Source organism: Pseudomonas xanthosomatis (assembly GCF_019139835.1).
GTDB lineage: Bacteria > Pseudomonadota > Gammaproteobacteria > Pseudomonadales > Pseudomonadaceae > Aquipseudomonas > Aquipseudomonas fakonensis.
On sequence record NZ_CP077075.1, the window covers coordinates 2,107,501 to 2,337,419 of the forward strand.

The following is a 229,919-nucleotide window of genomic DNA, read 5'->3' on the forward strand; positions in this document are numbered from 1 at the left end:
ATAGCTCAGCTGGGAGAGCGCCTGCCTTGCACGCAGGAGGTCAGCGGTTCGATCCCGCTTGGCTCCACCACTCTTTCAGGTTTCGCAGCACTGTTCAGAACTTAGAAATGAACATTCCGGTGTGAATGTTGATTTCTGACTTTTGTCAGATCGTTCTTTAAAAATTCGGATATGTGATAGAAATAGACTGAATGCCAGTTTCACTGCTGGTTATTCAGGCTAAGGTAAAATTTGTGAGTTCTGCTCGAAAGAGCGACGTACGAATTTTCGGCGAATGTCGTCTTCACAGTATAACCAGATTGCTTGGGGTTATATGGTCAAGTGAAGAAGCGCATACGGTGGATGCCTTGGCAGTCAGAGGCGATGAAAGACGTGGTAGCCTGCGATAAGCTTTGGGGAGTCGGCAAACAGACTGTGATCCAGAGATCTCTGAATGGGGGAACCCACTCAGCACAAGCTGAGTATCTTGTACTGAATACATAGGTGCAAGAGGCGAACCAGGGGAACTGAAACATCTAAGTACCCTGAGGAAAAGAAATCAACCGAGATTCCCTTAGTAGTGGCGAGCGAACGGGGACCAGCCCTTAAGCTGGTTTGAGATTAGTGGAACGCTCTGGAAAGTGCGGCCATAGTGGGTGATAGCCCCGTACACGAAAATCTCTTGCCAGTGAAATCGAGTAGGACGGAGCACGAGAAACTTTGTCTGAACATGGGGGGACCATCCTCCAAGGCTAAATACTACTGACTGACCGATAGTGAACCAGTACCGTGAGGGAAAGGCGAAAAGAACCCCGGAGAGGGGAGTGAAATAGAACCTGAAACCGTATGCGTACAAGCAGTGGGAGCCTACTTTGTTAGGTGACTGCGTACCTTTTGTATAATGGGTCAGCGACTTATATTCAGTGGCGAGCTTAACCGAATAGGGGAGGCGTAGCGAAAGCGAGTCTTAATAGGGCGCTTTAGTCGCTGGGTATAGACCCGAAACCGGGCGATCTATCCATGGGCAGGTTGAAGGTTAGGTAACACTGACTGGAGGACCGAACCGACTACCGTTGAAAAGTTAGCGGATGACCTGTGGATCGGAGTGAAAGGCTAATCAAGCTCGGAGATAGCTGGTTCTCCTCGAAAGCTATTTAGGTAGCGCCTCATGTATCACTGTAGGGGGTAGAGCACTGTTTCGGCTAGGGGGTCATCCCGACTTACCAAACCGATGCAAACTCCGAATACCTACAAGTGCCGAGCATGGGAGACACACGGCGGGTGCTAACGTCCGTCGTGAAAAGGGAAACAACCCAGACCGTCAGCTAAGGTCCCAAAGTCATGGTTAAGTGGGAAACGATGTGGGAAGGCTTAGACAGCTAGGAGGTTGGCTTAGAAGCAGCCACCCTTTAAAGAAAGCGTAATAGCTCACTAGTCGAGTCGGCCTGCGCGGAAGATGTAACGGGGCTCAAACCATGCACCGAAGCTACGGGTATCACCTTTGGTGATGCGGTAGAGGAGCGTTCTGTAAGCCTGTGAAGGTGAGTTGAGAAGCTTGCTGGAGGTATCAGAAGTGCGAATGCTGACATGAGTAACGACAATGCGAGTGAAAAACTCGCACGCCGAAAGACCAAGGTTTCCTGCGCAACGTTAATCGACGCAGGGTTAGTCGGTCCCTAAGGCGAGGCTGAAAAGCGTAGTCGATGGAAAACAGGTTAATATTCCTGTACTTCTAGTTATTGCGATGGAGGGACGGAGAAGGCTAGGCCAGCTTGGCGTTGGTTGTCCAAGTTTAAGGTGGTAGGCTGAAATCTTAGGCAAATCCGGGATTTCAAGGCCGAGAGCTGATGACGAGTGCTCATTAGAGCGCGAAGTGGTTGATGCCATGCTTCCAAGAAAAGCTCCTAAGCTTCAGATAACTAGGAACCGTACCCCAAACCGACACAGGTGGTTAGGTAGAGAATACCAAGGCGCTTGAGAGAACTCGGGTGAAGGAACTAGGCAAAATGGCACCGTAACTTCGGGAGAAGGTGCGCCGGCGAGGGTTAAGGACTTGCTCCGTAAGCCCATGCCGGTCGAAGATACCAGGCCGCTGCGACTGTTTATTAAAAACACAGCACTCTGCAAACACGAAAGTGGACGTATAGGGTGTGACGCCTGCCCGGTGCCGGAAGGTTAATTGATGGGGTTAGCGCAAGCGAAGCTCTTGATCGAAGCCCCGGTAAACGGCGGCCGTAACTATAACGGTCCTAAGGTAGCGAAATTCCTTGTCGGGTAAGTTCCGACCTGCACGAATGGCGTAACGATGGCGGCGCTGTCTCCACCCGAGACTCAGTGAAATTGAAATCGCTGTGAAGATGCAGTGTATCCGCGGCTAGACGGAAAGACCCCGTGAACCTTTACTATAGCTTTGCACTGGACTTTGAGCTTGCTTGTGTAGGATAGGTGGGAGGCTTTGAAGTGGGGACGCCAGTTCTCATGGAGCCATCCTTGAAATACCACCCTGGCAACCTTGAGGTTCTAACTCAGGTCCGTTATCCGGATCGAGGACAGTGTATGGTGGGTAGTTTGACTGGGGCGGTCTCCTCCCAAAGAGTAACGGAGGAGTACGAAGGTGCGCTCAGACCGGTCGGAAATCGGTCGTAGAGTATAAAGGCAAAAGCGCGCTTGACTGCGAGACACACACGTCGAGCAGGTACGAAAGTAGGTCTTAGTGATCCGGTGGTTCTGTATGGAAGGGCCATCGCTCAACGGATAAAAGGTACTCCGGGGATAACAGGCTGATACCGCCCAAGAGTTCATATCGACGGCGGTGTTTGGCACCTCGATGTCGGCTCATCACATCCTGGGGCTGAAGCCGGTCCCAAGGGTATGGCTGTTCGCCATTTAAAGTGGTACGCGAGCTGGGTTTAGAACGTCGTGAGACAGTTCGGTCCCTATCTGCCGTGGACGTTTGAGATTTGAGAGGGGCTGCTCCTAGTACGAGAGGACCGGAGTGGACGAACCTCTGGTGTTCCGGTTGTCACGCCAGTGGCATTGCCGGGTAGCTATGTTCGGAAGAGATAACCGCTGAAAGCATCTAAGCGGGAAACTTGCCTCAAGATGAGATCTCACTGGGATCTTGAATCCCCTGAAGGGCCGTCGAAGACTACGACGTTGATAGGTTGGGTGTGTAAGCGCTGTGAGGCGTTGAGCTAACCAATACTAATTGCCCGTGAGGCTTGACCATATAACACCCAAGCAATTTGCGCGTAAGCCGAATTGTGGTGGTGAAGACGAAAGAACCGAAAGTTCACAACGTCAGCAAGAACCACAAATATCGCATATCCGAATTCGCTGGGCTGTTCATCTGAACGGACTGGCTACCGAATTTCTTGACGACCATAGAGCATTGGAACCACCTGATCCCATCCCGAACTCAGCAGTGAAACGATGCATCGCCGATGGTAGTGTGGGGTTTCCCCATGTGAGAGTAGGTCATCGTCAAGATTCATTTCGCAAAACCCCTATCTGCGCATGCAGGTAGGGGTTTTGTCTTTGTGCGGCGGAAAACCAGAGCCCTGCGTGGGAGCGGGCTTGCCCCGCGATGCGGCTCGCCCAGGCAATACACAGCCCAACCGGAGCTCCGTCGCCGGCAAGCCGGCTCCTACAGGTACACCACCTGTCTCGATACCCCACCCCAGGCAAATATCTTTTGCCCCAGCCCTACCTCTCGTCTCTCACCCAAGGGTGCGACAAATTATTACCGTTGGTTAACGTGACTTACCCGCACCTACCCTGCGTCAAGACTTAGGTTCGGGGCATCCTCGCGCCCGGACATAGCGATGCCAGCGTACCGTGCTGCGCATTTATGGACCTCCACCGTCCTATACAACTGAGGTAGATAGCAAGATGGCCAAGGCCGCCGATGTCGTTGTGCAATGCCTGGAAAACGAAGGTGTCGAGTATGTGTTCGGCATTCCTGGTGAGGAAAACCTCGACCTGCTCGAGTCCCTGCGCAAGTCGAAGATCAAGCTGGTACTGACCCGCCACGAGCAATCCGCAGGCTTCATGGCCGCGACCTACGGCCGCCTGACCGGCAAAACCGGTGTCAGCCTGTCGACCCTCGGCCCTGGTGCCACCAACCTGGTTACCGCCAGCGCCTACGCCTACCTCGGCGGCATGCCGATGATGATGATCACCGGCCAGAAGCCGATCAAGAAGTCCAAACAGGGCCGCTTCCAGATCATCGATGTGTGCGGCATGATGGACCCCATCACCAAGTACACCCACCAATTCGCTTCGGCCGACAACATCCCGGCCCGCATGCGTGAAGCCTTCCGCCTGGCCGAAGAAGAAAAGCCTGGTGCCGTGCACCTGGAGCTGCCAGAAGACATCGCCGCCGAGCAGACCGACGCCCTGCCGATCCCGCGTAGCCTGCACCGTCGCCCGCTGGCCGAGCACGTGGCCATCGAAGCTGCTGTCGAGAAGCTGAAGAACGCTCGCAACCCGATCCTGGTAATCGGTGCCGGCGCCAACCGCAAGATGACCGCCAAGGTCCTCAAGCAACTGATCGACAAGACCGGCATCCCGTTCATCACCACCCAGATGGGTAAAGGTGTAGTGGACGAGCGCCACCCACGCTTCCTGGGTAACGCCGCGCTGTCGTCCGGTGACTTCGTGCACCGCGCGGTAGAGGCCGCCGACCTGATCGTCAACATCGGCCACGACGTGATCGAGAAGCCGCCGTTCTTCATGGTCCGTGGCGGCACCGAAGTGATCCACGTGAGCTTCCGTTCGGCCGAAGTCGACGCTGTGTACTTCCCGCAGGTAGAAGTGATCGGTGACATCGCCAACGCCGTCTGGCAGATCAGCGAAGCCCTGACCGACACCAGTCACTGGGACTTCACCCGCCTGATGGCCATCCGCGAAGCCAACGAAGCACAAATCGTCGAAGGTGCTGACGACAACCGCTTCCCGGTCTACCCGCAGCGCATGGTTGCCGACATCCGTCGCGCCCTGCCGTCCGAAGGCATCGTTGCCCTGGACAACGGTATCTACAAGATCTGGTTCGCCCGTAACTACAAGGCCCACAAGCCCAACACCGTGCTGCTGGACAACGCCCTGGCGACCATGGGTGCCGGCCTGCCATCGGCCATGGCCTCGCACCTGGTGTACCCGGACCGCCCGGTGATCTCGGTCTGCGGCGACGGCGGCTTCATGATGAACAGCCAGGAACTGGAAACCGCAGTACGCCTTGGCATGCACATCACCGTGGTGATCCTGCGTGACGACGGCTACGGCATGATCCGCTGGAAGCAGGCCAACATGGGCTTCACCGATTTCGGCCTGGACTACGGCAACCCGGACTTCGTCAAGTACGCCGAAGCCTACGGTGCCAACGGCCACCGCGTCGAAAGCGCCGAAGCCTTCCTGCCGCTGCTCGAGCACTGCATCAAGACCCCGGGCGTTCACGTGATCGACTGCCCGGTCGACTACAGCGAGAACGACCGCATCCTCAACAGCGAGTTGCGTGAGCGCGCGCTGGCGGTGTAAACCGTAGGTGCTGCACATCGCGCGGCAAGCCCGCTCCCAAGGCAGATCAAAGCATCTGTGGGGGCGGGCTTGCCCCGCGATGCTTATGTTATGGCTAACAACTAAGTACCACTTCCCAGCTATTTCGCTTTGTCATTTTCAGGCCTCTCTTGTTCATTGAATGAAGCGCCTGAATCATGACAATCGGATCGTCACACAACCATCCCGCCGATTTGGCTATTGAGCCGATCTCTACCCTCAAGCCTTGGGCTGCACGTTTTCCCAATCCTCCGGATCTTTGCTTTGATTATCGACGCTTGGTCGAGCAACCAGGCGGCATTGCCCGAGCAACAAAACCGGAGCATCGGATTTGCATCGTCGGTGCTGGTGTCACCGGCCTCACCGCTGCGCGTGAGTTGCTGCGTTGTGGCTTCACTCACATCACGCTGATCGAGCAATCGCAGCGTGTTGGCGGGCGGCACCTCACGGTTGTAAACAACCCAGCGAACCATGCCCAGCCCTCGACGCCATTCGAGATGGGGGCAATGCGCATGCCGTTCTTCAATCGCACTGGTGAGCCACCCAAAACAGGCAGATCGCTCATGGCGCATTACGCCGAGCTGTTCGACCTGCACATTTCCGACTTCCCCAATCCAGGCACACCTTGGGTCAACGCCACTGGCATATACCTGCGTGAAGGCCTGCTGGACGGGAAGGGTGAGCCCCAGTTGCTCATCTGGAAGAACACGAAAGGTGTCACACCTCCACCGTCAGAAATATTGCAGTCGATTCAGGGAAAATGGCTGCGCTTTGCTGAGCGCTTCGCTGAGCAGGTTGCCCTGGTCTACGGCACAGGTGAGTGGGAGGGCATGTGGTCAGCCATTGTAGAGCGCTACCATCGAATGTCCTTCCGTGAGTTGGTGCACTTGCCGATGCTCGAGACATGGAGTAAGTCCAGCCCTGGTGATTTCGGCGGGCTGGGGATGAACAGCGATGAGTCCTCGATCTTTTACGCCATTGGGATAGGCGACGGCAGTTGGGGCGCGTTCTACGACGTCTGCTGCCTTTATCCACTGCGCACGGCGATCTTCGGGTTCAGTAGCCATCTGCAGTTGGTCCACGGCCGGGTGGACTCGCAAGGTGTGCCACTTGCAGCCCCCTATCTGGAAAGCACCAGTGTGCTTGATAGCAAGGGGTTGAAGTTTCAGGCCCCCGCATATCTTGGGCTGGCTGCAATGGACGAATGCCTGCTGTTCATGCCGATGGACGAGGCGGGTAACTCACTCTATAAGCACTGTATCGCCCGTGAAGATGGGCTACTCACCGACAGTTCAGTATGCGCGTTGCACAAGCTGGCTGACGGAAGCATTCAAGTTGATTACCGCTGGCAGCACAGCATTGCGCAGCGGGAGCAATTGCGCAGTGAGGTTTTCGACAGCGTGATTCTGACTACGCCGTCGTGGTTGATCGAAACCAACATGCGTCTTGAAGGCTTCAGCAAAGAGATGCTCCCCCAACCCATCATTGACGCCTGGAAGCACGCGCACTGGGAGACCAGTTGCAAGGTGTACGCTCCGCTGAAGAAGCGATTTCTCGACAGCAGCCCGAAGTTGCCTCAGATTCTGGTCACTGACAGCTTCGTTCATGACGTCTATGCCTATCGCTACAACGATCGCTATGCCTATGACTGCATCTTGCTGAGTTACACCTGGGAGGACGATGCGACCAAGCTCGCGGCATTTTCAGACAGCGAGCTCGTAGACAAATGTGTGACTGAGCTAGATCGCATTCTGATGCGATGCAGCAATATCGGTGTTCCAATCTCCCCCTACATCGATAAGCGAAACATCCGTATACAACGCTGGATGACAGACCGGAATTCGTTAGGCTGTGCGAAATTGTACCGAGCCGGCACCTACTATCAGGCCATCAGCCTGATGAAATACAACCGAGATCTGGCGAGCGCTTCAGGGCTGTACCTGGCCGGTGAGTCCTTCTCTGTCGATGCCGGCTGGACCGAGCCGTGCTTGCGCACAGCCATCGATGCAGTGATCAACCTCTGTGCTGTTACGGGCGCTCAGTTCAACGGTGATTTCTCCCTTGAACACTATCCGCATTATCAGGTGGTCTAGGCCCATTTCAGAAACATTTGTGTGGGAGGATTCTTTCGAGAGCTAGAGAACTCTCGTACAGCTTCACAGGAACCTCCTGACTGTTCCATTTAACGCATCAACCGTTCTACTGGCGGCCTTCCACAACAACCACAAAGGAAGCCGCCATGCAGCACCCCTCTGCCACCACCCCCGTGCGCATCGCTGTCATCCAGTACGACCCGCAGGTCGGCCTCGAACACTGCGATGGCAACCTCTGCAAAAGCCTGGCCCTGGTCCGCCAAGCCGCCCGTGAAGGCGCCAACCTGATCGTACTGCCGGAGCTGGCGAACACCGGCTACACCTTCAACTCCCGCGCCGAAGCCTACGCCCATGCCGAGGTTCTGCATCAAGGCCCAAGCCTGCAAGCCTGGGCCGAGCTCGCCCGCGAGCTGCAGATATACCTGGTCGCAGGCTTCGCCGAGCGCGAGGGCCTCAAGCTCTACGACAGCGCCGTACTTTTCGGCCCCGACGGCCTGCTTGGCCACTACCGCAAGGCACACCTGTGGAACCAGGAAAAGCTCTGGTTCACCCCCGGCAACCTCGGATTCCCGGTATTCGAAACCCCCATCGGCCGCATCGGCCTGCTGATCTGCTGGGACATCTGGTTCCCCGAGGCGCCACGCCTGATGGCCGCGCAGGGCGCCGACATCATCTGCAGCCTGAACAACTGGGTATGGACGCCACCGCCGCTGTTCGACGAAGCGGGACGCTGCATGGCGTCGTACCTCACCATGACCGCTGCTCACGTCAACAACCTCTACATCGCCGCCGCCAACCGCATCGGCCACGAGCGCGGCGGGCGTTTCCTGGGCTGCTCGCTGATCGCCGGCACTAATGGCTGGCCCATCGGCGAAGTGGCCAGCGCCGAGCAGGAGTGCATCCTCTACGCCGACGTCGACCTTAGCGCCGCGCGCTCTGCGCCCATCTGGAACAGCCTCAACGACCTGCCCCGCGACCGGCGCACCGACCTCTACGACGCCACCCTCGGCTATCGGCTGCATGCGCCGATGCCGCGCTGAGGAGGCCCCATGCAACAGGTCCTCACCTCCCGGCGGCAATCCACGTCCCTGCTCATCATTACCGGCATCGCGGCCATGCTGCTTGTCTTCATGGCGGTGGGATCATGGCCAGCCTACGCCCACCTTGCCGCAACCCTGGACCAGCCTCTGAGCCGGTTGCGCTGGTTCGTCGGCGATATCAGCGAAGTCGCCTTCTACAAGCACGAGCTGCCTGCATTGGGCTTGCTGCTGGGTGCCAGCCTGGCTCACTGGGCCCAGGTAAAGGGCTACCGCTGGCAAGGTTTTGCCATCAGCTACGGCACAGGCCTTTGGCCTTGGCTGTTCACCAGCTCGCTGCTGGGCCTGCTGCTCAGCCACGCATTGTGGGGCTGGACCCTCGCCAGTGGCACCTGGCAACCGACCTTCGTCGCCTTCGTATCGTTGCCGGCGGCCATGGTGCTGTTGTTCGGTGGTGGTTGGCGGGTGACGATCAACGGCGCGCTGCTAGGCGCCGTATTGGTGACGCCCGCGTGCCTGCTGATGGTCAACTACCTGTGCTACCCGCTGGGCTTGCCGGTGGTCGTAGGCAACGTCAGTGGCATGGCATTGGGTAGCGCAATAGCCTTCCTGCTGTGCAGGCGCTACCCGGCGTTGGTGCGCGACGGCCTGCGGCCAGCCACGCCAGCAACTGCCAGCAAGCCGCACTATGGCATGGCCTGGACCCTGCGCCGGGTACTGGCAGACTTCAGCGAAGCGCCGTTCTTCGGCAACGAGCTGGCCAGCCTCGGGCTGCTGCTGGGCGTGCTGCTGGCTTATGTGTTGGCTCCAGGCGCCCCAGCCTACGGCTCGCAACTGGTGCTGCATCTGGTGGCGGGGCAGGCGCTGGCGTCGTTGATCGGTGTACTGCTGTGGCGCCGCCAATGGATGGCCCGGGGTTGGTACCCCACCTATATTCCCATCGTCTCGATCGTGCCGGCCGCGGTGCTCACATTGGGCGGCAGCTGGCAGGTGATAGTTGCCAGCGCCGTGCTCGGTGCAGTGGTTGCACCACCCTTGGCCGTGGCTATCAGCCAGCGCCTGCCGGGCCATATGCACCCCTACATCGGCAATGTCCTGGCCATGGCCATAGGCACCCTGGTGATCGTGCCCGTGGTCGGGCTACTTCCGGGAGCCGCAGCATGAGCCTGCAAACCACGCCGCCGCGCATCGCCATCGCCAGCCTGGGCGGCACCGTCAGCATGCAGGCCGGCGGGCCAGGGCAGGGCGTCACCCCGAAGCTTGGCAGCGACGCCCTGCTGGCCACATTGCCGCAGCTTGCAGCGCAGGCACAGGTCGACACCACCACCCTGTGCCTGCTGCCAAGCCCCTCGCTCGGCTTTCAGGCACTACTGGACGCACTGGCCTGGGCCACCCGGCAAGTGCAGCAGGGCGCACAGGGCGTGGTGCTGACCCAGGGCACCGACACCCTCGAGGAGGCCGCGTACTTTCTCGACCTGCTCTGGCCCCACGACGCACCGCTGGTACTCACCGGCGCAATGCGCGCAGCCAGCCACCCGGGTGCCGATGGCCCGGCCAACCTGCTGGCTGCGGTGCAGGTCGCGCTGGCAGGCAGCAGCCGTGGGCGTGGCGTGCTGGTGGTGATCAACGACCAGGTCCATCACGCCAGGCAGGTGCGCAAAACCGCAAGCCTGGCCATGGGCGCGTTCGAGTCCCCCGGCAGCGGCCCGGCAGCTGAGGTAGTGGAAGGCCAGGCACGCTATCACCATGCCCCTGCACCTCGCCGGGTACTGCCAGTGCCGCAGCACAGGGCCCAGCACGTCGCGCTGCTTGAAGCATGCCTCGATGCCGACACGGCGCTACTGCAGGCACTGCCCGGGCTAGGCTACAGCGCCTTGGTGGTCGCGGGGTTCGGCGCTGGCCATGTATCAGCCGCCTGGGCCGAGGCGATGGCAGCGGTTGCCGAACACATGCCGGTCATCGTGGCCTCGCGCACCGGCAGCGGCGCCACGGCCCGCGCCACCTATGGCTTTGCAGGTGGCGAAATCGACCTGCAAACCAAGGGCATGCACATGGCCGGGCCGCTGTGCCCGCGCAAGTGCCGCATCCTGCTGTGGCTGCTGCTGGGCAACGCAGCCCTGCCTCAGCTGGACGACTGGCTGAACCACTAAGCCCCCGTGCCCGTATCTGCGGGCACGTTTTACATGCGCCTGTGCTAGGGTGCACCCATATTCCACCAGGACACCCCGCCCATGCTCCCCGCGCTCAGCGAAAAAGAACTCGACCGCCTCGAAGACCTGTTGATCACCTACGGCAACGACTACTCGGTGCTCAACCTGGCCGAGCTCGATGGTTTCTTCACCGCCCTGGCCAGCTCGCCCAACACCGTCACCCCGGAGCAGTGGCTGCCCACCGTGGCCGGCGGCAAGGTGCCGAAGTTCAAGAAGCCCGCCCACGAAGAAGCCTACGTTGCATTGATGCTGCGCTATGCCAACCAGGTCGCCGAAAGCCTTGGCGAGGACCTTGAGCACTTCGAGCCTCTGTTCGAAGAAAGCGAAGGGGAAAATGGCCCGGTGATCGTTCTTGAGGAGTGGTGCTTCGGCTACATGCGCGGCACTCAGGTCGCCGAGTGGGACGAGCTGCCGCCTGAACAGGACCGTCTGCTCAAGGCCATCTCTCTGCACGGCCTGGAAGACAACTTCGAACTGCTCGACAGCATGAGCCTCGAAGAGCACCAGGCCTGCGTGCCGTTGGTGGTGGAGGCTGCCCGTGGCCTGTTCCGCTACCAGAACCAGCTACCCCACTGACCGTCAGAACCCCGCGCTGATGGTGGCCACCAGCGACGCCGGCTCCCCGGCATAGTTGCCGGCACTGGCGATGGTTTCGATGTAGTCCTTGTCCAGCACGTTGCGGGCGTTCAGCGACACCCGCACGTGCTCGTCGATGTCGTAGAACACACTCATGTCCAGCCGCCCGTAGCCCGGGGTGCTGTAGCTGTTGGCCAGGTCGCCGTAGCGCTTGCCGGCAAAGAACACCCCGGCACCAAAGCCCAGGCCCTGCAACGCACCGTCCTGCAACTGGTAGGTCGACCACAGCGAGCCACTGACCACCGGCACGCCCTCCAGCCGGTTGCCTTCCTCCAGGCGCGTATCCTTCACCAACTTGGCGTCCAGCACGGCGATGTTGCCGATTAGGTTCCAGCCGTCCTGGATCTCGCCGCTCACATCCAGCTCCACGCCGCGCACCCGCTGTTCGCCAGTCTGGATCGAGTAGCTGCTGTCCAGCGGGTCGGTAGCGGCCAGGTTTTCACGGCGAATCTCGAAGGCCGACAAGGTCGCGCTCAAGCGTTCGGGAATGATGTCGTACTTGGCGCCCACCTCGTACTGCGTGCCGGTCTCCGGGTCGAGCACGCTGCCATCGCGGGTCAGCTTGTTTTGCGGCGCGAACGAGGTGCTGTAGCTTGCATACAGCGCCAGTCGCTCGGTGGGCTGGTAAACCAGGCCGGCGCGGGGCGAGGTATCGGACGGGTTGATGTCGATATCGGTGGGCACGCCATTGCGATCGTAGCTGCGGTTGCGCTGCGAGACCTGGTCCCAACGCACACCCATCAGCAGTTTCCATTGCTCGTTCAGGTCGATCTGGTCTTGCAGGTACAGGCCGTAGCTTTCCTGGTCGAACCGCGAATCCTCGCCAAAGCCGAATGGCCCGGGCTGGGCGCCATGCACCGGGTTCCAGATGTTCAGTGGCGCCAGATTGGCCCGCAGCATGGTCACGCTGCGCTTGCCCTTGACCGTTTCCACCCCGGCCAGCAACTGATGGTTCAAGCCACCGGTGGCAAAGCGCGCGATGGCCTCGAACTGGGCGCTGAGCGAGCGTTGCTCCTCGTCGAAGTCGGTAGCCCGACGTATCAGGGTGCGGCCATCGGCCTGCAAGGTGCGCTGGCTGACATTCAGCATGCTCTTGGTGGAGTGGTCCCAGCGCGTCACCTGGCGCAGGGTCAGCCAGTCGTTGAGGTCGTGCTCCAGCTTGAACCAGGCCGCGGTCTTGTCGCTGCTGCTGTGGGACCAGGGCTCTTCCAGAAACACCTTGTGCCGTGAGTCCACACGGTCGCCGATCACCTGCAGCCCGCGGTCGTACTGGGCGTCGGTCTCGGTGTATTCGAGGCCCATGTCCAGGCGCGTGCTGTCGTTGGGCAGCCACGACAGCGACGGGGCGAAGTGGCGGCGGTGGCTGTCGCGATACAGGTCGCGGTAGCTGCCCTCGGTCTGGTAAGCCATGGCCAGGCTGCCGGCCAACCCGTGCTCGGCCGACAACGGCCCGCCAACCCAGGCCTGGCCGCGTTGCATGTCGAACGAGCCGCCCTGCAGCTTCACCTGCGCCTCCGGCACCAGGGGCGGCCGGCGGGTGACCACGTTGATCAGACCGCCCGGGTTGCCGCGCCCGTACAGCACCGAGGCCGGCCCCTTGAGCACCTCGATGCGTTCGACGCCGGCAAGGTCGGTGAGGATTTCCGGGCGCACCGTCAGCGAGTTGGTCAGCACCCCGTCGATGGCGTAGGTGGTGCCCTGGAAACCCCGCACGATAAAGCTCTCGACACTGCCGCCATGGGTGTTGCCGCGCTGGATGCTGCTGACGTTGCTCAGGGCGTCGGCCATGCTGGTGGCCTGCTGGTCCTCCAGCACCTGGCGCGGCACCACCTGGATCGACTGCGGGATATCGCGCAGCGGCGCATCGGTCTTGGTGCCGACGCTGCTGCGGGAGGCCTTGTAGCCGTACAACGGGCCGATGGCCGACTGGCGTACGTCGTGCAGGCCATTGATGTTGGTCGAATCCAGGTGCAGGGCAGGGGAGCTGGGTTTCGGCCGCAAGGTGTAGGTGTTGCCGGCTTGCGGCACGGCCTCCAGGGTGGTGCCGCGCAGCAGCAGTTCAAAGCCCTGGGCCGTGCCCACATCGCCTTGCATACCCGGGCTGTGCAGGCCGCCGACCATACCCGGGTCCAGCGGCAGGGTGACCCCGGCCTGGGCGGCGAACTCGGCCAGCGCCTGGCTCAACGGGCCGGCCGGGATGCTGTAGTGCCGGTCGTCCTCGGCCCAGGCCAGGGGCGCGGTGATGAAGCTGGCGAGCAGGGCGAGGCGGAACGGGGCGGGTTTGCGCATGGGGGCTTCCTGACAGCGGTTACAGGTGGGTTCAGGAAGAGGACACGCGAGGTACGCAAAACACGACATCAGGTTTTTCATGGGTTCAGGCCGATGGTCACGAGACCCATCTCAAGCCGCCACCACCGTCACCCAATACCGCGTCACAGACTGCACCCGCACCGGGAACGCCATTGCCAACGCCGCCAGCGCCGCCTCGGTATCGTTCAACTGGAACGTCCCCGACACCAGTACCCCCGCAACCTCCGGCGCACAGCGCGTCCAGCCCGGTCGATAGCGCCCCAGCTCGGCGACGAACTCCCCCAACGGCATGCGCTCAACCCGCAGCACGCCATCAATCCAGCCCGCGCTGCCAGCCACCGCGCCCAATCGATGCACCCCGTCGGCGCCAATCAACGCCTGCCCACCCGCCTCGATGCGCACAGCCTCACCCTGCAAAGGCGTTGCCGCCACTGCCCCCTCGAACACCTGCAAGCGGTCATGCTCATCGAACTGGCGCACGGCAAAGCGCGTCCCCAACGGCTGGAACGCGCCCCACGCCGATTGCACCCGCAACGGCCGCGGGTCTGCCCCCGTGCGCAGGTACAGCTCGCCCGTGCGCAGCACCAGCAGGCGCTCGCTGGCGCTGTAGCGAATATCCACGGCGCTGTCGGTGTTCAGGTGCAGCTCGCTGCCATCGTCCAGGGTCAACCGGCGGCGCTCGCCCACGCCGGTGCTGACATCGGCCATCAGCCCGTCCAGGCTGCCTGTACGTTGCAAGCCCACCCCCAGCGAACCCAGTACCACCAGCGAAGTGAGCGCCTTGAGCGTTGCCCGCCGGCTCAACGCCGCCGGGCGCTGCAACGCCGTGTGTGCAAGTTGCGGCGGTATCGCCTGCACCTGGGCGCTGAAGCGCGCCGCCAGTTGCCAGGCGCGTTCGTGGTCGGCGTGGGCGGCGCGCCAATCGGCGCAGCCCTGCAAGGCTTGCGGCGAGCTGTCCTGCTGCAGATGCAACAGCCAACGGGCCGCCTGCTGGGCGACCGGGCGCGAGATCGGTTGCGCGCTCACAGCCAGCCCTCCGCACCCAGCACGATGCACTCCTCATAGGCCTTCACCAGCCAGCGCTGCACCGTGCGCACGGTCACGCCCATCTCCACCGCAATCTGCTCCTGCCCCCAGCCCTCCAGCTGCGACAGCAGGAACGCCCGCCGCGCCTTGCCCGGCAGGCGCGCCAACACCCGGTCCACCGCCGTCAGTGCCTCCAGCAAGGCCGCCTGGTGTTCGGCGCTGGGCGCTTCATCCTCGGGCAGGGTGGCCAGGGCCTCCAGGTAAGCACGTTCCAGCGACCGGCGCCGGTACAGGTTCAGCAGCAACCGGCGGGCGATGGTGGCCAGGTACGCACGCGGTTCGTGCAGTTCGGCGGGCGGGGAGTGGGTGAGCAGGCGCACGAAGGTGTCCTGGCTCAGGTCGGCGGCATCGCAGCGGTCGTTCACGCGCCGGTACAGCCACCCCTGCAGCCAGGTGTGATGGCTGCGGTAGAGCTGTTGGACAGGGGCACGATCCGCAGGTGGGGGCATGGGGGCGATGACAGCTATTGAGAATGGGTTGCATTCTAGATGGCCAGGCAGGTTTCGGGCAATTGCTCTTCTGGCGCGGTCTCTGTAGGAGCGGGCTTGCCCGCGATCACCGGCGCCAGCCGGTGCCAGGTGTGCCAAGTGCACTGCCTGCTCGGGCCCTCTCGCCGGCAAGCCGGCTCCTACAGGCGGCGCGTCTCCAAACCTGCCAATTATTCCACCTGGCGAAATTATGGATTGCTCCGCGCCCTGATTCTGTTGTCCGGCGAATCAGCGCAGCATACCTCTCACACAACCAACCCCCGGAGCCACCGCCATGACCACCCCGATCAAGCTCTACAACTTCCCCAAATCCGGCCACGCCCACCGCATCGAACTGATGCTCTCGCTGCTGAACCTGCCCACCGAACTGGTCTTCGTCGACCTGGCAAAGGGCGAGCACAAGCAACCCGCCTTCCTCGCCCTCAACCCCTTCGGCCAGGTACCGGTAATCGACGACAACGGCACCGTCCTCGCCGACTCCAACGCCATCCTGGTCTACCTGGCCAAGGCCTACGGCGCTGAGCAGTGGCTGCCCCAGGACCCGCTCGGCGCCGCTCGCGTGCAGCGCTGGCTGTCGGTGGCCGCCGGCCCCCTGGCCTTCGGCCCTGCCGCCGCGCGTCTGGTGACCGTATTCGGCGCCTCGTTCAACACCGACGAAGTGATCGGCCGCGCCCACACCCTGCTCAAGGTAATCGATGCCGAGCTTGCCCAGCGCCCGTTCCTGGTGGGCGAGCAGGCCACCATCGCCGATGTCGCCAACTACTCGTACATCGCCCACGCCCCAGAAGGCAACGTGTCGCTGCAGCCATACCCCAACGTGCGCGCCTGGTTGGCCCGCATCGAAGCGCTGCCGGGCTTCGTACCGATGCCGCGCACCGTGGTCGGCCTGCAAACCACCCTGTAACGCCATAACCCACACGAGGAATGCCGCCATGCGTTCTCCCTGGCACGAAGGTGAAAAGCGTCTGCAAGCCCAAGCCGGTGTAGCCGAGCGCATGCAGGTGCACGGGCAAAAGGTCATCCGCGACTACATGCCCGACCAGCACCGCAGCTTCTTCCAGCAGCTGCCGTTCATGGTGGCAGGCGCGGTGGACGCCGAAGGCAAACCCTGGGCGACCCTGCTCGAAGGCCCGCAAGGCTTCGTCAGCTCGCCCGACCCCAAACAATTGCTGATAGGCGCCACACTGCCCGCCACCGACCCGGCCAGTGCCGGCCTGGTGGCGGGTGGCGCCATCGGCCTGCTCGGCATCGAGCTGCACACCCGTCGGCGCAACCGCCTCAACGGCCATATCCGTGCGGCCAGCGCCGGCCAGTTGCAGGTAGAGGTGGAGCACTCGTTCGGCAACTGCCCGCAGTACATCCAGCTGCGCGAATACACCCGGGTCGACGAGCCGGCCGGTGAGCGTATCGACGCCAGCGAGCTGAGCGCTGCCGCCATCGCCATGATCGAAAACGCCGACACCTTCTTCGTCGCCAGCTACGTGGCGCAAGAGGATGGCCAGCATTCGGTGGACGTCTCCCACCGCGGCGGGCGCCCAGGTTTCGTCAAGGTCGAGGGCAACCGCCTGACCATCCCCGACTACGCCGGCAACCTGCATTTCAATACCCTCGGCAACCTGCTGGTTAACCCCCAGGCCGGCCTGCTGTTCGTCGACTTCACCAGCGGCACCGTGCTGCAACTGAGCGGCCACGCCCAGGTGTTGGTCGACAGCCCGCTGATCCAGGATTTCGAAGGCGCCGAGCGCCTGTGGACGCTGCAGGTCGAGCACGTGGTGCTGCGCCCGGCGGCGGTATCGCTGCGCTGGGCATTTCGTGAATACGCCCCCACCAGCCTGAGCACCGGCACCTGGGCCGAAGCCGAACAACGCACCCAGCAGCGCGAACGCCAGCGGCAATGGCAAAGCTGGCGCGTACTGCGCATCGAGCAGGAGAGCCTGGATATCCGCTCGTTCTACCTGCAACCTGAAGACGGCCAGCCGGTGTCTTTTGCCCCCGGCCAGCACCTCCCGGTGCGCCTGCAACTGCCGGGGGACAAACCGCTGATCCGCACCTACAGCCTGTCCAGCGCCCCCTCTGACGGCCACCTGCGCATCAGCGTCAAGGCCCAGGGCCCGGCGTCGCACTACCTGCATGCGCAACTGCACCCCGGCGACCTTTTGCAGGTGCGCCCACCCATGGGCAGTTTCACCCTGGCGCCAGGCAGCCAGCGGCCCATCGTGCTGATCGGCGCCGGCGTCGGCATCACCCCGCTGATCGCCATGCTGCGCGAGCACCTGAGCCTGAACCAGGGCCGCCCCATCCACCTGTTCCACGGCGGCCGCTCGCTCGCCGAACTGCCGTTCCGCCAGGAGCTGGATGCGCTGCAACAGCAGGCCGGCGGCCTGTTGCACATCCACCGCGCCCTGAGCCAGCCCGAAGCCGACGCCGTACAAGGCCGCGACTACCAGTTCGCCAGCCGCCTGGGCATCGCGCAGGTAAAGGCCACGCTGGCGCTGGACGACTACGACTTCTACCTGTGCGGCCCGGCCAGCTTCACCCAGGACCTTTACGAAGGCCTGCGCGGTATCAACGTGCCCGACGCACGCATCCACGCCGAAGCCTTCGGCCCCTCGACCCTGCGCCGCCACGGCGACAGCAGCCAGCCCGTGGTACAGCAGCCCCCGGCCGCCACCGAGCCAGTACCGGTGTACTTCGCCAGCTCCGCCAAGGAAGCCCGCTGGGCGCCTGGCAGCGGCACGCTGCTGGAGCTGGCCGAAAGCCGCGGCCTGACGCCGGAGTTCAGTTGCCGCGGCGGCTCGTGCGGCACCTGCAAGACCAAGCTGGTCAGCGGCCAGGTGCATTACCCCAACCCGCCCGCCGAAATGCCCGAGCAAGGCACGGTGCTGATCTGCTGCGCCGTGCCGGCGGATGGTGGGCCCTTGGTACTGGAGGCATGAGGCATATGGTCCTATCGCCGGCAAGCCGGCTCTCATAGAACTGCACATAACTCATTGATTTAGCAGGGACCTGTGGGAGCGGGCTTGTCGGGGTGCCGAACCACCGCGAAGCAGGCGACGCAGTGTCTGGCACCGGCTTCGCCGGTGTTCGCGGGCAAGCCCGCTCCCACAGGGGCCGCGGCGGGTTCGTGCCCAGCTCTCTGCGCGACAGCGCAGCCCGCAGGGCTGGGTAATCTCCTACAGGCGATGCGTCAAATCCTGTAGGAGCCGGCTTGCCGGCGATTGGCCCTTCAACCCAGCACAAAAAAACCAGATAGCCGATAATCCCAGCACTCACCCAACCCCAGGCCCCCCCATGGACCAGATCCACCTGATGAAGGTGTTCGTCGCCGTCGGCGAACTGGAAAGCTTCGCCGCCGCCGCCCGCCGCCTGGCCATTTCGCCTGCCGCCGTCACCCGCGCCATCACCGCCCTGGAAGAACAGCTCGGGGTCAAGCTGCTGCAGCGCACCACCCGCAGCGTACGCCTGACCGAAGCCGGCAGCCGCTACCTCGAAGACACCCGGCACATCCTCGCCAGTATCCTTGAGGCCAACGAAGCCGCCGCCGGCATCAACGCCGCGCCCAAGGGCGACCTGGCCGTGACCGCGCCGATCCTGTTCGGCAAGAAGTTCGTCATGCCGTGCATCGTGCGCTACCTGCAGCAGTACCCCGAAGTGGACATTTCGGCGTTCTTCCTCGACCGCGTGGTCAACCTGGTGGAGGAGGGCATGGACGTTGCCGTGCGCATCGGCCAGCTCCCCGACTCGGGCCTCAAGGCGCTGCGCGTCGGCAAGATGCGCCGGCTGCTGTGCGCCGCCCCCGACTACCTGGCGCGCCACGGCACCCCGCGCCACCCAAGCGAGCTGCAGGGCCATACCGTGATCGCCGCCGGCACGCTATCGCCGCGCACCGACTGGCGCTTCGGCGCCATCGACGACCCCACCCTGATCCGCATGAAGCCGCGCCTCACCGTCACCAGCAACGACGCCGCCATCGCCGCCGCCTGCGCCGGGCTGGGCGTTGCCCGCCTGCTGTCCTACCAGGTGGCCGACGAACTCGCCGCCGGCAGCCTGCAGGTGATCCTCGCCGAATACGAAGAAGCCCCCTGGCCGATCCATATCCTGCACCGCGAGAGCAAATACGGCTCGACCAAGGTGCGCACCTTCATCGACATGCTCGCCGAGCATCTGCGCAGCCACGAGCACCTGCGCTGAGACTTGCCGCCGCAATCGCATTGCGACGCCATGCATTGCAACGTGGGAGCGGGCTTGCCCCGCGATGAGGCCCGCCCGGCAGAAAACGCATTCACCACTTAGCCAACAAGTTTTTCCTTTCTTCCGCTATACTCGCCAACGGTCTCGCCCCTGACCACCTTCAGCAGGATCTTCCTGCTTCGGCACTCGATGCCTTTGTCGGCAGGGGCGAGCCCATCTCTTCTTCCCAGCTATTTTCGTGTCTGGGCGCAAGCATGCCTTGTGCTGGCATCTGCCGTGCCCGGCAACCTGTGGGATCAACTGTCTTGTGTGGCCTGAACCGGCCTCATCGCCGGCAAGCCGGCTCCTACAGGTACGGCACAGGCCTGAAGCAAACGCCGTAGTTGTGGGAGCAACTGTCTTGCCGATTTTTTAAAAGTTGCCGCCATTCCTGTGGGAGCGGGCTTGCCCGCGAAACCGGCAACGCCGGTGCCATTTCTCACATCACTGGCTTTCCAGCACATCCGCGAAAGCGGGCTTGCCCTGCGATAGCGCCATTGCAGGCAGGCACATTTCGAAACCTGCCTCAGTGCCCGTTCAAAGCCCCTCGCCCAGGTACAGGCGATGCACGCCCCCAATCCGATCACTCGCACCAGCCGGCACCCCGGCCATCGCGGCAAACCGCGGCCACTGCGCAACCGCTGCGCACACCTCCCTGATGATCCGCCGTGTATCCATCCCCCACACCTGCCTGGCAACGCTCAACAAATCCTCGAGGGTGGAGTCATCGCGCTTGGCGTTCACGGTCATCTGATGGCTGTCGCCCCAAAAGCTGCCAGGCAAATAGGAGTAGGAAACGTCATAGGCCGGCGTGAGGTACCAACTGCCGTCGGTATCCATCATGAAGGCGGTGTTCTTGGTGTGCTGGTCCTGAAAAAACGCCAGTAGTTCAAGGCCCATTTTTCTGGGCGTTATCAGCATTAATTGCTACTCAAGCCTAGAAACATAGGCGTTGTGGGTACGCGCCGTCATTGACGCAGGCCGGGCAAGCCCGTATTTTGCAGCCTCCCTCCATCCCGGCCACCCCTGCCGTGCACCGCCCAGGCGTTAACTCGCGAAGCGGTCATACAGGCGCCGACACTTAAATGGCCGCTGTCCTGCAGCGCGCCGCTATTTCGTTATCAAGTGTAAAAGGATGACTGCATGATCATTCGTCAGGCCATTGCGGCCGACCATCCCCTGCTGCTCGACATCTGGCAACGCTCCGTGCGCGCCACCCACCACTTTCTGCAAGCGTCCGATATCGACGCACTGCTGCCACAACTGCGCGACGTCTACCTGCCGGCGGTCGAGCTGTGGGTAGCGGTAGACGCCGAAGACACCCCGCTGGGCTTCATCGGCCTCAACGAACACCATGTGGAGATGCTCTTCATCGACCCCGACCTGCGCGGCCAGGGCATTGGCCGAGCCCTGCTCGACCACGCGCGCAGTTCGCGCGATACGCTGAGCGTCGACGTCAACGAGCAGAACCCCGAGGCAGTGGGCTTCTATCTGCATTACGGCTTCGTCCAGACCGGCCGCTCGCCGTTGGATGGTGAGGGCAGGCCGTTCCCCTTGCTGCATATGAGCTTGCCTGGCTAGAAAGGCACCCGCATACCCTGTGGGAGCGGGCTTGCCCGCGAAGCCGGCTGCGCCGGTGTTCGCGATGGTCCGGCACTCCGGTGAACCCGCTCCTACAGGGCTCGAAAACACTTGAGCACTGTAGGAGCGGGCTTGCCCCGCGATGGGCCGCAAAGCGGCCCCAGCCCAGGCGCAAACTCAATCCCCAACCCCATGTAACCGCAGCGCCCGCTGTGCACATTCCTTCCAGCTCAACCTGCGCCGCCCAGGCAGCACCGCCGGCACCTCAGCTGCCATCACCACCGGCATATCCCGCATCCGTACCCAAGCCTCGCTCTGCCAATACAGCAAGCTCGCCGTATGCCCACCCGGCCAGCACATCCTGCCCAACCGTGGCAGGTCATCCGCCACCGAGCCTTGCCCATCCCGCAGCACCGCCACCACCTCATGGGTCAGCCAGTGCCGCAGGTGGCGGTTCTCCGGAATGTGGTGATGAGCCAGCAGGGTATAGGCCCCGGACTCGCTGAGCATGGTGGTGTCCTGGTACTGGCCGTAGCGCAGCAGCCGTAGATTGCGGTGCTGGTCCGGGTCGAGCTTGCGGATGCAGTGTTCGTCGAAGAAGCGCCCGGTCATCCGGCCGAGTTCGAGGGCGCAGAACCAGGCTTGGGATTCAAGCCAGAGGGTGTGGAGGTGGCGGTTGTGGCGGGTGAAGAGGGTAGGGTCGTGAAGGTCAGTCATGGCTGGCCTCCTTGCTCCTGAGGGAGTGGGACAGGCAGGACGCATGTGCGAAAGGCCAGTGAACTCTAGTCTCGATAGGCATTTCCTTTACCTCTGTTTGTGAACAGCTTTCTTAGGGCTGGGTGTCGGGAGCTAAGAAACCTTACACAGAAGGCCGGACGTATTCCCCTCGCGGGTCTTGTATTAGCCCACTCCCGACATAACAGAGTGTTTCATGCGCGCAGTAGTAAACCACAGGCTTAAAAATGCCGCATCTGTCGGGAGCGGGTGGACCGCTGTGTAAAGCGTTTCTTAGGCGCCCTCGAGAAGCTAGGCTTGATGAGAACTACAGTCAATGCAAATTTTGTGGGAAAATTCTGAATTCTGGTGTGGGCTTGTTGTGAGGCTGATTTGAAAGCGGAGTACTTGAGGTTTTTTTCTGATAGGGCTGACCTATTAGATGTTAAGGGCGCGATCGCTATCGCTAAGTTAGCGATTGGTTTTATGAGTCTTGGGATGGCGCACTATATGGGATTTCTTTGGAGTGTGCCTTTTGAAGTTACATCTTTGGTGTCATCAAGGTATGTGGTTTCTTTTGTTGGTGTATTCACATTTTATGTTGCCTCTTGCTACTACTTGACTCGGGCTATTACATTTTCGATATCTCAGTTTTACTATTGTTTTATTGCGCCTCTTGTGGTCGGGGTTTTTGGTGCCAATCGATTGGCAAGAGGTAAGCTGAGGCGTTCTGCTCGAAGGATGTATCGAGAAACCACTATGGCTGAAAGGATTATTTATTGGGTGTTCTTTTTACCGATGTTTCCGTTTTTCTTGAATTTTGCCTATCTTAAATTTAATTACGAAATGATGGGCGCGGAAACCAAGCTTTTGGGAGGGTTCTTGTTGTTGGCCGCGGTTTTGAGGTCAGGTGTGTTGAATAGACCTAGTCAGATTTTTCGAATTTTTGATAAAAAAAGGGTTGCGCTCAGAAGGAGGCTTCTAAAGGATTATGCAGTTTTTTTTGCTGGGGTTACAGTCGTCATTTCATTTTATGCAGGAGTGCTTCGGTATGAAAAGATCCTGCATGAGGAACCGGTATGGTTGAAGTCAGAAATGTATCAAGGTGATGTGCGAATGTTGCTAAATGCAGGTGGGGACTTTCTTGTAGTAGAAGACGAGTTTTTTGTTTCTGGAATAGATGGGGTTTTGGTAAAGCTCAAACGGAAATAGTGTGTCCGCTTAAGATAAATATCCTTATAGATGTGAGAAAAGCTATCAAATGCCTAGAGAGAGCCCCTTTATAGACATTAGTCCGGAGGCATTAAAAGTTTAAGTAAGAAACGATAGCCTTTACAGGTGGTTATCTTGAAAACTCCTCGAGTTTTCGCTCTGATCAAGGCTGTTATCCGTCTTGAACGATGAGTTCCAGTTGTTACTGGGCGGCAGGCCTGGGGCGTTAGCAGTGAGCCCTGGATGAGATTTTCCGTAAATCCTCCGAGTGATTCTAATTCGGTGAGTGCATTGTTATGCTCGTCGTAGTATGCTTGTCTCGAAAGAGACTCTCCTCAGCAATGGTCTATTGAATAAATGCAAGATTCTAACTCCCCACATCCCAGTGTCCCACATCCTAACGGCACCTTTGATAAGCTTAAGTCTGCGGGTTTGTCAATGCTGCTTTTAATTGGGGCAGGGTTCACCTTTCTGCAGATTCATGATTCCGGCTACAATAAAGGGAAAAGCGAAACTCAAACACTCGTAGATACATACAAGTTGCGGCAGGAAGATGCGGAGACGGCGACGAAGGTTGCGCAGCAAGAAATAACTTCATTGAAGCTGGAGCTTCAGCGTGCTGTAGAAAAAAACACCCCAAGGGAAAAAACAGTTCCAAATATAGCGTTCATTGAAAAGACGTTGGTCGAAAAGTCCACGAGAGGGATCAGCCTTTCTCTTAGCGCAGGTAAAACTGCTTCGCCCTTTGATGATGGACTCTATATTTCACTTGAGAGAATTGATTATCTCCCTCCGATTCATGTCGCAACTTTAACGCTTGGATATCCCGGGAAAAATAATCTTCGTGTGGAGGATTTAGCGGTGGGCTCAATTACTAAATATGAAGGTTATGAAATTCGAGTCATGGCGACTAGCACTTTCTCTATCGGGTTGAAAGTTGAAAAAAGTAAAGCGTAGCCGATTTTCAATCCTCATAATCACAGTGTCGAGTGCGGAGGGTAGTATGGCTGAGAGGGCGGTGATAGGGCCTACCCTTACGAGCGGTATATGATTATGTGAGGTGTGTATCCAAAGTTTGATGTTTGATTTTAAAATTGAGGGTGATCTAGCTGCTAAATAAAATTAGCAGCTTGGATAGTTGGGTTTGCCCTATTTTTTCAGTGTTTGCTGACTTCGTTGCTTGGCCATTTGCGTTCTGCAATCTCAAAACAGTTAATGCCTTCAGGGTCTCTAGATATCAAAGTAAGTTCGAGGTCTCCGTGCGTTGGAGTGTTGGTCCAATAGTGTCCTCTCAAACGAGTTGAGTCATCGATTAGCCTGAGTTCTCCCGAGCCAGTGGTTAGTTTGTTCTCGCCTTGGTATTGTCTGCGTAATTCAAAGACATAACATAGGCGGCACGATTCTGTTCTGCTGTTTTGTATAAGGGCTTCAAGTTTGGATTCGCCCTCTTGGGAACGAGTGAATGATTCAATTGAAATCGTAAGATACGTTTGGCGAATCACAAATATTATAGGTATTTCTAGCGGTGATTTGTCCGGGGTTTTGAAATCCGATCGTAGTGTTCCTCTCCATACTCCATGAACGATAGGTCGGCGCATCAATTTTGATATGCGCGGAGAGTGCCAGGCAAGTTTAAAAAAAGCGCCGAAAACAATGGTAGTAGCAGTCAGTGCATATGTTACAGACCTCCAGCCGACTGCAAGATGATCCGAGTTAAAGGGTGCCTGGGCTAGATAGCATAGTGCCGCAAGGGAAACTGCTATCCAAAAATACATCTTTAAGAGGCGCTGAAGCTCTGTTTGGGTTAGACTCAGATTATTCATGGGGTGAGGCTACCTTTATCGATACTCTTCCATTCTGATAGATAGTAATTTCTCCTGACGTATTTAGTACGCCTATACAGTCGATTCCGGTCACCATTGATGACAACATTGCGGTCATTAGTCTGGCACCAGATGGGCGAGAATATTTATTATCAGGGAGATGATCAAGCGGAGGGGCTAGGAATTGAGAAATATGAGTTAGGGCCTGTGAATCACTGTTGATCAAGTGAAAGCCATCGTGCCATGGCGATTGTAAGTCGGAAAGAATAGTTAATGTGCGAGCTATCGTGTCAATTTGTGAGATAGGCAGGTGAGGCTTAGGTGTGGCAGTGCTGCCGAGTGCAGTCATTGGCAAAAGTTGTAGGTCATTATAAAAAACAATACCTACGCCGGAAAACTGTTTTTTCTTGGTCGCACTTATTAACTTTAGTAGGGTGAGCGGAAATTCTGATGTTTTGCAAGTCATTTGCCGATCCAGTGCGTCCGGGTTAGTAGTTTTTATTGGGAGAAGTTAAGTCCTAAAGGCTGGTAAGATTTTGCTGTTGAGTTCAGAGCTTAGCCAGACACGCACTTCACGGGTGCCTACGATGACAAGTAAGTGAGGTGCCTGCATTGAAGCTGTCAGCTTTTTCCATTCTAAGTAATCTTTAGATGAAGGTGTTGGAACACTCTGTGGATGCGTGTGCCAGTCTCCGATATAGTCAATTCTTCCACCACTCGTGGCCCATGCTTCGCTTGCAGTTACCTGATGCCCGGGGTCCAAGCGATCAAAGCTTACTCTGGATCTCCTATCTCTTGGAAGTGGACCAGTTGCTGATATGATATGAATATTTGTACCGGCTCGATATCCTAGCAAAATTCCACCCGCTTCATTGCTATTGGATCGAAATTGGGCGTTTGATTTTATAAAATCCCACGGTGCTTGATCGATTAAGGCGTAACGGGTTTGTCCATCGAACCATGAAAATACTATTTCTTGGCACATGCTGGACAGCCGTTCACTGGAGAGATATTTTGATTTTTGACTTTGAATACATCGGCAGTCTCGACTGATCTAGTTCGGAATCTTGGGCTGGGATCATTGGTTTTCAACCAATCATTTATGATATCAACTGCTAAAGCAGTTGCAGATACTGCTGCCGATACTGCATATGGGGTGTAATGCTGGCATGCTCTATACGATCTTTCGACCTCTCCTTTAAGTACCGGGAAACGCTCTTGCATTTGGTTGTCTTTTGCTGCTGATCTTAGACATCTAAAGCATCCAAACTCTCTGTCAGTCCATAATGCTTGAACTGTTTCACCATTACCCTTGATCCAGATGTGGATTAATGGTGGGTAGTCTTCATCATTGATTTGGTATTCGTTTAGCATTTCAGAAATTGCTTCTTCACCCGTTGCGTTTATTATTAGGTCAAATCCTTTTCCCAGACCGGGCGAGCGCATTTCAATACTGTGTGCTTCGACGATAATTCCAGGTAATTGCTGTGTGAGATCTTCCTGTAGGCTGAGCGCCTTGCTTCTGAAAAGATGTTTGAACCCCAGTACATGCCTGCCCAAATTTTCAGGCATCAGATTTTGAGGGTCATATAGTTCAAGCTTTCCTTCGGAATATCCAGCGCCTAATCGGACGAGGGCTTGGGCTAAGTATCCTCCAATGGCGCCGCAGCCTATTAGCAGTACCTTACGTCCAGCTAAAGCGAGGCCCAAAGATGATGTAAGATTTCTAGAGTTTATGAAGTTATGGCTTAGTTCGACTATATGTAGTCTATATATTTTTTCCTGCCCCCCCAAACCGTGAAGAAATTGGAAGAGCGCCTTTCCGCGATATTTTCCTCCTTTTGATAGGGCTAGTTTCTGTTTGATTTTTGAACTTACAGTGAACCCGAAGCCTACCAGGCCAGCGGGACAGTTTATGAGGATGTATATTTGGCTGGAATCTAGAAATTTCGAATCTGTTTCGACGGAGAATTGAATTTTCTTGTAGAGTAAAATGTCCCAAGTTTTCAGCCAGGATAATGTGTCTTTTGTTTTCCATGGGAGCGATATGTGGAAGGGCGGTTGGATGGTGCTGGAGTAGATCCAACAGTTTGCATTGTCATCTTCATTTGCTGACTCTTCCCAGGTTTTAGCCATTTTGGTCGTTGTAACATGATCGGTGGAGATGATTTTTTTGATTCTTTCCCCGGGGGAGATGGTAAATATTTTCGCTGTTTTCGAACCTGCTGAAATATTTCCGACACCAATACGAAAAACTTTTCCTTGGCTAGGGTTTGTCCAATAGGCTAAGAACTCAGATTCAAAGTCCTCTTGGTTTCTTTTGGGATTTGCGATCAGCTTATCTAATAATCCTGTGGCTTGATTGAGGCAAAATAAAATAGATCCTGCTGGGTCGTAGCGATCTAAAACTACTTCCCCATTGCTGAGGTAGCAGAATGACCCGTCAGTTACTTGGTGAGCCATCGTTTTTGGAAAGAAACTTGGCTTCTCTAAGATTTTAATGGTTGGATAATTTAAAAAGTCCCAGTCAGAGATGCTCAGTTCTACTTCTACTTCCCCGGCTTTGCAAGAGAGGCGTCCCCTAAAATTCCTTGTTGTGCCCTTGGATGGAAGTGCACTGAAGTTTAGGGAGTGCATTAGTCGAAGTACGCCTCCGAGTCGAAGGGTATCCATATCAGCCTGCGGATGTGTTGGGGACGTAAGGAGCGGCTACTATCGCAGGCGCCGTGTTACGCACAATGCTTGCTGGTGTTTCCTCTTTTATTAAATTTGTATCTAAAGGAATACGACTTCCTAAAACTCCGCGGAGCGAATAGGGGATCTCAATACATTTATCTATAGTACAGCCTCTTGCGCTACGCAGTGTGTTGAACAAGCGGTCTGCAATGAGGCCGGCTTCAAACCTCTTTTCAGGCGAAAGCCGATTGAAGTCCTCATCCTCATTATCAATGCCAGGCTCATAAATCCCCTTACGGATTGCCTGGGATACAATGTTCGCGGCTTCTTCGAGAGCAATGTCATCGCGTCCCTTCTTGCCTTGAAACTTCTGTGCTATGGCTATCATCAGGGATACGGATGTAGGCCCACCATCTTTCCAGTTGTAGTCCCGCCAAGCTTTGATGTATCGGCAGGTTCTCAGAAACTGATCTCCTAACTCGCCAAAACGTATGATCTGATCGCGGAACCACTTCGCTACCGTTTCAGGGTCAGACGCTTTCCACTCACCTTTCCTTGTTGCCATCATGACCTGATCGAGATCGTCCCAGGTTTGACCTTGGTATAAAAGCTGCTCCATAGAGTCCATCGCCATGCTGCCATTTATAGAGTTCAATGCTCTAGCATTGGCTTTCAGCAAAACGGTCTCTACCACCTCTGCAAAATCGTCGGCCGGTGCTGCGTATAGAGGGATATCAATATGTGCCCAGGTAGACACTTTTATGCGAATGCAAGTGTTCTTAGCATCGTCGCCCGTTACGAGCTCCCATTGTTCTAGCGCGCAGAGTATCTGCAGTTGGGTTTCGACCAAATCAAAGTAAACCTTCGCCATCTCTTCCGGAGGCCCGTTTTCCCGCCATACGTCAACAGGTAAGTACACGCCATAATCAAGGTCCATTTCTTGTATGGAAGGATGGGCGGGTTGGATGCAGGTTTCGTATGCCCATGATCCCTGAGTTCGGAATCGTGGCTCAACGCGTTTCTGCATTCCTAGCACCCTAACCGTGGCTTCAGCGATCGTGCTCTTAAGATGGTTTTTTATCTTTGTTCTGCAAGAGCGAAGAAACGCTCTTTGCTCATTTTCAGGGATAAGCTCGTCATGCAGCGCTTCGGTATTTTCAATTGAAGAGTAGAAAATCCTGGTAAGGTTAAGCATGGCGCGGCTCCTTAGATTCAGCATGACTGCCGTGATAGAACACTGGTTTAGCTGCAATGTGGGAAAAGAGACTCATGAATTTCGGATCACCAAGACAGCTCTTAGCTTTTTCCAAGCCGGCGCCCCTCAGCACTTCTTGAGCATTCTTATCGGCCTTGTCTAGTGATACGGCCTTGGAGCGCTCATCTGTCAAATCTTCATCAACATGAATGTAGCGATCTCCCAATCGATGCTTAAGCATGAAATCGCATAAGGACTCCTGGACTGAAATTGATAGTCCAAAGAGTCGCTGAGCTGCCTTTGCGGGATTGCCTCCGCCCCAGTCAAAAGCGCCGCCATCCCGGTTGTTATTAGGGTTGACTGTGAACTTTGACGACATAGTGCCAATCGAAAGTAGCTTCAATTCTGTTACGTTGGCACCCAAAAACATTTCTGCCTCATGCACGGCTAGCAAGCCTGGGGCGTTTGCGAAAAGCCCACCATCAACATACTGGTTATGCTGGAAGAAATGCCTTGGAAAGTAAGTGGGTGCGGCGCTGGTAGCAAGCGCAATATCGACCATTTTATTGGTGTGGTCGAATCTGAAGTTTCGATTGTGTGCGGTCTTGAAAAGTACAGGCTTTCCAGTGGAGTAGTTGATCGCCGGAACTATGATTGGGTGCAGGCTTTCACCTAAAACGCGATCCCCCAGTAATGCGGCCTCTGAAATTACTGCTTTAAGAGCGTCACTGCTGAATGAGGACTTAAAGATTGGGAAGCGAGTGCGAGGTTTGAATATTTCTGTGCCCTTGCTTACGAACATTTCTACCAGTTTCTGGGCGGGAATTTCATTTGCTATTGCAAGTGCTAATATTCCCCCGATGGAGGTGCCAGAAATTAGGTCGAAGTGACGTGCTATTGGGCCGCCTAACTCTCGCTCTAGTTCAGCTAAAATGGTCGCTGTATAAAGACCTCGGTAGCCTCCACCGGAAAGTGCGAGAATTTGAAAGCTTTTTTCGGCCATTTCCAACTCCTTCTGAAAATTATGAATCGAAAGCGGCTATCCCGCTTTGAGCGAGCTTCTGTTAAACAATACACAGAAGGAGCGTCCAGTTTTGACGCGCCTTAGCTACAAGCTTTCTCTCATAACCAGTTAAGGGTATGGAGTTCAAACAGCCCTCGATTAGGGCATCGCATCAGATAATAACTCGGCTTCGGGAGGGGCTGGTGCGTCACTTCAAATGACTCCGTTGCGTACAAAGTAGTAGGAAATTTGCTCTACTGTGCTACAGCAAGGGGTGTGGATCGTTGTCTTGACTGGAACAACGACCCACGAGGGCTATGGCGTACTTGACTCGAGTTTAAAGTGAAAAAAGTTCAGGTGATGGTGAAAGCTTACGATGGGGCAAATTAGTCCCAGCTCAAAGCCCCACCAGTCTGATACTCAATCACCCGCGTCTCAAAGAAGTTCTTCTCTTTCTTCAAGTCCATGATCTCGCTCATCCATGGGAACGGGTTGGTAGTCCCCGGATACTCTTCCTTCAACCCGATCTGGGTCAAACGACGGTTGGCAATGAACTTGAGGTAGTCCTCCATCATCGCCGCGTTCATGCCCAGCACGCCGCGTGGCATGGTGTCGCGAGCGTATTCGATCTCAAGCTGGGTACCCTGCAGAATCATCTGGGTAGCCTCTTCCTTCATCGCGGCATCCCACAGGTGCGGGTTCTCGATCTTGATCTGGTTGATCACGTCGATGCCGAAGTTCAGGTGCATGGACTCGTCACGCAGGATGTACTGGAACTGCTCGGCAACGCCGGTCATCTTGTTGCGCCGGCCCATGGACAGGATCTGGGTGAAGCCGCAGTAGAAGAAGATGCCTTCCAGTACGCAGTAGTAGGCGATCAGGTTGCGCAGCAGCTCTTTGTCGGTCTCGACGGTGCCGGTGTTGAATTCCGGGTCCGAGATGGCGCGGGTGTACTTCAGGCCCCAGGCGGCTTTTTTCGCAACCGACGGGATCTCGTGGTACATGTTGAAGATCTCGCCTTCATCCATGCCCAGCGACTCGATGCAGTACTGGTAGGCGTGGGTGTGGATCGCCTCTTCGAAGGCTTGGCGCAGGATGTACTGGCGGCACTCCGGGTTGGTGATCAGGCGGTACACGGCCAGGGCCAGGTTGTTGGCAACCAGCGAGTCGGCGGTGGAGAAGAAGCCGAGGTTGCGCATCACGATGCGGCGCTCGTCTTCGGTCAGGCCGTCCATGCTCTTCCACAGGGCGATGTCGGCGGTCATGTTGACCTCTTGCGGCATCCAGTGGTTGGCGCAGCCGTCCAGGTACTTCTGCCAGGCCCAGTCGTACTTGAACGGTACCAGCTGGTTCAGGTCGGCGCGGCAGTTGATCATGCGCTTTTCATCGACCGCAACGCGGGCCGAGGAGCCTTCCAGCTCCGCCAGGCCTTCGGCGATGTCCAGGGCGTCCAGGGCAGCCTTGGCGCGCTTCACTGCGTCGGAGTCGGCAGCGGTGGCGGCGCGGGCTTCCAGGGCGGCGGCACCGCCGGCGCTGTCGAGCTTGTCCAGGGTGGCGGCTGCGGCCTGCGCGGGGGTATTGCCCTTGGCGGCTACTTCGCCGTCTTCTTTATCGAATTCGTCCCAGCTCAGCATGGTGAGTTCTCCTGCTTGAGGGCCATCTTGAGTATGGCCGGTGGATCTTGGTTGCGGTGCTTGGGCCCCTTGGGAAAGGGGGACTGCTGTGCACGCAAATCTGAAATGCCCTTTGCAAGGCTGGCCGGGGCAGCGGGCCCCGGCTTTTTTATGTCTGGCTGCAGGGAGGCGATGGCAGGGCCGGCCTAATCGCGGGCAAGCCCGCTCCTGCAGGGTCTGTGCCTGGGCACAGAAAAGAGGCTTCCCGGAGGAAGCCTCAGCCAAGCCTTACTGGCAGGCTTCGCAATCCGGCTCGTCGATGGCGCAAGCCTTCGGTACCGGAGCAGGGCCTGCGGCCTGAACCGGGGCACTGTCGCCGCCGCTCGACACGGCGTTGAGCTTGCCGGTGTTGATGGTCGACTTCTCGGTGCTGGTGGCAGCCAGGGCACGGAGGTAGTAGGTGGTTTTCAGACCACGGTACCAGGCCATGCGGTAGGTGACGTCCAGCTTCTTGCCCGAAGCGCCGGCGATGTACAGGTTCAGCGACTGGGCCTGGTCGATCCACTTCTGGCGACGCGAGGCTGCATCGACGATCCACTTGGTCTCGACTTCGAACGCGGTGGCGTACAGGTCTTTGAGCTCTTGCGGAATACGCTCGATCTGCTGCACGGAGCCATCGTAGTACTTCAGGTCGTTGATCATCACCGAGTCCCACAGGCCGCGGGCTTTCAGGTCGCGCACCAGGTACGGGTTGATCACGGTGAACTCGCCCGACAGGTTCGATTTCACGTACAGGTTCTGGTAGGTCGGCTCGATGGACTGCGATACGCCGGTGATGTTGGCGATGGTCGCGGTCGGCGCGATGGCCATGATGTTCGAGTTACGAATACCTTTTTGTACACGCTCGCGCACCGGGGCCCAGTCCAGGCTCTCGGTCAGGTCGACGTCGATGTACTTCTGGCCACGGGCCTCGATCAGGATCTGTTGCGAATCCAGCGGCAGGATGCCCTTGGACCACAGCGAGCCCTGGAAGCTCTCGTAGGCGCCGCGCTCGTCGGCCAGGTCGCACGAAGCCTGGATGGCGTAGTAGCTGACTGCTTCCATCGACTTGTCGGCGAACTCCACCGCAGCGTCGGAGCCGTACGGGATGTGTTGCAGGTACAGCGCGTCCTGGAAGCCCATGATGCCAAGGCCTACCGGGCGGTGCTTGAAGTTCGAGTTACGCGCTTGCGGCACCGAGTAGTAGTTGATGTCGATCACGTTGTCGAGCATGCGCACGGCGGTGTTCACGGTGCGTTGCAGCTTGGCGGTGTCCAGCTTGCCGTCGACAATGTGGTTCGGCAGGTTGATCGAGCCCAGGTTGCAGACCGCGATCTCGTCCTTGTTGGTGTTCAGGGTGATCTCGGTGCACAGGTTCGAGCTGTGGACCACGCCCACGTGCTGCTGCGGGCTGCGCAGGTTGCACGGGTCCTTGAAGGTCAGCCACGGGTGGCCGGTCTCGAACAGCATCGACAGCATCTTGCGCCACAGGTCTTTGGCCTGGATGGTCTTGAACACCTTGATCTTGTTGTACTCGGTCAGGGCTTCGTAGTACTCGTAGCGCTCTTCGAAGGCCTTGCCGGTCAGGTCGTGCAGGTCTGGTACTTCGCTTGGCGAGAACAGGGTCCACTTGCCGTCATCGAAGACGCGCTTCATGAACAGGTCAGGGATCCAGTTGGCGGTGTTCATGTCGTGGGTACGACGACGGTCATCACCGGTGTTCTTGCGCAGCTCGATGAACTCTTCGATGTCCAGGTGCCAGGTTTCCAGGTAGGCACATACAGCGCCCTTGCGCTTGCCACCCTGGTTGACGGCAACGGCCGTGTCGTTGACGACTTTCAGGAACGGCACGACGCCTTGCGACTTGCCGTTGGTGCCCTTGATGTACGAGCCCAGGGCGCGTACCGGGGTCCAGTCGTTGCCCAGGCCACCGGCGAATTTCGACAGCATGGCGTTGTCGTGGATCGCGTGGTAGATGCCCGACAGGTCGTCCGGCACGGTGGTCAGGTAGCAGCTCGACAGCTGCGGGCGCAGGGTGCCGGCGTTGAACAGGGTCGGGGTCGAGGCCATGTAGTCGAAGGACGACAACAGGTTGTAGAACTCGATCGCACGGGCTTCCTTGTCTTTTTCTTCCAGCGCCAGGCCCATGGCCACACGCATGAAGAACACCTGCGGCAGCTCGAAGCGCACGCCATCCTTGTGGATGAAGTAGCGGTCGTACAGGGTCTGCAGGCCCAGGTAGGTGAACTGCTGGTCACGCTCGTGGTTGATCGCCTTGCCCATGCGCTCCAGGTCGTAGCCTTTCAGCGCCGGGTCCAGCAGCTCGTACTCCACGCCTTTCTCGACGTAGGCCGGCAGGGCCTTGGCGTACAGGTCGGCCATTTCGTGGTGGGTGGCGCTGTCGGCCACGCCCAGGAAGCCCAGGCCTTCGGCACGCAGGGTGTCCATCAGCAGGCGGGCGGTGACGAACGAGTAGTTCGGCTCGCGCTCTACCAGGGTACGGGCGGTCATCACCAGGGCGGTGTTGACGTCTTTCAGGGCAACGCCGTCGTACAGGTTCTTCAGGGTTTCGCGCTGGATCAGGTCGCCATCGACTTCGGCCAGGCCTTCGCAGGCTTCGCTGATGATGGTGTTCAGGCGCGCCATGTCCAGCGGCGCCAGGCTACCGTCAGCCAGGGTGATGCGGATGCTTGGGTGCGGCTCGACCACCGAGTCGGCGTTGCTGCGGGTAGCACGCTCTTTGGCGCGCTGGTCGCGGTAGATCACGTAGTCGCGGGCGACTTTCTGCTCGCCGGCGCGCATCAGGGCCAGTTCGACCTGGTCCTGGATTTCTTCGATGTGGATGGTGCCACCCGATGGCATGCGACGCTTGAACGTGGCGGTGACCTGCTCGGTCAGGCGCGCGACGGTGTCGTGAATGCGCGACGAGGCAGCGGCGGTGCCGCCTTCAACTGCGAGGAACGCCTTGGTGATGGCCACGGTGATCTTGTCGTCGGTGTAGGGGACGACAGTACCGTTACGCTTGATCACGCGCAGTTGGCCCGGAGCGGTAGCAGCCAGGTCCTGGTTGGACTCGGCCTGCGGCGCCAAAGCCTGCGGGTTCTCGCGAGTTGTGTCGGTTTGCATGGGTGGGTGTCTCCACAGTTTCTATAGTGTTCAGGCGCCTTTTGGGCGCCCACCGTTCCATCCGTCAGACTGCCGGCCCGGGGGGGATGCACATGGCAGTGCAGCCGCCGCGCGGGCTTGCCGACTTCGGGACAGACTCAGGAATTAAGGGCAGTGATCTGCCGCTCCCTGGCCGAAGTCAAAGGTTCTGGGCCGGGCCCAAAAACTGTTGCTGTCGAGTGTCAGGCCTTGCCTGCAACACTCATACCCGAACAAGGCCAGAAGTGGCTTGCCTCGGTCGCCTCCGCAGGAGCGGTTTGGCTGGTGAAATCACGTTAAGTTCAGTGGGTAAATTCGCTTGAATTTGCCTGTCGACTTGTGTTTGTGATTTTGCTCGAACCCCAACATCTAGTGGTTCGCCGCGATGGGGATACAAGATAATGCGGTATCGGGGGCTTTGCAAGGTGAGCGGCCTGTGGATAACTTGTGGGTACTTTGTGAGTCATCCGTGGGTATTCGCTGTAGGCCTTGTGCTGACTGGTTTGCGCGAAATTTCGCAGTATTACCGCCCCGTGGCAGATTTTCGCGGGGGCGAACCCTATCACAAAAAACGCTTCACTCAAGGCCCGGCCTGCAAGGTTGGCAGGGGTGGGGGCGGCACGTAGTATCCGTGGCTGATGTTGCTCTTTGGTGAAAGGTATTTATCGAAGGATCAGGCAGTTACGCAGCTTTTGCGGCCTCATCGCCGGCAACAGTGCAGCGCTGTCGCGCAGAGAACTGGTCTCGCAGATGCGCCACGGTCCCTGTGGGAAGCGGCCTTGCCGGGGCGCCGTCCGGTCGAGATGGGGCGCGAAGCGGCCCCAAAGTCTCGGCCTCATGCAAAATTGCCGGGGCTGCTGCGCAGCCCATCTCGACCGGACGGCGCCCCGGCAAGGCCGCTTCCCACTGGGACCGTGTTAAATCAATGAGTTGCAGTTTGTTATATGAGAGCCGGCTTGCCGGCGACAGGGCCCCCACAGGCCACCCAATAACAACAAAGGGGCCCAGCCCATGGACCAGCACCCGCCAGACAACCGCATCCTTATCGTCGAGGACGACCAGCGCCTCGCCGAGCTCACCGCCGAGTACCTGCAGGCCAACGGTTACGAGGTCAGCGTCGAGGGCGACGGCGCCCGTGCCGTGCGGCGCATCATCGACAGCCAGCCAGACCTGGTGGTCCTCGACCTGATGCTGCCCGGCGAAGACGGCCTGAGCATCTGCCGTCGGGTGCGCGGCCAGTACCCCGGCCCCATCCTGATGCTCACCGCCCGCAGCGACGAGCTCGACCAGGTGCAGGGCCTCGACCAGGGCGCCGACGACTACGTGTGCAAGCCGGTGCGCCCGCGCCTGCTGCTGGCGCGCATCCAGGCCCTGCTGCGGCGCAGCGAGCCGGCCGAACGCCGCCAGGCCCTTGAGTTCGGCCCGCTGAACATCGACAACCGCCTGCGCGAGGCACGCCTGGGCGGCCAGTTGATCGAGCTGACCGGCGCCGAATTCGACCTGCTCTGGCTGCTGGCCAGCAACGCCGGGCGGGTGCTGTCCCGCGAGCAGATCTTCACCGCGCTGCGCGGCGTCGGCTACGACGGCCAGGACCGCTCCATCGATGTGCGCATTTCCAAGATCCGCCCCAAAATCGGTGACGACCCGGTCAACCCGCGGCTGATCAAGACCCTGCGCAGCAAGGGCTACCTGTTCGTCGGCGAGGCGGCCCAGGCGCTGGCGCCATGAAGTCGATCTTCATACGCATCTATGGCGGCATGCTCGGCGTGCTGGTGCTGGTGGCCGTGCTTGGCGTGCTCAGCCTGCACCTGGTCAACGAGGTGCGCGCCGGCCAGCACCGCGAGCGCCTGGCCCAGGGCACCTTCAGCCTGATGGCCGACAACCTGGCGCAGCAGAACGAAGTGGAGCGCAAGCGCTCGCTGCTGATATGGGAGCGCCTGCTCGGCGTGCCGCTGGACGTGCAGCCGCTGTCGGCGTTCAGCCTGGACGGCGGCCAGCGCGCGCGGCTGTACCGCGACCTGGTGGTGGTGGAAAAAACCGGCCCCCACGCCGCCAGGGTGCTGCGCCGCATCGGCCGCGAGGATGCGTTGCTGGTGGCCGAGGTCAAGCAGATCAGCGAGCAGTTGGCCCGCGCCACCCTTTACCTGCTGGCCGACGAGCTGGTGCGCTACCCGGTGACCGAGCAGCAGGCGCGCCTGGCACAATTGAAGCAGAGCAAGGGCTTTGGTTTCGACATCGCCCTGCAGCGCATCGAGCGCGCGGCCCTGGACGACGACCAGCGGCGCCGGGTGGAGGAGGGCGATACGGTGATGGCGCTGGGCAAGGACGGCGACTCCATCCGTGTATTCGCAGGCCTGGCCGGCTCGCCCTGGGTGCTGGAGATCGGCCCGCTGTACCAGCTCAACCCGTACCCGCCGCAGTTGCTCATTCTTATTGCCTTTCTCGGCCTGTGCCTGATCGGCCTGGTGGTGTACCTGCTGGTGCGCCAGCTGGAGCGCCGCGTGTCGGGGCTGGAGGTGGCCGCCACGCGCATCGCCCAAGGCAGCCTCGACACCCGCGTGCCGGCAGGTAGCGCCGACTCGGTGGGGCGCCTGGCCGAAGCCTTCAACGGCATGGCCGAGCACCTGCAACGCTCGCTGACCATGCAGCGCGAACTGGTGCGCGCGGTGTCCCACGAGCTGCGCACGCCGGTGGCGCGGTTGCGCTTCGGTCTGGAGATGATCGAAAGCGCCAGCACCGAGCAGGCCCGGGCCAAGCACCTGGCCGGCATGGATGGCGATATCCAGGACCTCGACAAGCTGGTCGACGAAATGCTCACCTACGCCCGCCTGGAGCAAGGCGCCCCGGCGTTGCAGTTCCAGGCGGTGGACCTGGACGAGCTGCTGGCCCGGGTAATCACTGAGCTGGCGCCGCTACGGGCCGAAGTGAAGGTGCTGCGCGGCCAGTGCCATGGCCTGGACGGCGGCGCTGCCTGGGTCGAGGCCGAGCCGCGCTACCTGCACCGGGCGCTGCAGAACCTGGTGCGCAACGCCATGCGCCATGCCGAGTCCGAAGTGCGCCTGAGCTACCAGTTGGGCCAGCAGCGTTGCCGTATCGATGTGGAAGATGACGGGCCAGGCATTCCGGAAGGGGTGTGGGACCGCATCTTCACCCCCTTCACCCGCCTGGACGACAGCCGCACCCGCGCCTCGGGCGGGCACGGGCTGGGTTTGTCGATCGTGCGGCGGATCATCTACTGGCACGGCGGCCGCGCCCTGGTGGGGCGCAGCGAGCAGTTGGGCGGGGCCTGCTTCAGCCTGAACTGGCCGCGGGAGCAGCCGAGGGACTAAACGCTTATGAGGCTCAGCAGGTGGCCGTCCTGCACGCAGAACTGGCCATCCAGCTCCACGCCGTGGCGCCAGTCGGCGGACAGGTCGGTGAGCAGGCGCAGGCGGGCGTGGCCGTCAGTGGACCACTGCAAAACTTCTGCGTGTTCGAAATAGAAGCGCTGGCCGGTGATCGGGTACAGCGCCTTGAACAGGCTCTCCTTCAGCGAGAAGGTCAGGGTCACCGTCAAGGCCTGTTGACTACGGTCCAGCCGTTGCAGCTCGGCGGCGGTGAGGATCTCCCCGGCCAGGCGCTCGGCACGCTCGTCAGTCAATAGCGACTCCTGATCCAGCCCAAGCCCTGCCACTTGCGCGCCCACCACGGCCGCCGCCCAACCCTGGCCGTGGGTGATGGAGCCACGAATGCCGGCCGGCCACACCGGCGAGCGGTCCTCGTGGGTGGCCGGCACATAGTCACGGCCATCCAGCAGCCGCAGGGCCTCGCGGGCGCACACCCGGCCGGCCAGGTACTCGGCCTGGCGTTTGGCTACCGAGCGTTGCAGGCTGGCGGTTTGCTCGATGCCGGCGCGCTGGAAGTCGTCGGCACCAAGCCTGGCCGGGTCGAAGGCACAGCTCACCAGCACCGCACCGGGGACCGGGCGGGGCAGGGGCCAGTGGTGCTGGAGCGGGGCGCAGCAGGTGGGGAGTCTGTTCATGGCGGCTATTGTGCCAGCCGCCGGGGATGTGTTGCAGCCTGGATTTTGCAGGTTACGCGCAGCCCCTGTAGGAGATCACCGAGCCCTTTGGGTTGCGCTGTCGCACAGAGAACTGGGCAGGAGCCCACCGCGGCCCCTGTGGGAGCGGGCTTGCCCGCGAACACCGGCGAAGCCGGTGCCAGACACCGCGTCGCCTGCTTCGCGGGCAAGCCCGCTCCCACAGGTTCCTGCTAAATCAATGAGTTATGTGCAGTTCTATGAGAGCTGGCTTGCCTGCGATGGGCCGCAAAGCGGCCCCGGCAATGTTCAGTCAAACGCCTTCTTGAAAAACGCCTGCATATCCTTCCACGAGCTCTGGTCCGCCGCCTTGTCATAGCCGATATCCGGCCCGCCATGCTCGCCATGGCTCAAGCGGTCGGCATCCGGGTTGGTAAACCCATGCTTGGCCCCGGGAATACCGACGAACTGGTAATCCGCCTTGGCCGCATCCATCTCGGCCTTGAACGCCGCCACCTGCTGCGGGGTGACCATGCTGTCGGCCTCGCCATGCTCCACCAGAATCTTCGCCCGCACCGACCCTGGCGTGGCCGGGGTCTGGGTCACCAGCGCGCCATGGAAGCTCACCACGCCATCGAGTTTTTCGCCCCGGCGCGCGGCATCCAGCACCACCTTGCCGCCAAAGCAGTAACCCACCGCGCCCAACTGGTGCTTGTTGGTGTTCGGCTGCAGTTTCAACAGCTCCAGCCCCGCATCGAAGCGCCGGGCTGCTGCGGCCGGGTCTTTCATCGCAGCGGCCATGAACGCCTGGGCGTCCTGCGGGTGTTCGGTGTGCTTGCCGTCGCCATACATGTCTATGGCCAGGGCGTTGTAGCCCAGTGCGGCGAGGTCGCGGGCACGGCGCTTGGCGTAGTCGTTCAGCCCCCACCATTCATGCACCACCACGATGCCGGGGCGTTTGCCCTCGATGGCGTCGTCGTAGGCGTAATAGCCGATCAGCGCGGTGCCGTCGGCATCCTGGTAACGGATCTCGCGGGTCTGCACCGCCGCCTGGGCAAGGGCGGTACAGCACAACAGGGCCAGGGCAAGCAGGGAACGCATGGTCAAACTCCTTTTACGACGGTGGCCGCTTCGTTCAGGTGCGGTTCAGGCGGGGTTCAGCGGCGGTTCAGGGCGCCCTCCCTACTCTAGCCCGCAGACACACACAGCGCATCCCAACCGGAGTTACAACCATGAAAACATTCAACACCCTGCTTGCCGCCATGGCTGTCTGCGCCGCCGGCATCGCCACCACCGCCCAGGCCGACGACACCTTCGCCAGCCTCACCTACGGCCAGACCAGCGACAAGGTTCGCAAGTCCGGCCTCATGCAACGCAGCACCGACAACCTGAACACCGACGGCGTCATCGCCAAGGACGGTACCTGGGGCGTGCGCGTCGGCCAGATGAACGACCAGGGCCGCTACTACCTCACCTACGACAACGTCTCGGGCGATCACAGCGGCCTCAAGCTGCGCCAGGAAAACCTGCTCGGCAGCTATGACCTGTTCCTGCCGGTAGGCGACACCACCAAACTGTTCGGCGGCGCCAGCCTGGGCGTGACCAAGCTCAGCCAGGAGTCCTCCGGCTACAGCCGCGACACCGATACCGGTTACGCCTACGGCCTGCAGGCCGGTGTGCTGCAACAACTCACCGATAACGCCTCGGTGGAGCTGGGCTACCGTTACCTGCGCAGCAACGCCAGCGTCGAACTGTCGCCACACGGCGCCAGCAAGATCGGCGCGATGCGCCTGGACAGCAGCGCCCAGACTTACCTGGCGGCCAACTACAAGTTCTGATCAGTTAAGCTGCGTTTGCCCGGATGCTATCGCGGGGCAAGCCCGCTCCCACGCAGGTTGCAGCGTGGGAGCGGGCTTGCCCCGCGATAGCATCCCCAAAGGCACCCCAATAAGGAGATCCACATGAAATTGCTGGTGGTCGAGGACGAAGCGCTGCTGCGCCATCACCTGTTCACCCGCCTGGGCGAAGCCGGGCACGTGGTGCAGGCGGTGGCCAATGGCGAAGAAGCCCTGTACCAGGCCGAGCAGTACAACCACGACCTGGCCGTGATCGACCTGGGCCTGCCGGGCATGAGCGGGCTCGACCTGATCCGCCAGTTGCGCAGCCTCGGCCAGACCTTCCCCATTCTGATCCTCACCGCCCGTGGCAACTGGCAGGACAAGGTCGAAGGCCTGGCCGCCGGCGCCGACGACTATGTGGTCAAGCCGTTCCAGTTCGAAGAGCTGGAAGCGCGCCTGAACGCGTTGCTGCGCCGCTCCAGCGGCTTCACCCAGTCGACCATCGCTGCCGGCCCCCTGGTGCTGGACCTCAACCGCAAGCAGGCCACCCTCGGCGAGCAACCGCTGGCGCTGACCGCCTACGAATACCGCATCCTCGAATACCTCATGCGCCATCACCAGCAGGTGGTGGCCAAGGACCGCCTGATGGAGCAGCTGTACCCCGACGACGACGAGCGCGACCCCAACGTCATCGAAGTGCTGGTCGGCCGCCTGCGGCGCAAGCTCGAGGGTGATACCGGCTTCAAGCCCATCGACACGGTGCGTGGCCTGGGCTACCTGTTCACCGAGCGCTGCCGGTGATCCGTTCGCTGCGTGTGCGCCTGATGCTGGCGGCGGCGCTGCTGGCGCTGCTGTTCATGCTGGCGCTGCTGCCTGCGTTGCAAAAAGCCTTCAGCCTGGCGTTGCAGGAGTCGATCGAGCAGCGCCTGGCCTCGGACGTGACCACCCTGATCTCTGCCGCGCGTATCGAGCACGGCCGCCTGCAGATGCCGGCGCTGCTGCCGGACGAGCGCTTCAACCTGCCCTACACTGGCCTGCTCGGCTACATTTTCGACCGCCAGGGCACCCTGGTGTGGCAGTCGCGCGCCACCCGCAACCGGCATATCAACTACCGCCCGCGCTACGACGGGCGCGGCAACGAATTCGCCCGCATCCAGCAGGAGGACGGCGAGGAATTCTTCGTCTACGACGTCGAGGTCAAGTTGCTCGGCGGCAAAAGCGCAGCGTTCAGCATTGTTGCCCTGCAGCCGGTGCGCGAGTACCAGCACACCCTCGATGGCCTGCGCGAAAAACTCTACTTAGGCTTTGGCGCCGCCTTGCTGGCGTTGATGGTGCTGCTGTGGGCCGGGCTGACCTGGGGCCTGCGCTCGCTGCGCCGGCTGAGTGTCGAACTGGACCAGGTAGAGGCCGGCGCCCGCGATGGGCTTAGCCGCGAACACCCGCGCGAGTTGCTGCGCCTGACCGGCTCGCTGAACCGCCTGCTGCGCAGCGAGCGCGAGCAGCGCCAGCGCTACCGCGACTCGCTGGACGATTTGGCGCACAGCCTGAAGACTCCGCTTGCAGTGTTGCAGGGGGTGGGCGAGAGCATGCAGCAGGGCCGCCAGGAGCCCGGGCAGGGGCGGGTGCTGCAAAGCCAGGTCGAGCGCATGAGCCAGCAAATCGACTACCAACTGCAACGCGCCAGCCTGCGCAAGAGCGGCCTGGTGCGCCACCAGGTGCCGCTGGCGCCGCTACTGGACAGCCTGTGCAGCACCCTGGCCAAGGTCTACCGCGACAAGCGCGTGCAGGTCAGCCTGGACATCCCGGCCCAGGCGCGGGTGCCGATGGAGCAGGGCGCCTTGCTCGAGTTGCTCGGCAACCTGCTGGAAAACGCCTACCGCCTGTGCCTGGGCCAGGTGCGGGTTACCCTTGACGAGGCGCCGGGGCAACTGGTGCTGTGTATCGAGGACGACGGCCCGGGCGTGCCGCCCGACCAGCGCGAACGCATCCTCGAACGCGGCGAGCGGCTGGACAGCCAGCACCCGGGGCAGGGTATTGGCCTGGCGGTGGTCAAGGACATCATCGACAGCTACGACGCCGAGCTGAGCCTGGGGGATTCTGACCTGGGCGGGGCGGCGTTCAGGATCATCTTCCGCCTGGAGTGACGGGGGCTGGCATCCGTGGGAGCGGGTCCGCTTCGGCTATTACCCTGGGCGGATTCCCGCCACACCCCCTGTACGAATCCCGCCACCGGGCGGAATTCCGCCAGCGCAAACCCCGCCACTCGCCCCGTCCAGGGGCAAAAACATCCCGCAAACATTGGCTCTGCACCTCGAGTGGGCATTTTGGCATCGCCCTTGCTATTCACTTGGCAGAGACCGGGCAGACGCTTGCCAGGCTGCTCGAACACAACGACAAATCCCTCCAGGTGCAGGAGGGTTCGCGATTCAGGTGCCCCGACATCCTGGGAAGGATGCGCCGGCACACTTGAGGAAACTTAGCCATGACGACTCGTCAGCCGCTGTACAAATCGCTGTATGTCCAGGTGATCGTCGCGATCACCATCGGTATCCTGCTCGGCCACTACTACCCGGAAACCGGCGTTGCCCTCAAACCGCTGGGTGACGGCTTCGTCAAACTGATCAAGATGGTCATCGCCCCGATCATCTTCTGTACCGTGGTCAGCGGCATCGCTGGCATGCAGAGCATGAAGTCGGTCGGCAAGACCGGCGGTTACGCGCTGCTGTACTTCGAGATCGTCTCCACCATCGCCCTGATCATCGGCCTGGTCGTGGTCAACGTGGTTCAGCCGGGCGCCGGCATGCACGTCGACGTCAGCACCCTGAACGCCAGCAGCGTGGCCGCCTACGCCGCCGCCGGCGCGCAGCAGACCACCGTCGGCTTCCTGCTCAACATCATCCCCAACACTGTGGTCGGTGCCTTCGCCAACGGCGACATCCTGCAAGTGCTGATGTTCTCGGTGATCTTCGGCTTCGCCCTGCACCGCCTGGGCAGCTACGGCAAGCCAGTGCTGGACCTGATCGACCGCTTCGCCCATGTCATGTTCAACATCATCAACATGATCATGAAGCTGGCCCCGGTCGGCGCCTTCGGTGCCATGGCCTTCACCATCGGCCAGTACGGCGTGGGTTCGCTGGTGCAGCTGGGCTACCTTATGGCCTGCTTCTACATCACCTGCCTGCTGTTCATCCTGATCGTGCTCGGTGGTATCTGCCGCGCCCACGGCTTCAGTGTCCTCAAGCTGATCCGCTACATCCGTGAAGAACTGCTGATCGTGCTGGGTACCTCGTCCTCCGAGTCGGCCCTGCCACGCATGCTGGCCAAGATGGAGCGCCTGGGCGCGAAGAAATCCGTGGTTGGCCTGGTGATCCCGACCGGCTACTCGTTCAACCTCGACGGCACCTCGATCTACCTGACCATGGCTGCGGTGTTCATCGCCCAGGCCACCGACACCACCATGGACATCACCCACCAGATCACCCTGCTGCTGGTGCTGCTGGTGGCCTCCAAAGGTGCTGCCGGCGTTACCGGTTCGGGCTTCATCGTGCTGGCTGCCACCCTGTCCGCCGTCGGCCACCTGCCGGTTGCCGGCCTGGCGCTGATTCTGGGTATCGACCGCTTCATGTCCGAAGCCCGCGCCCTGACCAACCTGATCGGCAACGCCGTCGCCACCGTGGTCGTGGCCAAGTGGGTCAAGGAGCTGGACACCGACACCCTGCAAGCCGAGCTGGCTTCCGGCGGTTCGCCGCTGGTCGACACCCGCCCGGCCGACGACCTGGGTGTGGCCGAAGGCCCGGCGCGCTGATAGCACCGCTGTAACGCAATAAAAAGGGGCCGCCTTGCGGCCCGTCGCCGACACGCTGGCGATGGGCTACAAGGCGGCCCTTTCGTTTGTCGGCTGTTCGCCGGGTTCATACTTTTGACGTCAATTTAGTGGTAAATTGCCACCACTAATTTACTTGCCTGGGTTTTATGGACCGGCCAGGCGTTGATTACACGGAAGTTCACGGTCTATTCAGGAATGTAGTGCAATGCCTAGCCCCACCTCTTACTCCTGGGCCCGCAGCGTTTCGCTGTCGGGAAATACCCTCATAGACAGCCTGCTGGCGGGAAGCGCCTGGGATACATCCTCGTATTTCACCGGCGGTACAACCCCCCTTACATACAGCTTCGTCTCCGACTACAAGTTGCTCACGGCCTACCGCAATTCCGGTGGTGGCGAGAACACAGCGCCCTACTGGCTGACTGCCGCGCAGAAAACCGCTGTTACCGGCGCGCTCGCGGCCTGGGCGGCGGTGGCCGACATCAAGTTCACCCTGGTGAACGAGACGAGCACCAACGTAGGCGACCTGCGCTTTGCAGGTTACCTCTACATGGACGATAACGCTGCAGCCTGGGCCTACTATCCGGCGAACAACCCCATCGCGGGTGATGTGTGGATCGGGCCGCATACCAACGAAGCCAAGCCAGTGGCCGGCTCGTACGACTACATGACCTTCATGCATGAAATAGGTCATGCCCTGGGCCTGAAGCACCCGTTCGAAGCCAGCGGCAGCAGCACCGCAGTGCTGCCGGCCGAGCTGGACGACGTGCGCTACACCCTGATGAGCTACAACAACACCTACTACAACGCCAGCCACACCGCGTACGCCGAGCCAAGCACGCCGATGCTGCTGGACATCCTGGTGATGCAGCGCCTGTACGGCGCCAACATGAAGTGGCACGCCGGCAACGACACCTACAGCTTCAAGCCCGACCAGATCGTGTTCCAGACCCTGTGGGACGCCGGCGGCATCGACACCCTCGATGCCAGCAACCAGAAGGCCGGCGTGCTGCTCAACCTCAACGAGGGCGCCTTCAGCAACATCGGGGCGTTGTTCTACGATGTGGCCCGTGACGCCTACATCAACGACGGCCTGGCCATCGCCTACGGCGCCAAAATCGAGAACGCCACCGGCTCGGCCTTCAACGACACCCTGATCGGCAACGACCTGGACAACGTGCTCGACGGCCGTGCCGGCGCCGACATCATGAAAGGTGGCCTGGGCAACGACACCTACATCGTCGACAACGCAGCCGATCAGGTAATCGAGCTGGCCAACGAGGGCACCGACACGGTGAAGGCCTCGGTCAGCTACGTGCTGGGCGACAACCTGGAAAACCTCGAGCTCACCGGCCGCGCCGCCATCAACGGCAGCGGCAACGCGCTGAGCAACCGCATCACCGGCAATGCCGGCAACAACGTGCTCGACGGCGGCGCCGGCGCCGACACCCTGATTGGCGGTGCTGGTAACGACACCTACATCGTCGACGACCTGGGCGACGTGGTCATCGAAGGTGCCAACGCCGGCATCGACACCGTGCGTGCTTCGGTCAGCTACGTGCTGGGCGCCAACCTGGAAAACCTCGAGCTCACCGGCAGCGCCAACCTGAACGGCACCGGCAACGCCCTGGCCAACGTGCTCACCGGCAACGCCGGCAACAACATTCTCGATGGCGGCCTGGGCGCCGACCGCATGCTGGGCGGGCAGGGCGACGACACCTACTACGTCGACAACATCCGCGACGTGGTGGTGGAACTGGCCGACGAAGGCCGCGATCTGGTGCGCAGCACCATCACCTACGTGCTCACCGCTAACGTCGAAGATGGCGAGCTGCTGGGCAAGGCCAACCTCAACCTCACCGGCAATGCCCTGGACAACGTGCTCACCGGCAACGACGGCAACAACATCCTCAAGGGCGAGGGCGGGGCAGACACCCTGATCGGCGGGCTGGGCAACGACACCTACTACGTCGACAGCAGCGATGACGTGATTATCGAAACCAGCACCCTGGCCAGCGAAATCGACAACGTGTTCGCCTCGGTCAGCTGGACCCTGGGCGACAACCTCGAAAACCTCACCCTGCTCGGTGCGGCCAACCTCGATGCCATCGGCAATGCGCTGAACAACCGCCTCACCGGCAACACCGGCGACAACCTGCTCGATGGTGGTGCTGGCGCCGACATCATGGCTGGCGGGCGCGGCAACGACACCTACATCGTCGACAACCTGGGCGACCAGGTGATCGAAGCCGCCAACGCCGGTATCGACACCGTGCAGGCCTCGCTGGACTGGACCCTGAGCGCCAACGTGGAAAACCTGGTGCTCACCGGTAGTGCCATCCGCGGCACCGGCAACGCCCTGGCCAACGTGCTGATCGGCAACAGCGGCGATAACCAGCTGTTCGGCGGAGCCGGCAACGACCGCCTCGAAGGTGGCGAAGGCAACGACCTGCTCGACGGCGGCGTGGGCATCGACACCATGATCGGTGGCCTGGGCGATGACATCTACTACGTCGACAACCTGCGCGACGTGGTGACCGAGCTGGCCGATGAAGGTCGCGACCTGGTGCGCGCCTCCATCAGCTATGTGCTGGCCGACAACATCGAGGACGGCGAACTGCTCGGCAAGGCTGCCCTGAACCTCACCGGCAACGCCCTTAACAACGTGCTCACCGGCAACGACGGCGCCAACGTGCTGCGCGGCGGCGGCGGGGCGGACACCCTGATCGGCGGGCTGGGCAACGACACCTACTACGTCGACAGCATCGATGACGTGATCATCGAGACCGGCACCTCGCCCAAGGAAATCGACAACGTGTTCTCCTCGGTTGACTGGACCCTGGGCGACAACCTCGAAAACCTCACCCTGACCGGCACCGACAACCTGAACGGCACCGGCAATGCGCTGAACAACCGCATCACCGGCAACGATGGCGATAACGTGCTGGACGGCGGCGAAGGCATCGACACCCTGATCGGCGGCAAGGGCAACGACACCTACGTGGTCGACAACCTGCGCGATGTGGTCATCGAAGGGGCCAACGCCGGCATCGACACCGTGCGTGCCTCGGTCAACTGGACCTTGGGTGCCAACTTCGAGAACCTGACCCTCACCGGGCTGGACAACCTCAACGGCACCGGCAACGCGCTGAACAACGTGATCATCGGCAACGCCGGCAACAACACCCTCAATGGTGGTGCCGGCAACGATGTGCTCGATGGTGGCGCCGGCGATGACGTGCTGATCGGCGGCCTGGGCACCGACACCCTGACCGGTGGGGCAGGCGCCGACCGCTTCGTGTTCAACCTGCTGAGCGAAATTGGCCTGGGCGAGAAGGGCGACGTCATCACCGACTTCAACGGCGCTGAAGGCGACCGCATCGACCTGACCAAGATCGACGCCAACGTGCTGCTCAAGGGCGTCAACGCCTTCACCTTCATCGGCTCGGGCGACTTCACCGGTGCCGGCCAGCTGCGCTTTGCCGACGAGGTCCTGTCGGGCAACATCGACAACAAGCTGGGAGCCGACGGCAAGTTCACCGCCGACTTCGAGATTCACCTGGTCGGCGTCACCAGCTTCAGCGCCGACCACCTGGTGAGCGTCGCCTGACGGGCTGGCGCGGGTGGCTCACTCCACCCGCGTCTGCCCGCTGTACACCAGCGTGGCCCGGCAGCGCCGGCACAGGTAGCGCCGCCCCTTGGCCACCAAGGTGTGGCGCTGGGCGCTGAACGGGAAGTTTTGTTCCGGGCAACGGCAGGTATAGATGTAGCGGGTAACGCTGCGCCGCTGCACTTCATAGTTATGGCAGCGGTTGGGCGGCAGCTCGTACACCCCGCGCATGATCAACTGCCACTCCTCACCATGGGCCTGGATACGGTCGCCGAACAGCTGGTGAGCCACCAGGTGCGCCACCTCGTGGGCCACGGTCTGGCGCAGGAAGTCGTCCTGGTTTTCCCGGTACAGCTGCAGGTTGAAGCGCAGTAGGTTCTCGTGCAGGTGGGCGACGCCGGCCTTTTGGCCGCGCAGCTTGAAGCTTACTTCCGGGCGCGGGAAGGGGCGTTTGAAGAAGGTTTCGGCTTGTTGGTAACAGGTTTCGACGCGTTGCTTGAGCAGCTCGGGCATGGCGGGGTGGGTCTCCTGGCCGGCCATTATGCCGCAACCTGTTCAGGCCTGCCGAGCCATCGGTCAGCGATCGGGGGCCGCGTTGCAGCCCTTCGCGTGCCTGCGTATTACCTGTAGGAGATCACCCAGCCCTTTGGGCTGCGCTGTCGCGCAGAGAACTGGGCACGACCCGCCGCGGCCCCTGTGGGAGCGGGCTTGCCCGCGAACACCGGCGAAGCCGGTGCCAGACACCGCGTCGCCTGCTTCGCGGGCAAGCCCGCTCCCACAGGTCCCCGCTAAATCAATGAGTTATGTGCAGTTCTATGAGAGCCGGCTTGCCGGCGATGAGGCCCGCACAGGGAATACAAAAGCATCGCGGGGCAAGCCTGCTCCCACGCAGGCATGGACTGCCCCCAAGAAGTTGGACAAAAAATCCAACCCTTGGGGGACCTATGAGCAAATACACAGAGCAGTTCAAGCTCACAGCCATCTCAGCGTACCTGGATGGCAATAATGGCTTCCGCAAGGTGGCCCAGCTTTTCGGTGTCGACTACAGCTTGCTACGCCGGTGGGTTTCAAGCCATCAGAGCAAGTTCAGCCTTTCTCCGCGCTCTAACGGGCAGCGCTATGACGACGACTTCAAGCGGCAGGTGCTGAGCTTTATGCACGAGCATCGTCTTTCCATGCGTCAAACCGCAGCGCATTTTGGCCTCGCCCAATCGTCGCAGATAGGCAATTGGCAGCGGCAGTACTACAGTGGTGGCCTTGTAGCTCCTGTAGACCGCCAGAAAAAGCCGATCAAAGTGCCGAAGAAGATCAAACCAGCAAAACCCACAGATACCGACGACTCGCAAAAGCCCCGAGACCAGCTGTTGGCGGAGCTCGAATACCTGCGGATGGAGAATGCTGTCTTAAAGGAGCTCAAGGCTTTGCGGGAGGAAAAGGAACGAATACCAGGCAAAAAGTCCTGATCGCTTCCAAGCTCAAGCCTAGGTTCCCTTTGCCTGATCTGCTGCGGCTGATCGGGCTGGCTCGCAGCACCTTTTACTATCAGGTGCAGAGCCAGCAGAAGCCGGACAAGCATGCCGAGCTAAAAGAGAAGATTCAGCAGGTCTATCACAAAGAGAAAGGGCGCTACGGCTATCGACGCGTTGCACTCGTGATCAGGAAAGGTGGGGTGCTGGTCAACAAGAAGGTCATCGAGAAGCTGATGGTTACCCTGGGTCTGAAATCACTGGTGCGGCCCAAAAAATATAAGTCGTACCGAGGTACTGTTGGCAAGATAGCGACGAATCTGCTGGAGCGAAATTTCGTCGCCCAGCGTCCTAACCAGAAATGGGTGAGTGACGTAACCGAGTTCAAGGTGGCTCAACAGAAGCTCTACCTTTCGCCAGTGATGGATTTGTACAACGGGGAAATCATCGCCTACGAGACGGCTACTCGCCCTCAGTACAGCCTGGTTGGAAACATGCTCGACAAGGCGCTCAAGACCTTGGGAGAGAAGCCCAGGCTAGTGCTCCACACCGACCAGGGGTGGCAGTACCAGCAGGCTCAGTATCGCCACACGCTCCGCAGTCGCGGCGTGAAACAGAGCATGTCTCGCAAAGGCAATTGCCTGGACAATGCAGCTATGGAAAGCTTCTTCGGCACGCTCAAGTCAGAGTTTTTCTACCTCAAGCGTTTCGAGAGTATTGATGAATTGAAAGCGGGCTTGGATGAGTACATTCACTACTACAACCATGACCGCATCAAGCTACGGCTTAATGGCCTGAGCCCTGTCGATTACAGGACCCAGGCGGCAGCTTAAAACTGTCCAACTTTTGGGGGGCAGTCCAGCATGTGGGAGCAACTGTCTTGTGCTGCCTGAGCCGGCCTCATCGCCGGCAAGCCGGCTCCTACAGGTACAGCGCAGGCCTGAAGCAAACGCCTTAACTGTGGGAGCGGGCTTGCCCCGCGATGTTTTCACATCAGGTCAATTGGTATAGACAGGCCCTACACCCAAGCCCCAGATGATCACCGTGGCCGCCATGATCGCCACCAGCACCACCAACCCCACCGCCAGCACCGAGCTTGAGAACAAAAAGCCCTCATCCGACGGGATGTTCATGAAGGTCGGCAGCCCCACATACAGCAGGTACACCGTGTAGCAGATCGCCGCCGTGCCCAGCAGCATGCCCAGCCACAGGTGCGGGTACAGCGCCGCCAGCCCGCCGAGGAACAGCGGCGTGGCGGTGTAGGTGGCAAAGGCGATGCACTGGGCCATGCTCGGGTTGGCATCGTAGGTGCGCGCCATCCAGTGAATGAACGCGCCCATCACCGCCACCCCGGCGAGCATCGCCAGGTAGGACATCACGCTCATCCACAGCGCGCTTTCCATGGTCAGCATCACCGCTGGCCGGTCGCCGATCACCCAGCCCACCTGGGTGGTGCCGATAAACGCCGATACGGCAGGGATCGCCGCCAGGATCAGCGTGTGCGTCAGGTACATGTGGCTGATGCTTTCCTCTTCGCCACGAATCTCCCGCCATTCCTGGTCGGGATGGGTAAACAGCCCCACAACGTGATGGATCATGCCGGTCACTCCTATCGATCGTTGTTGCCTGACACCCCCCATGCGGAGCGCCAACGGCCCGAGGCCAGGGCACCCCTGCAAACGGGAATGTGGCCTTATGACGCAGTATAGGAAGCCGTACCCGGCACAAATCGCGCTTTTTAGAGCAAATTGCGCTGTCAGGCGGCGGGTTGATTCCCACCCAGTATTTGTCGGAATGCCTACAGCGCGCCGCAGTTTGTGCGTAAAATAGCCGCCTTTTTGTCACACCTCGCGGATTCCAAGCGCTATGGGCACCCTCTCGGTCAACCAGAACAAACTGCAAAAACGCCTGCGTCGTCTCGCCGGCGAAGCCATCACCGACTACAACATGATCGAAGATGGCGACAAGGTCATGGTCTGCCTGTCCGGCGGCAAGGACAGCTACACCATGCTCGACGTTCTGTTGCACCTGCAGAAGGTGGCGCCGATCCGGTTCGAGATCGTCGCGGTGAACATGGACCAGAAGCAGCCGGGCTTCCCCGAGCACGTGCTGCCGGCCTACCTCAAGGAACTCGGCATCGAGTACCACATCGTCGAGAAAGACACCTACTCGGTGGTCAAGGAGCTGATCCCCGAGGGCAAGACCACCTGCTCGCTGTGCTCGCGCCTGCGCCGCGGCACCCTGTACACCTTCGCCGACGAAATCGGCGCGACCAAGATGGCCCTGGGGCACCACCGCGACGACATCGTCGAGACCTTCTTCCTCAACATGTTCTTCAACGGCGCGCTCAAGGGCATGCCGCCCAAGCTGCGCGCCGACGACGGCCGCAACGTGGTGATCCGCCCGCTGGCCTACTGCAGCGAAAAGGATATCCAGGCCTACTCGGACATGCGCGAGTTCCCGATCATCCCGTGCAACCTGTGCGGCTCGCAGGAGAACCTGCAGCGCCAGGTGGTCAAGGACATGCTGGTGGAGTGGGAGCGCAAGCACCCGGGCCGTACCGAGAGCATCTTCCGCGCCATGCAGAACGTCGCCCCGTCGCAACTGGCCGACCGCAACCTGTTCGACTTCACCAGCCTGAAAATCGACGAAAGTGCCACCCCGCGTTTTCTCGACGTGCTGAACATCTGACCCATGCGCGACTATCAGTGGTTGCATGAGTACTGCCTTAACCGCTTCGGCTCGGCCCAGGCGCTTGAGGCGTTCCTGCCGCAGCCGCGCACGGCTGCGCAGCTGCGCGCCATCAGCGATGACCGCTACCTGTCGACCCTGGCCCTGCGGGTGTTCCGCGCCGGGCTCAAGCACAGCCTGGTGGACGCCAAGTGGCAGGCCTTCGAGCAGGTGTTCTTCGGTTTCGACCCGGAAAAGGTGGTGCTGATGGGCGCCGAGCACCTAGAGCGCTTGATGCAGGACGAGCGCATCATCCGCCACCTGGGCAAGCTCAAGAGCGTGCCGCGCAATGCGCAGATGGTGCTGGACGTGGCGAAAGAGCAGGGCAGCTTCGGCGCGTTCATCGCCGACTGGCCCGAGACCGATATCGTCGGTTTGTGGAAGTACCTGGCCAAGCACGGCAACCAGTTGGGCGGGCTGTCGGCGCCGCGCTTCTTGCGCATGGTCGGCAAGGATACCTTCATCCCCACTGACGACATGTCCGCTGCGCTGATTGCACAGAAGATCATCGACAAGCCGCCCACCAGCCAGCGCGACCTGGCCCTGGTGCAGCAGGCGTTCAACCAGTGGCACGCCGAAAGCGGCCGGCCGCTGTGCCAGTTGTCGGTGATGCTGGCGCATACCGTCAATCACTGAGCTTGCTGCCGGCACATCCCCCTGTAGGAGCGGCCTTGTGTCGCGATGGGCTGCGCAGCAGCCCCGGCAATTTTGCATGAGTCCGAGATCTTGGGGCCGCTGCGCGCCCCATCGCGGCACAAGGCCGCTCCTACCGGGATATCACCAGCCGCTTATTCGCCGGCCAGGCGCCGCTCCAGCTGGAACTTCCAGCGCACATACAGCAAGCCGCTGACGAACAACCCCAGGCTCACCAGCACCTCCACCCAGCCAAACACCGCCCGCGCCGGGTCGAACGCGGCCAGCACGCCCTTGATGAAGTAGATGTTCACCACGAAGCAGGTCCAGGCATGCGCCCGGGCGCTGCCCAGCAGCATACCCGGCAGCAGCAACAGCAGTGGCACCAGCTCGACCGCGAGAATCACCTCGACCCGCGCCCCGTGCAGGTTGGCGAACCACAGGTTGTTGACCACCAGCAAGGCGATCAACCCGAAGAAGCAAGCCAGGCTCAGGGCGCGGGTGGTGCGTACCCGTGGCGCCAGCCAGTCGAGCGGCGGCAGTACCTTGGGCTTCTTAGCCACGCTGGCCACCCAGGGCCTTGGCGGTATTCGCCAGGCGTTGGCCAAGGGCGCGGCACAGGGTGATTTCGTGTTGGTCCAGCTCGCGCTTGCCATCGGCACCGGCGTGGTGGCTGGCGCCATACGGGGTGCCGCCGCCAGTGGTTTCGAGCAGCGCCGATTCGCTGTAGGGCAGGCCGGTGACCAGCATGCCGTGGTGCATCAGCGGCAGCAGCATCGACAGCAGGGTGGTTTCCTGGCCGCCGTGCAGGCTGGCGGTGGAGGTGAACACGGCGGCAGGCTTGCCCACCAGCTCGCCACCCAGCCACAGGCTGCTGGTACCGTCGAGGAAGTACTTCAGCGGTGCGGCCATGTTGCCGAAGCGGGTCGGGCTGCCCATGGCCAGGCCTGCGCAGTGGCGCAGGTCGTCGAGGGTGGCGTACAGCGCGCCGCTGGCCGGAATGTCCGGGGCCACCGCTTCGCACTCGGTAGAGATTGCCGGCACGGTGCGCAGGCGCGCTTCCAGCCCGGCCATTTCGATGCCGCGGGCGATGTGCCGGGCCATCTCGCTGGTGGAGCCGTGGCGGCTGTAGTACAGCACCAGGATGTAGGGCTCGCTCACGGCAGGATCTCCAGCACTTTTTCCGGTGGGCGGCCGACCACGGCCTTGTCACCGGCCACCAGAATGGGCCGTTCGATCAGTTTCGGGTGCTGCACCATCGCCTCGATCAGCTGGGCGTCGGTCAGCGCCGGGTCGGCCAGGTTCAGCGCCTTGTATTCGTCTTCGCCGCTGCGCAGCAGCTGGCGTGCGCCGATGCCCAGCTTGCCGAGCAGTTGCTCGAGCGTTGCGGCGTTCGGCGGGGTTTCCAGGTAGCGCACCACGTTGGGGGTGAGGCCACGTGCTTCGAGCAGCTCCAGGGCGCCGCGGGATTTGGAGCAGCGCGGGTTATGATACAGGGTCAGTTCGGTCATGGCGGGTCGCATCCAGCTGGGTGTGGCGGCTATTCTAACCGCAGCGACCGACTTCAATGTTTGAAAAACTTCGAGAAGGATTGACCCATGGCAAGGCGTTTGGCAGCTGCACTGGCCATCACCGCGGGGCTGCTGCTCGGCGGCTGCGGTGCGGACTACGGCGTGGACCAGCACGGCAACGCGGTTAAGGCCGAGCAGATCGACGGGCACTGGCTGGTGCTCAATTACTGGGCCGAATGGTGTGGCCCGTGCCGCACGGAAATCCCCGAGCTCAATGCGGCGGCCAAGCAGTGGCAGGCGCAAGGTATCAAGGTGGTGGGGGTGAACTACGACGGCCTGCAAGGTGCAGACTTGAAAGCTGCTGTCGACACCTTGGGCATCGATTTCACCGTACTCGCCCAGGACCCGTCCGAGCGCTACAAGCTGCCACGCAGCGAAGCGCTGCCAGTGACCTACATCATCGATGACAAGGGCAAGGTGCGTGAGCAACTGATGGGCGAGCAGACCCTTGAAGGGCTGCAGGCGAAAATCAAGGCGCTCAAGGGCGGCGCCTGATAGTAGGCCCGTTCCTGCAGGTACAGCGCAGGCCCGAAGCTTATACGATCCATGTGGGAAGCGGCCTTGTGTCGCGATGGGCTGCGTAGCAGCCCCGGCGATTTTGCATGTGGTCGAGATCTAGGGGCTGCTACGCAGCCCATCGCGACACAAGGCCGCTTCCCACAGGCACAGCGCTTGCTTCTAGATCATCAGCAAGCCAGTTGCTCCCACAGGGAATGCAACGACCTCTCGGCCTCAGCCTTCCTCAGGCCAGAAGCGCAGCGGCTTGCCTTCGGCCGGCCAGAAGCGGATTTGCTCCACTGGCGACACATCCCAGCGCTGCACGGTCTCCAGCGCCTGCAAGAAGCGTTTTTCCTGCTCCATCAGCGCTGGTGCACACAGCTTGCGGGTTTTGCCGACCTTGCCGAAGCTCAGTTGCTCACCGTCCAGCGTGTACGGGGCAAACCAGTGGTTGCAGCCGGCATTGCCGTAGGCGCGGCCGTCGTTGGCCAAGGTCAGGGTCAGGTGGCTGTAGTCGATCAGCGGGCGTTCACCGATCCACTCCAGCACATAGCTTTGCTCCTGCTGCAGCGGCGAAGGCTGCGAGGCGCAGCCGGCCAGGGTGCAGACGACCAGCGCGGCAGTCAGTTGCTGTTTCACTCAACCACGCTCCTGGCATTTCGGGCACAGGTGCGCAGCGCCCTGGCTGGCCCAACCCAGCTCGGCGATGCGCGCCGTGGCGGCCGGGGCGTGGCCCTTTTTGCCCAGCTTCGCATCGGCGGCGAACTCGAAGTTCAGCACTTCGTCACAGCCGTCGCACTTGACCTGCCACTCGAGGATTTCCAGTTCGTTGAATACCGGGCCTTGGGCCACGGCAACCCACTGGCCGCGCGGGTTGATCAGGTGGCGCACGGTGTCCACGGTCAGGCGCATCGACAGGCTCTTGCTGCCCTTGAGCGAGACCAGCAGGGCGTCGCCCTTCTGGATCGAGCCGCCATTGCCGGTCACCTGGTAACGGCCCGGCACCAGCGCGCGGCATTCGATCAGGGTGTGTTGCGGGTTGAAAAGGGTGTAGCGGAAATCGTGCTCGACCATGGGTCCTCCAGAAATGCCGCGTATCCTAGCATCAACTTGTGACCAGGTTCTGCGCATTGCCTGCCGCCCAGCGGGTGATGTTGCACAGGGTGGTGGCGGCGATCGCATCCAGCGCCTCGCGGGTGAGAAACGCCTGGTGGGCGGTGATGATCACGTTGGGGAAGGTCAACAGGCGCGCCAGCACATCGTCCTGCAACGGCTGGTCGGAGCGGTCCTCGAAGAACAGCTGGGCTTCTTCCTCGTACACATCCAGCCCCAGGTAGCCTAGCTGGCCGCTTTTCAGTGCATCGATCAGTGCCGGGGTGTCCACCAGCGCGCCGCGGCCGGTGTTGATCAGCATGGCGCCGGGCTGCAACTGGGCCAGGCTGCTGGCGTTGATCAGGTGCCGGGTGTGCTCGGTCAGCGGGCAATGCAGGCTGATGATGCGCGCCTGGCGCAGCAGTTCGGGCAGCTCCAGGTAGCGTGCGCCCAGGGCGAGCAGCTCGGGGTTGGGGTAGGGGTCGTAGGCCAGCAACTGGCAGCCGAAACCGGCCATGATGCGGGCAAACGCAGCGCCGATCTGACCGGTGCCGACCACCCCGACGGTCTTGCCGTGCAGGTCGAAGCCGGTCAGCCCGTGCAGGGTGAAATCGCCCTCGCGGGTACGGTTGTAGGCGCGGTGCAGACGCCGGTTCAGGGCCAGAATCAGCGCCACGGCATGTTCGGCGACGGCGTGGGGCGAGTAGGCCGGCACCCGCACCACGCTCAGCCCCAGGCTCTGTGCAGCGGCCAGGTCGACATGGTTGTAGCCGGCCGAGCGCAGGGCGATCAGGCGCGTGCCGCCTTCGGCCAGGCGTTGCAGCACCTGGGCGTCGAGCTCGTCGTTGATGAACGCGCAAACCACCTCAAAGCCCTGGGCCAGGGCGGCGGTGTCCTGGGTCAGGCGCGCGGGTTGGTAGTGCAGGTCGAAATCAAGGCCTGTGGCGGCGCGCTCGAAGCTTTCCTGGTCGTAGTGCTGGCTGCTGAACAAGAGTGTGCGCATGGGGGCATTCCTTGGAGAGCAAGGTTGCTCGGTATCTGAAGGCATGAGCGGTCTTTGTAGGAGCGGCCTTGCCGGGGCGCCGGACCGGTCGGAAAGGGCTGCGCAGCAGCCCCGACAATTTTGCATGATGCCTAGGTCTTGGGGCCGCTACGCGCCCCATCGCGACACAAGGCCGCTCCTACAGGTGATGTGTATGCCGCCAGCCTGCTCAAGCGCTCAAGCGCGCCTGTTCGGCCAGCCGGGTGATCGCCCGGTCCAGTTCGTCCAGCGCCTGCAGCGCCTGGGGGTTGTCCTGCTTTAGCAATGTCTCGCTGCGCTGGCAGGCGGCGCGCAGTTGCGGCACACCGCAGTAGCGCGAAGCGCCGTTGAGGCGGTGCACCCGCTCGATCATCGCCTCGCGGTCCTCGGCCTCGCGGGCCAGGCGGATCGCCTCGCGGTCGTCGTCAAGCGAGGCCAGCAGCATGGCCAGCATGTCTGCGGCCAGGTCCGGCTTGCCGGCGGCCAGGCGCAGGCCCTCTTCGGGGTCGAGCACCTTCAGCTCGCTGTCGGGTTGGCGCTCGGCGCTGCGCTCCTGCGAGGGCGCGCCCAGGCTCAGGCCGGTCCACTTCATCACCACCTGCGCCAGCTGGCGCTCGCTGATCGGCTTGGTCAGGTAGTCGTCCATGCCGCTGTGCAGCAGGGCACGTTTTTCGTTGGCCATGGCGTGGGCGGTCAGGGCCACGATCGGCAGCGCCGGGGCACTGTGGCTGTTTTCCCACTGGCGGATCTGCTCGGTGCAGGCGCGTCCGTCCATGCCGGGCATCTGCACATCCATCAGCACCAGGTCGAACGGCTCGTCCTGTACGGCCTGCACCGCTGCGTAGCCGCTGTCCACAGCCAGCACCTCGGCGCCCATGTCCTCCAGCAGCGTCTGTACCAGCAGCAGGTTGGCCGGGTTGTCGTCGACGCACAGCACCTTGGGCGCCCGCTGGCCGTTGCCGGCGCGCGGCTCGGCCAGCGGGCGGCGCGGCTGCACCAGCTCCAGCAGCAGCCGGCGCAGCTTGCGCGAGCAGGTGGGCTTGGCCAGCAACTGGCCGTGGGCATTGGGCAGGAACGGGCTGTACAGCGGCTGTTCGGTGGTGGGGCACAGCACCACGCACTGGCAGCCCAGGCGCTCCAGCTGCTGGTGGTACTGGCCCAGTTGCTCGGGCGAAAGGCTACCCAGGTGGGTGCCCAGCACGGCGAAATCGAACGGCTGCCCGGCCTGGCTGGCGGCGTTCACCGCCTGCAGCAATTGTTCGCAGGAGGAGAACAGGCTCACCGTCAGGCCGCAGTCTTCCAGCTGGTGCTCAAGCGCCTGGCGCGCCAGGTCATGGCCATCGACTATGGCTACCCGGCGGCCAAGCAGGGCTTGCAGCGGTTGCTCTTCGGCGTCGTCGTGGGCCCGCGGCAGGTTGAGGCTGATCCAGAACTGCGAACCTTCACCCGGGGTGCTGTCGACGCCGATCTCGCCGCCCATCTGCTCGATCAGGCGCTTGGAAATCACCAGCCCCAGGCCGGTACCGCCGGGCTGGCGCGACAGCGAGTTGTCAGCCTGGCTGAAGGCCTGGAACAGCGTGCGTACATCCTGCGGCGACAGGCCGATGCCGGTGTCCTGCACGCTGATGCGCAGTTGCGCGCTGTCTTCCTGCTCGTCCTCGAGCATGGCACGCACCACGATGGTGCCCTCGCGGGTGAACTTGATGGCGTTGCTCACCAGGTTGGTGAGGATCTGCTTGAGCCGCAACGGGTCGCCCACCAGCGACAGCGGGGTGTCGCGGTAGACCAGGCTGAGCAGCTCCAGCTGCTTGGCGTGTGCGGCGGGGGCGAGGATGGTCAGGGTGTCCTGGATCAGGTCGCGCAGGTTGAACGGAATGCTGTCGAGCACCAGCTTGCCGGCCTCGATCTTGGAGAAGTCGAGGATCTCGTTGATGATCCCCAGCAGGTTGTCGGCGGACTTTTCGATGGTGCCCAGGTAATCCAGCTGGCGCGGGGTCAGCTCGCTTTTTTGCAACAGGTGGGTGAAGCCGAGGATGCCGTTGAGCGGGGTGCGGATCTCGTGGCTCATGTTGGCGAGGAATTCGGACTTGATGCGGCTGGCCTCCAGGGCCTCCTTGCGCGCCATGTCCAGCTCGATGTTCTGGATCTCGATGGTTTCAAGGTTCTGGCGCACGTCCTCGGTGGCCTGATCGATGCTGTGCTGCAGCTCTTCGTGGGCGTTGTGCAGGGTTTCGGCCATACGGTTGATGCCGGCGGCCAGTTCGTCCAGTTCGTGGCTGCCCATGGCCGGCAGGCGCTCTTCGAGGTGGCCGTCCTTGAGCTGGTTGACCGCGTGCTTGATGTGGTTGATCGGGTCGTTGATGGTGCGGCTCATGCGCAGCGCCAGCAGCGCGGTGAGGGCCAGGCCGACGAAAATCAGCAGCAGGCTGGTGAACAGGTTGCGGTAACCGCGCAGCAGGGTGCCGTCGTGGGACAGCTCGATCTCCACCCAGCCCAGCAGGCGCTCGGCCTCGGCCGGCACCGCGTCGGTGGCCAGGTCGCGGTGGTGGCCGAACACCGGCATCAGGTAGCGGGTGGCGTCGTTGCCGGTGCGTTGCAGCAGTTGCGTGCCGGTGCCGCCACTGGGCGGCTGGTTGAGCATGCTGGGGCCGGCGTGGGCCAGGCGCGTGCGGTCGGCGGCAAGAAACGCCACGGCGCGTACGTCGGACTGCTCCAGCGCTTGCGCGGCGATACGCTCCAGCTGCGCCGGTGCCTGGCGCGCCATGGCCGGGGCGGCCAGCGGGGCCAGTTGCTCGGCGATCATCTTGCCGCGTTGCAACAGCTGCGTGCGCAGCTCGTTCTGTTGCAGCCAGGTGAAATAGCTGCCCAGCACCAGGGCCATCAGGCTGGCGGGCAGCAGGGCCAGCAACAGCACGCGGCTGCGAATTCCCAAACGGTCTAGCACACCTGTCTCCTGTCATGTGCTCAAGGGCGCGCGTTGCGCGTTGGCGAACGTTACTCCAATGCGGGTATTTGTGTCTGTTTTTTACCGCCAGAGATAAACCCAGTAGCAGGCGCGATTCCCGTAGGAGCGGGCTTGCCCCGCGAACACGGGCGAAGCTCGTGCCATATCACGCAGCACATGCTGTGTGTCACGCCTGTTCCCACACCAATCAATCCAACCATGGTCTGTCCTTCTATTGGTGCGCGTCGGTCGCCCCCGGTTGCCTGCAACCCCCGCTTACCCAATAATCGCGTAACTGAGAATTGATGACAGTTGCCAATGCATCCCGAAGCCATTCATACCTCCAGCATCCTCGCCATCGAAGACGACCCCGTGCTCGGTGCCTACCTGCACGACGAGCTGCAACGCGGCGGTTTCAACGTTACCTGGTGCCGTAACGGCCTTGAAGGGCTGGAGGTTGCCGGCCAGCAGGTGTTCGACCTGGTGCTGATGGACATCCTGCTGCCTGGCCTCAATGGCCTGGAAGCGCTGGCCAGCCTGCGCCGGCACAGCGCCACGCCGGTGATCCTGATGTCGGCGCTGGGCGCCGAGGCTGACCGCATCACTGGCTTTGAGCGTGGCGCCGACGACTACCTGCCCAAGCCGTTCAGCTTTGCCGAACTGCGCGTGCGCATCGAGGCGATTCTGCGCCGGGTGGCGTTCGAGCGCCGGGCCAAGGCACCCACGGAGCTGCCTGCCGGTGCACTGCGCTTTGACGAGCAACTTAGCGACGTGTGCCTGGCCGATGCCTGGGCCGGCCTGACCCCCAGCGAGTACCGCCTGCTCGACACCTTGTGCCGCAGCCAGGACGAGGTGCTGAGCAAGCCGTTCTTGTACCGCCAGGTGCTGCAACGCGCCTATTCGCGGCATGACCGCAGCCTGGACATGCACGTCAGCCAGATCCGCCGCAAGCTCAAGGCCGTCGGCTATCACGAGCGCCAGGTGCGCACCGTGTGGGGCAAGGGCTACGTGTTCAGCGCCGGCGAGGCGGACTGACAGTGCTCGATCGCCATTCGCTGTTCTGGAAGCTGGCCATCCTGCTGGTGGGGTTCTGCCTGCTGATGATCGGCCTCAGCTACACCTGGGGCCGGCACATGGAAACCCGCAGCGCGTTCCTGGACGAGCCGGCGCGCGAGGTGCTGCGTGGCTACGCGGCCGAGGCCGAGCGGGCCTGGCTTGAGGGCGGGCGCGAAGGGGTGGACCGCTGGCAGGAGCGTTTGCTCGAGCGCGAGCCGGGCTGGGCCGGGGTGCTTGACGGTGACCTGCAACCTTTGGGCAGCCTGGCCCTGAGCGGCGAGCAGATCCAGCACCTGACGCGCCTGCGCGGGGTCGACTGGCCGATGAGCCGGCGCATTGTCGGGCAGCCCTGGTTGCGCCTGCCTTTCCCCAATGTGCCCGAGCAGGGCATGTTGGTCATGGAGCTGCCCAAACGTTTCAACCCAGGCCACTATCGTCTGCTCTGGCAGGTGGTCACCAACGGCATCATCCCGGGGTTGTTCACCCTGCTGTTGTGCGTGGGCTTGTACCGCATGCTGATCGTGCCGCTGAACCAGTTGCGCGAGCAGGCCAATGCCTGGCGTGCCGACCAGCTCACGGCGCGCCTGGATGCGCGCACCACCCAGCGTCAGGATGAACTGGGCGAGCTGGCCCGGGCTTTCGACCAGATGGCCGAGCGCCTGCAGGGCACGGTGGCGTTGCAGCAGCAGCTGCTGCGCGACCTGTCCCACGAGATGCGTACCCCGCTCAGCCGTCTGCGGGTGGCCTGCGATGGCGAGACCGACCTGCAACGCCTGCGTGAGCGCCTGCACCGCGAGGTGGATGGTATGCAGCAGCTGGTCGAGAACACCCTGCAACTGGCTTGGCAGGATGCCGAGCGCGGGGCGCTCGAGCTTGAGCCGATCCAGTTGCCGGCGTTGTGGGATGTGCTCAGCGAGAACGCTTGCTACGAGAGCGGCTGGGCGCCGGAGCGTTTGCGCTGCGAGCTGCCGGCTGGCTGCTGGGTGCAGGGCAATCTCAACCACCTGGCCCAGGCTCTGGAGAACCTGCTGCGTAATGCCGTTCGCCATTCGCCGGTGGATGGTTCTGTGCGTTTGGGCGGGCGGCGCGATGGGGGGTATTGGCTGCTCGAGCTGGAGGACGAGGGCGGAGGGGTGGCCGAGGGGGAGCTTGAGCGTATTTTTGCGCCGTTTACCCGGCTTGATGGGGCGCGGCCTGGGGATGGCGGGTTTGGGTTGGGGTTGAGTATTGCCCGTAGTGCCATTGAGCGGCAGGGGGGGATGCTCTGGGCGGTCAATGGGGGGCGGGGGTTACGGTTGTGTATGCGGTTGCCGGTTGGGGTTTCGGTTGCGGTGGTTTAGTTGTCTGTGGGCGCGGGCTTGTACTGAGTTGATTGGTGTACCCCTGTAGGAGCTGGCTTGCCGGCGATGGCTTTTCTTCAGGTTTATGCTGTTGAGCTGTTGTGTTGCTTGAAGTTGTTTTAGTGGGAGTGTCAGTTTTTTTGTGTGCGGGCCGGTAGCGGCCTGCCGTCAAGCAGGCCCTGATTTTCACCAGGTTGGCCTGATGAATCGATCCCCGTACAAAATCGCGAATTGATTCATCGCACTTTTCCAATCATGCGCCGCTGAGCCCCAGTTCGCCGTGATGTTTCTCAGACCCAGCCAGATCAGCTTGGTGGCTGCTTCATCGTTCGGGAAATGACCCCGGGTCTTGATGATCTTGCGCAGCTGGGCATTGATGCTTTCGATGGCATTGGTGGTGTAAATCACTTTCCGGATGGCCGGCGGGAAGACAAAGAAGGGGATCACTCGATCCCAAGCGCGTCTCCAGGCCGCAACGACCGTTGGATATTGCTTGCCCCAAGGCCCACTTTCAAACTCATCGAGCGCCTGCTCAGCCGCTTCGGCATTGATGGCCTGGTAGATCGGCTTGAGCGCCTTGGCCAGTGCCCGCCGCTTGTCCCAGGCTGCAAAGTCCAGGCTGTTGCGGATCAGGTGGACGATGCACGTCTGTAGCGTCGTCTCTGGAAACACTGCGCTGAGGGCCTCTGGCATGCCTTTAAGACCATCGGTCACGGCAATAAGGACATCGTCGACACCTCGCGTCTTGAGGTCGTTGAACACCTTCATCCAGAACTTCGCACCCTCGGTGTTCTCAATCCAGATGCCCAAGATATCGCGCGTCCCGTCCGGCAGAACGCCCAGCGCCAGGTAAATGGCCTTGTTGCGCACCAGGCCTTCCTCACGGATCTTCACCCGCAATGCATCAAAGAAAATGACCGGGTACATAGGCTCAAGCGGCCGCTGCTGCCACGCGCCGATTTCTTCCATGACCTCGGCGGTCACAGAGCTGATGAAATCGGGTGAAACATCCGTCCCGTACTGCTCGGACAAAAAGGCGCGGATCTCTCTGACCGTCATCCCACGTGCATACATGGCGATGATCTTGTCATCGAAACCGGTGTAACGCCGCTCATGCTTGGGAATCAGAATGGGCGCAAAACTGCCGTCTCGGTCACGGGGGATATCCAGCCGCAATGGGCCGTCCCCGGTTAAAACAGTCTTGCCACTCTTGCCGTTACGTTGATTGGTTTCATCCTCTGGGCGCTGCGCGCCCGGCGGATAACCCAGGTGATGGCCCAGCTCGGCACTCAGGGCGCGTTCGATCAGGGCCTTCTTGAACGCCGCAGAGGCATCCTCGATAGCTTCGGCAGTCATCAGGCCCTCACCGAACTGCTCTAGCAGCTCTTTGGGGATTTGGGGCAGGTCACGCAGGGGTTTCTTTTTGGTTGGCATACATGCACCTCTTACTCATGTTATGCCCGAACACAAAATTTCTGACACCCTCGTTTTAGTTGGTTTTTGAAGTTGTATGCGCATTCATTATTTGTATTGACGCTTATTCACCTTTCCGCCCTTACGGCGGCTTACTTTTGTCTTGTCAAAAGTAAGCAAAACCGCTCGCTCCCATCATCCGGCCCCTGCGCTTCGCTCCGGGGTTCCCTCACTCCGGGCTTGCTCCGAGGGGACGCGCCGACGGGCCGTCCCTGGCCCGATCGGCGCTCGACCGGCATCCATGCCGGTCGCCCCCCTACGCAATCCCTGCGTTCGGCCTCCTGAAGTCGCGAAGTTAGTGGTGGCGCCTGGGCTGGCGCAGCTAACCGCTAGTTGCCACCGTGGGAACTCAGGATTGAATCGCGGGGCAAGCCCGCTCCCACGTGGTTCAGCGTGCGCAGTTCTAACGTGGGAGCGGGCTTGCCCCGCGATGGCGTCAGAACAAACAACACATCAACAACAATCAAACCAATATCCCAGCTCTTGATCTGGCTCTTGATCTGGCTCTTGATCTGGCTCTTGATCTTGCTTCTAAGCGCGCAATAGTTCAGGCAACACAAATCGCGACTTCAGGAGGCCGAGCGCAGGGATTGCGTAGGAGGGCGACCGGCATGGATGCCGGTCGAGCGCCGATCGGGCCAGGGACGGCCCGTCGGCGCGTACCTCCGGAGCAAGCCCGGAGCGAGGGAACCCCCGAAGCGCAGCGTAGGGGGCCGGATGATGGGAGCAGGGATTTTTTGGTGACTTTTTGATCCTTCAAAAAGTTACCCGCCGTAAGGGCGGAAAGGTGACGAAAAGCGCTCATCGTCAATGAATGCGCATACATCTCCCAAAGCAAGCGCTATAAGCCCCGAACCCGAACCCCCAAAAAATCCCCCAATCCCCACCCTTATACCCACCCGCTATATCAACCAACCATTGCGAGATATGGCCTGACAACGAATGCCGGTATGATAGCCCCCCCTGCCGTCCGGATTGCGAAAACGCCCATGACCCTGCAGTACCCAACCATCGCCGATTGCGTCGGCAACACGCCTCTGGTTCGCCTGCAGCGCATCGCCGGGGCAACCAGCAACACCTTGCTGCTCAAGCTCGAAGGCAACAACCCGGCCGGCTCGGTCAAGGACCGCCCGGCGCTGTCGATGATCACCCGCGCCGAACTGCGCGGCCAGATCAAGCCCGGTGACACCCTCATCGAGGCCACCTCCGGCAATACCGGCATCGCCCTGGCCATGGCTGCGGCGATCAAGGGCTACAAGATGATCCTGATCATGCCCGACAACTCCACCGCCGAACGCAAGGCCGCCATGACCGCCTACGGCGCCGAGTTGATCCTGGTGACCAAGGAAGAAGGCATGGAAGGCGCCCGCGACCTGGCTGAAAAACTCCAGGCCGAAGGCCGTGGCCTGGTGCTCGACCAGTTCGCCAACGGCGACAACCCCATCGCCCACTACAACAGCACCGGCCCGGAAATCTGGCAGCAGACCCAAGGCAGCATCACCCATTTCGTCAGCTCCATGGGCACCACCGGTACCATCATGGGCTGCTCGCAATACCTCAAAGAGCAAAACCCCGCCGTGCAGATCGTCGGCCTGCAGCCGATGGAAGGCTCGGCCATCCCCGGCATCCGCCGCTGGCCCGAGGAATACCTGCCGAAGATCTTCGACGCCACCCGCGTCGACCGCGTGCTCGACATGTCCCAGCAGGAAGCCGAAGACACCACCCGCCGCCTGGCCCGTGAAGAAGGCATCTTCTGCGGCGTGTCGTCCGGCGGTGCGGTGGCGGGCATGCTGCGCCTGTCCCGCGAAGTCGAGAACGCCGTGATGGTCGCAATCATCTGCGACCGCGGCGACCGTTACCTGTCCACCGGCCTGTTCGACCCCACCTGATGTCCAGAAAGAAAAGCAACAGCGGCCTGCGCTTTCAGCCAGCCGGCGGCAACCGTACCGCACAAGTGCCCGTGGGCAAGAAGCAACGCCTGCAGATCGAGCGCCTGAGCGGTGATGGCCGCGGCATCGCCTTCATTGAAGGCCGCACCTGGTTCGTCAGCGGCGCCCTGGGCGGTGAAGAGGTCGAGGCACGGGTGCTCGGCGCCCGCGGCAAGGTGGTCGAGGCGCGCCTGGAGCGCGTGTTCCAGGCCAGCCCCGAACGCCGCGAGGCCCCCTGCAAGCACTACGACCGCTGTGGCGGCTGCAACCTGCAGCACCTGCCCCACGAAGGCCAGCTGGCACTCAAGCAGCGCCTGCTGGCCGAGCAACTGCAACGGGTGGCCGGCCTGCAGCCGGAAGAATGGGCCGCCCCGCTGAGCGGGCCGGAGTTCGGCTACCGCCGCCGCGCGCGGGTGGCTGTGCGTTGGGATGTGAAGGCCCGCCAGCTGGAAGTCGGTTTTCGTGCCGAAGCCAGCCAGGACATCATCGCCATCGACGATTGCGCAGTGCTGGTACAACCCTTGCAGTCGATTCTGCGCCACTTGCCGACCGTGCTGCGCAGCCTGGGCAAACCCCAGGCACTGGGCCATGTAGAGCTGTTCAGTGGTACCGCCGAAGCGGTTCTGGTGCGCCATGTGGCGCCATTGCCCGAGGATGACCTGGCGCGCCTGAAGGCATTCTGCGAGCAGGCCAACGCGCAGCTGTGGCTGCAGGGCGAGGGCCAACCGGCGCCGGTGGATGCCGCCGCCAAGCTGGGCTTTGTGCTCGAGCCCTGGGGGCTGGAGCTGGCCTGGCGGCCGGGCGATTTCGTCCAGGTCAATGCCCAGGTCAACAGCCTGATGATCCAGCAGGCGTTGAGCTGGCTGGCGCCACAGGCCGATGAGCGGGTGCTGGACCTGTTCTGCGGCCTGGGCAACTTTGCCCTGCCGCTGGCCCGCCAGGCCCGCGAGGTAGTGGCGGTGGAAGGCGTGCAGGCCATGGTTGAGCGCGCAGCGGACAATGCCCGGAACAACCAAGTGCATAACGCACGGTTTTTTCAGGCCGATTTATCGCAGCCTTTGGCGGGCGCCGGATGGGCCGCCGAAGGCTTTTCTGCGGTACTCTTGGACCCACCACGCGACGGGGCCTTTGAAGTGGTGCAAGGCATCCACGGGTTCGGCGCAAAACGGCTGGTCTACGTATCGTGCAACCCGGCCACGCTGGCGCGAGACGCGCAGGTGCTGGCAGGGCAGGGGTACCGGTTAAAAAGGGCCGGGATTCTCGACATGTTTCCTCAGACGGCGCATGTCGAGGCCATGGCGTTATTCGAAGCAGGCTGACCGGGTCAGCCTTCTTGGTGCAGCCTTCAAGGACTGAGGGCCGTACAGGTGATAACCAGCGCACTCCTGTGGTGCGTTGTATGGAAAGGTAAAACAAAGATGGTACAGGTGAGAGTGCACCAGCCGGTCAACAACGACGGCAGTATCAATCTCGAAGCATGGCTCGATCATGTGGTGAGCGTCGATTCGCAGCTCGATCGCACGGCATTGAAAGATGCCTGCGAGTTCGCCCAGGAAGTCGAGAAAAAGGGTAACCCGGCCAAGCATTCATGGGCCGATGGTACTTCCAGTTTTCAGGCCGGCCTTGAAATCGCCGAGATTCTTGCCGACCTCAAGCTCGACCAGGATTCGCTGGTCGCGGCGGTCATTTACCGCTCGGTACGCGAAGGCAAGGTCACCCTTGCCGAAGTTGGCCAACGCTTCGGCCCGGTGGTCTCCAAGCTGATCGACGGTGTGCTGCGCATGGCCGCCATCAGCGCCAGCCTGAGCCCGCGCCAGTCGCTGGTGCTGGGCTCTCAGGCGCAGGTCGAGAACCTGCGCAAGATGCTGGTGGCCATGGTCGACGACGTGCGCGTGGCGCTGATCAAGCTCGCCGAGCGCACCTGCGCCATCCGCGCGGTCAAGGCCGCCGATGACGAAAAACGCCTGCGCGTGGCCCGCGAAGTGGCCGACATCTACGCGCCACTGGCCCACCGCCTCGGTATCGGCCACATCAAGTGGGAGCTCGAAGACCTCTCGTTCCGCTACCTCGAGCCCGACCAGTACAAGCAGATCGCCAAGCTGCTGCACGAGCGCCGGCTGGACCGCGAGCGCTTCATCAGCGACGTGATGAACCAGTTGCAGAACGAGCTGCTGGCCACAGGTGTGAAGGCCGATATCAGCGGCCGGGCAAAACACATCTATTCGATCTGGCGCAAGATGCAGCGCAAAGGCCTGGAATTCAGCCAGATCTACGACGTGCGCGCAGTGCGCGTGCTGGTGCCTGAGGTGCGCGACTGCTATACCGCCCTGGGTATCGTGCACACCCTGTGGCGGCACATCCCCAAAGAATTCGACGACTACATCGCCAACCCCAAGGAAAACGGCTACCGCTCGCTGCACACCGCGGTGATCGGCCCCGAGGGCAAGGTGCTGGAAGTGCAGATCCGCACCCACGCCATGCACGAGGAAGCCGAGCTTGGCGTGTGCGCGCACTGGCGCTACAAGGGCACCGACGTCAAACCCAGCTCCAACCACTACGAAGAGAAGATTTCCTGGCTGCGCCAGGTGCTCGAGTGGCATGAAGAACTGGGCGACATCGGCGGCCTGGCCGAACAGCTGCGGGTGGATATCGAGCCCGACCGGGTCTATGTGTTCACCCCCGACGGCCATGCCATCGACCTGCCCAAGGGCGCCACGCCGCTGGACTTCGCCTACCGCGTGCACACCGAGATAGGCCACAACTGCCGGGGCGCCAAGATCAACGGGCGCATCGTGCCGCTGAACTACAGCCTGCAGACCGGCGAGCAGGTGGAGATCATCACCAGCAAGCACGGCAGCCCCAGCCGCGACTGGCTGAACTCCAACCTGGGCTACGTCACCACCTCGCGGGCCCGGGCCAAGATCGTCCACTGGTTCAAGCTGCAGGCCCGCGACCAGAACGTTGCCGCCGGCAAAACCTTGATCGAACGCGAACTGAGCCGCCTGGGCCTGCCCCAGGTCGACTTCGAGCGCCTGGCCGAAAAGGCCAACGTCAAGACCGCCGAGGACATGTTCGCAGCCCTGGGCGCCGGCGACCTGCGCCTTGCGCACATGGTCAACGCCGCCCAGCAACTGCTCGAGCCCGAGCGCCTTGAGCAGGTCGAGCTGATCCCGCGTCAGGCCCGCGGCATCCGTTCGGGCAAGCGCAGCGACATCCAGATCCAGGGCGTCGGCAACCTGCTCACGCAGATGGCCGGCTGCTGCCAGCCGTTGCCGGGCGATGCGATCGTCGGCTACATCACCCAGGGCCGTGGCGTGAGCATTCACCGCCAGGACTGCGCCTCGGTGCTGCAGCTGGCCGGCAAGGAGCCGGAGCGCATCATCCAGGTCAGCTGGGGGCCGATCCCGGTGCAAACCTACCCGGTGGACATCGTCATCCGTGCCTACGACCGCCCGGGGCTGTTGCGCGACGTGTCGCAGGTGCTGCTCAACGAGAAGATCAACGTGCTGGCGGTCAACACCCGTTCGAACAAGGAAGACAATACCGCGTTGATGTCGCTGACCATCGAGATCCCCGGCCTGGATGCCCTCGGCCGCCTGCTGGGGCGCATCTCGCAGTTGCCCAACATCATCGAGACGCGGCGTAACCGCACCCCTTGAGAATCAAGTGGCTGCTTCGCGGGCAAGCCCGCTCCCACAGGTTGGTCACTGACCCTGTGGGAGCGGGTTTATCCGCGAAGCAGCCACTGGCGAAGGACCTGTGTAAATGACCTACACCCTCGACGACCTCCTGCACCTCATGGCCCGCCTGCGCGATCCGCAGCATGGCTGCCCGTGGGACTTGAAGCAGGACTACGCCAGCATCGTCCAGCACACCATCGAAGAAGCCTACGAGGTGGCCGACACCATCGAGCGCGGCGACTTCGCCCACTTGCAGGGCGAGCTGGGCGACTTGTTGTTCCAGGTGGTCTATTACAGCCAGCTGGCCCGGGAGGAGGGGCGTTTCGAGTTCGCAGGCGTGGTCGATTCGATCACCCGCAAGCTGATCCGCCGCCACCCCCATGTCTTCCCCACCGGCGAGCTGTACGCGCCGCTGGACACCCCGGCGCTGAGCGAAGCCCAGGTCAAATCCCGCTGGGAAGAGATCAAGGCCGAGGAACGCGCCGAAAACAGCGACCCAGAACAGCTGTCGCTGCTCGACGATGTACCCGCGGCATTGCCCGCGCTGTCCCGCGCTGCCAAGCTGCAAAAGCGCGCAGCCACGGTCGGTTTCGACTGGCCCGAGGCGCTGCCGGTGCTGGACAAGGTGCGTGAAGAGCTCGACGAAGTACTGCAGGCGATGGCCGACGGCGACAGCGATGCCTTGGAGGACGAACTCGGCGACCTGCTGTTTGCCACCGTCAACCTGGCCCGCCACCTCAATCACGACCCGGAAAACGCCCTGCGCCGTGCCAACCGCAAGTTCGAGCGGCGTTTCCGATTTATCGAACAGGCATTGCGCGAGCAGGGCCTGAACATCCAAGATCGTACCCTCGACGAGCTGGACGCCCTGTGGGGCGAGGCCAAGCGTCAGGAAAAGAACCTGCCCAGCTGCGGCTGAGCCGATGCATAAGTGAGTGAACACCCATGAGCCTTTCCCTTCGCGACCAACTGCTCAAAGCCGGCCTGGTCAACCAGAAACAGGTTTCCCAGACCAACAAGGCCGAGAAAAAACAAAAACGCCTGGTACACAAAGGCCAGGTGGAAGTGGACGACAGCCAGCAGCGCCTGGCCAAAGAAGCCATCGCTGAAAAAGCCAAAAAGGACCAGGAGCTGAACCGCCAGGTCCAGGAGAAGGCCGAGCAAAAGGCCCGCGCTGCGCAGATCAAGCAATTGATCGAGGCGACCCGCCTGCCCAAGCTGACCACCGAGGACTACTACAACTTCGTAGAGGACAAGAAGGTCAAGCGCATCGCCGTCAACGCCCTGATGCGCAGCAAACTGAGCAACGGCGCGCTGGCCATCGTCGCCCACGGCGGCGGTTACGAGGTGATCCCGCGCGAGGCGGCGGTGAAAATCCAGGAGCGCGACCCCAACCGCATCCTGCTGCTCAACACCCATGTCGAGCAAGCCGACGAAGCCGACGACCCGTACGCGGCCTACAAGATCCCGGATGATCTGATGTGGTAAACACGAAAAACCCCGCCTAGGCGGGGTTTTTTACAGGAAGACTGTGTCATTGCGTGCTGCGCTGGTTTTCCAGGGTTTCCAGTTCGGTACGGTACTGCTGGGCCTGCTGCTCGTCGTGGAACATGCCCACCAGTTGGCCTTGCTGATGCACGTCCCAGATCCGCACACCAGCGGCCAGGCCTTCGTGGGACATTTTCGATTCGTCGCGTTCGGTTACTTTGACAGTCATCGCTTAACTCCACTGCTAGGGTTGGCTGCGGCACTGTGTCGCAGGCCTTCTTTATAGAGTTTGTTAGCAGGCTAAGTAAATAAAACAGCGATGAAACAAGTTTCATGAAAGGTGGAGCACACGCTGTCCCTGTGGGAGCGGGTTTACCCGCGAACACCGGCGTAGCCGGTGCCATCCACCGCAGCGGCTGCTTCGCGGGTAAACCCGCTCCCACAGGCGCACGGTCAGCCTTGAGCTTCGCGCAGGCAAAAAGAAGCCCCGCACAAGGCGGGGCTTCAGGTCTTGCTGCAACGGCGAATCAGTTACCCTTCACCGCCTTGCCATCGACCGTACCGTCCTGCAGCACGATCACGTACTCCTTGCCATCGGTTTCCACCTGGCGCAGCTGCACCAGCAGGTAGTCCCAGTTCTTGGCGAACCACAGCTCGGTAATACGCTTGCTCTGGCTCGGGTCGCGCACGCGCTCGACCTTGATCGCATCGACCTGGCCGGCCTTGGTGGCAACCTTTTCAGTGCCCAGCACGCGGAAGTCGTAGGTGTCGATCTCATCACCGTCGACCACCTGGTAGGTCATGCTCTTCTTGCCGGCAGCCACATCATGCTGCAGGGCCAGCTGATACGACGACTTGTCCAGCACGCCGCGGTTCAGCGGCAGGCTGATGGCATCGCCACGGTCGCTACCGGTGACCTTCTTGCTCGACCAGTCGAAGTCCAGGTCGACCTTCTTCGCCTTGCCCAGGCCGCCGCGCTCGAAGTGGTACTTCTGCGGCAGCAGGGTGTCGTTGTCCATGCGCAGGGTGCTTTGCTCGGTCAGGCTGGCAATCATCATGGACGCCTTGAAATCAAGGTTCCAGGTACCGTTGGCATTCTTGACCAGGCTGCGCTCTGCGGTGCCGCTCATGGGCAGCTGCTTCCAGTCGGCGGTGTAACTGGCCGAGAAAGGCTTCAGGTCAGCTGCCTGGAGCGGCAGGGCAAGCACGGCGAGAGCCAAGAGCAGGGCACGACGCATAGTTTCTCCTAGGATCGAATCAAGTGGCCGCTGGCCGGCAGCGGCTGGTCATCCAGTAACGCACCCTGTTCGCCCAGGCGCAAGCGGCCTTCGGCGAACCAGCGCACGGCCAGCGGGTAGATCTGGTGTTCCTGCAGGTGCACGCGCTGGGCGAGCGTCTGCGCGGTGTCGTCGCTTGCGACCGGCACCACAGCCTGTACGACCAAAGGCCCGCCATCGAGTTCCTCGGTGACGAAGTGCACGCTGCAGCCATGCTCGCTGTCACCGGCCTCCAGCGCACGCTGGTGGGTGTGCAGGCCTTTGTACAACGGCAACAGTGACGGATGTATGTTCAGCAGGCGGCCTTGATAGTGGCGCACGAAGCCACCGCTCAGGATGCGCATGAAACCGGCCAGCACGACCAGGTCGGGCTCGAAACCGTCGATCAGCGCCATCAGCGCTGCGTCGAAGGCTTCGCGCCCGTCGAAGCCACCGTGCGCGAGCACGGCGGTATCGATGCCGGCAGCGCGGGCGCGCTCCAGGCCGTAGGCATCGGCGCGGTTCGAGATCACCGCGCGGATGCGCGCCGGGCTGTCGCTGGCGCTGTCGATCAGCGCCTGCAGGTTGCTGCCGGAGCCCGACAGCAGTACCACGACGTTACAGGTCTTGCCCGGCATCAGTGTGCCTTGAGGTTCTGCAGCTCGACCTGGGCGGCGCCTTCGGCGGCCTCGGCGATGCGGCCGATCACCCATGGCTGCTCACCCGCTTTGCGCAGTTCGTTCAGGGCAGCTTCTACCTGGTCCTGGGCCACGCAGATGACCATGCCCACGCCGCAGTTCAGTACGCGGTGCATTTCATGCTCGTCGACGTTGCCTTTTTCCTGCAGGAAGTCGAACACTGCCGGGCGCTGCCAGCTGGCCACATCGACCACGGCCTGGGCGTTTTTCGGCAGTACGCGCGGGATGTTGTCCAGCAGGCCGCCGCCGGTGATGTGGGCCATGGCCTTCACCGCGCCAGTGTTCTTGATCAGTTGCAGCAGCGGTTTTACGTAGATGCGGGTCGGTGCCATCAGCAGGTCGGTCAGCGGCTTGCCTTCGAGTTGGGTGTTCTCGATGTCGGTGCCGGACACTTCGAGGATCTTGCGGATCAGCGAGTAGCCGTTGGAGTGCGGGCCGGAAGAGGGCAGGGCGATCAGTGCGTCACCGGTGGCAACCTTGGAGCCGTCGATGATCTCGGCCTTTTCCACCACGCCAACGCAGAAGCCTGCCAGGTCGTAGTCTTCGCCTTCGTACATGCCTGGCATTTCGGCGGTTTCACCACCGACCAGCGAGCAGCCGGCCAGTTCGCAACCGGCGCCGATGCCGGTGACCACAGTGGCGGCCACATCGACGTTGAGCTTGCCGGTGGCGTAGTAGTCGAGGAAGAACAGCGGCTCGGCGCCGCACACCACCAGGTCGTTGACGCACATGGCGACCAGGTCCTGGCCGATGCTGTCGTGCTTGTTCAGGTTCAGCGCCAGGCGCAGCTTGGTGCCGACGCCGTCGGTGCCAGAGACCAGCACCGGCTGCTTGTAGCCGGCCGGGATCTCGCAGAGGGCGCCGAAGCCGCCCAGGCCACCCATGACTTCAGGGCGTGCGGTGCGCTTGGCGACGCCCTTGATGCGTTCGACCAGTGCTTCGCCGGCGTCGATGTCTACACCGGCGTCTTTGTAGCTCAGGGAGGGTTGCTTGCTCATTGATCCAGGCCTTTAAGAGGGAGGGATTCAGGAAAACGACCGGGACGGCCAAGGCCGGCTGCGAGGCGGCGGCTGTCTGTACGTCACTGGTCTGCGAAGGCGCGCGATTTTATCAGGGTTGCCCCTCAGCGGCCATCCTCAGGCCGACGGGCAGGGTGCAAATCTGGGGAAAAAGTGCTGATTCGCGGTGAGCGACTGGTTGCCGTGCCGGTGCCTGTATAAGGTATAGGCATTGCGACGGCACAAATGCTGGCACGGGTGGAGCATTCTGCGCCGCCTTGCGGTCACAGCCCACAGTTCGGGCGCGTCGCCCCCCGGTTATCTGGACAGGAATCCCCCATGCGTCTTTTCCCTCGTTTCGCCGCCGCGTGCCTCGCGCTGGTCGGCGTGGCCGCCCAGGCTGAAACCGTCTCCGGCCTGTACCAGGTACGCGAGCCCATCGAAGGGCAGGGCAGCGAGGCTCGTGCCCAAGCCACCGGCAAGGCTTTCGACACCCTGGTGCTGCGCCTGACCGGCGATGCCAAGGCGCCACAGAGCCCGGCCCTGGCCAGCTTGCGCAAAGACCCGCAGCCCATCGTCAACCAGGTCGGTACCGAAGCCGGGCCGCCCGAGTCGGTGCTGGTGGAGTTCGACCCCGGCAGCACCGAACGAGCCCTGCGCCAGGCGGGCCTGGCCCTGTGGGGCAGCAACCGCCCGTCCATTCTTGGCTGGTGGCTGAACGACAGCGTCGAGGGCAGCAACCTGGTGGGGGACGGCCAGACCGCCGCCGAGCCGCTGCGCCGCGCCGCCCAGCACCGTGGCCTGCCGCTGCGCCTGCCGCTGGCCGACCTGCAGGAGCAACTGGTGGCCAATGCCAAGCAGGTCGAAAGCAGCGACCCTGCACCGCTGCGCGAGGCGTCCGAGCGTTATGGCGCCGATGCGCTGCTGGCCGTGCACGCCCATGAGGCCGACGGCAAATGGCAGGGCAAGTGGCAGCTGTGGCTGGGCGAACAGCGCGAGCAGGGCACGGCAGAGGGCGCCGACCAGGCGGCCCTGGCCGATGCCGTGCTGCTGGCAGTGAGCAACCGCCTGGCACCGCGCTACGTCACCCGCCCGGGTGCCAGCAGTGAGCTGCAGGTGCAGGTCGAAGGCATGAACCTGGCCCACTATGCAGAGCTGGCCCGTGTGCTCGAGCCCTACGGCGCACGGCTGCAGATGGCCGATGGCGGCACCCTGACCTACACCGTCTCCGGCAATCGCGAGCAGTTGCGTGCCCAGCTGGCACTGGCCCGACTACAGGAAGTGCCTGCCGAGCCTGCGCCTGCCGCTGGAGCCCCTGCGCCCCAGGCTGAACCTGGCGCCACACCTGCACCCGTTCCCCCCAAACCGTTCGACGGCTTGCGTTTTCGTTGGTAAGGAAGCCCTGCAATGACTGATATGCGTCGCTGGATCTGGCTGGGCGCTGCCCTGCTGATCGCGGTATTGCTGTACCTGCTGCACAACATCCTCTCGCCGTTTCTGGTGGGCATTCTGCTGGCCTACCTGGCCGACCCGCTGGTCGACCGCCTGGAGCGCTGGGGGCTGTCGCGCACCTGGGGTGTGGTGGTGGTGTTCAGCTTGTTCTCGCTGGTGTTCCTGGCGCTGCTGTTGGTGCTGATCCCGATGCTGGCCAAGCAGCTGGTGCGTTTGTACGAGTTGGCGCCGCAGATGCTCGACTGGCTGCAGCACGTGGCCTTGCCGTGGGTGCAAAGCCGCCTGGGGCTGGCCGACGGTTTCTGGAAGTTCGACAAGATCAAGGCCGCTATCGGCGAGCATGTGGGCCAGACCACCGACATCGTCGGCGTGCTGCTGTCCCAGGCTACCGCCTCGAGCCTGGCGCTGATCGGCTGGCTGGCCAACCTGGTGCTGATCCCGGTGGTGGGCTTTTACCTGCTGCGTGACTGGGACCTGATGATGGCCAAGTTGCGCAGCCTGCTGCCGCGCCAGCGCGAACCGCAGGTGGTGGCACTGGCCGGCGAGTGCCACGAGGTGCTCGGCGCCTTCGTGCGCGGGCAACTGCTGGTGATGCTGGCGCTGGGCGTCATCTATTCCACCGGGCTGATGCTGGTGGGCCTGGAGCTCGGCCTGCTGATCGGCATGCTGGCAGGGCTGGCGGCCATCGTGCCGTACATGGGGTTCATCATTGGTATCGGTGCGGCGATCGTTGCCGGGTTGTTCCAGTTCGGCGGCGAGTTGTACCCGATGCTGGGCATTCTGGCGGTGTTCATGGTCGGCCAGGCGCTGGAGGGCATGGTGCTGACGCCGCTGCTGGTGGGCGACCGCATCGGCCTGCACCCGGTGGCGGTGATCTTCGCCATTCTTGCCGGCGGTGAGCTGTTCGGCTTTACCGGCGTGCTGCTGGCACTGCCGGTGGCGGCGGTGATCATGGTGCTGCTGCGCCATGTGCATGGGCTGTACAAGGAGTCGGACATGTATGCCGGGGAGATCGACCCGGACTTATAGCCAATCGCGGGGCAAGCCCGCTCCCACGAGCTGCGTGGGAGCGGGCTTGCCCCGCGATGCCTTCATTGCAACGCAACTGCTTGATTTTACTTGCGCTATTCCCCAGCCCGATTGTGCAGCCCGCGTTGCGGGTATAGACTTTGCACACTGTTCACCAAAGGCCCCCTGTGGTCCCTGCGACCACCCGCGAGCATGAAACCGATCCAGTTGCCCCTGGGTGTGCGTCTGCGCGATGACGCCACCTTCATCAACTACTACCCGGGCGCCAATGCCGCGGCATTGGGCTACGTCGAGCGGCTGTGCGAAGCCGACGCCGGCTGGACCGAGAGCCTCATCTATTTATGGGGCAAGCAGGGCGTGGGCCGTACCCACCTGCTGCAGGCCGCCACCCACCGTTTCCAGCAACTGGGCGAGCCGGCCGTCTACCTGCCCCTGGCGCAATTGCTCGACCGCGGCGTGGAGCTGCTCGATAATCTGGAGCAGTACGAGCTGGTGTGCATCGACGACCTGCACGTGATCGCCGGCAAGGCCGACTGGGAAGAGGCCATGTTCCACCTGTTCAACCGCCTGCGCGACAGCGGCCGGCGCCTGCTGCTGGCGGCCTCCAGTTCGCCGCGCGAGCTGCCGATCAAGCTGGCCGACCTCAAGTCGCGCCTCACCCTTGCGCTGATCTTCCAGATGCGCGGCATGTCCGACGAAGACAAGCTGCGCGCCCTGCAACTGCGTGCCTCGCGCCGCGGCCTGCACCTTACCGACGAAGTCGGCCACTTCATCCTCACCCGCGGTACCCGCAGCATGAGCGCGCTGTTCGACCTGCTCGAACGCCTCGACCAAGCCTCGCTGCAAGCCCAGCGCAAGCTGACCATCCCTTTCCTGAAAGAAACTTTGGGCTGGTAAGCCCCTGAAAACACGGCGCCAGAGCCTCTAAACAGAAAAGTCACATCTTTTTCGATAAAATTTGCAAATGGCCACGATAGAAGGCATAGTTTCCCCCTTCTAAAGGACTACAGACACGGTCGTGCCCATGCTGAAGCGCTTCGCACCCCTCGTGCCACTTGCACTTGTAACGCTACTGTTCGGTTGCGCCACCCAAGGCCCGGCCACCCAACCTCAGGATCACCGCCTGGTCACCGAGCAATCGGTCAAGACCAAGGCCGCCAACTCTTCCGTATTCACCGAGGAAGAACTGGCCAGCGAAGAAGACCTCGACGCCTTCTCCAGCAACAGCAAGCCTTATCAGCTCCCGGTGCTGGCCGACAGCATCCTCGAGCGCGGCATGTCGCTGATCGGTACCCGCTATCGCTTTGGCGGCACCTCCGAGAAGTCCGGCTTCGACTGCAGCGGTTTCATCGGCTACCTGTTCCGCGAAGAGGCCGGCATGAACCTGCCGCGCTCCACCCGCGAAATGATCAACGTCGACGCTCCCAAGGTTGCGCGCAACAAGCTCAAGCCGGGCGACCTGCTGTTCTTCAGCACCAATGGCCGTGGCCGCGTGAGCCACGCCGGTATCTATCTGGGCGACAACCAGTTCATCCACTCCAGCAGCCGCCGCAGCGGTGGTGTGCGCATCGACAACCTCGGCGATCGCTACTGGAGCAAGACCTTCATCGAAGCCAAACGCGCACTGGCCATGGCCCCGAGCACCCAGCTCTCGCGCAATTGATTTGATATCAAAATGCTGTACCCTGCCACGGCGGCGTAGCTGAAAAGCTCGCCGCCGTGCGTGTTTACGGAAAACGTCTAATCTAATTTCTCAACTCTTTTCATCTTCGGCCATGGCCGAAGCTTCCCTGACAGGATGTTCCTCTCATGGCGATGTTGGCGCGTTTCGCATTGCTTGCCCTCGCGGCCCTGCTGGCAGCCTGCTCCGGCCGTGCGCCGGCCCCGGCACCGGTCTACCCCCCTGTTACTTTCAATCAGCAGCCTGCATCGCCGGTGGCCGAAGACGTATTGTTCCGCGCCATCGGCCTGGTCGGCACGCCGTACCGCTGGGGTGGCAACACGCCGGACTCAGGTTTTGATTGCAGTGGCCTGATCGGCTATGTGTACCGTGATGCAGCCGGTATCAGCCTGCCACGCACCACCCGCGACATGATCGTCATGCGTGCCCCCAACGTCGACATCAATGCCCTGCAGTCGGGTGACCTGGTGTTCTTCGCCACCAATGGCGGCGGGCAGGTCAGCCATGCGGGTATCTATGTGGGCGAAGGGCGCTTCGTGCATGCGCCGTCCACTGGCGGCACGGTGCGCCTGGACTACCTGTCCAACAGCTACTGGGCCAAAGCCTACCTGCAAGCCAAGCGGGTACTGCCGCCAGGGCATCTGGCACAAAACCCCTGAGCGGCCTTAAATAGATACCTCCAGCCCACGACGGCGTTGACAACAATGGATCCTTCATCTCGCCATGAGGGAGCTCGCCGTGAGCAAGCTGCTGCGCACCTTTCAAAAAACCTTCAATTCCCTCGAGCAGGCCCGTCCCTTTGTGCGCCTGATCGACGATTTCATTCGTGACTACCCCGACCCCTTCATGCTGGCCAGTGGGCATGCCGCCGGCATCTTGCGCAAGCATCTGGGCAAGGCGCTGGATCCTCGCTTTGTCTGGTGGCATCAGTTCCATACGGCCAGTAACAGTCCCAGTAGCTTCACAGGTTGGCAACACAATGGGCCGCCTGTGCAGTCGTTGACCTTGACGCAATTGGTGGTGCAGCGATTCGAGCTGTACTTTCAGGAGGCGGTCGACGAGTTGCAGGTGTATGGCGGGTTCTATCGGCAAGGCGCTCAGGCGGCCTCGTTCGATGAGCGCAACGAACTGCGTCTGTTGCCGCGTGATGTGCAGGACGACTTGTGGGCGCTGGATTTTGGCGCCCGCTACCGCGACGCGATCAAGGCGTTCTGGGCCGGGAGCGGGCGGCACTTCAAGGTGCTGGCCAGGCTCAACCTGCTGGGGCAGGCGACTCGCGCCGAGCGGGCAATGCGAATCAGCACCGGCGATCTAGGGCTGATCCGGCAAATGCTGGGTGTCGAGGATGGTAGTGCCCCCCTCACATTGGCCCAACTGCAACGCGATACCGACAATGGCCCACTCACCGTCAGCCGCTATGAGGTTGGCCATGGCAGCCAGCCGTGGTTTTACAGCCTGGCCGCCGCGCACGGCCGCGTGCTGATGTACCTGCCTTGGTCGGCCGAGCCGCTGCGTGGCTTCGATTCCGAACAGGATATGGCCGGTTGGCTGCGCAAGCAGTTGCAGGCCCCCAAGGAGCGGGAAGCCTTCCTTCAGGCCGCTCGGGAAAGCGGTGCCGATCCGGCCCAGGTCAGGCGTATGCGCGACATCCTGCGCAGTATCGCCGACAGCCGCAACGACGAGACGGCTGAGGTACTGCTGAGCTACATGCGCCGCCATCTTGGCGGTAATTTTTTCGTCTACCTGGCCGAGCAGGCCGAGACGCAAATGCACCGCACCGCCGCGCTGATGCTGGACAATGCTGCATTGCGCAAGGCTATGTGGAGCGGCTACCTGTCGGTGTTCCTGAGGGTGTTCGGCAGTTTCGCGCCGCTGGGGTGGCCGATGTCCCTACTGCTGCTGGGTGCCTCCGTCGCGCGGCTAGCGCTGGATGTGGATGCCGCAGCCGATGCCGGCGACCTGAGCGCCCGCCAGGACGCCCTGCGTCGGGCTATGCTCGATACCCTGGGTGCGGCCTTCAGCCTGCTGGACTTAAGTTTTGGCTCCAGCTTCGCCTCGCTGAGTTATCAGGCACCTGCCCACGAGCTGGACGCCTCGCTGCAGCTATGGGATGCGGACTCCGACCCCGACCCCGAGCCGTTGGAAGACCTGGTCAGCAACCAGCTCGATGGCGCAGAGCTGGTCGAGGACGGTATATTCAAGGGGGTCAGTATCCACCAGGATGGCAGTTGCCGGATCAGCCTGGCTGGCTTGTCCTATCGCGTACGCTATAGCAGTGACTTGGCGAGCTGGCTGATAGTGCCAGAAGACAATCCGTTCGCCTTCACGGCACTGCGCCCGGTGCGCTTGAACGCCCAAGGGGAGTGGGAGCTGTTGGCGCCACCGCGGCTGCTGGGTGGCAGTCCGCCGTCAGCAGGCGTACTGCGCAGCCTGCCTTCGCCGTTCTGGGAGCGTTACGTGCAGGTTGATAAGGTCGCCAGCGGCAAACTCTCGGCGCGTGCCCGGGTACGCCAGAAGGCGTTGCTCACAGGCTTGCCGGTGCTGGAGCGTGGGCAGTTGCCGCAGACCGACGAACACGGCGTGCTTTGCATGCTGGTCGATGGCAAACCGGTGTATTCCTACCTGCAGCGGGGGGATGGTTTTCACAACGAACTGGTCGAGTTCTTCACCGATGAGGACTCACAGATCAACAAGGTGCTGCGCTACGGCAGCTACGAACACAGTGACACCGACAGCTACATCGCCAAGCTCGCCGACGCGCTGGAGGCATTGCCCACCAGCAACCGCGCCACCTTGTACCGCGGAGGCAACGCTGCACGCGGTACAGGCGGCGCCGCCTACCGTAACGGCCAGTTGAAGGTCGGTGACCTGCTGATCAATACCGACCTCACCTCGTTTACCGAGAACCCTTTTATTGTTCCTCAGTTTGCTGCCAAGCCATCGACCAGTGCTGGCCAGCACTGGTTGTTCGACGACAGCTCGGTGGTGTTCGAACTGCCCGCCGGGGCGTATCAGGGCGGTACCCCGATCAGCGCGTTCTCTATGTACTGGGAGGAAGCCGAAACCTTGTTTCTGCCTGGGCAGTATTTTCGCATCGAGCAGATCGAGCAATACCATGGCCCTGGCTACCACTTCATCCGTGTACTGCTCAGGCAGGTCTTACGGCCGCTCAGCGGGCCGGCCTACGACCTGCGCACCGGGGCCTTGTTCGACCGCGCGGTGATGCATGAACGGATCAGAACCCCCGCCCTGGCGCAGCGCTTCTTTCCCTAGTGTCCTGTCTCGGAAATACGTTCTCTTTTGGCGAGTGGCTTGGGTGTTCGGCCAAGGCGCCGCGACGAGTCATAGCAGGGCTATGGCAAGGAGTGGCAACGCAGGCCGGGCGCCCAAGACGCTGCCAAAAGTGAACAGCTTATTTCCGAGACAGGACACTAGTGTGGCATTTCTGAAACACCACACTCGTGCCGTTACGCCTGCTTGATCAGCAGTGCCACCCCCGGGAAGTACTGCCCCAGTTCGTTGTGCAACTTGCGGTAGGCATAGGGGAAGTACCAGGCCAGCGCGCAGGCGGTGTGCTTCTGCAGGTCGTCGACCAGGTCCTGCAGTTCCTCGGGGCTGGCGTGCTGGCCGGCTTTCCATGGCGTGACGAACAGCGCGCCGGCCTTCAGCTGGCTGGGGTAGGCGATGCACTTGGCCTGCAGGGCGGTTTCCAAAAGCGCGGTGGCCATGTCCAGGCGGGCGATGCGGGGGCTACGCTGGGCGGCATGCAGGTAGATGCTCGCTTCGCTGCTGCTGATCGACAAGTGGCAGCGTGCGTCACGTTCGCCCTCGTCGCGCTGCTTCTTGCTCAGCGATTGCTCCAATGCAGCCAGCTCGCCCTGCCAGGCCGCAGCGGCCAGCAAGCCGACGTTGGCAGCGGTGCCGTGCCAGTAGGGGGCGTCGTTGTCGCCCTGGAACTGGTTGATACGGTCGATGCAATCGACCCAGCGCTCCAGCGCCGGGCGCAGGAATTCCAGTTGCGGGTTGTTGATGATGAGGCCTTGCATGCTGCGCTCCTTGTGATTGTAATCGAGGTCAGCTCAAATGCTGGCTAAGTGATATCACTGCTTGCAGTGTGGCACAAGCCGGCGGATCGGCCATTGATCCAGGCCAGTAGTGCCTTCGTTCATTGACGCTCCCGGTGCAACCCTCTAACCTTCGCGCGTGTTTCAGGTGCCCTGCGAGCCGCGGTTCGGCGGGGTGAAACTGGGAAGCCGGTGGGCGCCAGCAAGGCGCGATTCCGGCGCTGCCCCCGCAACGGTAAACGAGTCGATGCCGCGCACGGCCACTGGGGTATACCACCCGGGAAGGCGCGCAGGCAGGGCCCATGGCCCACTCGTCAGCCCGGAGACCGGCCTGCAAACTGCCAACGGCATCACGGAGGGTGATGCGCGGAGCGATGTGGCCTGTGCCACGGCCCCTGCGCGTTCTCCGTCTGCCCGCCTTTTACCTGCTGCCATGGCGCGGCAGCCTCGCGGAGACCCCTGATGAGCGAACCCACCGAACGCGACGAACGCCACCTGGCGCGCATGCAGCGCAAGAAGGCGATCATCGACGAGCGCATCGCCAATTCCCCCAACGAATGTGGCCTGCTGCTGGTACTGACCGGCAACGGCAAGGGCAAGAGCAGCTCGGCCTTCGGCATGCTCGCCCGGGCCCTGGGCCATGGCATGCAGTGCGGCGTGGTGCAGTTCATCAAGGGCCGCAACAGCACCGGCGAAGAGCTGTTCTTCCGCCGCTTCCCCGAGCAGGTGCGCTACCACGTGATGGGCGAGGGCTTCACCTGGGAAACCCAGGACCGCCAGCGCGACATCGCCGCCGCCGAAGCCGCCTGGGCGGTGTCGCGCCAGCTGCTGCAGGATGAGTCGGTGCAGTTCGTGGTGCTCGACGAGCTGAACATCGCCCTCAAGCACGGCTACCTCGACCTCGACCAGGTGTTGAGCGATATCCAGGCACGCCCGCCGATGCAGCACGTGATCGTCACCGGCCGTGCGGCCAAGCCCGAAATGATCGAGCTGGCCGACACCGTCACCGAAATGGGCATGCTCAAGCACGCCTTCCAGGCCGGTATCCGCGCGCAAAAGGGCGTGGAACTGTGAGCCAGCCCCGTCACTGCCCCGCAGTGCTGATTGCCGCCCCGGCCTCGGGCCAGGGCAAGACCACCGTCACCGCCGCCCTGGCCCGCCTGCACCGCAACCTCGGGCGCAAGGTGCGGGTGTTCAAGTGCGGCCCGGACTTTCTCGACCCGATGATTCTCGAGCGCGCCAGTGGCGCGCCGGTGTACCAGCTCGACTTGTGGATGATCGGCGCCGACGAGAGCCGCCGGCTGTTGTGGGAAGCTGCGGCGGACGCCGACCTGATCCTGATCGAGGGCGTGATGGGGCTGTTCGATGGCACCCCGTCCAGCGCCGACCTTGCCCGCCACTTCGGCGTGCCGGTGCTGGCAGTAATCGACGGCACCGCCATGGCCCAGACCTTCGGCGCCCTGGCCCTGGGCCTGGCGCATTACCAGCGCGACCTGCCGTTCGCCGGCGTGCTGGCCAACCGGGTCGGCAGCCTGCGCCACGCGCAGTTGCTCGAAGGCAGCCTGACCGAAGGGCTGCGTTGGTACGGCGGGCTGTCCCGCGAGCGCGGCATCGAACTGCCAAGCCGCCACCTGGGCCTTGTGCAGGCCAGCGAGCTGAACGACCTGGACGCACGCCTGGACGCCGCCGCCGAGGCCCTGGGGGCCAGCTGCGATGCCGCATTGCCGCCGCCGGTCAGCTTTGCTGCGCCCACACCGCAAGCGGTTGCCCAGAACCTTGCCGGGGTGCGTATCGGCGTGGCCCGCGACGAAGCGTTCGCCTTCACCTACGGCGCCAACCTGGAGCTGCTGCGCAACCTTGGCGCGCAGCTGCAATTCTTCTCGCCGCTGCACGACCACGAGCTACCAACGGTAGACAGCCTGTACCTGCCCGGCGGCTACCCCGAGCTGCATCACCATGCCCTGGCGGCCAACGCGCCGATGCTCGAAGCCATCCGCGCCCACCACCAGCAGGGCAAGCCGCTGCTGGCTGAATGCGGCGGCATGCTCTACCTGCTCGATGCGCTGACGGATGTGGCCGGCGAACGCGCCGAGCTGCTCGGTTTGCTGCCGGGCGAGGCAACCATGCAGAAGCGCCTGGCGGCTCTGGCGCTGCAGGCGGTCGAGCTGCCCGAAGGCACCCTGCGCGGGCACACCTACCACCACTCGCTGACCACCACCGCGCTGGAGCCCATCGCCCTCGGTCTGAGCCCCAACGGCGGGCGTGGCAACGAGGCGGTCTACCGCCTGGGGCGCCTGACCGCGTCCTACGTGCACTTCTACTTCCCGTCCCACCCAGAAGCGGCGGCGGCGCTGCTGCGGCCATGAGCGAACACGCCTACAGCGCCACAGAGCGCGCGGCCATCTACCGCGCCATCGGCGAGCGTCGCGACATGCGCCACTTCGCCGGCGGCGAAGTGGCCCCCGAGCTGCTCGGCCGCCTGCTGGCCGCCGCACACCAGGCCCCCAGTGTCGGCCTGATGCAGCCCTGGCGCTTCATCCGCATCAGCCAGCGCGAGCTGCGCGGGCGCATCCAGGCGCTGGTCGAGCAAGAGCGGGTGCGCACCGCCGAGGCGCTGGGCGAGCGTTCCGATGAATTCATGAAGCTCAAGGTCGAAGGCATCAACGACTGCGCCGAAGTGCTGGTGGCCGCGTTGATGGACAACCGCGAGCCGCACATCTTCGGCCGCCGCACCCTGCCCGAGATGGACCTCGCCTCGCTGGCCTGCGCCATCCAGAACCTGTGGCTGGCAGCGCGAAGCGAGGGCTTGGGTATGGGCTGGGTGTCACTGTTCGACCCGCAGGCGCTGGCTGAGCTGTTGGGCATGCCGGCCGGGGCCAAACCGGTGGCGGTGCTGTGCCTGGGGCCGGTGAGCGAGTTCTACCCGGCGCCGATGCTGGTGATGGAAAACTGGGCCGAAGAACGGCCCCTGAGCGAAATGCTGTACGAAAACCAATGGGGAGACCGGCCATGAGCGTGGCCCTGCTGACTGTCGCAGGCGTGGCCCTCGACGCCTTGCTGGGCGAGCCCCGGCGCCGCCACCCGCTGGTGGGCTTCGGCAACCTGGCGGCGAACATCGAGCGGCGCCTGAACACCGGTGGCCGCGGCTGGCGCAGCCATGGCGTCAGCGCCTGGTTCATTGCCGTGGTGCCACTGACCCTGCTGGCGCTGCTGCTGTCGTGGCTGCCGTACATCGGCTGGCTGGTGGACGCGCTGGCGCTGTATTGCGCGCTGGGGCTGCGCAGCCTGGGCGAGCATGTAATGCCGGTGGCGCAGGCCCTGCGCCAGGGTGACCTTGAACAGGCACGCAAGCGCGTGGGCTACCTGGTCAGCCGTGAAACCCGCGAACTGGACGAGCCCGCCGTGGCCCGCGCGGCCACCGAGTCGGTGCTGGAAAACGGCAGCGATGCGGTGTTTGCTGCCTTGTTCTGGTTCGTCGTGGCCGGGGCGCCGGGGGTGGTGCTGTACCGCCTGAGCAATACCCTGGATGCTATGTGGGGCTATCGTAACGAACGCTTCGAGCGCTTTGGCTGGTGCGCCGCGCGCATCGACGATGTACTCAATTACATCCCCGCGCGGCTGGTAGCGCTGACCTACGCGCTGCTGGGCAAAACTCGCTTGGCCTGGCGCTGCTGGCACCAACAGGCGCCGCTGTGGGACAGCCCCAACGCCGGCCCGGTGATGGCCGCCGGTGCTGGGGCGCTGGGGGTGGAACTGGGCGGCCCTGCGGTGTACCACGGCGAACTGCACGAGCGCCCGCGCCTGGGCGAGGGGCCAATGGCCGATGCCCAGGCCATCGAGCGCGGCTGGCAGCTGGTGCAGCGCGGCGTCTGGTTGTGGCTGCTGGTGATCTGTGTGGGGGCTTACCTGAATGCTTGAACACGGTGGCCGCCTGTTGCGGGCGGTGAAGCAGTACGGCATCGCCCGGGAAGACTGGCTCGACCTGTCCAGCGGCATTGCGCCGTGGCCGTTCCCGGTCCCGCCGATTGCGCCGGATGCCTGGGCCCGCCTGCCAGAAACCGAAGACGGCCTCGAGCAGGCGGCGCGCCAGTACTACGGCGCCCGTCACCTGCTGGCGGTGGCGGGCTCGCAGGCCGCGATCCAGGCCCTGCCGACGCTGCGCCCGGCCGGGCGGGTCGGGGTGCTCTCGCCCTGTTATGCCGAGCATCCGCAGGCCTGGCAGCGGGGCGGGCATCAGCTGGTCGAACTGGATGAAAGCCAGGTCGATGGCGAGCTTGAGCGCCTTGACGTGCTGGTGCTGGTCAACCCCAACAACCCCACCGGGCAACGGGTGTCGCGTGAGCGCCTGCTGGCCTGGCATGCGCGGTTGGCCGAGCGCGGTGGCTGGTTGCTGGTCGATGAAGCTTTCATGGACAACACCCCGGAACAAAGCGTGGTCGATTGCGCCGAACGCCCGGGGCTGATCGTGCTGCGCTCGTTCGGCAAGTTCTTCGGCCTGGCCGGTGTGCGGTTGGGTTGCGTGGTCGCGCAGCCTGCGCTGTTGCAACGCCTGGCCGATTTGCTCGGGCCCTGGACCGTCAGCGGCCCGGCCCGGGTGCTGGGGCAAAGCTGCTTTGCCGACCGGGCTGCGCACCAGGCCCAGATACAGCGTTGCGCGCAGGCCAGCCAGCGCCTGGCCGGGCTGTTAACCAGCAGCGGCCTGCCACCTGGCGGCGGCTGCGACCTGTTCCAGTACGTGCGTAGTGAAAGCGCTGCCAGGCTGCATGACTTTCTCGCCCGCCGCGGCATCCTCGTGCGCCTGTTCACTCAGCCTGCTGCCGTGCGCCTGGGCCTGCCCGCCTGTGCGGCGGACGAACAGCGCCTGGCCCTGGCCCTGGCCGATTACCAGAAGGAAACGGCATGACCACCCTCATGGTGCAAGGCACCACCTCCGACGCCGGCAAGAGCACCCTGGTGACCGCCCTGTGCCGCTGGCTGCTGCGCCAGGGCATTGCCGTGGTGCCGTTCAAGCCGCAGAACATGGCGCTGAACAGCGCGGTGACCGCCGACGGCGGCGAGATCGGCCGCGCCCAGGCGGTGCAGGCCCAGGCCTGCCGGCTGGCGCCGCACACCGACATGAACCCGGTGCTGCTCAAGCCCAACAGCGACACCGGCGCCCAGGTGATCGTGCATGGCCGTGCGTTCACCAGCATGAACGCGGTGGCTTACCACGGCTACAAAACCATCGCCATGCAGGCGGTGCTGGCTTCCCATGAGCGGTTGAACCGCAGCTATGACGTGGTCATGGTCGAAGGCGCAGGCTCGCCTGCCGAGATCAACCTGCGTGCCGGCGACATCGCCAACATGGGCTTTGCCGAGGCGGTCGACTGCCCGGTGATCCTGGTGGCCGACATCAACCGTGGCGGGGTGTTCGCCCACCTGGTCGGCACCCTCGAGCTGCTTTCGCCGAGCGAGCAGGCGCGGGTGCAGGGTTTTGTCATCAACCGCTTCCGTGGCGACATTTCCCTGCTGCAACCGGGCCTGGACTGGCTGGAGCAGCGCACCGGCAAGCCGGTGCTGGGTGTGCTGCCATTCGTTACCGACCTGCACCTTGAAGCTGAGGACGGCATCGACCGGCGCCAGGGGCAAAAGGGCGAGCGGGTGCTGAAGGTGATCGTCCCGGTGCTGCCGCGTATCAGCAACCACACCGACTTCGACCCGTTGCGCCTGCACCCGCAGGTGGACTTGCAGTTCATCGGCCCGGGCGAGCCGATCCCGCCCGCCGACCTGATCATTTTGCCCGGCTCCAAGAGCGTGCGCGGCGACCTGGCCCAACTGCGAGCCCGTGGCTGGGACACCGCCATCGTCCGGCACCTGCGTTATGGCGGCAAGCTGATCGGCATCTGCGGCGGCCTGCAGATGCTCGGCCGGCAGGTGCACGACCCGCTGGGCCTCGAAGGGCCGGCAGGCGCAAGCGATGGTTTGGGGCTGCTGGACTACGAGACTGTGCTGGAGGCAGAAAAGCAGTTGCGTAACGTTGCCGGCACCTTGGCGCTGGAGCACTCGCCGGTGGCTGGTTATGAAATCCATGCCGGTGTCACCCGAGGCCCCGCGCTCGAACAACCGGCCGTGCAGCTGGCCGATGGCCGCTGCGACGGCGCCATCAGCACCGACGGGCAAATCCTCGCCACTTACCTGCATGGCCTGTTCGAAGGCACCCAGTCGTGCGCCGCGCTGCTGCGCTGGGCGGGGTTGGAAGACGTGCAGCCCGTCGACTACGAGGCCCTGCGCGAGCGCGATATCGAGCGCCTGGCCGACCTGATCGAACAGCACCTGGACACCGAACGCCTGCGCCAGTTGTGTGGGGTCGCCCATGCGTAACCTGATTCTTGGCGGTGCCCGCTCGGGCAAGAGCCGCCTGGCCGAGCAACTGGCGGTGGCCAGTGGCCTTGCGGTCACCTACATCGCCACCAGCGAGCCGCTGGATGGCGAAATGAACGAGCGGGTGCGCCTGCACCGCGAGCGCCGCCCGGCCGACTGGGGCCTGATCGAAGAGCCCCTGGCCCTGGCCGCCGTGCTGCGCGCCGAGGCCGCCGAAGGGCGCTGCCTGCTGGTGGACTGCCTGACCCTGTGGCTGACCAACCTGCTGATGCTCGACGACCCGCAGCGCCTGGCCGCCGAGCGCGACGCGCTGCTCGACTGCCTGGAAACGCTGCCCGGCACCCTCATTCTGGTCAGCAACGAAACCGGCCTGGGCGTGGTGCCCATGGGCGAGCTGACCCGACGATATGTCGATGCCGCCGGCCTGTTGCACCAGGCCGCTGCCGAGCGCTGCCAGCGCGTGGTGCTGACCGTGGCGGGCCTGCCGCTGATGCTCAAGGGCCCTGCGCTGTGAGCAGAATGACTTGGCCACTTCCACATCTAACCGCGATACCGCCTGCCTTTTTCGCATCCCTTCAAGGACCTGCCCAATGACCCAGATGTGGTGGCGTGATGCCTGCCAACCCCTCGACACCGCCGCCATGGACCAAGCCCGCGCCCGTCAGCAACAACTGACCAAACCCGCCGGCTCCCTCGGCCAGCTCGAAGGCCTGGCGATTCGCCTGGCCGGCTTGCAGGGCCGTGAGCGCCCGGCGCTGGAACAGGTCGCCATCACCATCTTTGCCGGTGACCACGGCGTGGTGGCGGAGGGCATCTCGGCTTACCCGCAAGCGGTTACCGGGCAGATGCTGGGCAACTTCGTCAACGGTGGCGCAGCGATCAGCGTGCTGGCGCGCCAACTGGGGGCCACGCTGGAGCTGGTTGACCTCGGCACCATCGACCTGGCCTTGCAACTGCCGGGCGTGCACCACCTGCGCCTGGGCGCCGGCACCGCCAACTTCGCTCGCCAGCCGGCAATGACCGACCCGCAACTGGCCGCCGCCCTGCAGGCCGGCCGTGACAGCGGCCTGCGCGCGGCGGCACAAGGCGCGCAGCTGTTCATCGGCGGCGAGATGGGCATTGGCAACACCACTGCCGCCGCAGCCCTGGCCAGCACCTTGCTGGGTTGCCCGGCGCATGAGCTGAGTGGCCCGGGCACTGGCCTGGACAGTGCCGGTGTGCGGCACAAGGCCGAGGTGATCGAGCGCGCCCTGATACTGCATGGCCTGCGTCCCGACCAGCCGCTACAGGCCCTGGGCTGTGTTGGTGGCTTCGAGATCGCCGCGTTGGCCGGCGCCTACCTGGCCTGTGCCCAGCAGGGCGTCGCGGTGCTGGTGGACGGCTTCATCTGCAGCGTCGCCGCCCTGGTGGCGGTGCGCCTGAACCCCCAGTGCCAGCCTTGGCTACTTTTCGCCCATCAAGGTGCCGAACCTGGCCACAAGGCTTTGCTGGCGGCGCTCGAGGCCGAGCCGTTGCTGGCCCTCGGCCTGCGCCTGGGCGAAGGCAGCGGCGCCGCCCTGGCCGTACCGCTGCTGCGCCTGGCCTGTGCCCTGCACGGGCAGATGGCGACCTTCGCCGAAGCTGCAGTCGCGGACCGCCCGGCATGATCCTCGACCTGCTGCGCCATGGTGAAACCGAACTGGGCGGCGGCCTGCGCGGCAGCCTGGACGATGCCCTGACCGAGCACGGTTGGGTGCAGATGCGCCAGGCCGTTGCCACGGCTGGCCCGTGGGATGTGCTGGTGAGTTCGCCGCTGCAGCGCTGCGGGCTGTTCGCCGATGAGTTGGGCGCGCGCCTGGGTTTGCCGGTGCAGCGCGAGGCCGGGGTGCGCGAGCTGCACTTCGGTGAGTGGGAAGGGTGCAGCGCCGCGCAGATCATGCAAACCCAGCCTGATGCGTTGGGGCAGTTCTGGAATGACCCTTACGCCTTCACCCCGCCTGCCGGCGAGCCGGTGCTGGATTTTGCCGAGCGCGTCTTGGGCAGTATCGCCAGGCTGGCGGGCGAACATGCCGGCAAGCGGGTACTGCTGGTGACCCATGGCGGGGTCATGCGCTTGCTGCTGGCGCGGGCCCGTGGCTTGCCGCGTGAGCAACTGCTGCAGGTCGAGGTCGGTCATGGGGCCTTGGTGCGCTTGAGCGTGGCTGCTGATGGCCAACTGCGCGAGGGCGTTTGAGATGCTGCCGTTCTGGATCGCCTTGCAGTTTCTCAGCAGCGTGCCGGTGAGTTTGCCGGGCATGCCGGCGCCTCGGGAGATGGGGCGTTCGCTGTTGTTCTATCCGCTGGTCGGGCTGTTGTTCGGTTTGCTGCTGTGGTTGGTCAGTTGCCTGTTGCAGGGCGCGCCGGCACCTTTGCATGCGGCTTTGCTGCTGGCGCTGTGGGTGCTGCTCAGTGGCGGCTTGCACCTGGACGGCCTGGCTGACAGTGCCGATGCCTGGGTGGGCGGGTTTGGTGATCGCGAGCGGACCTTGCAGATCATGAAAGACCCGCGTAGCGGGCCGATCGCGGTTGTTACGCTGGTGCTGGTGCTGCTGCTGAAGTTCTGTGCGTTGTGGGTGCTGGTGGAGCGAGGCGCGGGTGGCTGGCTGGTGCTGGCGCCGGTGGTCGGGCGGGCGGCGATGCTTGGGTTGTTTCTTTCTACGCCTTACGTACGGGCCGGTGGCTTGGGGGCGGCGCTGGCTGAGCACTTGCCGCGTCGGGCTGCTGCCTGGGTGCTGGGTGGTTGTGCGTTGGGCTGTTTGCTGCTTGGTGGTTGGGTGGTGATGTTGCTGGTGCTGGGGGTGTTTGCCTGGCTGCGGTTTTTGATGTGCCGGCGGTTGGGGGGGGCTACTGGGGATACGGCTGGGGCGCTGCTGGAATTGTTGGAGTTGGCTGTGGTGGTTGGGCTTGCATTGGGTTGATTGGTGTTTCCCGATTTATATCTTGTGGTAGACGCTGTTGATCTCTTTTAAGTTGTATTAGTTGGTTTTTGAAGTTGTATGCGCATTCATTATTTGTATTGACGCTTATTCACCTTTCCGCCCTTACGGCGGGTTACTTTTTTTCGTGGAAAAAAGTAACCAAAAACCGTGCGCTCCATTCATCCGGCCCCTGCGCTGCGCTCCGGGGTTCCCTCACTCCGGGCTTGCTCCGGGGGTACGCGCCGACGGGCCGTCCCTGGCCCGATCGGCGCTCGACCGGCATCCATGCCGGTCGCCCCCCTACGCAATCCCTGCGTTCGGCCTCCTGAAGTCGCGAAGTTAGTGGTGGCGCCTGGGCTGGCGCAGCTAACCGCTAGTTGCCACCGTGGGAACTCAGGATTGAATCGCGGGGCAAGCCCGCTCCCACGTGGTTCAGCGTGCGCAGTTCTAACGTGGGAGCGGGCTTGCCCCGCGATGGCGTCAGAACAAACAACACATCAACAACAATTAAACCAATATCCCAGCTCTTGATCTGGCTCTTGATCTGGCTCTTGATCTGGCTCTTGATCTTGCTTCTAAGCGCGCAATAGCTCAGGCAACACAAATCGCGACTTCAGGAGGCCGAGCGTAGGGATTGCGTAGGAGGGCGACCGGCATGGATGCCGGTCGAGCGCCGATCGGGCCAGGGACGGCCCGTCGGCGCGTACCTCCGGAGCAAGCCCGGAGCGAGGGAACCCCCGAAGCGCAGCGTAGGGGGCCGGATGATGGGAGCAGGCGGTTTTGCTTACTTTTGCCAAGACAAAAGTAAGCCGCCGTAAGGGCGGAAAGGTGATTAAAAGCCGCTATCGTCAATGAATGCGCATACATCTCCGAAAGCAATCACCATAAAGCCCCGAACCCAAACCCGAATCCCAAAAATCCGAAACACCTTGCAACACCCAAAAAGCGGGTATATACACATACCCATGCTGACCAGCGAATGCATCTGCACCCACCTCCGTCGCGCCGCCCGCGGTGTAAGCCGACACTACGACGAAGCCCTAGCCGGCTTCGGCATCAACGTCGCCCAGTTTTCCCTGCTGCGCTGCGTACAACGGCTGGACAAACCCAGCATCACCACCCTGGCCGAAGCCATGGGCCTGGAACGCAGCACCCTGGGCCGCAACCTGCGGGTGCTGGAGGCCGAAGGCCTGGTACAGCTCGCGGACGGCGACGACCAACGCAACCGCCTGGTGTTGCTGAGCGAAGAGGGCAGGGCACGCCTGCAAGCCGCCCAGCCCGCCTGGGAACACGCCCAGGCACAACTGGTGACGCAACTGGGCGATGGCCAGCGCGACATGCTGGTACGCCTGCTGGAACAGCTTGCCTGAACAAAAACGACTATAAGCGGGTATATACCCGCATAAACCTTGCGATGGGCTGGAGACAACGACAATGACATCCCTGTGGCGGACCAGCGGTTGGATATTACTCGGGGCAGCGCTGATCCTGGCGCTGTCGCTGGGCGTGCGGCATGGCTTCGGCCTGTTCCTCGCGCCGATGAGCGCCGAGTTCGGCTGGGGCCGCGAAGTGTTCGCCTTCGCCATCGCCCTGCAAAACCTCATCTGGGGGCTGGCCCAGCCGTTTGCCGGCGCCCTGGCCGACCGCCTGGGAGCGGCCAAGGTGGTGATCGTCGGCGGCATCCTGTACACCGCAGGCCTGGTGCTGATGGGGATGGCCGACTCGGCCTGGTCGCTGTCGCTCAGCGCCGGGTTGCTGATCGGCATCGGCCTGTCCGGCACCTCGTTCTCGGTCATCCTCGGCGTGGTGGGCCGCGCCGTGCCGGCTGAAAAACGCAGCATGGCCATGGGCATCGCTAGCGCTGCCGGCTCCTTCGGCCAGTTCGCCATGCTGCCCGGCACCCTTGGGCTGATCCAGTGGCTGGGCTGGTCCGCCGCGCTGTTGGTGCTGGGGCTGCTGGTGGCGCTGATCGTGCCTTTTGTCGGCCTGCTGCGCGACAAGCCGCTGCCGGCCCACGGCAACGAGCAGACCCTCGGCCAGGCGCTGCGCGAAGCCTGCTCGCACTCAGGCTTCTGGCTGCTGGCGCTGGGCTTTTTCGTCTGCGGCTTTCAGGTGGTGTTCATTGGCGTGCACCTGCCGGCCTACCTGGTCGATCAGCACCTGCCGGCCACCACCGGCACCACGGTGCTGGCGCTGGTGGGCTTGTTCAACATCGTCGGTACCTACACCGCTGGTTGGCTGGGCGGGCGTATGTCCAAGCCGCGCCTGCTGACTGCGCTGTATCTGTTGCGCGCGGTGGTGATCGTGTTGTTCCTGTGGGCGCCGGTGAGCCAGTTCAGCGCCTACCTGTTCGGTGTCGCCATGGGCCTGTTGTGGCTGTCGACGGTACCTCTGACCAACGGCACCGTGGCCACGCTGTTCGGTGTGCGCAACCTGTCGATGCTCGGCGGTATCGTGTTCCTGTTCCACCAGTTGGGTGCCTTCCTGGGCGGCTGGCTGGGCGGCGTGGTGTATGACCACACCGGCAGCTACGAGCTGGTCTGGCAGATCTCGATCCTGCTCAGCCTGCTGGCCGCCGCGCTCAACTGGCCGGTGCGCGAGCGCCCGGTGGCGCGCCTGCAGGCGCAGGCGGCATGAACCGGCAACTGGCGCGCGGCCTGTTGGCCCTGGCTGCGCTGCTGGTGCTGGCCCTGGTGTGGTGGGGCTGGCACAAGGGCGGGTTGGCGCTGATGCAGTTGGGCATGAGCCTGTGTTAGGGGCTACCCTGCACCTTCATGGAACCGTTTTAGGGAGTACCCGATGAAGCGCGCGCACTGGCTGATGATTCCCCTGCTGGCCCTGGCCGCCAGCAGTTCAAGCTGGGCGGCAGGCTGCCCGGCACTGCTGCAGGGCAGCCTGCCCGAGCTGCGTGGCAAGGAGCAGATCGACCTGTGCCAGCGCTACGCCGGCAAGCCGCTGGTGGTGATCAATACCGCCAGCTATTGCGGTTTTGCCCCGCAGTTCGAGGGCCTCGAGACCACCTATAAGGCCTACCACGGGCAGGGCTTGGAAATGCTCGGGGTGCCGTCCAACGACTTCAAGCAGGAAGACGCCGACGCCGAGAAAACCGCCAAGGTCTGCTACGCCAACTACGGCGTCACCTTCACCATGAGCAAGACCCAGGCGGTGCGCGGCAAGGATGCAATCCCGCTGTTCGTCGAGCTGGCGCGCCAGAGCAGCGCGCCGAAGTGGAATTTCTACAAGTACGTGGTGGACCGCAAAGGCAAGGTGGTCGGCAGCTTCTCCAGCCTGACCAAGCCTGACGACCCGGCATTCACTGCAGCCATCGAAAAGGCCATCGCCTCGCAACCCTAGTGCGGGTGCACGGTGAGCGCTACCAACCGCAGCACCACCGGTCGCACCATCAGTACACAGACGAAGGCCACCGGCATCGCCAGCTGATAGGCGTTGAGCACGTTGTGCAGGTACTGGGCGTCGACGCCGGCATTGGCGGCGGTGATCACGAAGCACATCAGCAGCGCCATGATCGCCGACATGTAGAAGGCGAACACGTACGGCGTGGCGGCGGGGCGCAGCTTGCGCCGGCTGCGGGTGGAAGACAGTTCGGTCATGAAAACTCCCGGGCAGGTGAATGAGCCGGCAGGTTAGCAATGCGCCGGCTGCCTGCTGTAGACCTTGGATACTGAGTTCTTTATAAAGAGAAACTTACGAATCCAGGGGGCGGCATGGATCTGCTTAACGCCATTCGCAGTTTCATCAAGGTGGTCGAGGCCGGCAGCATCGCCGGCGGTGCCCGCGCATTGGGCTTGAGCCCGGCAGCGGTCAGCCAGAACCTGGCACGGCTGGAGGCACACCTGCAGGTGCGCCTGCTGTCGCGCACCACCCGCAGCATGGCCCTGACGCCGGCCGGTAGCCTGTACTACGAGCGCGTAAGCCATATCGAGCGCGACCTGGCCATGGCCGAGCAGGCGGTCACCACCCCTGACAGCGAGCCCCAGGGCCGGCTGTGCATCGCCACCACTTCAGCCTTTGGCCGGCATGTGCTGGCGCCGCTGATTCCGGCGTTCGCCGCGCGCTACCCGCTGCTTTCGATAGAGTTGGTGATGACTGACCGCAAGGTGAACCATGCCCGCGAAGACGTCGATGTCAGCCTGCGTATCACCCCGCAACTGGAAGACCACCTGCTGGCCCGGCATATCGCCCGCATTCCTTTTATCTGCTGCGCTTCGCCCGGCTACCTGGCCGCAGCAGGCAGGCCTGCCACGCCCGAGGCGTTGCGCGAGCACCGCTGCCTGGTGTTCCGCTACCCGGTGGATGGCCGCTTTCTCACCTGGGGCTTCATGCGTGACGAACTGCGTTTCGAGGCGCAGTTCGGCCCGGTACTGATCAGTGACGATGTCGACGCCCTGACCCAGATGGCGCTCAACGACGGCGGCATCACCCGCCTGGCCGAGTTCATCGTGCGCCCGCACCTGGACGCCGGCCGGCTGGTGCCGCTGTTCGAGTACAGCAGTGGTGCCGAGGCGTATGCGCGCACCGAACCGATGGACATCTACCTGTGCCTGGCCGACCGTTTCGCCATGACCGCCAAAGTGCGGGCGTTTACCGATTACCTGCAGCAGGCCCTGGGCGGGCGTTGGCCCGTGCAGGCATGAAAAAACCGCCTCGAGGGCGGTTTTTCATGCAGCGATTACACCTTAGAAGCGGTAGGTCAGCGAAGCACCAACGCCGTGGGCGCTGTTTTCGTACTTGGCCTGGTAGCTGCCTCTCAGGCCTGCTTCAGTCGGGGAGCCCGGCTGGTTGTTGACCTTGGTGTCCTCTTCCCACAGGTAGGAGTAGGCCACGTCGATGGTCAGGTCATCCGATGGGCTCCAGCCGGCACCGAGGCTGAAGATCTTGCGATCGCCGGTGGGGATGCGCGGGGAGCGGTCGTGGTTGTTGGTCGGCGACTGGTCCACCGAGAAACCGGTGCGCAGTACCCACTGCTTGTTGACCTTGTACGAAGCGCCGATGGCGTGGGCCCAGGTGTCGTGCCAGTTCTGTTCTTCGGTGATGGTCGAGAACTGCCCGGCCGCGCCGGTGATGCCTTCGTTGTTGACCGTGATGTTTTCCAGGCGGCTCCAGCGCGTCCAGGTGCTGCCGGCGTACAGGGTCCACTGGTCATCCAGCTCGTGGGTGATCGATAAGTCCACCGACTCCGGGGTCTTGATCTTCAGGGTGGCATCGTACTTGTTGCCATCCTGGCCGAGCAGCGGGTAGCTGATCTTGGTCTTGCCTTCGAGCTTGTAGTCCACCATCGAGTGGTAGGTCAGGCCCAGGCGAGTGCGATCGGTGGCTTGCACCATGATGCCGATGTTGTAGCCGACAGCAGTGTCGTCGCCCTTGATCTTCACCTCGCCATCGCCCGGTTGCAGCGGCGGCGCGAGGCTGGCCAGGTTCGAGCCCAGCTCACCTTCTATACGGTTGATGGTCGGACCGAAACCGATCGAAACCTTGTCGTTGAAGGCATAGCTTACGGTTGGCTGGAAGGTGATGACCTGAACGTGGCTTTTCTTGCCCCAGTAGCGGGCGGCATCGTCGCTGCCGTAGTCGGTCACCAGGCCAAACGGCACGTAGACGCCGAAACCGACGCTCCAGTTATCGTCCAGTGGCTTGACGTAGTAGCCCATAGGCACACCGACGAGCGGAACCATGTCACCGTCGGTTTCCCCCCCTTTGCTGCTGCCCGGGCCCGAGATATCGGACTTGGCGATCACGGCAGCGGCGCCCACGGTGATCTGCTCGCGCTTGAGGCGCGACATACCGGCAGGGTTGCCATACACGGTGCTGGCATCTTCGGCAGAAGAAGAACGACCCGCGAAACCTGTCCCCATGCCGCTGATGCTTTGTTCGTTCAGCGCGAAACCGCTGGCGAACAGTTGGCTGGAAGCGACCGCAACTGCGACGCCGAGGGAGGTCTTGAGCATTGCTTTTTTCATTATTAGAAACTCCTTGGGTTCTCCGGGGCGAAAAGCTACCAACAAATCACGCTCCACGCTATAGGCTAAAACGCAGGAGATAGAGCGGTTTTGTAGGACAATCCGACCAAAATTCCCTTTTTTCCGGTTCTAAATGTGAGTGCTTCTCAGCAGGCCTGAACGTGAGCAGGTTCGATGCAGTGTTGCCAGGCCTGGGTGAAGTCGCGCAGGCGGCCTTGCGGGTGGAAGGTCTGGCGCCAGATACGCGCAAGGCCCAGCAGGTCGTCGGCCGCAGGCAGTGGCGTGGCCTGTTCCTCGATCAGCATCCAGGCGATGGCCGTGGCGTAGCGCAGGTTGACGGTAAGTTCCAGGTGCGGGCCGCCCAAGAAGGCGTGCTGGCTGGCCAGGCCGCGGACCAGGCTGGCAAGTTCAGGGTCGCGGGCAAGGTAGTGGTCCCACAGCACGCGGTGGCGTTGCCCGGTGATGCGGTACAGGCCGTGGCCACGCCGGTCGTGCAGGGCGGAGCCCAGGGCTGACTGGCTGGCGGCAACGCCCAGTAACAATGCTTCGGCGCTTTCGCAGTGGCGGTTCAGGTAGATCAGCGTCGGCCGTATCACGTATTGGCTCAACTCGTTCGCAGCAATGCCCATGATGCCCTCATATGGAAAGGGCCGACGGGCGCTGGAGCTTGGCAGCTGGTGAGTGGTCAGGCCCGCCGGAAGCGGTCAGGGCCGCTCGAGTTGAAGTGTAGTGTGATAAGCGTGATGTAAAGGGCTGTTTTTAAATCGATTGCAGCCTGATGGTACGGGGCATATGCCCGCTGGCGATTAAGCCAAGAACCATCAGGCAGCCGGGTGGGGCATGCATTCATGGTGTGAATCTGCCGCCATTCATTCATGCAACCAATGACTGGCGAGTGCGCTCGATCACTGCCTGCAGCGGTTCAGCCCGGTTGTATTGCTCCGGGTAGAGACGCTCGGTATGGCAGGCGACGCCATGCTCGTCCACCAGGGTGAAACTGAAGCTGCCCTTGCGTGGGGCGACGATCAGGCACTTGAGTGGTGCGAAGGCCTGGGAAAGGGTGCCGAAGGCGGCTTGGATCTGTTGTTGTTTGCTCATGTTTTTGGATGTTCCTGCGTAAGACACGGGTTTCGATCCGTGCACAATAGAAACGTTCCAGTGACGTCTTTATTAAGGAGACGCAGAACCTGACTGGAACAGGGCAGCCAGAGGGGCGCAAATAAGGTGGGCGCTTGGGCTGACTGGTAGGTACGACAGAAGGCAGGCAGCACACCGGGGCCAGGGTTCGAGGCGCCGGGGAAGATCCTGATCAATCAGTGACGTGATTCGTGCTCGGGCAGGGATATGCGGAGGGAATCATCGAGCGGGCCGGTCCGGAGGGGCAGCGAGGCTGCTGAGGACTTGGTGGCCGGAATTGACTTTCAGCTGGGTACTAACGGGGCGCAACCCTACAGCAAGAAAAAGGGGTTGGCAAGGGTTTTGAGGTTTTTTTACTTGTGTTGCGGCGAGCCGGCCATTATGCCGATTTAGCCGGGGGCTGGGAAGAGGGGGAAATGCCCGGCCAGGGGTGCGAATGTGCCGTTTTCGTGCAGGGACATGCCGCGTGCCGGTGCACTTGTACACACTTGCTTCAACACTTGTAACCGTTTGGCAACAGCCTGTGGATGCTTCGCCAATGCCTTGACTGTTGGGTTAAGTCAATGAAAAAAAACACTAATTTTGACTGGTGAAAAAATCGTCAGTTTGACTGTAGGCCCCATTTCACAAGGGTTTGAGGGCTTGGTGAGGGGGTTGTCCACCGAGTTATCCACAGCTTCTGTGGATTGTCCCGAGCGCTTGCTCTAGCACGGGCGTGCCAGCTGTTTGATGAAGTGTCCGACAATCGGGGGTAGTGAGCGCAGCGCGCATTTTTGTCCGCTTAACGTCAAGAAAAAAACATCATAAAAAAATGTTCATCAGAGTGCAGTGCCCGGGCCATTGCGGCAAAAAAGGAGTAGAGTGGCGCGCCTCTCGAGTCACCAACGCTGTCGGTCATGAAGCTTCGCGGTAAACCCCTCGCCAGTTGTGCATCCTCTTCGCCGTTGCCCCCCAACAAACGCTTTTCGCTGAAAGTGGCCTTGTGGCTGCTCGACAGCCCGCGCCTGGGCGACAAGCCCAGCGTCAAGCACCTGGCCGGGCGCATGCTCAAGCAGCCGGCGCGCCAGGGTGTGGTGGTTGCGCAAAGCCGCCTGGGGCAGATGCTCTGCCGCGATTGCGGCAACGCCCGAGACCGGCGCATCGGCCACGACCTGCTGCGCCAGGCCGCCCGTGCCGGCGACCTGAGTGCGCAGCAGGAGTACGCCCGCCTGTGCCAGGCCCAAGAGGAGTAGGCCGGGCTGACGCGACCCCTGTAGCCGGCTTGCCGGCGATAGGGCCCGAACAGGCAACCCACCCGCGCGCCTGATAAGCTGCGCAACATCCGTCAAGACGCGTTCGGGGTAACCATGGTTGTGGATCTGACCAGCATCCTGCTGGGCTTGGTGGCAGGGGCTTTGCCCTGCCTTGGCTGGGTCATGCAGGTTCAGCGCCGCCAGGGAGCGCGCAATGCCGAGCAGACCCTGCTCGAAGAGCGCCTGACCAGCGCCCAGCTGGCCCAGGAGGGCCTGCAGGCGCAACTGGACGCCACCCGCGACGAGATCAGCGACCTCAGCGAAGCCAACACCCTCAAGCAGACCCAGCTGGCCGCCCAGGGCCGCGAGCTGGAGCTGTTGCAGATCGACCGTGACAACGCCCGCGACGCCGCCCACGCCTGGCACCTGGAGCGCGCCAACCGCGAAGCCGAGCTGCGCCGCCTCGAGGCCCAGGCGGCGCGCCTGGAAGCCGAACTGCGCGAGCAGCAGGACAGCCACCAGCAGCGCCTGGAAGACCTGCAAGAAGCCCGCGACACCCTGCGCGCGCAGTTCGCCGAGCTGGCCGGCAAGATCTTCGACGAACGCGAACAGCGCTTCGCCCAGACCAGCCAGCAGCACCTGGGCCAGTTGCTCGACCCGCTCAAGGAGCGCATCCAGGCCTTCGAAAAGCGTGTCGAGGAAAGCTACCAGCAAGAAGCCCGCGAGCGCTTCTCGCTGAGCAAGGAGCTCGAGCGCCTGCAGCAGCTCAACCTGCGTCTGTCCGACGAAGCCACCAACCTCACCCAGGCGCTCAAGGGCCAGAAAACCCAAGGCAACTGGGGCGAGCTGATCCTGGAGCGGGTGCTGGAGCACGCAGGCCTTGAGAAGGGCCGCGAATACCAGACCCAGGTGAGCCTGAAAAGCGCCGACGGCGAGCGCTTCCAGCCCGACGTGCTGATCATGCTGCCCGGCGACAAGCAGGTGGTGGTGGACGCCAAGGTCAGCCTTACCGCCTACCAGCAGTTTGTCGCCGGCAATGACGAAAACGCCCTGAAGCAGCACGTGCAGTCGTTGCGCAACCATGTGAAGGGCCTGTCGAGCAAGGACTACAACCGCCTCGACGGCCTGCACAGCCTGGATTTCGTGCTGTTGTTCGTGCCCATCGAGGCGGCCTTCTCGGCGGCGCTGCAGGCCGAGCCGAACCTGTTCCAGGAAGCCTTCGACCGGCAGATCGTGATTGTCAGCCCCACCACCTTGCTGGCCACCCTGCGGGTGATCGACAGCCTGTGGAAACAGGAGCGGCAAAGCCAGAACGCCCGCGAAATCGCCGAGCGTGCCGGCTGGCTGTACGACAAGTTCGTGCTGTTCATCCAGGACCTGGACGAGCTGGGCAGCCGCCTGCAACAGGTGGACAAAGCCTACGCCGCAGCGCGCAACAAGCTCTGCGAAGGGCGCGGCAACCTGGTCAGCCGCAGCGAGCAGCTGAAATTGCTCGGCGCCCGGGCCAGCAAGAGCCTGCCGGCCGAGCTGATCGAGCGTGCACTCAGCGACGAAGTGCTTACTGAACCAGGCTCAAATGCCGATTGAGCAGGGCGCGCAGGGCCGCCGGCTTGACCGGCTTGGCCAGGTAGTCCAGGCCTGCGGCGTGCACCATGGCGATGGTCTCGTTGCGCCCGTCGGCACTGATCACCACCCCCGGTACCGGCTCGCCCAGGCGCGCCCGTAGCCACCCCATCAGCCCGGTGCCGGTCTCGCCGTCGTCCAGGTGGTAGTCCACCAGCGCCAGGTGCGGGCGCAGGCCCTTGGCCAGCAGCACCTCGCACTCGGCCTGGTTGCGCGCGGTGGACACCTGGCAGCCCCAGCGGCTGAGCAGGCTGTTCATACCGATCAGGATGCTGTCTTCGTTGTCCACGCACAGCACCTGCAAGCCGGCCAGAGGATGCCCGGCCTGTTCCACCGGCGCAGGCGCCACCGGGGCGGAGCTGCGGGCGATCGGCACGCCTACGCGGAACACGCTGCCCTTGCCCGGCCACGAGCGTACCTCGAGCGGGTGACCGAGCACCCGGCACAGGCCATCGGCGATCGCCAAACCCAGGCCCAGGCCTTTTTCGGCCCGGGTCTGGTGGCTGTCCAGGCGCTTGAACTCCTGGAAGATCACCTGCAGCTTGTCGTCGGCGATGCCCGGGCCACGGTCCCACACCTCCAGCCACAGCTGCCCGCCCTGGCGCCGTGCGCCCAGCAAGATCGGGCCCTTGCCGTAGCGCAGGGCATTGGTGAGGAAGTTCTGCAGCACCCGGCGCAGCAGCTTCATGTCGCTGTCTACCCGCAGGCGGCTGCCGCGCAGGCGGAAGGCCAGGCCCTTCTCGGCGGCCAGCACCTTGAACTCGGCGCCCAGGGTGTCGAACAGGTCGTTCAGGGCGAAGGCCTTCACGTCCGGGGTGATCTTGCCGTTTTCCAGGCGCGAGATATCCAAGAGGTCGCTGATCAGCTCTTCAGCCGAGCGCAGCGAGCTGTCCATGTGCTGCACCAGCTGCTGGGCCTCGTCGTTCATGCCCTCGGCCTGCTGCGACAGCGCGGCAGAGAACAGCCGCGCGGCATTCAGCGGCTGCATCAGGTCGTGGCTGACGGCGGCCAGGAAGCGGGTCTTGGACTGGCTCACCGCCTCGGCGCGGCTCTTCGCCTCGCTGAGTGCCTGGTTGAGCTGCGACAGCTCGTGGGTACGCTCGGCCACCCGTTGCTCCAGCCCCTCGTTGGCATCGCGCAGGGCCTGTTCGGCCTCGCGGAACGGGGTGATGTCGGTGAAGCTCATGACGAAGCCGCCGCCGGGCATGGGGTTGCCGATCAGCTCGATCACCCGGCCGTTGGGGAACAAGCGCTCGGAGGAGTGTGCACGGCCCTGGCGCATCCAGTGCAGGCGCCGGGCCACGTGCACCTGGGCCTCGCCCGGGCCGCACAGGCCGCGTTCGGCGTTGTAGCGGATGATGTCGGCAATCGGCCGGCCGACGCTGATCAACCCTTCGGGGTAGTTGAACAGCTCCAGGTAGCGGCGGTTCCAGGCCACCAGGTGCAGGTTCTGGTCGACCACGCTGATGCCCTGGTTGATGTTCTCGATGGCGCCCTGCAGCAGCGCACGGTTGAACTGCAGCACCTCGCTGGCTTCGTCGGCGATGCGCACCACGTCTTCGAGCTGCATCTCGCGGCCCTCGATGGCCGCCTTGACCACCGCGCGGGTGGAGGAGGTGCCGAGCACGCCGGCCAGCAGCCGTTCGGTGTGTTCGATCCAGTCGCCGTCGGCGTTCTGGTTGGGGTTGAAGCCCTTGCCCTGGCGGTAGGCAAAGCGAATGAAGCTCTGCCGCGCGCGCTCCTCACCGACGAAACGCGCCGCCAGGTTGAGCAGGTCGTCGATCTGCACCGCCAGCAGCGGCTTGCTGCTGGGCCGGGCGCTGGTTTGCTGGCCGATGAAGGCGCCGGCCTGCCAGTGCTCCGACACCCGCGTGCGCGACAAAATCGACACCCAGGCGAACAGCGTGAAGTTGCCCGCCAGCGACAGCACCACGCCTTGGGTCAGCGGGGTGATCGGCAGCCCCAGCGGGTTGCCGTGCAGCCAGGCCAGGCCCGGGAACAGCTCCAGCGGCCAGCCGACACTGTGGGCGGCGATCGGCAGCACCAGGGTGTAGAACCACAGGAAGATGCCCGCTGCCAGGCCCGCGAACACGCCGCGGCGGTTGGCCTGCTTCCAGTACAGCGCGCCGAGCATGGCCGGGGTCAGTTGGGTCACCGCGGCAAAGGCGATCTGGCCGATGGTGGCGAGGCTTGCGGTAGAGCCCAGCAGGCGGTAGCTCACATACGCCAGCAGCAGGATGACCACGATGGTCACCCGGCGCACCGACAGCATCCAGTGGCGGAACGCCTCGAACGGCCGCTCGGCGTTGTTGCGCCGCAGCAGCCAGGGCAGCAGCATGTCGTTGGAAACCATGGTCGACAGCGCCACGGCCTCGACAATGACCATGCCGGTGGCCGCCGAGGCGCCGCCGATGAACGCCAGCAACGCCAGGCTCGGGTGCGCCTCGGCCAGCGGCAAGCTGATCACGAACGAGTCGGAAATCACCGTGCCCGGCAGCAGCATCTGCCCGGCCAAGGCAATCGGCACCACAAACAATGCAGCCAGCGCCAGGTACATCGGGAACACCCAGCGTGCCAGGCGCATGTCCTGGGGCTCGATGTTCTCCACCACGGTGACGTGGAACTGGCGCGGCAGGCAGATGATCGCCATCATCGCCACGGCGGTCTGCACCACCATCGACGGCCAGTTGATGGTCTCCTGCCAGTAGCTGTCCAGGTGCACCGACTGGCGCGCCTGGGTGAACAGGTCGTCGAAGCCGTCATACAGGTTGAACACCACGAAGGCGCCCACCGCCAGAAACGCCAGCAGCTTGACCAGCGATTCGAAGGCGATCGCCAGCACCATGCCGCGGTGGTGCTCGGTGACGTCCAGGCTGCGGGTGCCGAACACGATGGCGAACAGCGCCAGCACCAGCGATACCACCAGTGCGGTGTCCTGCACCCGGGTGCCGGTGGCATCGGCGTTGGCGCCGATCAGCAGGTTCACCCCCAGCACGATGCCCTTGAGTTGCAGGGCGATGTACGGCAGCACGCCCACCAGGCAGATCAGCGCCACCACCACGGCGAGGGTTTGCGACTTGCCGTAGCGGGCGGCGATGAAGTCGGCGATGGAGGTGATGTTCTGCTGCTTGCTGATCAGCACCATCTTTTGCAGCACCCAGGGCGCGAAGATCAGCAGCAGGATCGGCCCCAGGTAAATCGGTAAAAACGCCCACAGTTGCTCGGCGGCCTGGCCGACCGCGCCGAAGAAGGTCCAGCTGGTGCAGTACACCGCCAGCGACAGGCTGTACACCCAGGCACGCAGGCGCGGAGGCAGCGGCGTGCTACGGCGGTCGCCGTAGAAGGCGATGGCGAACATGATGGCCATATAGGCCAGGGCGACCACGGCGATCAGCCCGCTGGACAACGACATGCAAACTCCGCAGCAATGAATGGAACGCGGTCCCGATCAATCAGTCTGGCACGCCCCGCAAGGTTCGTCAGCGCCGACGTTGGTCGCAGTGGCAGGACGTCGCAGGGATCGCATCAGCTTCGGCCCTGCGCTGTCGCGCAGGGAACTGGTTTCGCAGATGCGTCACGGCCTCTGTGGGAAGCGGCCTTGTGTCGCGATGGGCTGCGAAGCGGCCCCAAGATCTCGGCTTCATGCAAAGTTGTCGGGGCTGCTGCGCACCCCATCGCGACCGGACGGCGCCCCGGCAAGGCCGCTTCCCACAGAGTCCGTGTTAAATCGATGAGTTGTAGTTTGTTCTATGCGAGCCGGCTTGCCGGTGATGAGGCCGGTACAGGCGGTACAAGCAAAGGCAGGCCAATCGCCTACTGGCCCCTTCGCGTCCCCAGCCAATAGAACACCGCCGCCATCACCACCGACCCGATCAACAGGTAGAACACCCCCTGCGGCACCATCCACCCCAATGCTGCGCCCATCAGCATCGGCCCCAGCCCCGCACCCAGGTTGGAGAGGTTCTGCGCGCCATAGTAAACGCCGCGCAGCGGCTCCGGCGCGATCAGGTCGATGAACATGAACTCCGCCGGGATGACGATGATCTCGCCCAAGGTGAACACCAGCATGGCCAGGCACCAGGCCGGCACCGTATCGGCCACGGAAAACCCCAGCAGCCCCGCGATGAACAGCGCCATCCCGGCCATCAGCCAGGGCATCAGGTGCTGGCGGGCAATGCGCCGGCCGATCACGTACTGCAGGGCAATTACCGTGACTGCGTTGGTGGTCACCAGGTAGCCGGCCAGGCGCGCCACCTGCACCGGGTCCTGGGTGGTCACCACCAGGTACTGCGACAGGTAGGCAGTGAACTGGCCGAACACCACCGCGCTGAGCACCCCGCCCAAGGTGAAGCACACCAGCCGCCGGTCACGCAGCAGGCCAACGGCCACCTGGGCGAAGCCCGCCGCCGGCTCGTCGGCGGCAGGGGCCGACAGGCCGCGCTGGCCAAGCCGCTGGTAGGCCAGGCCCAGGGCCAGGCCGATCAGCGCCGACACTATGAAAGGCAGGTGGTCGTTCAGTTCGATCAGCAGCACCCCGAGCATCGGCCCGGTGGCCCAGGCAATGTTGTTGAAGGTGTACTTGATGGCGAACACCTCGCCGCGCTGCGCCTCTGGCAGCAGGGCGCAGAAGCCGGCCTTGGCGGCGATGTCCACCACCGTTTGCGCAAGGTAGGCCAGCACCAGGCAGGCAAAGAACGGCAGCGCCGAGGGGCTGGCCAGAATGCCGACGAACGCCAGGGCGAACAGCAGCGTGCAGCTGACGATCAGGGTGTGGTTGCGCAGGGTGTCGACCAGGTGCCCGCCGTACAGCGACAACGCCGAGGCCAGAAACATGGCGCCACCCACCAGCAGGCCGACCTCGGCGATTGCCAGGCCCATGTGCGCCGACAGGTAGACCACCAGGTAGGGCAGGGTGATCGCCCGGGCCATGGTCAGGGTGAAGGTGGTGAGCAACAGCAGGCGTACCGGGTTGGGGTAGCCCTTGAGTGCGGCAAGCATTGCGCGTCCTTGTGTGCAGAAAGCCGGCTCAAGCATATGCCAGCGCTTATGTGTCGCGCTATATATGTAAAACCGATAACAGTTAGAGAAAATACCCGTTATATGGATATTCTTTCCAGGCATAAGATGAATCCACCTTACACAAGGCCCGGAGACACAGCATGCCCTGCACCCAGCCCAACGCCGCCACCTGGCGCCCGTTCAGCCAACTGGCCCACCCCCGCGAAGTGATTCGCCAGTTCACCCCCAACTGGTTCGCCGCGACCATGGGCACCGGCGTACTGGCGCTGGCCTTCCACCAATTGAACATCCCGCTGCTGGACAGCCTGGCCGAAGGCCTGTGGTGGCTGACCATCGGCCTGTTCAGCCTGTTCTGCGTGCTGTACGGCGCGCGCTGGGTGCTGTTTTTCGACGAGGCGCGGCGCATTTTCGCCCACTCCACCGTGTCGATGTTCTTCGGCACCATCCCCATGGGCCTGGCCACCATTCTCAACGGCGCGCTGGTGTTCGGCCTGGGGCGCTGGGGCGAGGCCGTGGTGCCCTGGGTGCACGCCCTGTGGTGGCTGGACGTGGGCCTGGCGCTGCTGTGCGGCGTGGCCATCCCGTACCTGATGTTCACCCGCCAGGAGCACAGCATCGACCAGATGACCGCCGTATGGCTGCTGCCGGTGGTGGCGGCGGAAGTGGCTGCCGCCAGCGGCGGCCTGCTGGCGCCGCACCTTGCCGATGCGCACCAGCAGTTTCAGGTGGTCATCACCAGCTACGTGATGTGGGCCGTCTCGCTGCCGGTGGCGTTCAGCATCCTGACCATCCTCATGCTGCGCATGGCCCTGCACAAACTGCCGCCGGCCAACATGGCCGCCTCCAGCTGGCTGGCCCTGGGGCCGATCGGCACTGGCGCGCTGGGCATGCTGGTACTCGGCGCCGATGCGCCGGCGGTGTTCGCCGCCAATGGCCTGGGCGGCCTCGGCGAGGTGGCCCGCGGCCTGGGCCTGGTGGCCGGTATCGTGCTGTGGGGTGCCGGGCTTTGGTGGTTGCTCACTGCCGTGCTGATCACCCTGCGCTACATGCGCCAGGGCATGCCGTTCAACCTCGGCTGGTGGGGCTTTACCTTCCCGCTCGGGGTGTACTGCCTGGCTACCCTGAAGTTGGCTGCCTGGCTGGGCCTGGGCTTTTTCACCGTGTTCGGCCAGGTGCTGGTGGTGGCGTTGGCCATGCTCTGGGTGGTGGTGGCCAGCCGTACCCTGCGCGGGGCGTGGCGTGGGGAGTTGTTTGTGTCGCCGTGTATTGCACAGCGTTGAGGCGGTACTGGGAGGTTGAGCCTGCAAGCGGAGGTGGCGTTAATCGTCCGTAGTCAAAAACGGGCCTATCGAGCCAAACGGATAGCTGCTCATGCCGATGCGCAAAGGCACGATCGGAGCGATAGGGGCGCCTACCACCATGACGCTACTCATGATCACGTTTTCTCCGGGCGAGCGATTGTCCGCTGCGACGATCAGGTAATAGGTACCGGTGTCTTTTACCGTGCCGGTCAAAGCCTGGTTGATGACTCCGACCGTTCCGGTGGCCTTGCCAAAGCCTTCAGCCAGGACGCTGCCCTGGTCGTCCATCAAGATCAAATAAGGGTTAAGTACGTATTTGCTGAGCCCCAGGCACGCGTTGACGCACCAGGAATTCACGTTGATGTGAAAAGCTTTGTCTTTGACCAGGGTGGTGCTGAATACCCGATAATTCGACGGTTTGCCGTTGATCAGCAGGCGGGGGTCGGCGGCTGTGATGGCCCATTGGGGTGGCCGCCAACCCGGGTCGACAGGCATTGGAACGGGCTTTGAACCGCGCAAGGCCTCGAGTGGTGTCTGCGCAAGCGGCGTCTTGCCGTTTTTGACTTGCTCTTCATACAGCGTTGCCGGGTTTGTTGCACACGCGGTGAGCAACAGACTGCACAGAGCTAAATACACAGCCCGCATGATGACTTCCTTGTTGGCGCTTTTTCGATGATGCCGCCGCGACGTGCAAGGGAGGCATGCTGCATTTTGCGCTGAGGGTGATGGCTAAATAGTGGCCCGCATCTTAGCGAGGTCACTCCCATGGCGTCAAAAAACATTTGATAACGAGCGTTGGTCAATGCGGGTCGCCCTGCATTGCCTGCCGACATCAGCTGATCAACGGAGGATTGACACTGCTTCTGCCAGCGGGAATACTCCTCAAAAAAATTCATATATATGTCTACATGACACCTCACGAGAGCCGCCCATGAACGCCCTGTCAGCCGATGCGCGCCTGCCCCGTTACCAACAGCTGCGCGACCACCTGGTCGAGCAGATCGCCAACAACCGCTGGCGCCCGGGTGAGGCGATCCCCACCGAGGCGGCGCTGGCCACCGAGTTCGATCTGTCTGTAGGTACCGTGCGCAAGGCGGTCGACGCGCTGGTGGCCGAGGGCGTGCTGGAGCGTCAGCAGGGGCGCGGCACCTTCATTCGCCGCCCGCAGTTCCAGTCTTCGCTGTTCCGCTTCTTCCGCTTCGAGGCCGCCAATGGCGAGCGTGCGGTGCCGGAAAGCCGGATTCTTTCCATCGAGCCGCAACTGGCGCCGTCGGCGGTGGCCGAGGCCCTGGGCCTGGCCATGGATGCCGAGGTGATCCACATCGTGCGGGTGCGTCTGCTCGGTGCCCAGCCGGTGCTGGCCGAAGACATCTGGCTGCCGCGCCAGACCTTCCAGCCGCTGCTGGAGGTGGCGCTGGACAGCAAGGGCCCGCTGCTTTACCCGATCTACGAAGAACTGTGCGGCCAGGTGGTGGCCAGTGCCGAAGAAACCCTCACCGCCGAGGCGGTTGACGAGGTGCACGGGCGCCTGTTGCAACTGCCGCCGGCAAGCCCTGTGGTGGTGATCGAGCGCCTGGCCCGTGACTACGCCGGCAAGCCGCTGGAATGGCGGCGCTCGCGCGGCCATGCGCAGCACTTCCGCTACCGCATCGACATTCGCTGAAAAAAACGCTGCACCCCTTTGATGTTCGGCGCCGTGCCTGCACGGCGCCGTGGTTCTGCCTGCCCGGCCGACGCGCGCCATGAGCTTCGGCGCGCCCGGCCGCTACACAACACGACTAAAAGGATAACAACCATGTTCAGCTGGTATCGCCAAATCACCTCACGGGAACGCAAGACGTTCTGGGCCTGTTTCGGCGGCTGGTCGCTGGATGCACTGGAAGTGCAGATGTTCGGCCTGGCCATCCCGGCGCTGATTGCCGCCTTCTCCCTCAGCAAGGGCGATGCCGGCCTGATCAGCGGCGTGACGCTGGTAACCTCGGCCATCGGCGGCTGGCTCGGCGGCACCCTGTCCGACCGTTACGGGCGGGTGCGCACCCTGCAGTGGATGATCCTGTGGTTCTCCACCTTCACCTTCCTGTCGGCCTTCGTCACCGGCTTCTACCCGCTGCTGTTCGTCAAGGCCATGCAGGGCTTCGGCATCGGCGGCGAGTGGGCGGCCGGTGCGGTGCTGATGGCCGAGACCATCAACCCGAAATACCGCGGCAAGGTGATGGGCACGGTGCAGAGCGCCTGGGCCGTGGGCTGGGGCCTGGCGGTGGCGCTGTTCACCCTGATCTACTCGCTGGTGCCGCAGGAATTCGCCTGGCGGGTGATGTTCTTCGTCGGCCTGCTGCCATCGCTGCTGATCATCTGGGTACGGCGTAACGTGCCGGAGCCGGACAGCTTCCAGCGCCTGCAAAAAGAACAGGCCATCCCCACCAGCTTCGCCAAGTCCATGGCCGGCATCTTCCGCCCCGAACTGCTGCGCGTGACCCTGCTGGGTGGCTTGCTGGGCCTGGGTGCCCACGGTGGTTACCACGCAGTGATGACCTGGCTGCCGACCTTCCTCAAGACCGAGCGCAACCTGTCGGTGCTCAACTCCGGCGGTTACCTTGCGGTGATCATCTTCGCCTTCTGGTGCGGCTGCGTGGCCAGCGGCCTGCTGATCGACCGCATCGGCCGGCGCAAGAACATCCTGCTGTTCGCCCTGTGTTGCGTACTGACCGTGCAGGCTTATGTGTTCTTCCCGCTGAGCAACACCCAGATGCTGTTCCTTGGCTTCCCGCTGGGCTTCTTCGCTGCGGGTATTCCGGCCAGCCTCGGGGCGTTTTTCAACGAACTGTACCCGGCCGATGTGCGCGGCGCCGGGGTGGGCTTCTGCTACAACTTCGGCCGCGTGCTGTCGGCGGTGTTCCCGTTCCTGGTGGGCCATATGAGCGAGTCCATGTCGCTGGGTGCGGCCATCGGCATCGATGCCGGCATCGCCTACGGCGTGGCGGTGATCGCCGCGCTGTGCCTGCCGGAAACCCGTGGCCGCAGCCTTGAAGCCACGCCAGCGCCGGAAGTGGCGGGCGCGGTGGCCAAGTAGCCTGAGTGGGGACCGCTTTGCGGTCCTTCGCGGCACAAGGCCGTTCCTACAGGCCTGCGCGGTCTGTGTAGGAGCGGCCTTGCGCCGCGATGGGGCGCGCAGCGGCCCCTTGTGTTTACCCTGAACCCAGTTTTTCGAAGAGCCCCATGCCTGACGTCCCGGTTTCACCCTTCACCGCCATCGACAGCCACGCCCACGTGTTCAGCCGCGGGCTCAGCCTTGCGGCCGAGCGCCGCTATGCACCGGCCTACGATGCCCCGCTGGGCGACTACCTCGCCCAGTTGCACGGCCATGGCTTCAGCCATGGCGTGCTGGTTCAGCCCAGCTTTTTGGGTACTGACAACCGCTACCTGCTCAGTGCCTTGCGCACCGCCCCCGAGCAACTGCGTGGCGTGGTGATGCTCGACCGGGACGTCGAGCGCGAAACCCTCATCGAAATGACCCGCCTGGGTGTGCGCGGCGTGCGCCTGAACCTGATGGGCCAGGCGCTGCCCGACCTCGCCGGCGCCGAGTGGCGCCCGCTGCTGGAGCGTATCGGCGAGCAGGGCTGGCACCTGGAGCTGCACCGCCAGGTGGCCGACCTGCCGGCGCTGGTGCGGGCGTTGCGCCCGTACGGGCTGGATATCGTCATCGACCACTTCGGCCGCCCGGACGCCCGCCGCGGCCTGGGCCAGCCGGGCTTTGCCGAGCTGCTGACCCTGGGCGGGGAGGGGAGGGTGTGGGTGAAGGTGTCCGGTATCTACCGCCTCGAAGGCACCCCGGACGAGAACCTGCGCTTCGCCCAGCAGGCGCTGGGGGCGCTGGAGGCCCACTATGGCGCCGAGCGGCTGATGTGGGGCAGTGACTGGCCGCACACCCAGCACGAGGCGGCGGTGAGCTTCAGCAAGGTGGTGGAGCAGTTCGAGGCGCTTGGCTGTTCGGCCGAGTTGCGCCAGGCGTTGCTGGTGGATACGGCGCGGCAGTTGTTCGGGTTCGAATAAGGCAAAAACATCGCGGGGCAATTCCGCTCCCACGTGATCCGCGTGGGAGCGGGATTGCCCCGCGATGGTGTCTGCTGATCAGAAGCGGAAGCGGCTGATCATCTCCTGCAACTGCCCGCCCAAGCGTGCCAGCTCGACGCTGGACACCGAGGTCTGCTGGCTGGCCTCGGCGGTTTGCTCGGAAATATCCCTCACCGTCACCACGCTACGGCTGATCTGCTCGGCCACCGCGCTCTGCTGCTCGGAGGCGGCGGCAATCTGCTGGTTCATCAGCTCGATGGCCGACACCCGGCGGGTGATGCCTTCCAGCGCCAGGCCCGCTTCACGCACCAGCGCCACGCTGCTGCTGGTCAGGCTCTGGCTCTCTTCCATCAGGTCGCTGACCGAACGGGTGCCTTGCTCCAGGCTGCTGATGGCTGACTCGATTTCTGCGGTGGAGGCTTGCGTGCGCTGGGCCAGCCCGCGCACCTCGTCAGCGACCACGGCAAAACCACGCCCGGCCTCACCGGCACGGGCCGCCTCGATGGCGGCGTTGAGCGCCAGCAGGTTGGTCTGCTCGGCCACCGCCTTGATCACATCCATCACCTTGCCGATGCGCTGGCTCTCGCTGCGCAGGGCGTCCATGGCCGAGTTGGTCGAGTCCACCTGGCTGGCCAGACGGTCGATCTGCGCCACGGCGCGGGTCACCACGCTGTCACCTTCACGGGCCTCCTGGTCGGTGGCGCTGGCGGCTACCGAAGCCTCGCCGGCATTGCGCGCAACCTCGTGCACGGTGGCGGCCATTTCCTGCATGGCAGTGGCCACCTGGTCGGTCTCGACCTTTTGGTTGTTGGCCCCGGCGCTGGTCTGGGTGGTGATCGCCGACAGCTCTTCGGTGGCGCTGGCAATCTGGCTGATGCCATCGCGCACGCCGCTGATCAACTGGCGCAGGTTGCCGGTCATGGCCCGCAGGCTGTTCTGCAACAGCCCCAGCTCGTCGCGGCGCTGGCTGGCCGGCTGCTCGCCAAGGTTGCCGGCGGCCACTTGCTCCATGGCCTGCAGCACGCGCTGCAGCGGCTGGCTGATCTGCCGGGCGATGAGGATTGCGGCGACGATGCCCAGCAGCAAGGCGAGGGCGGTGGTGATGATCTGCAGGGTCTTGGCGAAGTGGCTGTCGTTGGCCACGGCCACCGCCTGGCTGTCGAGCAACTGGCCGATCAGGGTATTCAGGCTCTCGACCTCGGTGCCCATGGCGGCGCGGTAGCCCACCAGTTTGCTGACCTCGCCACGGAACGCCTCGACCGCACCGGCGTAGGCGCGAACCTGGGCTTGCAGCTGGGTGAACTGCTCGGCGTAGCTGCCGTCGAAGCGCGCCACCAGCTGCGGCAGGTCGTTCACCGTGGTGGCGATCTGCGTGTTCATCAGTTTTTCGGTGTCGGCGTTGGTGTTACCGGTGTAGCCGCGCACGTGGTAGCGCAGCAGGATCAGGTTCTCGCGCACCTGGTTGATCGCCTCGCCGCGCACGTAGCGCTGTTCGGCGTCGGGCAGGGCGCGTACCTGCTTGCGGATCTGCTCGATGCTGGCAAAGGAGCTGGTGGCCAGGGTGCCCATGTCCTTCTGTGCAGCGCGCATCTTCTGGTAGGCCTCAAGGCTCAGCGCCTGGTTGCCGGCATACGCCTGCAGGTGCTGCTCGGCCTTGGCCAGGATCGTCTGGTTGGACGGCGTGCGGATCACCGCGCGCAGTTTCGCCAGCGGCGCCTTGAACGCGTCCATGGCCGACTGCAGGGCCTTGCCTTCGTCTTCGCCGCCGTTGCTCATGGCGTGGCGCAGGCGCGCCTCGCGCAAGTCACCCAGGGCATTGTTGAGCCCGGATACCGCGCTGACCACCTCGCTGCGCCGTACCAGGCTGGACAAGCCCTCCCAGCTGACCAGCGACTGCGCCAGGGTGAGGGTGAGGACCAGGCCGAAGCCAAGGGCGAGTTTGTGCGCGATCTTCAGATCGCCGAACCACCTGAACATGTGCTGCTGAGCTCCTTTTCTTATGCGTTTGGGGAGACCGGAGGTCTGTTCCTTATGCTAGATACAGTCATCTATATGAATTGTCGGCAGGATACGCCAAATCTGAACGGAAGATTATGAAAAGGTGATGTCATTGTGATATCGCGTAGTGTCGGACCGTTCCGAGATCGCGCCTGCGGCTTGCCTGCGGTGGCCGAAAGCGTGCAGATTTGTGGCTTCCCGCGCTGTGCGTGCCTCCAATGACAAAGCCCAACCAGGTACACGGACGATGAGTCACCCCTCGCAATTCACCCTGCTCGGCAAGCGGCGCTTCCTGCCGTTCTTCATCACCCAGTCGCTGGGTGCCTTCAACGACAACCTGTTCAAGCAGTCGCTGATCCTGGCGATCCTCTACAAGCTCAGCCTCGAGGGCGACCGCTCGATCTGGGTCAACCTGTGCGCGCTGCTGTTCATCCTGCCGTTCTTCCTGTTCTCGGCGCTGGCCGGGCAGTTTGGCGAAAAGTTCGCCAAGGACCGGCTGATCCGCGCCATCAAGCTGGCCGAGATCGGCATCATGGCCATCGGCGCGGCCGGTTTCGTCACGGGCCACCTGGTGCTGATGCTGGTGGCGCTGTTCGCCATGGGCACCCACTCGGCGCTGTTCGGCCCGGTGAAGTACTCGATCCTGCCCCAGGCGTTGCGTGAAGAAGAGCTGGTGGGCGGCAACGGACTGGTGGAAATGGGCACCTTCCTGGCGATCCTTGCCGGCACCATTGGCGCCGGGGTGATGATGTCCTCCAGCAGCTACGCCACGGTGGTGGCCGGCGGAGTGGTCGGTACCGCGGTGCTCGGCTACCTGGCCAGCCGCTGGATCCCGCGCGCCGCCGCCGCTGCGCCGCAGATGAAACTGGACTGGAACATCTTCAAGCAGTCCTGGGCCACCCTGCGCCTGGGCCTTGGGCAAACCCCGGCGGTGTCGCGTTCGATCGTCGGCAACTCGTGGTTCTGGTTCGTCGGCGCCATTTACCTCACGCAGATCCCGGCCTACGCCAAGGACTGGCTGCACGGTGACGAGACCGTGGTCACCCTGGTGCTGACCTTGTTCTCGGTGGGCATCGCCGTGGGTTCGCTTTTATGCGAGCGCCTGAGCGGGCGCAAGGTGGAGATCGGCCTGGTGCCGTTCGGCTCGTTCGGCCTGACCCTGTTCGGGCTGCTGTGGTGGTGGCATTCGGGTGATGTGCCGGCCACCGAGGTGGCCCATGACTGGCTGGCCCTGCTGGGCATGCACCAGGCCTGGTGGATCATGCTGTCGATCGTCGGCTTGGGCGTGTTCGGCGGCTTCTACATCGTGCCGCTGTATGCGCTGATCCAGGCGCGCACGGCCGAGGGCGAGCGGGCCCGGGTGATTGCCGCCAACAACATCCTCAACGCGCTGTTCATGGTGGTGTCGGCGATCGTTACCATCGTGCTGCTGAGCCTGTTCAAGCTGAGTATCCCGCAGCTGTTCCTGGTGGTGTCGCTACTGAACATTGCGGTCAACGCATACATCTTCCGCATCGTGCCCGAGTTCACCATGCGCTTTCTCATCTGGCTGCTCAGCCACTCGATGTACCGGGTGCAGCACCGTGAGCTGGAGCGCATCCCGGACGAAGGCGCCGCCTTGCTGGTGTGCAACCACGTTTCGTTCGTCGACGCGCTGCTGCTGGGCGGGGCCATCCGCCGGCCGATCCGCTTCGTCATGTACTACAAGATCTACAACCTGCCGGTGCTCAACTTCGTGTTCCGCACCGCCGGGGCCATCCCCATTGCCGGGCGTGGCGAGGACGAGGCCACCTACGAGCGTGCCTTCGCCCGTATCGCCCAATACCTGGCCGAGGGCGAGCTGGTGTGCATCTTCCCCGAGGGCAAGCTGAGTGCGGATGGTGAAATCGACGTGTTCAAGGGCGGGGTCAACCGTATCCTCGAAGAAACCCCGGTGCCGGTGATTCCGTTGGCATTGCAGGGGCTGTGGGGCAGCTTCTTCAGCCGTGACCCGAACAAGGGCTTGTTCAGGCGTTTGTGGTCGCGGGTGACCATCGTTGCCGGCCCGGCCATTGCGGCCGAGGCGGCCAAGCCCGATGCGCTGCGTGAGCAAGTCAGCCTGTTGCGCGGGGATTTACGCTGATGCCTGTGTAGGAGCCGGCAAGCCGGCTCCTACACAGGGCGAGTCAGCTGGCGCTGACTTTCAGGCCGATCAGGCCGGTGACGATCAGCGCAACGCTGAGCAAGCGCACCAGTGCCATGGACTCGCCGAACAGAATGATCCCGGCGATCACCGTACCCACCGCACCCACACCGGTCCAGATGGCATAGGCGGTGCCCAGCGGCAGCTCCTTCATGGCCAGGCCCAACAGGCCCAGGCTCACGGCCATGGCGGCGACGGTCAGCACGGTGGGCAGCGGGCGGGTGAAACCGTCGGTGTATTTCAGGCCAACGGCCCAGCCAACCTCGAACAGGCCGGCGAAGAACAAAATGATCCAGGACATGGTGAGTCTCCATCGTGTTAAAGGATGGGGCCGTCCCCTTGAATGTCACGCAATGCGTCGTGAGGCCGTCCTCACCGTGGCTGCCATGGTGCCGATTTACCGGTTACCGGGCAAGCCACCGCCCACAAACCCTGTAGGAGCCGGCTTGCCGGCGATAGGGCCAGCCGGTAAAACCTCAATGCCTGGCCGGCTCCACGCCCTCAACCACATCCCCAGGCTCGCGCATCCGCCGGAACCAGGTAGAAAGCAGCGCCCCGGAAATGTTGTGCCACACGCTGAACAGCGCGCTGGGCACCGCCGCCAAGGGCGAGAAGTGCGCCGCCGCCAGCGCCGCCCCAAGCCCGGAGTTCTGCATGCCCACCTCCAGTGCCAGCGCCTTGCGCTGGGCCAGTGGCAGCTTGCAGAACTTGCCGGTCAGATACCCCAGCAGGTAGCCGAAGCTGTTGTGCAGCATCACCACCGCCATGATCAGCAGGCCGGACTCGGCGATCTTGGCCTGGCTGGCCGCCACCACCGCGCAGACGATCATCACGATGCTCACCACCGACACCAGCGGCAGCACCTGCACCGCCGCCTGCACCCGCGCGCCCAGCAGGCGCTGGGCCAGCACGCCAAGCACGATCGGCAGCATCACCAGCTGCAGGATCGACCAGAACATGTCCATGAACGAGACCGGCAGCCAGGCCGAGGCGAGGAACCAGATCAGCGCCGGGGTCAGCAGGGGCGCCAGCAGGGTGGTCACCGCCGCGATGGCCACGGCCAGTGCCAGGTCTCCGCGGGACAGCCAGACCATCACGTTGGAGGCCGTGCCGCTCGGGCAGCAGCCCACCAGGATCACCCCCACGGCGATCTCGGCCGGCAGGTGAAACAGCTGGCACAGCAGCCAGGCCATGCCCGGCATGATCACGAAATGCGCCACCACCCCCAGCGCCACCCGCCACGGCTGGCGGGCCAGGGCGGCGAAGTCGTCGAGCTTGAGGGTCAGGCCCATGCCGAACATCACCAGGCCCAGCAGCGGCACAATGGCCACCTTGAGCGCGATGAACCATTGCGGCATGAGGAAGGCCAGGACAGCGAACACCAGCACCCAGAGGGCGAAGGTGTTGCCGACGAAGCGGCTGAGGGCGGCGAGGGCGCGCATGGGGCAGATCCTTTTCTATTTATAGCTTTGAGATTTTCATAGGGCTCTTCGCGGGCAAGCCCGCTCCCACAGGTCATGTGAGCATCCTGTGGGAGCGGGCTTGCCCGCGAAGAGGCCGGTGAAGGCAACACATCAGTGTCGTGGCTTCACCGGCATTTTCAAATGGCTCAGACCCCCTGCGGGATCTCCTCGCCACCCAGCGCCTCGAACAGCGCCGGCAGGAACTCGCGGAAGGTCATCATCATCAGCTGGAAGCTGGCATCGAACTGCTGCGCGGCTTCATCGCCTGCGTCCTGCTCGGCCTGCTCCTGCAGCAGCTCCTCGAACTTCAGGCGCTTGATCACGGTCTTGTCGTCCAGCACGAACGACAGCTTGTCCTGCCAGGCCAGGGCCAGTTGGGTGACCACCTTGCCGGTGCTCAGGTGCAACTGGATCTCTTCGCCGGTCAGGTCCTGGCGCTTGCAGCGCACGATGCCGCCGTCTTCGGCGGTGTCACGCAGCTCGCACTCGTCCAGTACGAAGAAGTCCGGCGCCGGGCTTTGCGACTTGACCCAGTCGGTCATGGTCGCCACCGGGGCGATCTTCACGCTGACCGGGCGCACCGGCAGCGAGCCCATCACTTCACGCAGGGTCGACAGCAGGTCTTCGGCGCGCTTGGCGCTGGCCGAGTTGACCAGCACCAGGCCCTGGCGCGGGGCGATGGCGGCGAAGATCATCGAGCGGCGGATGAACGCGCGCGGCAGGAAGGCCTGGATGATCTCGTCCTTGATCTGGTCGCGCTCCTTTTTATAGACCTTGCGCATCTGCTCGGTCTCGATCTCCTCGACCTTCTCCTTCACCGCGTCGTTGACCACGCTGCTGGGCAGGATGCGCTCTTCTTTACGTGCAGCAATCAGCAGGAACTCGCCACTGACGTGCACCAGCGGCGCGTCTTCGCCCTTGCCGAACGGGGCGACGAAACCATAGGTGGTCAGTTCCTGGCTGGCGCAGGGGCGGGCCGGCTTGCTGGCCAGGGCGGCTTCCAGTGCTTCAGGCTCGAACGGGACATCCTGGGTCAGGCGGTAGGGCAGCAGGTTCTTGAACCACATGGGGGGGAATCTCTCCTTAATACATAAGGCGGGCATTATTCTCCGAGCGGTGCTTCCAGGCCAACCCTGTCAGAGGGCCAGCAGCGTACTAATAAGGAGGAAAACCGGGGGTGCGCTAGGTCTTTGAAAAATATTCAAAATAATTTGAAAAAAGTGCTTGCCAGGGTGGGGGCTCCTCCGTAGAATGCGCGCCACACCGAGACGAAGGGTGATTAGCTCAGCCGGGAGAGCATCTGCCTTACAAGCAGAGGGTCGGCGGTTCGATCCCGTCATCACCCACCACTCGATGTATAGCGCGGCGGTAGTTCAGTCGGTTAGAATACCGGCCTGTCACGCCGGGGGTCGCGGGTTCGAGTCCCGTCCGCCGCGCCATATTATGCTTCAAGGCCCACTGAACACCTTGAAGCAACAGAAAAAGCGACCTTAGGGTCGCTTTTTTTGTTTCCGGCATTGCGTCAGAATGCCCCTGTCCGCCGCCAAGGCCGCCAGGCCGGGCGTCGGGTCTTTCCGCAAGCAAGAGACCGACCATGCAGGATGCCAGCCTCTCTCCCCCCGCAACGCCTCCGCTCCTGGGCATCGACCTGGGCACCACCAACAGCCTGATCGCCGTGTGGCGTGACGGGCAGGCGCAACTGATCCCCAACGCATTGGGCGACGTGCTGACCCCTTCGGTGGTCAGTGTCGACGACGACGGCAGCATTCTGGTCGGCCAGGCCGCCCGGGCCCGCCTGACCACCCACCCGCAGCTTACCGCCGCCGCCTTCAAGCGTTTCATGGGCAGCGACAAGCGCTATGCCCTGGGCGAACACCGCTTCACCCCTGAAGAGCTGTCGGCCCTGGTGCTGGGCGCGCTCAAGCAGGATGCCGAGGCCTATCTCGGCTGCCCGGTGAACGAGGCGGTGATTTCGGTGCCGGCCTATTTCAGCGACGAGCAACGCAAGCGCACGGTGTTCGCCGCAGAGCTGGCCGGGCTCAAGGTGCAGCGGCTGATCAACGAACCTACCGCAGCGGCCATGGCCTACGGCCTGCACGAGCAGAAGTTCGAGCGCACCCTGGTGTTCGACCTAGGCGGCGGCACCTTCGACGTCACCGTGCTGGAATACGCCCTGCCGCTGATCGAGGTGCATGCCTCCACCGGCGACAACTATCTGGGCGGTGAAGACTTCACCGAGGCACTGCTGCAGGCCTGCCTGCGTGACTGGGGGCTCAAGGCCGAAGCGCTGGAGCCCCAGGCCCTGGCCAGCCTGTACGACGCAGTCGAGCAGCTCAAGCGCCAGTCGGGCGAGGGCACTGGCACCCTGCGCTGGAACGGCGATGGCCAGCCCCGTGAATGGCAGGTCGACGAACTCAAGCTGCAGTCCATCTGGGCGCCGCTGCTGGCGCGGGTGCGCGCGCCCATCGAACAGGCCCTGCGCGATGCGCGGCTGAGCCCCAAAGAGTTGGACAGCCTGGTACTGGTGGGCGGCGCCACGCGCATGCCGCAGGTGCAGCAACTGGTGGCCAAGCTGTTCGGCCGCCTGCCGTACCGCCACCTCGACCCAGACACCATCGTCGCCCTCGGCGCCGCCAGCCAGGCCGCCTGCAAGGCCCGCGACTCGGCCATCGACGAGCTGATCCTGACCGACGTCTGCCCCTACACCCTGGGCATCGCCTCCAGCCGCGGCGAAGAAGTCACCGGGGCGTTTTCGCCGATCATCGAGCGCAACACGGTGATCCCGACGTCGCGGGTGCAGCGCTTCTACAGCGGCCATGCCGAGCAAAAGGTGGTGCGCATCGCCGTGTACCAGGGCGAGCGGCCCTGGGTGCGCGACAACATCCTGGTGGACAGCTTCGAGATCCCGTTGCAGCCCACTGGCGAAATCCAGTCGCTGGACGTGCGCTTCAGCTACGACATCAATGGCCTGCTGGAGGTGGACGTCACCTTCATCGAGAGCGGCCAGAAGCACAGCCACAGCATCGACCGCAGCCCCACCGGGCTGGATGCCGAGGCGCGCCAGGCCAGCCAGGAGCGCCTGGCCAAGCTCAAGATCCACCCCCGCGACACGCTGCCCAACCGCACCTTGCTGGCACGCCTTGAGCGGGCCTGGATGCAGAGCCTGGGCGATGAGCGCGAGCTGATCGCCAGCTGGCTGGATGCCTTCAACCAGGTGTTGTCCGGGCAGCAGGCCGGCGAGATCAGCCGTGAGCGCCAGGCCCTGAGCCAGGCGCTCGACGAACTGCGCTACTGACCGTTGAGGCGGCGCAAGGTGGCCTGCAGGCCACCTTGCAGCGGCGTGGCTTCGCCGGGTACCGGGCCATAGCGGTTCGGCAGCTTGTTGCCGGGCACCGCCAGCAGCACCAGTGCCAGCCCCGGGAACACCCGGCTGAGCACCAGCACCCCCAGCAGTGACGGCACGCCCTGGCCGCAGTCACGCAGGCGGCGCAGGGCGCCACTGATCACCAATATCGCCGTCACCGCCATCATCGCCGGCAGCAGCTTCAGCAAAAAGCCGCTGAGGATCGCGGCCAGCAGGTGCAAGGCAAAGCCGGTGCGGTTCAGGCGGCTTTTGAGCTTCCAGAATTCCCACACCTTGGCCGGTGGCTCGGTCAGGTCATTGGCCAGCATGCGCTCGGCCCAGCCAAGCACGGCCATGATCGCGCAGCGCAGCGCCGGGTTTTCCCGTGGTTCATCCTTGACCCGCTGCAGCGCAAGCAGCGCGCGGGTCTTGGGCGGGGTGCAATGAACCAGCAGCGACTCCAGTGCTTCGAGCAAATTACGCACCAATCGCTGCTCCATGCCCAGCTCGCGCAGGGCCTGAGCCGGAGGGCGGCGGATCTTGCCTTCGAGCAGCCCTTGGCGCCAAGGCTCGAACCAGTCGCCTGGCACTGTTACCGCCATCAGGCGCTGGTGCAGCGAGGCGTGCTGGGCCTCGTCCAGCGAGCGATCGTGGTACAGCACCGCGCACAGCAGTACGTAGCTCAGGGTGTTGCGCTCGCTCAGGCTGCCGTCATCGTTGTCCAGGCAGTCGAGCAACTGCGCCGCGCTGGGCAGCCGTGCGCTTTTCAAGGCTTGTTCGAGGGTCGCCAGGCGTGCGGCGATGATCGCCTGCACCGGGTCCTGGCGCTCCAGGCTACCCAGCAGGCCGCCGCCCTGATGCTGCAGCAGGCGTGCGTGGGTGGCGGCGAACGGGTGGTCTTGCGGGTACTGCAACTGGCGGGTAACTGCCGGGTCGATCAGCGCCAGCCAGCGCGATGGCTGTTCGATCATCGCCAGCATGAACAGCTGCTGGCGGTGCCACTCCCACAGCTCCTCGCCCTTGGGCATCGTTGGCAGGATGATCCCGTCCTCGGCGATGCGGCCCTGCATCTGCATGGCAAAGGGCACGGTGAACATGCGCTGCATCTCGAAGTTGCAGTTGAGTTCGTAGATGGCTTGGGCGGTGTAGCGGCGCATGCGCCGCAGCCATTCGCGGCACAGCGGGCGGGTGGTGTCTTCGAGCAGGCCGGCGGGCAGTGGCGCCTCGGGGGTGACGCTCAGGCAGTAGTGCTGCAGCGCCTGGGCTACCGGGGAATGCTCCAGCCAGTGGATTTGCTGGGTGGCCTGGCGCTGCAGGCCTTCGACGATCAGCGCATCGAGCGGGTGCTCGCCCGGGCGGTGGGCGAGCACCCGGCGCAGCAGCCCGGTTTCACCGCGTTGCAAGGCCCAGGCATGCCAGTACAGCTGTTGCATTTCGCGGTCGTCCTGGTCCTGCAGCAGCCAGGCCAGCAGCGGCAGTTCGTCATCGCCGTCCAGGCGCCAGTCGATGAACAGGCCGGCGATGCCGTCCAGTTCCAGGCGTGCCGCCGCCGACCAGCGCATCAAGGTTTGCGGCGATTGCCCGGGGCTGCCCCAGGCCTGTGCCGGGTCGGCCAGCTCGGTTGGCCAGCTGGCCGGGGTTTGCTGGCGGTCCAGGGCCTGGATCAGCAGCGGCAGGCGCAGCGGCTGGTCGCGCGAGCAGATGTCGATCAGCCAGCGCTCGGCCTGCGGGTGCTGGTGCTCGCGGTACAGGCGCAGCCAGTAGCCCAGGGCATCCTGCTCGGCGCCCAGGGCGCTGGCCTGGCGGGCCAGCAGGTAGAGCAGGTCGGCGCTGTCTTCACCCTGGGCCTGGCGCTCCAGCAACTGCTCGTAAAAGCTCGGGCTGGCCACGCCGGCATGGCAGAACTGCTGCATCAGGCGCTGGATCAGCGCCGGGTCATCGGGCAGTGCCAGGCAGGTGTGCTCGTTGGCGAACTCTTCGTACTCGAACAGCGGCCGCTGCTGGTAGCAGAATTCGAGGCTGCGCAGGTACCACAGGGCTTCCATCTGCGCGGTGGCCGGCCAGTCGCGCATCAGTGCGGTGTCGAACGGGTCGGGCTGCTCCAGGCGGTCGAGCAGGGCTTCGGCGTGTTGCGGGTTGTCCAGGCGCAGCAGTTGGTCAGCCCAGGCCAGGCGCCGGGCCAGCAGGCCGGCGCAGTGGTGGGACAACGGCCCGCAGTCGTACAGGGTGTACAGCAACTGGCCGCTGAGCTGGTCGAGTTCATCCAGCGGCAGGTCGTCCAGCGCGGCGATGTAGCTTTGCCAGGCCTGCGGGTCGAAGCGCTGGGCCGGGTCTTCGAGCAGGTCGTAGAAGCGCTGCAGGGCAGGGTGGGTGGCTTCTGGTTGCGAAGTTGGCTGCGCTTCTTGCGCGGCTTCAGGCTCGCGGGCCAGGCGCAGGGCCTGTTCGTAGGCTTCGCGCAGGGCCTGGAAGCCTTCAGGGTCGGTCTCGGGGTGGTGCGCGGGCAGGCGGCCGCGGTAGGCCAGGCGAATGGCATCGAGGTCCTGGGTCGGTTCGATGCCCAGGCAAATCCAGCAGCTCATGACCAGCAGTCCTCTTCCAGCGTGGCGGGGCGGGGTGGTTCGGGCAGCTCCATGTCCCATGGCAGCCCGGCCAGCAGGTCTTGGGCGCCGTGGCGCAGGTTGAGCACGATGCAGCGGTTCCAGTGGTCGCTGCCCTGGCGCTCCAGGCCTGCGGCCAGTTGCTCGTCGCTGCTGTCGTTGGCGATGTTCCACAGCGCCTTGCCGAACAGGTAGCCGGCCAGGTAGCGGTCCCAGCGGTTGTAGTAGTGGCGGGCGCGCAGGGCCAGGCGGTAATGCAGGTAGAGGCTTTCGTCGAGGCTGATGTAGCCTTTTTTCAGCCCGGCGCGCAGCAGGTAGCCCATGCGCGCCAGGTCCCAGGCGCGGGTGCCGCCGGGGCCGCAGTCGGGGAAGGTGTGCGCGGCGTACTGGTGCAGGATGCGCTGGCGCGGCTCAAGGCCCTCGAGCAGGGCTTGCCACTGGCTGGGCAGGCAGCGTTGGTATTGCCAGTAGGCGCCGGCCAGCTCGGTGGCGTGGCCGGTGTCGGCCATGCCCAGCATGCCCAGCAACTGGGCGCGGTTGCTGATGCCCCACCAGCGTTCGAGGTCGGTTTGTTCGTCGTCTTCGTAGTAGTCGGGGGCGGTGTAGCTGGCGCCGTTCAGGGCGGCCATGGGGGCTGACAGGGCATGCAGCCAGTTTTGTGCGGGTTCGTCCATGATGGGGTCCTTGCTGGGGCGCTGGGGATTGTAATGCAACGGGCTGTGGCGGGGTAATCGGGGGTGGGGGTGGCAGGTGCCTGGCTAAAGTTTTGCAGCGCTTATGAGATCGAGCGCCGCCCGCGCGGCGCTTCGCGGGCAAGCCCGCTCCCACAGTTTGTTTCGGGCCAATTATTCCTGTGCAGGTACCCGCGCCTGCCCTGGTGCATGTCTTGAGTCATGTGGAGCGGCTGCGATGCCCACGCTGAAACCGCGGCGTACAAACAAGGGGGACCCGGTACCGGCACAGGAGAGACTGGCCCGAAACAAACTGTGGGAGCGGGCTTGCCCGCGAAGCGCCGCGCGGGCGGCGCTCGATCTGATAAGCGCTGCAAAGGCTGTGGCGAACACCTGTCAGCCTCTACCCCCGCTCCTCCCCCCGCAAGGTCAAAACCTCATACCCACTCTCGGTCACCGCCACCGTATGCTCCCACTGCGCCGACAAACTCCGGTCCCGGGTAATCACCGTCCAGCCATCGCGCAACCCCCGTGTCCCGCGCCCGCCCTGGTTGATCATCGGCTCGATGGTGAACACCATCCCCGGCTGCAGCTTCAGCCCCATCCCGCGCTCACCGAAGTGCAGTACCTCGGGCGCCTCGTGCATCTGCTGGCCGATGCCATGCCCGCAGTACTCGCGCACCACGCTATAGCCCGCCGCCTCGGCATGCACCTGAATGGCATGGCCGATATCCCCGAGGGTCGCCCCCGGGCGTACCTGCTCGATGCCTTTCCACAGCGCCTGGTAGGTGGTGTCCACCAGGCGCCGCGCGTCGGCGCTGATCTGCCCGATACAGTACATCTTCGACGAGTCGGCAATGTAGCCACCCTGTTCCAGGGTGATATCCACATTGACGATCGAACCCACGGCCAGCACCTCGTCAGCCCTGGGCATGCCGTGGCACACCACATGGTCCACCGAGGTGTTCAGGGCGTAGGGGAAACCATACTGCCCCTTGCTCGCCGGCCGTGCCTTGAGCTGCTCGACAATGAACGCCTCGGCGCAGTCGTTGATCTGCAGGGTGCTCACCCCGGGGCGGATGAAACCGTCCAGGTGGGCGAACACCTGGGCCAGCAGGCCGCCGGCGCGGCGCATCAGGGCCAACTCGGCGGGGCCCTTGAGAATCACCTTGCTCATTGCAGCAGCTCCTTGAGCTTGGCCTGCTCCTGGCGCAGCAGCTGGCGCAGCAGTTCCTGGTAAGTGGCCTGGGGGTGCAGCTCGGCCAGCATGCCGATGCGGATCCAGTGTTCGGCCTGGGCGTTGATCGAGCGCGACAGGGCGGCGCTGGCGATGCGCAGGTCTTCGTGGAGGTCGTCGCAGATCTTGACGATGCCCATGGGGGGTACCTTTGTATATGAAACGTATATGAATCATATCGTCTTGGGGTGAGCAAGTGCCACCTGTTGGTGCGTGATTCACCATTGAGGTGCATGAGGGCAGCCGGCCTCATCGCCGGCAAGCCGGCTCCTACAGGCGGATGGGGTTGGCCCGGGATTTGCTCTCGCTCAAGTATCCAGGCCATCAACGACGATGGCCGCTATTCATCACGACGAAGGCGCCGTGTTGCCCCGCTTGCCAACAGCAGGCGGGGCAGCCGGCGCCTTTGCCGTTTCTGCAGCAGGAGATCGCCGATGAGCAGCAGCGAGGTACGCAGCGTTTGCCCGTATTGCGGGGTAGGGTGCGGCATCGTCATGAGCGTGCGCGACGGCAAGGTGGTCAAGGTCAGCGGCGACAAGCAGCACCCCAGCAACTTCGGCCGCCTGTGCACCAAGGGGCTGACCGCCCACGTGCCGCTGGACGCCGGGCGCATGGCCCAGGCCTTCGTGCGCCGCCAGCGCCAGCAGCAGCCGGTGCGCAACGCCATGCCGGCGGCCATCGACGAGGCGGCCACGCGCCTGCGCGCGATCATCGACCAGCACGGCCCCGACGCCGTGGCGCTGTACGTGTCCGGGCAAATGTCGCTGGAGGCCCAGTACCTGGCCAACAAGCTGGCCAAGGGTTTTATCCGTACCCGCCATATCGAGTCCAACTCGCGGCTGTGCATGGCCAGTGCCGGCAGCGGCTACAAGCAGTCGCTGGGTGCCGACGGCCCGCCCGGCAGCTACCAGGATTTCGAGCGCGCCGAGGTGTTTCTGGTGATCGGCGCGAACATGGCCGACTGTCACCCCATCCTCTTTCTGCGCCTGCTCGACCGCCTCAAGGCCGGCGCCAGGTTGATCGTCGTCGACCCCAGGCGCAGCGCCACCGCCGACAAGGCGCACCTGTTCCTGCAACTGCGCCCGGGCACCGACATGGCGCTGCTCAACGGCCTGCTGCACCTGCTGCACCTGAACGGCCATACCGACACCGACTTCATCGCCCGGTATACCGAAGGCTGGGGTGACATGCCGGCGTTTCTCGCCGACTACACCCCCGAGCGCGTCGCGGCCATCACCGGCCTTGCGCCCGAAGCCATCGAAGAGGCTGCCCGGCTGATCGGCGAGGCCGGTGAGTGGATGAGCTGCTGGACCATGGGCCTGAACCAGAGCATCCACGGCACCTGGCACAGCAACGCACTGTGCAACCTGCACCTGGCCACCGGCGCCATCTGCCGCCCTGGCAGCGGGCCGTTTTCGCTCACCGGCCAGCCCAACGCCATGGGCGGGCGCGAGATGGGCTACATGGGCCCGGGTTTGCCGGGGCAGCGCTCGGCGCAGGTCGAGGCCGACCGGGCGTTCGTCGAGCAGCAGTGGCAGTTGCCGGCCGGCAGCCTGCGCAGCGAAGGCGGCGAGGGCACCGTGGCGCTGTTCGAGCAGATGAAAGCCGGTGAGGTGAAGGCCTGCTGGATCATCTGCAGCAACCCGGTGGCCAGTGTCGCCAACCGCCAGCAGGTGATCGACGGCCTCACCCAGGCTGAGCTGGTGATCTGCCAGGACGCCTTTCTCGATAGCGAGACCAACCGCTACGCCGACATTCTGCTGCCCGCTGCACTATGGGCTGAAGGCGAGGGGGTGATGATCAACAGCGAGCGCAACCTCACCCTGATGCCACGTGCCGTCGAGCCCCCCGGCGACAGCCTGGAGGACTGGCGCATCATTGCGCGCATCGCCTGTGCCATGGGCTACGGCGAGGCCTTCGATTACCCCGACGCCGAAGCGGTGTACGACGAAATCCGCCGTTTCTGGAACCCGGCCACCGGCTACGACCTGCGCGGCATCGGCTACCCCGAGCTGCGCCAGCAACCGCGCCAATGGCCCTGCGCCCCAGGGCGCGATGACGACCGCAGCCCGCAGCGTTACCACAACGACGGTATCAGCCAGCAGTTGCTGCAGCAGGCCGATGGCACACAGCCGGCGCTGGCCTTCCCCACCGCCAGCGGCAAGGCGCGCTTCTTCGCCCGGCCCTGGCTGCCGCCGGCCGAGCTGCCGGACGAAGCCTTCCCCTTCGTGCTCAATACCGGCCGCGTGCAGCACCAGTGGCACACCCTGACCAAGACCGGCAAGGTGGCGAGCCTGAACAAGCTCGAGCCCGGCCCCTTCGTCGAGCTTCACCCCGATGATGCCCGCCGCCTGGGCGTGCGCGACAAGGACCAGGTGGCAATCCGCTCGCGCCGCGGCCAGGCCGTGCTGCCGGCCCGGCTCAGCGACCGCGTGCTGCCCGGCGGCTGCTTCGCGCCGTTTCACTGGAACGACCTGTACGGCGAGCAGTTGGCGATCAACGCCGTGACCTGCGATGCCGTCGACCCCACCTCGCTGCAGCCGGCCTTCAAGCATTGCGCCGTGGCCCTGGAGCGGGTGGCCGGCGAACGCATCGACGCCCTCGACCTGACCACCGCCACCCCTTCGGAGCCCACCAGCATGCCGAACGCCACCTTGTCCCGCCTGCTCGGCCTGGACGCCTTGCCGGCCCCGGTGCTGGCCGAGGACGAGCGCCATTACCTGCAAGGCTTTTTGCTGGGCCTGGGCCAGGCCCGCTTCGAGGGCGTGCCGAGCCTGCCGGCCAGCGCGCCACTGGCCCCCACACGGCGGCTGTTCGTCGACGGCCTGTTGGCCGGGCTGTTCGCCCAACAGGCGCCGGCTGTACAGCTGTTGCAGCAGGCGCCGCAGCACCGGGTGCTGTGGGCCTCGCAAACCGGCAATGGCGAGGCCCTGGCCGAACGCTGCGCCGAGCGTTTGCGCGGTGCCGGCCTGGCGGTCGAACTGAGCTGCATGGAGGCGGTGAGCCCGGTGCAATTGCAGGGCGCCGCCAGTGTGCTGCTGATCGCCAGCACCTTCGGCGACGGCGAGGCCCCCGACAGCGGTGCGGCGTTCTGGCAGGCATTGCAGGGCGAGGAGGGCGGGCACTGCGCCACGCTGCCTTATGCCGTACTGGCGCTGGGGGATTCGAGCTACGACCAGTTTTGCGGCTTCGGCCGCAAGCTCGACCAGCGCCTGGCCGACCTTGGCGCTAGGCGGTTGCTGGAGCGAGTAGATTGCGAGCCGGACTTCGACGACGCCTTCAATGCTTGGCTGGAGGCACTGCTCGTGCAACTGGGCAGCACCGAGCCTGCGCCTGCACAGCCTGAGCAGGCCGCCGGCTACAGCAAGCAGCAGCCCTGGCTGGCGCCGCTGCTGGAAAACCGCCTGCTCAACGGCCCAGGCTCGAGCAAGGAAACCCGGCAGATGGTGTTCGACCTGCGCGGCAGCGGGTTCACCTACCAGCCCGGTGATGCCTTGGGCGTGTGGCCGCGCAACTGCCCGGCGCTGGTGGCGGAGTTGCTTGAGCTGATGCAACTGGACGGCGAGGCCATGGTCGAGCTCAAGGGCCAGGCGCCGATGGCGCTGGCCAGCGCCCTGGAGCGCCACCTGGACATCACCCGGGTGAGCACCGCGCAGCTTGAGCTGTTCAGCCAGGGCCACGAACAGTTGCAGCGCTTGCTGCTGCCTGAGCACAAGGCCGAACTCAAGGACTGGCTGTGGGGCCGGCAACTGGCCGATGTGCTGCGCGCCTTCCCCCGGCAATTGCCGCTGGCCACCTGGCTGAGCTTGCTCAAGCCATTGCAGCCGCGCCTGTATTCCATCAGCTCAAGCCCCGTCGCCCACCCAGGCCAGGTGCACCTGACCACCTCGACCGTGCGCTACGGCCAGCGCAAGGGCGTGTGCTCGGCGTTTCTCGCCGACCGCGCCGGGGCACTGGAGGTGGCGATTTTTCCGCAGCCGTCCAAGCACTTTCACCTGCCCGAAGACGACAGCACGCCGATCATCATGATCGGCCCCGGCACTGGCATCGCGCCGTTCAAGGGCTTTTTGGAAGAACGCGAAGTGCGTGGGGCCAGCGGCGGCAACTGGCTGTTCTTCGGCGAGCAGCAGGCGGCCTGCGACTTCTACTATCGCGAGCAGTTGCAGGCCTGGGAGGCCTGCGGCCACCTGCGCCTGAGCACCGCGTTCTCCCGTGACCAGGCCGAGAAGATCTATGTGCAGCACCGCCTGCTTGAGCAAGGCGCCGAGTTGTGGAACTGGTTGCAAAAAGGCGCATACGTTTATGTGTGTGGCGATGCCCAGCGCATGGCCAAGGATGTGGATGCAGCGTTACGCCAGGTGGTGGCTGAGCACGGCGGTATGGATGCCGACGCGGCGGCGGCTTATGTCGAAGGCCTGGGGCGCGACAAGCGTTATCGGCGTGATGTGTATTGATACGTGCACCAGAGTGGGGAAGGTTGCACCGGGTTGGTTCGCCAGTGTTCATGCAGCAGCCCCTTTTGAATGAGTAGCAGGCCCCTGTGGGAGCGGGCTTGCCCGCGAACACCGGCACAGCCGGTGCCATCCACCGAGTCGCCTGCTTCGCGGGCAAGCCCGCTCCCACAGGGGTTGCGGTGAACCTGCGAGTTTCATCCATAGCCTCGTAGCTGCGACACCGGCAGCAGCGGCAAGCGTGTTGGCACACTCCCTGCTTTGCTACCTGCACAACAGCCCCACCGATCAACGGCGATCGCCCAGGGGCCTCACACTGATGAGTACAGGCAAAGGCGCCTGGAGCTTCGGCTCCAGGCGCCTTTTTGTTTTCCGTGATCGAGGATCGGCTATGAACGCAACAGCGAGCGGTGCACCCAAAGGGCGACTGGTCATCGTCGGCAACGGCATGGTCGGCCACCACTGTGTCGAACAACTGGTGGCCCGCGGCGCGCTCGAGCGCTTCGAACTGCACGTGTTCGGCGAAGAGCGCCAGCGCGCCTACGACCGCGTGCACCTGTCCGAGTACTTCACCGGCAGCTGCGCCGAAACCCTGGCCCTGTGCGACCAGGCCTTCTATCCAGATAGCGGCGTGCACCTGCACCTGGGCGAGGCGGTGCTGGAGATCGACCGCGAACGCGCCGAGGTGGTCACCGCCGAGGGCCGCTACGGCTACGACCAGCTGGTGCTGGCCACCGGCTCCTACCCGTTCGTGCCGCCGATCGAAGGTTCTGCTGGCGATGCCCGCCTGGTCTACCGCACCCTCGATGACCTTGACGCCATCCGCGCCGCCGCAGGTTCGGCCCGCCGTGGCGTGGTGGTGGGCGGTGGCCTGCTCGGGCTGGAGGCGGCCAACGCGCTCAAGTCCCTGGGCCTGGAAGCCCATGTGGTGGAGTTCGCCCCACGCTTGATGCCGGTGCAACTGGACAGCGAAGGCGGCGCCGCGCTCAAGGCGCAGATCGAAGCCCTGGGCGTGGGTGTGCACCTGTCCCGCGCCACCCAGTCGATCAGCGCAGGCGCCGACTACCGCTACCGCATGAACTTCGACGGCGGCGAACACCTGGAAACCGACCTGGTGGTGTTCTCGGCGGGCATTCGCCCGCAGGACGCCCTGGGCCGCGCCTGCGGCCTGGACATCGCCGCCCGTGGCGGGGTGGTGATCGACAACCACTGCACCACCAGCGACCCGTGCATCTTTGCCATCGGCGAGTGCGCCTCTTGGAACGGCAGTGTGTTCGGCCTGGTCGCCCCGGGCTATGCCATGGCCCGCAACCTGGCCGCCTTGCTGATGGGCGAGCAGGCCCAGGCCTTCACCGGCGCCGACATGTCGACCAAGCTCAAGCTGCTGGGTGTGGACGTGGGCTCCATCGGCGATGCCCACGGCGCCACCGCCGGCGCGCGCAGCTACCGCTTCATCGACGAAGCCAACGCCTCGTACCGCCGCCTGGTGGTGGATGCCAGCGGCAAGCACGTGCTCGGCGCGGTACTGGTGGGCGACAACAGCTACTACGACACCCTGCTGCAGTACGCCCAGAACGGCATCAAGCTGCCTGCCGACCCGGCCGCGCTGATTCTGCCGCAAGGCGGTGGTGCGCCGGCCCTGGGCGCCGATGCATTGCCCGACAGCGCGACCATCTGCTCGTGCCACAACGTCAGCAAGGGCGCGGTGTGCGCGGCCATCGACAGCGGCTGCGGCGACCTCGCTTCGGTCAAGGCCTGCACCAAGGCCGCCAGTGGCTGTGGCGGTTGCGCGGCGCTGCTCAAGCAAGTGTTCGAGCACGAGCTCACCGCCCGCGGGGTGACCGTGGACAAAAGCCTGTGCGAGCACTTCGCCTACACCCGCCAGGAGCTTTACGCCCTGGTGCGGGTAGAGGGCATCCGCACCTTCGCCGAGCTGCTCGAACGCCATGGCAAGGGGCATGTGGGTTGCGACATCTGCAAGCCGGCGGTGGGCAACATCCTCGCCTCGTGCTGGAACCAGCCGATTATGGACCCGGCGTTGGTGCCGCTGCAGGACACCAACGACACCTTCATGGCCAACATGCAGAAAAACGGCACCTACTCGGTGGTGCCGCGTATCCCCGGTGGCGAAATCACCCCGGAAAAACTCATCGTCATCGGCCAGGTGGCGAAAAAATACGACCTCTATACCAAGATCACCGGCGGCCAGCGCATCGACCTGTTCGGTGCCCAGCTGCATGAGCTGCCGCTGATCTGGGGCGAGCTGATCGAGGCCGGCTTCGAGACCGGCCACGCCTACGGCAAATCGACCCGCACGGTGAAATCCTGCGTGGGCAGCACCTGGTGCCGCTACGGTGTGCAGGACAGCGTGGCCATGGCCCTGCGCCTGGAAGACCGCTACAAGGGCCTGCGCAGCCCGCACAAGCTCAAGTTCGCGGTGTCGGGTTGCACCCGCGAGTGCGCCGAGGCGCAAAGCAAGGATATCGGCGTGATCGCCACCGACAAGGGCTGGAACCTCTACGTGTGCGGCAACGGCGGCATGCGCCCGCGCCACGCCGAGCTGTTCGCCACCGACCTTGACGACGAAACCCTGGTGCGCCTGATCGACCGCGTACTGATGTTCTACATCCGCACCGCCGACAAGCTGCAGCGCACCTCGGTGTGGCGCGAGAACCTCGAAGGCGGCCTGGACTACCTCAAGCAGGTGGTGCTGGACGACAGCCTGGGCCTGGCCGCCGAGCTTGAGGCGCAGATGCAGCACGTGGTCGAGCAGTATGAATGCGAGTGGGCCAACGCCCTGAGCGACCCGGAAAAACTCAAGCGCTTCCGTACCTTCGTCAACGACAAGCGCGCCGACCCCGATGTGCACTTTGTCCGCGAACGCGGCCAGCGCCGCCCGGCGGCGGCGCTGCACCTGATCCCCACCCATGAGGAGGCTGTGTGATGAACCTGTCCAATGCTGCTGAGAAGGTTGAGCCGAACTGGCTGCACGTGTGCGCCGCCGACGACCTGGTTGCCGACTCCGGCGTGGTGGTGTGGCACCAGGGCCAGCAGGTGGCGCTGTTCTACCTGCCGGGCCAGGGCCGCGAGCTGTACGCAGTGGGCAACCGCGACCCGCGCTCGGGCGCCAACATCATCGGCCGCGGGCTGGTGGGCAGCCTGGGCGGCGAGGTGGTGGTCGCCGCGCCGCTGTACAAGCAGCACTTCTGCCTGGCCAGCGGCCGTTGCCTGGAAGACCCGCAGCAGGCGCTGCCGGTGTGGCCGGCGCGGATCAGCGACGGGCAGGTGCAGATTGCCCGCGGGTGATTGGTAGTGTGCAAAGCCTGAACCCCGCGTCGCCTGCATCGCGGGCAAGCCCGCTCCCACAGGACCGCGCAGAGCCTGAAGCGAGCGCGGTCCCTGTAGGAGATTACCCAGCCCTGCGGGCTGCGCTGTCGCGCAGAGAACTAGTCTCGCAGATGTACTGCGGCCCCTGTGGGAAGCGGCCTTGTGTCGCGATGGGCTGCGCAGCAGCCCCGGCAATTTTGCATGAGGCTGAAGCCTTGGGGCCGCTTCGCGCCCCATCTCGACCGGACGGCGCCCCGGCAAGGCCGCTTCCCACGGGAACCGTGTTAAATCAATGAGTTGTAGTTTGTTCTATGAGAGCCGGCTTGCCGGCGATCACCGGCGCAGCCGGTGCCATCCACCGCGCCGGCTGCATCGCGGGCAGATCCCCCCTGGCGGATAGCCTGGTTTCGATCGCCTGATCGTTGATGAACAACTCGAACACGTTGCTGGGCCCGGTACCCAGGCGTTGCAGGAAAGCCAGCAGGGTCTGCGGGTCGAACAGCACGATGCCGGGGGCGTAGAGGGTGAGGTTGGCGAATGTTTTCATGGGCTGTATGGCGCTTCAGATCTGTTGCCAGAAGTCCGGGTGCCGTGATTGCACCAGGTGTTGAATAACCTTTGCATCCGCTGCCTGCAGAAACCCGCTGGCAATGCCTTGAACCAACAACTCAAAGTTGGCCGCGACCGGCAGGCCGTCTTGAGCAGTGGGTGTGTGGGTAATGGCGTAGACCTGCTCATCGTTGCAGTCGAGCACGATGGCATAAGGGTCTGAGGTGGCGACCACCAATTGCTGCGCCGGGCGTTGTGCCGTGCTCCACCAGGGGCTTTCAGCCTGCTCGTGGTTCAGCGCGATCAGGTGTTCGAGATAGTCACCGCCAATACCGAAAGTGATCGGCCCCAAGGTGAAATCGTCCAGATCGTAACGGTTCAGAAAAGTGATGAAGGCCGGCGCCAGTTGCACGTTCAACCTTCGCTCCAGCTGGGCGACCGGGCAGGGCGCGCAGCGTGGCTTGAGCCGGTAGACCTTAAGCTCAGGCATTTCCTCCAGCAATGGGGTAAAGCGTTGGTGCAGCGCCTGTTCGATTTGGCCGGTTGAAAGCAGCATGTCGTTTCCCGTTTGGTGCAGGTGAGTGTGCCAGGTTGCCTCGACCACCTAGCGCTACTGCCTAATGTGGTGCTTCAGAAATACCTCACTAGTACTCGTAGGGCAGGGCGATGGCGTTCCAGCGCGCAGTGCGCTTTTTTTCCACGAACTTGGCAAGCTTGGCCGGTGTAGCGATGCTGTCGAGCTTGGTGTCGGCCACCGGTACCAGCATCAGTAGTTTGACCGGGTCGCTGATGGCTTGACTGTCGGCGGCTCCCTGCGGGTTCCAGACGTAGTCGACCACCACCACGGCGCCGATGCCTTTGGGCCAAGCCAGGGTGCTGGCCAATTCGCTCTGCGTTGTCAGTACCAGCCCTTCTTCGATACTAGCGCCACCCACCACATGCCCGGCGAGGCTGAGCAGCAGCTTCATGGGAAACGACAGCGGCGCATCCGACAGTGCGGCGCTGGCGCTGACCGGCCAGTTGTCGGTGAGGCAGAAGAACAGCTCTGTGCGCGGTTTGAAGTCTGCCAACCCCAGGGTGAACAGCAGCTTGTAGCGCCATTTGTTTTCGACGTTGGCCAGGCGCAGTTGCACCGCGTGCCCCTGCACGTCGTGGCAGTAAGCGATGGGCAACACCGGGCCGACTGTCTGGCTGACGTAATGGCCGATGGCGCCCAGCCGCTGTGTGGACCAGTCGATGGGGGTGTCGAGCGTTGCCTGGGCGCCGCTGCGCTGAAGTAGCTGCTGCAGTTCCACATGCTTCCAGACCTTGGCCAGATCCAGCGGTGTCTGGTGCAGGTTGGCATGCAAGCGATTGATGTCCGCCCCGGCCTGCAGCAGCTGCGCGGCCACGTTCAGGTGGCCGAAACGCACCGCGTTGAGCAGCGGGTTGGCCACCGCCTCCGGCGCGCCATCGACCCGGGCGCCTTGCTGCAAAAGCCAGGTTACGCTGCCCAGCTGGCCACTGGCGGCCGCTTCGCTCAGTGGGGTGGTGCGGGCTTCCCGGCGGGCCGCCTCGTCCACTGCAACGCCCAGCTCGCGCAGGTACATGCAGGCCTCGAGGTTGCCGCTGGCGGCGGCGATGTGCATCAGGCTGCGGTAGCCGGGCTCGGTGTTGATCGACAGCGTGGCCAGTTCTGGCTGTGGTGCCAGGATCGATTGCAGTTGACCCAGGTCGTGCTGTTCGATGGCGACTCTGGCGTTCCATACCGCTGTGGCAGCGTTGCTCATGTGGGGGCGTTTCCCGCGTGGGTTGGTCAGTTGCGCCGTGCAAAGCGATGGGGTGATCAGGGCAACGGCAGGCCGAAGTATTCTGGTTGGAAGGCATGCTCGATCACGAAATCGAAAAAGCCCTGCCCGGTGTCCAGGGTTTCGCCGGTACCGGTATCGTGGAAGACCACCTGCTCGAGGCAGCGGCCATTGTCGATTGAAAAGGCATGGTAGCCGCCTGTGCCATCGTCGCTGAACGCCACGATGTCATCCGCAAGTTCAAACCCACATGGCTTTGACAGCGTTCGTCATATTCTTGTGTTCGCGGCGCAACGGTCAGGGGAACGAGGACGTCAACAATGCTTCTAGCGAAGGTGCCAGCAGTTCGACCTCTCCTTCATCGTGCAGGTACAGGTAAAGCTGCCCCTGGCTGTTCATGAGGATCGGGTTGCCGCTGCCGTCGTCTGAAATTGCCAGCGCGTCGTGCAGCTCTGGCAGGCCGCTGGTGTCGTAACGATCACGAAAGCGCTCGGTCAGCTCGGTCACGGTCGTTTTACCTAGCATGCTGCCGTTCTCGAAAGCATGGATATCCACGCCACCGAATGCGCCACCAAACAGTTTGATGAACTCCACGTAGTCAGGATGGAAGGTGATGCCCAAGGCCTGTTGTGCGGCCTCGATCTGCTCATCGGTCGCAGGCTTGCCCATGAGGTCAGGGTGGTCGTTGAACAGTTGCAGCAGCTTGCCTTTGAGTTCGTCGTTCATAGTTCACAGGCTCCGTTGGAGGCTTTGCTTTGTTTGCGGTCGAGCGCTTTTTGCGCTTGCGACACCCAGAACTCTTTCTTCCACAGGTTGAATTCCTGACGGTTGTTGATACCGGCGCCTTTTTGCTTGCCCTTGGGGTGCTGGCCGGCATTGTGCTCTTTGCTGCCGTGATGTTTCTGTGGCATGCCGGTGATCGGCCCTTCACTCTGTTGGCGATGATGGTGCAGATCGATTCTTTCGCCTTTCTGGTCCACGGGCGACTTACCGAATGGCGTCGGTGCATCAGGGCCATTCATGAAGATGGTGCTCTTGAGTTGGGATTCGGTCAGGTGATCCAGATCGATGTAGCCTCGCGCCTCGAGGGTCAGGCCGCGGCTGTCGGTGAACACGACCGAGTTGGTATGCAGCCCCAACGGGTCGATCCATATTATCGGGTTGGGTGAATAGCGATAAAGGTTCAGGCCGCCCAGCAGGCCGATCGGGTCGGCTTGCGTGAAGCGCCCGATGTCCGGGTCGTAGAAACGCAGGATGTTGTAGTGCAAGCCTGTTTCGCGGTCCAGGTACTGCCCCTGGAAACGCAGGTTCTGCTGACGGTCCGTGTGGGGGTTATGCCATTCGTCTCGGCTATTGCCCCAGACCTCGTGCTCACTGTGCCAGACGGCATTGCCCTGTTCATCGGTCACCTGCTCCGGGAGCCCGGCAAGGTTGGTATGGAAGTAGAAAAACGATTCCTTGCCCGCGCGGCCGTCGATGCGGGCCAATGGTTCATGGCTGTTCGGGTCGGTATAGACATACAGGCTCGGTTTACCATCCTGCTGCTCGTACAACAGCCGCAGGCCCTGCCAGAAGAACTCGGTCTGGCTCACTGGGGTGGGGTGGTCGTTGCGATACAGCTGTTTGCGGGTACGCCGCCCGAGCGGGTCGTAGCTGAACTCTATGCGTTCGCGAACGGCGCCTCGTTGCTGGCAGATTCGCCTCAGTCGGTGTTCGGCGTCGTACTCGAAGTGCTGCACCAGGCGGTTGGCGGTGCGTTTTTCCAGCAGCCTGCCAAAGGCATCGTAGCGATAGTGCAGCCCCTTGTAGCGGGTAACCCTGTCGTGTTGTACGTGGCCGCCCATGCTTGCCCCATCCAGCGGGTTGCCGGCCCTGTCATAGGCATATTGCTCGACCCGCTGCCCTTCAGCGCCGGGACGCTGGTGAATGGCGCCGTGCAGGCGTTCGGTAGGGCCGTAGACATAGCTGACCTGGCCCTGAAAGCTGCCTTGCCCATGGGCGGCACTGCGCATACGGCCAATGATGGCTTCACTGTCGTCGGTGGGGATGCCACCGCGCCGGTGAGTTTGGGTCAGCACCTCGCGCACTAGGTCGTCGGCGGCGTCGTAGTGGTAGTCCTTTTGCAGCAACGCGAGGGTCGCCGCGCTGGCGTCGTGGTAGCGGATCGCCTTCTGCACCAGACGTGCGCAACTGTCGTAGCTACGGCGAGTATCAAGCTTGCCCTGGCTGCGCAGCACCTCGGCATGCAGTTCGTCGCGTTCGAAATCGCAGATCACTCGGCCATCGAGGTTCATCTGGTGCAGGTGACCGCTACCGTAGTAGAGATGATTGAGGCAGCGGCCGTCTGGCAGGGTCAGGGTTTGCAGGTTGCCCTGTTCGTCGTGGCTGTAGCGCAATTGGCCAGCGTCGCTGGTTTCGCTGAGCAATTGCCCCAAGGCATCGTAACTGAAATGCAAATGCTGCTGGCTGCCCTGAACGTCGCTGCAACTGATCGACAGCAGGTTGTCGGCGGCATCGTAGCGGTAGTCAGTAGTGCCGTCCGCAGTGTGCTTGCGCAATACCCGGCCCACGGCGTCGTGCTCGAAGCGTTGGGTCTGTGGCTGTGCCTGCAGGCCGGGATGTGGCAGCAGGTCGATTTGTACGAGGTTGCCGGCAACATCGTAGTGGTAGTCGCGCCCCCCTCCGTCCAGGTTGCGCTGGCTACGCGGACGGTCGAGTTCATCCCAGGCAAGGCGGTAGTGCTCACCGTTCTCGTTCTCCAGCTGGACCAGGCGGTCGTAGCAGTCCCAGCTTGTGCGTTGGGTTAACCCCATGGCATCGGTACGTTGGATCAGGCGGCCACGGCTGTCGTAAGACCATTGGGTGACCTGCTGTGCCGGGCCTGTATGGCTGATCAGTTGACCGGCCGCGTCGAACCGGTAGTGGTCTGTCCGTCCGTCCGGGCGCAGGCTTTGCTCCAGTCGGCCGCGGGCGTCGAACTGATAACGGGTTATGGCGCCCCTGGCATCGCGGATGGCGCTCAGATAGCCGCGTGGGTCATGGCTGTAGGCCGTGCTGTGGCCCGAGCAGTCACGCATTGCGGTCAGCCGGCCTTGGGCGTTCCATTCAAAATCGCGGGTTTTACCCAGCGTATCGCGCAACTGTCTCAGGCGGCCTTGCTGGTCGTAGGCATACTGCGTGCTTCGCCCCAGGGCATCGGTTGTACGCAGCAGGTTGCCTTGGCGGTCGTAGTCAAAGCGTTGCTGTTGGCCGGCGCCAGTGGTGATCCGCATGGGCAATGCCCAGTGCTCTGTGTACTCGATGCGTTCGCTGCGGCCCAAGGGGTCCTGGATGCCGGTCAGGCGTCCCAGCGCGTCATAGCTGTAGCGCCATTGGTTCCCTTGCGGGTCAGTAGTGGCAACCAGCCGGCCTTGTTCGATGCTTTCCTGCCAGCGCTGCCCGAGAGGGTCGATATAAAGCGTGATCTCATGCATCGGCCCCCATTCGTAGTGCTCGCTACGGCCGAGGCCGTCGGTGATGTCTGTGTGGCCGCGCTGCAGGTCGTACGTGAAGCTGTATTCCTCGCCGTCCTCGCTCCAGTGCCGCACCACTCGCCACTCGTGATCAGGCTGCGGCTCCAGCAGCGCTGGCAATCCGGCAGGTTGGCGCAAACAGGCATCGAAGCGTTGCCACTGGTAGTGAAAGACTGCCCCGGTGGGCAGCATGTGGCTGGCCATCAGGCCCTGCTCGGTGTAGCAGAAGCGGCGCATTATCTGGCCGCCGGGCTCCAGTACTTCGCTCAATTGGCCGTCGGCGGTGTGGCGATAGCTCACCAGCGTTTCATGCTTTTGCACCTCGAATTGGCTGCCTGGGCGCAGATACAGGCGGCGAACCTCGCTGACCCTGCGTCGATGAGCCTCGCTGTAGCACATCTGGATCGCAGTGCTGGCGAAGGTGTCGGCGAGGTACTGTAGCCGCCCTTCGGCGTCGTAGAGCAGGTCGAGGCGATTGAGATTGCGATCGCCCAGTTGCACCAGGCGTGAGCGCCGAGGGTCGTGTGGATCGGTCTTGAACACCTGGTATTGGCCGCTGTAGATGCACTCCACCACGGTGATTCCATGGGCCTGATGGAAAAAGGCCAAACCATCCAGTGAACTGACGAAAGCGCTGCCTTCCTGAAGCTGGCCCAGTTCTATGCGCGAGCCTTCTTCGTCAACGTAGACCCACAATTCGCCACCTTGCGGGTGTGCGACGCGCTCGATACGGACTTCGTAAACCAGGCTCCAACCCCGGCCGAACATACCGTCGTCACGAGAGTCGTTGCTGTCGTAACGGCGAGCCCATTCGATGGGGAGAAGCCCCGGCAAGTTGAAATCGTGGTCTTCGATACCATCCAGAAGTTTGGCGCCGCTGGACACCATCACCGGTCTGCCCTTGCACCGGGGGATGCGTGAGCGTGGCCGTGGCGACTTGCCCGGTCGCGGCCGTGCCTTGCCCCCGCGCCGTGACAGCAGCATCCCGGCCACGATGCCGATGATCTTCGCCGCCGCACTCTTGCCATCGTGGATGTCCCGCACGGTCACCGTGCCGCCGCCGATGCGCACGTTGGGCGAGAAGGTCATGCCGATCGGCCCGTCGCAGGTGCTCTTGTCCCCCACGCGCGCGGCCGGGTGGCCGTTGATGAACACCTTGTCCGAACCCTGGGCGACAAAGTTGGGCGTCGGGTGCTTGCTGCACTTGACTGTGTCCAGCTCGGCAGGCTGGGTGCCGGGGTCTGCCGGAGTGGTCACCGGCGGGTTGAAGATGCTGTTGATCTCCTGGGCCAGGCCGATGATCGGCAGCATCATCGAGGCGCCGATCATCGCGTAGCTGCCGATGTTTTCCAGTATCGAGGGTTCTTCGGCGGGGCCTTCCGGCTCGCTGACGCCGGTGACGACACCGGCTGCGCGAGCGGCAGGGATGCCGTTGATATGGGTATTGACCGACCCCGTCTCGATAGCCCCGTAAGGCTCTGGCGGGAACATCGAATTGCCCACCCAACTGCTGAAGTCCGAGATTTGGTCGCCGATGCTCTTGTCTTCGCCACCGGGCAGCATGGCCGCAGCGCCGACCAGCGCGCCGGCGATCAGCGGGGTCAGCACCGCTGCCGCCCCGCCGGTGCCGACCACGGCCACCACGGCGCCGCCGATGGCTGCGGCCACCGCGGCGGTGGCCGCGGCATACACCACGGCCTCGGTCAGGGTGCTGACCAGCTCGGCCATCAGCGGCGGGTGCAGGATGAGGTCGCCCTGGCGGGCGGCGTGCAGGCTATCGTCCATGAGCCGGGTCGGTGTCCGTGGTCAGTTCAGTTGCAGGCCGGCCTTGATGGCCTCCCAGTGGGCGAGGTCGGCAGGCGTAAGCGGCGCCTGCTTGCTGTAGCTCACCGCCACGAAACGCGCCTGCCCGGGCGGGGTGTAGGCCAGCTGGCGCTGGTACGAGAGCACCTCGCCACGCTTGAACTGCAGGCTGACTTCCAGCCCGTGGATGTCGCGTGCGGCGCCGGCGAGGGTTGGCTGGGGTTCGCTGATGACCGCGCCCAGGCGTTCGCGCAACTGGGCCAGTTGCTGTTGGTACAGGTCTTGGAGGGTTTGCCCTGCCGGCAGCGCGCTGCGGGCGATCACCAGGCTGGTGCCGCGCTCGCGGAAGGCGAGCATGTTCATGCTGGTGTCTTCGGGCGTTTCATCGCCCAGGTCCAGGGTCAGGTCGTGGGTGAGGTAGGTGGCCATGGCGCTGCTCCTTGCGTCGAAGCGGCACACGCTAAAGCTTCGCTGCGCAGGCTGCAAGCGCCGGGCGACGCGGCGGTGACGGGGTTCACCGAATCGCCCGTGCTGGCATTTTGCCTGGGTTACAGCACCAGGCCCTGGGGTTTGCGCCCGGCGAATACGTCCACCAGGCTGGCCACCACCATTTCGCCCATGCGCGTGCGGGTTTGCACCGTGGCGCTGGCGCGGTGCGGTTGCAGCACCACGTCTTCACGCTCGAACAGCGCTTCGGGGGCGCGCGGTTCGTCGGCGAACACATCCAGCGCGGCGCCGGCGATCTCGCCGGCCTGCAAGGCGGCGAGCAGCGCCGGTTCGTCCACCAGCTTGCCGCGGGCGATGTTGATCAGGTAGCCGTCGCGGCCCAGGGCCTGGAGGATCTCGCGGGTGACCAGCGCCTCGCCCTTGTCGGCGGCGGCGGCCAGGATCAGCGCGTCGCTGTTTTTGGCCAGTTGCACAAGGTCGGCTTCAAAGTTGTAGGGCACATCCTGCGCCTGCAGGTCGGTGTAGACGATCGGGCAGCCAAAGGCGGCGGCGCGCTGGGCCACGGCGCGGCCGACCCGGCCCATGCCAACGATACCCACGCGCATGCCCGACACCTGGCGCGCCAGCGGCAAGGGCGCCAGCGGGGTAGGGCTGGTGGCCCAGTGGCCGGCGCGCACGAAACGGTCGCCCGTGCAGATGCCGCGGCATACGCCGATCAACAGGCCGATGGCAAGGTCGGCCACGTCTTCGGTGAGCGCGCCGATGGTGGCGCACACCGGGATGCCACGATCGCGCGCGTAGGCCAGGTCGATCGCGTCGGTGCCCACCCCGTTGACGGTGATGATTTCAAGGTTGGGCAGGCGCGCCATCAGCGCCTGGCTGATGCCGGTATGGCCGCCGGTGATGACGCCGCGAATGCTGGCAGCGTGGGCGTCGAGCCAGGCCTCCTTGTTGCTTTGTTCGTAGTAGCGGTGAACGGTGAACAGGGTTTCCAGGCGCTGGCGGATTTGCGGGATGAGGATCGGGCTCAGTTGCAGGACTTCGGGTTTCATGGGGCACTCCACCTGTATGGCGATGGGAAAGAGGGCGTGGGAGCGGGCTTGTCTCGCGATGGATGGCACCGGCTGCGCCGGTATCGCGGGCAAGCCCGCTCCCACAGGGTTTCATGTGTGCACGGGCGGCTCAGCCACGCCCCACAAACGGCATGTTGCTGGCCATCACGGTCATGTTCAGCACGTTCGCCTCCAGCGGCAGGGCGGCGATGTAGCGCACCGCGTCGGCCACGTGGCGCACATCCACCATCGGTTCGGGGGCGATGTCGCCGTTGGCCTGGCGTACGCCGCGGGTCATGCGTTCGGACAGCTCGGTCAGGGCGTTGCCGATGTCCACCTGGCTGCAGACGATGCTGTACGGGCGCCCGTCCAGCGCCAGGGCCTTGGTCAGGCCCAGTACCGCGTGCTTGCTGGCGGTGTAGGGGCCGGTGAACGGGCGCGGGGTGTGCGCCGAGATCGAGCCGTTGTTGATGATCCGCCCGCCCTGGGGCTGCTGGCGGCGCATCAGGCCGAAGGCGGCGCGGGCACACAGGAAGACGCCGTCGATGTTGGTGGCCACCACGTTGCGCCAGTTCTCCAGCGGCAGTTCGTCGATGGGCACCGCCGGGGCGTTGATGCCGGCGTTGTTGAAAATCAGGTCAAGGCGCCCGTGCACTTCTTCGATGGCGGCGAACAGCGCCGCGACGCTGTGCTCGTCACGCACGTCGGTGGGCACCGCCATGGCCTCGCGGCCGGCGGCGCGGGCCTGTTCGGCCAGCGCCTCGAGCGGCTCGGCGCGGCGCCCGGCGAGCACCAGGCTGAAGCCGTCCTCGAGCAGGGCCAGGGCCACGGCGCGGCCGATGCCGCTGCCGGCGCCGGTGACCAATGCAACTTTCTTGTTTTGGGTTTGCGACATGTTCGGCTCCGGGGTCAGGCAGCTTGGGAGGCGGGGCGCGGGCCCACCTGCAGGGTCAGTTCGGCGATGCCGTCGATGCCGGCGTGGATCACATCGCCGGGTTCGAGTGGCGCCACGCCGGGCGGGCTGCCGGTCATGATCAGGTCGCCCGGGCGCAGCGGCAGCAGGCGTGACAGGCGGGCGATGACCTCGTCCAGCGGCCAGGTTTGCTGCGACAGGTGGGCGCGCTGGCGCTCCTGGCCGTTGACCTTGAGCCACAGCTCGGCGTCCAGCGGCCAGCTGGCCTGAACGATGGCGGTCATCGGCGCTGCGGCCTCGAACACCTTGGCGCCCTCCCAGGGCAGGCCCTGCTGCTTGGCCTGGCGCTGGCGGTCGCGGCGGGTCAGGTCCAGGCCTGCGGCGTAGCCGTACACGTGCTCCAGGGCATTGGCCGGGGCGATGTTGGCGCCGCCCTTGCCGATGGCTACCACCAGTTCGATTTCGTGGCAGAACTCTTCGGTGGCCGGGGCGTAGGGCAGCTCGCCGCTGGCCTCGACCACGTTGCAGGCGGGCTTCATGAAGAACACCGGCTCGCTGGGGGGCGGGTCGCTGGCCTGCGGCCAGGGGTAGTTGCGGCCCAGGCAGAACACCCGGCCGACGGGGAAGCGCGCGTCGCTGCCCTGGATCGGCAGGCTGACGATGGCCGGTGGGCTGAACAGGTACGTCATGGGGTGGATCCTCTGGTTGCGAGTGGCCAGCGTAAACAGCGCTGGCCGCTGGAAGTTGGACGAAAGCGGGGTGGGCTTGGAGGAATCGGGTTTTCTGCCGATCGCAGGTCAAGCCCGCTCCCACGCGCCCCGCGATGGCGCTCAGGCCGTGGTCTTCAGCTCGATCCGGTACAGCTTGCCCAGCAGCAGCGAGTAAGAAAGCGTGCCCATCAGCGCCACGCCGCCGATGAACCAGAACGCCATGGCGAACGAGCCGCTGGCATGCACGATGGCGCCGATCACGATGGGGGTGACGATGCCGCCGATGTTGGCCGCAAGGCTGGTGATGCCGCCGGTAAGGCCGATCAGTTCCTTGGGGGCCACCTCCGACACCGCCGCCCAGGATGACGAGGCGATGCCCTGGGCGAAGAACGCCAGGGTGAGCACGGCGATGCACAGCACGTTGGAGTCGGTGAAGTTCACCAGCACGATCGACATGCCCAGCATCGAGCCCACCACCAGCGGCAGCTTGCGGGCGAACGACAGCGAGTAGCCCTTGCGGATCAGCAGGTCCGACACGATGCCCGCCAGCAGGATGCCGACGGTGGCGCCAATGAACGGCATCACGGCGAAGATGCCGACCTTGATCAGGGTGAGCTGGCGCTCCTCGATCAGGTAGGTGGGGAACCAGGTGAGGAAGAAGTACAGCGCCGAAGTGCTGGCGAACTTGCCCAGGCAAATGGCCCACACCTGGCGGTAGCGGAACAGCTCGGCCACCTGGCGCCAGTCGAAGCGGGTGCGCTGCTGGCTGCTCTTGACCAGGCCGCCGCCTTGTTCGATGTAGGCGAGTTCTTCTTTGCTGACCTTCTTGCAACTGAGCGGGTCGCGGTACAGGAACAGCCACACCACGCCGAACACAATGCCGACGATGCCGGTGCTGTAGAACACGTGGCGCCAGTCGTAGGTGGTGGCCAGCCACAGCAGGGCGCCGGTGAACAGCGCGGTGCCCAGGTACTGGCCGCACACGTAGATGCTGCTGGCCATGCCGCGTTCGCGGGCGGGGAACCACACGGTGACCGCGCGGCTGTTGGCCGGGAAGGCCGGGGCTTCCATGGCGCCGACCGCCAGGCGCAGGCCGAACAGCGAGGCAAAGCCGCTGGCCAGGCCCTGGGCCACGGTGACCGCCGACCAGCTGATCAGCGACACGCCGTAGGTCAGGCGCGAGCCGAAGCGGTCGGCGATGAATCCGGCCGGCACCAGGGCCAGGGCGTAGGTCCAGGCGAAGGCCGAGAAGATCAGGCCCATCTCGACCTTGTCCAGGCCCAGGTCTTTGGCCATGAAGGGCGCGGCGATGGAGATGTTGACCCGGTCGACGTAGTTGATGATGGTCGCCACCAACAGCAGGGCAAGCATGAACCAGCGGCGGCGGGTGGGCAGGCGCTGTGCGGGAGCGGCGTCCAGCGCGAAAGGCGCAGACGCGGTGCGGGGAGTGGGCGTGCTCGACATTGAGTCGACCTCGTTTGTTGTTTTTGGAGAGGTTGGGCTGCAGTCCTTATTCAGAGTGGTCGTACAACTGGTTTGGATCAACGGGGTTTTTAGACCGTTTTTTACAATGCAGGCGGGGGGTTGAAGGTTTGTCCAAGAAATCTGCCGGGCGGGGTTTTGCCTGAGGTTTTGGCTGAATGGCTTGAAAACAAAGGGCTGCGAAGGGGGTTGTACGAGGAGCTTTTTGAAAAGCAGGGTTTGGCTTTGAGTTTGGACGTCGTACAACTTATTGCCTTGCTTTGGATGGGTGGTCAGAATCGCGGGGCAGGCAACAAGAACAACAGGAGCCCCCACCATGCCGCCCAAGCGCCAGGTCCCCACCTATGTCATGCAGCAGCGCAGCGAGCTGATGGACTTCCATATCCGCGACGCCCGCGGCCGGCCGGCAGAAACCGCGCCGCACCGGCACGAATACTTCCAGGTGCAGATCAACCTGGGCGGCGACACGGTGCAGCACATCGGCGCCGTTCAGCGCCCGTTCACCCGCCACACCCTGGCGTTCATCCTGCCGCACCGGGTGCATGTGATTCCGCACCCGCCCGAAAGCGATTTCGTGGTGATCAACTTCTCCCAGACCTTCCTGCTGCCGCACCTTGATTGCGACCCGATGGACCTGGAAGACGTGTCGATTGCGCTGGCCCCGGAGCTGTCGCCGTTCCGGTTTCAGGAGCACCTGGACTTTCACCTCGATGAGGCGCAATTCGCCAACGTGCTGCAATTGCTGGAGCAGATGCGCGCGCTGGATGCCAACCGTGGCTTCGGCAGCCGCGAGATCCTCAAGGGCCTGTTGCTGCAACTGATCGGCACGGTGTGCAGCCTGTACGCCGAACCTCTGCGTCAGTTGGCCGAGAGCAACGCTGCCGAGCAGAGCCGGCGCGCGGCGCTTGGGCGGATGAGCGATTACCTGCGCCGGCACATCGACGACCCTGACCTGAACCTGCCCAAGGTGGCGGCGGCCACGTATCTGGCCCCCAGCTACCTGACCCACTGGCTGCGCAAGGAGGTGGGCAAGACCTTCAGCGAGCTGGTGCTGGAGCGGCGCATGCATGCGGCGCGCAACTACCTGCTCAATGGCAGCCGCCCGGTGGGGGAGGTGGCGCGGCTGTGCGGCTTTGCCGACGAGGCCTATTTCAGCCGGCGCTTCCGGCAGATTCATGGCCTGCCGCCGGGCCAGTTCCGCCGCCAGCAGCGCGACCCGGACACGCCCCAGGCAATCACCCTGGACGACGCGGCTTGCAGGGTTGGCGCGCACGGATAAACTGCCGGGCATGAACCTCGATACCCGCATCAAGTACCGCCACCTGCTGTGCTTTCTGGAGATTGCCCGGCAGGGCAGCCTGGCCAGGGCCGCCGACATGCTCGCGATCAGCCAGCCAGCCATTTCCAAGACCCTCAAGGAGCTTGAAGAGCTGCTGGAGGCGCGTTTGTTCGAACGCACCCGCCAGGGCGTGGAACTGACCCCGGCAGGCACGCGTTTCATGCGTTATGCCGGGCCCAGTGTGCAGGCCCTGCGCGATGGCGTGGGCAGCGTGCGCGGCGAGGCGCGGGCGCCGTCGCAGGTGCGCATCGGCGTGCTGTCCACGGTCGAGGGGCTGTTGATGCCTGAGGTGCTGTGCCGGCTGCACCAGCGCCATGAAGCGCTGGTGATCAGCGTGGTCACCGGGGTCAGTGCGCAGTTGCTTGGGCAGTTGCACCTGGGCGAGTTGGAACTGGTAGTCGGGCGCATGACCGACAGCCCGCAGATCCAGGGGCTGTCGTTCGAGCACCTGTACAGCGAGTCGATGGCACTGGTGGTGCGCCCGGGGCACCCGCTGCTGGCACGCCAGCCGGTGGACCGGGCGCAGGTAGGGCGCTACCCGCTGGTGCTGCCGCCGCCGGGCACGACCATCCGCCAGCATGCCGACAGCCTGTTCGTGCAGGGTGGCATGCAGATGCCGGCGCAACGGTTGGAAACACTTTCTTTGGCGTTGAGCCGGCGCTATTTGCTGGGCAGTGATGCGGTGTGGGTGGCGCCACGGGATGCGGTGCTGATCGACCTGGGGCGTGGGGAGTTGGCCGAGCTGGACCTTGGGGTGCGCGAGCCTGGGGGCTCGGTGGGGATCTGCCGCAATGCCGCCTTGGCGCAGAGCTTGCCGGCGCAGTGGGTGTGCGAGGTGTTGCGCGAGGTGGCGGAGCTTTATCGGGCAGGGAGTTATCCGTAGGGGCAGGGCAGGTGTCCGCCACAACCCTTGGCAGCCTTGATGCAAGCCTTCGCCGAACACCAGGGCGCAACCAAAGCGCCTTCCTTCTCGATCCCCCCTCCATGAACAACCTTTCACCCAGGAACTTCCCGCCGCAAACCTGCTCTCATGCCGGTAGCCATTGGTCCCGACCGCCTGCTAAGCTCGCGGCTTTACCCTGATTTGCCCTTATGGCGCATGAACAAGGAATCAGCATGAAACAACATCGTCTGGCGGCCGCGGTTGCCCTGGTAGGTCTGGTGCTGGCGGGCTGCGACGCCCAGACCAGCAGCGTCGAGCTGAAGACTCCGGCCCAGAAAGCCTCCTACGGTATCGGCCTGAACATGGGCAAGAGCCTGGCCCAGGAAGGCATGGACGACCTGGACTCCAAAGCCGTCGCCCAAGGTATCGAAGACGCCGTAGGCAAGAAAGAACAGCGCCTGAAGGATGAAGAGCTGGTAGAAGCCTTCACCGCCCTGCAAAAGCGCGCCGAAGAACGCCTGGCCAAGGCCAGCGAAGAAGCCGCTGCCGCTGGCAAGAAGTTCCTCGAGGAAAACGCCAAGAAGCCTGGCGTGGTCACCACCGCCTCGGGCCTGCAGTACGAAGTGGTCAAGAAGGCCGATGGCCCGCAGCCAAAACCGACTGACGTGGTCACCGTCCACTACGAAGGCAAGCTCACCGACGGCAAAGTGTTCGACAGCTCCGTCGAGCGCGGCAGCCCGATCGACCTGCCGGTCAGCGGCGTGATCCCGGGTTGGGTCGAAGGTCTGCAACTGATGCACGTCGGCGAAAAATACAAGCTGTACATTCCGGCAGAACTGGCCTACGGCGCCCAGAGCCCGAGCCCGCTGATCCCGGCCAACTCGGTACTGGTGTTCGATCTTGAGCTGCTGGGCATCAAGGACCCGAGCAAGCAGGACGTCGAGCCGGCCCCTGCCGAGTAAGGCAAACACCTGAAGCACAACAACGCCCCGTTTCGACGGGGCGTTGTCGTTTCAGGGGTGGCTTGACGCGAACCGTGGGCGTCATTCACTGTCGCAAGCAATGCATGCAACGCACGGCCAAGCACTTCCCTGTCGCAAAACGTTTGCGGCTCTGAAACGGTTGTGTAAAAAACGCCCGATCCGTGCCCGGCCCTTGCCCGGCGGGCGCCAAACGGCGCAAAGCCGGTCCTGTTCACAAGGTTATCCACAATAATTGTGGATAACCTGCCTGCTGCTCTGGAGGTTTCATGAGCGCTCCCTGGAATTTCACCCGCTTCTTGCCCCTGGCTGAACGCCTGTTAAGCCGCGGGCGCTTGCCGGCGTTGTTGTTCGCCGTTGCGCGCAAGGGCCCGAAACTCGGCCAGCTGCGCGAGGACGTGCGCTTGATGCAGGCGTTGTGCCTGGCGTGGTGGCGCGGCGAATACCGTGCCGTCAGCCCCAAGGCGCTGGTGACCATCGTTGCCGGGCTGTTGTATTTCGTCAGCCCCCTGGACGCCATCCCTGACTGGTTGCTGGGGGTGGGCTTTCTCGACGACATCGCCGTGCTGGGCTGGGTGATGAAGACCGTGGCCGACGAGCTGGCCCGCTTCAAGGCCTGGCGCGCCAGCCAGGCACCGGAAAAGCTGCGCGTGGTCGAGCGCCTGCCCGACACCCCCGAAGCGCTGCGCCTGGAACGCCCGGGGCAGTGATTCCCGGCGAACCCCCGAGGTTGGTAATATAATTGGCATAAGGGTTATGCCTACGGATTACATGCCGTAATCCTACGTTAAGGGGGTTGTAATGGGTATTCAGGTCATAAGCCGGGACGGTCAGCCCGAGTACGCAGTGGTTCCCTGGGAGCAATATCAGGCCTTGCTGGTTGCAGCAGGCCAGGCACCGGCCCCAGCGCCGGCCAGCGTGGCAGCCATTGAAGAAGACAGCAGCACCCGCCTGCATGCGCTGAGCGAGCTGGCGGCGCTGCGCCAGGCCAAGGGCGTGGAGCCGGCGGCGTTGGCGCGCAACGTGGGGATCAGCCCGGCGTACCTGGCGATGATCGAGTCTGGTGAGCGCCAACCGGATGCCGCGATTCGCCGCGCGTTGGCCTGGCACCTGGGTGTGGCCGGCTGGAGCGAGCCGTCATGAGCCAGGTCAGGATCAGCCGACAGCAATGGGAGAACCTGCTGACCGAGCTCGACCTGGCCCGCCGTCAACGCCACCTGCTCACCTATCGCGCTCTGCTGGAGCGCCTGCAACTGCCCAGCCCGGCCATGCAGACCCTCACCGCCGCCCTGGAGTATCTGGCGCTGCTCGACGCCCGCGCCGAGCAGCCGCTGCGCAGCTCGCTGGTGATCAGCCAGGGCGCCAGCCGCCTGCCGCGTACCGGGTTCTTCGAGTGCGTGGAGCGCTTGGGGCGGTTTTCCGGGCCGGTGGACGGCATGGAAGCGGCGTCCTGGCATGCCTCGGAAGTGGTGCGGGTGTTCGAGTACCGGTACCCGGAGCAGGCCTGACACGTTCCCTGTAGGGGATCACCCAGCTCATTGGCTGCGCTTTCGCGCAGAGAACAGGTCTCGCAGATGCGCCATGCCCCTGTGGGAAGCGGCCTCGTGTCGCGATGGGGCGCGAAGCGGCCCCGAGGGCTCGGCCTCATGCAAAATTGCCGGGGCTGCTGCGCAGCCCATCGCGACACGAGGCCGCTTCCCACAGAGACCGCATTAAATCAATGAGTTGTAGTTTGTTATATGAGAGCCCACACGCCGGCTCCTACAAGGCCGGTATGCGCGTATCGATCAGGCTCAGGCTTGAACCTTGCGTTTCCTTGGCCTGGCGCTTGGCCTGCGAGGCCAGGTCGGCAAGGCCCCCGGCATCCAGGTGTGCGGCGCTGTCCGGCTCCAGCCACACCACCCCGATCGACAGCGACAGCAGTGCGAAACTTTCGCGCAGGCCCTGGCGGTTATGGGCAATGAAGCAACCGGCCTCGATATGCTCGCTGCGGTAGAAGCGCAGGCACTCCTGGGCAAAGGCCTGCACCAGCGCCTGCAGCCGCTCGCGCCAGTCGCCCGAGCCCAGCACCAGCATGAAATCATCACCACCGATATGCCCGACGAAGTCGCGGCTCGGGTCGACGCAGTCGTTCAGGCATTGCGCCAGGCACAGCAGCACCTCATCGCCCCGGGCATAGCCGTAGATGTCGTTGAAGGGCTTGAAGCTGTCGATGTCGACGTAGCACACCGCCGCCGCGTGGCGTTGCTCCAGCAGCCGCGCCAGGCACTGCTGGATCGGCACGTTGCCGGGCAGCAAGGTAAGCGGGTTGGCATGCCGGGCCTGCTGGATCTTCTGCTCGGTGATCAGCTTGAGCACATCGATCACCCGCCCCAGCCCCAGGTAGCGGCCGCCCTGGGTAATGATGAAATCCTCCTCGATGCGCTGCCGGGCGCGGCTGGTGATCAGTCGGCTGACCTGTTGCAGCGACTGGCCGCGCTCCACGGCAAGAAAGTCCTGGCTCATCAGCCGGCTGATCGGCTTGCGCGCGAACAGGTCGGTACCGAAGGGTTGCAGCAGCGCATCGGACAACGAATGGCGGTGCACGATGCCGCACGGCCGGCCGTCTTCATCCAGCACCGCCAGCGAGTTGAGGTTGGCCTGGCGGCGGAACGCTTCGAGCACCTGCTGGGTGGCGGTGCTCAGCGGCACTGCTGGTTGCTGGATGAGCAGGGCGCTGAGGTCGCCGCCGTCCTCGACCAGGGCCACGCTGGTGCCGCTGGCCTTGGGCAGCAGGGCCAGAGCTTCACGGGGCGGGAACTCCTGGGGCCGGCCCAGAAGGTAGCCCTGTACCAGGTCGACGCCCATTTCGCTGAGCACCGTCAGCTCTTCGCTCAGCTCGATACCCTCGGCGATCACCTGGGCGCGGGAGGCGCGGGCGATCTGCAGGATCGAGCCGACGAACTCGCGCTTGAGCGGGTCCAGGTGAATGCCGTCGATGAAGTGGCGGTCGATCTTCACATAATCCGGGCGCAGCTCCGACCACAGGCGCAGGCTCGAATAACCCGCGCCCAGGTCATCCAGGGCGATGGAGAAGCCCATGTCGCGGTAATGGTGCAGGGCGTTGAACAGCAGCTGAAAGTCTTCGGTGGGGGTCTGTTCGGTCAGTTCGATCACCACCTGGCTGGGCGACAGGCCGACCTGCTCGAGCATTTTCAGGGTGCGCCCGGACGGGTGCTGCGGTTCGAGCAGCGACTCGGGTGAAACGTTCAGGAACAGCTTGCCGGCCAGCCCCTGCTCGCTGAAACGCCGGCAGGCGGTTTCCCGGCAGAGCACTTCCAGCTCGCTCAGGCGGCCGGCCTGGCGGGCGATGGCGAACAGGTTCAGGGGGGAGTGCAGCGGGCTGTTGGACGGGCCGCGGCTCAGGGCTTCATAACCGAGAATGCGCCGTTCGCGAAGGCAGACGATGGGCTGGAACAGGCTGTGGACGCTACGTTGAGCCAGAATGGCGCTCAATGCGCTGAGCTGTTCGGTGACGGTCATGGACTGCTTTCCTGAATGAAAAAAGGCCGGGCATCTGCATGCCCGGCCCTTCTATTTCACGACAGTGCGATGACTGTTTGATGACAGGTCACATTATTCTGCCATCACTCGGTCGAATTACTTCTTGGCCACCTTGGCGCTTTCGCTGAGGTAGTCGATGAGGATACGACCGGTCTCGGCAAGGTAAGCGTCGTCTTCGGGCTTGGTCTTGTCGTCTTCGTCCGGCAGGGCGTCCTCGTCGACCTTTTTCAGCTCCTTCAGCGGCTCCTCGCCCTTGGCCTTGCGACGGATGTTCTCCATGGCCAGTTGCTTGGCTTCGACGTCGTCGTGGCGGGCACGGCGTTCCTGTTCGTTGAGGCTGACGGTTTTCTCGTCCATCAGCTTCTGGGTCAGGGCCAGGCGGTCGCGGATGTAGGTGAACTCGGCATCCTTGGCGCTGCGCGCGTCATGCTTGGCCTTGAGGTCGGCGAGGAACGGTTTGAACGGGTCGGCGGCCGGCTTGACCACCGGGCGGATGGTGTCCCACGGCATGGCCTCGGGCAGGGCGCTTTCGCCGATTTCTTTGGTGTCGATGATCGACGGGTAGTCGATGTCCGGCAGTACGCCCTGGTGCTGGGTGCTCTGCCCGGATACCCGGTAGAACTTGGCCAGGGTCAGCTTCAGCTCGCCATGGTTGAGTGGCTGGATGGTCTGCACGGTGCCCTTGCCGAAGGTCTGGCCACCGATGATCAGCGCACGGTGGTAGTCCTGCATGGCGCCGGCGAAAATCTCCGAAGCCGAGGCAGACAGGCGGTTGACCAGCAGCGCCAGCGGGCCTTTGTAGAAGGCGCCGGGGTTCTCGTCCTCGAGCACGTCGACGCGGCCGTCGCTGTTGCGTACCAGCACGGTCGGGCCTTTCTCGATGAACAGGCTGGTCAGCTCGGTGGCTTCCTGCAGCGAGCCACCGCCGTTGTTGCGCAGGTCGATGACCACGCCGTCGACCTTCTCTTTTTGCAGCTCGGTCAGCAGCTTTTTAACATCGCGAGTGGTGCTCTTGTAGTCCGGGTCACCGGCGCGATAGGCCTTGAAGTCCAGGTAGAAGGCCGGGATCTCGATGATGCCGAGCTTGTAGTCGCGGCCATCCTGCTTGAGCTTGAGCACCGACTTTTTCGCCGCCTGCTCTTCGAGCTTGACCGCTTCGCGGGTGATCGAGACGATCTTGCTGGTCTGGTCGTTCGGCGCATTGCTGGCCGGCACCACCTCCAGGCGCACCACCGAGCCTTTCGGGCCGCGGATCAGCTTGACCACTTCGTCCAGGCGCCAGCCGACCACGTCGACCATTTCCTTGTTGCCCTGGGCCACGCCGATGATCTTGTCGGCCGGGGCCACTTGCTTGGTTTTGGCGGCCGGGCCGGCCGGCACCAGGCGCACGATCTTGACCTGGTCGTTGTCGCTTTGCAGCACCGCGCCGATGCCTTCGAGCGACAGGCTCATGTTGATGTCGAAGTTTTCTGCGTTGTCTGGCGACAGGTAGTTGGTGTGCGGGTCGTAGGACTGGGCGAAGGTGTTGATATAGGCCTGGAAGATGTCTTCGGCACGGGTCTGGTCCAGGCGCGCCAGCTGGTTCTTGTAGCGCTTGATCAGGGTTTCCTGGATCTGCTTGGGGTCCTTGCCGGCGATCTTCTGGCGCAGCACCTCGTCCTTGACGCGTTTGCGCCACAGTTCGTCGAGGGCGGCCTGGTCCTTCACCCACGGGGCGTCCTTGCGGTCGACCAGCAGCTCTTCCTTGACGCTGAAGTCGATCTTGTCGACGCCCTTGTTCAGCTCGGCCAGGGCGTAGTCCAGGCGCTGCTTCACACGGTCAAGGTAGCGTTTGTAGATGGTGAAGCCGGGGTCGAGGTTGCCGCTTTTGAGAAAATCGTCGAACTGGGTCTTCCACTTGTCGAACTCGGCGATGTCGGCCGCGGTGAAGTAGCTGCGCGACGGGTCGAGCAGCTTGATGTAGCTGTCGTAGATGATGATCGAACGGGCGTCGTCCAACGGCGGCTTGCTGTAGTGGTGGCGCTTGAGCAACTCGACCACGTTCAGGCTGGCGACGATCTCGTCACGGTCTGGCTGCAGGCTGTCCCATTTGTTGGCGGCGGCCGCATTGCCACCGAGCGTGAGGCTGCCGAGCCCGATGACGAGGGCGAGGGCGGTGCTGCTAGTGAAATGCTTCATGCTGATTCGACGTGGGGGCAATTGATCACGCATAGTAGGCCGTCTTTTCCGTTCGCCGGTTCCATGGAGCCGGGCAAATACTGCAAAAAGCCTGGGACATGGGATCCCAGGCTCAGTCATGTGAATCACTATGGAGGCACTGTGAAGGCATTGCAAGGCGTTGACGGACATGTGGCCTGGGTCGAAGCCGAACGCCCGGCCTGCGACGCAGGGCAGGTACGCATTCGAGTGGCCGCCGCGGGGCTGAACCGTGCGGACCTGCTGCAAATGAAGGGTTTGTACCCGCCACCGCCGGGTGCCAGCCCGTACATGGGCCTGGAGTGCGCAGGCGTGGTCGAGGAGGTGGGCGCTGGCGCCGACTGGCGCGTGGGCGACCGGGTTTGCGCGCTGCTGGCCAGCGGCGCCATGGCCGAAGAGGTGGTGGTCGATGCCCGCCATGTGCTGCCGGTGCCCGAGGGCCTGAGCCTGCACGAGGCGGCAGCGCTGCCCGAGGTGTATGCCACGGCCTGGCTGAACATCTTCCAGCTGGGTGGGGTGAAGGCCGGCGAAAAGGTGCTGGTGCATGCCGGTGCCAGCGGCGTTGGTTCGGCGGCCATCCAGCTGTGCAAGGCGTTCGGCAGCCCGGTGTGGGTCAGCGTCGGTTCGCAGGAGCGCCTGGCTTACTGTGAAGCGCTGGGCGCGGCCGGTGGTGTGGTGCGTAACGAGAACCTCGATGCGCTCAAGGCGCTGGGGCCGTTCGATGTGATCCTTGACCCGGTGGGCGCCGGCTACGGCCCGCTGAACCTCGAGCTGCTGGCCCGTGACGGGCGCTGGGTGATCATCGGCCTGATGGGCGGGCGCAAGTTCGAGCTGGACCTGGCGGTGGTTATGGGCAAGCGCCTGCAGGTCACCGGCTCCACTCTGCGCAACCGTGACGATGGCTTCAAGGCTGAGCTTTTGCGTGACCTCAAGCAGCAGGTGTGGCCGCTGTTCGCCGAAGGGCGGTTGTCGGCGCAACTGGTCGACACTTACCCCGTCGAGTTTGCCCAGGCGGCGTATGCCGAACTTGAGAGCAACCAGGTGTCGGGCAAGCTGGTGATGGTGATCGATTCGAGCCTGGCTTGAGATTGCCGGGGCCGCTTTGCGGCCCTTCGCGGCACAAGGCCGCTCAGGCTGACGCGATTCCCTGTAGGAGATCACCCAGCCCTTTCGGGCTGCGCTGTCGCGCAGATAACTGGTCTCGCAGATGCGCCACGGTCTCTGTGGGAAGCGGCCTTGTGTCGCGATGGGGCGCGAAGCGGCCCCAAGGTCTCGGCCCCATGCAAAATTGCCGGGGCTGCTGCGCAGCCCATCGCGACACAAGGCCGCTTCCCACAGAGACCGTGTTAAATCAATGAGTTGCAGTTTGTTCTATGAGAGCGGCCTTGTGCCGCGAAAGGGGCGCAAAGCGCCCCCATGGCCCTCAAACCCAGCTCAAAACCGGCCAGCCATTGGTCTGGGCATGCTCACGCAACACCGCATCCGGGTTCACCGCAAACGGGTGATCCACCTTCAGCAACAACGGCAAGTCATTGCGCGAGTCGGAATAGAAACTCGCCCCCTCCAGGTTTTCCTGCTCCTGATCCAGCCATTCCAGCAAACGGGTGATCTTGCCTTCGCGGTAGGTCAGCACGCCGTGGGTCTTGCCGGTGTACACCCCGTTCAGCGCCTCCAGTTCGATGGCCAGATACTCGTCCACCCCCAGCCGCGCCGCGATCGGCCCCACCAGGTGGGTGCCGCTGGCCGAGATGATCAGGATACGGTCGCCTTGTTTGCGGTGCTCGGCGATGCAGCGGCAGGCGTCGCCGAAGATGATCGGCTCGATCACGTCCTCAACCCAGGGCTCCACCAGGTGCTCGACCTCCTCGAGCGTGCGCCCGGCAATCGGCTCCAGGCTGAAGGCCATGTAGTCCTCCATCTGCAGGTGGCCCTTGCCGTAGGCCTCCATCAGCTCGTGGTCGCGCTTGAGGAAGCTTTTGCCATCGACCCAGCCCAGCCGGGCCATCTGCTCGCTCCACAGCGACGCGCAGTCGCCGTGGATCAGGGTTTCGTCCAGATCGAAAATTGCCAGTGCCATATGTTGATTCTCCTTAGGCCACTTCCCGTAGCGCCGTGGGGTCGATCGACAAGGATACCCGCTGGCCGTCGGCGTGCAGGTCGGCCGCCGAGCGGTTGAGCACGTCCACCACCAACTCCACGTCGCGCACCTGCACCCGGTAGCGGATCACGTTGCCGAGCAGGCTGTGGCTGCGCACCTCGGCGTCCAGTTCGCCGTTCAGCCCAAGGGTGATCGACTCCGGGCGGATCGCCAGGCGGCTGGCCACCGGGCGTTGCAACAGGCGGCTGGCGCTGTCGGCGTCGAGCAGGTTGTAGTTGCCGATAAAACCCGCGGCGAACAGGTCGACCGGCGCGGTGTAGAGGGTTTCGGCATCGCCACTTTGCACGATGCGCCCCTGGTTCATCAGGACGATGCGGTCCGACATGGTCAGCGCCTCTTCCTGGTCGTGGGTGACGAAAATGGTGGTCAGCCCCAGCTCGCGCTGGATGGCGCGGATCTGTTCGCGCAGGTGCTTGCGAATGCGTGCATCCAGCGCCGACAGCGGCTCGTCCAGCAGCAGCAGGCGAGGGCGGGTGACCAGCGAGCGGGCCAGGGCCACGCGCTGGCACTGGCCACCGGACAACTGGTGCGGGTAGCGTGCGGCGAAGCTGGCCAGCTCTACCAGCTCCAGCACTTCACGCACCCGCGCCTGGCTTTCATCGCCCTTGACCTTCTGCATGCGCAGGCCGAAGGCGACGTTCTGCTCCACGGTCATGTTGGGGAACAGCGCGTAGCTTTGGAAAACCATGCCGATGCCGCGCTTTTGCGGGCTTACCGGCACGATGTCCTGGCCATCCAGCAGGATCTGCCCGGCGTCCACCGGGGTCAGCCCGGCGATGCAGCGCAGCAGGGTGGACTTGCCGCAACCCGAAGGGCCGAGCAGGGTGACAAACTCGCCGCGTTCGATCTGGCAGTCGATGTTCTCGAACACCGGGCTGCCGGCGTAGCTTTTTTGCAGGTTCTGTACGCTGACGAAGCTCATGTCAGGTTTTGTCCTTGTTCAGGCGGTTGGCGACCCAGGTCAGTACCAGCACGAAGGCGAAGTAGGAGATCACCAGTGCGCTGTTGAAGTGGCCGCTGCTGTTGCGCATGTTGTTCAGGTACACCTGCAGGGTTTCGTAGCGGGTGCCCACCAGCAGGTTGGCAAAGACGAACTCGCCGAACAGGAACGAGAACGACAGCAGCAGCGCCACCAGCAAGCCCTTGCGCAGGTTGGGCAGCACCACCAGCAACGCCGCCTGCCAGGTGCTGGCACCGAGCAGTTGGGCGGCGTCCATCAGGTCGCGCAGGTTGATCGCCTGCAGGTTGTTGGTGATCGCCCGGTACATGAACGGCAGGGCGATGGTGAAGTAGCAACCGATGAGGATCCACGGCGTGCCGACCATGGCCATCGGCCCGCTGCCATACAGTTGCAGCAGCCCCACCGACGAGACCACCGGCGGCACTGCGAACGGCAGCAGAATCAGCACGTTCATCAGCGCGTCGAGCTTGGGGAAGTGGTAGTGCACCACGAACAACAGCGGCAGGATCAGCACTACTGAAAGCACCAGCGCGCCCACGCACACCAGCAGCGACTGGCCGAAGGCGGCCAGAAAGCGCGGCTCGCTCCACAGCGCGACATACCACTTGAAGGTCAGGCCGCTGGGCAGCAGGGTCGCCGACCAGCTGGTGGCAAACGAATAGAGCAGGGTGCCGGCCAGCGGCAACAGCAGGATGAGAAACAGCAGGTACACCACCACCCGGTGGTAGAGCCCGGCCGAGGTTTTTTCAGTGCGCATGGTAGCTCCTCTTGAGCAGCCATTGATGAACCACCGTGACCACTGTCATCAGCCCCACCAGCACCATGGCCAGGGCGCTGGCCAGGTTCGGGTCGAGGGTGATGTCGCCGGCCACCAGCGCGGCGATGCGTATCGGCAGCACGTTGAAGTTGCCGGTGGTCAGGGCGTAGACCGTGGCGTAGGCGCCCAGGGCGTTGGCCAGCAGGATGACGAAGGTGCCCAGCAAGGCGGGGGTGAGCACCGGCAGGCCGATATGGCGCCAGAATTGCCAGTGGCTGGCCCCAAGCAATGCCGCGGACTCGCGCCAGTCTTCGCGCAGGGCATCGAAGGCCGGGTACAGCAGCAGTACGCCAAGGGGGATCTGGAAGTAGGTGTACACCAGGATCAACCCGGTCTTGGAGTAGATGCTGAAATCCCCCAGCAGGCCCATTTGCTTGAGCAGCAAGGTCAGCGCGCCGTTGAAGCCCAGCAGGATGATGAAGGCGAACGCCAGGGGGACGCCTGCGAAGTTGCTGGTCATGTTGGCGAAGGCGCTGACGAAGTCGCGCAGCTTCGAGTCCACCTGGCGCAGCGAGTAGGCGCCCAGCATTGCGATGACGATGCCGAACAGGCTCGACCAGAAGCTGATCTCAAGGCTGCGTTCCAGCGCTTGCAGGTAGAACTTCGAGGCGAACACCTTGCTGAAGTTGGCCAGGCCCCAGCCGCCGTCACTTTGCAGGCTGTTGAGGGCCACCCAGGCCAGCGGGGCGATCTGGAAGATGATGAAGAACACGGCGAACGGCAGCAGGCAGAGCAGGGCCAGGTAGCGGCCACGGGGGTTCGAACTCACTTGAGCAGCTCCCGGCAAACCGCCTTGTCGTGGGCCGCGCCGAGCAGCTCGCAAATGGTGCCGCACAGTTCGGTCTGCAGCGGTTTGGCTGCCGGGTCCAGGCTGAATGCGTCGCCGAACACGAACAATGGCACCTCGCGCTCCTCGGCCAGCAGGCCGTTGTGCGAGCGGTCGTTGTTCATGCCGTGGTCGGCGGTCACCAGCACCTGGTAGCCCTCCTCGAGCCAGCGCGGCAGGTAGTCGGCCAGCAGAATGTCGGCGCTGCGCGCGGCGTTGCGGTACTGGCTGCTGTCCAGGCCGTGGCGGTGGCCGATATCGTCGATGCTCATCGGGTGCACCAACAGAAAGTTCGGCGCATGGCGGCGACGCAGGTATTCGGCGTCGGCCAGCAGGTGCGAATCGGGGTAGCGGTCGTCCCAGTAGAACAAGGCATGCTGGATCGGCAGCTTGGGGGCATGGGTGTGGCGGTCGCGCTGCGGGTCGAACGGCGAGCGGTTGTACAGCTCGCTCATCCAGTGGTACGCCGCCGCAGCAGTGCCCAGCCCGGCCTCGCGGGCATAGTGGAACACGCTGCGCTGGTTGGACAGGCGGTTGACGTTGTTGTGCACGATGCCGCTGTCGATCGGCGGTACGCCGGTGAGGATGCATTCGTACAAGGGCCGCGACAGCGAGGGCAGCTCGCATTCCATTCGGTACAGCGCAGCGCGGTCGGCCTCGACATAGGCGTGCAGATGGCCCATGGCGTGGTGCGCGACCTGGTGGTTGAGGCCGTCGAGCAGGACCAGGATGACGTTGTGTTGCATGGTGGCTCCAGTCAAAAACCGCGTTGCTTTCTTCGCGGGTAAACCCGCTCCCACAGGGGCGGTACAAGTCTCAATACCTGTGATGCACCTGTGGGAGCGGGTTTACCCGCGAAAGGGCCGGATCAGGCACTACAAAAGCCAGCCGGTTATTCCATCTCGATGATCACCTGCTCCTGCCACTTCTGCGGCAGGGCCTTGGAGGTCGCTTCCCAGGCTTCGGCGTTCTTGATCGGCTGGGCGGCCTTGTACTGCTCGTTGGGCAGCAGCTTGGCCTGCACGTCGGCCGGCAGCTTCAGGTGCTCGGCGCGGATCGGGCGGGCGTGGCCGATGGCCAGGTTGGTCTGCCCGGCGTCGCTGAAGATGTACTCACGGGCCAGCTTGGCGGCGTTCGGGTGCTTGGCGTACTTGTTGATGATGGTGGTGTAGCCCGAGGTGATCGAGCCGTCCGAGGGGATCAGCACTTCGAAGCGTTTCGGGTCGATCTGGTCGCGGTAGCTCAGGCCGTTGAAGTCCCACACCACGCCCACTTCCACCTCACCCTTCTCGAGGGTCTGGATGGTCGGGTTGGCCAGCGACAGGCGCTTTTGCTGGGCCAGCTTGGTAAACAGCTGCAGGCCCGGCTCGATGTTGCTTTCGTCGCCCTTGTAGGCAATGGCCGCGGCCAACACGCCGTTGGCGGCCTGGGCCGCAGTGCCGACGTCACCGATGGCGACCTTGTACTTGCCCTTTTCCAGGTCGTGCCAGGTTTTCGGACGCTCGCCTTCCTTGACCAGGTCCTTGTTGATGATGAAGGCGATGGTTCCGGTATAGGCCAGGGCCCAGTGGCCGTCCTGATCCTTGGCCCAGGTGGGTACCTGGTCCCAGGTGCTTGGCTTGTACGGCTGGGTGACGCCCTTGGTCACCGCGATCGGGCCGAAGGCTGCACCCACGTCGCCGATGTCGGCGCTGGCGTTGTCTTTTTCGGCATCGAACTTGGCGATTTCCTGGGCCGAGCTCATGTCGGTGTCGCTGTGCTTCAAGCCGTATTTTTTCGCAAGGTCGTCCCAGGTGCCTTTCCAGTTGGCCCAGGCATCGGGCATGCCCACGCTGTTGACGGTGCCTTCCTTGCGGGCGGCGTCTTCAAGGGCCTTGAGGGCGCTGAGGTCTTGGGCGGCCATGGCCGAGGTGCAAAAAGCGATGGCCGAACCGAGCAGTGACGCCATGAACAACTTTTTCATCCGAAGCTCCTTTGGTGGGTGCCTTGCATTCGTTGTTATGAGAGTGAGCCGTGCCTGCCTGACGTTGGTCTAGGTCAGCAAACCTTGAGCCAAGGTAGGCCGGTTGCGTGACAATTTGATGTAAGGGGCGGGCCGCTCAGGCCCTGGAGATACAGCGTAGACCACGGGCAAGGCCTTGAACTTCGGGCCTTGGCCCGGATCTGGCAGGTGCTGGCAAAGGCCTTTGTCACAGGATGTTCATCAGCCCTGCCTAGGCTTGCTCTATTCTCCACCTGCCCTGTTATGGGGCTGGACTAGTCCAGATAGGTAACCTTTGATGCAAGCGACGCCACCGCGCGCGGTAACAGCCATTTGCCAAGCCCTGCAGGAGCAGATCGAACACGGCCTGCTGGCCCCCGGCGGCAAGCTGCCGGCCGAGCGCAAGCTCAGCGAGGTGTTCGACACCACGCGCATCACCCTGCGCGAAGCGCTGGTGCAACTGGAAGCCCAAGGGCTGATCTACCGCGAGGAACGGCGTGGCTGGTTCGTTGCGCCCCAGCGCCTGACCTACGACCTGATCGAGCGTAGCCACTTCCATGCCATGGTGCGCGATCAGGGGCGGGTGCCCACTACCGAGCTGCTGTCGGCGCGCCTGCAACCGGCCCCGGCGGCCATTTGCGCACGGCTGCGCCTGCCGGCGCTGTCCAGCGTGGTGCGCATCTGCCGTTTGCGGCGCATCGACGGGCGCGCGGTGCTGTATGCCGAGCACTACCTCAACCCGAAGTACTTCCCGGGCATTCTGGAGCAGGACCTGGCCCAGTCACTGACCGAGATCTACGCCCGGGAGTACCGCATTCAATACGGGCAGGTGTGCTTCGAGATCCTGCCCACCGCCTTGCCGGCCGAGGCGGCCAGTGCGCTGAAAGTCTCGGCCGGCAGCCCGGGGCTGCATATCACCCGGGTCAACAGCGACCAGCATGGGCACTTGATCGACTGTGACCTGGAGTACTGGCGGCATGATGCGATCTGCATTCGGGCGCACGCGGGGTAGGGTTTGATCGCAGCGGGCTGCGCTGTCGCGCAGAGAACTGGTCTCGCAGATGCGCCACGGTCACTGTGGGAAGCGGCCTTGCCGGGGCGCCGTCCGGTCGAGATGGGGCGCGAAGCGGCCCCAAGGTCTCGGCCTCATGCAAAATTGCCGGGGCTGCTGCGCAGCCCATCTCGACCGGACGGCGCCCCGGCAAGGCCGCTTCCCACAGGGGCCGCGGCGGATTCGTGCCCAGTGCTCTGCGCGACAGCGCAGCCCGAAGGGCTGGGTGATCTCCTACAGGGAATCTTTTTCGGCTGTTGGAGCACCACCCGCCGTCACCACCTGCACCGACAACCTCGGCGTCGCCAGGTCCAGCCCGGCCTCGTCCAGCTGGCGTTTCAACGCAAGGTTGAACGCCCGCGATACTTCCCACTGCTTGATCGGCGCAGTCTTGAAGCGCGCGCGCAAAATCGCCGAGCCCGATTCGAAGCTCTCCACCCCCTGCAGCTCCAGCGGCGACCAGATGTTGCGGCGCATCAGCGGGTCGCTGCGCAGCTTCTGGCCCACTTCGCGGATCAGCGTGATGGCCTGGTCGATGTTCATGCTGTGGGGGATCGCCACCCGGAAGATCGCGTAGCCGAACTCGCGGGAGTAGTTCTTGATGCTCTTGATCTCGCTGAACGGGATGGTGTGCACGATGCCGTCGATGTCGCGCAGGCGCACGGTGCGGATGGTCAGGCCCTCGACTGTGCCCAGGTGGCCGCCCACATCGACATAGTCGTCGATGGCCAGGCTGTCCTCGATGATGATGAACAGCCCGGTGATCAGGTCGGCCACCAGCGATTGCGCGCCAAAGCCGATGGCCAGGCCGATCACGCCGGCACCGGCCAGCAGCGGGGTGACGTTCATGCCCATGTTGGCCAGGGCGACGATCACCGCAATGATGAAAATCACCACGAACATCACGTTGCGGATGAGCGGCATCATGGTCTGCGCCCGGGCGTTGGCCAGCCCGCGGCGCGAGTGCACCAGGGCATGGTGCACGGCGGTGTCGGCGAGGATCCACACCAGCCAGGCGACGATCAGGGTGCCGGCCAGGCCCAGCAGGCGCAGGCTGATCTCGTGGCCGTCGCCCTCGGCGAAGCTGATCATCGACTGGCCCCACACGCGCAGGCCCAGCTCGATGAACACCAGCCAGATGAACAGGTGCAGCAGCAGGTAGCCGAAGTTGCGCAAGCGCTCGGCATACACCGCCTGGCGCTTGTTGGCGCGCTTGGGGTTGGCGGCGTGGCGGCGCACCAGGCCGTTGAGCACCATGCACACCACCACCAGCACCGTGCACATCAGCGACTGGCGCAGGGCGGTGCTGGTGTCGCCGGCGGAGACGAAGGTGGCGAACAGCGAAATCGCCACCAGGATCAGCGCCGGGATGAACCAGAAGCTGCCGAGGATCTCGATGGTGTCGCTCAAGGTGCGCCGGGTCAGCCGGCGGGACAGCGGCTGGTTGCGGATGAGGTGGGCGATGGGGCGGCGAAAACGCAGGATGAACAGCCCGGTGCACAGCGCGGCGATGACGTTGGCCAGGGTGGCCAGGGCGTGGGCCAGGTGGCTGCCCAGGGCGGCGGTCAGGCGCGGGTCGCTCATCGCCTCGCCGAAGGCTGCGAAGCTGCCGATCAGCCACAGCGGGCGGAACGCTTGGTGGCGCAGTATGTGCAGGGCGCGGTGGCGGTGCGGGCCGTCCAGCAGCGAGAAGGCGATTACGCAGATGGCCGAGAACAGCGTGCCGACCACCAGCGCGTAGGCCAGCACCATGGCCATCGACTTGCCCAGCGAGGAGGGCAGGGCGAAGCTCAGGTACACGGTGAACACCAGCGCCACCAGCCAGGGCCCGAGCTTGCGCAGGGCGAAGCGCACCAGGTCCCAGGTGCGCGGGTGCTGGGGCAGCTCTTCGGTGAGGCCGAAACGCACCCGCACGCGGTGGCCGATCCAGTTGAAGGCGTAGGCCAGCAGGCTCCACACCGCAATGATTGCAGCAAAGCCGAACAGGATCGCCGGCCACTGGTGCACCGGTACCACCAGCGCGGCCAGCTCGTCGCGGGCCTGGTCGATTTCTGCGGACCAGCGGATGAACGGGCTGGCCTCGCCGCTGAACTGCTTTTCGAAATCATGCAGGGCGCCGCCGATCAGGCCGAGCACGCCCTGTTCGACGGTGGGTTGCGATTGCTTGGTGGCGTCGCGCAGTTTTTTCAGGTCGGCCAGCAGCTTGGCCCGTTGCTGGTCGTTCTCGAGGTTCTTGATCACCTCGTCCAGCGACTTGCCCAGCGGTTCGCTCGCTTCGGGCTGGGCGGGGGCGCTGCTGCCCAGCAGCCCCGGCAGGCCGGCGGCATGCAGCGGGGTGACGAACAGCAACAGCAGGAGGGACAGGCAACGCAGGAGTGCAGGCACCGGGAAATCTACCTCAGGTCAAACGATTGACCGAGTGTAGAGGTTTATGTGGGCAGTTTCTCCAGGATCTTCCAGCAGGTGAGGCCGAAGATGCCCAGGGTGCCGATCCACATCATCAGCACGCCGATGTTGCGCTCGCGCAGGCTGAAGCCGATGGTCAGCAGCATGAGGAACAGGAACACCGGGACGAACAGCGAGAGGAACGGGGACATTAGCGGCAATCCTTTTGCTTGATGGGCCATGTATCAAGCATAGCGGCTTGCCAGCGAGGCGGGTTGACCGAGGGCAGGTGCCGGGCCAATCGCGGGGCAAGCCCGCTCCTACAAGGTTCTGCGCTGGTTTCAAAACCTGCGCGGTGCATGTGGGAGCGGGCTTGCCCGCGAAGAAGGCGACGCGATCTTACGGCAACTCGCGGCTGCGGTAGAACGCCCCGAGCACCTTCACCAGGTGCGCCAGGTCATGGCTGCCGCACAGCTCGCGGATCGAATGCATGGCAAAGGTCGGCAGGCCGATGTCCACGGTGCGCACGCCCAGGTGGCTGGCGGTGATCGGGCCGATGGTCGAGCCGCAGCCCATGTCGCTGCGCACCACGAAGCTCTGCACCGGGACTTCTTCGGCCATGCACAGGTGGCGGAAGAAGCCGGCGGTCTCGCTGTTGGTGGCGTAGCGCTGGTTGTTGTTGACCTTGATCACCGGCCCTGCGTTGAGCTTGGGGCCATGGTTGCCGTCGTGCTTGTCGGCGTAGTTGGGGTGCACACCGTGGGCGTTGTCGGCCGAGACCATCAGCGAGCGCTGGATGGTACGCACGTACTCGTCGCCGTCCGGCAGCAGCCGCTGCAGGGTCTGCTCGAGCATCGGGCCGTCGGCGCCGCAGGCCGAGCAACTGCCGACCTCTTCGTGGTCGGTGCACACCAGCACGCAGGTTTCATCGCCTTCGGCGGCCAGTAGGGCCTGCAGGCCGGCGTAGCACGACAACAGGTTGTCCAGGCGGGCACCGGCGATGAAGTCGCCGTTCAGGCCGATCTGCGCGGCATCTTGCGTGTCGTAGAAGCTCAGTTCGTAGTCCAGCACCACGTCGGCGTTGAGCTCGTGCTCGCGGGCCAGTTGCTCGGTAAGCAGGGCGCGGAAGTCGATGCGCTCGTCGCCGGCCACCTGGGCAAGAATCGGCGGCAGTTCGTTCTGCGGGTTGATCTGCCAGCCTTCGTTGGCGGTGCGGTTCAGGTGAATGGCAAGGTTGGGGATGATCGCGATCGGCAGCTTGAAGTTCACCAGCTGGCTTTCAACCTTGCCGTCACGGCGGAAGGTGACACGCCCGGCCAGCGACAGGTCGCGGTCGAACCAGGGCGCCAGCAGCGCGCCGCCGTAAACCTCGACACCCAGTTGCAAAAAGCCCTGGCGCTGCAGCTCGGGCTGCGGCTTGACCCGCAGGCACGGGCTGTCGGTGTGGGCGCCGACCATGCGGATGCCGCCGATCAGCGGCGAATGCTTGCCCAGCTTGATGGCGATGATCGAGGAGTCGTTGCGGGTGACGTAGTAGCGCCCGCCGGGCACCGTGGCCCAGCTGTCGCGCTCGTCCAGGCGCTGGTAGCCGGCGGCTTCGAGGCGCTGCGCCAGGCTTGCGGTGGCATGGAAGGGCGTCGGGGAGGCCTTGAGGAATTCGATCAGGCCGGTATTCAGTGCTTCGCGCATAACTCACTCCAGACAGCAGTGGCGCGAGTTTAGCGCAGTTGGTCGGGAATTTGTGTTGGCGCTATCGCGGGGCAAGCCCGCTCCCACGCCATGACGATACCGCGTGGGAGCGGGCTTGCCCCGCGATGGCCCTTTGGCCTCAAAACGGTGCCGGGCACTCGAACTTCAACCGCTCCCCGGAAACCGGGTGGGTGAAGCTCAGCATCGAGGCATGCAGGCACAGCCGCTCATGGGCTGCCAGCGCCTCGGGGTTGGCGTACAGGCGGTCGCCCAGCAGGGGGTGGCCGATCGACAGCATGTGCACGCGCAACTGGTGCGAACGGCCGGTGATCGGCGTCAGTTCCACCCGGCAGTAATCGCCGCAGCGCTCGACGATGCGCCAGAAGGTCAGCGCGTGCTTGCCTTGTTCGTGGTCCACCACGTGGCGCGGCTTGGTGGGCGGGTCGTAGCGCAGCGGCAGGTCGATGCTGCCGCTGTCCAGGGCCGGTTGCCCCCAGCACAGCGCGGTGTAGGCTTTTTCTGTCTCGCGGTCGTGGAACTGGCGCGACAGCTCGCGGTGGCTGTCGGCGTCACGGGCCAGCAGGATGATGCCGGAGGTTTCCCAGTCCAGGCGGTGCACGATCAGCGCGTCGGGGTAGCCGTTTTCCTGCAGGCGGGTGATCAGGCAGTCCTTGTTGTCCTCGGCACGGCCCGGCACCGACAGCAGCAGGGTCGGCTTGTTGATCACCAGGATGGCGGCGTCTTCGTGAAGGATCTGGATGTTCGACAGCGGCATTTTTCAGGGTCTCGCAAAAGCACTGTGGGAGCGGGCTTGCCCCGCGATGGCCATCGAAAGCCATCGCGGGGCAAGCCCGCTCCCACGGGTGTACCTGGGAATGCTGGGTTGAATCAGCGTTCCGGCAGGGTGATGTTCAGCTCCAGGATCGAGCAGCTGCCTTGGTTTTCCAGTGCCACCTGCACATCGTCGTTGCCGATGTTGACGTACTTGCGGATCACCTCGACCAGTTCCTTCTGCAAGGCGGGCAGGTAGTCCGGGGTGCTGCGCTGGCCGCGCTCGTGCGCCACGATGATCTGTAGACGCTCTTTCGCTACCGACGCGCTGGTCTGTTTCTGCCTGCCACGAAAGAAGTCAAAAAGGTTCATGGTTTACTTGCCTCCAAACAGTCGCGCGAAGAATCCTTGCTTCGGCACTTCAATGAACCGCAGGGGCTTTTCTTTGCCCAGCAGACGGTCAACGGTATCACTGTACGCCTGGCCGGCATCGCTCTGGTCGTCAAGGATGACCGGGATGCCCTGGTTGGAGGCCTTCAGTACGGCTTGCGATTCCGGAATCACGCCCTTGAGCTTGATCGCCAGGATTTCTTCGACGTCGGCGATGCTGAGCATTTCGCCCTTTTCGACGCGCTCCGGGTGGTAACGGGTGATCAGCAGGTGTTCCTTGATCGGCTCCTCGCCGTTCTCGGAGCGGCGCGACTTGCTCGACAGGATGCCCAGCATGCGGTCCGAGTCACGTACCGACGACACTTCGGGGTTGGTCACGACGATGGCTTCGTCGGCGAAGTACATCGCCAGGTGCGCGCCCTTTTCGATACCGGCCGGGGAGTCGCAGATGACGTAGTCGAACTGTTCTTTCAGTTCCATCAGGACTTTTTCGACGCCTTCTTGGGTGAGAGCGTCCTTGTCGCGGGTTTGGCTGGCGGCCAGCACGAACAGGTTCTCGAGGCGCTTGTCCTTGATCAGGGCCTGTTGCAGGTTGGCTTCGCCGTTGACCACGTTGACGAAGTCGTACACCACGCGGCGTTCGCAGCCCATGATCAGGTCGAGGTTACGCAGGCCGACGTCGAAGTCGACGATGACAGTCTTGTGGCCGCGCAACGCGAGGCCGGTACCGATGGCGGCGCTGGTGGTGGTCTTGCCCACACCCCCCTTGCCGGAAGTAACCACGAGAATCTTGGCCAAGGTGTTTCACCCCTAAATAATCGGGACAGGCGTCCCTGCAAATACAAAAAACGGCAACGGTAATGAAAGTTGCGCTAAAAATGCCGGCAAGTATCCGTTAAAGACGGGTGATGTTCAACACATCGCCGGACAGGCTGACCTGTACCGGCGCCCCCCATAGCGGGTCGCGGCGCAGGTCTTCGCAGACCCTGTACTGGCCGGCGATGGAGACCATTTCGGCGGTCATCTGCTGGCAGAAGATCCGCGCCTTGGTGTTGCCCTTGATGCCGGCCAGGGCACGGCCGCGCATGGCGCCGTACACATGGATGTTGCCGTCGGCCAGAAGTTCCGCGCCCGGGCTCACGGAGCCGGTGACGATCAGGTCGCCGCCCTGGGCGTAGATCTGCTGGCCGCCGCGCACCGGCGAGGTGATGATGCGCGTCGGGCGCACCTCGGGTTCGGCCGGGGCAGGGGGCGGTGGCGGCGCGGGTTCTGGCTTTTTCACCTCGGGCTCGGGCTCCAGCGGGCGCTCGCGGGCGCCGGACGGCGGCAGCACCGGCAGGTCGATGGCGATTGCCGCGGCGATGTCCTCGATGCGGCTGGCACGAATCGCCAGCGTGCGCAGGCCATGGTGGCGGCAGATGCGCATCAGCCCGGGCAGGTCGATGGCGCCTTCGTCTGCAGGCAGCTTGTCCAACGCCAGCACCAGCGGCGTATTGCTGAAGAAGTTCGGCGCCTGCACGACCTTGGCCGCCAACTGGCGGTCGAGGGACTCGAGGTCGTTGCGCGCCAGTTCCAGCACGGTGATGGCAAGCATGCTGCCCTTGAGCTGGAACACGGGGGCGGTGTCGGGTGTCTGGTTGGGGCTCATGGTCTGCATAGACGGCTTGTTGCGAAAAAAGTGCCCTGACTTATAGCGATAAGACCGATTGCCCGCAACCGATGTAGAATGCCCGGCCCTTGTCTTGCCGGAAGCTTCAATGGAACGCCCGCGTTTTCGTACCCTTTACCTTCACCCGCGATTCTGGGCCCTGTGGCTCGGCCTGGGGCTGCTGTGGCTGATCGCCCAGTTGCCCTACCGCGCACTGCTGGGGCTGGGGCGCGCTCTGGGCGCGGTGATGTACCGGCTGGCCGGCGAGCGCCGGCGCATTGCCGCCCGCAACTTGGAGCTGTGCTTCCCCGAGCTTTCCAGCGACGAACGGCAGCGCCTGCTGAAAGAAAACTTCGCCTCCACCGGCATCGCCTTCTTCGAGATGGCCATGAGCTGGTGGTGGCCCAAGGCCCGCCTGGCGCGCCTGGCGCACATCGAGGGCATCGAGCACCTGCAGGCCGCCCAGCGTGACGGTGAGGGCGCGATATTGATGGCGGTGCACTTCACCACCCTGGAAATCGGCGCCGCGCTGCTGGGCCAGGCCCACACCATCGACGGCATGTACCGCGAGCATGGCAACGCCGTGTTCGACTTCATCCAGCGCCGTGGCCGTGAGCGCCATAACCCCGACTCACTGGCAGTTGAGCGTGACGATGTGCGCGGCATGCTCAAGCTGCTGCGCAAGGGCCGGGCGATCTGGTACGCACCAGACCAGGACTACGGCGCCAAGCAAAGCATCTTCGTGCCGCTGTTCGGCATCCCGGCGGCCACGGTCACCGCCACCAGCAAATTCGCCCGGCTGGGCAAGGCGCGGGTGATCCCGTTCACCCAAAAGCGCCTGGAGGACGGCAGCGGCTACCGGCTGGTGGTGCACCCGCCGCTGGAGGGTTTCCCGGGTGAAACCGAAGAAGCCGATTGCCTGCGCATCAACCAATGGGTCGAAGGCGTGCTGCGCGAATGCCCCGAGCAGTACCTGTGGGCGCACCGGCGCTTCAAGTCGCGCCCTGAAGGTGAGCCGCGGCTGTACGACAAGAAAAAACGCTGACGGTTTCTGTTGCAGGGGCGGCCTCTTCGCGGGTAAACCCGCTCCCACAGGGGGCGTGTAAACCCTGAGCCCGGCGCTGTACCTGTGGGAGCGGGTTTACCCGCGAAGAGGCCGGCCCTGTCAACCATGATCCAGGAAGGAAGCATGACCCCAACCACCGGCCTGATCCTCTCTGGTGGCGGTGCCCGCGCCGCCTACCAGGTCGGCGTGCTCGCCGGCATCGCCGACCTGCTGCCGGCCGGCGCCGCCAACCCCTTCCCGGTGATCGTCGGCACCTCTGCCGGGGCGATCAATGCGGTCAAGCTGGCCAGCGGCGCCACCCGCTTCGCCGATTCGATACACCAGCTCACGGCCTTCTGGCAGAACTTTCAGAGCCACCTGGTGCTGCGCAGCGACTGGCCGGGGGTGATTCGCCAGGCCAGCCGCTTTGTCGGCCACAGCCTGCTGGGGCTCGGCGGCCAGTTGCCGGTGGCCTTGCTCGACAGCCGACCGTTGCGCGGCCTGTTGCACGAACACCTGAACCTGGACGGCATCGCCCATTCGCTGGCGGCCAACCAGTTGCGCGCCGTGGCCGTGACGGCTTTCGGCTATGAGTCGGGGCAGGCGGTGACCTTCTACCAGGGCCAGGGCGCCATCGAGCCCTGGCTGCGCCACCGGCGTATCGGTATGCCGACGCCGCTGACGGTCGACCACTTGCTGGCCAGCTCGGCCATCCCGTTGCTGTTTGCCCCGGTACTGTTGGGCGAGGAGTATTTCGGCGATGGCGCGGTGCGCCAGTCGGCGCCGATCAGCCCGGCGTTGCACCTTGGCGCCAGCCGGGTGCTGGTGGTGGGGGTCAGTGGCAACCCGCAGCGCCCGGCGCCGCCGTTGCCGACCCAGCGGGTGTTCAGTGGCAAGCAGCCCAGCCTGGCGCAGATTGGCGGGCACATGCTCAACAGCACCTTCATCGACAGCCTCGAGGACGATATCGAGTTGCTGCAGCGGCTCAATCACCTGAGCCATCTGCTGCCGGCGCACCTGGATACGCGGCGTTTGGGGTTGGCGCCGATCGAGGTGCTGGTGGTGGCGCCCAGCCAGCCGCTGGACGAGATTGCCGCACGGCACCGGCGGGAGTTGCCGGCGGCTTTACGCATGTTTTTGCGTGGGCCGGGGGCTACCAAGACCAGCGGGGCGGGGGTGTTGAGTTATTTGCTGTTCGAGGCGGGTTATTGCAGTGAGTTGATTGAGTTGGGGCGGCGGGATGCGTTGGCCAAGAAACGGGAGTTGTGTCAGTTTCTTGGGGTTTGAGGTTTTTTTGATTGTTTGTTTGTTTTGAAAATGTATGTGCATTCATTATTTGTAGGGGAGTGTCAGTTTTTTTGTGTGCGGGCCGGTAGCGGCCTGCCGTCAAGCAGGCCCTGATTTTCACCAGGTTGGCCTGATGAATCGATCCCCGTACAAAATCGCGAATTGATTCATCGCACTTTTCCAATCATGCGCCGCTGAGCCCCAGTTCGCCGTGATGTTTCTCAGACCCAGCCAGATCAGCTTGGTGGCTGCTTCATCGTTCGGGAAATGACCCCGGGTCTTGATGATCTTGCGCAGCTGGGCATTGATGCTTTCGATGGCATTGGTGGTGTAAATCACTTTCCGGATGGCCGGCGGGAAGACAAAGAAGGGGATCACTCGATCCCAAGCGCGTCTCCAGGCCGCAACGACCGTTGGATATTGCTTGCCCCAAGGCCCACTTTCAAACTCATCGAGCGCCTGCTCAGCCGCTTCGGCATTGATGGCCTGGTAGATCGGCTTGAGCGCCTTGGCCAGTGCCCGCCGCTTGTCCCAGGCTGCAAAGTCCAGGCTGTTGCGGATCAGGTGGACGATGCACGTCTGTAGCGTCGTCTCTGGAAACACTGCGCTGAGGGCCTCTGGCATGCCTTTAAGACCATCGGTCACGGCAATAAGGACATCGTCGACACCTCGCGTCTTGAGGTCGTTGAACACCTTCATCCAGAACTTCGCACCCTCGGTGTTCTCAATCCAGATGCCCAAGATATCGCGCGTCCCGTCCGGCAGAACGCCCAGCGCCAGGTAAATGGCCTTGTTGCGCACCAGGCCTTCCTCACGGATCTTCACCCGCAATGCATCAAAGAAAATGACCGGGTACATAGGCTCAAGCGGCCGCTGCTGCCACGCGCCGATTTCTTCCATGACCTCGGCGGTCACAGAGCTGATGAAATCGGGTGAAACATCCGTCCCGTACTGCTCGGACAAAAAGGCGCGGATCTCTCTGACCGTCATCCCACGTGCATACATGGCGATGATCTTGTCATCGAAACCGGTGTAACGCCGCTCATGCTTGGGAATCAGAATGGGCGCAAAACTGCCGTCTCGGTCACGGGGGATATCCAGCCGCAATGGGCCGTCCCCGGTTAAAACAGTCTTGCCACTCTTGCCGTTACGTTGATTGGTTTCATCCTCTGGGCGCTGCGCGCCCGGCGGATAACCCAGGTGATGGCCCAGCTCGGCACTCAGGGCGCGTTCGATCAGGGCCTTCTTGAACGCCGCAGAGGCATCCTCGATAGCTTCGGCAGTCATCAGGCCCTCACCGAACTGCTCTAGCAGCTCTTTGGGGATTTGGGGCAGGTCACGCAGGGGTTTCTTTTTGGTTGGCATACATGCACCTCTTACTCATGTTATGCCCGAACACAAAATTTCTGACACCCTCTTTGTAGTGACGCTTATTCACCTTTCCGCCCTTACGGCGGGTAACTTTTTGAAGGATCAAAAAGTCACCAAAAAATCCTCGCTCCATTCATACGGCCCCTGCGCTTCGCTCCGGGGTTCCCTCACTCCGGGCTTGCTCCGGGGGTACGCGCCGACGGGCCGTCCCTGGCCCGATCGGCGCTCGACCGGCATCCATGCCGGTCGCCCCCCTACGCAATCCCTGCGTTCGGCCTCCTGAAGTCGCGAAGTTAGTGGCGGCGCCTGAGCTGGCGCAGCTAACCGCTAGTGTCCCGTCTCAGATAAAACGTTCTTTTTCATCGCGCCTGCCATCGCGTCTCGGGCACTCTGGATCTTGCGCAAGATGTCTTCACCTTTCGCGTTCCAGACGTACCGGCAGGGCTGAGCGTTGTGCAGCGCCAAGAACGCGGTGATGGAGCTAGCCAGTTCGCGTGTCGAACTAAAGCTGCCATCGCGCAGGTAGACGGTGATGTCCCGGAAAAAGCGTTCAACCATGTTCATCCAGGAGCTTGAGGTCGGGGTGAAGTGCAGATGAAATCGTGGATGGCGTTTGAGCCATTCCTTGACGACCGGATGCTTGTGCGTGGCGTAGTTATCCACGATCAAGTGCAATTGCAGGTTCTTGGGTGTTTCCCGGTTGATCTTTTTCAGGAAAGCCAGCCACTCCTGATGCCGGTGCTGTGTTTCGATGCTGCTGATCAGCCGACCCTGGAGGTAATCCATGGCCGCGAACAGCGTTAGCGTGCCGTGACGAACGTAGTCATGGGTCTGTGTGCGGATGTGGCCAATGCCCAATGGCAAGCCTGGTTGCGTGCGTTGCAAGGCTTGAACCTGGCTCTTTTCATCGCAGCAGAGCACCAGCGCTTTATCCGGTGGCGCCAGATACAGTCCAATGACGTCCCAGAATCTCTCTTCGAAATGCGGGTCATTGGACAGTTTGAAGGTGCGAGTCAGGTGCGGTTTGATGTCGTTCGCGGCCCAAATTCGTTGGACGCTGGCAGGCGAAATACCGGCGACTCGCGCCATGCTGCGGCAGCTCCAACGAGGTTGGCCAATGCGTGGTTGAGTGACCTGCTCAAGCGTTCGTTTCAAAGCTTCGGCAGGTAAGGAAGTTTTGCGTCCTCGCCCAGGCAAATCCACTAAGCCTTGTAGGCGCTGGGCTTGAAAACGCTTGCACCAGCGGGTGATCGAAACAACGGAGAGGCCGGTCAATTCAGCGATTTCGTTACGTGAATGACCTTGAGCAGCCAGCAAGATTACACGCGCTCGGCGACCGTCGCGCTGGCTGATGGTCGCCGAGCGAACCCGCCGGCTCAACTCAACCTGCTCATCGTCACTGAGCACAATGGCTTGAGAGTTCACGGCTCCACTCCTCTTTGTGGCTGACCAACGAAGCGTAGCTCAAGTGGGTTAAGTTATTTCCGAGACAGGACACTAGTTGCCACCGTGGGAACTCAGGATTGAATCGGGGCAAGCCCGCTCCCACGCTTGAGTTTGGTACGCACAACTAACGTGGGAGCGGGCTTGCCGCGCGATTGCGTCAGAGCAGACAACACATCAATAACAATTAAACCGATATCCCAGCTCTTGATCTGGCTCTTGATCTGGCTCTTGATCTGGCTCTTGATCTGGCTCTTGATCTGGCTCTTGATCTTGCTTCTAAGCGCGCAATAGTTCAGGCAACACAAATCGCGACTTCAGGAGGCCGAGCGTAGGGATTGCGTAGGAGGGCGACCGGCATGGATGCCGGTCGAGCGCCGATCGGGCCAGGGACGGCCCGTCGGCGCGTACCTTCGGAGCAAGCCCGGAGCGAGGGAACCCCCGAAGCGCAGCGTAGGGGGCCGGATGATGGGAGCAGACGGTTTTGCTTACTTTTGCCACGACAAAAGTAAGCCGCCGTAAGGGCGGAAAGGTGACGAAAAGCCGCCATCGTCAACGAATGCGCATACATCTACCAAAGCAATCACGCTAAGCCCTAAAAACCCCCAATCACTCCGCAATCTGCAACCGCCGAGCCTGCGTATACACATACCGCACCTTCTCATACTCAAACGGCGAATTGGTCTGCCCATACCGGAAGTTGGTGGTGTAGCGCTTGTCCACCGCCCGCAGCAAGGTGATCTCCGGATGATCACTGGCCGTATCCGGCACATCCAGGTAATTCACCGCCTGCTCACCCGCGTAGTCCACCACCAGCCCGGTAGTGTCCCGCAGGTTCGAAGGCCCGAAGATCGGCAGCATGATGTAAGGCCCCTCCGGCACCCCATAGAACCCCAGGGTCTGGCCAAAGTCCTCGCTCTGGCGTGGCAGCCCCATCTTGGTCGCCGGGTCCCACAGCCCGCCCACGCCAATGATGGTGTTGAACATCAGGCGCGCGGTGATCTCGGCCGAACGCTTGGCCTTGAGCTGCAACACACTGTTGAACAGGTTCGGCACATCACCCAGGTTGTTGAAGAAGTTGCTCACCCCGGTACGCACAAAGCCCGGCGTGATGTAACGGTAGCCATCGACCACCGGCAGGAACACCCACTGGTCGAAGCGGTAGTTGAAGTGGTACACGCGCCGGTTCATCGACTCCAGCGGGTCGTAGATGTTCAGCGCGCCTAGGGTGGAGCGCTCGAACTCGCGCTGGTCCAGCCCCGGGTTGAATTTCAGCTCGCGCAGCGGGTCGAGAAACCCGTCTTGTTCGGCGGAAAGGGTGCCGATGTTGTCAGCCTCGACCACGCTGGCGCGCGGCGCGACCTCTTCGGCCAGGGCGTGGCCGCTGGCGAGCAGGGCAGTGATGAGCAGCAGGCGGTTAACCACGGAAGAACTCCAGCATGGCGTCGCTGTTGACGCGGTAGTTGAGGTTGCCGCAGTGGCCACCATGGGGGTACAGGGTCAGGCGCTCGCCGAATACCCGGCGCAGGAAACCGATATCGCCAGGGCCGAGGATCACGTCATCGGCATTGTGCATCACGGCGATCTTCGGGCTGTTGTGCAGGTAGTCTTCCAATGCGTACAGGCTCACCTGGTCGACCAGTTGCAACAGGCTGTTGCCGTCGGTGCGGGCGCGCCACATCGGGATCACCTGTTCGGTCAGGTAGCAGTCGAAGTCGCATTGCAGGGCACGCTTGAAGAACGGCGTAAGGCTGCTGCCCTCGGTGATCGGGTATTTGGGCGGGATGATCAGGCCGCGGCGGTTGATCAGGTCGGAGGTAAAGGCGATGTCGGCCGCCGAGAAGCGGAACGAGGTGCCGATCAGCATGGCCATCTGTTCGTTGGACAGGTGCTGGCGGGACTTCTGGAAGTCATACAGCAGCGCCTCGTTGAGGTCGATATAGCCCTTGTCCTGGAAGTAGCGGGTGAGTTTTTCCAGCATCAGCTCATAGAAGGTGGTGCTCTTGTCGATCCCTTTCACCCGGGTTTGCACCAGCTTGTCCAGGTTGCTGATGGACGTGTACAGGTTGACCGGCGGATTGAGCAGCAGCACGCGCTTGAAGTTGAAGCTGCGCCGGGTTTCGTCCAGGTGGCTGACGAACGCCGCGTCCAGCGCACCCAGGCTGTAGCCGCTCAGGTAGAACTCGCTGATCGGCAGGCGTGGGTGCTGGGCACGCACTGCCTGCATGACCCGGTACAGGTCTTCGGCGTCCTCGCGGGACACGCCCGGGGTGGCGAAGCGCGAGGCGGCGCTCATGAAGTCGTAGCTGGTGGGGGAAGACAGCTGCACCACGTGGTAGCCGGCCTGGTAGAACAGCTTTTTCAGGTATTCGTTGATCGAGCTGGAGTAGGGCGCGCCGGTACCGGCGATCAAAAAGATCAGCGGTGCCTCGTGGTCCTGCTTGGCCAGGCGGTAGCGCAGCTTCTTCACCGCCCAGAAGTTGTCCGGCAGGGTGAATTCGCGCTCCGGGCGCAGGTTTAGGCTGTAGTCGGCCTGGTCGATCTCGTCGTCGCTGGGCAGCGTCGGGCGCTGCTCCGGCGGGGTGGTGGCGATGGTCGCCTCGAACGGGTTGGTCAACGGGTAGCCGTAGCTGGCGGCGTCGATATCCCGCGCCGAAGCGGTTGCCGCCATGAGCAGGCCACCCAGCAGGGCGACGAGGCGCAAAGGTCGAAACATTATATTCCCCCAGGAATAGGTGATGCGGTACGCAGGCTAGGACCACGGGGCGCTTGGCAAAGTTGCCGGGTGCGCGGTTGTTTGTGGCGCCAGAGGTTGCCGTGCCGGCAAGGGCGTTTTCAGCAACATAGCTGGATGGCCATGATTTTGCCTTAAGACATGCCCTAAGCGATCATGCAGCGTTTCGATGACTGCTATTGGAGAACCGGATGTCTCGTTCGCTGCAGGCTGCGGCCTTGCTGTTGTTCCTGGCCGGATGGCTGGCTGCCAGCTATGGCGTGCGCTACGGGCTGATGGAAGATGCCCGCTGGGTCGGGCTGTGCACGGTGCCGGGTGAATACTGGCAATGCCAGGTGCGTTCGCTGTTGGGGCTGGGTATTCATTTTCAGCTGATCGCCTGGGGCGCGTTGGGTCTGGCGTTGCTTGCGCAGCTGGTGGCGAAGCGGCCCGGCTGGTGGCTGGCACTGCTGGCGCTGGTGTTCGGGCTGCCGGCGCTGGTGCTGTATACCGCCAGCATTGGCGTGTTTGCGGTGGTGCTGGCGGGGTTGCGCTTGGTCAGGCAACCAAGCAATGGCTGAAAGGGGCCGCTGTGCGGCCCAATCGCGGCACAAGGCCGCTCCTGCAGAATTGGATCAAGCCTCAGGCCGAGAGGATCTCTGTGGGAAGCGGCCTTGTGTCGCGATCGAGGACGAAGCCCTCGCCTGCGGCCTCAAGCCTGGCGCAGCCGCAAACTACGCCAAAGTGCCGCCACCATCAGCATACTGACCAGCGCCCAGCCCCAGGCCTGCTGGTTCTCCAGCCCCTCGCGCCACAACTGCGGCGCCACCCCGGCGCCCACGATCAGCGCCAGCAACGCCACCTCGGCGCGCCGCGCCGGCACCGGCCGCAGCAGGTACACCACCGCCGGCAGCAGCAACGCCGCGCTTGGGAAGCTGCGATAGCGCGGGTCGAACACCATCGCCAGCATGCTCACCGCTGCAGCAAAGCCGGCCGCCAGCAGCCATTTGCCGCCATGCGCTTCAAGCCAGGCGAACAGCCGCTGGCGCCAGCCCTCGCGGCGGGCAAGGGCCAGCGCACCATGGGCCAGCACCAACAGGTTGAGCCCGGCCAGCACCACCGCCCACAACCATTCCCCGGCAAACCGCGCGTTGGTACGCATCAGCTCGCCCCACAGGCCCAGGCTGGCGGCACCCAGCGCGGCCAGCAGCGGCAGCAGCAGGGCGGCGCGGTTGTCGGCCGGGCGCCCGGCCAGCACCAGCGTGGCCAGCCACAGCAGCAGCGAAGCCAGCAACCACTGCGGCCACAGCGCAAGGTTGCTCACCGGCCCTTCGAGCACGCCCTTGTCCTGGCGGTCGGCGTCGTATAGCCCCCAGTAACCGCCCACGGCGCCTTCGCTGGCGCGCTTCCATGGCTGGTCGAAGGCCTCGATCAGGTTGTAGTGCCAGCCGTTGGCCTCGGCCAGGGTGACGAACCCGCGAATGAACAGCGCCTCGTTGACCCGGCTGGGCACGGCGGTCTCGCGTTGGCGGCCCTCGCTGGGCCAGCCGGTTTCGCCAATGAAAATGTCCTTGGGCGCAAAACGCTTGCCGAACACCTGGCGCACGTCGGCCACATGGGCCAGCGCCGCCTCGATGCCGCGCGGGTCGTCCTCCCAGTAGGGCAGCAGGTGGATGGTGAGGAAGTCCACCGCCGGTGCGATCTCTGGGTGCTGTAGCCAGAACTCCCACACGTCGGCGTAGGTCACCGGCACCTTCACCTGGCTTTTGACCCGCTGGATGAGCCCGGCCAGGCGTTCGCCGGTCACCTCCTTGCGCAGCAGCGTCTCGTTGCCGACGATCACCGCGCTGACCACGTCAGGGTTGGCGTTGGCGGCGGCGATCAGCAGGTCGACTTCCTGCTCGGTATTGACCGGGTCGGCGTTCACCCAGGCGCCGAGCATCACCTTCAGCCCGTGCTTGCGGGCCAGGGCCGGGATGGCTTCCAGGCCGGTTTGCGAGTAGGTGCGGATGCACTGGAAGCGCTCGGCCAAGAGCGCCAGGTCGGCGTCCATGCGTGCCGGGCGCAGGCGAAACGGCTGGTCGAACGGCGACTGGTCCTTGTCGAACGGGGTGTACGAGGCGCATTGCAGCTTGTGCGTGGGGCTGGCGGCGTCGGGCAGGTGCACCGGCCGGCCCAGGCCGTACCACAGGGTGGCAAGGCCGGTGAGGGCGAGCAGGCAGGCAAGCAGGTAGCTAAGGCGGGGCATCGGGCGGTCCGTCGTCTGATTCGATTGCGAGAGGCCGGTACAGGCCACCCAAAGCCTGTGATAGTAGCCCGGCGCCAAGTGTTTGGCATGCAAGGATCGCGCAGGCCGGCCCGGGGCGATGGCGCTAATGGCACAGTGCTGTCGCTGATCGTTCGGTAAGTGTCGCTGACAGATCAGGTCCGGCGGCGGGTCAGGTCGATGATGCAATCTCCAAGACCTGACGAGGGAATGCTTTGATGGCTACTTTTACAAGAATGCGCCGTTTCCTGGGTGTAGGCACTGCCGTGGTGCTGGCCATGGGCGCTGCCCAGGCCATGGCCAAGGAAGTGAGCATCGGTTACGTGGATGGCTGGTCCGACAGTGTGGCGACCACCAACGTGGCCGCCGAAGTGATCAGGCAGAAACTCGGCTACGACGTGAAGCTGCAGGCTGTGGCCACCGGCATCATGTGGCAGGGCGTCGCCACCGGCAAACTCGACGCCATGCTCTCGGCCTGGCTGCCAGTCACCCACGGTGAGTACTGGGCCAAGAACAAGGATAACGTGGTCGACTACGGCCCCAACTTCAAGGATGCCAAGATCGGCCTGATCGTCCCCGAATACGTCAAGGCCAACAGCATCGAAGACCTCAAGACCGACGCCAGCTTCAAGCAGAAGATCGTCGGTATCGATGCAGGCTCCGGTGTGATGCTCAAGACCGAGCAGGCCATCAAGGATTACGACCTCACCGGCTACAAGCTCACCGCAAGCTCCGGCGCTGCGATGACCGCAGAGCTTGGCCGTTCCTACGCCAAGCAGCAGTCCATCGCGGTGACTGGCTGGGTGCCGCACTGGATGTTCGCCAAGTGGAAGCTGAAGTTCCTCGAAGACCCCAAAGGCGTGTACGGCGCGGCTGAAACGGTCAACAGCATCGGCAGCAAGGAGTTGGCCACCAAGGCCCCGGAAGTGGCCGAGTTCCTCAAGAAGTTCAGCTGGCAGTCCAAGGACGAGATCGGCGAGGTGATGCTGGCCATCCAGGAGGGCGCCAAGCCTGAAGCGGCGGCCAAGGACTGGGTGGCCAAGCACCCGGAGCGGGTCAAGGAGTGGACCGGTAAATAACCGCTGACAGGCAGCGCCAGATCGCGGGGCAAGCCCGCTCCCACGGGTTGTCGAAGGTTCAGGTGGGAGCGGGCTTGCCCCGCGATGCGTTGGTGGTTGTTACAAAATCTGCAAAACACCGTTGCATCTAAGACTAAGGTCGTCTGGTTGGCGTTCAACGGCAGCATAAAGTGGAGTCGGGTTCTCCCTACATCTGTGCTGCTAGGACAAAAACAATGAACGACAGCATTTACCTCTCGATACAGAACAGTCCGCGCTTCAAGGAACTGGTCACCAAGCGCGAGCGCTTCGCCTGGATTCTCTCGGCGATCATGCTCGGCCTCTACTGCGCCTTCATCCTCCTCATCGCCTATGGCCCGCAGGTTCTGGGTGCCAAGCTCAGCCCCGAGTCGTCGATCACCTGGGGCATCCCGCTGGGGGTCGGCCTGATCCTCTCGGCGTTCGTGCTCACCGCCATCTACGTGCGTCGCGCCAACGGCGAGTTCGACGAGCTGAACAAGGCCATTCTCGAGGAGGCCAAGCAATGATCCGTCACGCCAAGACCCTGGCAGTACTGGCCTGCGGCGCGTTTGCACCCGCCGTGTGGGCGGCCGATGCGCTGACCGGCGAGGTGCAGAAACAACCCCTTAACGTGGCGGCTATCGCCATGTTCGTGGCCTTCGTCGCCTTCACCCTGGGGATTACCTACTGGGCCTCCAAACGCAACAAGTCGGCCGCTGACTACTACGCCGCCGGCGGCAAGATCACCGGTTTCCAGAACGGCCTGGCGATCGCTGGCGACTACATGTCGGCGGCCTCGTTCCTGGGGATTTCCGCGCTGGTGTTCACCTCGGGCTACGACGGCCTGATCTACTCCATCGGCTTTTTGGTCGGCTGGCCGATCATCCTGTTCCTGATCGCCGAGCGCCTGCGCAACCTGGGCAAGTACACCTTTGCCGACGTGGCCTCGTACCGCCTCGGGCAGAAGGAAATCCGCACCCTGTCGGCCTCCGGCTCGCTGGTGGTGGTGGCCTTCTACCTGATCGCGCAGATGGTCGGCGCCGGCAAGCTGATCGAGCTGCTGTTCGGCCTGGACTACCATGTTGCGGTCATCCTGGTGGGCATCCTGATGTGCCTGTACGTGCTCTTCGGCGGCATGCTGGCGACCACCTGGGTGCAGATCATCAAAGCCGTGCTGCTGCTGTCCGGTGCCAGCTTCATGGCGCTGATGGTGATGAAGCACGTGGGCTTTGACTTCAACACGCTGTTCTCCGAGGCGATCAAGGTGCACGCCAAGGGCGAGGCGATCATGAGCCCGGGCGGCCTGGTCAAGGACCCGATTTCGGCCTTCTCGCTGGGCCTGGCGTTGATGTTCGGTACTGCGGGTCTGCCGCACATCCTGATGCGCTTCTTCACCGTCAGTGACGCCAAGGAAGCCCGCAAGAGCGTGCTCTACGCCACCGGCTTCATCGGCTACTTCTACATCCTCACCTTCATCATCGGCTTCGGCGCGATCCTGCTGGTCAGCACCAACCCGGACTTCAAGGACGCCGCTGGCGCCCTGATCGGCGGCAACAACATGGCCGCGGTGCACCTGGCTGATGCCGTGGGTGGCAGCGTGTTCCTCGGCTTCATCTCGGCGGTGGCCTTCGCCACCATCCTCGCGGTAGTCGCCGGCCTGACCCTGGCCGGTGCCTCGGCGGTGTCCCACGACCTGTACGCCAGCGTGTGGCGCAAGGGCAAGGCCAACGACAAGGACGAGATCCGCGTGTCGAAAATCACCACCGTCGCCCTCGGCGTGCTGGCGATCGGCCTGGGCATCCTGTTCGAGAAGCAGAACATCGCCTTCATGGTCGGCCTGGCCTTCTCCATCGCCGCCAGCTGCAACTTCCCGGTACTGCTGCTCTCGATGTACTGGAAGAAGCTGACCACCCGCGGCGCCATGATCGGCGGCTGGCTGGGCCTGGTGAGTGCGGTGGGCCTGATGATCCTCGGCCCGACCATCTGGGTGCAGATCCTCGGCCACGAGAAAGCCATCTACCCGTACGAGTACCCGGCGCTGTTCTCGATGATCATCGCCTTCGCCGGTATCTGGTTCTTCTCGGTCACCGACAAGTCCAAGGCCGCCGAAAACGAGCGCGCGCTGTTCTTCCCGCAGTTCGTCCGCTCGCAGACCGGCCTGGGTGCCAGCGGTGCGGTTTCCCACTGACCCTTGCCTGAAGTAACGACAACGCCCCGCCTGCCGGGGCGTTTTCGTTTCTGCGCTTGGGAAATTTCCCGGTGCAGCTCGGAGCGCTCCTCACGACCCTGGCCGGATTTGCACGAATAATCCCTCGCTCCAGCCTGTGGGTGTTGCATCTGTCTTTAGGAAATTTCTCTTTTGAATTGGGAAGCGTCCTGCATTCAGCGGCCGTGCACCCGTGGAAAATGCTGGTTGATATCGTTTGGCCATGATCGTCATCGACGCAGGCGTGGCCAAACGAGCATCGGCAACCCATTTTCAAGGGCTGGGCCCTTGGCACCGTGAGGGACAACGACATGCACAAGGCACTGGTGGTCGACGACCATCCCTTCATCCGCTCCAGCGTCTGCCTGCAACTGCGCAACGACCGCCTGAAAGTGGTCGGCCAGGCCGACAATGGCGTCGACGCCGTACGCCTGGCCCGCGAACAGAAGCCCGACCTGGTAATCCTCGACATCACCATCCCTGGCCTTGACGGCCTGCAGGTGCTGTCACGGCTGCGGGCCATGGAACAACCCCCCAAGGTGCTGATACTCACCTCGCAACTGGCCGACTTCTTCTCCCTGCGCTGCATGAAGGCCGGGGCGGCAGGCTTTGTGTCCAAGAGCGACGACCTGCGCGAACTGAGCAAGGCGGTACTGGCCCTGCGTTCGGGCTACACCTACTTCCCCGATGTGGCCCTGAGCTCGGTGTGCCGCCAGGACATGACCACCAGCGAGGCCGAACGCCTGGCCCGCCTCAGCGACCGCGAAATGATCATCCTCCAGCACCTGGCCCGGGGCCTGAGCAACAAGACCATCGCCGAGCGCATGCTGCTGAGCAACAAGACCATCAGCACCTACAAGGCGCGCTTGCTGGACAAACTGCGGGTCGGTTCGGTGGTCGAGCTGGCCGACCTGGCCCGGCGCAATCTGCTGGTATAGGTGCGCGGTGCGACTTGCATGGCTGGTAGTGCTTGGCCAGTTGCTGTGCTACCCGGCTGTACTGGCCGCCATGCCGCAGCCGCAGCTGTATGGGCGCGCCGTGCTTGAGGGGCGCCGGCTGGAGCCGACCGAGGCACAACTGCGCTGGTTGTGGCAGCGTCGCGAACTGAAGCTTGCGGTACTGCGCGCCGACAACCCGCCCCTGGATATTCTTGGCGTGGGGCACGAGTACGAGGGCATCAGCGCCGACTACGCCGGGCTGATTGCCGAGCACCTGCAGCTCAGGGTCGAGGTGGTGCCGTTCGCCTCGCTGGATGAAGCGCTGGCCGCCGTGCGCACTGGCAAAGCCGACCTGCTGGCCAGCATCACCGCGCAGCAGGCCGCGGACGCCGGCCTGCTGCTGTCGGCCGGCTACGCCGACGATCGCCCGATACGGGTAGCCCGTGAGGATGACGAACATGGCTGTGCGTCCAGTACGCCCCTGCGCCTGGCCATGCGTGAAGGTTATCGCAGCCTGGACAGCATCCTTGCGGTGTACCCGCAGGCCCAGGTGCAGGTGTACCCCTCGGTACGCGAGGCCATGGGCGCCTTGACCTTCGGCCAGGCCGACCTGTACCTGGGTGGTGCGCTGGAGAGCCACTACCAGCTGGGCAAGGGCCTGTTGCGCAGGATCGAGGCAATCGACTGCCCGGCCTTGCCCAGCCAACCGTTGGGCTTTGCCTCGGCACCCTTCAACGAGCCGCTGCATGCTTTGGTAGAAGCGGTGCTGGCGAGTATCCCGGCCACTCAGCACCAGCGCATCCTGCAACGCTGGGCCGGGCAGGGCGTGGTGGAGCGCACCCCCTTGCAACTGAGCGAAGCCGAGCGGCGCTGGCTGCAGCGCCACCCGAAGGTTCGCGTGCTGCTCAACGAACACTACCCGCCGATCAGCTACCGCGATGGCGAGGGCAACCTGCGCGGCCTGGCAGTGGATGTGCTGCAGCGCATCGCCCGGCGCACCGGCCTGCAACTGGAACTCAGTGGCGGCGGCACCCTGGAGCGCATGCTCGAGGACGTGCGCCAAGGTAAAGTGGACCTGCTCGCCGGCATTACACCCAGTGAGCAGCGTGCCGACCACCTGGCATTCAGCCGTGCATTCGTCAGCTCGCCGCGAGTGCTGGTTACCCTCGACCGGCCAGGTGCACCCAGCAGTTTCGAGGAGCTGCAGGGATTGCGTCTGGCCATGACCCGCAGCGGTTTCCCCCATGAGTTTCTGCACCAGCATCACCAAGGTGTTCAACGGGTCGATGCCGATGGCCCGGTAGATGCGGTATGGCGGGTTGCCAGCGGCCGCGCCGATGCCGCCCTGGTACCGTTGATCGGCGCCCAGGCGCTGACCGAGCGCATGTACCCCACACGCTTGAAGGTCAGCGCCAGCCTGCCGCTGGAACCTGCCTATTTCACCTTCGCCAGCCGGCGCGGGGCGCTGGAGCTGCAGTCGATCCTGAACAAGGCCCTGCTGAGCCTCTCGCCCCAGGAACTGGACACACTGGGCAGGCGCTGGCGCAACGAGGTGATCGTCGCCGACAGCTTCTGGCAGCGTTACCGCGTGCAGGTGCTGCAGGGTTTCGCAGCTGTAGCCTTGGCGCTGCTGTTGGCCCTGGCCTGGGTGCGTTACCTGCGCCGGCTGGTGCGGGTGCGTGAGCGCGCCGAGCAGGCCCTGGCTCATCAGTTGGCGTTCATGGGGGTGATGATCGACGGCACCCCGCACCCCATTTACGTGTGTGATCGCCGCGGGCGGCTGCAGACCTGCAACAGCAGCTACCTGCAGGCGCTGGGCAAGGCCCGCGACGAGGTGCTCGGGCAGCCGATCGGCCTTGATGAGGCCTGCGCCTGGCAGCGCGGCTGGAAGCAGGTGCTGGACGACGGGCAGGCGCGGGTCGAGGATTGCCAGGTGGTACTGGCCGAGGGCCGTGAACTGACGCTGTATCACTGGATGCTGCCCTACGGCTGCAACCAGGAGGGCGGAGTCATCGCCGGTTGGGTCGACGTTACCGAACGCCAGTGCCTGCAGGCCGAATTGTTGGCGGCCAAGGTTGAGGCCGACGATGCCAACCAGGCCAAGACGCGTTTTCTGGCGACCATGAGCCACGAGATCCGCACCCCCATGAATGCCGTGCTGGGCATGCTCGAACTGGCCCTGCGCAAGGCCGAGCAAGGGGTACTCGACCGCTTGTCGATCGAGGTGGCCTCGGATGCTGCACGCAGCCTGCTGGAGCTGATCGGCGACATCCTTGACGTGACCCGCATCGAGTCCGGCCACCTGACGCTCAACCCGCAACCGCTGGCGCTACGCGAGCATGTGGCCGGGGTGGTCCAGCTGTTCGAGCAACAGGCACGGGCCAAGGGCCTGCAGCTTTCGCTGGAGCTGGAGGGACCGGTGGAGCTCGAAGTGCTGCTCGACCCGCTGCGTTTCAAGCAGGTGCTGGCCAACCTGATCAGCAATGCCATCAAGTTCACCCACAAAGGCGGGGTGCGGGTGGCTTTGCGCGCCACCTTGCAGGCCCGCCAGCTGGCGCTGCAACTGACCATCGAGGACAGCGGCATCGGCATCCCCGAAGCGGACCTCGCGCAGCTTGGCGGGCTGTTCTGGCAGGCCAGCAACAACCAGCAGTCCGGGCGGCGCGGCGCAGGCCTGGGGCTGTCCATCAGCCGTACGCTGTGCGAACTGATGGGCGGGCACATGCACCTGCGCAGCACCCAGGGGGTGGGCACGCGCATCGATATCAGCCTGGCGCTCGAGCGCGTGCTGGCCAGCGAGGCGCCGCCGGAGCCTGTGCAGGAGGCCTGTGAGCCTGACGCTACGGTGAGCCTGAGGGTACTGGTAGTGGACGACTACCCGGCCAACCGCCTGCTGCTGGCCAACCAGCTGGGCTACCTCGGCCACCGCGCCTGCGTCGCCGAACATGGCGCACAGGCCTTGCGCCTGTGGCTCGAGCAGCCGTTCGATGTGGTCATCAGCGACTGCAACATGCCGGTGCTGGATGGCTATGGGCTGGCCCGGGCCATCCGCCTGCATGAGCGTCGGGACGTACGTGCGCGCTGCCGGATACTGGGGTTGACGGCCAACGCCCTGCCCGAGGAGCACCAGCGCTGCCGCGCCAGCGGCATGGATGACTGCCTGTTCAAGCCAGTCGGCCTCAAGCGGCTGGTCCAGGCGTTGGCTCAGGGGCAGGGCAACGCTGTTCGTTGCCTTGAACTCGAGCCACCTGCGCCCGGGGCGGCACTTGACCTGAGCAGCCTGGAGCGCCTGACGGCGGGTGATGCAGAGGCGTTGGCCGCGTTGCTGGCCGACTTGCGCCAGAGCAACCAAGAGGACTTGCAGGCGTTCAACCTGCATGCCGAGCGGGGGGATGTGGACGGGCTGGCGCTGCTGGCCCATCGGGTCAAGGGTGGCGCGCGGATGGTCAGGGCGCAGGGCTTGATCGAGGCCTGCGAGCAGGTCGAACGAAGCTGCGCCCTTGGTGTGGTGCCCGTGGCGCATCTGGACGCCGTGCGCCTGGCCATGGGGGCGCTGGAAACACTGTTGGCAAGCTACTGCGCGGGCCAGGCTGCGGACGCTACTGGCCTGTGAGCCCGCGTGAGGAGAGAGGGATGGAGTCGTTCGGGTTGCGGGTGCTGGTGATCGAGGCTCACGCTTTTCATCGCGCCATCGCGGTGAAAACCTTTGGTTTTCTGGGGTGCCGGGAAGTGTTTCAGGCGCTTGATGTCGGCGAGGGGCTGGCGCGCTTGCAACTCTGCGGCCGGGTCGATCTGGTCGTCTGCCCGCTGCTGGGTGATCCCGGCGATGGTATGGATGCCCTGGAATTCCTGCACCAGGTGGGCAAGGCGCGGCTGGCAGCGGCGGTGCTGTTGACCCGCAGCCTCGGGCCGAGCATGCGCCGTGGCGTGCAGCAACTGGTCGAGCGCCTTGGCATGCGCTACATGGGCGACCTCGAGCACCCGCTGCCGGTGGAAACACTGCGCCAGTGGCTCAGCCACCCTGTGCCCGAATACCCTGCTGCGCGGCGCCCGAGCCAGGTATGGTCAGGCGAAGAGCAAGTGCGTGTCGGCCTGCGCGAGGGCCAGTTCACGGCCTTCTACCTGCCGACCTTCGACCTGCGTGACGGTCGCATCACCGGTGTGGACCTGGTGCCGCATTGGCAGCACCCACTGATGGGCGTGCTGGCCCCGGAAATATTCCTGGCTGCGGTGGAGCGTTGCGGCGCGCTGGATGAGCTGGTCCTGCACATGCTCGAACAGGGCCTGGGGCTGTATCGCGAACTGCAGGCCGAAGGGCGCCGGCTGCCGATCACCTTGCGCCTGCATGGCCCGCAACTGCTCGACCGCTCGCTGGTGCTGCGCATTCGCGCCCTGTTGCGCCGCCAGTGCTTCGACCAGCGTCAGCTGTGCTTCGAACTGACCGGGCGCAGCCTGTACCACATCACCGTACTGGAGCTGGAGAACCTGTTGCGCCTGCGTGCGCTGGGCTGCGAGTTGAGCCTGGCCGAGTTCGGCAGCGATCAGGCCGGCAGCCAATTGCTGTGCCAACTGCCGTTCACCCGCATCAAGCTGGCCGAACGTTTTATCGACGGCCTGCCCGGCGAGGCCCGTTGCCTTGCTGTGGTACAGAACTGCCTGGGCCTGGCCACAGCCCTTGAGCAGCGCCTGACCGTGGTTGGCGTGCGCAGTGCCGAGCAGCACCTGGCCTTGCTCGGCATGGGTTGCCAGAGCGCCCAGGGTGATTACCTGGCGCTGCCACTGGACCGCGACGAGCTGCTGCGCCGGGTGCGTTGCGACCAGCGCATCGGCCTGCCGCGGCCCTGAGCCTCAGGTCATATGTGCCCCAACAACACCAGCACCAGCAGGATCACCAGCACCACGCCGACGATACCGGACGGGCCATAGCCCCAGGCGCGGGAGTGAGGGAAGACCGGTAAGCCACCGATCAGCAGCAGGATGAGGATGATGATGAGGATCGTGGTCATGGTGGAATCCTTGTGTGGTTATGGGGCAAGGGCCTGGTCGAATCTGGCCGCTTACAGTTCCGACTGGTGAGCACGGGCAAAGATTCCGTTTGATGTGTGGCCGATGCCTTGCTTGCAAAGCGGGCACCCGCTGCCCAGGTGCTCCCCTGTAGGAGCCGGCTTGCCGGCGATGAGGCCGGTGCAGGCGTAACGGCACCCGCGCCCGCATAGCCCGATATTCACTCACCTGATGCCGCCCCTTTGCACCTGCGCTTCTGGCTAGACTCCAGCCTACTTCCACTGACCTGGGCTTCACACCATGCATAACCGAATGATGATCACCGGCGCCGGTTCCGGCCTTGGCCGCGAGATCGCCCTGCGCTGGGCACGCGATGGCTGGCGCCTGGCCCTGGCCGACGTCAACGAGGCCGGCCTGCGCGAAACCCTGGCGCTGGTGCGAGCGGCCGGTGGTGACGGTTTCACCCAACGCTGCGATGTGCGCGACTACAGCCAGCTGACCGCTCTGGCCCAGGCCTGTGAAGAGAAGTTCGGCGGCTGCGATGTGATCGTCAACAACGCCGGGGTGGCCTCGGGCGGGTTCTTCGCCGAGCTGTCGCTGGAAGACTGGGACTGGCAGATCGCGGTCAACCTGATGGGGGTGGTCAAGGGCTGCAAGGCCTTCCTGCCGCAGCTTGAGCGCAGCCGCGGGCGGATCATCAACATCGCCTCGATGGCCGCACTGATGCAGGGCCCCGGCATGAGCAACTACAACGTGGCCAAGGCCGGGGTGCTGGCGCTGTCGGAAAGCCTGCTGGTGGAACTGCGCCAGGTGGAGGTGGCGGTGCATGTGGTGTGCCCGTCGTTCTTCCAGACCAACCTGCTCGACTCGTTCCGTGGCCCCAACCCGGCGATGAAGGCGCAAGTGGGCAAGCTGCTCGAGGGCTCGCCGATCAGCGCCGCGGATATTGCCGAGCACATTTACGCCCAGGTGGCGGCCGGCGAGTTTCTGATCCTGCCCCATGAAGCCGGGCGCCAGGCCTGGCAGCTCAAGTGCCAGGCGCCCGAGCGGCTGTATGACGAGATGGCCGACATGGCGGTGAAGATGCGCGCCAAGGCACGCAAGACGGCGGACTGATCCAGTTTTGTAGGAATAATTACTTGCAGGTGTAGGCTGCTTCTATTTTCCGAGTGAAGCATTGAGTGGAGGAAGTGGCAGGGCGCAGGCTCCGGTTTTCCCGGTTAATGGAGGATCGGAACATGCTGGTGGTCGGACGCGAAGTGGGCGAGGTGATCGTCATCAACGATGACATTCGGGTTCAGGTGGTGGCGGTGGAGAACGGCCAGGTGCGCTTGGGGATCGACGCCCCGCGCCATGTGCCTGTGCACCGGGTCGAGGTATACAAGCGGATTCGCGAACAGGAGCGCTTGAAGGTTCAGGTTTGAGGTTGCGTGGCGGGGCCTCATCGCGGGGCAAGCCCGCTCCCACGCCCGGTCAACGTTGCCGTAACGTTACTCCAGCAACTCGCGCGGTACATCGTGGCGGGCCAGCAGCTGGCATTGCTGGCTTTCCAGGTCGAACAGAATGAACGCCTGCCCCCTGGCCAGCGCCTGGCGCACCCGCAGTACACGGGTTTCTAGAGGGGTGTCGTCGCCGTTGTCAGTGCCGTCGCGGGTGACGAAGTCCTCGATCAGGCGGGTGAGGGTTTCGGCTTCGAGTTGGTCGTGGGGGATCAGCATGGTCATGGGCCTTGATGTAAGACGGGCATGCTACGTGGCGGGCCCTATTGCGGGCAAGCGAGGTAGCAGCGTGACCCTTGTGGGATGCGGCCCGGCAAGGCCGCTTCCCACAGAGGCCGTACCCGACCTCAAAAAACAAAAACCGGCCATCAGCCCTTGTTGCCCACCAGGCTGTCCACCGCAGGCACCCGGGTGTCGCTCTCCATTTGTGCATCGTGCTCCAGCTGGTGGCTGAAGCGCTCCAGCGAGGCATTGGCCGGGTGCGAGTCGCTGGCAAATACCGGCGGGCTCAGCAGGTAGGCACTGAGCAGGCGGCTCAGCGCCGCCAGGCTGTCGATATGGGTGCGCTCGTAGCCATGGGTGGCATCGCAACCGAAGGCTACCAGCGCGGTGCGGATATCGTGCCCGGCGGTCACCGCTGAATGGGCGTCGCTGAAGTAGTAGCGGAACAGGTCGCGGCGCACCGGCAGGTCCTGGTCACCGGCCAGCTTCAGCAGGTGGCGTGACAGGTGGTAGTCGTAGGGGCCGGACGAGTCCTGCATGGCCACGCTCACCGCATGCTCGCTGGAGGCCTGGCCTGGGGCCACCGGGGCGATGTCGATGCCGACGAACTCGCTGACATCCCAGGGCAGGGCGGCCGCAGCGCCGGAGCCGGTCTCTTCGGTGATGGTGAACAGCGGGTGGCAGTCGATCAAAGGTTGCCGGCCGCTTTCCACCACCGCTTTCAAGGCTGCCAACAGGGCGGCGACGCCGGCCTTGTCGTCCAGGTGACGGGCGCTGATGTGGCCGCTTTCGGTGAACTCCGGCAGCGGGTCGAAGGCGACGAAATCACCGATGGCAATGCCCAGTGCCTCGCAGTCGGCGCGGGTGGTGCAGTAGGCGTCCAGGCGTACCTCGACGTGTTCCCAACTGATCGGCATCTGGTCGATGGCGGTGTTGAAGGCATGTCCGCTGGCCATCAGCGGCAGCACGCTGCCGCGGTACACGCCGGTGTCGGTGAACACGCTGACCCGGCTGCCTTCGGCGAAGCGGCTCGACCAGCAGCCTACTGCGGCCAGAGCCAGGCGGCCGTTGTCCTGCAACTGGCGCACGCTGGCGCCGATGGTGTCGAGGTGGGCGGACACGGCGCGGTCGGGCGAGCTCTGGCGGCCTTTGAGGGTGGCGCGAATGGTACCGCGGCGGGTCAGCTCGAAGGGGATACCGATCTCGTCCAGGCGTTCGGCGACGTAGCGTACGATGGTGTCGGTGAAGCCGGTGGGGCTGGGGATGGCGAGCATTTCCAGCAGCACGCGTTTGAGGTAGTCGAGGTCGGGTTCGGGGAGTCGTTCAGACATGGAGGTTCCTCGTTTTCTGTGCTGGCCTCTTCGCGGGTAAACCCGCTCCCACAGGTGATGTGCTGCCCTCTGGCCTGTGCAGTTCGCTGTGGGAGCGGGTTTACCCGCGAAGAGGCCGTCAGTTATGACGCCAATGCCCGGCTATGGGGAAACAGCAAATCGACAAACCGCTCTGCCGTCGGCTGCGGCTCATGGTTGGCCAGCCCCGCGCGCTCGTTGGCCTCGATGATCACGTAGTCCGGGTGCTCGGCATCGCGGACCATGAAGTCCAGCCCCACCACCGGGATTTCCAGCGCCCTTGCAGCGCGCACGGCAGCGTCGGCCAGCACCGGGTGCAGGCGCTCGGTGACGTCTTCCAGGGTGCCGCCGGTGTGCAGGTTGGCGGTACGCCGCACGGCCAGGCGCTGGCCGGCGGGCAATACATCGTCATAGCCCAGGCCCACGCCCTTGAGCGTACGTTCGGTCTCGTCATCCAGCGGTATGCGGCTTTCGCCGCCAGTGGCGGCCATGCGTCGGCGGCTCTGCGCCTCGATCAAGGCGCGGATGCTGTGCTTGCCATCGCCCACCACCTGCGCCGGGTGGCGGATGGCTGCAGCCACCACCTCGTAGCCGATCACCACCACGCGCAGATCAAAGCCTGCGTGGAAGCTTTCCAGCAGCACCCGGCTGTCGAAGCGCCGGGCCTGCTCCACCGCATGGCCGACATCGTCGATGTCGGTCAAATTCACCGCCACGCCCTGGCCCTGCTCGCCATCCACCGGCTTGACCACCACTGCACGGTGCTCGTCGAGAAACGCCAGGTTGTCGTCGGCATTGCCCGCCAACTGCTGCGCCGGCACCTGCAGCCCGGCCTGGTGCAGCACCTTGCGGGTCAGGCGTTTGTCCTGGCACAGGGTCATGGTCACCGCGCTGGTAAGGTCGCTAAGCGACTCGCGGCAGCGGATGCGCCGCCCGCCCAGGCTCAGGGTGAACAGGCCAGCGCCGGCATCGTCCACCTGTACGTCGATGCCCCGGCGCAGGGCCTCGTCGACGATGATCCGTGCGTAGGGGTTGAGCTCGGCTTCCGGGCCCGGCCCGAGGAACAGCGGCTGGTTGATGCCGTTCTTGCGCTTGACCGCGAAGGTGGGCAGGTTGCGAAAGCCGAGCTTCTTGTACAAACGCTTGGCCTGGCGGTTGTCGTGTAGCACCGACAGGTCGAGGCAGGCCAGCTCGCGGCTCATGAAGTGCTCGATCAGGTGGCGCACCAGCACCTCGCCAACGCCTGGGCGGGTGCAGTGCGGGTCCACTGCCAGGCACCACAGGCTGCAGCCGTGCTCGGGGTCGTCGAAGGCCTTGCTGTGGTTCAGGCCCATGACGCTGCCGATCACCGCATTGCTGTCTTCATCCTCGGCCAGCCAGTACACCGGGCCACCGAGGTGGCGCGGGGTCAGCAGCTCGGGGTCGATCGGCAGCATGCCGCGGGCCTGGTACAGGGTGTTGATCGCCTGCCAGTCGGCAGCGGTTTGTGCCCGGCGAATGCGAAACCCGCGGAACACCCGCTGCGCCGGGCGGTAGTCGGTGAACCACAGGCGCAGGGTGTCGGAGGGGTCGAGAAACAGCTGCTGGGGCGCATGGGCCAGCACCTGCTGCGGCGCGGCCACGTACAGGGCGATGTCACGTTCGCCGGCGCGCTCCTCCAGCAGCGCTTCGGCCAGGCTCACCGGGTCCGGGTAGGTGTGCCCGATCAGCAGCCGGCCCCAGCCGCAGTGCACCGCGCGCGGTTGGTCGTGGGGCTCGCTGCCGTCACCGGCCAGGCGCGCCTGCAGGCGCTCGTAGGACGGCGCCTGGCCGCGCAACAGGCGCTGGCCGTAGGCGATTTCGTGGGCTTTCATCGATCAGATTCCTTGTTCGCTGAGCCACAGGTTCAGGGCCGCCAGCTGCCACAGCTTGGAGCCGCGCAGCGGGGTGAGTTGGCCGTGGGGGTTGCTCAGCAGGCGGTCGAGCATCGCCGGGTTGAACAGGCCGCGGTCCTGGCTGGGGTCGGTCAGCAGGTCGCGCACCCAGCCCAGCGTGGCACCTTCCAGGTGCTTGAGCCCAGGCACCGGGAAGTAGCCCTTCTTGCGGTCGATCACCTCGTGGGGGATGACCCGGCGCGCGGCCTGCTTGAGTACCTGCTTGCCGCCGTCGGGCAGCTTGAAGCGTGCCGGAATACGCGCCGACAGCTCCACCAGGCGGTAGTCGAGGAACGGCGTGCGCGCCTCCAGGCCCCAGGCCATGGTCATGTTGTCGACCCGCTTGACCGGGTCGTCCACCAGCATCACCGTGCTGTCCAGGCGCAGGGCCTTGTCCACCGCATCCGGCGCGCCGGGGCGGGCGAAGTGTTCGCGAACGAAGTCGCCGGCGGCGTCGGTCTCCAGCAGCCATGGCGCCTGCACTGTGTCGCGGTACTCGGCGTGGCTGCGGTCGAAGAAGGCGTCACGGTAGGCGCCAAAGGCATCCTCGGCACCGTCCACCTTCGGGTACCAGTGGTAACCGGCAAACAATTCGTCGGCGCCCTGGCCGCTCTGCACGCCCTTGCAGTGCTTGGCCACCTCGCGTGACAGCAGGTAGAAGGCGATGCAGTCGTGGCTGACCATCGGCTCGCTCATGGCGCGGAACGCGGCCGGCAACTGGTCGATGATTTCGTGCTCGGCGATGCGCAACTGGTGGTGGCGGGTGCCGTAGTGCCTGGCGATCAGGTCGGAATACTGGAACTCGTCGCCGCGCTCGCCGCCGGCATCTTCGAAGCCGATGGAGAAGGTCGACAGGTCATCCACCCCCACTTCACGCAGCAGGCCCACCAGCAGGCTGGAGTCAACGCCGCCAGACAACAGCACGCCGACATCCACCGCCGCGCGCTGGCGGATCGCCACGGCGTCGCGGGTGGCGTCGAGTACGCGTGACGTCCAGCCTTCGAGGTCAAGCTCCTGCTCGTCGGCATGGGGGCCGTAGTGCAGTTGCCACCAGGTCTGGCGTTCGACTTCACCGTGGCGGTCGACGCGCATCCAGGTGCCGGGCTCGAGCTTTTGCACGTTGGCCAGCAAGGTACGCGGGGCGGGCACCACGGCGTGGAAATTGAGGTAGTGGTTGAGCGCCACCGGGTCGATCACCGGGTCAATGTCGCCGCCCTTGAGCAGCGCTGGCAGCGTCGAGGCAAAGCGCAGGCGCTCGCCGTTGCGCGACAGGTACAAAGGCTTGACGCCCAGGCGGTCGCGGGCCAGGAACAGGCGCTGGTTGTCGCGCTCCCAGATGGCCAGGGCGAACATGCCGTTGAGCTTGGGCAGCAGCGCTGCGCCCCAGGCGTGGTAGCCCTTGAGCAGCACTTCGGTGTCGCCGTCGGACCAGAAGCTGTAGCCCATGGCTTGCAGCTCTTGGCGCAGCTCCGGGAAGTTGTAGATGGCGCCGTTGAAGGCCAGCGACAGGCCCAGGTTGTTGTCGACCATGGGCTGCGCCGAGCCATCGGACAGGTCCATGATTTTCAGACGGCGGTGGCCGAGGGCGATCGGGCCCTGGCTATGGAAGCCCCAGGCATCCGGGCCGCGGGGCGCCAGATGGTGGGTGATGCGCTCCACCGCGGCGAGGTCCGCCGGGCGAGGGGCTTGGTCGATGGGGGTGAAACGTAACTCTCCTGCTAATCCGCACATAGGTCCTTACCGGTTTTTCCGTTGGGGAGGGTGCCCGCAAATGCAGGCACTTAGGAAAGGACCGGTGTGGGTTGTGAGAGTTTTAGATCATTCTGTTATATGGGGCGGGCGGTAGCCCTGTTGGAGCCGGCGCTGGAGTTGGGCTTGGCATGATCCTGTGGGAGCGGGCTTGCCCGCGATGCAGGCGACGCGGTGGATGGCACCGGCTGCGCCGGTGATCGCCGGCAAGCCGGCTCTCATAGAACAAAACACAACTCATTGATTTGGCAGGGTCCTGTGGGAGCTGGTTTACCGGGATGCCGGACCACCGCGAACACCGGCGAAGCCGGTGCCAGACACCGCGTCGCCTGCTTCGCGGGCAAGCCCGCTCACACAGGGGCCGCGGCGGGCTCGTGCCCAGTTCTCTGCGCGACAGCGCAGCCCGCAGGGCTGGGTAATCTCCTACAGGGAGTCGTCACTTGCCGCGGATCAAGCGGCGCAGGGCAAAGCGGTTGGGGTGGCAGGCCTCGGCGACTGCGCGGGGCACCGGCAACGGCTCGCCGCTGACCCAGGCTGCAATGAGCTCGCCGCATAGCGGCGCGGTGATCAGCCCGCGCGAGCCATGCCCACTGTTCACGTACAACCCTTCCAGCCACGGGCACTCCACCTGCGGCACCTGCCGTGCATCCTTGCCCAGCACCGCGTAGGCCTCGGCGAACCCTTGCGCGTCCGCCAACGGCCCGACGACGGGTAGGTAGTCCGGGCTGGTGCAACGGAACGCCGCGCGGCCTTCGAGTTGTGCCGGGTCGAGGTCGGCGGCGCCCAGGCGCGTGGCCAGATCTGGGGAGATTTCCTCCAGCAGCGCCAGGTTGCCCTGGTGCTCGGCAGCGGTGGGGGTGGTGCTCTGGCTGTGGAAGTCGAAGCTGGCGCCCAGGGTGTGCTCGTCGCCCCGGGGCGGCGCCACGTAGCCTTCGGCGCACACCACGGTGCGCAGTGCGCGGCTGGCTTCGGTGGCCGGCAGGCGGGTGATCTGCCCGCGGATGGGCTTGAGCGCAAGCTCCGCGCAGGCGGCGAAGTTGCGCACTTCGGCGGCGCCGGCCAGCACCACCAGCGGCGCGCTGGCCAGCAGCCGTTCACCGTCCCAGGCCTGCCACAGGCCATCGGCCTTGCGCAGCTCCAGCACGTTGGCGTGGCTCAGCAAGGTGATGCGTGGGTGGTTCAGTTGTGCCTGGCACAGCGCCGGCGGGTGCACCCAGCCGCCTTCGGGGTAGAACAGGCCGCCAGCGGGCAGGGCTACGCCGGCCAGTGCCTCGGCCTGCTCCTGCGCCAGCACGTGCAGCAGGCTGCTGTCGAACGCCTCGGCCAGCTTGCCCTGGCGCGCGGCTTCCTTGTCGTCGAAGGCCAGTTGCAATACGCCGCAGCCGTCCCAGTCGTGCCCGCGCTGCAGGCGCTCGAGCCAGCGGCGGGTGTAGCCGAAGCCGGCCAGGATCATCTGCGAAAGCGCAGTGCCGTGGGCCGAGAGCTTGAGGTACAGCACGCCTTGCGGGTTGCCCGAGGCTTCCCGGGCCGGGCCGTCATGGCGCTCCAGCACACTGACCTGCCAGCCGCGTGTGGCAAGGCTGGCCGCCGTGGCGCTGCCGGCCAGGCCTGCGCCGATCACCAGTGCCTGGCGCGGGCCGGGCTGGGCCGCCGGGCGGGCGTACCAGGGGGCGGGCAGGGGGGCAGGGCTGCGAGTGAACAGGCCGTGCATCACCTCCCACTTTTTGCCCAGGCCCGGCACCTTTTTCATGGTGAAGCCGGCATCGATCAGCGAGCGGCGTACCCAGCCGGTGGTGGTGAAGGTGCCCAGGGTGGTGCCGGGGTGCGACAGGCGTGCCAGCTGGGTGAACAGCTCGGGTGTCCACATGTCGGGGTTCTTGGCCGGGGCGAAACCGTCGAGAAACCAGGCGTCGATACGCGCGTCGAGTTGCGGCAATTGCTCCAGGGCGTCGCCGATCATCAGCGTCAGGGTGACCCGGCCGCCGTCCAGGCTGAACTGCTGAAAGCCCGGGTGGATGGCCACGTACTGCGCCAGCAGCGGCTGGGTGTAGGCGGCCAGGTGCGGCCACAACTGCATGGCGCGGGCGAGGTCGTCGCGGGTCAGCGGGTATTTTTCGACGCTGACGAAATGCAGGCGCGCCTCGGGGTGGGCCAGTTCGGCGAACAACTGCCAGGCGCAGAAGAAGTTCATGCCGGTGCCAAAGCCGGTTTCGCCGATCACCAGGCAGTCGTGCGCGGCCAGGGCGCTGAAGCGCTGGCGCAGCTGGTTCTGCTCGATGAACACATACAGGGTTTCGTCCAGGCCCTCTTCCTTGGCGAAGTAGACGTCGTCGTATTGGCGCGAGTGGGGGCGGCCCTGGTCGTCCCAGTCGATCTGGGCGTGTTCGTGGTGGCGGGACATGGTTGGCTCGGTTGCGGCGGATGGCGAATTTTACGGCATATGGCCCCATCGCCGGCAAGCCGGCGATGGGGCCGGTACAGACAACGCACAATCCGCTAGTCTTGCTTATCCATTGAAGGAGCCAGGCATGTTCGAATCCGCAGAAATCGGTCACAGCATCGACAAGGAAACCTACGACGCCGAGGTGCCAGCCTTGCGCGAGGCGCTGCTCGAAGCGCAATACGAGCTCAAGCAGCAGGCGCGTTTCCCGGTGATCGTGCTGATAAACGGCATCGAAGGCGCCGGCAAGGGCGAGACGGTCAAGCTGCTTAACGAATGGATGGACCCGCGCCTGATCGAGGTGCGCACCTTCGACCAGCAAACCGATGAAGAACTCGCCCGCCCGCCGGCCTGGCGCTACTGGCGCGCACTGCCGCCGAAGGGGCGCATGGGCGTGTTCTTCGGCAACTGGTACAGCCAGATGCTCGAAGGCCGGGTGCACGGCGAGTTCAAGGACGCCGTACTGGACCAGGCCATCGTCGGTGCCGAGCGCCTGGAACAGATGCTGTGCGATGAAGGCGCGCTGATCATCAAGTTCTGGTTCCATCTTTCGAAAAAGCAGATGAAAGCGCGGCTCAAGGCGCTCAAGCACGACCCGCTGCACAACTGGCGCATCAGCCCGCTGGACTGGCAGCAGTCGGAAACCTACGACCGCTTCGTGCGCTTTGGCGAACGGGTGCTGCGCCGCACCAGCCGCGACTATGCGCCTTGGCATGTGGTCGAGGGGGTTGACCCGCACTACCGCAGCCTGGCGGTGGGGCGCATCCTGCTCGAGAGCCTGCAGGCGGCGCTGGGCAACCAGCCGCGCAAGCACGAGGGCAACGTGGCGCCGCTGGGCCGCAGCATCGACGACAAGAGCTTGCTCGGCGCGCTGGACATGACCCTGCGCCTGGACAAACACGATTACGAAGAGCAGTTGGTGACCGAGCAGGCGCGCCTGGCCGGGTTGCTGCGCAACAAGCACATGGCCCGGCATGCGCTGGTGGCGGTGTTCGAGGGCAATGATGCGGCCGGCAAGGGCGGGGCGATCCGCCGGGTGGCGGCGGCGCTGGACCCGCGCCAGTACCGTATCGTGCCGATTGCTGCGCCAACTGAAGAAGAACGCGCGCAGCCATACCTGTGGCGTTTTTGGCGGCATATCCCGGCGCGCGGCAAGTTCACCATCTTCGACCGCTCCTGGTATGGCCGGGTGCTGGTGGAGCGGGTCGAGGGCTTTTGCAGCCCGGCTGACTGGATGCGTGCTTATGGCGAGATCAACGACTTCGAGGAACAGCTGCGCAATGCCGGCGTGGTGGTGGTGAAGTTCTGGCTGGCGATCGACCAGCAGACCCAGCTGGAGCGCTTCGAGGAGCGCGAGCAGATCCCGTTCAAGCGCTACAAGATCACCGAAGAGGACTGGCGCAACCGCGACAAGTGGGATGTGTACAGCGAGGCGGTGGGTGACATGGTCGACCGTACCAGCACCGAGATCGCGCCGTGGACCCTGGTGGAGGCCAACGACAAGCGCTGGGCGCGGGTGAAGGTGCTGCGCACCATCAACCAGGCGCTGGAGGCGGCGTTTGCCAAACACAAGAAGTAGCCGTATCGCAGTAGGGGCGGCCTTGTGCCGCGATGGGCTGCATAGCAGCCCCGGCAATCTTGCATGATGCTAGGATCTTGGGGCTGCTACGCAGCCCATCGCGGCACAAGGCCGCTCCTACAGGGTGCGCGTCGCTCTTGCAGGATCGCAGCCATAATGCGTGCCATGCCCTGCCGGAATGACCCGATGAATTCTTTTCCCGCAACCAATCCCCGCCACACCGCTGCAACCCCTTAGAATTCAGTTACCCCCACCCCGGGCCTGTATCGAGGACACCATGCACATCACTTCCGGCCGTTGGCTGTTCGGCCTGCTGCTCGCCCTGTTGACCGCGCTGCTGTGGGGCATCCTGCCGATCAAGCTGAAACAGGTGCTGCAGGTGATGGACCCGGTGACCGTCACCTGGTACCGCCTGAGCGTCTCCGGCAGCCTGCTGTTCGTGTGGCTGGCGGCCAACCGCCGCTTGCCGTCACCCGCGCGTCTGAGCCGCAAGGGCAAGGGCCTGGTGGCAGTGGCCATCCTCGGGCTTTTGGGTAACTACGTGCTGTACCTGGTCGGCCTCAAGCTGCTCAGCCCCGGCACTGCACAATTGGTGGTGCAACTGGGGCCGGTATTGCTGCTGGTGGCCAGTGTGTTCGTGTTCAAGGAGCGCTTCAGCCTGGGCCAGGGCGTTGGCCTGCTGGTGTTGCTGGCGGGCTTCGGGTTGTTCTTCAACCAGCGCCTGGAAGAGCTGTTGACCTCGATGGGGGTGTACACCACCGGGGTGCTGACCATCGTGCTGGCCACCAGCATCTGGGTGCTCTATGCACTGAGCCAGAAGCAGCTGCTGACGGTGTGGAATTCGCAGCAGGTGATGATGGTGATTTACCTCGGCTGCGCCTTGCTGCTGACGCCCTGGGTGCACCCGCTCGAGGCCTTGCAGTTGAGCCCGCTGCAGGGCTGGCTGCTGCTGGCCTGTTGCCTGAACACCCTGGTGGCCTATGGCGCCTTTGCAGAGGCGCTGGCGCACTGGGAGGCGTCGCGGGTCAGTGCCACCCTGGCGCTGACGCCGTTGGTGACCTTTGTTGCGGTGGCGGTTGCGGCCTGGGTGTGGCCGGACTACGTGCAGGCTGAACAGATCAATGCGCTGGGGTATGTGGGGGCGGTGACCGTGGTGTTGGGCTCGGCGTTGGTGGCGCTGGGGCCTTCGCTGGTGGCGGGGTGGCGGGCCAGGCACATGCAGCAAAGCCGAACCCTGTAGGCGCCGGCTTGCCGGCGATCACCGGCGGTGCCGGTGCCGGGCGCTGCGATGAGGTTGCCTGGGCGGGCCTCATCGCAGGCAAGCCTGCTCCTACAGGCGTGCGTAGCGTCTGTGAGTTTAGCCTTTACCCCCTGGTGCCAGCATGTTCTCGGGCCTTACCCACTGGTCGAACTGCTCGTTGGTCAAGTACTTGAGCTCCAGCGCCGCCTCGCGCAGGGTCTTGCCTTCGCTGTAGGCCTTCTTGGCGATTTCTGCGGCCTTGTCGTAACCGATGTGCGGGTTCAGCGCAGTTACCAGCATCAACCCGCGCTCCAGGTGCGCGGCCATCTGTTCGGCGTCGGGCTCGATGCCGGCCACGCAGTGCTGCTGGAAGTTGCTGCAGCCGTCAGCCAGCAGCTCGATCGACTGCAGCAGGTTGTGGATGATCACCGGCTTGAACACGTTCAGTTGCAGGTGGCCCTGGCTGGCCGCAAAACCGATGGCGGCGTCGTTGCCCAGCACCTGGCACGCCAGCATCGACAGCGCTTCGCATTGGGTGGGGTTGACCTTGCCGGGCATGATCGAGCTGCCCGGCTCGTTGGCCGGCAGGCGCACTTCGGCCAGCCCCGCGCGTGGGCCGGAGCCGAGCAGGCGCAGGTCGTTGGCGATTTTCATCAGGGCCACGGCCAGGGTTTTCAGCGCGCCGGCCAGGCTGGTCAGCGGCTCGTGGCCGGAAAGCGCGGCGAACTTGTTCGGCGCGGTAATGAAGGGCAGGCCGGACAGCGCCGCAAGCTCGGCAGCAATCGCTTCGGCGAAACCGTGCGGGGCGTTGAGCCCGGTGCCTACCGCCGTGCCGCCCTGGGCCAGCTCGCACACCGCCGGCAGGCTGGCGCGGATGGCGCGCTGGGCGTAGTCGAGCTGGGCGACGAAGGCCGAGACCTCCTGGCCGAAGGTGATCGGGGTGGCGTCCATCATGTGGGTGCGGCCGGTCTTGACCAGGTGCTGGTGGCGCGCCGACAGCTCGGCCAGCCCGGACGACAGCTCGGCGATGGCCGGCAGCAGCTTGCCGTGCACCGCCTGGGCGGCGGCGATGTGCATGGCGGTGGGGAAGCAGTCGTTGGAGCTTTGCGAACGGTTGACGTGGTCGTTGGGGTGCACCGGCACCTTGCCGCCGCGGCCCTTGCCGGCCAGCTCGTTGGCGCGCCCGGCGATCACTTCGTTGACGTTCATGTTGCTCTGGGTGCCGCTGCCGGTCTGCCACACCACCAGCGGGAACTGCTGGTCATGCTGGCCATCGAGCACTTCGTCGGCGGCCTGCTCGATCAGCCGGGCGATGTCGGCCGGCAAATCGCCGTTGCGGTCATTCACCCGCGCAGCGGCTTTCTTGATCAGCGCCAGGGCATGCAGCACCGCCAGTGGCATGCGTTCCTTGCCAATGGCGAAGTTGATCAGCGAGCGCTGGGTCTGCGCCCCCCAGTAGGCGTGCTCTGGAACTTCGACCGGGCCCAGGCTGTCTGTCTCGATACGGCTCATGCTGCGCTTTCTCCTTTTAGCAGTGCGAATTCGCAGTTTAGGCCGTGATTCGACCGAGCAGTTGCATCGCTCGTCGTGCCACTTGAGCGCATCGCCACCACGGCGCAGAATGCTCTACTCTGAGGTACCCGCCTCCCTTTCACGAAGGAAATGCAATGACCCGTCTCCGTGCCCTCTGTGCCGCCGTTGCCCTGGTTTGCGCCAGCGGCCAGGTACTCGCTGCCACCCCCAGCCACAACGCTGCTGCCGAGAAATTCCTGACCCTGGCCAATGCCGACAAACTGGGCACCCCGGTGTACATGCAGGTCCAGCAGATGTTCGCCCAGCGTTTCGAACAGACCAAGGCACCGGCTTCGAAGAAGAACGTGCTCGACAGCTACCAGGCCAAGGCCAACGCCGCCCTGGACAACGCCATCGGCTGGAAGAAACTCAAGCCGCAGATGGTCAACCTGTACACCGCCACCTTCACCGAGGCCGAGCTGAACGACCTGGTGAAGTTCTACGAGTCGCCGCTGGGCAAGAAAGTCTTGCGTGAAATGCCCAAGGTCACCCAGCAGTCGGCCCAGCTCACCCAGCAGAGCCTCGAGCCTGCGGTACCTGTGGTCAACAAGCTGCTCGACGACATGACCAAGGAACTCGACCCGAACGCCGGCAAGGCCGCCGCCCCTGCGAAGAAGTGAGCCGAGCGCGATGAGCATGCAGCAACGCATCGAGCAGCAACTGGCGCCGCTGGGCACCGCGCACCTTGAAGTGCACAACGAAAGCCACATGCACAGCCGTGGCCAGGAGACGCACTACAAGGCGGTGCTGGTCAGCGAGCAGTTCGCCGGGCTGAACAGCGTCAAGCGCCACCAGAAGGTCTACGCCACCATGGGTGAGCTGATGGGCGAGATCCACGCCCTGGCCATCCACACCTACACCCCCGAGGAGTGGGCGCAGGTGGGCGTGGCGCCGGCTTCGCCGGTGTGCGCCGGCGGCGGGCACTGAATCCTTTCCGGGGTTCTGGTAAACTGCCGCCTCCTGCAGATTTCGCACTGACGCCATCGCGGGGCAAGCCCGCTCCCACGTGGGAGCGGGCTTGCCCCGCGATGGTTTTGTGCAATCGTAAAATTGTCATTCCGGTTCGCCCCTTACGAGGGCAGCCACCTGGAGAATCAACGCAATGACCCAACCGATCGTCGTGGCGGCGCTGTACAAGTTCGTCACCCTCGAAGACTACGTCGAACTGCGCGAGCCGCTGCTCAAGGTGATGCTCGACAACGGCGTCAAAGGCACCTTGCTGCTGGCCAACGAAGGCATCAACGGCACCGTCTCGGCCACCCGCGAAGGCATCGATGGCCTGCTGGCCTGGCTGCGCAGCGACGCACGGCTGGTGGATATCGACCATAAAGAGTCGTACTGCGACGAGCAGCCGTTCTACCGCACCAAGGTCAAGCTCAAGAAAGAGATCGTCACCCTGGGTGTGCCGGGCGTCGACCCGAACAAGGCCGTTGGTACCTATGTCGAGCCCAAGGACTGGAACGCGCTGATCAGCGACCCCGAAGTGCTGCTGATCGACACGCGCAACGACTATGAAGTGGCCATCGGCACCTTCAAGGGCGCCCTCGACCCGAAGACCGAGACCTTCCGCGAGTTCCCCGAGTACATCAAGGCCAACTTCGACCCGAGCAAGCACAAGAAGGTGGCGATGTTCTGCACCGGTGGCATCCGCTGCGAAAAAGCCTCCAGCTACATGCTCGGAGAAGGCTTCGAAGAGGTCTATCATCTCAAGGGCGGCGTGCTGAAATACTTCGAGGAAGTAGCCCAGGACGAAAGCCTGTGGGAAGGCGACTGCTTCGTCTTCGACAACCGGGTCACCGTGCGCCACGACCTGAGCGAGGGCGAGTACGACCAGTGCCACGCCTGCCGCCACCCGATCGATGCGGCGGACCGCGAGTCCGAGCACTATTCGCCCGGTGTGAGCTGCCCGCATTGCTGGGATTCGCTGAGCGAGAAGACCCGGCGCAGCGCCATCGACCGGCAGAAGCAGATCGAGCTGGCCAAGGCGCGCAACCTGCCACACCCGATCGGTTTCAACTACAAAGCCGAGGCCTGATCCATGACTGCCCGCCTGATCTACGTGATGGACCCGATGTGCTCCTGGTGCTGGGGTTTCGCGCCGGTGGCCGAGGCCCTGATCGCCCAGGCCGCGGCCGCGGGCGTCAGCACCCGCCTGGTGCCCGGCGGCCTGCGCAGCGGCGGCAGTGCGCTGGACGCCTCGACCCGCAAGTACATCCTCGAGCACTGGCAGGCCGTGGCAGATGCCACTGGGCAGCCGTTTCTGTTCGACGGCGCCATGCCTGACGGTTTCGTCTACGATACCGAGCCTGCCTGCCGCGCCCTGGTGACCGCGCGCGAGCTGGACGAGGCGCGCATGTGGGGCCTGCTCAAGCTGATCCAGGCGTCGTTTTACCAGCAGGGCGTGGACGTTACCCGCGCCCCGCAGTTGGTGGAGCTGGCCGCACAGGCCGGCTTCGACCGTGAGACGTTCGCCCAACGCTTTGCCGGCCATGACGCCCGCGCCGCCACCAGCGCCGATTTTGCCTGGGTGCAGGACCTGGGCATTGCCGGCTTCCCCACGCTGCTGGCTGAGCGCAACGGCCAGCTGGCCTTGCTGACCAACGGCTACCAGCCGCTGGACAGCCTGCAACCCTTGCTCGGCCGCTGGCTGCAGCAGGCTGCCTGTGCTTGATGTGCCCGGGTCGCCCGACCCGGTGCCCGGGAAGCCCTCCGTTGTGCCCGACCGCCTGAGCTGGGCGGAAATCCGCCGCCTGGCCCTGCACCACAAGAAAGCCCTGTGGACCGCCAACCTGGTGGCCGTGCTTGCGGCCCTGTGCAGCGTGCCCATTCCGTTGCTGCTGCCGCTGCTGGTGGACGAAGTGCTGCTGGGCCGCGGCGACGCCGCGCTGAAGTGGATGAACCAGTTTTTGCCCGCCGGCTGGCAGGTGGCGGCAGGTTATATCGGCTTGATGCTTGCCTTCACCCTGAGCCTGCGCCTGGCGGCGCTGGCCTTCAACGTGGTGCAGGCCAAGCTGTTTGCCGGGTTGGCCAAGGATATCGTCTACCGTCTGCGCATCCGCCTGATCGAGCGGCTCAAGCGCATATCACTGAAAGAGTACGAAAGCCTGGGCAGCGGCACGGTGACCACGCATCTGGTCACCGACCTGGACACCCTCGACAAGTTCGTCGGCGAAACCCTCAGCCGCTTTTTGGTGGCCGTGCTCACGCTTACCGGCACTGCCGCCATATTGATGTGGATGCACTGGCAGCTGGCGCTGTTGATCCTGCTGTTCAACCCGCTGGTGATCTACTTCACCGTGCAGTTGGGCAAGCGCGTCAAGCACCTGAAAAAGCTCGAGAACGACAGCACCGCGCGTTTTACCCAAGCGCTGAGCGAAACCCTTGATGCCATTCAGGAGATCCGTGCCGGAAACCGCCAGGGTTACTTCCTCGGCCGGCTGGGCCTGCGTGCCCGCGAAGTGCGCGACTACGCCGTGGCCTCGCAATGGAAGAGCGACGCCAGCGGGCGTGCCAGCGGGCTGTTGTTCCAGTTCGGCATCGACATCTTCCGCGCCGCGGCCATGCTCACCGTGCTGTTCTCCGACCTGTCCATCGGCCAGATGCTGGCGGTGTTCAGCTACCTGTGGTTCATGATCGGCCCGGTGGAGCAGTTGCTCAACCTGCAGTACGCCTACTACGCCGCAGGCGGCGCCCTGAGTCGGCTCAACGAGCTGCTGGCGCGGGCCGACGAGCCGCAGTACCCTGCGGCCAGCGACCCCTTTGCCGGGCGCCAGACGCTGGGTATCGAGGTACGCGACCTGCGCTTCGCCTACGCCGACGAGCCGGTGCTGGACCAGCTGAACCTGGCCATTGCCCCCGGCGAGAAGGTGGCCATTGTCGGCGCCAGCGGCGGCGGCAAGAGCACCCTGGTGCAACTGCTGCTGGGGCTGTACAGCGCCCAGGCCGGCACCATTCGCTTTGGTGGCGCGAGCCTGCAGGAAATTGGCCTTGAGACCCTGCGCGAAAACGTGGCGGTGGTGCTGCAGCACCCGTCGCTGTTCAACGACAGCGTGCGCGCCAACCTGACAATGGGCTGCGACTGCACCGACGAAGCCTGCTGGCAGGCGCTGCGCATCGCCCAGCTGGATGCCACCATCGCCGCACTGCCCCAGGGCCTGGACAGCGTGGTCGGGCGTTCCGGCGTGCGTCTTTCGGGCGGGCAGCGCCAGCGCCTGGCCATTGCCCGCATGGTATTGGCCGAGCCCAAGGTGGTGATCCTGGATGAGGCCACCTCGGCGCTGGATGCTGCCACCGAGTACAACCTGCACCAGGCATTGGCGCGTTTTCTGGTCGGGCGTACCACGCTGATCATCGCCCACCGGCTGTCGGCGGTTAAACAGGCCGACCGGGTGCTGGTGTTCGATGGCGGGCATGTGGCCGAGGATGGCGACCACCAGCAGCTGATTGCCGAGGGTGGGTTGTATGCCAAGTTGTATGGGCACCTGCAGCAAACCTGAGCCTGGCCATTTGTAGGAGCGGCCTTGTGCCGCGATGGGCTGCGTAGCAGCCCCGATCCAGGCAGCCTTGATGATTGCTGGGGCTGCTTTGCAGCCCTTCGCGGCGCAAGGCCGCTCCTGCAAGGGCGTGCGCGATTTCCCTGCCTTCAAAATCCCCGTCGCACGCATGGCAAATGGCCTACGCTGAGCGTTGTCTAGGTCGATTCGTGCCTTATCTGCCGCAGTGACAGGGACTACATGAAGGGAAATCGGACTCTCGAGGCGCCAAGGCTGCTGGGTATCATCTGGCCGTTCGTCGCTGTTGTGTTGTTCCAGGTGCTGCTGGGCAGCGCCAGCCTTTATGCCTTGTCGGCGGTGCGCGCCTACGTGGCGGGCGAGAGCCTGTGGTCCAAGGCGCAGAAGGACGCCATCTACTACCTGAGCCTGTACGCCGACGACCGCCACCCGCTGACCTACCAGCGCTACCGCCAGGCCATTCTGGTGCCCCAGGGCGACCACGACCTGCGCGTGGCCCTGGACCTGCCCCGGCCCGACCTGGACGCCGCGCGCAAGGGCATCTTGCAGGGCGGCAACCACCCCGACGATGTCGCCCGGATCATCTGGTTCTACCGTAACTTCCGCCAGGTCAGCTACCTGCAGACCGCCATCGACTACTGGGATGTCGGCGACGACTACCTGCGCCAGCTCGATGTGCTGGCCGGGCAGATGCGCGAGGGCTTTGCCAGCGGCGCGGCCGATGCCCGCCAGGTAGCCGAATGGAAGGCGCGCATCGTTGCCATCAACGACGGCGTGACCCCGGCCGCCAAGGCCTTCAGTGACGCGCTGGGCGAAGGTTCACGCATGCTGCTGCGGGTGCTGATGATCACCAACCTGGTCACGGCGCTGTTCCTGATCGCCATGGCCTGGCGCCGCTCGGGCAAGCTGCTGGCCCAGCGCCAGGCCTTCGCCATGGCGTTGCAGGAAGAGAAAGAGCGGGCGCAGGTTACCCTGGAGTCGATTGGCGATGCGGTGATCACCACCGATGTCGACGGCTGCATCGCCTACATGAACCCCGCCGCCGAGCAACTGACCCACTGGCAGGCGGCCCAGGCCGAAGGCTTGCCGTTGGCAGCGCTGTTCAGCCTGCTCGACGAAAACGCCGAAAAAGACAGCCGCACCCTGGTCGAGCAGGTGCTCAGCGGCAGCCTCAAGGGCGGCGCCGAGCACGCCCGGCTGATCCAGCGCCTGGATGGCAGCACGGTGTCGGTCAACCTGGTGGGCTCGCCGATTCTTACCGACGGCCAGGTCAGCGGCATCGTCGTCGTGCTGCACGACATGACCCAGGAGCGCCAGTACATCGCCAACCTGTCGTGGCAGGCCACCCACGACGCCCTGACCGGGCTGGCCAACCGCCGCGAGTTCGAGTACCGCCTGGAGCAGGCGCTGAACGGTCTGTCGCGCCAGGCCGGCCGGCATTCGCTGATGTTCCTCGACCTGGACCAGTTCAAGCTGGTCAACGACACCTGCGGGCACGCCGCCGGCGACGAACTGCTGCGGCACATTTGCGCTGTGCTGCAATCGGGCCTGCGCGAGGTTGACACCCTGGCGCGCCTTGGCGGCGACGAATTCGGCGTGCTGCTGGAAAACTGCCCGTCAGAGCAGGCCGAACGCATCGCCGAGCAACTGCGCCAAGCCGTGCAAAGCCTGCATTTTGTGTGGAAGGGCAGACCGTTTGTCACCACCGTGAGCATTGGCCTGGTGCATATCGCCCAGGCGCCCAGCACGCTCGAGGCTTCGCTGCGCGCCGCCGACATGGCCTGCTACATGGCCAAGGAGAAGGGCCGCAACCGGGTGCAGGTGTATCACGCCGACGACAGCGAGCTGTCGATGCGTTTTGGCGAGATGGCCTGGATCCAGCGCCTGCACGTGGCCCTGGAAGAGAACCGCTTCTGCCTGTACGCCCAGGAAATCGCACCGCTGAAGGCCATGGAGGGCGCCGGCCATATCGAGATTTTGCTGCGCCTGCACGATGAAAGCGGCCGCACCATCCTGCCCGACAGTTTCATCCCCGCCGCCGAGCGTTACGGGCTGATGACCGCGCTGGACCGCTGGGTGGTGCGCAGCGTGTTCCAGGTGATTCGCCAGTGCCTGGACGAAGGCCGCGAGGGGCCGCTGGCCATGTGCGCGATCAACCTGTCGGGCACCAGCATCGGCGATGACAAGTTCCTCGAGTACCTGCAGCGGCTGTTTGGCGAGTTCGATATACCGCCGCGCTTAATCTGTTTTGAAATAACCGAGACCAGCGCTATCGCGAATTTGGGAAGCGCTATTCGCTTCATCAATGAATTGAAGGGCCTGGGTTGCAAGTTCTCCCTGGACGATTTCTGCGCCGGAATGTCGTCATTCGCGTATTTGAAGCATTTGCCAGTAGACTTCCTGAAGATCGACGGAAGTTTCGTCAAAGACATGCTCGACGACCCGATCAACCGGGCGATGGTCGAAGTGATCAATCACATCGGCCACGTCATGGGCAAGCGGACCATTGCCGAGTTCGTCGAGACACCGCTGATCGAGCAGGCCTTGCAGGAAATCGGCGTCGATTACGCCCAGGGCTACCTGATCGAACGCCCGCAGGTGTTCACCTGCGACAGCCTGCAGCGCCAACGGATTGCAGCGAGGCCCCTGTTGCACAGGGCGCCAGGGACCTTTCGCTGAGCAATGACGGTAAATCACAGGGAATCAAGGAGCTGACAGTGATTGACGCGTTCGTACGGATCGGGCCCTTGATGGACCCGGCAAGTTATCCGGATTGGGCCCAGCAACTGATCGAAGATTGCCGCCAGAGCAAGCGCCGCGTGGTGGAACATGAGTTCTACCAGCGTTTGCGCGACGGCCAGCTGCGCCCGGCGACCATCCGCCAGTACCTGATCGGCGGCTGGCCGGTGGTGGAGCAGTTCTCGCTGTACATGGCCCACAACCTGCAAAAGACCCGCTACGGCCGCCATGCCGGTGAAGACATGGCGCGGCGCTGGCTGATGCGCAACATCCGCGTCGAGCTCAACCACGCCGACTACTGGGTGCATTGGTGCCAGGCCCATGGTATCCACCTGCGCGACCTGCAGGCCCAGGAGGTGCCGCCGGAGCTCAACGGCCTCAACGACTGGTGCTGGCGGGTGTGCGCCACCGAGTCACTGGCGATTGCCATGGCGGCGACCAACTACGCCATCGAGGGTGCCACGGGCGAGTGGGCGGCGGTGGTGTGCGCCGGTGACACCTACGCCCAGGGCTTTGCCGACGAAGACCGCAAGCGGGCGATGAAGTGGCTGAAGATGCACGCGCAGTACGACGATGCACACCCCTGGGAGGCGCTGGAGATCATCTGCACCCTGGCCGGCGAAAACCCCACGCTGGGGTTGCGCACCGAACTGCGCCGGGCGATCTGCAAGAGCTACGACTGCATGTTCCTGTTCCTGGAACGTTGCATGCAACTGGAGGGGCGCCAGCAGGGGCGCCTGCGCCCGGCGCTGGCGGCGGGCTGAAGCCTGTGTTGGCTTCTTCGCGGGCAAGCCCGCTCCCACAGGGTGGCGCAATCGTTGAAGGTGGCGTTCCTGTGGGAGCGGGCTTGCCCGCGAAGAGGCCGGTTCAGGTCATCACTGCGCGTTCAGCGCTTGCCCGTTCACATCTTTGCTGTCCGGCCCCATCAGGTACAGGTACACCGGCATGATCTCTTCAGGCAGCGGGTTGTTCTGCGGGTTCTCGCTGGGGTAGGCCTGGGCGCGCATCGCGGTGCGGGTGGCACCGGGGTTGATGCTGTTGGAGCGCACCGGGGCCACGCCTTCTAGCTCGTCGGCCAGCGTCTGCATCAGGCCTTCTGTGGCGAACTTCGACACGCCATAAGCACCCCAGTAGGCGCGGCCTTTGCGCCCGACGCTGCTCGAGGTGAATACCACCGAGGCGTCCTCCGACAGCTTGAGCAGCGGCAGCAGGGTGCTGGTGAGCATGAAGGTGGCGTTGACGTTGATGTGCATCACGCGCATGAAGTTGTCGCCCGACAACTGCTCGGTGGGCGTGCGCGGGCCGATGATCGAGGCATTGTTGAGCAGCCCGTCGAGGCGGCCGAACTGGTCTTCGATCATCACCGCCAGCTCGTCGTACTGGTGGGGCAGGGCGGTTTCCAGGTTGAACGGGATCACCACCGGCTGTGGGTGGCCGGCGGCTTCGATCTGGTCGTAGACCTCGTTCAGGTTGGCCTCGGTCTTGCCCAGCAGCAGCACGGTGGCGCCCAGGGCGGCATAGGCCTTGGCGGCAGCAGCGCCGATGCCGCGGCCGGCGCCGGTGACCAGGATGATGCGGCCCTTGAGCAGGTCGGGGCGGGCGGTGTAGTCGAACATGTGATGTGTCCTTGAAATCTGTGGGCGGCACAGTCCCTGTAGGAGCGGGTGTCAGGCCTGGGAAGTCAGCAGCCGCACAGCGCGCTGTCGATCACCTTGCGCAGTTCCAGCGGGTGGTCCACCACCACGTCGGCGCCCCAGTTGTTGGGGTTGTCCTCGGGGTGAATATAGCCATAGCGCACGGCGGCGGTGCGGGTGCCGGCATCGCGGCCGGACTCGATGTCGCGCAGGTCGTCACCGACGAACAAGACGCTGGCCGGGTCCAGGTTCAGGGTCTTGCAGGCCAGGATCAGCGGCTCGGGGTCGGGTTTGCTGTTTTTCACGTGGTCGGGGCAGATCAGCAGCGCCGAACGCTCGGCCAGGCCCAGCTGCTGCATGATCGGCTCGGCGAAGCGCACCGGCTTGTTGGTGACCACGCCCCACAGCAGGTTGCCGCGCTCGATGTCGGCCAACAGCTCCGGCATGCCGTCGAACAGCTTGCTGTGCACCGCGCAGTCGCGCTGGTAGCGCTCGAGGAACTCCAGGCGCAGGGCCTCGAAGCCGTCGCTGTCGGGCTCGATGGCGAAGGTGGCGGCAACCATGGCGCGGGCGCCACCGGAGATCACCTCGCGAATGCGCGCGTCGTCGACCGCCGGCAGGCCGCGCTCGGCGAGCATCGCCTGACAGATGGCGATGAAGTCTGGCGCGGTGTCCAGCAGGGTGCCGTCCATGTCGAAGAGTACTGCTCGCAGGCGCATGCTCATTCCTCGCGCAGGGTCTGGATCATGTAGTTGACGTCGACGTCGGTGCTCAGCTTGTAGTGCTTGGTCAGCGGGTTGTAGGTCAGCCCGACGATGTCCTTCACTTCAAGGCCGGCAACGCGGCTCCAGGCGCCAAGCTCGGATGGGCGGATGAATTTCTTGAAGTCGTGGGTGCCGCGCGGCAGCATCTTGAGGATGTACTCGGCGCCGATGATCGCCAGCAGGTAAGCCTTGGGGTTGCGGTTGATGGTGGAGAAGAACACCTGCCCGCCGGGTTTGACCATGCGGTAGCAGGCGCGGATCACCGACGAGGGGTCGGGCACGTGCTCGAGCATCTCAAGGCAGGTGACCACGTCGAACTGCTCGGGCATTTCTTCGGCCAGGGCTTCGGCGGTGATCTGCCGGTACTCCACCTGCACGCCGGACTCCAGTTGGTGCAGTTGGGCCACCGCCAGTGGCGCCTCGCCCATGTCGATGCCGGTGACGGTGGCGCCGCGCTGGGCCATGGCTTCGCTGAGGATGCCGCCGCCGCAACCGACGTCCAGCACTTTTTTGCCGGCGAGGCTGACGCGCTCGTCGATCCAGTTGACCCGCAGCGGGTTGATGTCGTGCAGCGGCTTGAACTCGCTTTCGCGGTCCCACCAGCGGTGGGCCAGGGCTTCGAATTTGGCGATTTCGGCGTGGTCGACGTTGCTCATCTGAACAGTCCTCTGAAACTCATGTAAATAGTGCACAGGGCGCCAGCCTGGGCTGGCGGCCGGTCATTCCTGGCGCCCGTTGATGCGGGCGCCCCAGGCGCGGGCGGTATTGGCCAGCGCGGTTTCATCCATTTGCGTCAGGCGCCGGTCCAGCAGCAGCGGCTGGCCGGCGACCCAGACGTCTTTGACGCAGTCACGGCCGGTGGCATAGATCAGTTGCGACACCGGGCAATGCACCGGCTGCTGCAGCAGGCCGTTGAGGTCGAAGGCGACCACGTCGGCGGCCTTGCCCACTTGCAGCGAACCGGTAACGGCCGCAAGGCCCAGCGCCCGGGCGCCATTAAGGGTGGCCATGCGCAGTGCGCGGTGGGCGTCCAGCGCGGTGGCGCTGCCGGCCACGGCCTTGGCCAGCAGGGCTGCGGTGCGGGTTTCGCCGAGCAGGTCGAGGTCGTTGTTGCTGGCTGCACCATCGGTGCCCACGGCCACGTTGACCCCGGCCTGCCACAGGCGTTCGACCGGGCAGAAGCCGCTGGCCAGCTTGAGGTTGCTTTCCGGGCAGTGAACCACGCTGGTGTTGCTTTCTACCAGCAGGGCCAGATCGTCGTCGCTGACCTGGGTCATGTGCACCGCTTGCAGGTTGGGCCCCAGCAGGCCCAGGCGGGCGAGGCGCGCCAGCGGGCGTTCGCCGCTGTCAGCGACGGCCTGCTCGACTTCGCCGGCAGTTTCGTGGATGTGCATGTGCACCGGGGCATCCAGCTGGTCGGCGACCACGCGGATTTTTTCCAGGCTGGCGTCGCTCAGGGTGTAGGGCGCGTGGGGGCCGAGGGCGACGCTGATGCGCGGGTGGTGGCGCAGGTCGCCGAACAGTTCGATGGCCTGGTGCAGGGCTTCTTCCGGGGTGCGCGCGCCGGGGATGGGGAAGTCCAGCAGCGGTGCGGCGATTTGCGCGCGGATGCCGCTGCGGTGTACCCGGTCACAGGCTTCGCGGGGGAAGAAGTACATGTCGGCAAAGCAGGTGATGCCGCCCTTGAGCTGCTCGGCGATGGCAAGGTCGGTGCCGTCGCGCACGAAGGCTTCGTCGACCCAGCGCCCTTCGGCCGGCCAGATATGCTCCTTGAGCCAGGTCATCAACGGCAGGTCGTCGGCCAGGCCGCGGAACAGGGTCATGGCGGCGTGGCCGTGGGCGTTGATCAGCCCTGGGGTGAGCACGCAGCCAGGCAGCTCGCGCACTTGCAGCGCATGCGGGGCGCGTTCGCGCGGCCCGAGCCAGGCGATCAGGCCGTCGCGCATTCCCAGTGCATGGCCTTCGAGCACCACGCCGGCCGGCTCCACGGGCACCAGCCAGGCAGGTGCCAGCAGCAGGTCGAGAGGGGGAGTGGGGCTGGGCATGCGGGGCATCTACCTGGGCGCTGTCGGTTAAACGCGCAGTATACCCGAGCACCCGTTGCCGAGGGTCGCTATAATCGCCGGCTTTTCATGGCCGGGTAACGGGAAATGGCGATGCGCGAGCAACTCTTGGCAGCAGAGACGGTGACAGGCATCGCGTGGCGCGACGGCGTGCTGCATCTGCTCGACCAGCGTTTGCTGCCGCTCGAGCAGCATTGGCTGGCGTGCAGCGACGTGGCGCAGGTGGCCGAGGCAATCGGCGACATGGTGGTGCGCGGCGCCTCGGCCATCGGCATTTGCGCCGCTTATGGGCTGGTGTTGGCGCTGCGCCAGCGCCTGGCCGAGGGCGAGGGCTGGGAAGAGGCGCTGGAAGAAGACTTTCTGCTGCTGGGCGAGGCGCGCCCGACGCCGGCCAACCTGTTCTGGGCGCTCAACCGCATGCGTGAGCGCCTGCAGCGGGTGCGCCCTGATGAAGACCTGCTGGCGGTGATGGAAGCGGAGGCTGTGGCCATCCATGACAGCGACCGCGAGGCCAACCTGACCATGGCTCAGTTCGGCCTGGAGCACATGCGCAAGCACCAGGGTAGCGAGCAGGCCCTGCTCACCCATGGCAATGCCGGGGCGCTGGGCAGTGGCGGCTTTGGCACTGCGCTGGCGGTGATCCGTGCTGCGGCCATGGAGGGCATGGTCGAGCAGGTGTATGTGTGCGAGACCCGCCCCTGGCTGCAGGGTTCGCGCCTGACGGCCTGGGAGCTGGCGGTGGACGGTGTGCCGGTGGCAGTGGTCGCCGATGCTGCGGCCGGGCACCTGATGAAGACCAAGGGCATCACCTGGGTGGTGGTCGGCGCCGACTGCATCGCTGCCAATGGCGACGTGGCGGCGAAGATCGGCACTTATCAGCTGGCGGTGACTGCCATGCACCATGGCCTGCGCTTCATGGTGGTGGCGCCGAGCAGCAGCATCGACCTGAACCTGCCCACCGGTGAGGACATCACCCTGGAAGTGCGCGGCGAGGAAGAGTTGCTGGAAGTAGAGGGTATTCAGGTGACCGCGGATATCGAGGCATACAACCCGGTGGTGGATGTGACGCCGGCCGACCTGATCGATGTGATCGTCACCGAAAAAGGCGTGGTCGAGCGGCCGGATGTGGCCAAGATCGCCCAGTTGATGTGCCGCAAGCGCCTGCATTGAAGGCATGCGGTACCTGTGAGTGAGAGGCGGGGCTGCTGGGCAGCCCATTGCGGGCAAGCCTGCTCCTGCAGGTGCAGCGCCTGGCTTGCGAAGGGGTGTTTTCTCACTCATTCGGATGGGCTTTTGATCAGCTGTGCGGCCCCTTGCCATATCTCCCATGCGCCAAGGCTTTGTGGTAACATCCGGCAGTTTCCAAGGCCGCCCATGCGCGCGGCCTTCATTGCGCAGATCCATGGCACAACTCATTGATTTGTCGTATGTCGTCGCACCTACCTAACGCTGCGGCGGCGAGCTTCGTTCGTCCTTCGAGGGATCAGGCGAAGTTTCACCAGAAAAAGGAATCAGGCTTCTCATGGGCGAACTGGCCAAAGAAATCCTCCCGGTCAATATCGAAGACGAACTGAGACAGTCTTACCTCGACTACGCGATGAGCGTGATTGTCGGGCGAGCGCTGCCCGATGCACGTGACGGCTTGAAGCCCGTGCATCGCCGCGTGCTGTACGCGATGAGCGAACTGGGCAACGACTGGAACAAGCCGTACAAGAAATCCGCCCGTGTGGTCGGTGACGTGATCGGTAAGTACCACCCGCACGGCGACACCGCCGTGTACGACACCATCGTGCGTATGGCGCAGCCGTTCTCGCTGCGCTACCTGCTGGTCGATGGCCAGGGCAACTTCGGTTCGGTGGACGGCGACAACGCCGCGGCCATGCGATACACCGAAGTGCGCATGACCAAGCTGGCCCACGAGCTGCTGGCCGACCTGCACAAAGAAACTGTCGACTGGGTACCCAACTACGACGGCACCGAGCAGATCCCGGCGGTCATGCCGACCAAGATCCCCAACCTGCTGGTCAACGGTTCCAGCGGTATTGCCGTGGGCATGGCCACCAACATTCCGCCGCACAACCTGGGCGAAGTGATCGATGGTTGCCTGGCGCTGATCGACAATTCGGACATCACGGTCGATGAGCTGATGCAGTTCATCCCGGGCCCGGACTTCCCGACCGCCGGCCAGATCAACGGCCGCCAGGGCATCATCGATGCCTACCGCACCGGCCGTGGCCGCATCTACATGCGTGCCCGCTCGATCATCGAGGACATCGACAAGGTCGGTGGCCGCCAGCAGATCGTCGTCACCGAGCTGCCGTACCAGCTGAACAAGGCGCGGCTGATCGAGAAGATCGCCGAGCTGGTCAAAGAGAAGAAGATCGAAGGCATCACCGAGCTGCGCGACGAGTCCGACAAGGACGGCATGCGTATCGTCATCGAGCTGCGTCGCGGCGAGGTGCCGGAGGTGGTGCTGAACAACCTCTACCAGCAAACCCAGCTGCAGAGCGTGTTCGGCATCAACATCGTCGCCCTGATCGACGGTCGCCCGCGCCTGCTCAACCTCAAGGATTTGCTCGAAGCGTTCGTCCGTCACCGCCGTGAAGTGGTGACCCGGCGTACCGTATTCGAGCTGCGCAAGGCCCGCGAGCGTGGCCACATTCTTGAAGGCCAGGCGGTTGCGCTGTCGAACATCGACCCGGTCATCGCCATGATCAAGGCTTCGCCGACGCCGTCCGAGGCTAAGGAAGCGCTGGTCAGCACCGCCTGGGAATCCAGCGCCGTGCAGGTGATGGTCGAGCGCGCCGGTGCCGAATCGTGCCGCCCGGAAGACCTGCCCGAGCAATACGGCCTGCGTGATGGCAAGTATTACCTGTCGCCGGAACAGGCTCAGGCGATTCTTGACCTGCGCCTGCACCGCCTGACCGGCCTCGAGCACGAGAAGCTGCTGGCCGAGTACCAGGAAATCCTCGAGCAGATCGGCGAGCTGATCCGCATCCTCAGCAGCGCCACGCGCCTGATGGAAGTGATTCGCGAAGAACTCGAAGCGATCCGTGCCGAGTACGGCGATGCACGCCGCACCGAGATCCTCAACGCCAGCCACGACCTCAACTACGGCGACATGATCCCCGAAGAAGAGCGCGTGGTGACCATCTCCCACGGTGGTTACGCCAAGACCCAACCGCTGTCCGCTTACCAGGCCCAGCGCCGTGGCGGCAAGGGCAAGTCGGCCACCGGCGTCAAGGACGAGGACTACATCGAGCACCTGCTGGTTGCCAACAGCCACGCCACCCTGCTGCTGTTCTCCAGCAAGGGCAAGGTGTACTGGAAGAAGACCTACGAAATCCCCGAAGCGTCCCGCGCTGCCCGTGGCCGCCCGCTGGTGAACCTGCTGCCGCTTGAAGAGGGCGAGCGCATCACCGCGATGCTGCAGATCGACCTTGAGGCGCTGCAGCAGCACGCCGACCCTGAGGAAGAGCTGGAAGACAGCGACGAGAGCGTGCTCGAGGGCGAGCTGGTCGAAGTCGAGGAAGTCGACGAAGAAGACGGCGACACCCTTGAGTGGGCCGCCGACCCGACTGGCGCGTACATCTTCATGGCCACCGCCTCCGGTACCGTCAAGAAGACCCCGCTGGTGCAGTTCGCCCGTCCGCGCTCCAACGGTTTGATCGCGCTCAAGCTCAAGGAAGGTGACACCCTGATCGCTGCCGCCATTACTGACGGCGCCAAGGAAGTCATGATGTTCTCCGACGCGGGCAAGGTGATCCGCTTCGCCGAGAGCGTGGTGCGTGAAATGGGCCGTACTGCCCGCGGTGTGCGCGGCATGAAGCTGGGCAAGGGCCAGCAGATCATTTCGATGCTGATCCCTGAGTCTGGTGCGCAGATCCTTACCGCCTCCGAGCGAGGCTTCGGCAAGCGCACCCCGCTGTCCAAGTTCCCGCGGCGCGGGCGTGGTGGCCAGGGCGTGATCGCCATGGGCACCAAGGGGCGCAACGGTTTGCTGATCGGCGCCATCCAGGTGCAGGAAGGCGAGGAGATCATGCTGATTTCCGACCAGGGTACCTTGGTGCGCACGCGGGTCGGCGAGGTGTCCAGCCTGGGCCGTAACACCCAGGGCGTGACGCTGATCAAGCTGGCCAGCGACGAGACGCTGGTGGGCCTGGAGCGAATCCAGGAGCCGTCCGAGGATGAGCTCGACGATATCGTCGAGGGCGACGAGGCTGACACCGGCGTGCTGGATGCGGCAGGTGAGGACAGCGCCGGCGCCGAAGAGGCACCGCAGGAATAAGCAAGTGCACTACCCGAACGGGGCGACCAAGGTCGCCCCGTTTGACTGATAAGGGGTTGGACCCTATCCGCAGGCCAGGCAGATATCCTGTGGGAGCGGGTTCACCCGCGAAGAAGACACCGCGGTGTATGGCAAGGGCTTCGCCCTTGTTCGCGGGTAAACCCGCTCCTACAGGGGTTCCGGCGGCATCGAAGATTTACGATTTGTTCTATTTGGCAGAGCGAGAGTGGATGTGAGCAAACGAGCCTTTAACTTCTGCGCAGGCCCTGCCGCGCTTCCAGACGCTGTGCTGCAGCGTGCCCAGGCCGAAATGCTGGACTGGCGTGGCAAGGGCTTGTCGGTGATGGAAATGAGCCATCGCAGCGACGACTACGTGGCCATCGCCGAAAAGGCCGAGCAGGACCTGCGTGACCTGCTGTCCGTCCCCTCCAACTACAAGGTGCTGTTCCTGCAGGGTGGCGCCAGTCAGCAGTTCGCCGAGATTCCGCTGAACCTGCTGCCGGAAAACGGCACCGCCGACTATGTCGAAACCGGCATCTGGTCGAAAAAAGCCATCGAAGAGGCCCGCCGTTTCGGTAGCGTCAACGTGGCTGCCAGCGCCAAGCCCTACGACTACCTGGCTATCCCCGGCCAGAACGAGTGGAAGCTGACCAAGAACGCTGCCTACGTTCACTATGCGTCCAACGAAACCATCGGCGGCCTGCAGTTCGACTGGGTGCCGGAAACCGGTGACGTGCCGCTGGTGGTGGACATGTCTTCGGATATTCTCTCGCGCCCGATCGATGTGTCGCAGTACGGCCTGATCTACGCCGGTGCGCAAAAGAACATCGGCCCGAGCGGCCTGGTGGTGGTGATCGTGCGTGAAGACCTGCTGGGCCGCGCCCGCAGCAGCTGCCCGACCATGCTCGACTACAAGGTCTCGGCCGACAACGGCTCGATGTACAACACCCCGGCTACTTACTCCTGGTACCTCTCGGGCCTGGTATTCGAGTGGCTCAAGGAGCAGGGCGGCGTCGAGGCCATGGAGCAGCGCAACCGCGCCAAGAAAGACCGCCTGTACGGCTTCATCGACAGCAGCGACTTCTACAGCAACCCGATCAGCCACAACGCCCGTTCGTGGATGAACGTGCCGTTCCGCCTGGCTGACGAGCGCCTGGACAAGGCCTTCCTGGCCGGTGCCGACGCCCGGGGCCTGCTCAATCTCAAGGGCCACCGTTCGGTCGGTGGCATGCGCGCCTCGATCTACAACGCTCTGGGCCAGGAGTCCGTCGAGGCCCTGGTGGCCTACATGGCCGAATTCGAGAAGGAGCACGGCTGATGTCCGAACAGGAACTCAAGGCCCTGCGCGTTCGCATCGACAGCCTCGACGAGAAGATCCTCGAGCTGATCAGCGACCGTGCCCGCTGCGCCGAAGAAGTGGCGCGGGTCAAGACTGCCTCGCTGGCCGAGGGCGAAAAGCCGGTGTTCTACCGCCCCGAGCGTGAAGCCGCCGTGCTCAAGCGCGTGATGGAGCGCAACAAGGGCCCGCTGGGTAACGAAGAGATGGCGCGGTTGTTCCGCGAGATCATGTCCTCGTGCCTGGCCCTGGAAGAGCCGCTGAAAGTGGCGTACCTGGGCCCTGAGGGCACCTTCACCCAGGCTGCGGCCATGAAGCACTTCGGCCATGCCGTGGTCAGCCGCCCGATGGCGGCCATCGACGAGGTGTTCCGCGAAGTGGCGGCCGGCGCCGTCAACTTCGGCGTGGTGCCGGTGGAGAACTCCACCGAGGGTGCCGTCAGCCACACCCTGGACAGCTTCCTTGAGCATGACATGGTGATCTGCGGCGAAGTCGAGCTGCGCATTCACCACCACCTGCTGGTGGGCGAGAACACCAAGACCAACAGCATCACCCGCATCTATTCGCACGCCCAGTCGCTGGCCCAGTGCCGCAAGTGGCTGGACGCGCACTACCCGAACGTCGAGCGCATTGCTGTTTCGAGCAATGCCGAGGCGGCCAAGCGGGTCAAGGGTGAGTGGAACTCTGCGGCGATCGCCGGCGATATGGCGGCCAATCTGTATGGTTTGACCCGCCTGGCCGAGAAGATCGAAGACCGTCCGGACAACTCCACGCGTTTCTTGATGATCGGCCAGCAGGAAGTGCCGCCGACCGGCGACGACAAGACTTCGATCATTGTCTCCATGAGCAACAAGCCAGGCGCCTTGCACGAGCTGCTGGTGCCGTTCCATGAAAACGGCATCGACCTGACCCGCATCGAGACCCGTCCGTCGCGCAGTGGCAAGTGGACCTACGTGTTCTTCATCGACTTCGTCGGCCATCACCGCGACCCGCTGATCAAGGCGGTGCTGGAGCAGATCAGCCAGGAGGCTGTGGCGCTGAAGGTGCTGGGGTCGTATCCGAAAGCGGTGCTCTGAGCTGGACTGCAATCGCCGGCAAGCCGGCTCCCGCAGGATTGTGCAGGAGCCGGCTTGCCGGCGATGGGCCTTACCAAGACTTCTGAACAGGGTTCGCACTCGTGGTCAATGCTGTAACAAACAACTCCGCGCCAATCATCAACCGCCTGGTTGTGGTTGGCTTGGGCCTGATCGGTGGCTCCTTCGCCAAGGGCCTGCGTGAAAGCGGGCTGTGCCGCGAAGTGGTCGGCGTCGACCTCGATGCCGAGTCGCGCAGGCAGGCTGTGGTGCTGGGCGTGGTCGACCGCTGTGAGGCTGATCTGGCTGCGGCCTGCGTCGGGGCTGACGTGATCCAGCTGGCGGTGCCGATCCTGGCCATGGAAAAGCTGCTGGCGCGCCTGGCGCAGCTGGACCTGGGCCCGGCAGTCATCACTGATGTCGGCAGCGCCAAGGGCAATGTCGTGCGCGCTGCCCGCGAGGCTTTAGCCTCGGGGCTTTCGCGTTTCGTCCCCGGGCACCCCATCGCCGGCTCCGAGCAGAGCGGGGTGGAGGCCTCCAATGCCGCGCTGTTCCGCCGCCACAAGGTCATCCTCACGCCGCTGGCAGAAACCGACCCGGCCGCCCTGGCCCTGGTCGACCGCCTGTGGCGCGCGCTGGATGCCGACGTCGAGCACATGCCAGTGGAGCGCCATGACGAAGTGCTGGCCGCCACCAGTCACCTGCCGCACCTGCTGGCGTTCGGCCTGGTCGACTCGCTGGCCAAGCGCGATGAAAACCTGGACATCTTCCGGTACGCTGCGGGGGGCTTTCGCGATTTCACGAGAATCGCCGGTAGCGACCCGATCATGTGGCACGACATCTTCCTCGCCAACCGGGAAGCGGTCCTGCGCACCCTCGATACATTTCGCAGCGACCTCGACGCCTTGCGCGACGCGGTCGATGCTGGGGACGGGCACCAACTGCTGGGTGTTTTCACCCGCGCCCGGGTTGCCCGCGAGCATTTCAGTAAAATCCTGGCCCGCCGGGCCTATGTGGACGCTATGAACGCCAACGACCTGATTTTCCTGGCCCAACCTGGTGGCCGCGTGTCCGGACGGATTCGCGTACCAGGCGACAAATCGATCTCCCACCGCTCGATCATGCTCGGCTCGCTGGCCGAAGGCACCACTGAGGTGGAAGGCTTCCTCGAAGGCGAGGACGCTCTTGCCACGCTGCAGGCCTTCCGCGACATGGGTGTGGTCATCGAAGGCCCGCACCACGGCCGCGTGACCATTCACGGCGTTGGCCTGCACGGCCTCAAGCCGCCGCCTGGCCCGCTGTATGTCGGCAACTCCGGCACTTCGATGCGCCTGCTGTCCGGCCTGCTGGCTGGCCAGTCGTTCGATGTGACCATGACCGGCGATGCCTCGCTGTCCAAGCGCCCTATGAACCGCGTGGCCAACCCGCTGCGGGAAATGGGCGCGGTGGTCGAGACCGGCCCTGATGGCCGCCCGCCGCTGACCATTCGCGGTGGCAGCAAGCTCAAGGCCCTGACCTACACGCTGCCGATGGCCAGTGCCCAGGTCAAATCCTGCCTGCTGCTGGCCGGCCTGTATGCCGAAGGCAAGACCACCGTCACCGAGCCTGCGCCGACCCGTGACCACACCGAGCGCATGCTGCGCGGTTTTGGTTATTCGGTCGACAGCAACGGCCCGGTTGCCTCGTTGCAGTCTGGCGGCAAGCTGACCGCGACCCGCATCGAAGTGCCGGCGGATATTTCCTCCGCGGCGTTCTTCCTGGTGGCTGCGTCCATCGCCGAAGGTTCCGAGCTGGTGCTCGAGCACGTTGGCATCAACCCGACCCGTACCGGTGTCATCGACATCCTGCGCCTGATGGGCGGCGATATCTCCCTGGAAAACCAGCGTGAGGTCGGCGGCGAGCCGGTGGCTGACCTGCGCGTGCGCGGGGCGAAGCTCAAGGGCATCGACATCCCCGAAGAACTGGTGCCGCTGGCTATCGACGAGTTCCCGGTGCTGTTCGTCGCCGCGGCCTGCGCCGAAGGGCGTACCGTACTGCGTGGCGCCGAAGAGCTGCGGGTGAAGGAGTCCGACCGCATCCAGGTGATGGCTGACGGCCTGATCACCCTGGGTGTGAAGTGCGAGCCAACCCCGGACGGTATCATCATCGACGGCGGCCAGATCGGTGGCGGTGAAGTGCATGGCCACGGCGACCACCGTATCGCCATGGCCTTCAGTGTTGCGTCGCTGCGCGCCAGTGCGCCGGTGCGCATCCATGACTGCGCCAACGTCGCCACCTCGTTCCCCAACTTCCTGGCGCTGTGCAAGGAAGTCGGCATCCGCGTCGCCGAAGAGGTCAAGCCGTGAATTCGCAAGCACCGGTCATCACCATCGACGGGCCGAGCGGCTCGGGCAAGGGCACCGTTGCCGGCCTGTTGGCCCGTGAGCTGGGCTGGCACCTGCTGGATTCCGGCGCCCTGTACCGGTTGCTGGCCTTCAATGCCAGCAATCACGGTGTCGACCTGACCAACGAAGAGCTGCTGACCAAGCTTGCCGCCCATCTGGATGTGCAGTTCATCGCCGCCCAGCCCGGCAAGCTTCAGCAGACCATCCTCGAGGGTGAGGATGTCAGCCAGGTGATTCGCACTGAGACTGTGGGCGCCGGTGCGTCCATGGTTGCTTCGCTGCCGGCGGTGCGTGATGCGCTGCTGGGGCGCCAGCGGGCGTTTCGCGAAATGCCCGGGCTGATCGCCGACGGCCGCGACATGGGCACCGTGGTGTTCCCCGACGCGCCGCTGAAGGTCTTCCTCACCGCCAGTGCCGAGGAGCGTGCCCGCCGCCGTTACCTGCAGTTGAAGGGCAAGGGTGAAGATGTTAGTCTGTCGAGTCTGCTAGATGAGATCCGTGCACGCGATGAGCGTGACACCCAGCGCGCAGTGGCCCCGCTCAAGCCGGCGGCCGATGCCATTCAGCTGGATTCCACGGAGTTGTCCATCGAGCAGGTGCTGCAACGCATCAGAAGTGAGCTCGCCCTGCGCGATCTGGTCTGATGGAGAGGAGAGCAGGCAGGGGCACCAGTCAACGTCCTGTCAGCGCTTCTTAACTTAACGAAACCCACATTGTCTGGAATGTGGCTATGGGCGTTTGTTTCGCCCGAATCTACAGGAATTAAAATGAGCGAAAGCTTTGCAGAACTCTTTGAAGAAAGCCTGAAAACCCTCAATCTTCAGCCGGGTGCCATCATCACCGGTATCGTTGTCGACATCGACGGCGACTGGGTTACCGTACACGCTGGCCTGAAGTCCGAGGGCGTCATCCCGCTCGAGCAATTCATCAACGAAGCTGGCGAACTGTCCATCAAGGTCGGTGACGAAGTTCACGTTGCGCTGGACGCGGTCGAAGACGGCTTTGGCGAAACCAAGCTGTCCCGTGAAAAAGCCAAGCGCGCCGAGTGCTGGATTGTTCTGGAAGCTGCTTTCGCTGCCGAAGAAGTGGTCAAGGGCGTTATCAACGGTAAGGTTAAAGGCGGCTTCACTGTCGACGTTAACGGCATCCGTGCGTTCCTGCCGGGCTCCCTGGTTGATGTCCGCCCAGTGCGCGACACCACCCACCTCGAAGGCAAAGAGCTGGAATTCAAGGTCATCAAGCTGGACCAGAAGCGCAACAACGTTGTCGTTTCCCGTCGCAGCGTCCTGGAAGCCGAAAACAGCGCCGAGCGCGAAGCTCTGCTGGAATCGCTGCAGGAAGGCATGGGCGTTAAAGGTATCGTCAAGAACCTCACCGACTACGGTGCGTTCGTTGACCTGGGCGGCGTCGATGGCCTGCTGCACATCACCGACATGGCCTGGAAGCGTATCAAGCACCCGTCGGAAATCGTCAACGTTGGTGACGAGATCGACGTCAAGGTCCTGAAGTACGATCGCGAGCGCAACCGCGTTTCGCTGGGTCTGAAGCAACTGGGTGAAGACCCATGGGTTGCTATCAAAGCCCGTTACCCAGAAAACACCCGCGTCACCGCTCGTGTTACCAACCTGACCGACTACGGCTGCTTCGCTGAGCTGGAAGAAGGCGTTGAAGGCCTGGTACACGTTTCGGAAATGGACTGGACCAACAAGAACATCCACCCGTCGAAAGTCGTTCAGGTTGGCGACGAAGTGGAAGTCATGGTTCTGGACATCGACGAAGAGCGTCGTCGTATCTCCCTGGGTATCAAGCAGTGCAAATCGAACCCATGGGAAGACTTCTCCGGCCAATTCAACAAGGGTGACAAGATCACCGGTACCATCAAGTCGATCACCGACTTCGGTATCTTCATCGGCCTGGACGGCGGCATCGACGGTCTGGTTCACCTGTCCGACATCTCCTGGAACGAAGCTGGCGAAGAAGCCGTGCGTCGCTTCAAGAAGGGCGACGAGCTGGAAACCGTCATCCTGTCGGTTGACCCGGAGCGCGAGCGCATCTCCCTGGGCATCAAGCAGCTGGACTCCGATCCGTTCACCGACTACGTCGCGCAGAACGACAAGGGCGCTATCGTCAAAGGTATCGTCAAGGAAGTCGACGCCAAGGGTGCAATCGTCACTCTGGCCGATGACATCGAAGCTTCTCTGAAGGCTTCCGAAATCAGCCGTGACCGCGTTGAAGACGCCCGTAACGTGCTGAAGGAAGGCGAAGAGATCGAAGCCAAGATCATCAGCGTTGACCGCAAGTCCCGCGTTATCAGCCTGTCCATCAAGTCGAAGGACGATGCTGAAGAGCGCGAAGCCATCCAGAGCCTGAAAAACGCTCCGGAAGCGGCTGCCGATACCACCATGGCTGCGCTGCTGCGCGAAGCAATGGCCAAGCAGAACTGAGTTCTGTTTGATCGGTAAAAAGGGTGGCCTGCGGGCCACCCTTTTTTTTGCCTGCTTTTTCAGCCCAAACGCCATCAAACTGTAGGCGCCGGCTTGCCGGCGATGAGGCCGGGTCTGCACCCCACAAATGCCCCGGCACCACTTATTCTTAATCAGTCCATTCTTGAATTTTTTTGTTTAGTCAAGAACCACCCTGTTCAAATCCGCCGGAGCGTGCTACAAACTGATTAAGCAATGATCTAGCTGCTTGATAACGAAGGGAAAAATATGACGAAGTCGGAGCTGATCGAACGTATTGTCACCCATCAGGGGCTGCTCTCGTCCAAGGACGTCGAGCTGGCCATCAAGACCATGCTTGAACAGATGTCGCAGTGCCTGGCCACGGGTGATCGCATCGAGATTCGTGGTTTTGGCAGCTTTTCTTTGCACTATCGCGCGCCGCGTGTAGGGCGCAACCCCAAGACCGGTCAGTCGGTCAGCCTCGAAGGCAAGTACGTGCCTCACTTCAAGCCCGGCAAGGAGTTGCGTGATCGGGTCAATGAAGAAGAAGAGCATGAGCTCACCTGAACATTTGAAGGAACAGACTGATGCGTAACCTCAAGCGCGCCTTGCTGGCGCTGTTCGTGCTGCTGTTGGCGGCTGTGGTGTTGTTCTTCGTGCTGGAGAACCAGCAGACCGTCTCCCTCGTGCTGTTCGGTTGGGCGGCGCCGGCGGTGCCGGTGGCAGTGCTGGTGATCGCGGCCCTGGTGCTGGGCCTGGCAGTCGGCCCGTTGCTCGGGGCCTATGGGTTGATGCGCGGCAAGCGCAAGATCCGCGCTAGCGCACGGCAGGAAGCACTGGCTGGCAACTGAAGCGACCTTTCCTACGAAAAGTGTCGGACTCTTGGCCTTTGTCGAAGCCGCGCAGGGTGACTTAATGGGGCACTTTTTCCCATGGTCGCAAAGGACTCTGCGCAATGCTTTTTCCCTGCATTTCCCATCATGGTGGCACTCGCGGTGTCACCGGCTCCTGTCATCAACTGCATCTCGATAGCGACCACAGCCTGCTGATCGATTGCGGGCTGGAGCAGGGGCTGGAAGCCCGTGGTGCGTCGCCCGGCCAGCTTGGTTTCGATATTTCCGGTATCCAGGCGCTGATCATTACTCATGTCCACCTCGACCATGTCGGTCGCATTCCGGCGCTGTTCGCCGCAGGCTTTCGTGGGCCGATCTTCTGCAGCGAGCCCTCGGCCAGGCTGTTGCCGCTGGTGCTGGAAGATGCCTACAAGCTCGAGATCAGCCGCGAGCCTGCGCAGGTTGCCAGGTATCTGGCGTTTCTGCAGGAACGTATCGTGCCGCTGGCCTTCGAACGATGGCATGAGCTTGTCGAGCGGCCCGGCATGCGCTGTGCCATACGCCTTCAGCGCGCCGGGCATCTGCTCGGTTCGGCCTATGTCGAGTGCGAAGTCATGCTGGGTGAAGTGGCTACACGTGTGGTGTTCTCGGGTGACCTGGGCGCGCCGGACAATCCGCTGTTGCGCCCGCTGGTGCCACCGGAGCGCGCCGACCTTCTGGTGCTCGAGAGCACTTATGGCGACCGCCTGCACCCTGACCGCAGCGAGCGGCGCAAGGGCCTGGAGGCGGCCATCGACCGGGCGCTGGCCGATGACGGCACCATTCTCATACCGGCGTTCAGCCTGGGGCGCACCCAGGAATTGCTCTACGAGCTTGAGGATATCCTGCACCGCAAGGCCTTGTTGAACGAGCCCGGGGGCAGGGTGGAGGGTAACTTTCGCGATTGGTCGCGGCTGCCGGTGATTCTCGATTCGCCCTTGGCGCGGCGAATTACCGGCGTCTATCGCGAGCTGCACCAGTTCTGGCGCGCCGAGGCCAGTGGCCGTGTGCTTCAGGGGCGCGAGCCGCTGGGGTTTCGCCAGTTGATCACCATCGACAGCCATGCCCAGCACCAGCAAGTGGTGAACCACCTCAAAAGCACCGGGCGCCCGGCCATTGTCATTGCTGGCAACGGCATGTGTTCGGGCGGGCGCATCGTCAATTACCTCAAGGCCATGCTCGGTGACCCGCGGCATGAGGTGTTGTTCGTCGGTTACCAGGCCAAGGGCACGCCGGGGGCGGTGATACAAGCCAGTGAAGGGGCTGAGGGTTTCGTGCAGATCGACCTGGATGGGCAGATGTACGAGATTCGCGCCAAGGTGATGACGTTGGGTGGGTATTCGGGGCATGCGGATCAGGCGGGGTTGGTGCGTTTTGCTCTGGGCTGTGTTGGCCCCGGGGCGCGCGTGTTGTTGGTGCATGGTGATGATGGAGCCAAGCGGGCGCTGGCCAGGGTGCTGGAGGCTGCGTGCGTGAAGGCCGGATGCAGGGTAGAGGTGACCATTGCCGCAGGTATGTCTTGCTGATCGTCAATGGTTGATGGCTTTTTGCCCTGTTTATGCATTGCGCGAGCGCTGTTCTGATTGCCGGTGGCCATTTTTCAGAAGCCATCACGCTGCAGTAAGGGCATAATACGCCGTTTACATTTCGGTGCGCGTTCACGCGCCCGCGATCGGTGCTTGAACCGCTCAAGCGTTAGGGAAGGGAGTTACAGCAATATGTCGGTTACCAAGCAGGACACCATCGCCAGGTTCAAGAACCGCGAGGCCCTGATCGGCATCGTCGGGCTGGGTTATGTCGGCTTGCCGCTGATGCTGCGCTACAACGCGATCGGTTATCGCGTGTTGGGTATCGACATTGACGAATCCAAGACCACCCGGCTGAATGCAGGTGAGAGCTACATCGAGCACATTCCCGCCGAACATATCATTGCCGCGCGCAACAGTGGCTTCGAAGCAACCTGCGATTTTCAGCGCGTGGCCGAATGCGATGCCCTGATTCTCTGTGTGCCGACGCCGCTGAACAAATACCGCGAGCCGGACATGAGCTTCGTTATCAACACCACCGAAGCCATTCAGCCTTTCCTGCGCGCAGGCCAGGTGGTTTCGCTGGAAAGCACCACCTACCCGGGCACGACCGAGGAAGAGCTGCTGCCGCGTGTCGAGCGAGGTGGCCTGGTGGTGGGTGAGAGCATCTTCCTGGTCTATTCGCCGGAACGTGAGGACCCGGGCAACCCCAACTTCGAAACCCGTACCATCCCTAAGGTCATCGGTGGCCATACGCCTGCGTGCCTGGAAGTCGGTGTCGCCCTGTACGAACAAGCGATCGATCAGGTCGTGCAGGTCAGTTCGACCAAGGCTGCGGAGATGACCAAGCTGCTGGAGAACATCCATCGCGCGGTCAACATCGGCTTGGTCAACGAGATGAAAATCGTGGCTGACCGCATGGGTATCGACATCTTCGAGGTGGTCGATGCCGCAGCCACCAAACCATTTGGTTTCACCCCGTATTACCCGGGCCCGGGACTGGGCGGCCATTGCATCCCGATTGACCCGTTCTACCTGACCTGGAAGGCTCGCGAGTACGGCTTGCATACCCGTTTCATCGAGCTGTCCGGTGAAGTCAACCAGGCAATGCCTGAGTATGTGGTCACCAAACTGATGGACGGCCTGAACGACAAGGCCAAGGCGCTCAAGGGCAGCAAGGTGTTGGTGCTGGGCATTGCCTACAAGAAGAACGTCGACGATATGCGCGAGTCGCCCTCGGTGGAAATCATGGAACTGCTCGAGGCCAAGGGCTGCGTGGTGGCCTATAGCGACCCGCACGTTCCTGTGTTCCCGAAAATGCGCGAACACCATTTCGACCTCTCCAGTGTGGTGCTGACTGCACAAAGCCTCGCATCGTTCGATGCGGTAGTCCTCGCGACCGACCATGACAAGTTCGACTACGCACTGATCAAGCAACACGCACAACTGGTTGTCGACAGCCGCGGCAAATATCGTGCGCCGGCTGACCACATCATCAAGGCCTGATCCAGGAGTGTCACTTTTGAAACGTTTCGCCCTTATCGGTGCTGCCGGTTACATCGCACCACGCCACATGCGTGCCATCAAGGACACCGGCAACGAGCTGGTGTCGGCCTACGACATCAATGACTCGGTGGGCATCATCGACAGCTTGTCGCCGCAGAGCGAGTTTTTCACCGAGTTCGAGCGTTTTGCCGAGCACGCCTACCGCATCAAGCGCGACCCGGCCACAGCGCTGGACTACGTCGCAGTGTGCTCGCCGAACTACCTGCACCACGCCCACATCGCCGCAGGCCTGCGCCTGGGCTGCGATGTGATCTGCGAAAAGCCGCTGGTGCCCACGCCGGAAGTACTCGACGAGCTCGCGCAGGTCGAAAAAGAGACCGGCAAGCGCGTTTACAACATCCTGCAACTGCGCCACCACCAGGCGATTCTTGACCTCAAGGAAAAGGTCGCAGCCGAGGCGCGTGACGGCAAGTACGAGGTAGAGCTCACTTACATCACGTCCCGTGGCAAATGGTACATGGAGAGCTGGAAGGGTGACCCGCGCAAGTCCTATGGCGTGGCCACCAACATTGGCGTGCACTTCTACGACATGCTGCATTTCATCTTTGGCAAGTTGCAGCGCAACGTCGTGCACTTTGCCAACGACCACAAGGCCGCCGGTTACCTTGAGTACGAAAAGGCCCGGGTGCGCTGGTTCCTCTCGATCGACGCCCAGGACCTGCCTGAGTCGGTCAAGGGGAAGAAGCCGACTTATCGCTCGATCACCGTCGATGGCGAAGAGATGGAGTTTTCCGAAGGCTTCACCGACCTGCACACCACCAGCTACAAGGAAATCCTCGCCGGCCGCGGTTATGGCATCGAAGATGCGCGGCACTGCGTCGAAACGGTCAACACCATCCGCTCGGCCGCCATCGTCGCGCCGCAGCAGGGTGAGGGCCATCCGTTCCTTGCCACGCTGCAGCGCTGAGGTTGGGATGAACTATCAGGTGCATGCCTCAGCCATCATCGACGAAGGTGCGCAGATCGGCGAGGGCTCGCGGGTTTGGCATTTCGTCC

General features: G+C 63.8%; 189 protein-coding genes, 3 tRNA genes, 2 rRNA genes, 2 pseudogenes and 1 riboswitch (2 of these 197 only partly in view). Of the genes and pseudogenes, 108 read left to right on the forward strand and 88 right to left on the reverse strand.

All coding sequences use genetic code 11. The annotated features are described in order from the left end of the window. From KSS93_RS09435 to KSS93_RS09475, 9 genes are all read left to right on the forward strand, one after another. Window positions 1-70: transfer RNA gene (locus KSS93_RS09435), tRNA-Ala, on the forward strand (it extends 6 nt beyond the left edge of the window). A gap of 245 nt (window positions 71-315) precedes the next feature. After that, a 23S ribosomal RNA gene (locus KSS93_RS09440) occupies window positions 316-3,208 on the forward strand. 144 nt (window positions 3,209-3,352) lie between these two features. Further along, window positions 3,353-3,468 (forward strand): 5S ribosomal RNA (rrf, locus tag KSS93_RS09445). Between the two features lie 402 nt (window positions 3,469-3,870). After that, window positions 3,871-5,514 (forward strand): acetolactate synthase large subunit, encoded by a 1,644-nt coding sequence (locus tag KSS93_RS09450; protein ID WP_217842151.1) that lies wholly within the window; start codon window positions 3,871-3,873, stop codon window positions 5,512-5,514. Window positions 5,515-5,690: 176 nt separating this feature from the next. Further along, window positions 5,691-7,625 carry a flavin monoamine oxidase family protein gene (locus KSS93_RS09455; RefSeq protein WP_217888049.1) on the forward strand — a complete coding sequence of 645 codons (1,935 nt, stop codon included), beginning with the start codon at window positions 5,691-5,693 and terminating at the stop codon, window positions 7,623-7,625. Between the two features lie 146 nt (window positions 7,626-7,771). Beyond that, complete coding sequence (locus KSS93_RS09460; protein ID WP_217888050.1) at window positions 7,772-8,665, forward strand: nitrilase family protein; 894 nt, start codon at window positions 7,772-7,774, stop codon at window positions 8,663-8,665. Between the two features lie 75 nt (window positions 8,666-8,740). After that, the gene (locus tag KSS93_RS09465) at window positions 8,741-9,826 is read left to right on the forward strand and encodes a hypothetical protein (RefSeq protein ID WP_225917359.1); all 1,086 of its coding nucleotides are present in this window, start codon (window positions 8,741-8,743) and stop codon (window positions 9,824-9,826) included. Continuing rightward, window positions 9,823-10,812 carry an asparaginase gene (locus KSS93_RS09470; RefSeq protein ID WP_217888052.1) on the forward strand — a complete coding sequence of 330 codons (990 nt, stop codon included), beginning with the start codon at window positions 9,823-9,825 and terminating at the stop codon, window positions 10,810-10,812. The genes KSS93_RS09465 and KSS93_RS09470 overlap by 4 nt, the downstream gene beginning before the upstream one ends. An 81-nt stretch (window positions 10,813-10,893) precedes the next feature. Beyond that, window positions 10,894-11,448 carry a UPF0149 family protein gene (locus tag KSS93_RS09475; RefSeq protein WP_217888053.1) on the forward strand — a complete coding sequence of 185 codons (555 nt, stop codon included), beginning with the start codon at window positions 10,894-10,896 and terminating at the stop codon, window positions 11,446-11,448. 3 nt (window positions 11,449-11,451) lie between these two features. Here the strand turns inward: KSS93_RS09475 and KSS93_RS09480 are convergent, their stop codons facing one another. From KSS93_RS09480 to KSS93_RS09490, 3 genes are all read right to left on the reverse strand, one after another. Continuing rightward, window positions 11,452-13,797, reverse strand: a complete 2,346-nt coding sequence (locus KSS93_RS09480) for a TonB-dependent siderophore receptor (protein ID WP_217888054.1) — start codon at window positions 13,795-13,797, stop codon at window positions 11,452-11,454. 111 nt (window positions 13,798-13,908) lie between these two features. Further along, window positions 13,909-14,844, reverse strand: coding sequence for a FecR domain-containing protein (locus KSS93_RS09485; protein WP_217888055.1), 936 nt, complete (start codon window positions 14,842-14,844; stop codon window positions 13,909-13,911). Further along, on the reverse strand, window positions 14,841-15,353 hold the full coding sequence (locus KSS93_RS09490) for a sigma-70 family RNA polymerase sigma factor (protein ID WP_217888056.1): 513 nt from the start codon (window positions 15,351-15,353) through the stop codon (window positions 14,841-14,843). The genes KSS93_RS09485 and KSS93_RS09490 overlap by 4 nt, the downstream gene beginning before the upstream one ends. A 313-nt stretch (window positions 15,354-15,666) precedes the next feature. Between KSS93_RS09490 and KSS93_RS09495 the strand changes: the two genes are divergently transcribed. The 3 genes from KSS93_RS09495 to KSS93_RS09505 all read left to right on the forward strand — a co-directional run bounded on the left by KSS93_RS09495 (window position 15,667) and on the right by KSS93_RS09505 (window position 19,583). After that, window positions 15,667-16,296: a glutathione S-transferase family protein gene (locus tag KSS93_RS09495; RefSeq protein WP_217842160.1), complete on the forward strand. Its 630-nt coding sequence runs from the start codon at window positions 15,667-15,669 to the stop codon at window positions 16,294-16,296. A gap of 28 nt (window positions 16,297-16,324) precedes the next feature. Continuing rightward, window positions 16,325-18,328, forward strand: a complete 2,004-nt coding sequence (locus KSS93_RS09500; protein WP_217888057.1) for a pyridoxamine 5'-phosphate oxidase family protein — start codon at window positions 16,325-16,327, stop codon at window positions 18,326-18,328. Window positions 18,329-18,683: 355 nt separating this feature from the next. Further along, the gene (locus KSS93_RS09505) at window positions 18,684-19,583 is read left to right on the forward strand and encodes a LysR family transcriptional regulator (RefSeq protein WP_217888058.1); all 900 of its coding nucleotides are present in this window, start codon (window positions 18,684-18,686) and stop codon (window positions 19,581-19,583) included. 576 nt (window positions 19,584-20,159) lie between these two features. Here the strand turns inward: KSS93_RS09505 and KSS93_RS09510 are convergent. Next, a complete protein-coding gene (locus tag KSS93_RS09510; protein WP_217888059.1) occupies window positions 20,160-20,543 on the reverse strand; it encodes a HipA domain-containing protein in 384 nt (127 codons plus the stop codon). Between the two features lie 222 nt (window positions 20,544-20,765). On the opposite strand from KSS93_RS09510, the gene KSS93_RS09515 reads away from it, so the two are divergent. Further along, window positions 20,766-21,203, forward strand: coding sequence for an acetyltransferase (locus tag KSS93_RS09515; protein WP_217888060.1), 438 nt, complete (start codon window positions 20,766-20,768; stop codon window positions 21,201-21,203). Between the two features lie 177 nt (window positions 21,204-21,380). Here the strand turns inward: KSS93_RS09515 and KSS93_RS09520 are convergent, their stop codons facing one another. After that, entirely contained in the window at window positions 21,381-21,920 is a 540-nt protein-coding gene (locus KSS93_RS09520) for a BRO-N domain-containing protein (RefSeq protein ID WP_217888061.1), read from the reverse strand. 390 nt (window positions 21,921-22,310) lie between these two features. On the opposite strand from KSS93_RS09520, the gene KSS93_RS09525 reads away from it, so the two are divergent. Next, complete coding sequence (locus KSS93_RS09525) at window positions 22,311-23,129, forward strand: hypothetical protein (protein WP_217888062.1); 819 nt, start codon at window positions 22,311-22,313, stop codon at window positions 23,127-23,129. 357 nt (window positions 23,130-23,486) lie between these two features. Further along, window positions 23,487-24,086: a hypothetical protein gene (locus KSS93_RS09530; RefSeq protein WP_217888063.1), complete on the forward strand. Its 600-nt coding sequence runs from the start codon at window positions 23,487-23,489 to the stop codon at window positions 24,084-24,086. A gap of 200 nt (window positions 24,087-24,286) precedes the next feature. Here KSS93_RS09530 and KSS93_RS26790 read toward each other — a convergent pair whose 3' ends face one another. The 8 genes from KSS93_RS26790 to KSS93_RS09570 form a co-directional block, all read right to left on the reverse strand. Then, window positions 24,287-24,952, reverse strand: a complete 666-nt coding sequence (locus tag KSS93_RS26790; protein ID WP_217888064.1) for a Cap15 family cyclic dinucleotide receptor domain-containing protein — start codon at window positions 24,950-24,952, stop codon at window positions 24,287-24,289. Then, entirely contained in the window at window positions 24,945-25,418 is a 474-nt protein-coding gene (locus KSS93_RS09540) for a diadenylate cyclase (protein ID WP_217888065.1), read from the reverse strand. Before KSS93_RS09540 ends, KSS93_RS26790 begins: the two co-directional genes overlap by 8 nt. Window positions 25,419-25,463: 45 nt before the next feature. Next, window positions 25,464-25,937 (reverse strand): Mov34/MPN/PAD-1 family protein, encoded by a 474-nt coding sequence (locus KSS93_RS26795; protein WP_217888066.1) that lies wholly within the window; start codon window positions 25,935-25,937, stop codon window positions 25,464-25,466. Then, entirely contained in the window at window positions 25,922-27,589 is a 1,668-nt protein-coding gene (locus tag KSS93_RS09550; protein ID WP_217888067.1) for a ThiF family adenylyltransferase, read from the reverse strand. The genes KSS93_RS26795 and KSS93_RS09550 overlap by 16 nt, the downstream gene beginning before the upstream one ends. A 37-nt stretch (window positions 27,590-27,626) precedes the next feature. Then, window positions 27,627-28,823 carry a CBASS cGAMP synthase gene (locus KSS93_RS09555; RefSeq protein WP_217888068.1) on the reverse strand — a complete coding sequence of 399 codons (1,197 nt, stop codon included), beginning with the start codon at window positions 28,821-28,823 and terminating at the stop codon, window positions 27,627-27,629. Next, entirely contained in the window at window positions 28,816-29,826 is a 1,011-nt protein-coding gene (locus KSS93_RS09560; RefSeq protein WP_217888069.1) for a CBASS cGAMP-activated phospholipase, read from the reverse strand. The genes KSS93_RS09555 and KSS93_RS09560 overlap by 8 nt, the downstream gene beginning before the upstream one ends. A gap of 386 nt (window positions 29,827-30,212) precedes the next feature. Next, window positions 30,213-31,460, reverse strand: a complete 1,248-nt coding sequence (locus tag KSS93_RS09565; RefSeq protein ID WP_028690940.1) for a ribonucleotide-diphosphate reductase subunit beta — start codon at window positions 31,458-31,460, stop codon at window positions 30,213-30,215. Between the two features lie 267 nt (window positions 31,461-31,727). After that, on the reverse strand, window positions 31,728-34,604 hold the full coding sequence (locus KSS93_RS09570; RefSeq protein ID WP_217888070.1) for a ribonucleoside-diphosphate reductase subunit alpha: 2,877 nt from the start codon (window positions 34,602-34,604) through the stop codon (window positions 31,728-31,730). 1,029 nt (window positions 34,605-35,633) lie between these two features. Here KSS93_RS09570 and KSS93_RS09575 point away from each other — a divergent pair. Further along, window positions 35,634-36,350: a response regulator gene (locus tag KSS93_RS09575; RefSeq protein ID WP_217888071.1), complete on the forward strand. Its 717-nt coding sequence runs from the start codon at window positions 35,634-35,636 to the stop codon at window positions 36,348-36,350. After that, on the forward strand, window positions 36,347-37,951 hold the full coding sequence (locus KSS93_RS09580) for an ATP-binding protein (protein ID WP_217888072.1): 1,605 nt from the start codon (window positions 36,347-36,349) through the stop codon (window positions 37,949-37,951). Before KSS93_RS09575 ends, KSS93_RS09580 begins: the two co-directional genes overlap by 4 nt. Here the strand turns inward: KSS93_RS09580 and KSS93_RS09585 are convergent. Further along, the gene (locus KSS93_RS09585) at window positions 37,948-38,643 is read right to left on the reverse strand and encodes a 4'-phosphopantetheinyl transferase family protein (protein WP_217888073.1); all 696 of its coding nucleotides are present in this window, start codon (window positions 38,641-38,643) and stop codon (window positions 37,948-37,950) included. The genes KSS93_RS09580 and KSS93_RS09585 overlap by 4 nt on opposite strands. A gap of 306 nt (window positions 38,644-38,949) precedes the next feature. Continuing rightward, window positions 38,950-39,741, reverse strand: coding sequence for a dienelactone hydrolase family protein (locus KSS93_RS09590; RefSeq protein WP_217888074.1), 792 nt, complete (start codon window positions 39,739-39,741; stop codon window positions 38,950-38,952). 131 nt (window positions 39,742-39,872) lie between these two features. Between KSS93_RS09590 and KSS93_RS09595 the strand changes: the two genes are divergently transcribed. From KSS93_RS09595 to KSS93_RS26725, 5 genes are all read left to right on the forward strand, one after another. Continuing rightward, a complete protein-coding gene (locus KSS93_RS09595; protein WP_217888075.1) occupies window positions 39,873-40,478 on the forward strand; it encodes an outer membrane protein in 606 nt (201 codons plus the stop codon). Window positions 40,479-40,601: 123 nt separating this feature from the next. Then, window positions 40,602-41,279, forward strand: a complete 678-nt coding sequence (locus tag KSS93_RS09600) for a response regulator transcription factor (protein WP_217888076.1) — start codon at window positions 40,602-40,604, stop codon at window positions 41,277-41,279. After that, entirely contained in the window at window positions 41,276-42,622 is a 1,347-nt protein-coding gene (locus KSS93_RS09605; protein ID WP_217888077.1) for an ATP-binding protein, read from the forward strand. Before KSS93_RS09600 ends, KSS93_RS09605 begins: the two co-directional genes overlap by 4 nt. 338 nt (window positions 42,623-42,960) lie before the next feature. Then, window positions 42,961-44,283: a dicarboxylate/amino acid:cation symporter gene (locus KSS93_RS09610; RefSeq protein ID WP_217888078.1), complete on the forward strand. Its 1,323-nt coding sequence runs from the start codon at window positions 42,961-42,963 to the stop codon at window positions 44,281-44,283. A 226-nt stretch (window positions 44,284-44,509) separates the two neighbouring features. Further along, window positions 44,510-47,911 carry a M10 family metallopeptidase gene (locus KSS93_RS26725; RefSeq protein WP_217888079.1) on the forward strand — a complete coding sequence of 1,134 codons (3,402 nt, stop codon included), beginning with the start codon at window positions 44,510-44,512 and terminating at the stop codon, window positions 47,909-47,911. 18 nt (window positions 47,912-47,929) lie between these two features. On the opposite strand, the gene KSS93_RS09620 is transcribed toward KSS93_RS26725, so the two are convergent. Next, window positions 47,930-48,424: a SprT family zinc-dependent metalloprotease gene (locus tag KSS93_RS09620; RefSeq protein WP_217888703.1), complete on the reverse strand. Its 495-nt coding sequence runs from the start codon at window positions 48,422-48,424 to the stop codon at window positions 47,930-47,932. 431 nt (window positions 48,425-48,855) lie between these two features. On the opposite strand from KSS93_RS09620, the gene KSS93_RS09625 reads away from it, so the two are divergent. Next, window positions 48,856-50,210 (forward strand): IS3 family transposase gene (locus KSS93_RS09625; RefSeq protein WP_217885837.1). Its coding sequence is split into 2 segments (ribosomal slippage): window positions 48,856-49,326 and window positions 49,329-50,210, totalling 1,353 coding nucleotides; the frame shifts between segments, so codons are not numbered across the junction. A 165-nt stretch (window positions 50,211-50,375) separates the two neighbouring features. Here KSS93_RS09625 and KSS93_RS09630 read toward each other — a convergent pair. After that, window positions 50,376-50,975 carry a Yip1 family protein gene (locus KSS93_RS09630; protein ID WP_217842176.1) on the reverse strand — a complete coding sequence of 200 codons (600 nt, stop codon included), beginning with the start codon at window positions 50,973-50,975 and terminating at the stop codon, window positions 50,376-50,378. Window positions 50,976-51,243: 268 nt separating this feature from the next. On the opposite strand from KSS93_RS09630, the gene ttcA reads away from it, so the two are divergent. Together ttcA and KSS93_RS09640 are read left to right on the forward strand one after the other, a co-directional pair. Further along, the gene (gene ttcA / locus KSS93_RS09635; RefSeq protein WP_217888080.1) at window positions 51,244-52,068 is read left to right on the forward strand and encodes a tRNA 2-thiocytidine(32) synthetase TtcA; all 825 of its coding nucleotides are present in this window, start codon (window positions 51,244-51,246) and stop codon (window positions 52,066-52,068) included. Window positions 52,069-52,071: 3 nt separating this feature from the next. After that, the gene (locus KSS93_RS09640; RefSeq protein WP_217888081.1) at window positions 52,072-52,743 is read left to right on the forward strand and encodes a DNA-3-methyladenine glycosylase I; all 672 of its coding nucleotides are present in this window, start codon (window positions 52,072-52,074) and stop codon (window positions 52,741-52,743) included. 152 nt (window positions 52,744-52,895) lie between these two features. Here KSS93_RS09640 and KSS93_RS09645 read toward each other — a convergent pair whose 3' ends face one another. From KSS93_RS09645 to arsC, 3 genes are read right to left on the reverse strand one after another with little or no spacing between them, the layout of a single operon-like run. Beyond that, window positions 52,896-53,303: a DUF2069 domain-containing protein gene (locus KSS93_RS09645; RefSeq protein ID WP_217888082.1), complete on the reverse strand. Its 408-nt coding sequence runs from the start codon at window positions 53,301-53,303 to the stop codon at window positions 52,896-52,898. Then, window positions 53,296-53,901, reverse strand: a complete 606-nt coding sequence (wrbA, locus tag KSS93_RS09650; RefSeq protein WP_217888083.1) for an NAD(P)H:quinone oxidoreductase — start codon at window positions 53,899-53,901, stop codon at window positions 53,296-53,298. The genes KSS93_RS09645 and wrbA overlap by 8 nt, the downstream gene beginning before the upstream one ends. Continuing rightward, window positions 53,898-54,251 carry an arsenate reductase (glutaredoxin) gene (arsC, locus tag KSS93_RS09655; RefSeq protein ID WP_217888084.1) on the reverse strand — a complete coding sequence of 118 codons (354 nt, stop codon included), beginning with the start codon at window positions 54,249-54,251 and terminating at the stop codon, window positions 53,898-53,900. Before arsC ends, wrbA begins: the two co-directional genes overlap by 4 nt. An 87-nt stretch (window positions 54,252-54,338) precedes the next feature. Between arsC and KSS93_RS09660 the strand changes: the two genes are divergently transcribed. Then, window positions 54,339-54,806, forward strand: coding sequence for a TlpA disulfide reductase family protein (locus tag KSS93_RS09660; RefSeq protein ID WP_217888085.1), 468 nt, complete (start codon window positions 54,339-54,341; stop codon window positions 54,804-54,806). A 237-nt stretch (window positions 54,807-55,043) separates the two neighbouring features. Here KSS93_RS09660 and KSS93_RS09665 read toward each other — a convergent pair whose 3' ends face one another. The 4 genes from KSS93_RS09665 to KSS93_RS09680 all read right to left on the reverse strand — a co-directional run bounded on the left by KSS93_RS09665 (window position 55,044) and on the right by KSS93_RS09680 (window position 59,866). Beyond that, window positions 55,044-55,448: an META domain-containing protein gene (locus KSS93_RS09665; protein ID WP_217888086.1), complete on the reverse strand. Its 405-nt coding sequence runs from the start codon at window positions 55,446-55,448 to the stop codon at window positions 55,044-55,046. After that, entirely contained in the window at window positions 55,449-55,883 is a 435-nt protein-coding gene (locus KSS93_RS09670) for a hypothetical protein (RefSeq protein ID WP_217888087.1), read from the reverse strand. 31 nt (window positions 55,884-55,914) lie between these two features. Next, complete coding sequence (locus KSS93_RS09675; RefSeq protein ID WP_217888088.1) at window positions 55,915-56,904, reverse strand: 2-hydroxyacid dehydrogenase; 990 nt, start codon at window positions 56,902-56,904, stop codon at window positions 55,915-55,917. A gap of 208 nt (window positions 56,905-57,112) precedes the next feature. Next, the gene (locus tag KSS93_RS09680) at window positions 57,113-59,866 is read right to left on the reverse strand and encodes a response regulator (RefSeq protein ID WP_217888089.1); all 2,754 of its coding nucleotides are present in this window, start codon (window positions 59,864-59,866) and stop codon (window positions 57,113-57,115) included. A gap of 318 nt (window positions 59,867-60,184) precedes the next feature. Here KSS93_RS09680 and KSS93_RS09685 point away from each other — a divergent pair, with 318 nt between their 5' ends. Further along, the gene (locus KSS93_RS09685) at window positions 60,185-60,901 is read left to right on the forward strand and encodes a response regulator transcription factor (protein ID WP_217888090.1); all 717 of its coding nucleotides are present in this window, start codon (window positions 60,185-60,187) and stop codon (window positions 60,899-60,901) included. A gap of 2 nt (window positions 60,902-60,903) precedes the next feature. Then, window positions 60,904-62,262 (forward strand): HAMP domain-containing sensor histidine kinase, encoded by a 1,359-nt coding sequence (locus tag KSS93_RS09690; protein ID WP_217888091.1) that lies wholly within the window; start codon window positions 60,904-60,906, stop codon window positions 62,260-62,262. 186 nt (window positions 62,263-62,448) lie between these two features. Here the strand turns inward: KSS93_RS09690 and KSS93_RS09695 are convergent, their stop codons facing one another. Beyond that, window positions 62,449-63,696, reverse strand: coding sequence for an IS256 family transposase (locus tag KSS93_RS09695; RefSeq protein ID WP_217884661.1), 1,248 nt, complete (start codon window positions 63,694-63,696; stop codon window positions 62,449-62,451). Window positions 63,697-64,724: 1,028 nt separating this feature from the next. On the opposite strand from KSS93_RS09695, the gene cysM reads away from it, so the two are divergent. The 5 genes from cysM to KSS93_RS09720 all read left to right on the forward strand — a co-directional run bounded on the left by cysM (window position 64,725) and on the right by KSS93_RS09720 (window position 70,831). After that, on the forward strand, window positions 64,725-65,624 hold the full coding sequence (gene cysM / locus KSS93_RS09700) for a cysteine synthase CysM (protein WP_217842189.1): 900 nt from the start codon (window positions 64,725-64,727) through the stop codon (window positions 65,622-65,624). Then, window positions 65,624-66,982, forward strand: a complete 1,359-nt coding sequence (gene rlmD / locus KSS93_RS09705) for a 23S rRNA (uracil(1939)-C(5))-methyltransferase RlmD (RefSeq protein ID WP_217888092.1) — start codon at window positions 65,624-65,626, stop codon at window positions 66,980-66,982. The genes cysM and rlmD overlap by 1 nt, the downstream gene beginning before the upstream one ends. A 99-nt stretch (window positions 66,983-67,081) precedes the next feature. Further along, complete coding sequence (gene relA / locus KSS93_RS09710; protein ID WP_217842191.1) at window positions 67,082-69,322, forward strand: GTP diphosphokinase; 2,241 nt, start codon at window positions 67,082-67,084, stop codon at window positions 69,320-69,322. Window positions 69,323-69,428: 106 nt separating this feature from the next. Beyond that, a complete protein-coding gene (mazG, locus tag KSS93_RS09715; RefSeq protein ID WP_217888093.1) occupies window positions 69,429-70,262 on the forward strand; it encodes a nucleoside triphosphate pyrophosphohydrolase in 834 nt (277 codons plus the stop codon). A 26-nt stretch (window positions 70,263-70,288) separates the two neighbouring features. Next, the gene (locus tag KSS93_RS09720) at window positions 70,289-70,831 is read left to right on the forward strand and encodes a DUF2058 domain-containing protein (RefSeq protein WP_217888094.1); all 543 of its coding nucleotides are present in this window, start codon (window positions 70,289-70,291) and stop codon (window positions 70,829-70,831) included. Between the two features lie 46 nt (window positions 70,832-70,877). Here KSS93_RS09720 and KSS93_RS09725 read toward each other — a convergent pair whose 3' ends face one another. The 4 genes from KSS93_RS09725 to purM all read right to left on the reverse strand — a co-directional run bounded on the left by KSS93_RS09725 (window position 70,878) and on the right by purM (window position 73,783). Then, on the reverse strand, window positions 70,878-71,060 hold the full coding sequence (locus tag KSS93_RS09725; protein WP_217888095.1) for a hypothetical protein: 183 nt from the start codon (window positions 71,058-71,060) through the stop codon (window positions 70,878-70,880). Window positions 71,061-71,358: 298 nt separating this feature from the next. Continuing rightward, complete coding sequence (locus KSS93_RS09730) at window positions 71,359-72,069, reverse strand: DUF3108 domain-containing protein (protein WP_217888096.1); 711 nt, start codon at window positions 72,067-72,069, stop codon at window positions 71,359-71,361. A gap of 8 nt (window positions 72,070-72,077) precedes the next feature. Next, the gene (purN, locus tag KSS93_RS09735; RefSeq protein ID WP_217888097.1) at window positions 72,078-72,725 is read right to left on the reverse strand and encodes a phosphoribosylglycinamide formyltransferase; all 648 of its coding nucleotides are present in this window, start codon (window positions 72,723-72,725) and stop codon (window positions 72,078-72,080) included. Then, complete coding sequence (gene purM / locus KSS93_RS09740) at window positions 72,725-73,783, reverse strand: phosphoribosylformylglycinamidine cyclo-ligase (protein ID WP_217888098.1); 1,059 nt, start codon at window positions 73,781-73,783, stop codon at window positions 72,725-72,727. The genes purN and purM overlap by 1 nt, the downstream gene beginning before the upstream one ends. 339 nt (window positions 73,784-74,122) lie before the next feature. Between purM and KSS93_RS09745 the strand changes: the two genes are divergently transcribed. The 6 genes from KSS93_RS09745 (at window position 74,123) to KSS93_RS09770 (ending at window position 81,218) form a co-directional block, all read left to right on the forward strand. Next, on the forward strand, window positions 74,123-75,178 hold the full coding sequence (locus KSS93_RS09745) for a DUF2066 domain-containing protein (RefSeq protein ID WP_217888099.1): 1,056 nt from the start codon (window positions 74,123-74,125) through the stop codon (window positions 75,176-75,178). Window positions 75,179-75,190: 12 nt separating this feature from the next. After that, window positions 75,191-76,264, forward strand: a complete 1,074-nt coding sequence (locus KSS93_RS09750) for an AI-2E family transporter (RefSeq protein WP_217888100.1) — start codon at window positions 75,191-75,193, stop codon at window positions 76,262-76,264. A gap of 192 nt (window positions 76,265-76,456) precedes the next feature. Further along, the gene (gene hda / locus KSS93_RS09755; protein ID WP_217842200.1) at window positions 76,457-77,161 is read left to right on the forward strand and encodes a DnaA regulatory inactivator Hda; all 705 of its coding nucleotides are present in this window, start codon (window positions 76,457-76,459) and stop codon (window positions 77,159-77,161) included. A gap of 127 nt (window positions 77,162-77,288) precedes the next feature. Next, window positions 77,289-77,927 (forward strand): C40 family peptidase, encoded by a 639-nt coding sequence (locus KSS93_RS09760; RefSeq protein ID WP_217888101.1) that lies wholly within the window; start codon window positions 77,289-77,291, stop codon window positions 77,925-77,927. 146 nt (window positions 77,928-78,073) lie between these two features. Next, window positions 78,074-78,604 (forward strand): C40 family peptidase, encoded by a 531-nt coding sequence (locus KSS93_RS09765; RefSeq protein ID WP_217888102.1) that lies wholly within the window; start codon window positions 78,074-78,076, stop codon window positions 78,602-78,604. Between the two features lie 79 nt (window positions 78,605-78,683). Next, on the forward strand, window positions 78,684-81,218 hold the full coding sequence (locus KSS93_RS09770; RefSeq protein ID WP_225917324.1) for a dermonecrotic toxin domain-containing protein: 2,535 nt from the start codon (window positions 78,684-78,686) through the stop codon (window positions 81,216-81,218). A 194-nt stretch (window positions 81,219-81,412) separates the two neighbouring features. Here KSS93_RS09770 and KSS93_RS09775 read toward each other — a convergent pair whose 3' ends face one another. Then, complete coding sequence (locus KSS93_RS09775) at window positions 81,413-81,991, reverse strand: hypothetical protein (protein ID WP_217888103.1); 579 nt, start codon at window positions 81,989-81,991, stop codon at window positions 81,413-81,415. 147 nt (window positions 81,992-82,138) lie between these two features. Then, window positions 82,139-82,358: riboswitch (cobalamin riboswitch) on the forward strand. A 113-nt stretch (window positions 82,359-82,471) separates the two neighbouring features. Between KSS93_RS09775 and cobO the strand changes: the two genes are divergently transcribed. The 14 genes from cobO to KSS93_RS09840 all read left to right on the forward strand — a co-directional run bounded on the left by cobO (window position 82,472) and on the right by KSS93_RS09840 (window position 94,659). After that, window positions 82,472-83,083 carry a cob(I)yrinic acid a,c-diamide adenosyltransferase gene (cobO, locus tag KSS93_RS09780; protein WP_217842205.1) on the forward strand — a complete coding sequence of 204 codons (612 nt, stop codon included), beginning with the start codon at window positions 82,472-82,474 and terminating at the stop codon, window positions 83,081-83,083. Then, window positions 83,080-84,375: a cobyrinic acid a,c-diamide synthase CobB gene (locus KSS93_RS09785; protein ID WP_217888104.1), complete on the forward strand. Its 1,296-nt coding sequence runs from the start codon at window positions 83,080-83,082 to the stop codon at window positions 84,373-84,375. The genes cobO and KSS93_RS09785 overlap by 4 nt, the downstream gene beginning before the upstream one ends. Continuing rightward, window positions 84,372-85,022: a 5,6-dimethylbenzimidazole synthase gene (gene bluB / locus KSS93_RS09790; RefSeq protein ID WP_217888105.1), complete on the forward strand. Its 651-nt coding sequence runs from the start codon at window positions 84,372-84,374 to the stop codon at window positions 85,020-85,022. The genes KSS93_RS09785 and bluB overlap by 4 nt, the downstream gene beginning before the upstream one ends. Beyond that, window positions 85,019-85,927 carry an adenosylcobinamide-phosphate synthase CbiB gene (gene cbiB, locus KSS93_RS09795; RefSeq protein WP_217888106.1) on the forward strand — a complete coding sequence of 303 codons (909 nt, stop codon included), beginning with the start codon at window positions 85,019-85,021 and terminating at the stop codon, window positions 85,925-85,927. Before bluB ends, cbiB begins: the two co-directional genes overlap by 4 nt. Further along, a complete protein-coding gene (cobD, locus tag KSS93_RS09800; protein WP_217888107.1) occupies window positions 85,920-86,912 on the forward strand; it encodes a threonine-phosphate decarboxylase CobD in 993 nt (330 codons plus the stop codon). The genes cbiB and cobD overlap by 8 nt, the downstream gene beginning before the upstream one ends. Continuing rightward, complete coding sequence (locus tag KSS93_RS09805) at window positions 86,909-88,369, forward strand: cobyric acid synthase (protein WP_217888108.1); 1,461 nt, start codon at window positions 86,909-86,911, stop codon at window positions 88,367-88,369. The genes cobD and KSS93_RS09805 overlap by 4 nt, the downstream gene beginning before the upstream one ends. After that, the gene (gene cobU, locus KSS93_RS09810; RefSeq protein WP_217888109.1) at window positions 88,362-88,883 is read left to right on the forward strand and encodes a bifunctional adenosylcobinamide kinase/adenosylcobinamide-phosphate guanylyltransferase; all 522 of its coding nucleotides are present in this window, start codon (window positions 88,362-88,364) and stop codon (window positions 88,881-88,883) included. The genes KSS93_RS09805 and cobU overlap by 8 nt, the downstream gene beginning before the upstream one ends. A gap of 76 nt (window positions 88,884-88,959) precedes the next feature. Beyond that, entirely contained in the window at window positions 88,960-90,015 is a 1,056-nt protein-coding gene (gene cobT, locus KSS93_RS09815; protein WP_217888110.1) for a nicotinate-nucleotide--dimethylbenzimidazole phosphoribosyltransferase, read from the forward strand. Continuing rightward, a complete protein-coding gene (cobC, locus tag KSS93_RS09820; RefSeq protein ID WP_217888111.1) occupies window positions 90,012-90,581 on the forward strand; it encodes an alpha-ribazole phosphatase family protein in 570 nt (189 codons plus the stop codon). The genes cobT and cobC overlap by 4 nt, the downstream gene beginning before the upstream one ends. 1 nt (window position 90,582) lies before the next feature. After that, window positions 90,583-91,305, forward strand: a complete 723-nt coding sequence (locus tag KSS93_RS09825) for an adenosylcobinamide-GDP ribazoletransferase (RefSeq protein ID WP_217888112.1) — start codon at window positions 90,583-90,585, stop codon at window positions 91,303-91,305. A gap of 965 nt (window positions 91,306-92,270) precedes the next feature. Continuing rightward, window positions 92,271-92,675, forward strand: a complete 405-nt coding sequence (locus KSS93_RS09830; protein WP_217888113.1) for a MarR family winged helix-turn-helix transcriptional regulator — start codon at window positions 92,271-92,273, stop codon at window positions 92,673-92,675. Window positions 92,676-92,739: 64 nt separating this feature from the next. Continuing rightward, the gene (locus KSS93_RS09835) at window positions 92,740-93,942 is read left to right on the forward strand and encodes an MFS transporter (RefSeq protein WP_437182113.1); all 1,203 of its coding nucleotides are present in this window, start codon (window positions 92,740-92,742) and stop codon (window positions 93,940-93,942) included. After that, on the forward strand, window positions 93,939-94,061 hold the full coding sequence (locus KSS93_RS26645; RefSeq protein WP_263975044.1) for a hypothetical protein: 123 nt from the start codon (window positions 93,939-93,941) through the stop codon (window positions 94,059-94,061). Before KSS93_RS09835 ends, KSS93_RS26645 begins: the two co-directional genes overlap by 4 nt. A 43-nt stretch (window positions 94,062-94,104) precedes the next feature. Further along, entirely contained in the window at window positions 94,105-94,659 is a 555-nt protein-coding gene (locus KSS93_RS09840; protein ID WP_217888114.1) for a glutathione peroxidase, read from the forward strand. On the opposite strand, the gene KSS93_RS09845 is transcribed toward KSS93_RS09840, so the two are convergent. After that, complete coding sequence (locus tag KSS93_RS09845) at window positions 94,656-94,916, reverse strand: DUF2798 domain-containing protein (RefSeq protein WP_217888115.1); 261 nt, start codon at window positions 94,914-94,916, stop codon at window positions 94,656-94,658. The genes KSS93_RS09840 and KSS93_RS09845 overlap by 4 nt on opposite strands. A 114-nt stretch (window positions 94,917-95,030) precedes the next feature. On the opposite strand from KSS93_RS09845, the gene KSS93_RS09850 reads away from it, so the two are divergent. Then, a complete protein-coding gene (locus KSS93_RS09850) occupies window positions 95,031-95,960 on the forward strand; it encodes a LysR family transcriptional regulator (protein ID WP_217888116.1) in 930 nt (309 codons plus the stop codon). A gap of 42 nt (window positions 95,961-96,002) precedes the next feature. On the opposite strand, the gene KSS93_RS09855 is transcribed toward KSS93_RS09850, so the two are convergent. The 3 genes from KSS93_RS09855 to KSS93_RS09865 all read right to left on the reverse strand — a co-directional run bounded on the left by KSS93_RS09855 (window position 96,003) and on the right by KSS93_RS09865 (window position 98,381). After that, window positions 96,003-97,283, reverse strand: coding sequence for an OmpP1/FadL family transporter (locus KSS93_RS09855; protein WP_217888117.1), 1,281 nt, complete (start codon window positions 97,281-97,283; stop codon window positions 96,003-96,005). A 146-nt stretch (window positions 97,284-97,429) separates the two neighbouring features. After that, entirely contained in the window at window positions 97,430-97,912 is a 483-nt protein-coding gene (locus KSS93_RS09860; RefSeq protein WP_217888118.1) for a hypothetical protein, read from the reverse strand. A gap of 244 nt (window positions 97,913-98,156) precedes the next feature. Continuing rightward, window positions 98,157-98,381, reverse strand: coding sequence for a hypothetical protein (locus KSS93_RS09865; RefSeq protein WP_217888119.1), 225 nt, complete (start codon window positions 98,379-98,381; stop codon window positions 98,157-98,159). Window positions 98,382-99,316: 935 nt separating this feature from the next. Between KSS93_RS09865 and KSS93_RS09870 the strand changes: the two are divergent. Beyond that, window positions 99,317-99,646: pseudogene (locus KSS93_RS09870) on the forward strand (sel1 repeat family protein); the annotation flags it as partial. 234 nt (window positions 99,647-99,880) lie between these two features. Next, entirely contained in the window at window positions 99,881-101,239 is a 1,359-nt protein-coding gene (locus tag KSS93_RS09875) for a DNA recombination protein RmuC (protein ID WP_217888706.1), read from the forward strand. Here KSS93_RS09875 and KSS93_RS09880 read toward each other — a convergent pair. Beyond that, on the reverse strand, window positions 101,211-104,687 hold the full coding sequence (locus tag KSS93_RS09880; protein ID WP_217888120.1) for a hybrid sensor histidine kinase/response regulator: 3,477 nt from the start codon (window positions 104,685-104,687) through the stop codon (window positions 101,211-101,213). The two genes, KSS93_RS09875 and KSS93_RS09880, sit on opposite strands and share 29 nt — an antisense overlap. Before the next feature lie 401 nt (window positions 104,688-105,088). Beyond that, the gene (locus KSS93_RS09885; protein WP_217888121.1) at window positions 105,089-106,273 is read right to left on the reverse strand and encodes an MFS transporter; all 1,185 of its coding nucleotides are present in this window, start codon (window positions 106,271-106,273) and stop codon (window positions 105,089-105,091) included. A gap of 161 nt (window positions 106,274-106,434) precedes the next feature. Between KSS93_RS09885 and KSS93_RS09890 the strand changes: the two genes are divergently transcribed. After that, entirely contained in the window at window positions 106,435-107,574 is a 1,140-nt protein-coding gene (locus KSS93_RS09890) for a TDT family transporter (protein ID WP_217888122.1), read from the forward strand. Window positions 107,575-107,613: 39 nt separating this feature from the next. On the opposite strand, the gene KSS93_RS09895 is transcribed toward KSS93_RS09890, so the two are convergent. Then, complete coding sequence (locus KSS93_RS09895) at window positions 107,614-108,240, reverse strand: hypothetical protein (RefSeq protein ID WP_217888123.1); 627 nt, start codon at window positions 108,238-108,240, stop codon at window positions 107,614-107,616. A 286-nt stretch (window positions 108,241-108,526) separates the two neighbouring features. Between KSS93_RS09895 and KSS93_RS09900 the strand changes: the two genes are divergently transcribed. The 3 genes from KSS93_RS09900 to KSS93_RS09910 all read left to right on the forward strand — a co-directional run bounded on the left by KSS93_RS09900 (window position 108,527) and on the right by KSS93_RS09910 (window position 111,645). Next, window positions 108,527-109,258, forward strand: coding sequence for a GntR family transcriptional regulator (locus tag KSS93_RS09900; protein WP_217888124.1), 732 nt, complete (start codon window positions 108,527-108,529; stop codon window positions 109,256-109,258). Window positions 109,259-109,390: 132 nt separating this feature from the next. Further along, window positions 109,391-110,665, forward strand: a complete 1,275-nt coding sequence (locus KSS93_RS09905) for an MFS transporter (protein WP_217888125.1) — start codon at window positions 109,391-109,393, stop codon at window positions 110,663-110,665. Window positions 110,666-110,811: 146 nt separating this feature from the next. Further along, window positions 110,812-111,645, forward strand: a complete 834-nt coding sequence (locus KSS93_RS09910; protein ID WP_217842230.1) for an amidohydrolase family protein — start codon at window positions 110,812-110,814, stop codon at window positions 111,643-111,645. A 78-nt stretch (window positions 111,646-111,723) separates the two neighbouring features. Here the strand turns inward: KSS93_RS09910 and KSS93_RS26895 are convergent, their stop codons facing one another. Together KSS93_RS26895 and KSS93_RS26900 are read right to left on the reverse strand one after the other, a co-directional pair. Continuing rightward, window positions 111,724-112,587, reverse strand: coding sequence for a methyl-accepting chemotaxis protein (locus tag KSS93_RS26895; protein ID WP_437180002.1), 864 nt, complete (start codon window positions 112,585-112,587; stop codon window positions 111,724-111,726). Next, window positions 112,579-113,643, reverse strand: a pseudogene (locus KSS93_RS26900) (methyl-accepting chemotaxis protein); the annotation flags it as partial. The gene KSS93_RS26895 and the pseudogene KSS93_RS26900, both read right to left, overlap by 9 nt. A gap of 268 nt (window positions 113,644-113,911) precedes the next feature. Here KSS93_RS26900 and KSS93_RS09920 point away from each other — a divergent pair. Further along, window positions 113,912-115,786, forward strand: a complete 1,875-nt coding sequence (locus KSS93_RS09920; RefSeq protein WP_217888127.1) for an MFS transporter — start codon at window positions 113,912-113,914, stop codon at window positions 115,784-115,786. Window positions 115,787-115,829: 43 nt separating this feature from the next. Here the strand turns inward: KSS93_RS09920 and sugE are convergent, their stop codons facing one another. The 3 genes from sugE to rdgC all read right to left on the reverse strand — a co-directional run bounded on the left by sugE (window position 115,830) and on the right by rdgC (window position 118,376). After that, entirely contained in the window at window positions 115,830-116,147 is a 318-nt protein-coding gene (sugE, locus tag KSS93_RS09925) for a quaternary ammonium compound efflux SMR transporter SugE (protein WP_217842233.1), read from the reverse strand. A gap of 175 nt (window positions 116,148-116,322) precedes the next feature. After that, entirely contained in the window at window positions 116,323-117,288 is a 966-nt protein-coding gene (locus tag KSS93_RS09930) for a bile acid:sodium symporter family protein (RefSeq protein ID WP_217888128.1), read from the reverse strand. Window positions 117,289-117,455: 167 nt separating this feature from the next. Further along, window positions 117,456-118,376 (reverse strand): recombination-associated protein RdgC, encoded by a 921-nt coding sequence (gene rdgC / locus KSS93_RS09935; RefSeq protein WP_217842236.1) that lies wholly within the window; start codon window positions 118,374-118,376, stop codon window positions 117,456-117,458. 206 nt (window positions 118,377-118,582) lie between these two features. Here rdgC and KSS93_RS09940 point away from each other — a divergent pair. From KSS93_RS09940 to KSS93_RS09950, 3 genes are all read left to right on the forward strand, one after another. Continuing rightward, window positions 118,583-118,658: transfer RNA gene (locus tag KSS93_RS09940), tRNA-Val, on the forward strand. A 13-nt stretch (window positions 118,659-118,671) separates the two neighbouring features. After that, window positions 118,672-118,748, forward strand: a tRNA-Asp gene (locus KSS93_RS09945). Between the two features lie 155 nt (window positions 118,749-118,903). After that, a complete protein-coding gene (locus KSS93_RS09950) occupies window positions 118,904-120,604 on the forward strand; it encodes a molecular chaperone HscC (protein WP_217888129.1) in 1,701 nt (566 codons plus the stop codon). Here KSS93_RS09950 and KSS93_RS09955 read toward each other — a convergent pair. The 4 genes from KSS93_RS09955 to KSS93_RS09970 form a co-directional block, all read right to left on the reverse strand. Next, window positions 120,598-123,231 (reverse strand): molecular chaperone DnaJ, encoded by a 2,634-nt coding sequence (locus KSS93_RS09955; protein WP_217888130.1) that lies wholly within the window; start codon window positions 123,229-123,231, stop codon window positions 120,598-120,600. The genes KSS93_RS09950 and KSS93_RS09955 overlap by 7 nt on opposite strands. Next, on the reverse strand, window positions 123,228-123,923 hold the full coding sequence (locus KSS93_RS09960) for a DUF1266 domain-containing protein (protein WP_217888131.1): 696 nt from the start codon (window positions 123,921-123,923) through the stop codon (window positions 123,228-123,230). Before KSS93_RS09960 ends, KSS93_RS09955 begins: the two co-directional genes overlap by 4 nt. A 400-nt stretch (window positions 123,924-124,323) precedes the next feature. After that, on the reverse strand, window positions 124,324-125,097 hold the full coding sequence (map, locus tag KSS93_RS09965) for a type I methionyl aminopeptidase (RefSeq protein WP_217888132.1): 774 nt from the start codon (window positions 125,095-125,097) through the stop codon (window positions 124,324-124,326). Further along, the gene (locus KSS93_RS09970) at window positions 125,094-125,297 is read right to left on the reverse strand and encodes a ParD-like family protein (RefSeq protein WP_217842241.1); all 204 of its coding nucleotides are present in this window, start codon (window positions 125,295-125,297) and stop codon (window positions 125,094-125,096) included. Before KSS93_RS09970 ends, map begins: the two co-directional genes overlap by 4 nt. A 294-nt stretch (window positions 125,298-125,591) precedes the next feature. On the opposite strand from KSS93_RS09970, the gene KSS93_RS09975 reads away from it, so the two are divergent. The 3 genes from KSS93_RS09975 (at window position 125,592) to nirD (ending at window position 132,914) form a co-directional block, all read left to right on the forward strand. After that, window positions 125,592-129,611, forward strand: a complete 4,020-nt coding sequence (locus KSS93_RS09975; protein WP_217888133.1) for a bifunctional nitrate reductase/sulfite reductase flavoprotein subunit alpha — start codon at window positions 125,592-125,594, stop codon at window positions 129,609-129,611. Window positions 129,612-129,999: 388 nt separating this feature from the next. Beyond that, complete coding sequence (nirB, locus tag KSS93_RS09980; protein WP_217888134.1) at window positions 130,000-132,552, forward strand: nitrite reductase large subunit NirB; 2,553 nt, start codon at window positions 130,000-130,002, stop codon at window positions 132,550-132,552. Then, window positions 132,552-132,914, forward strand: coding sequence for a nitrite reductase small subunit NirD (gene nirD / locus KSS93_RS09985; RefSeq protein ID WP_217888135.1), 363 nt, complete (start codon window positions 132,552-132,554; stop codon window positions 132,912-132,914). The genes nirB and nirD overlap by 1 nt, the downstream gene beginning before the upstream one ends. 310 nt (window positions 132,915-133,224) lie before the next feature. Here nirD and KSS93_RS09990 read toward each other — a convergent pair whose 3' ends face one another. The 11 genes from KSS93_RS09990 to KSS93_RS10040 form a co-directional block, all read right to left on the reverse strand. Beyond that, on the reverse strand, window positions 133,225-133,482 hold the full coding sequence (locus KSS93_RS09990) for a hypothetical protein (protein ID WP_217888136.1): 258 nt from the start codon (window positions 133,480-133,482) through the stop codon (window positions 133,225-133,227). Between the two features lie 15 nt (window positions 133,483-133,497). Beyond that, the gene (locus tag KSS93_RS09995) at window positions 133,498-134,040 is read right to left on the reverse strand and encodes a hypothetical protein (RefSeq protein ID WP_217888137.1); all 543 of its coding nucleotides are present in this window, start codon (window positions 134,038-134,040) and stop codon (window positions 133,498-133,500) included. 88 nt (window positions 134,041-134,128) lie between these two features. Further along, window positions 134,129-135,253 (reverse strand): ankyrin repeat domain-containing protein, encoded by a 1,125-nt coding sequence (locus KSS93_RS10000; RefSeq protein WP_217888138.1) that lies wholly within the window; start codon window positions 135,251-135,253, stop codon window positions 134,129-134,131. Window positions 135,254-135,309: 56 nt separating this feature from the next. Continuing rightward, window positions 135,310-135,495, reverse strand: coding sequence for an SMI1/KNR4 family protein (locus KSS93_RS10005; RefSeq protein WP_217888139.1), 186 nt, complete (start codon window positions 135,493-135,495; stop codon window positions 135,310-135,312). Between the two features lie 73 nt (window positions 135,496-135,568). Then, on the reverse strand, window positions 135,569-135,997 hold the full coding sequence (locus KSS93_RS10010; RefSeq protein WP_217888140.1) for an SMI1/KNR4 family protein: 429 nt from the start codon (window positions 135,995-135,997) through the stop codon (window positions 135,569-135,571). Continuing rightward, window positions 135,994-140,568, reverse strand: a complete 4,575-nt coding sequence (locus KSS93_RS10015) for an RHS repeat-associated core domain-containing protein (RefSeq protein WP_217888141.1) — start codon at window positions 140,566-140,568, stop codon at window positions 135,994-135,996. The genes KSS93_RS10010 and KSS93_RS10015 overlap by 4 nt, the downstream gene beginning before the upstream one ends. 21 nt (window positions 140,569-140,589) lie before the next feature. After that, window positions 140,590-141,015, reverse strand: coding sequence for a DcrB-related protein (locus tag KSS93_RS10020; RefSeq protein WP_217888142.1), 426 nt, complete (start codon window positions 141,013-141,015; stop codon window positions 140,590-140,592). A gap of 119 nt (window positions 141,016-141,134) precedes the next feature. Beyond that, entirely contained in the window at window positions 141,135-142,085 is a 951-nt protein-coding gene (locus KSS93_RS10025) for a 2-hydroxyacid dehydrogenase (protein WP_217888143.1), read from the reverse strand. Between the two features lie 130 nt (window positions 142,086-142,215). Further along, window positions 142,216-142,980: an SDR family oxidoreductase gene (locus KSS93_RS10030; RefSeq protein WP_217888144.1), complete on the reverse strand. Its 765-nt coding sequence runs from the start codon at window positions 142,978-142,980 to the stop codon at window positions 142,216-142,218. Between the two features lie 14 nt (window positions 142,981-142,994). Beyond that, a complete protein-coding gene (locus KSS93_RS10035) occupies window positions 142,995-143,687 on the reverse strand; it encodes a fumarylacetoacetate hydrolase family protein (RefSeq protein ID WP_217888145.1) in 693 nt (230 codons plus the stop codon). 141 nt (window positions 143,688-143,828) lie between these two features. Continuing rightward, complete coding sequence (locus KSS93_RS10040; RefSeq protein WP_217842254.1) at window positions 143,829-145,172, reverse strand: MFS transporter; 1,344 nt, start codon at window positions 145,170-145,172, stop codon at window positions 143,829-143,831. Window positions 145,173-145,506: 334 nt separating this feature from the next. On the opposite strand from KSS93_RS10040, the gene KSS93_RS10045 reads away from it, so the two are divergent. The 6 genes from KSS93_RS10045 to KSS93_RS10070 all read left to right on the forward strand — a co-directional run bounded on the left by KSS93_RS10045 (window position 145,507) and on the right by KSS93_RS10070 (window position 149,900). Next, window positions 145,507-146,469: a helix-turn-helix transcriptional regulator gene (locus KSS93_RS10045; RefSeq protein WP_217888146.1), complete on the forward strand. Its 963-nt coding sequence runs from the start codon at window positions 145,507-145,509 to the stop codon at window positions 146,467-146,469. 10 nt (window positions 146,470-146,479) lie between these two features. After that, window positions 146,480-147,412, forward strand: coding sequence for a pca operon transcription factor PcaQ (gene pcaQ, locus KSS93_RS10050; protein ID WP_217888147.1), 933 nt, complete (start codon window positions 146,480-146,482; stop codon window positions 147,410-147,412). 233 nt (window positions 147,413-147,645) lie between these two features. Continuing rightward, the gene (gene bamJ, locus KSS93_RS10055; protein ID WP_217842257.1) at window positions 147,646-148,374 is read left to right on the forward strand and encodes a BamJ family beta-barrel-assembly machinery protein; all 729 of its coding nucleotides are present in this window, start codon (window positions 147,646-147,648) and stop codon (window positions 148,372-148,374) included. A gap of 287 nt (window positions 148,375-148,661) precedes the next feature. Then, on the forward strand, window positions 148,662-149,102 hold the full coding sequence (locus KSS93_RS10060) for a YkvA family protein (RefSeq protein ID WP_217888148.1): 441 nt from the start codon (window positions 148,662-148,664) through the stop codon (window positions 149,100-149,102). 91 nt (window positions 149,103-149,193) lie between these two features. Further along, window positions 149,194-149,535 carry a helix-turn-helix domain-containing protein gene (locus KSS93_RS10065; RefSeq protein ID WP_217888149.1) on the forward strand — a complete coding sequence of 114 codons (342 nt, stop codon included), beginning with the start codon at window positions 149,194-149,196 and terminating at the stop codon, window positions 149,533-149,535. Next, window positions 149,532-149,900 carry a hypothetical protein gene (locus KSS93_RS10070; RefSeq protein WP_217842260.1) on the forward strand — a complete coding sequence of 123 codons (369 nt, stop codon included), beginning with the start codon at window positions 149,532-149,534 and terminating at the stop codon, window positions 149,898-149,900. Before KSS93_RS10065 ends, KSS93_RS10070 begins: the two co-directional genes overlap by 4 nt. 253 nt (window positions 149,901-150,153) lie before the next feature. Here KSS93_RS10070 and KSS93_RS10075 read toward each other — a convergent pair whose 3' ends face one another. Together KSS93_RS10075 and KSS93_RS10080 are read right to left on the reverse strand one after the other, a co-directional pair. Further along, on the reverse strand, window positions 150,154-151,914 hold the full coding sequence (locus tag KSS93_RS10075; RefSeq protein ID WP_217888150.1) for a GGDEF domain-containing protein: 1,761 nt from the start codon (window positions 151,912-151,914) through the stop codon (window positions 150,154-150,156). Window positions 151,915-152,031: 117 nt separating this feature from the next. Next, on the reverse strand, window positions 152,032-154,113 hold the full coding sequence (locus KSS93_RS10080) for a carboxy terminal-processing peptidase (RefSeq protein ID WP_217888151.1): 2,082 nt from the start codon (window positions 154,111-154,113) through the stop codon (window positions 152,032-152,034). Between the two features lie 141 nt (window positions 154,114-154,254). On the opposite strand from KSS93_RS10080, the gene KSS93_RS10085 reads away from it, so the two are divergent. Next, on the forward strand, window positions 154,255-155,217 hold the full coding sequence (locus KSS93_RS10085; protein WP_217888152.1) for an NAD(P)H-quinone oxidoreductase: 963 nt from the start codon (window positions 154,255-154,257) through the stop codon (window positions 155,215-155,217). Window positions 155,218-155,554: 337 nt separating this feature from the next. Here the strand turns inward: KSS93_RS10085 and KSS93_RS10090 are convergent, their stop codons facing one another. The 6 genes from KSS93_RS10090 to KSS93_RS10115 form a co-directional block, all read right to left on the reverse strand. Beyond that, window positions 155,555-156,208 carry an HAD family hydrolase gene (locus tag KSS93_RS10090; RefSeq protein WP_217888153.1) on the reverse strand — a complete coding sequence of 218 codons (654 nt, stop codon included), beginning with the start codon at window positions 156,206-156,208 and terminating at the stop codon, window positions 155,555-155,557. 13 nt (window positions 156,209-156,221) lie between these two features. Further along, on the reverse strand, window positions 156,222-157,211 hold the full coding sequence (locus KSS93_RS10095) for an ABC transporter ATP-binding protein (protein ID WP_217888154.1): 990 nt from the start codon (window positions 157,209-157,211) through the stop codon (window positions 156,222-156,224). A 1-nt stretch (window position 157,212) separates the two neighbouring features. Next, entirely contained in the window at window positions 157,213-158,007 is a 795-nt protein-coding gene (locus tag KSS93_RS10100) for an ABC transporter permease (RefSeq protein WP_217888155.1), read from the reverse strand. Beyond that, entirely contained in the window at window positions 157,997-158,836 is an 840-nt protein-coding gene (locus KSS93_RS10105; RefSeq protein ID WP_217888156.1) for an ABC transporter permease, read from the reverse strand. The genes KSS93_RS10100 and KSS93_RS10105 overlap by 11 nt, the downstream gene beginning before the upstream one ends. Continuing rightward, window positions 158,833-159,639, reverse strand: coding sequence for an alkaline phosphatase family protein (locus KSS93_RS10110; protein WP_217842268.1), 807 nt, complete (start codon window positions 159,637-159,639; stop codon window positions 158,833-158,835). Before KSS93_RS10110 ends, KSS93_RS10105 begins: the two co-directional genes overlap by 4 nt. A 146-nt stretch (window positions 159,640-159,785) precedes the next feature. Continuing rightward, entirely contained in the window at window positions 159,786-160,856 is a 1,071-nt protein-coding gene (locus KSS93_RS10115; protein WP_217888157.1) for an ABC transporter substrate-binding protein, read from the reverse strand. Between the two features lie 316 nt (window positions 160,857-161,172). Here KSS93_RS10115 and phnR point away from each other — a divergent pair, with 316 nt between their 5' ends. Next, window positions 161,173-161,886: a phosphonate utilization transcriptional regulator PhnR gene (phnR, locus tag KSS93_RS10120; protein ID WP_217888158.1), complete on the forward strand. Its 714-nt coding sequence runs from the start codon at window positions 161,173-161,175 to the stop codon at window positions 161,884-161,886. A gap of 273 nt (window positions 161,887-162,159) precedes the next feature. On the opposite strand, the gene KSS93_RS10125 is transcribed toward phnR, so the two are convergent. From KSS93_RS10125 to minC, 7 genes are all read right to left on the reverse strand, one after another. Further along, window positions 162,160-164,310 (reverse strand): mechanosensitive ion channel family protein, encoded by a 2,151-nt coding sequence (locus KSS93_RS10125; RefSeq protein WP_217888159.1) that lies wholly within the window; start codon window positions 164,308-164,310, stop codon window positions 162,160-162,162. A 44-nt stretch (window positions 164,311-164,354) separates the two neighbouring features. Then, window positions 164,355-164,522 carry a hypothetical protein gene (locus KSS93_RS10130; protein WP_011532728.1) on the reverse strand — a complete coding sequence of 56 codons (168 nt, stop codon included), beginning with the start codon at window positions 164,520-164,522 and terminating at the stop codon, window positions 164,355-164,357. Between the two features lie 187 nt (window positions 164,523-164,709). After that, the gene (locus KSS93_RS10135) at window positions 164,710-165,999 is read right to left on the reverse strand and encodes a M18 family aminopeptidase (RefSeq protein WP_217888160.1); all 1,290 of its coding nucleotides are present in this window, start codon (window positions 165,997-165,999) and stop codon (window positions 164,710-164,712) included. A 139-nt stretch (window positions 166,000-166,138) separates the two neighbouring features. Beyond that, complete coding sequence (locus KSS93_RS10140; RefSeq protein ID WP_011532730.1) at window positions 166,139-166,774, reverse strand: RluA family pseudouridine synthase; 636 nt, start codon at window positions 166,772-166,774, stop codon at window positions 166,139-166,141. A 113-nt stretch (window positions 166,775-166,887) separates the two neighbouring features. Continuing rightward, window positions 166,888-167,142: a cell division topological specificity factor MinE gene (gene minE / locus KSS93_RS10145; protein ID WP_011532731.1), complete on the reverse strand. Its 255-nt coding sequence runs from the start codon at window positions 167,140-167,142 to the stop codon at window positions 166,888-166,890. Window positions 167,143-167,145: 3 nt separating this feature from the next. Continuing rightward, complete coding sequence (gene minD / locus KSS93_RS10150; RefSeq protein WP_054893840.1) at window positions 167,146-167,958, reverse strand: septum site-determining protein MinD; 813 nt, start codon at window positions 167,956-167,958, stop codon at window positions 167,146-167,148. A 97-nt stretch (window positions 167,959-168,055) separates the two neighbouring features. Continuing rightward, window positions 168,056-168,817: a septum site-determining protein MinC gene (minC, locus tag KSS93_RS10155; protein ID WP_217888161.1), complete on the reverse strand. Its 762-nt coding sequence runs from the start codon at window positions 168,815-168,817 to the stop codon at window positions 168,056-168,058. Window positions 168,818-168,917: 100 nt separating this feature from the next. Between minC and KSS93_RS10160 the strand changes: the two genes are divergently transcribed. After that, on the forward strand, window positions 168,918-169,853 hold the full coding sequence (locus tag KSS93_RS10160; protein WP_217888162.1) for a lipid A biosynthesis lauroyl acyltransferase: 936 nt from the start codon (window positions 168,918-168,920) through the stop codon (window positions 169,851-169,853). A 144-nt stretch (window positions 169,854-169,997) separates the two neighbouring features. Then, window positions 169,998-171,140 carry a patatin-like phospholipase family protein gene (locus KSS93_RS10165; protein ID WP_217888163.1) on the forward strand — a complete coding sequence of 381 codons (1,143 nt, stop codon included), beginning with the start codon at window positions 169,998-170,000 and terminating at the stop codon, window positions 171,138-171,140. Between the two features lie 117 nt (window positions 171,141-171,257). Here the strand turns inward: KSS93_RS10165 and KSS93_RS10170 are convergent, their stop codons facing one another. The 4 genes from KSS93_RS10170 to KSS93_RS10185 all read right to left on the reverse strand — a co-directional run bounded on the left by KSS93_RS10170 (window position 171,258) and on the right by KSS93_RS10185 (window position 176,670). Further along, window positions 171,258-172,505 carry an IS256 family transposase gene (locus tag KSS93_RS10170; protein WP_217884661.1) on the reverse strand — a complete coding sequence of 416 codons (1,248 nt, stop codon included), beginning with the start codon at window positions 172,503-172,505 and terminating at the stop codon, window positions 171,258-171,260. 333 nt (window positions 172,506-172,838) lie between these two features. Beyond that, window positions 172,839-173,936, reverse strand: coding sequence for an IS630 family transposase (locus tag KSS93_RS10175; RefSeq protein WP_217885335.1), 1,098 nt, complete (start codon window positions 173,934-173,936; stop codon window positions 172,839-172,841). 627 nt (window positions 173,937-174,563) lie between these two features. After that, the gene (locus tag KSS93_RS10180; protein WP_217888164.1) at window positions 174,564-175,379 is read right to left on the reverse strand and encodes an MlaA family lipoprotein; all 816 of its coding nucleotides are present in this window, start codon (window positions 175,377-175,379) and stop codon (window positions 174,564-174,566) included. Beyond that, a complete protein-coding gene (locus KSS93_RS10185; protein WP_217888165.1) occupies window positions 175,372-176,670 on the reverse strand; it encodes an alpha/beta fold hydrolase family protein in 1,299 nt (432 codons plus the stop codon). Before KSS93_RS10185 ends, KSS93_RS10180 begins: the two co-directional genes overlap by 8 nt. 209 nt (window positions 176,671-176,879) lie before the next feature. On the opposite strand from KSS93_RS10185, the gene KSS93_RS10190 reads away from it, so the two are divergent. Continuing rightward, entirely contained in the window at window positions 176,880-177,248 is a 369-nt protein-coding gene (locus KSS93_RS10190) for a hypothetical protein (protein WP_217888166.1), read from the forward strand. A 131-nt stretch (window positions 177,249-177,379) separates the two neighbouring features. Here KSS93_RS10190 and KSS93_RS10195 read toward each other — a convergent pair whose 3' ends face one another. Further along, on the reverse strand, window positions 177,380-178,915 hold the full coding sequence (locus KSS93_RS10195; RefSeq protein ID WP_217888167.1) for a glycoside hydrolase family 17 protein: 1,536 nt from the start codon (window positions 178,913-178,915) through the stop codon (window positions 177,380-177,382). A gap of 236 nt (window positions 178,916-179,151) precedes the next feature. Here KSS93_RS10195 and KSS93_RS10200 point away from each other — a divergent pair, with 236 nt between their 5' ends. The 6 genes from KSS93_RS10200 (at window position 179,152) to KSS93_RS10225 (ending at window position 188,001) form a co-directional block, all read left to right on the forward strand. Further along, a complete protein-coding gene (locus tag KSS93_RS10200) occupies window positions 179,152-180,012 on the forward strand; it encodes a glycine betaine ABC transporter substrate-binding protein (RefSeq protein ID WP_217888168.1) in 861 nt (286 codons plus the stop codon). 215 nt (window positions 180,013-180,227) lie between these two features. Then, complete coding sequence (locus KSS93_RS10205; RefSeq protein WP_217842283.1) at window positions 180,228-180,539, forward strand: DUF485 domain-containing protein; 312 nt, start codon at window positions 180,228-180,230, stop codon at window positions 180,537-180,539. After that, a complete protein-coding gene (locus KSS93_RS10210) occupies window positions 180,536-182,200 on the forward strand; it encodes a cation acetate symporter (RefSeq protein WP_217888169.1) in 1,665 nt (554 codons plus the stop codon). The genes KSS93_RS10205 and KSS93_RS10210 overlap by 4 nt, the downstream gene beginning before the upstream one ends. Before the next feature lie 329 nt (window positions 182,201-182,529). Next, window positions 182,530-183,156: a response regulator transcription factor gene (locus KSS93_RS10215; protein ID WP_217842285.1), complete on the forward strand. Its 627-nt coding sequence runs from the start codon at window positions 182,530-182,532 to the stop codon at window positions 183,154-183,156. 7 nt (window positions 183,157-183,163) lie between these two features. After that, a complete protein-coding gene (locus tag KSS93_RS10220) occupies window positions 183,164-186,769 on the forward strand; it encodes a transporter substrate-binding domain-containing protein (RefSeq protein WP_217888170.1) in 3,606 nt (1,201 codons plus the stop codon). Window positions 186,770-186,789: 20 nt separating this feature from the next. Beyond that, complete coding sequence (locus tag KSS93_RS10225) at window positions 186,790-188,001, forward strand: EAL domain-containing response regulator (protein WP_217888171.1); 1,212 nt, start codon at window positions 186,790-186,792, stop codon at window positions 187,999-188,001. Window positions 188,002-188,009: 8 nt separating this feature from the next. Here KSS93_RS10225 and KSS93_RS10230 read toward each other — a convergent pair whose 3' ends face one another. Next, a complete protein-coding gene (locus tag KSS93_RS10230; protein ID WP_186655795.1) occupies window positions 188,010-188,162 on the reverse strand; it encodes a DUF3309 family protein in 153 nt (50 codons plus the stop codon). A 298-nt stretch (window positions 188,163-188,460) separates the two neighbouring features. Between KSS93_RS10230 and KSS93_RS10235 the strand changes: the two genes are divergently transcribed. Both KSS93_RS10235 and csrA read left to right on the forward strand, forming a co-directional pair. Next, complete coding sequence (locus KSS93_RS10235) at window positions 188,461-189,276, forward strand: SDR family oxidoreductase (protein WP_217888172.1); 816 nt, start codon at window positions 188,461-188,463, stop codon at window positions 189,274-189,276. A gap of 122 nt (window positions 189,277-189,398) precedes the next feature. Continuing rightward, window positions 189,399-189,584 (forward strand): carbon storage regulator CsrA, encoded by a 186-nt coding sequence (csrA, locus tag KSS93_RS10240; protein ID WP_217888173.1) that lies wholly within the window; start codon window positions 189,399-189,401, stop codon window positions 189,582-189,584. 66 nt (window positions 189,585-189,650) lie between these two features. On the opposite strand, the gene KSS93_RS10245 is transcribed toward csrA, so the two are convergent. From KSS93_RS10245 to mnmC, 5 genes are all read right to left on the reverse strand, one after another. After that, on the reverse strand, window positions 189,651-189,878 hold the full coding sequence (locus KSS93_RS10245) for a YheU family protein (RefSeq protein ID WP_217843535.1): 228 nt from the start codon (window positions 189,876-189,878) through the stop codon (window positions 189,651-189,653). A 149-nt stretch (window positions 189,879-190,027) separates the two neighbouring features. Continuing rightward, complete coding sequence (locus KSS93_RS10250; protein ID WP_217888174.1) at window positions 190,028-191,212, reverse strand: osmoprotectant NAGGN system M42 family peptidase; 1,185 nt, start codon at window positions 191,210-191,212, stop codon at window positions 190,028-190,030. 122 nt (window positions 191,213-191,334) lie between these two features. After that, window positions 191,335-193,083 carry an N-acetylglutaminylglutamine synthetase gene (ngg, locus tag KSS93_RS10255; protein ID WP_217888175.1) on the reverse strand — a complete coding sequence of 583 codons (1,749 nt, stop codon included), beginning with the start codon at window positions 193,081-193,083 and terminating at the stop codon, window positions 191,335-191,337. Window positions 193,084-193,086: 3 nt separating this feature from the next. Continuing rightward, window positions 193,087-194,874 (reverse strand): N-acetylglutaminylglutamine amidotransferase, encoded by a 1,788-nt coding sequence (locus KSS93_RS10260; protein WP_217888176.1) that lies wholly within the window; start codon window positions 194,872-194,874, stop codon window positions 193,087-193,089. A 454-nt stretch (window positions 194,875-195,328) separates the two neighbouring features. Beyond that, window positions 195,329-197,293: a bifunctional tRNA (5-methylaminomethyl-2-thiouridine)(34)-methyltransferase MnmC2/FAD-dependent 5-carboxymethylaminomethyl-2-thiouridine(34) oxidoreductase MnmC1 gene (gene mnmC, locus KSS93_RS10265; protein WP_217888177.1), complete on the reverse strand. Its 1,965-nt coding sequence runs from the start codon at window positions 197,291-197,293 to the stop codon at window positions 195,329-195,331. A gap of 127 nt (window positions 197,294-197,420) precedes the next feature. Here mnmC and pap point away from each other — a divergent pair, with 127 nt between their 5' ends. Both pap and KSS93_RS10275 read left to right on the forward strand, forming a co-directional pair. Then, complete coding sequence (pap, locus tag KSS93_RS10270; protein ID WP_217888178.1) at window positions 197,421-198,911, forward strand: polyphosphate:AMP phosphotransferase; 1,491 nt, start codon at window positions 197,421-197,423, stop codon at window positions 198,909-198,911. Window positions 198,912-199,188: 277 nt separating this feature from the next. Next, the gene (locus KSS93_RS10275; protein WP_217888179.1) at window positions 199,189-200,151 is read left to right on the forward strand and encodes a DMT family transporter; all 963 of its coding nucleotides are present in this window, start codon (window positions 199,189-199,191) and stop codon (window positions 200,149-200,151) included. Window positions 200,152-200,268: 117 nt separating this feature from the next. Here the strand turns inward: KSS93_RS10275 and KSS93_RS10280 are convergent, their stop codons facing one another. Next, a complete protein-coding gene (locus KSS93_RS10280; protein WP_217888180.1) occupies window positions 200,269-201,663 on the reverse strand; it encodes a class II fumarate hydratase in 1,395 nt (464 codons plus the stop codon). 155 nt (window positions 201,664-201,818) lie between these two features. On the opposite strand from KSS93_RS10280, the gene KSS93_RS10285 reads away from it, so the two are divergent. From KSS93_RS10285 to KSS93_RS10315, 7 genes are all read left to right on the forward strand, one after another. After that, window positions 201,819-202,343, forward strand: a complete 525-nt coding sequence (locus KSS93_RS10285; protein ID WP_217888181.1) for a DUF2059 domain-containing protein — start codon at window positions 201,819-201,821, stop codon at window positions 202,341-202,343. Window positions 202,344-202,353: 10 nt separating this feature from the next. After that, window positions 202,354-202,650 carry a BolA family protein gene (locus KSS93_RS10290; protein ID WP_217888182.1) on the forward strand — a complete coding sequence of 99 codons (297 nt, stop codon included), beginning with the start codon at window positions 202,354-202,356 and terminating at the stop codon, window positions 202,648-202,650. Window positions 202,651-202,825: 175 nt separating this feature from the next. Further along, complete coding sequence (trhO, locus tag KSS93_RS10295) at window positions 202,826-203,758, forward strand: oxygen-dependent tRNA uridine(34) hydroxylase TrhO (RefSeq protein ID WP_217888183.1); 933 nt, start codon at window positions 202,826-202,828, stop codon at window positions 203,756-203,758. A gap of 3 nt (window positions 203,759-203,761) precedes the next feature. Then, a complete protein-coding gene (locus tag KSS93_RS10300) occupies window positions 203,762-204,394 on the forward strand; it encodes a DsbA family protein (RefSeq protein WP_217888184.1) in 633 nt (210 codons plus the stop codon). Continuing rightward, window positions 204,387-206,219 (forward strand): ABC transporter ATP-binding protein, encoded by a 1,833-nt coding sequence (locus tag KSS93_RS10305; protein WP_217888185.1) that lies wholly within the window; start codon window positions 204,387-204,389, stop codon window positions 206,217-206,219. Before KSS93_RS10300 ends, KSS93_RS10305 begins: the two co-directional genes overlap by 8 nt. Before the next feature lie 237 nt (window positions 206,220-206,456). Then, a complete protein-coding gene (locus KSS93_RS10310; RefSeq protein WP_217888186.1) occupies window positions 206,457-208,913 on the forward strand; it encodes an EAL domain-containing protein in 2,457 nt (818 codons plus the stop codon). A gap of 38 nt (window positions 208,914-208,951) precedes the next feature. After that, window positions 208,952-209,737 (forward strand): iron-containing redox enzyme family protein, encoded by a 786-nt coding sequence (locus KSS93_RS10315; RefSeq protein WP_217888187.1) that lies wholly within the window; start codon window positions 208,952-208,954, stop codon window positions 209,735-209,737. 111 nt (window positions 209,738-209,848) lie between these two features. Here KSS93_RS10315 and KSS93_RS10320 read toward each other — a convergent pair whose 3' ends face one another. The 4 genes from KSS93_RS10320 to KSS93_RS10335 all read right to left on the reverse strand — a co-directional run bounded on the left by KSS93_RS10320 (window position 209,849) and on the right by KSS93_RS10335 (window position 213,416). Beyond that, the gene (locus KSS93_RS10320; RefSeq protein ID WP_217842304.1) at window positions 209,849-210,589 is read right to left on the reverse strand and encodes a YciK family oxidoreductase; all 741 of its coding nucleotides are present in this window, start codon (window positions 210,587-210,589) and stop codon (window positions 209,849-209,851) included. Between the two features lie 65 nt (window positions 210,590-210,654). Next, on the reverse strand, window positions 210,655-211,326 hold the full coding sequence (mupP, locus tag KSS93_RS10325; protein ID WP_217888188.1) for an N-acetylmuramic acid 6-phosphate phosphatase MupP: 672 nt from the start codon (window positions 211,324-211,326) through the stop codon (window positions 210,655-210,657). A gap of 2 nt (window positions 211,327-211,328) precedes the next feature. Then, window positions 211,329-212,027: a bifunctional 2-polyprenyl-6-hydroxyphenol methylase/3-demethylubiquinol 3-O-methyltransferase UbiG gene (ubiG, locus tag KSS93_RS10330; protein WP_217842306.1), complete on the reverse strand. Its 699-nt coding sequence runs from the start codon at window positions 212,025-212,027 to the stop codon at window positions 211,329-211,331. Between the two features lie 63 nt (window positions 212,028-212,090). Then, window positions 212,091-213,416, reverse strand: a complete 1,326-nt coding sequence (locus KSS93_RS10335; protein ID WP_217888189.1) for a TRZ/ATZ family hydrolase — start codon at window positions 213,414-213,416, stop codon at window positions 212,091-212,093. Between the two features lie 111 nt (window positions 213,417-213,527). Between KSS93_RS10335 and mtnA the strand changes: the two genes are divergently transcribed. The 13 genes from mtnA to wbpD form a co-directional block, all read left to right on the forward strand. Then, window positions 213,528-214,604 (forward strand): S-methyl-5-thioribose-1-phosphate isomerase, encoded by a 1,077-nt coding sequence (gene mtnA / locus KSS93_RS10340; RefSeq protein WP_217888190.1) that lies wholly within the window; start codon window positions 213,528-213,530, stop codon window positions 214,602-214,604. A 352-nt stretch (window positions 214,605-214,956) separates the two neighbouring features. Further along, on the forward strand, window positions 214,957-217,722 hold the full coding sequence (gene gyrA, locus KSS93_RS10345; protein WP_217888191.1) for a DNA gyrase subunit A: 2,766 nt from the start codon (window positions 214,957-214,959) through the stop codon (window positions 217,720-217,722). A gap of 232 nt (window positions 217,723-217,954) precedes the next feature. Further along, window positions 217,955-219,040 (forward strand): 3-phosphoserine/phosphohydroxythreonine transaminase, encoded by a 1,086-nt coding sequence (gene serC / locus KSS93_RS10350; protein WP_217842310.1) that lies wholly within the window; start codon window positions 217,955-217,957, stop codon window positions 219,038-219,040. Next, window positions 219,040-220,134 carry a prephenate dehydratase gene (gene pheA / locus KSS93_RS10355; RefSeq protein WP_217842311.1) on the forward strand — a complete coding sequence of 365 codons (1,095 nt, stop codon included), beginning with the start codon at window positions 219,040-219,042 and terminating at the stop codon, window positions 220,132-220,134. The genes serC and pheA overlap by 1 nt, the downstream gene beginning before the upstream one ends. A gap of 101 nt (window positions 220,135-220,235) precedes the next feature. After that, window positions 220,236-222,476 carry a bifunctional prephenate dehydrogenase/3-phosphoshikimate 1-carboxyvinyltransferase gene (locus KSS93_RS10360; RefSeq protein WP_217888192.1) on the forward strand — a complete coding sequence of 747 codons (2,241 nt, stop codon included), beginning with the start codon at window positions 220,236-220,238 and terminating at the stop codon, window positions 222,474-222,476. After that, window positions 222,473-223,159, forward strand: coding sequence for a (d)CMP kinase (cmk, locus tag KSS93_RS10365; RefSeq protein ID WP_217888193.1), 687 nt, complete (start codon window positions 222,473-222,475; stop codon window positions 223,157-223,159). Before KSS93_RS10360 ends, cmk begins: the two co-directional genes overlap by 4 nt. A 123-nt stretch (window positions 223,160-223,282) precedes the next feature. Next, a complete protein-coding gene (gene rpsA, locus KSS93_RS10370; protein WP_217888194.1) occupies window positions 223,283-224,959 on the forward strand; it encodes a 30S ribosomal protein S1 in 1,677 nt (558 codons plus the stop codon). Between the two features lie 267 nt (window positions 224,960-225,226). Further along, window positions 225,227-225,526, forward strand: coding sequence for an integration host factor subunit beta (gene ihfB, locus KSS93_RS10375; RefSeq protein ID WP_217842315.1), 300 nt, complete (start codon window positions 225,227-225,229; stop codon window positions 225,524-225,526). 20 nt (window positions 225,527-225,546) lie between these two features. Next, window positions 225,547-225,810 (forward strand): LapA family protein, encoded by a 264-nt coding sequence (locus KSS93_RS10380; protein ID WP_217888195.1) that lies wholly within the window; start codon window positions 225,547-225,549, stop codon window positions 225,808-225,810. Window positions 225,811-225,914: 104 nt separating this feature from the next. After that, window positions 225,915-227,357 carry an MBL fold metallo-hydrolase gene (locus tag KSS93_RS10385; RefSeq protein WP_217888196.1) on the forward strand — a complete coding sequence of 481 codons (1,443 nt, stop codon included), beginning with the start codon at window positions 225,915-225,917 and terminating at the stop codon, window positions 227,355-227,357. A 192-nt stretch (window positions 227,358-227,549) separates the two neighbouring features. After that, window positions 227,550-228,863 carry a UDP-N-acetyl-D-glucosamine 6-dehydrogenase gene (wbpA, locus tag KSS93_RS10390; protein WP_217888197.1) on the forward strand — a complete coding sequence of 438 codons (1,314 nt, stop codon included), beginning with the start codon at window positions 227,550-227,552 and terminating at the stop codon, window positions 228,861-228,863. A 16-nt stretch (window positions 228,864-228,879) separates the two neighbouring features. Then, window positions 228,880-229,830, forward strand: coding sequence for a UDP-N-acetyl-2-amino-2-deoxy-D-glucuronate oxidase (wbpB, locus tag KSS93_RS10395; RefSeq protein ID WP_217888198.1), 951 nt, complete (start codon window positions 228,880-228,882; stop codon window positions 229,828-229,830). Between the two features lie 7 nt (window positions 229,831-229,837). Continuing rightward, window positions 229,838-229,919: the 5' end (the start) of a UDP-2-acetamido-3-amino-2,3-dideoxy-D-glucuronate N-acetyltransferase gene (gene wbpD / locus KSS93_RS10400; protein WP_217888199.1), read on the forward strand. It continues 500 nt past the right edge of the window; 82 of the gene's 582 nt are visible here — the first part of the coding sequence; its start codon is at window positions 229,838-229,840; its stop codon lies beyond the right edge, outside the window.

What these genes read in the sequence shown, in the direction of transcription:
- KSS93_RS09450 (WP_217842151.1), top strand. Translation starts at nt 3,871, where the DNA reads ATGGCCAAGGCCGCCGATGTCGTTGTGCAATGCCTGGAAAACGAAGGT.
- KSS93_RS09455 (WP_217888049.1), top strand. Translation starts at nt 5,691, where the DNA reads ATGACAATCGGATCGTCACACAACCATCCCGCCGATTTGGCTATTGAG.
- KSS93_RS09460 (WP_217888050.1), top strand. Translation starts at nt 7,772, where the DNA reads ATGCAGCACCCCTCTGCCACCACCCCCGTGCGCATCGCTGTCATCCAG.
- KSS93_RS09465 (WP_225917359.1), top strand. Translation starts at nt 8,741, where the DNA reads ATGCTGCTTGTCTTCATGGCGGTGGGATCATGGCCAGCCTACGCCCAC.
- KSS93_RS09470 (WP_217888052.1), top strand. Translation starts at nt 9,823, where the DNA reads ATGAGCCTGCAAACCACGCCGCCGCGCATCGCCATCGCCAGCCTGGGC.
- KSS93_RS09475 (WP_217888053.1), top strand. Translation starts at nt 10,894, where the DNA reads ATGCTCCCCGCGCTCAGCGAAAAAGAACTCGACCGCCTCGAAGACCTG.
- KSS93_RS09480 (WP_217888054.1), bottom strand. Translation starts at nt 13,797, where the DNA reads ATGCGCAAACCCGCCCCGTTCCGCCTCGCCCTGCTCGCCAGCTTCATC.
- KSS93_RS09490 (WP_217888056.1), bottom strand. Translation starts at nt 15,353, where the DNA reads ATGCCCCCACCTGCGGATCGTGCCCCTGTCCAACAGCTCTACCGCAGC.
- KSS93_RS09495 (WP_217842160.1), top strand. Translation starts at nt 15,667, where the DNA reads ATGACCACCCCGATCAAGCTCTACAACTTCCCCAAATCCGGCCACGCC.
- KSS93_RS09500 (WP_217888057.1), top strand. Translation starts at nt 16,325, where the DNA reads ATGCGTTCTCCCTGGCACGAAGGTGAAAAGCGTCTGCAAGCCCAAGCC.
- KSS93_RS09505 (WP_217888058.1), top strand. Translation starts at nt 18,684, where the DNA reads ATGGACCAGATCCACCTGATGAAGGTGTTCGTCGCCGTCGGCGAACTG.
- KSS93_RS09510 (WP_217888059.1), bottom strand. Translation starts at nt 20,543, where the DNA reads ATGCTGATAACGCCCAGAAAAATGGGCCTTGAACTACTGGCGTTTTTT.
- KSS93_RS09515 (WP_217888060.1), top strand. Translation starts at nt 20,766, where the DNA reads ATGATCATTCGTCAGGCCATTGCGGCCGACCATCCCCTGCTGCTCGAC.
- KSS93_RS09520 (WP_217888061.1), bottom strand. Translation starts at nt 21,920, where the DNA reads ATGACTGACCTTCACGACCCTACCCTCTTCACCCGCCACAACCGCCAC.
- KSS93_RS09530 (WP_217888063.1), top strand. Translation starts at nt 23,487, where the DNA reads ATGCAAGATTCTAACTCCCCACATCCCAGTGTCCCACATCCTAACGGC.
- KSS93_RS26790 (WP_217888064.1), bottom strand. Translation starts at nt 24,952, where the DNA reads ATGAATAATCTGAGTCTAACCCAAACAGAGCTTCAGCGCCTCTTAAAG.
- KSS93_RS09540 (WP_217888065.1), bottom strand. Translation starts at nt 25,418, where the DNA reads ATGACTTGCAAAACATCAGAATTTCCGCTCACCCTACTAAAGTTAATA.
- KSS93_RS26795 (WP_217888066.1), bottom strand. Translation starts at nt 25,937, where the DNA reads ATGTGCCAAGAAATAGTATTTTCATGGTTCGATGGACAAACCCGTTAC.
- KSS93_RS09550 (WP_217888067.1), bottom strand. Translation starts at nt 27,589, where the DNA reads ATGCACTCCCTAAACTTCAGTGCACTTCCATCCAAGGGCACAACAAGG.
- KSS93_RS09555 (WP_217888068.1), bottom strand. Translation starts at nt 28,823, where the DNA reads ATGCTTAACCTTACCAGGATTTTCTACTCTTCAATTGAAAATACCGAA.
- KSS93_RS09560 (WP_217888069.1), bottom strand. Translation starts at nt 29,826, where the DNA reads ATGGCCGAAAAAAGCTTTCAAATTCTCGCACTTTCCGGTGGAGGCTAC.
- KSS93_RS09565 (WP_028690940.1), bottom strand. Translation starts at nt 31,460, where the DNA reads ATGCTGAGCTGGGACGAATTCGATAAAGAAGACGGCGAAGTAGCCGCC.
- KSS93_RS09570 (WP_217888070.1), bottom strand. Translation starts at nt 34,604, where the DNA reads ATGCAAACCGACACAACTCGCGAGAACCCGCAGGCTTTGGCGCCGCAG.
- KSS93_RS09575 (WP_217888071.1), top strand. Translation starts at nt 35,634, where the DNA reads ATGGACCAGCACCCGCCAGACAACCGCATCCTTATCGTCGAGGACGAC.
- KSS93_RS09580 (WP_217888072.1), top strand. Translation starts at nt 36,347, where the DNA reads ATGAAGTCGATCTTCATACGCATCTATGGCGGCATGCTCGGCGTGCTG.
- KSS93_RS09585 (WP_217888073.1), bottom strand. Translation starts at nt 38,643, where the DNA reads ATGAACAGACTCCCCACCTGCTGCGCCCCGCTCCAGCACCACTGGCCC.
- KSS93_RS09590 (WP_217888074.1), bottom strand. Translation starts at nt 39,741, where the DNA reads ATGCGTTCCCTGCTTGCCCTGGCCCTGTTGTGCTGTACCGCCCTTGCC.
- KSS93_RS09595 (WP_217888075.1), top strand. Translation starts at nt 39,873, where the DNA reads ATGAAAACATTCAACACCCTGCTTGCCGCCATGGCTGTCTGCGCCGCC.
- KSS93_RS09600 (WP_217888076.1), top strand. Translation starts at nt 40,602, where the DNA reads ATGAAATTGCTGGTGGTCGAGGACGAAGCGCTGCTGCGCCATCACCTG.
- KSS93_RS09610 (WP_217888078.1), top strand. Translation starts at nt 42,961, where the DNA reads ATGACGACTCGTCAGCCGCTGTACAAATCGCTGTATGTCCAGGTGATC.
- KSS93_RS26725 (WP_217888079.1), top strand. Translation starts at nt 44,510, where the DNA reads ATGCCTAGCCCCACCTCTTACTCCTGGGCCCGCAGCGTTTCGCTGTCG.
- KSS93_RS09620 (WP_217888703.1), bottom strand. Translation starts at nt 48,424, where the DNA reads ATGCCCGAGCTGCTCAAGCAACGCGTCGAAACCTGTTACCAACAAGCC.
- KSS93_RS09630 (WP_217842176.1), bottom strand. Translation starts at nt 50,975, where the DNA reads ATGATCCATCACGTTGTGGGGCTGTTTACCCATCCCGACCAGGAATGG.
- ttcA (WP_217888080.1), top strand. Translation starts at nt 51,244, where the DNA reads ATGGGCACCCTCTCGGTCAACCAGAACAAACTGCAAAAACGCCTGCGT.
- KSS93_RS09640 (WP_217888081.1), top strand. Translation starts at nt 52,072, where the DNA reads ATGCGCGACTATCAGTGGTTGCATGAGTACTGCCTTAACCGCTTCGGC.
- arsC (WP_217888084.1), bottom strand. Translation starts at nt 54,251, where the DNA reads ATGACCGAACTGACCCTGTATCATAACCCGCGCTGCTCCAAATCCCGC.
- KSS93_RS09660 (WP_217888085.1), top strand. Translation starts at nt 54,339, where the DNA reads ATGGCAAGGCGTTTGGCAGCTGCACTGGCCATCACCGCGGGGCTGCTG.
- KSS93_RS09670 (WP_217888087.1), bottom strand. Translation starts at nt 55,883, where the DNA reads ATGGTCGAGCACGATTTCCGCTACACCCTTTTCAACCCGCAACACACC.
- KSS93_RS09675 (WP_217888088.1), bottom strand. Translation starts at nt 56,904, where the DNA reads ATGCGCACACTCTTGTTCAGCAGCCAGCACTACGACCAGGAAAGCTTC.
- KSS93_RS09685 (WP_217888090.1), top strand. Translation starts at nt 60,185, where the DNA reads ATGCATCCCGAAGCCATTCATACCTCCAGCATCCTCGCCATCGAAGAC.
- KSS93_RS09695 (WP_217884661.1), bottom strand. Translation starts at nt 63,696, where the DNA reads ATGCCAACCAAAAAGAAACCCCTGCGTGACCTGCCCCAAATCCCCAAA.
- cysM (WP_217842189.1), top strand. Translation starts at nt 64,725, where the DNA reads ATGACCCTGCAGTACCCAACCATCGCCGATTGCGTCGGCAACACGCCT.
- rlmD (WP_217888092.1), top strand. Translation starts at nt 65,624, where the DNA reads ATGTCCAGAAAGAAAAGCAACAGCGGCCTGCGCTTTCAGCCAGCCGGC.
- relA (WP_217842191.1), top strand. Translation starts at nt 67,082, where the DNA reads ATGGTACAGGTGAGAGTGCACCAGCCGGTCAACAACGACGGCAGTATC.
- mazG (WP_217888093.1), top strand. Translation starts at nt 69,429, where the DNA reads ATGACCTACACCCTCGACGACCTCCTGCACCTCATGGCCCGCCTGCGC.
- KSS93_RS09720 (WP_217888094.1), top strand. Translation starts at nt 70,289, where the DNA reads ATGAGCCTTTCCCTTCGCGACCAACTGCTCAAAGCCGGCCTGGTCAAC.
- KSS93_RS09725 (WP_217888095.1), bottom strand. Translation starts at nt 71,060, where the DNA reads ATGACTGTCAAAGTAACCGAACGCGACGAATCGAAAATGTCCCACGAA.
- KSS93_RS09730 (WP_217888096.1), bottom strand. Translation starts at nt 72,069, where the DNA reads ATGCGTCGTGCCCTGCTCTTGGCTCTCGCCGTGCTTGCCCTGCCGCTC.
- purN (WP_217888097.1), bottom strand. Translation starts at nt 72,725, where the DNA reads ATGCCGGGCAAGACCTGTAACGTCGTGGTACTGCTGTCGGGCTCCGGC.
- purM (WP_217888098.1), bottom strand. Translation starts at nt 73,783, where the DNA reads ATGAGCAAGCAACCCTCCCTGAGCTACAAAGACGCCGGTGTAGACATC.
- KSS93_RS09745 (WP_217888099.1), top strand. Translation starts at nt 74,123, where the DNA reads ATGCGTCTTTTCCCTCGTTTCGCCGCCGCGTGCCTCGCGCTGGTCGGC.
- KSS93_RS09750 (WP_217888100.1), top strand. Translation starts at nt 75,191, where the DNA reads ATGACTGATATGCGTCGCTGGATCTGGCTGGGCGCTGCCCTGCTGATC.
- hda (WP_217842200.1), top strand. Translation starts at nt 76,457, where the DNA reads ATGAAACCGATCCAGTTGCCCCTGGGTGTGCGTCTGCGCGATGACGCC.
- KSS93_RS09760 (WP_217888101.1), top strand. Translation starts at nt 77,289, where the DNA reads ATGCTGAAGCGCTTCGCACCCCTCGTGCCACTTGCACTTGTAACGCTA.
- KSS93_RS09765 (WP_217888102.1), top strand. Translation starts at nt 78,074, where the DNA reads ATGGCGATGTTGGCGCGTTTCGCATTGCTTGCCCTCGCGGCCCTGCTG.
- KSS93_RS09775 (WP_217888103.1), bottom strand. Translation starts at nt 81,991, where the DNA reads ATGCAAGGCCTCATCATCAACAACCCGCAACTGGAATTCCTGCGCCCG.
- cobO (WP_217842205.1), top strand. Translation starts at nt 82,472, where the DNA reads ATGAGCGAACCCACCGAACGCGACGAACGCCACCTGGCGCGCATGCAG.
- bluB (WP_217888105.1), top strand. Translation starts at nt 84,372, where the DNA reads ATGAGCGAACACGCCTACAGCGCCACAGAGCGCGCGGCCATCTACCGC.
- cbiB (WP_217888106.1), top strand. Translation starts at nt 85,019, where the DNA reads ATGAGCGTGGCCCTGCTGACTGTCGCAGGCGTGGCCCTCGACGCCTTG.
- cobD (WP_217888107.1), top strand. Translation starts at nt 85,920, where the DNA reads ATGCTTGAACACGGTGGCCGCCTGTTGCGGGCGGTGAAGCAGTACGGC.
- KSS93_RS09805 (WP_217888108.1), top strand. Translation starts at nt 86,909, where the DNA reads ATGACCACCCTCATGGTGCAAGGCACCACCTCCGACGCCGGCAAGAGC.
- cobU (WP_217888109.1), top strand. Translation starts at nt 88,362, where the DNA reads ATGCGTAACCTGATTCTTGGCGGTGCCCGCTCGGGCAAGAGCCGCCTG.
- cobT (WP_217888110.1), top strand. Translation starts at nt 88,960, where the DNA reads ATGACCCAGATGTGGTGGCGTGATGCCTGCCAACCCCTCGACACCGCC.
- cobC (WP_217888111.1), top strand. Translation starts at nt 90,012, where the DNA reads ATGATCCTCGACCTGCTGCGCCATGGTGAAACCGAACTGGGCGGCGGC.
- KSS93_RS09825 (WP_217888112.1), top strand. Translation starts at nt 90,583, where the DNA reads ATGCTGCCGTTCTGGATCGCCTTGCAGTTTCTCAGCAGCGTGCCGGTG.
- KSS93_RS09830 (WP_217888113.1), top strand. Translation starts at nt 92,271, where the DNA reads ATGCTGACCAGCGAATGCATCTGCACCCACCTCCGTCGCGCCGCCCGC.
- KSS93_RS09835 (WP_437182113.1), top strand. Translation starts at nt 92,740, where the DNA reads ATGACATCCCTGTGGCGGACCAGCGGTTGGATATTACTCGGGGCAGCG.
- KSS93_RS26645 (WP_263975044.1), top strand. Translation starts at nt 93,939, where the DNA reads ATGAACCGGCAACTGGCGCGCGGCCTGTTGGCCCTGGCTGCGCTGCTG.
- KSS93_RS09840 (WP_217888114.1), top strand. Translation starts at nt 94,105, where the DNA reads ATGAAGCGCGCGCACTGGCTGATGATTCCCCTGCTGGCCCTGGCCGCC.
- KSS93_RS09845 (WP_217888115.1), bottom strand. Translation starts at nt 94,916, where the DNA reads ATGACCGAACTGTCTTCCACCCGCAGCCGGCGCAAGCTGCGCCCCGCC.
- KSS93_RS09850 (WP_217888116.1), top strand. Translation starts at nt 95,031, where the DNA reads ATGGATCTGCTTAACGCCATTCGCAGTTTCATCAAGGTGGTCGAGGCC.
- KSS93_RS09855 (WP_217888117.1), bottom strand. Translation starts at nt 97,283, where the DNA reads ATGAAAAAAGCAATGCTCAAGACCTCCCTCGGCGTCGCAGTTGCGGTC.
- KSS93_RS09860 (WP_217888118.1), bottom strand. Translation starts at nt 97,912, where the DNA reads ATGGGCATTGCTGCGAACGAGTTGAGCCAATACGTGATACGGCCGACG.
- KSS93_RS09865 (WP_217888119.1), bottom strand. Translation starts at nt 98,381, where the DNA reads ATGAGCAAACAACAACAGATCCAAGCCGCCTTCGGCACCCTTTCCCAG.
- KSS93_RS09880 (WP_217888120.1), bottom strand. Translation starts at nt 104,687, where the DNA reads ATGTCGTTGTCCAGCGGGCTGATCGCCGTGGTCGCCCTGGCCTATATG.
- KSS93_RS09885 (WP_217888121.1), bottom strand. Translation starts at nt 106,273, where the DNA reads ATGCTTGCCGCACTCAAGGGCTACCCCAACCCGGTACGCCTGCTGTTG.
- KSS93_RS09890 (WP_217888122.1), top strand. Translation starts at nt 106,435, where the DNA reads ATGCCCTGCACCCAGCCCAACGCCGCCACCTGGCGCCCGTTCAGCCAA.
- KSS93_RS09895 (WP_217888123.1), bottom strand. Translation starts at nt 108,240, where the DNA reads ATGCGGGCTGTGTATTTAGCTCTGTGCAGTCTGTTGCTCACCGCGTGT.
- KSS93_RS09900 (WP_217888124.1), top strand. Translation starts at nt 108,527, where the DNA reads ATGAACGCCCTGTCAGCCGATGCGCGCCTGCCCCGTTACCAACAGCTG.
- KSS93_RS09905 (WP_217888125.1), top strand. Translation starts at nt 109,391, where the DNA reads ATGTTCAGCTGGTATCGCCAAATCACCTCACGGGAACGCAAGACGTTC.
- KSS93_RS09910 (WP_217842230.1), top strand. Translation starts at nt 110,812, where the DNA reads ATGCCTGACGTCCCGGTTTCACCCTTCACCGCCATCGACAGCCACGCC.
- KSS93_RS26895 (WP_437180002.1), bottom strand. Translation starts at nt 112,587, where the DNA reads ATGACCGGCAACCTGCGCCAGTTGATCAGCGGCGTGCGCGATGGCATC.
- KSS93_RS09920 (WP_217888127.1), top strand. Translation starts at nt 113,912, where the DNA reads ATGAGTCACCCCTCGCAATTCACCCTGCTCGGCAAGCGGCGCTTCCTG.
- sugE (WP_217842233.1), bottom strand. Translation starts at nt 116,147, where the DNA reads ATGTCCTGGATCATTTTGTTCTTCGCCGGCCTGTTCGAGGTTGGCTGG.
- KSS93_RS09930 (WP_217888128.1), bottom strand. Translation starts at nt 117,288, where the DNA reads ATGCGCGCCCTCGCCGCCCTCAGCCGCTTCGTCGGCAACACCTTCGCC.
- rdgC (WP_217842236.1), bottom strand. Translation starts at nt 118,376, where the DNA reads ATGTGGTTCAAGAACCTGCTGCCCTACCGCCTGACCCAGGATGTCCCG.
- KSS93_RS09950 (WP_217888129.1), top strand. Translation starts at nt 118,904, where the DNA reads ATGCAGGATGCCAGCCTCTCTCCCCCCGCAACGCCTCCGCTCCTGGGC.
- KSS93_RS09955 (WP_217888130.1), bottom strand. Translation starts at nt 123,231, where the DNA reads ATGAGCTGCTGGATTTGCCTGGGCATCGAACCGACCCAGGACCTCGAT.
- KSS93_RS09960 (WP_217888131.1), bottom strand. Translation starts at nt 123,923, where the DNA reads ATGGACGAACCCGCACAAAACTGGCTGCATGCCCTGTCAGCCCCCATG.
- map (WP_217888132.1), bottom strand. Translation starts at nt 125,097, where the DNA reads ATGAGCAAGGTGATTCTCAAGGGCCCCGCCGAGTTGGCCCTGATGCGC.
- KSS93_RS09970 (WP_217842241.1), bottom strand. Translation starts at nt 125,297, where the DNA reads ATGGGCATCGTCAAGATCTGCGACGACCTCCACGAAGACCTGCGCATC.
- KSS93_RS09975 (WP_217888133.1), top strand. Translation starts at nt 125,592, where the DNA reads ATGAGCAGCAGCGAGGTACGCAGCGTTTGCCCGTATTGCGGGGTAGGG.
- nirB (WP_217888134.1), top strand. Translation starts at nt 130,000, where the DNA reads ATGAACGCAACAGCGAGCGGTGCACCCAAAGGGCGACTGGTCATCGTC.
- nirD (WP_217888135.1), top strand. Translation starts at nt 132,552, where the DNA reads ATGAACCTGTCCAATGCTGCTGAGAAGGTTGAGCCGAACTGGCTGCAC.
- KSS93_RS09990 (WP_217888136.1), bottom strand. Translation starts at nt 133,482, where the DNA reads ATGAAAACATTCGCCAACCTCACCCTCTACGCCCCCGGCATCGTGCTG.
- KSS93_RS09995 (WP_217888137.1), bottom strand. Translation starts at nt 134,040, where the DNA reads ATGCTGCTTTCAACCGGCCAAATCGAACAGGCGCTGCACCAACGCTTT.
- KSS93_RS10000 (WP_217888138.1), bottom strand. Translation starts at nt 135,253, where the DNA reads ATGAGCAACGCTGCCACAGCGGTATGGAACGCCAGAGTCGCCATCGAA.
- KSS93_RS10010 (WP_217888140.1), bottom strand. Translation starts at nt 135,997, where the DNA reads ATGAACGACGAACTCAAAGGCAAGCTGCTGCAACTGTTCAACGACCAC.
- KSS93_RS10015 (WP_217888141.1), bottom strand. Translation starts at nt 140,568, where the DNA reads ATGGACGATAGCCTGCACGCCGCCCGCCAGGGCGACCTCATCCTGCAC.
- KSS93_RS10020 (WP_217888142.1), bottom strand. Translation starts at nt 141,015, where the DNA reads ATGGCCACCTACCTCACCCACGACCTGACCCTGGACCTGGGCGATGAA.
- KSS93_RS10025 (WP_217888143.1), bottom strand. Translation starts at nt 142,085, where the DNA reads ATGAAACCCGAAGTCCTGCAACTGAGCCCGATCCTCATCCCGCAAATC.
- KSS93_RS10030 (WP_217888144.1), bottom strand. Translation starts at nt 142,980, where the DNA reads ATGTCGCAAACCCAAAACAAGAAAGTTGCATTGGTCACCGGCGCCGGC.
- KSS93_RS10035 (WP_217888145.1), bottom strand. Translation starts at nt 143,687, where the DNA reads ATGACGTACCTGTTCAGCCCACCGGCCATCGTCAGCCTGCCGATCCAG.
- KSS93_RS10040 (WP_217842254.1), bottom strand. Translation starts at nt 145,172, where the DNA reads ATGTCGAGCACGCCCACTCCCCGCACCGCGTCTGCGCCTTTCGCGCTG.
- KSS93_RS10045 (WP_217888146.1), top strand. Translation starts at nt 145,507, where the DNA reads ATGCCGCCCAAGCGCCAGGTCCCCACCTATGTCATGCAGCAGCGCAGC.
- pcaQ (WP_217888147.1), top strand. Translation starts at nt 146,480, where the DNA reads ATGAACCTCGATACCCGCATCAAGTACCGCCACCTGCTGTGCTTTCTG.
- bamJ (WP_217842257.1), top strand. Translation starts at nt 147,646, where the DNA reads ATGAAACAACATCGTCTGGCGGCCGCGGTTGCCCTGGTAGGTCTGGTG.
- KSS93_RS10060 (WP_217888148.1), top strand. Translation starts at nt 148,662, where the DNA reads ATGAGCGCTCCCTGGAATTTCACCCGCTTCTTGCCCCTGGCTGAACGC.
- KSS93_RS10065 (WP_217888149.1), top strand. Translation starts at nt 149,194, where the DNA reads ATGGGTATTCAGGTCATAAGCCGGGACGGTCAGCCCGAGTACGCAGTG.
- KSS93_RS10070 (WP_217842260.1), top strand. Translation starts at nt 149,532, where the DNA reads ATGAGCCAGGTCAGGATCAGCCGACAGCAATGGGAGAACCTGCTGACC.
- KSS93_RS10075 (WP_217888150.1), bottom strand. Translation starts at nt 151,914, where the DNA reads ATGACCGTCACCGAACAGCTCAGCGCATTGAGCGCCATTCTGGCTCAA.
- KSS93_RS10080 (WP_217888151.1), bottom strand. Translation starts at nt 154,113, where the DNA reads ATGAAGCATTTCACTAGCAGCACCGCCCTCGCCCTCGTCATCGGGCTC.
- KSS93_RS10090 (WP_217888153.1), bottom strand. Translation starts at nt 156,208, where the DNA reads ATGGCACTGGCAATTTTCGATCTGGACGAAACCCTGATCCACGGCGAC.
- KSS93_RS10095 (WP_217888154.1), bottom strand. Translation starts at nt 157,211, where the DNA reads ATGAGCTTCGTCAGCGTACAGAACCTGCAAAAAAGCTACGCCGGCAGC.
- KSS93_RS10100 (WP_217888155.1), bottom strand. Translation starts at nt 158,007, where the DNA reads ATGCGCACTGAAAAAACCTCGGCCGGGCTCTACCACCGGGTGGTGGTG.
- KSS93_RS10110 (WP_217842268.1), bottom strand. Translation starts at nt 159,639, where the DNA reads ATGCAACACAACGTCATCCTGGTCCTGCTCGACGGCCTCAACCACCAG.
- KSS93_RS10115 (WP_217888157.1), bottom strand. Translation starts at nt 160,856, where the DNA reads ATGAAAAAGTTGTTCATGGCGTCACTGCTCGGTTCGGCCATCGCTTTT.
- phnR (WP_217888158.1), top strand. Translation starts at nt 161,173, where the DNA reads ATGCAAGCGACGCCACCGCGCGCGGTAACAGCCATTTGCCAAGCCCTG.
- KSS93_RS10130 (WP_011532728.1), bottom strand. Translation starts at nt 164,522, where the DNA reads ATGTCCCCGTTCCTCTCGCTGTTCGTCCCGGTGTTCCTGTTCCTCATG.
- KSS93_RS10135 (WP_217888160.1), bottom strand. Translation starts at nt 165,999, where the DNA reads ATGCGCGAAGCACTGAATACCGGCCTGATCGAATTCCTCAAGGCCTCC.
- KSS93_RS10140 (WP_011532730.1), bottom strand. Translation starts at nt 166,774, where the DNA reads ATGCCGCTGTCGAACATCCAGATCCTTCACGAAGACGCCGCCATCCTG.
- minE (WP_011532731.1), bottom strand. Translation starts at nt 167,142, where the DNA reads ATGAACCTTTTTGACTTCTTTCGTGGCAGGCAGAAACAGACCAGCGCG.
- minC (WP_217888161.1), bottom strand. Translation starts at nt 168,817, where the DNA reads ATGCAGACCATGAGCCCCAACCAGACACCCGACACCGCCCCCGTGTTC.
- KSS93_RS10160 (WP_217888162.1), top strand. Translation starts at nt 168,918, where the DNA reads ATGGAACGCCCGCGTTTTCGTACCCTTTACCTTCACCCGCGATTCTGG.
- KSS93_RS10165 (WP_217888163.1), top strand. Translation starts at nt 169,998, where the DNA reads ATGACCCCAACCACCGGCCTGATCCTCTCTGGTGGCGGTGCCCGCGCC.
- KSS93_RS10170 (WP_217884661.1), bottom strand. Translation starts at nt 172,505, where the DNA reads ATGCCAACCAAAAAGAAACCCCTGCGTGACCTGCCCCAAATCCCCAAA.
- KSS93_RS10185 (WP_217888165.1), bottom strand. Translation starts at nt 176,670, where the DNA reads ATGTTTCGACCTTTGCGCCTCGTCGCCCTGCTGGGTGGCCTGCTCATG.
- KSS93_RS10190 (WP_217888166.1), top strand. Translation starts at nt 176,880, where the DNA reads ATGTCTCGTTCGCTGCAGGCTGCGGCCTTGCTGTTGTTCCTGGCCGGA.
- KSS93_RS10195 (WP_217888167.1), bottom strand. Translation starts at nt 178,915, where the DNA reads ATGCCCCGCCTTAGCTACCTGCTTGCCTGCCTGCTCGCCCTCACCGGC.
- KSS93_RS10200 (WP_217888168.1), top strand. Translation starts at nt 179,152, where the DNA reads ATGGCTACTTTTACAAGAATGCGCCGTTTCCTGGGTGTAGGCACTGCC.
- KSS93_RS10205 (WP_217842283.1), top strand. Translation starts at nt 180,228, where the DNA reads ATGAACGACAGCATTTACCTCTCGATACAGAACAGTCCGCGCTTCAAG.
- KSS93_RS10210 (WP_217888169.1), top strand. Translation starts at nt 180,536, where the DNA reads ATGATCCGTCACGCCAAGACCCTGGCAGTACTGGCCTGCGGCGCGTTT.
- KSS93_RS10215 (WP_217842285.1), top strand. Translation starts at nt 182,530, where the DNA reads ATGCACAAGGCACTGGTGGTCGACGACCATCCCTTCATCCGCTCCAGC.
- KSS93_RS10225 (WP_217888171.1), top strand. Translation starts at nt 186,790, where the DNA reads ATGGAGTCGTTCGGGTTGCGGGTGCTGGTGATCGAGGCTCACGCTTTT.
- KSS93_RS10230 (WP_186655795.1), bottom strand. Translation starts at nt 188,162, where the DNA reads ATGACCACGATCCTCATCATCATCCTCATCCTGCTGCTGATCGGTGGC.
- KSS93_RS10235 (WP_217888172.1), top strand. Translation starts at nt 188,461, where the DNA reads ATGCATAACCGAATGATGATCACCGGCGCCGGTTCCGGCCTTGGCCGC.
- csrA (WP_217888173.1), top strand. Translation starts at nt 189,399, where the DNA reads ATGCTGGTGGTCGGACGCGAAGTGGGCGAGGTGATCGTCATCAACGAT.
- KSS93_RS10245 (WP_217843535.1), bottom strand. Translation starts at nt 189,878, where the DNA reads ATGCTGATCCCCCACGACCAACTCGAAGCCGAAACCCTCACCCGCCTG.
- KSS93_RS10250 (WP_217888174.1), bottom strand. Translation starts at nt 191,212, where the DNA reads ATGTCTGAACGACTCCCCGAACCCGACCTCGACTACCTCAAACGCGTG.
- ngg (WP_217888175.1), bottom strand. Translation starts at nt 193,083, where the DNA reads ATGAAAGCCCACGAAATCGCCTACGGCCAGCGCCTGTTGCGCGGCCAG.
- KSS93_RS10260 (WP_217888176.1), bottom strand. Translation starts at nt 194,874, where the DNA reads ATGTGCGGATTAGCAGGAGAGTTACGTTTCACCCCCATCGACCAAGCC.
- mnmC (WP_217888177.1), bottom strand. Translation starts at nt 197,293, where the DNA reads ATGTCCCGCCACCACGAACACGCCCAGATCGACTGGGACGACCAGGGC.
- pap (WP_217888178.1), top strand. Translation starts at nt 197,421, where the DNA reads ATGTTCGAATCCGCAGAAATCGGTCACAGCATCGACAAGGAAACCTAC.
- KSS93_RS10275 (WP_217888179.1), top strand. Translation starts at nt 199,189, where the DNA reads ATGCACATCACTTCCGGCCGTTGGCTGTTCGGCCTGCTGCTCGCCCTG.
- KSS93_RS10280 (WP_217888180.1), bottom strand. Translation starts at nt 201,663, where the DNA reads ATGAGCCGTATCGAGACAGACAGCCTGGGCCCGGTCGAAGTTCCAGAG.
- KSS93_RS10285 (WP_217888181.1), top strand. Translation starts at nt 201,819, where the DNA reads ATGACCCGTCTCCGTGCCCTCTGTGCCGCCGTTGCCCTGGTTTGCGCC.
- KSS93_RS10290 (WP_217888182.1), top strand. Translation starts at nt 202,354, where the DNA reads ATGAGCATGCAGCAACGCATCGAGCAGCAACTGGCGCCGCTGGGCACC.
- trhO (WP_217888183.1), top strand. Translation starts at nt 202,826, where the DNA reads ATGACCCAACCGATCGTCGTGGCGGCGCTGTACAAGTTCGTCACCCTC.
- KSS93_RS10300 (WP_217888184.1), top strand. Translation starts at nt 203,762, where the DNA reads ATGACTGCCCGCCTGATCTACGTGATGGACCCGATGTGCTCCTGGTGC.
- KSS93_RS10310 (WP_217888186.1), top strand. Translation starts at nt 206,457, where the DNA reads ATGAAGGGAAATCGGACTCTCGAGGCGCCAAGGCTGCTGGGTATCATC.
- KSS93_RS10320 (WP_217842304.1), bottom strand. Translation starts at nt 210,589, where the DNA reads ATGTTCGACTACACCGCCCGCCCCGACCTGCTCAAGGGCCGCATCATC.
- mupP (WP_217888188.1), bottom strand. Translation starts at nt 211,326, where the DNA reads ATGCGCCTGCGAGCAGTACTCTTCGACATGGACGGCACCCTGCTGGAC.
- ubiG (WP_217842306.1), bottom strand. Translation starts at nt 212,027, where the DNA reads ATGAGCAACGTCGACCACGCCGAAATCGCCAAATTCGAAGCCCTGGCC.
- KSS93_RS10335 (WP_217888189.1), bottom strand. Translation starts at nt 213,416, where the DNA reads ATGCCCAGCCCCACTCCCCCTCTCGACCTGCTGCTGGCACCTGCCTGG.
- mtnA (WP_217888190.1), top strand. Translation starts at nt 213,528, where the DNA reads ATGCGCGAGCAACTCTTGGCAGCAGAGACGGTGACAGGCATCGCGTGG.
- gyrA (WP_217888191.1), top strand. Translation starts at nt 214,957, where the DNA reads ATGGGCGAACTGGCCAAAGAAATCCTCCCGGTCAATATCGAAGACGAA.
- pheA (WP_217842311.1), top strand. Translation starts at nt 219,040, where the DNA reads ATGTCCGAACAGGAACTCAAGGCCCTGCGCGTTCGCATCGACAGCCTC.
- rpsA (WP_217888194.1), top strand. Translation starts at nt 223,283, where the DNA reads ATGAGCGAAAGCTTTGCAGAACTCTTTGAAGAAAGCCTGAAAACCCTC.
- ihfB (WP_217842315.1), top strand. Translation starts at nt 225,227, where the DNA reads ATGACGAAGTCGGAGCTGATCGAACGTATTGTCACCCATCAGGGGCTG.
- KSS93_RS10380 (WP_217888195.1), top strand. Translation starts at nt 225,547, where the DNA reads ATGCGTAACCTCAAGCGCGCCTTGCTGGCGCTGTTCGTGCTGCTGTTG.
- KSS93_RS10385 (WP_217888196.1), top strand. Translation starts at nt 225,915, where the DNA reads ATGCTTTTTCCCTGCATTTCCCATCATGGTGGCACTCGCGGTGTCACC.
- wbpA (WP_217888197.1), top strand. Translation starts at nt 227,550, where the DNA reads ATGTCGGTTACCAAGCAGGACACCATCGCCAGGTTCAAGAACCGCGAG.